Genomic DNA, 230,686 nt, shown 5'->3' with positions numbered 1-230,686 from the left:
TTGGCGCTTTTTACGTAAACTTCCTGCAGCTCCTTGCCGCCTTCGGTTAAAACAAAGTTGGTGGTAACAGTTTCACCGGCAATAACGGTTACCTGTTTGGTTTGGGTTTGCAAGCCAACAAAACTGGCAACAAGCGTATAAGTACCCGGCTTAATGTTTTTAATAGTATAATGCCCGCTTTGTGATGCAGTTGCCCCCTGGCCGGTTTCAATAAGGGTGATGTTCACAAACTCGGCAGCCTTACCGTCGGATGTTTTTACGGTGCCTTTTATATTCCCCGTGGTAGTTTGTGCATTTGCGCTAACATTTAACAGCAGCAACATTAACAAACAGGTTAAAGCTTTATTGAAATTATTTTTAAAGTTTAATGGAACGCTCATTAAGACAGGCCTGCCGAAAGCGTAAATAGGGGTAGGTGTAAAATGCATATTTTACTTAAATAATAAATTGATTAAAGGATCAGCATTAAATTAATCCGGGCCACAAAGTTTGGCCACCGCAAGCCCGGGTTTGGGCGCAAAGTTATATTTATTTAGATTAATTACAAATAAGGTTTTGAATCAGATCCTATCTCACAGATAAAGAGAATCTAAACATTATAGATATTGTCACTAAATCGCTTGAGGGTTTTGAACACAACAAGGAGTAAACTTAAGTAACCGGGAAGCGGGTTTGGATTAAATTGAGGAGGAAAGATAAATTACAGGAGGGCTTAAAGGCTGATCATTTCAATAAGGTTTGATGGAAACCGGGGTGAGGTTTCCCAAAAGATCGTTAGGCAGATACTCGGCACTTGTTAACCTATTCTTACGCGCTTATACAAAGCTTCATCGGTTGTTCTGTATACCCTTTCAACCGGCAGCTGCAGTTCATCAAGCCGGCCATTATCCAGCAATTGTTTTTGCTGTTTAACAAAATCGGTAATATCCTCAATGCGGGTAATTTGTTTTTTGCCGAAGTTTTCAAGCATACTGCCTTTTAGGCCTAATTGTATGGCGCGGCGTTCTGTTTTATGACCGTAAGGGTCGTGATCGGGATCCCATTGCAGGCGCACTTCTTTCCGGTCGAGATCGGCACGCCATTGTTCATGGTTATCATGATATTGGGAATTAAAGGACGAGATCACGGCTTCGTTTAAAATAGCCTCAAAATCTTTTTTGCTGATCCATAAAGCCAGCACACTTTCCTGGTTTTCCTTTTCGGCCCAGCCACAACGGTACATCATCCACAAAAAATTAGGCTTAATCCACGACATGCGGTTGTAGCTGTATTCATTCCCGCCCAAAAATTGATTTTCGGCAACGAAGCGGGCAATGCTCTTTTTGTAGGCCTGGTAAACTACAATTTCTTCGTTTGTTTGATGGGCAAGGATGTGCTGCCCCGTTTTGGGCCAGTGTTCCAGGCCCTGTTTGTAAAATTCTGTTATAATATTCATACTATAATATAACGAATTTTCACCACAATATCAAGCCCCCGGCTTTGCTACAGACGGAAAAACTACTCTTCCTTTCCCGGAAAGCTTTCACTCCCCCGCATAAAGCTGCCCAAGCGTTTAAGCAGGTAGGTTGCCTTTATCAGCAGTACTTTATCGGTAACAAAATCGCTGATATCATCTGCCTTGTTCATCAGTTCCTGCTTGTAAACATCTTTAAAATCAAAATAATTGAGTGCAAACTTCCACGTACCGGTTAAAAACGAAAATACCTCACTATCGTTTTCAAGTAATTGCGAATAATTAATTACCAGGTAATCGTCAGGGTTCAGTTTTTTAAGTGTATGCAGGATCTCCTCGTTATAACTGATCCATACTTTTAAATAGTTTTCGGCATGATCATGGTAATATGCCTTCAACCTGCGGGGCCGCCTGAAATAAGCCCACATCAGGCGTTGAATATATTTACGGGCCATGTATTTCTGATCGATGGCGGCAAAGTCGCGCCTGAGCAATGAACTAACTACCGACTGATAGTTACGCAAAACCACGAGGTACCTGGCACCGGGCAGCAGCTTTGCATAGGTATCCAAAAACAAACAGGTACGCGGATCCTTCCAGGCCCATTGCTCATAAAGCTGCTGTTTAATACCTATAACAGCCTTCAGCTTCTCGAGCTGGTAAAGCGGCACCTCAATATCTTTTGTATCAATTAACCCTGATGTTTCAAGACTGTTGCGATCAAGGATCTCTTCATGCAGCTTTAAAAATTCAAGATCTTCAAAATGGCCATCAATATTACCTGTACCGCTGCCACAAAGGCGTTCTCCAATTTGCAGGCCGCAGTGACTTAACCAATTGGTTACAAGCGATGTGCCTGAACGGTGCATGCCGGCAATAATTAATGTTTGCCTGGGACTGAATTTGACTGTAGTATTGATCATGGTTTCGTTAATAACGGCCGGTTTGGTACAGCTGTTTGATTTGTGCCTGCTGATAGTTTTCAAGAATAAAGCCTGCTAACATTTCTGTAGCATCTTCCTGCTTTGTAATATGGGTATTGATATACAGATCGGGCGAAGAGGGGATCTGGAAAGGATCATTAACGCCGCTTAAATTAGTTATCTTGTCAGGATGCCCTTCGGGTAATAATGCACGCCTGTAAAGGCCTTTGGTATCTCTTTGCATCAGCGTTTTAACAGGGCAATCAATGTGGATCAGCCTCACATCCGGATAAGTTGCTATCAATTCGCGGCGGATAACATCATATGGGTTTATAGCACTGATGATAGTCAACACGCCATGGCCTGATAATTTATTGGCAATAAAACCAAGCCTGCGGATATTTTCAAAACGGTCTTCCTTGGTGTAACCCAAATTGGGGAACAGCTTTTGACGGTATATATCAGCATCAATAATCTCAATAGGGATATCGGTATCAGACAGCCGTATTTTAACATTTTGGGCAAGGGTGGTTTTCCCGGATCCGGATAACCCGCAAAGCAGAATGATCATAAAATGTGTGTTAAGCGTTAAATAATAATTGTTGTTCAAACCATTATTGAAGGCTTAACGCAAATATTTCGGGCGAAATTGTTGTTAACACTTAGTGTATCGATACATAGCGATATTGTATCGATGAAAGGGAAAATGACGTAGACGAGAAAAAAGAAGAGGAAGGATAACAATGCCTTTTTTACCAAAACTTGAATTAGGGATGGCCAACTAAAAACCCTAACAGTTTATCTGACAGCTTTAGTTTTGCACCTTGCGGCAACAAGTTTTCGGCCGCGAGATATTGAAAAGTAACACACCTTACTTTCCAGTTGTCATCATCCAATTTATCTATTAATCTATTGGTTATGGCAAGCTTATTTTTGACAGATGAATTTAACAAATAGCCTGTTATATTTTTAATTACCTCAATCCTGATATCAACCCTTGGCGAGTCGAGCTCTTTTAGTAACCTATCAGCTATTTTTTGCACAAATGGCCTGGTATCATTTTCAATATAATAAAATTCAGCAAGGTTAAATAAGATCCCATCGGCTTTATCCGTTGCGTAGGCGGCATCGAAAATATCATCCAGTACCTGCACAAAAAAATCTCCCCAGGTATCTGTGTCTTTTGATAAAGCCTCTAATACAACAGACAGTGGGTCTAATTCGGGGTTAAATAACACCTCCCTAAGTTCCGCTTTGAATTTCTGCGGATTTAGATTGGCATATGCTAATATATCGGTAATGGTTTTTTGCTTTTCAGCTTCGGAAGCTCCCTTATCCCAAAAATTGGCGATAGTATCGCCAAACCTATTCACGAATTGATTCATATTTTTTGCATACACCAGGTTGTCATACAGCGCAGGTTTTGTACGTTGGTGGTTTTTATAGGTTCATAAAGTTGGGCACCCAGTTCGCGGGTATATTCAAGCAGGATCTCTTCGTTTACCAGGAAACGCTCGGAGCCGTCGGGCAGCAGGTAGCGGTAGTTACCCAAAGGCTGTACCAATGTTTCGATACCGATATCCGATGCCAGCCTTGAAAAAAAATAGCCGCCCGGCTTCAGTACGCGCCATAACGAGCGTAGCATACTGTCAAAATGTTCGGCATCATTGGCAAAGTGCAATACTGCGCTGCAAATTACCAGGTCAAACTGTCCGTCATCAAAAGGCAGGGACTCAACAGCAGCCAGTTTGAAATTATCGGGAGAATGCTCAGCGCACAGATCGGCAGATAGTCGTTTAGCCAGTTCAACGGCATGTTCGCTTTGATCAATACCGTAAACTTTGAAACCGTTTTGCAAAAAATAAGCTATGTTTCGCCCGCTGCCGCAACCGGCATCAAGTATGGTACGGCAACCGTCAAAACGCCCTTTCAATAACTGATCGAACAAATAGATATCGATATTGCCGTAAAGTTTCCGGAGGGTGCTGCTGTTCATGGCCAATGCTGTTTTGAACCCGAAATTACTGTTTTATTGTTTGCCATAAAGAAAACTTATTAACTTTAAGTATGGCTACCGATATGCATGTATTTTTACAGTTTTTGAAAGGCACACTATTGCCGCTGCCAGGTGTTATCCATAAAATGTGCTTTGATGATCCTGCTTTTTATGTTAACAATAAGATTTTCTGTAACATAAAGGAGAAGCACGAGTTACTGGCAATACACACCACCGAGCGTGAAAAATGGATTGCGCTTGACCCCCATACCTTTTTCATTACCCCGCATTATCAAAATTATAAATACATGCTGGTACGGCTCGAAACTGTATCGCCCGGCGATCTGAAGCAATTGTTAATAACGGCTTACCTTGCAAGGGCTACCAAAAAGCTGATCAAAGAATATGAAGAAATGATAGCCAATGGTTAAACCGCTTAGCAATAAACAGGCTTCTTCTTTCTTAAGGCCTTACACCATTCAAAGCGTCGCGGTTAAGGTATACGTAAATCAGCACACCAATAACCATCGCAGCCAGTACTACAAGGCCTATTTTACCTTTGCGCTTGTCCTGGCGTATAAGCCAAACTAAAAATGCGATAAGTGGGATAACAAAAATCGCGTAAAATATATATCCGGATGCGTTCATATGAGCCCCCTACCCCCTAAAGGGGGAATGTTAATGTGTTATTTAGTGTAATTCTATATTTAAGCTATTCCGCCATAGCTCCCCCTTTAGGGGGCTGGGGGGCAAACGCCATCCTCGCCATCGGGGCAACGTCCTGCCCTATAAATTCGCCTTTCAGGTATTTGTGATACCCGGCTATGGCTATCATGGCGGCATTATCAGTGCAATATTCCATTTTAGGGATAAAGCTGTTCCACCCCTTTTGTTCGGCCATGGCCTGCAGCCCTAACCTTAAGCCCGTATTAGCCGATACACCACCCGCCAAAGCTATATCTTTTATGCCATATGCCTGCGCTGCTTTTTGCAGTTTATTAAGCAAAATAGTGGCAATCCGTTTTTCAACAGATGCGCAAATATCAGCCATATTCTGGCTAACAAAATCAGGGTTCTGAGCCACGTTATCGCGGATAAAATACAGGATAGAAGTTTTTAACCCGCTAAAGCTAAAATCATATCCTGGTATCTGCGGTTCGGGGAACTTATAGGCATCGGGGTTACCCTGGCGTGCGTACTTGTCAATAAGCGGTCCGCCGGGATAAGGCAAGCCTAAAATTTTACTGGTTTTATCCATAGCTTCGCCGGCAGCATCATCAAGGGTTTGCCCTATGATCTCCATATCAAAATAATCTTTCACCAGCACAATTTGCGTATGCCCGCCCGATACGGTAAGGCAAAGAAAAGGGAACGACGGATTTTTATCGCCAATAAAATGTGCCAGGATATGGGCCTGCATATGGTTAATATCAATAAGCGGGATCTTTTTAGCTAAGGCAAAAGCCTTGGCAAATGAAACTCCCACTAAAAGAGAGCCTAAAAGTCCGGGACCGCGTGTAAAAGCTACCGCATCAATATCATTTTTGCTTACTTTTGCGTTCAATAATGCCTGCTGAACAGCCGGAACAATATTTTGCTGATGAACCCTTGAGGCTAACTCCGGGACCACGCCTCCATAGGCCTCGTGTATGGTTTGATTGGCAATAACATTGCTCATGATCACGCCATCAACACAAACCGAAGCTGAGGTTTCATCACATGATGATTCGATTCCTAAAATTACAGGCACGTTTGTTTTAATTATTGATTTACTGATTTAGTGAATTAGGGATTTATTAATTAGCGGCAAACTATCTATCTGCCAAATTGTAGAGGGATAGTAAACAATTCGCTAAATCAATAATTCACTAAATCATTAATTAGTTATAAAAGGCAAAGTTATTAAAAAAGTATTCAAAATATTCCTGGGCCTGGTATTGTTCATTTTATTGACATTGAGCATACTTTTACTCACGTTTCAGTTTAAGCCGGTACAAACCTGGGCGGCAAAAAAAGCAGCGGCTTACCTTGCCGGCGAACTGCACACCAAAGTAGGGATCCGATATCTTTACATCAGACCGTTCAGCTCGGTAGTAATTGAGGGGCTTTATATTTTAGATAAGAAGCAGGACACCATATTAAGCACGCCTAACCTGGCTGTTGATATTGAGGATTTTCACCTTTTCAGCAGTATTAAGCGCCGCACCATCAATTTTGCCAATATCGAACTGGATAATGGTTCCTTCTACCTCAAAAAACAAAAGGACAGTACTACCAACCTGCAGTTTGTTATAGATTATTTTAACTCGGGCGATACCGCCAAAACACCTGCAAGCAAACCATGGACGCTGAATTTCGGCACCATCGCCATCAATAATTTCCATTTCAAGTATAAAAACAGTTTGAGGGATACGGTAATAGCAGGCGTTAACTTTAACGATTTGGACGTACAGCATTTCAGCACGGAGATACAGGGAATGGATATTAAAAACCACCTGTTTAAAGGCAATATCAAAAGCCTGAGCCTGCACGAAAAAAGCGGATTTACGGTAAAACATTTTGCATCGGATGCTACAATTGATACAAACCAGATCATGCTGAAGCACCTGGCTATTCAAACGCCGAGATCAGACCTGAAGGATTATTTTTGGATGAAGTTTAAATCATTTGATGATTTTGATGATTTTGAAAATAAGGTGCATATGGATGCCAACTTTAAATCGTCGCGTATTTCATCATCTGATATTGCCTACTTTACCAGCGCGCTAAAAAAGGTAAGCTTTGATCTGGGGATCGACGGGCAGGCTAAAGGTTATGTAAACAATCTTAAAGCCAAAAAAGTGACCATCACCGGTGGACAGGCAACTTTTGTTAAGGGTGATTTCAACCTGCATAATCTTACCGATTGGGATAACGCTTTCCTCGAGCTGAAATTTGAGCAGGTAGCCTCCAACAAAAAAGACCTTGATTACCTGATCAGCCATTTTTCGGGAACGCCGACGGAAAAAGCCCCGGCTATTCTTTCCAAATTCGGTAATTTTAATTTTACCGGCAGGTTTACCGGGTCGCAAAATGATTTTGTAGCTTATGGTGTTTTTAAAACAGCGCTCGGTCGTTTTGATTCTGATATCAACCTTAAAATTGACAAAAACAGCCGCCCAAGTTATAGCGGAAGGATCAATGCCTATGCTTTTGACCTGGGTACCCTTCTTGATCAAAGCGACCTTGGCAGGGCTACCTTTACCTCAAACATACAAGGCAGCGGCGATGCGCTGAAAAGCCTTACCGAAAAAGTGGATGCAAAAATTGCTTCCATCACTTATAATAAATACACCTACAACAAGCTTACGCTTAACGGCAGTTTTATAAACAGGCTGGCTAATGCGCATATTACTATAAACGACAGGAATGTTAAGCTTGACCTTAAAGGTAAAGTTAATCTCGGTGCGCCTCTGCCTACCTATGACCTTACCGCTGATATCAAAGAAGCTAACCTGAATAAGCTTGGCTTCACCAAAGATACCTTAACCGTAAGCACACAGCTCAAAACCCAGTTTAAAGGTGATGATCTCGCCAATTTGCAGGGCAACATCCTATTTTCGCCTGCGAGGGTGGTTGATCCGCGGAATAACTATGTAGTTGATTCATTATACTTATCGGCCGAAGGCACTGGTAATAACCGCACCATCGCTTTAAAATCTGATTTTGCCGATGGCAGCATCAAGGGCAAATATGACCTGGCTACCCTGCCATCGTACTTTAAAACCATTGTTAAAAAGTATATTCCATCTATAAAAACAACCATAGTACCGCCCAAGCCCGAGGAATTTGATTTTAACCTGAGCCTGAAAAACCTCGATCCGCTTACAGCGATATTCCTGCCCGATTTGAAAATCCCCGACCAGGGAACTTTTGTGGGGCAATTTAATTCGGAAAAGAAAACGGCTACGCTATCTGGTTATATCAAAACGCTTAAATATGGCAAAACCGTTTTCCATGATTTCATTATCGATGAAAACACCACCGAAAGTATGCTCGGCCTCAACTTATCTCTGAAGCGGGTCGACCTTACCGACAGCCTTTTTATCAAGGATATCAACATTACTAACTTCCTGAAAAACGACAGCCTTAACTTTAACGTTAAGCTCTCTGATAAAAACGCAGTTAACCAGCTGGATCTTTACGGCCTGGTTGAATTTGGCCGCGATACTACAGCCAAATTAAAACTGCTGCCATCGGATGTGATTTTGGAAAAAGAGAAATGGAAGATTCAGGAACAGGTACGCATCCGTTTATTGGATGGCAAAACGCAGGTATCGGGCTTTGAGCTTTCCAACGGGGCGCAAAAAGTATTTATCGACGGGTTTATATCCGACAACCCTGCCGATCAGCTGAAGCTCTCGTTCCAAAAGTTTAATATGCGTACCCTTAACCAGCTTACGCGCACATCAGGGGTATACCTGCATGGTTATTTAAATGGCGATGTTAAAATGACTTCGGTACTCAAATCTCCGGGGCTCGATTCGCACTTAACTATCGATTCGCTTACCATGAACAAAACGCTGGTGGGTAATGTGAAACTGCTTACTACCCTTGGTAACGACCGGAAACAGGCCGATATTAACATGAATATCATTAACCGCGGCCTGGAAACCATGAATATTGGCGGTACATATTCGTTTGGTAAGGAAACCGATGACAACCTTGATTTTGATATCAAGATGAACCAAACAGAGGCCATCATATTTGAGCCCTTTATTAAAGACCTTGTTTCTAACGTAAAGGGGCATGTATCAACCGACCTGAAGCTTACCGGCAAACCATCAAACCCGCAGCTTAATGGCACCGTTACCCTTGTTAACACCGGCCTTACTGTTAACTATTTAAAAACAGCCTATACGGTTAATAACAAATTGGATGTTAACAACAGTGTTATCAGTATTAAGGACATGGTTTTGAAGGATATTCACAAAGGTACCGGAACCGCCAATGGTACCGTTAATTTGAATAACCTTTCGAACCCGGATATTAATGTAAGTCTTAAAGCCGATAACCTGATGGCCCTGAATACCACATTTAAAGACAATCACCTTTATTTTGGTACGGCTTATGGCACAGGCACGTTTAACTTCAACGGCCCGGTTGATAACATGAAAATAGATATTACCGCCAGCACTAATGCCGGTACTGTTTTCAATATCCCGCTCAATACCTCATCTACCGCCAACGATTACGACTTCATTAAATTTGTGAGCCACAGTGATACTGCCAAAGTTGCGCCTAAAACGCGCGCTTTTAATGGCGTTACCCTAAACTTTGATTTAAGCGCCGACGAAAAAACCATTGTAAAAATAGCTACTGACTACGGCCAGTTGGAAGGCAGCGGTGTTGCCCGTAATTTAAAGCTGAATATCAACAGCCTGGGCGATTTTGAAATGTACGGCGACTTCCTGATATCATCGGGTAAGTTTGAGTTTACTGCCAAAAACTTTATCAGTAAAAACTTTACGGTAAGTCAGGGCGGTACCATCAGGTGGACAGGGAACCCATCAAATGCGGAGATCAACCTTAAGGCCCTCTATGAGGTACGTACCAGCAAAGCGCCGTTATATACAGCAGCGGGTTTACAAACCCCTACCTCGGGGCAACAAACGCTGGTACAGGCCGAATTAATCCTTACCAAATCACTACTACAGCCTAATATTGATTTTGACTTTAACTTCCCTACTGATCCATCAGTTAAGGACGATTTGGCAACTTATCTTGCCGATGCCAATAACAGGAGTCAGCAGGCTATCAGTATTATTGTGCGCCGTAACTTTACATCAAACAGCAACAATCTAACCAACCAGGTGCTGGGTACAGCAGGCGAAGCGGTGAGCGAGTTTGCGTTTAACAAGCTTAACAGCCTGATATCGCAATCAAACATCAAAAATTTCGATTTAAGCATCCGCTCCTTTAACGAAGCCAGTGCTTCGCTGCGTTTTTTTGATAGCAGGTTATCATTTAACGGAAGCTTATTTAGCAACAACGGCTCAAACGATATTTTTAATAACAATAACAGTAACCTGTTTAACCAGCGCTTTAATAACCTTACCAAAGACTTTGAAGCACTGTATAAAATACGCCGTGACGGCAATTTGACAGCACGCTACTCATACAGGGCATTAAACAACGTAACACTAAGCAGCCTTACTGATGTGCTGGCACCACAATATGTAAACGGATTCGGTTTAGTTTACCAGCGCGATTTTGACACTTTTGGTGAGTTTATCCGGAATATATTCAGGCAGGGCCGCCGCAAAACCGCACCGGTTAACCCCGCCCCAATACCAACATCAACTACAACACCGGCTACAAAGCCCGATGAGGATGAAGATCAGTAAAGCCGAAGGCTTAAAGCTTAAAGCCAAAAGCTTCTCGACGAATACATTAAAAACTAAAGGCTTAAAGCAGATCGCTTTAAGCCTTTAGTGTAAATCATCTATTTCGCTTTCGGCTTTCAGCCTTCTGCTTTTAGCTCAATGATCAGTGATCGCGCATAATGGCGTGATCCATCCTGTCGCGTTTGGTACGCAGGTAAGCCTCGTTGTGCGGGTTTGATGCAATTTCGATAGGCACATTTTCAACCACCTCCAAACCGTAGCCGATAAGGCCTGCGCGTTTTTTAGGGTTGTTGCTCATCAAACGCATTTTGCTAATGCCCAGGCTGCGCAGGATCTGTGCACCGATACCATAATCGCGCTGATCCATTTTAAAGCCTAACTTTAAGTTGGCATCAACAGTATCGTAACCGTTTTCCTGCAAATGATAAGCCCTTAATTTATTGATAAGGCCAATGCCCCTTCCCTCCTGGTTCATATAAACAATAGCGCCCTTACCCTCCTTGCTGATCATTTCCATAGCTTTATGTAATTGCGGACCGCAGTCGCAACGGCATGAGCCGAAAATATCACCTGTCATGCATGAGCTATGTACGCGAACCAGGATAGGCTCACCAGGCTCCCAGGTACCTTTTACCAGGGCAAGATGATTTTCGCCGGTATCAACCTGGGTGTAAGCTATCATATCAAAATCGCCCCATTCGGTAGGCATTTTAACAGCAACCTCACGTTTTACCATCGATTCATGCTCCAAACGGTAAGCGATAAGGTCTTTTATCGATACTATTTTAAGGTTAAATTCTTTGGCTATCTCCAGCAAATCGGGCAAACGGGCCATTTCGCCGTCTTCCTTCATAATCTCGCAGATAACACCTGCAGGTTCCAGGCCGGCTAAAACAGCCAGGTCAATAGCAGCTTCGGTATGCCCGGTACGGCGCAACACGCCGCCATCTTTAGCTATGAGTGGGAAAATATGCCCCGGACGGCCCAGGTCTTCGGGCTTAGTAGCCGGATCGATGAGCGCAAGGGTGGTTTTTGACCTGTCGCTTGCAGAAATACCGGTAGTACAGCCATGACCAAGCAAATCAACAGAAACTGTAAAATTAGTTTCGTGTGATGTGGTATTGTGGCTTACCATGGGCATCAAATCAAGTTCACGTGCCCGCTGTGCCGTAATAGGGGCGCAAACCAGGCCGCGGCCATGACGAACCATGAAGTTAATTGTTTCGGGGGTGGCATTGCGGGCGGCCGTTAAAAAGTCGCCTTCGTTTTCACGATCTTCGTCATCAACTACGATAATTGTTTTACCGGCTTTGATTTCTTCAATCGCTTCTTGTATGGTGTTTAACATTATATACTTTGCTTATTGAGTGGGGTTTAAACGCTTGTTTAATCTAAATCAAATTTAACGCATATTACCATGACTTGGGTCGGCGTTGTGTAAAATGATAATGCTTCTATACTATGGCGTTTATTAAATATACCGTTAATGAGTGTGGCGGGTTGCCTTGGGTTTAAATTTTGCTGCCATGCGGTTCACAAAGCGTTTATAAAGCTCCATATCAAACAAGGCCGAATCGGTAGCTGCTTTATACGAGAGGAACAAGCCAATGGGCAGCAGCGTGATAATGGAGATCCACATACCCAGGTACTTGTTAATATCGCCGCCCTTAACTGATTTTTCGCCAATGGTGGTGATGATATAGTAGATAAGGAAAAAAATAACTGAAACTACTACCGGCAAACCCAGGCCGCCTTTGCGGATGATAGAACCCAGCGGCGCGCCAATTAAAAACAACACCAGGCAAGCTACCGAAAGGTTATATTTCTTCTGATATTCTACAAAATACCTGCGGATGTTTTCCGAATCGCCTTTATATCTGTCGCTCCGGTTCCTGATCACATCTTTAATAGACCTTACCTCCGATGCGGCACTGCTGAGACTCATTTGCTGCTGCGATAAAGTAAGCCCCTGAAAAGCATCTTTTTTAGGATCAAACTCGATGTACTTTTTTATAACCTTTGACTGGCTGGGTATTGAATAGTATTTGATATATGGCGTTACCAGTTTATAGTTTACCATAACATTGCTGTCAACCGATCGCTGCGACGAATCAAGATAATGTGTTAATTGCTTGATGTTCATCATTTGCGACGCTGTTTTAAACTCGCTTTCGTTAGTACGGTTAAACCTCATTCCCGACAGATCAAACTTGGTTTCGGTTTCCTTAAAACGCTGACGCACAAGGCGCTGCCTTGCATTATAACTGGCGTTTTCAGGCGCCGATTCCTCATACCTCACACCATCTTTTAAACGTAAAACCAGGTATTTATCGCCCATGGTACGGAACATGGTACCTTCACGCGCCAGGATCACCGAGTTGTTGTTATCACCGTTCGGGCCTTTTTTATAGATCATGATATCGTACAAACGCTGACCATCGGGATCTTTACGCTTTACACGAATGGTATAATCAGGGAAACTTGTACTGAACACTCCCTCGGGCAACAAATCGGCCGATTTCTGTTTACGGGCATCATACAACAGCGAGAAGTATTTAAGGTTAGCCACCGGCAGCATATAATCAGAAAAAAAGAATGCAGCCACGCTCAGTACAGTAACAACAACGATCATGGGGTACATGGCGCGCCGTAAAGAGATACCAGCTGCCTTAATTGCTACCAGCTCGTAATTTTCGCCAAGAGAGCCATAAGTCATGATGGTGGAGAGCAACACCGAAAGCGGAAGCGCCATAGCCACATTGGTGGCCGAATTATACATCATGAGCTCCAGTATAGTGTACCAGGCAAAACCTTTGCCTATGAGGTCGTCAATGTATTTAAACAAAAACAACATCAGCAATACAAACATCACGATGAAAAGCGTAACCAAAAAAGGCCTTATAAATGATTTAAGGAGTAACAGGTGGATCTTCTTCATTAGTGCTATTTGCAATTAACAGGGGCAAAACCAGTTAGCCGCACCGTTAAAACCCATTAACGTGCAAAAACTGTTCTGCGTACAAAATTAGCTAAAATAAAGTTTTATCAGGCGCCCAATACACTTATAAGGTAATCGATAGAGTTATCCCAGATCTGCTTTCGCTCTATAATAGTTTCTTCAGTAGCGAAATCAGTAACGGCAAGAGCTACATCATTGGTGAGCTCATCCTGCAGTATTTCCATTTCAAAATAATACTGCGCATCATCGTCGAGCCATTTAAAACGTACGGATTTGTTTTCCTTAACTGAGCAAAGTTTGGCTTTTTGCGATTCGTCATCCCATGTAAAAGTATAAACATGGTCACGGATATTAACCTCATCGGCAAACCATTGAGACAAGCCGTTAGGCTCGCTTAAGAAGCTGAACAGGATACGCGGAGATGACTTTATCTCGTACTCAATGGTAAATTTTTTCTTTTCAGACATTCGGTTTACACTTAAAAAAAGAGGAACAAAAGTAAAAATGAAACATTTTTTCTAAAGAAAACGAATTTCTGCTATATTTGCAAACCTTTTTAGGGACGGCCACTTGTTTTAACAGCAAGGCCACTCTTTTTACTAACCACAAAAAGAGTCAGATACATAAAAACGGCGGGGTAGCTCAGATGGTTAGAGCGTAGGATTCATAACCCTAAGGTCGGCAGTTCGATCCTGCTCCCCGCTACCATAAGGAAACAGCATATCTTTGTTGTTTCCTTTTTTTACACCCATAAATCACTATGCAACAATTAGTTGCAGCCCTCCCATTACCGGTTCGACATTTTCCAACCAGTTGACGCATACCAAAACAAATTTGGGTCTAAAAAAACTATATAGGCTACCCCAAGTAAATATTTGACTAGTTCAACTTTTCCTTAGGGATCTCAGTATCTTTCAAAGCCATTTTTCTGTTATGGATCTTGGCCATGAGATATAAAAAATTCAGTATTACCGCAGCCTCTTCGTCATTAACCTCTATACCGTTTCTAGCAAGCAACGCAATTGCCTTCCTACTGGAAACCTTCCCATCTATAAACTCCATCTGTTTTCCTATTATCCTGTTTACAAACCAATATCCTTGAAAGCGCAACATTATGCCCAATATAGACCTCGCTTTTCTTTAGGTCTATATCTACTGGAGGAAAAAAGCTGACCAACTGCTTTTTATCGGCCGTATCGAGACTTTCAAAGGCTCTAAATATATCAATCGAGGATCTGAGGTCAAGCTTCTGCTGTTCTTCGATGGTCCTTAGCTTGACGGCAACACTACAAAGTTCCTTCCTTATACCGTCAGTAATCCTCCGAAATTCACTTTTCATCTCGCTATAGTCGTCATATTTCAATATGTTCTCCACGAACAGTTTTCTCGCTCTGGAAAGTATTATCTCCTGCTCGCCTAACTGACGTCGAAGCGCCTGCCTTTCATAAAGAAACTCTACCTTCTGTGTATCCACATTCCAGTCTGCAAGAATGGTACCGAATAGATTACTTGCCATTTCCGACAGTTCCAATTTCTGGAGCTGGTCTCTATAGCTGTCATTTAGCTTATCTGCCCTGACCCTTGCCCGACACCCCTCCGACAGTGATAATACGCATACTTACGCGTATTACCTTGGGAAAAGCTCCCGGTAAGCCTTCTGCAACATAACGGACAGACGAGGAAACCGGTAAGAAAAAAAGCTGACCTGAAATCAACCTTTATGGTCCTTATCCTTCTTTTGGTATTGATGATATCCTGTACCTCATAGAATAGGGCTTCCGGTATCAGTGGCTCGTGGATGCCCTTTATCATCACGATCTCCCCATTTCCAAGCTTCAGCGGTATTAGGCCGCAGTACACGGGGTTACGGATAAGCTTGGAAAAATTTGAGCGCGTGCTTCTCAAGCCTTTGTTCACTGCCATTTTGCTTAAGCATCCGATCTTATAGATATTTTTCGCAAGCTGACGAAAGACCCACCTTATGATGCCGCCTTCGGGCTGTTTGGGCACTATAATCTTACGACCATCCAATGATGTCATATTCACATATCCCACAGGAGCCTTATTGGGATACCTGCCCATCTCCTTGGCCTTTCTGATACCGTTCAACGTATTCATGGCACGCCTCGTGTTTTCCGCCTCCGGGACGGAAAGGTAAATGGCCAACATCACAGAGCTCTCGGGAATGGACAGGTCTATCTGCTGGTCGATGGCCATTGCCGACACATTGAGCTTTCTGAGGATACCCAGCATCTCATACGCATACTGGATATTACGGCTGAACCTGTCCCATTTGATGAAAAGGATGTTGTTTTCTTCCTTCGCCCTAAATTTTTTCAATTCGGAAACTAGCTTCTTCCATTCTGGTCGATTGAAATCTTTTGCAGAGAAGTCCTCTCGGTAGATCCCCTTAACATCAATATTGTGTGTTTCACAGTATTTCAGCAACCGGTCTTCTTGCTCGGGCAATGAGTAGCCCCTTCTTTTTTGTTCATCAGTGCTTACACGGACGTATATATAAGCTGATTTCATAATGTTGGAACATTTACTTTCAGTTATTTAACGAAAAAGATCAATTAGAGGTATTCAAAAATCACAGAACAGCAATTCTATACGTCGTTGTATATTAAAAATCATCATTCCAAACCACTTCTCTATTTAGCAAAGGTCTGTTGTGTTTATTTCATAGAGTTTGCACCAAGTACAACAATAATATTTTCACATTTCGATTCTGACCCAAATTAGATTACGCGTTGCAACAGCGTTCGGCCGTGAAACACCAGGTTTTGTTTGGGTTGCCGCCAATCTACTTGATTCCCCTGCTGCAAGAATAAAGAGACTTGTCATTTAAATTAAATGTTGTGTATAACAGTCATTTTATGTTTTAGCGATTTGCCATTTCTTTTGGAAAATATCGCTTTTATTTCGGCGATAATAGAAAGCGCTATTTCTTCAGGAGTTTCTGAACCGATATCCAGCCCAACTGGCCCATGAATTGTTTCCAGGTTACGTTCGGTTATGACGGTTCCATTTTCCTCCAGTTCGTCAAGCATGCGCTCCAGTTTCTTTTTAGGCCCTAAAACTCTTATATAAGAAGGGTGTAAAGGTAATAGTTGTTTCAGAAAAGTGATCTCATAATTATAATTATGCGTCATCAGTACAAACGCCGTCCATTCGTTTATTTCCAAATCTCCTAATATTTTTACTGGTTTGGTAACCAGTATTTTTTTAACAGATGGAAAGCGTTCGGCAGTTGCATAATTGGGGCGTCCGTCAATGAGGGTGGTATTCCAGCCTAATATGGCTGCAAACCTGGTTAAAGGAATAGCGTCATTACCTGCACCAATAATAACCAATGAAATCAGTGGTTTAACGCATTCCACAAACGCAGTATAACTTTGATAAACGGTTATGGTAGAACACTGATTATCTAATACGTTTTTCGCATTTTCCAGTAATTCATTTTTATAGGGTAAATTATCCAAGCCGTTGCGAAGGGTTTGATCGCGTCCCAGGTATAAACAGGAGCCCGGTTGTGGCCCCTTTCTGTCCTCGATAGAAAATAAAGTAACCAACACAGAATAACCGTTTGAAGCTATGGCAGCTTTCAATAAGGTTATTGGGTTAATTTGTTTGTTATCTATTGGCTCTATCAGGATATGGATAATGCCATTACAACCCAGGCCAACACCAAGTTTAGCATCATCATCATCCATTGTGTCATAGGTAACCAACATCGGTTGCTGTTGCATAATCACCATCCGGGCTTTTCGCAAAGCATCTCCTTCCAGGCAACCGCCGCTTATAGCACCGGTCAATTGTCCATCTTCGGTGATCAGCATTCTTGCACCGGCCCTGCGGTAAGCTGAACCTTCAACGAGCACCACGGTAGCCAAAGCTGTTTTTTTATTTTCGTTAACAGCCCTTTCGTATGCAGCAACAATATCTATAAGTTCTTTCATGCCTTACACCAAATCGATATAATTCAATTAATTGATTAACCCTTCTGATATATCTTATTTAGCGGGGGCAAATGCGCCTGTATTTAACCATGTCAGCCAAGCCTTTTTGAATGCAGCATGACTCATCGGCGGCAATGTACGGCCTTCGCCCGGATTCCAGCCTGCAAGCACGAGGCCATCGTCTGCGTGAGCAATCAATTTTTTCAAATCCTTGTGGCCATTCTGTTTCGGGTCGATCAATTGTTTAGCCAGTTGCCTCGGAGTCCTCCCCTGGAAAACCATTCGCATGTTGGCAGGAGGCAAATGCCAGTTTGGATTACCCGGAGGCGTATGTAAACCAGCTGTATTTGTAGGCTGGTGACAATTGGCGCATTTCATAGCGTAAACACCTTTTCCATCAATACCACGTTGTGGCAACATCGTGTGTAGATGATTATCATCTCCCTGCAAAGGAACATTGCCAGATGGATGACAGTTCATACAGCGTGCACTCATTAGGACCGTATATACCTGCTGGAAGGCTTTTACTGAAGTAACGCTGTCCTTTTTGAGTGATGGCAATAGCTTTTTTTCTGCGACTTTTGAACCATTGTCATTATTCACCGTAAACGCCATTATGCCTATCACGCCGTATAGCAGGCCTATTACGATTAGTAACCGGAAATTACTACTGCAATTCCGCCGGTTTGATATCTGTTTGTTCATGAGTTACCATTCCCTTTCCTTTGCAATTCTGAAGCTAAATGAATGGCCTCCCGAATACGCAGATAAGTACCGCACCGGCAAATATTGCCAGCCATAGCATCATTGATATCCTGATCTGTGGGATTCTTGTTTTCTTTAAGCAGCACGGCGGCCGACATGATCTGCCCGGCCTGGCAATATCCGCATTGTGAAACATCTAACTCCAACCATGCTTTTTGCAAAGGGTGATCGTTCTTTTCTGACAATCCTTCAATAGTGACTACCTTTTTTCCTTCAGCACGACTAATCTTGGTGACGCAGGAGCGCACGGCTTCACCATTCAGATGTACTACACAGGCGCCGCACTGCGCTACCCCGCAGCCGAACTTGGTCCCAACGAGGCCAACATGATCGCGAAGTACCCAAAGCAGTGGCGTTTCCGGGTCTGCATCAATATTGTATGTCTTCTTGTTAATATTTAGTGCGATCATAACGTGATAATTACGATTAAAAATCTATTAATCAAACTGTAGGGATTACCGGTTGAGGCGAGGTGAAGGGCTGCTGGTAATAGCGTTTCCCGGTTGCCTTGTACAGCGCGCCGGCCACCGCGCCAAAAACAGGAGGAAATGGCGGCTCACCCAAACCTGTTGGATCGATATCATTTTGAACGAAGTGGACATCTACGCTTTTAGGTGCTTCATGCATACGAATGATCCGGTAGGAATGAAAATTATTTTGCGCAACCACACCATTCTTATGCGTTAATCCTCCATAAAGGGAATTGCCGATCCCGTCTATCACCGCCCCCTGCACCATGTTGGTTGCGGCATCCGGATTGATCACAATACCACAGTCGATGGCGCTGGTTACCCTTTCTACGTAAGGCTGTCCATCCCTAATGGTAATATCTACCACATGAGCCGCGTAAGAGTTATGGCAAAAATAGGCGGCAACGCCACGGCTGTATTTTTTATGCTCCGCACCGTTCCATCTCGATTTTTCTTTAACCAATTTCAACACCCCCGCATAGCGGTCGGCATCATACTCGTTGTTTTTGCCGACAGGGTTCTCTTTTGCCCTTTTTAACAGTTCCAATCTCATCTCAATGGGATCTTTGCCCATTACTTCTGCCAACTCATCCAGGAATGATTGTTCTGCCGCTGCATTAAAATTAGATCTTGGTGCTCTGAATGCGCCTATAGTGATATTGGAAGGTATTTCCCAGCCTTCGGCAAGGTAATGATCAATGGCTCCTGCCGGGAACCGGTTTGCGGCAATAGCATGCTCCGGTATACCACCGCCTTTAACATGAAAAGCGATCAGGTTCTTATTTTCGTCTAAAGCGGCGCGGTAAGTAGCGGTATACATCGGGCGGTAAATACCATAAGTCGTATCATCTTCCCGGCTGTAGATCAGTTTAACCGGAGCTTTCGCTTGTTTGGAGATCAGGGCTGCTTCGGTCAAATAATGTCCGTATGCCCGGCGACCAAACCCTCCTCCCATCCGCGTCATTTGTATCTCGATCTTATCGGCCGGGAGTTTTAACACTTTTGCCAATGTGGGCTGCGTCCAACCTGGTGCTTGCAACGGGCCTACCAATAGTGCTTTTTCATCGGTAACATGGGCAAAGAAATTCATCGGCTCCATGCAGTTATGTGCCAGGAAGGGTGCGTTGTAAGTCCGTTCAAGGATTTGGGCCGCATTTTTAAAAGCTGTTTCCGGATCACCATCTTTCCTCAATAACGGGGCAGGTTTGCTGGCGTACTCACGCATTTTCTCCATTTGCTTCTCGGTACTTTCAAGCTCTCCCGGATAAATAACTTCTCGCTTTCCGCCGCCCCGGCCCTGCATGGTATTGGTAACGTCGCCGGCAGGTTCCCATTCAACAACGAGTTTTTTACGGGCCTGCATCACTTCCCAGGTCGTTTTGCCAACCACCGCAAGAATTACGTTAAAAGTGCGTGTATCGAAACCGCCCTGTTCAAAGCCGTCCTCATATAATTTAATGGTGAAAACATCTTTAATGCCCGGCATTTTTAATGTCTGCGACGCATCAAAAGATTTGAGTTTTAAACCAAAAGCAGGCGGATGTACCGGCATGGCGATCAGCATACCCTCGTGTTTATAATCCAGGCCAAAAAGTGGTTTCCCGGATACGATCTTTGCACCTTCCACATTCTTTTGCGAATGCCTTACGATGTTAAAGTCTTTTACGTTTTTAGGATTTACATCTTTAGGTACAGGGATGCCTGACGCCTTAGCAGCAAAATCACCATAAACACCCTTCCTGCCACTTTTTACGTGATAGATTTCACCAGCTTTTGTTGTTATTTCCTCAACAGGCGCCCCCCAATTTTGGGCTGCGGCCTGCATCAGCATTTGTCGTGCAGCGGCTCCTGCCTGCCGTAAAGGCTTCCAGTACATCCGCATGGAATTACTTCCACCTGTAAACTGCGGGCCAAGTTTAGTATTATCATGCGGGCCCATTTCAACGATCACCTTCTTCCAATCTACATCCAGTTCCTCAGCTACGACCATTGGCAGCGATGTCATTACGTTTTGCCCGAACTCCGGATTAGGGCAAATAATTTTAATGATATTATCTGAAGTGATCTTGATGTAGCCGGTCAGTTCATTCCATTCCGGGGATGCCGCATCAATACCTCGTTCCGCGAGCACGGACTTGGCAAGGCCACTAAAATGAAGCAATAATCCACCACTTGCGATGGCAGAGGCTTTGAGAAAAGCGCGCCTATTAAAATCAGTGTTTGTTTTTTCCATCATAATTAAAATTAGGTGTTGCTGATTGGTTCAAATAACAGGGGTAGTTATTTATATCATTAAGTTGATCCAATTATTACTAATTCATTGACCGATATTCATTTGGTGTATGTCCTACCCGCTTTTTAAATACGCGTGCAAAGTGCTGCGGATACTTAAATCCCAGTTCCCCGGCGATCTGATTAATGGTTTTGTTACCGTCGAAGATCTTTTCTTTGGCCACATCGATCAGTTTTGACTGGATATATTCCTGAGCGGTTTTACCGGTTTCTTTTTTTACCAGGTCACCAAAATAATTAGACGATAAATTCAATTGCTCTGCGCACCAGGTAACCGAGGGCAAGCCTACAATCTCCGGTTTATCTGAATCAAAATATTCGTTCAGCAGGTTTTCAAAACGTTCCAGCAAACCCTGGTGTACATTGTCTCGGGTCATAAACTGGCGGTCATAAAAGCGTACGCTATAATCCAGGAACAGTTCGATATTAGCAACGATCAGCCGCTTACTGTGCTTATCTACCCCACGCTCCAGTTCATAATCTATTTTGGAAAAGCAATCCAGAACCAGGCTTCTCTCCCGTTCAGAAAGGTGAAGTGCTTCATTAGATTGGTAACCAAAAAATGTATACTCCTGGATACGTCTGCCCAGTGATGTGCCATGTATAAGGTCAGCATGAAATGCCAGGGCATGGCCTTTAGGCTGATAAATATCATCATTGTCATTAGAGCCCGCTACCTGCCCCGGTGCAAGAAATACTAAAGTTCCTTCCTGGTAATCATAGGTGTCACGGCCATAAACCAGATCTCCGCATTTTACATCTTTTAAGAAAACGATGTAAAAGCCGAAATACATTTTGGATAAATTTCTCGGATCAGCTTTGGATAGGTCAACCACCGTTACCAATGGATGTTTCGTCTCATTATTATTAAAGACGTTATAATCGTAAATTGATTCAAAGCGGCGCATCTTTTCCATAGCTATTTCTTTATATCCGAATTTACGGTAATTATTAACGTACTGATGCTCAATCACTCGAAATCAGTAATAATGGTAGAAACACCCGTAATATGTATCATATCAACACGGATAAAAGGTTACAATTTTGTATAGGTTCAGTCTGTAGAGCCGGCGTTTGTCTTCCTACGAAACACTTTTAAATTGTTAAACCAATCACCATGAATAAAATTTTATCAGGGCTTATTTTCCTGTTCGCCCTTTCTGCCCAGGCGCAGAATAATACAAGTCCAACATCCGGGCCTTTGGTACATGTTGCCTCAGGTACGCTAAAAGGTATAACAGAAGGAAACGTTTCCAGTTTTAAAGGCATTCCTTTTGCAGCTGCCCCTGTCGGCCCATTGCGCTGGCGTGCCCCGCAGCCATTTCCAGCCTGGCAAGGCGAACGCGATGCTACTAAATATGGAGCAGACTGCGCCCAAATGGGCTGGCCGCGTAACGGCACTGAGATCTCAAAAACTTCTTCTGAAGATTGTCTTTTTCTAAATGTGTGGAAACCGGCAAGTGCTAAAGTTGGTGCCCATCTTCCTGTAATGGTCTGGATACATGGCGGTGGCTTTGTTGCAGGCAGCGGAAATCAGGGCGATTTTAACGGCATATCATTTACCGATAAAGGTGTGTTGCTGGTAACTATCAATTACCGCTTAGGGCGGCTTGGTTTCTTCGCCTTTCCTGCATTAAGTAAAGAGCATCCCGAGGAAGCCAAAGGCAATTATGCTTATATGGATCAGATCGCGGCGCTTAAATGGATCAAACAAAACATCGCTGCATTCGGAGGCGATCCTAAAAATGTTACCATATTCGGCGAGTCTGCCGGAGGGGTATCGGTTCAATCGCTTTTAACTATACCAAGTGCGAGGGGTTTGTTTCAAAAGGCAATTGTGGAATCAGGCGGTGGCCGCGACGGTGTATTAACCGGTCGCCCCATTAATAAGGAAAACGCTGACACTTACTATCCTGTGTCAGCAGAAACCATCGGAATTAACTTTGCGAAAAAGCACGGCATCCAGGGAGCGGATGCCGCTGCACTGGAAAAACTCCGCTCATTAAGCGTATCAGAGATCGTCGATGGCGGGCAGGAAACTGATGGTCAAAGTGGCACGCCCATATATTCGGGCCCTATACTTGACGGGAAATTAGTTACCGAGACAGCTCAAAGCGCCTATAATGATGGCCGTGCACCAAAAATCCCGTTAATGATCGGTTCTAATAGTGCGGAGGTTCCTGCCGGGTTCGTTAACGCCAGATCAAAAGATTCCTTGCTTAATTTATTCGGCAATATGAAAGACGAAGCCAAAGCTGTTTACGATCCCGACGGGGCAACAGAATTTCCAAAAATGCTTTCGTTCGTCAATACAGATAAAGTATGGGCAGAGCCGGCAAGGTTTACGGCCAGGGCCATTACCGCTAAAGGCGCGCCGGCATACATTTATTTGTTCTCCTACGTGTCGCCTTCCATGCAACAGTGGATGCGCTATGGTGCGGGACACGCATCGGAGATCGCTTACGCATTTGATAACCTGGTTAGCAGGAACGGTGCGACTATAGCGCCGAAAGACAAAGAGGTTGCCAAGGTCATGAATACCTACTGGACAAATTTTGCTAAAACAGGGAACCCCAATGGTGAAGATCTTCCCAAATGGCCGGTTTATGACCCAATACGGAACGAGTTGATTGAATTTCAATCAGATGGTACGGCTATGGGCAAGCCTGATCCAAAAAAGGCAAGGTTAGACGTGATCGAAAAAGCTGTTACATCGGGCAACCTGCATTAATCAGTAATAATGGTAGATATCCCCGTAATCTATATCCTGTTTTTATAAAAACGAGGTATGACCTTTGTACAATTGAATAAAAACTAAAAATGGAAACAGTAAAATTAAATAACGGCGTCGAAATGCCAATACTTGGGTTCGGCGTATTCCAGGTAACTGATCTGGCAGAATGTGAAAGAAGTGTTATTGATGCTATTGAAACCGGCTATCGCTTAATCGATACTGCCGAGTCGTATATGAACGAGCAGGCTGTTGGCAATGCCATTAAAGCCAGCGGCGTGGCAAGGGAAGAACTTTTTATTACGACCAAATTATTTATAAAATCCAACGGTTACGAAGAAGCTAAAAGGGGATTTGAAAAATCACTAAAAAAACTTCAGCTCGATTATCTCGATCTCTATCTCATCCATCAACCATACGGGGATGTTTATGGAGAATGGCGGGCATTGGAGGAATTATATAAAGAGGGCAAAATCCGCGCTATTGGTGTCAGCAACTTTCAGCCGGACAGATTAATAGACCTGATCATCCATAACAAAATCGTACCGGCTGTTAACCAGGTAGAAACACACCCCTTTCACCAACAAATCGACACCCAACAATTCATGATCGACAATAACGTGCAAATCGAGAGCTGGGGGCCGTTTGCAGAAGGCAAAAACGATATTTTCAAGAATGAACTCTTGAAGGGTATCGGTGAAAAATATGATAAGTCTATTGCCCAGGTAATCCTTCGCTGGCTTACCCAAAGAGGCGTTGTTGCTATTCCGAAATCAGTTAAAAAAGAACGCATGGCCGAAAACCTGAACAGTTTGGATTTTAAGCTGACATCCGTTGAAATGGAACAGATAAAAACGCTTGATACTAACGCCAGCCTGTTCTTTGATCATCGTGATCCTAAAATGGTGAAATGGCTTGGTGAACGTGAATTGAAAGATTAGATATTAAACCAAATGAAAATAAGAAAATTAGGAAGCAGCGGATTAGAAGTTTCAGCCCTTGGATTTGGCTGTATGGGTTTAAGTTTCGGCTACGGTCCCGCTACGGATCATAAAGAAGCTGTCAAATTATTACATGCTGCGGTAGAACGCGGTGTAACCTTTTTTGATACAGCCGAAGCTTATGGGCCATTTGAGAATGAAGAATTGTTAGGCGAAGCCTTAGCACCGCATCGCGACCAATTGGTCATCGCAACTAAATTCGGTTTTAAAGAAGGCAAGCCCGGTTTGGGTACTGACAGCCGGCCTGAGCGTATCCGGGAAGTAACGGAGGCTGCTTTAAAGCGCTTGCGAACGGATCATATTGACCTGCTGTACCAGCATCGTGTTGACCCCAACATCCCAATGGAAGATGTGGCTGGAACCGTAAAGGATTTGATCACTGAAGGTAAAGTAAAGTATTTCGGCCTTTCTGAGGCTGGCGTTGATTCCATTCGTCTGGCACATGCGGTACAGCCTGTCACTGCTTTGCAAAGCGAATATTCATTATGGTGGAGGGAACCGGAAGAAGAAATCCTGCCGTTGCTTGAAGAACTTGGCATTGGCTTCGTACCGTTCAGTCCCTTGGGTAAAGGTTTTTTAACAGGTGCGATCAATGATAGAACATCCTTTGATAAAACAGATTTTCGCAATACAGTACCTCGTTTTTCGGAAGAAAACCGAAAGGCGAACCAAGCCCTGGTTGATAAGCTCACACAAATTGCCAATGATAAAAATGCCACCCCGGCTCAAATCGCTTTAGCTTGGTTGCTGGCACAGAAACCATGGATCGTTCCAATTCCGGGGACAACTAAGCTTCGCCGTTTGGAAGAAAACCTTGGAGGCGCGGATATAACACTCACAGATAGCGACCTGAATGTGATCAAAGCTGCATTGAATGACATCGAGGTTCAAGGTCATCGTTACTCCGCTGATGCGCAAAAACTATTGGGACGCAAATAATAGAAATATGGGTGAAGTTACCTGCTCCACCCATATTTTATTTAAATGGAACCGAAACACAATAATTAACACCAATTGACAAACCAAAAAATGAGACACATGAAAAAATTAATCTTTGCTTTAATCTTGCTAACCTCAGGCATACAACTATGCCAGGCACAGGCCAATCTGCCAAGCGTGGCCAAAACCCCGACAAAAGAAGAACAGGAATTACTCGACCTTTCTAAAACTAAGTGGACTTTAATGGCCGATAAAAAGGTTGATGCCCTGAAAGATCTGTTTACCGAAAAATGTGTTTTTGTACATATGGGAGGAAGCTGGGGCAAGGACCAGGAATTGAATACCATTAAAGGTGGTTTCATCTGGTATAAAAAAGCGGAAGTTTACGGGGCATCGGTGAATATTTTTGGTAACACGGCCATACTTTTAAATGATATCGACCTGCTTGCTGTAGTTGGCGGCAATGAAGTGGTTCATGCTTTTATGGTCACCGAGGTTTATCTTAAGGAAGACGGTAAATGGAAAATGGGCTCACTTACATTCTCCACATTGATCAGGCCGGTTAAAATGGCCGGCGCACCGGCTACGCCACCACAACAACATTAATATTTATCTCAACAATCTATGAACCGTCGTAACCTTTTAAAATCAGGCCTTGCAATTGCCGGTGGCTCTTTGCTGGCTTCAAATGCCGTTGCCAGTACCATCGTTTCCGAAACGGTTGCGCCAATCCCCGGCCCCGGTAAGCGCAAACTTGGTGGTAAACTGGAAGTGTCAAGTATAGGACTCGGCGTTCAGAACATGAGCCGGACCTATCAAACCACTATCCCATCGAGGCCTCAGATGATTGACATCATTCGAAAAGCTTATGATAATGGCATAACCTTATTTGATACGGCAGAAGCTTACGGGCCTTTTGAATGCGAAAAGATCCTGGGTGAAGCTGTTGCCTCGTTCCGGAACAAGATCGTCATCGAAACTAAGTTTGGCTGGGATATTGACCCGGAGACCGGCCGGATGCGCGGCGGCTTGAACAGCAAACCTGAACATATTAAAACGGCTATTGAGGGAATGCTGAAACGGTTACGGACTGACCACATTGACCTGGTATATCAGCACCGGGTTGATCCTAATGTGCCTATCGAAGATGTAGCGGGCACACTTAAAGATCTTATTCAACAAGGAAAAATTTTGCATTATGGGCTTTCAGAACCAGGTCCCGAAACTGTAAGGCGGGCACATGCCGTTCATCCGGTTACGGCGATTCAAAATGAATACTCGCTGCTATGGCGTGGACCTGAACAAACTATCATCCCCCTTTGCCAGGAACTGGGTATTGGCTTTGTTTGCTGGAGCCCGCTTGGCGTCGGTTTTTTAACCGGTGCTATTGATGGAAATACGGGTTTTGCACCTGGTGATATCCGGGGCATGGAAACCCGTTTTTCAAGAGAGAATATCGGTAAGAATATGCCGCTTATGGAATTGCTTAAGAAATGGGCGACGCAAAAAAATGCGACTCCCGGCCAGGTATCACTGGCATGGCTTTTGGCGCAAAAGCCATGGATCGTGCCGATCCCCGGAACTACTCAAATGGCACACATGCTCGAAAACGTGGGTGCCGCGCAAATTCATTTCAGTAATGCAGAGCTAACACAGTTTAATACAGAACTTGCAGCAATTAAAATTGAAGGTGAGCGGCTGCCGCCATTTGTACTCGCGTTATCGGGCGTAGAAGCGGTTGCAAAAAAATAAATTGATGTTTATGAAAAAGGTCATCGTTTACTGTCTTCTTATCTGTTTGTGTACCATGACGTCATGTTCTAAGGCGCAGCCAACGACAGCAAAAAAGATCCTGATCGTTTACCTCACACGAACCAAAAATACAGAAGCCGTAGCCCGGATGATCCAAAAAGACCTTGGAGGAAAGTTGGTAGCCCTTGAATTGGTTAATCCTTATCCTGCGGATTACCGTGCCCATGTGGCACAGATGGTTCAGGAAAACCAGGATAATTTCTTACCATCGCTCAAAACAAAGATAGACAGCATCGGCAAATACGACATCGTATTTGTAGGCTTTCCCACCTGGGACATGAAAATACCGCCGCCAATCAAGACATTTCTGAAACAATATGATTTGAGCGGTAAAACAGTCGTACCATTTAACACCAATGCCGGTTATGGCGTAGGCAGCGGCTTTGAAACAGTAAAGGAATTGTGTCCCAAGAGTAAAGTACTGGAAGGTTATTCAACAAAGGGTGGAATTGAAAGGGATGGGATCTTATTTGTTATGAAAGATGATAAAGAAAGACAGGTAAACGCTGAAGTGCAAGAGTGGCTGAAAAAGATAGGTTTGATTAAATAAATGAGCTGAATGAACATACTAATATTAGGGGCGGCGGGACAGATCGGACAATTGCTTACCGATGAACTACTTGCCCGGACAGAATATAACCTTGTTTTATACGCAAAAAACGCAGACAGAAGATTGAGCGGAAGCAATCCTGAGCGTATAAAGATCATCACCGGAGATTTTAAGGACACCAAAACATTGCTTAAGGCAATGGAAAACATCGATATCGTTTATATTAATGATATGGGTGATGATCAGTCAACTCAATCCATAATCGAAGCTATGGATAAACATAAGATAAAACGGGTGATCGCAGCCTCTGTTCTTGGAATCTATGATGAAGTTCCGGGCGCTTTCGGCCGGTGGAATAAGATGATGGTTGGCAGCGGTCAGCGGATGCAAAAGCAGATCAAGTCCGCTCAGAAATTGGAAGAATCAGATCTGGACTATACTTTGTTACGGCTCACATGGCTTTATAACCAGCAGGGTAATAACAAATACATGCTGGTGCCTAAAGGAGAGCCTTTTAAGGAAACCCAGATCTCACGGCAAGCCGTTGCACAGGCGATAACAGACATCATTACGTCGCTTGACGACAAATATATCAGGCAAAGTTTTGGGATAGGTGAACCCGGCACACAATGGGATAAACCTTCCTTTTATTAATATAAAGAATCCGCTAAAGTTAATAGCGGATATGAATTAGAATTAACATGAAAAACATATCGCTGATCATAGCAACGGCAATCTCAACAGTTACAACTATAGCAAATGCGCAATCAACTCAAAAAACGTATCAATCCAATCCTTATACCCTCGTATACGAAGGAGCGATTACAAAAAATGAAACAGGTAAGGTAAACATTCATCCTGTAAGCTATAAACTCAACGGGGTAAATATTTCTGCTAATGTTTACACCCCGGCCGATTATGATCCTTCTAAGAAATACCCTGCAATAACGGTTGCTCACCCAAATGGTGGTATAAAAGAGCAAACCGCCGGGCTATACGCGCAGCGTTTAGCCGAAGCTGGTTATATAACGATTGCTGCCGATGCGGCTTACCAAGGAGCGAGCGGCGGAGAGCCGCGCCATACAGATAAACCTTTCTACCGGACGGATGACATCCATGGCATGGCTGATTTTATAAGCCGATACCCTGGAGTAGATACCAACAGGGTTGGTGCTTTTGGTATCTGCGGCGGTGGTGGCTATACTTTAAAAGCGGCCCAGTCTGATAAGCGGTTTAAAGCAGTGGCAACACTGAGTATGTTCAATTCGGGTGAAGTAAGGCGTAATGGATTTCAAAACTCCCAGTTGGCTACCATTCAGGAACGTCTGAAAAAAGCGTCAGAAGCTCGCGAACAGGAAGCGGCAGGCGGCAAAATTATCTACGGAGGCGTCGCAAGTATTACAGATGAAGAAATCGCTAAAACGCCGACCGATCTCTATCGCGAGGGATACGAATATTATTACCGGACGCATGCCCACCCAAATTCAACTTTCCTATATACCATGAGCAGCATGATGGACCTGATGACCTGGGATGCAACGGATAATATTGACCTGATCAACCAACCTCTCTTAATGATTGCCGGAAGTAAGGCTGATACAAAATATATGACTGAAGAAGCATTCAGCAAAGCGACAGGAACAAAGAATAAAGAACTTTTTGTAATAGATGGCGCTACACATATTCAAAGTTATTATAAGCAGGAATACGTAGATAAAGCGGTAACCAAGCTCGTTAGTTTCTTTGAGAAATATCTTTAAAAAATATTTAACACTAATGAGCAGCTTAAATTGTAATGATAAAAAAATGGAATAAATAAGTTTAAAACACATCAAAGTTGTAGCGCGCTATTGACAAGGTTGCGATCATATCAACTTTAAAAAAGCTACCTATGAAAAAATACATCATCATTTTTGTTGCCGGTTGTTTGTTGCTGGCCTCTGCATGTAAAAAGAAAAATACAACCGAAAACACTACCCAAACACCAGCCACAGGAAGCCCGTCATCAGTAGAGACACTGCCGCCGAATTCCAATTTTAAACCTGCCTTTGAAGGACAGACACGGGTAGCTGCTGTAAAAACTACAACTGCTTTCCGGGCCACTGTACTTACCTCATCGCTGACTGCCCCGTGGGGTTTAGCGGCTTTGCCTGACGGCCGTTTTCTGGTTACAGAAAAGGCAGGAACAATGAGATTGGTTACTAATACCGGGCAGGTAGGCTCTCCGCTTGCTAACGTCCCGGCTGTTAACGCAGCCGGTCAAGGTGGCTTATTAGGTTTATGTGTAGACCCTGCGTTTTCTACTAACCGAATGGTTTACTGGTCGTTTTCTGAAAGAGGACTAAATGGAAACGTTCTTGCTGTGGCCAAAGGGCGCCTGGCTACCGCTGAAACCGGACTTGAAAATGTAACTGTTATCTATCGGGCTACACCTGCTTATACTGGAACCAACCAATATGGCAGTAGGGTGATCTTTGACCGTACAGGCAATCTTTTCGTAAGCAGTGGCGACCGATCCGATCCGGGTATCCGCGTTCAGGCGCAGGATGCAAACTCAGCCATTGGTAAAATCATCAGGATCACTACAGACGGGCAACCGGCCTCAGGAAATCCATTTATTGGACAAGCTAATACACGCCCCGAAGTTTATTCGCTCGGTCACCGAAATGAGCATGGTTTAGTGATCCATCCTATTACAGGCGATCTGTGGGAAGGGGAGCTTGGCCCAAGGGGCGGAGACGAGATCAATATCATAAAGCCTGGTGCAAATTACGGATGGCCGGTTATTACATATGGCATAGATTATAGCGGTCAACCAATAGGTAATGCAATTCAACAGCAAACCGGCATGGAGCAGCCCGTTTATTATTGGGACCCGGTGATCTCGCCGAGCGGCATGACCTTCTATAAAGGGAGCCGCATCCCGGAGTGGGAAAATAACCTTTTTGTATGCGCATTAAGCGGTATGCATATCGACCGTTTAGTAATTGCCAATAACAAAGTAACCGGTGAGGAACGTTTATTGGTTAGTGAAGCACAACGCTTCAGGGATATCACCCAGGGGACAGACAACGCACTTTACGCAGTAACCGACCAGGGAAAATTGTACAGGATTGACCGCGAATAAATTCTTAAAAAGATGGACGATCGGTAAGCGGCACACTGATTTTTCTTAAGTAGCTCCTATTATCGAAAAGACGGATAATATGTAAATCCGACAAGCAAAGGCATGTTTTAAAAGAATAAAAGTTCTTAAATGATGAAAAACCTTCAAAAATTAGCTGTATATCTCTGCATTTCATTAGCCATGAGTTTATCAGTTTACGGCCAACAAAAGAATACAGGCGAGTTATCGCTATCTGCCCGGCAAATAGCTATCGTACCTATCGCAGCATTTGCGGCTAAGGGAGATCAGGACAATTTAAAAAATGCTTTAGACCAGGGCTTGGAAGCAGGATTGACGGTAAACGAAATCAAAGAAATCTTAGTCCAGTTATATGCTTATGCTGGTTTTCCGAGAAGTTTGAATGCTATCACTACTTTTCAAACAGTTATAAATACCAGAAAAAATAAAAACGTAGCATCTATTGAAGGCAGAAAACCAGGAAAGGTCAAATTTAGTAGCAATAAATATCAGTTTGGTAAAGATGTTCAGGCAAAACTAACTGGAAGATCAGCGAATTCTACCCAGGATTTTGTTCCCGTGATTGATACATTTTTAAAGGAACACCTATTTGCCGATATCTTCGGAAGAGATAACCTTGATTTTCAAAGTCGGGAAATAGCCACTATTTCAATTCTGGCCAGCATAGGCAATGCCGAAAATCAGCTTCGCAGTCATCTGAGTGTAGGCAGAAATACAGGCCTTACGGAGTTACAATTGAGGGAAATAGCTAATAAATTGTCGGCAAGCGTTGGTAATGAAGCGGGCAATTCTGCTACAAAAATTATAGATATCATGTTTAGTCGAGTCAATAGTCCCACAGATCTCACTGCCGACCAAACGCTTTCAATTGCCCCCACCTTTCCTAAGGGCGATAAAGTATCAGGAGGTAACTTTAGCGGTGATGTATGGGTCAATAGTTTGGCCACCATAAATATGACCATTACCAACACTTCAGTTGGCAATGTTACCTTCGCTCCAAAATCGCGTACTAAATGGCACAGACACCCATCAGGTCAAATATTGCTTGTTACAGACGGAATAGGTTATTACCAGGAAAAGGGCCAGGCCGTTCGCTTGATCCGAAAAGGTGATGTCATAAATTGTCCTCCTAATATTGCTCATTGGCATGGTTCAACACCAGATAGCTCTATGTCGCATATCACGCTCGGATTTGATAACGGCAAGGGCCGGGTAGAATGGTTAGGGAGCGTTACAGATGAAGAATATGTACTAAAGTGAAAGAATAAAAGCTGATTTGCTCCCCTAAATGGGCTCGAACCATTTCTAAATCTGATAATAATGCCGTGATTAACAGCTGCAGTTTAGTATATTTGAAACAACAATTAGAGTTATTCGCCTCACTGCGTGATTCGTAGAGTGCCCGACACGACGTTAACATAAAACACTTATAATCAAAGCTGCTATAATCCCTCCCTCTCCGTATGCAACATTGTACTGCTTATCGCTTCACAAGACTTAAACGAGAGACTTTTTTGCATCAATAATAGCTTGCATATCCTCATAGAGGTTAGATTTTTGGCCGGTTCCTTCTACCAAACAAGCGAAAGCCTCTAAAGTCAAACTTCTCTATTGAGAATCAGCATTTTAGAGGCTTTTTCATTTTCTTATAGTTGATATCGACTTGAATACTATAAGTATAAAAACTGACAATCAAGCCATTAAGCGCTATATCCTACTCCGATTTACCCACGCAAGTTCAAGACTAAAATAATTCCCTTTAAACCAGAAAGTTATAGGTTCGACTTTTTTTAACTTTTATAAATGCAATCATAATTCAAAAAGCAAGCTATTACCTTGTTCAGCAATATTTACATAGTGTGAAATTTCTTCTTACTTAAAAGTTCTTCTCCATTTATACTTGTTAATTTGCATTGCATTCTTCATAGAGACCAGCCTCAGGAACCAATTTATTGGAGATTTGAAAAATTGCCTGAGATTGACTGAGCTCCAAAAGGAAACTTATTGAGCTGATGCTCACTGCTGCGCTGCGATCTATCCAGGCAGCCGTTAAAAAAACAAGGATTGCAAAGTCAACTGTTGAAATGTCATCTCTCGCGACTGCCTATTCTTACTTTTTGTTATATTCCAAGTTAACCGGAATGAGTATGGTGTTCTGGCTTTCCATGATGCTTGGTGTCAAAATTTGTTGCCAGTCCAAATTATTTCCGTCTTCCTTTTGATGAAGGTATTCTATCCGGAACGGGTAAAATCCTTTGGATAGAGGCACAATACATGTCTGGCCGAAGTCGTCACCATCGCCGGTAAAGGCAATGACTAACTTATTATCAATGTAAAGCTTAGTGCCTTTCTCGCCGCTGCCCAGTGTAAAAATGTAATATCCAACTTCCCTCGATTCGAGTAAGCCATCGATCACCAGCGCGTAATGATTTTTCCGCGGTAGCTTATCAATATCAAAATCATTATCGGTTATGCCCGTTTTTGTAGATTTCAGTTTTGTAAGATCCGGCCATTTATCCCATGTGCCTTCATAATAAGCATAGTTAAATCCGCCACTTTGCCAATTTTTAGGGGCTATTGGAAGTGGCTTCGGCATTACCTCGTCAGTAAAAAGGCCTGTTGCAGTTCTATTATACTTGCTTCGGTTAGTTAAAGCCTTATAGGTTACCTTAACCGGGCCGTTAACCGTGATCTCAGCCTGAACTTTTGCGGAGTTTATTGTGGGGACGCTTCCGTCAATGGTATAGTGTAGGTGTGCCGTATCCTCATGATAGAAAAGCTTAAAGGGTTTATCTTTTAAAACAATGCCGTGCATAGGGTCAAAATACATAATCTTGATATACCCATCATAGAGAAACTTTAAGCCGTCATAGGTGCCTTTGAATTTTACGGAGCCGTGCGTTTCACCTGAATAAACATCGAGCTTCCATTTCAGACTTGCAGGCGCGTTATTTTTCAGGATAGTCTCCAGCGTATCTATTTTCATACTGCTCAAAGTAGTTTCCCGGCCTGCGATAAAGAGCGTTGTATTTTGAAATGGTAGCGTTGACAGTTTAGCTGCAGCCATTTTTAACACATAATTATTATCCCACCAGGCGCTCGGGTCGATCGCGATAAAAGATTTGAATAGAGTGGGCTCAGTGACCAGTGCGTAAAGTACAAACATACCACTCAAAGAATGCCCCCAAAGGGTGTTGTCCCCGTTGGAGGGATACTGCTTATTAATATATGGGATCAATTCATTCTTGAGGAACCCGAGGAACTTATCGGCTCCGCCTGAATTTTTCCAGGTGTCCAAATGCGTAGGTGCGAGGTCGGCGTTCCGGTCGGGTTCAATGATGCTCACAATAATGGTTGGCGGCATAAAGCCCTGATCCTCGACAAAATGCTGAATCTGTGCAATCGTTCCTGTGTTCCAATCACTTCCATCCAATACATACATTACATCATATTTTTCGGCACTTCCGGGCTTATAGCCTGGTGGTAGAATCACCTTAAACTGACGCTCCTGGTCGAGTATGGACGAATGGAGAGAGTCCGGCAGACCGTACTCGCGGATATTGACGTCTGTACCTTGTGCCTTAGCCGGATCATTCAGACTGACAATCGTTATGAACAACATTAAAAAAAGGGCCGGTGTTACCTTATTCTCAATCAGATAAAGTCTTGAAATTATCAAATATTTTTTGAACATTATGTGTTTTTATTAGCGGTCTTTTACTTTTATAAATCTCAAATGGCACTTCTTATTTACCTTACGATTTATTATTTGGCTTAAAACTATTCTGCTCTCAGGCTCTTTACAGGGTTGCTCGTTGCCGCCCTTATCGTCAGGAAGCTCACCGTCCCCAGCGCTATCAGCAGCGCAGCCATGCCGGCCAGCACGAACACCCACCAGTTGAAAGCAACCCGGTAAGCGTAGCCTTGTATCCATCGATGGAGTGCCAGCCAGGCCAGCGGCCAGGCGATCAAATTCCCGATCAGCACCAGCCCCATAAAATGTTTTGACAGCAGGAAGACGACATCTTTTACAGAGGCTCCCATGACCTTACGAATGCCGATCTCCTTGGCCCGCTTCTCCGTGGCAAAAGAAGCCAACCCGTAAAGCCCTAAACAGGAGATGAAGATCGCCAGGCCGGTCATAATCGCCACCATTTGGGAGACCTGGGTATCGGTCCTGTATATTTCCTTAAAATGATCGTCCAGGAACTGGTATTCAAAAGGATATTCCGGAAGAACCTTTTTCCAGGTAGATTCGATAAACGCGAGGGCCGGGCTGGCCTGCTGACCGTTTATTTTTACCGACATTGTACTGAATCCCCCGCCTGCTGGTTGGTTTAGATCGCCCAGGAACATGGGTTCGATCTTATGGTGGAGGGAATTGAAATTGAAGTCTCTGGAAATACCTACAATGCTCGACAAAGTATCCCCCCCGAAATGTTTTCCGATCAGCGAAGACAACGGCATTCCTGGCCGATCTTTGAGCAGTTCCCTGCTCAGGGTCTCGTTGATGATGAATTCTTTCGCGAGCGCGGACTTTTCGTTAGAGAAGTTCCTGCCCGCTACCAGGTGTATCTTATAAAGGCTCAGATAATCATGATCCACGAACAGCCCAGGGGTGAACACCACCCGCATAGGTCCGTTGCCAGGCCAGAATCCGAAGCCGAGCTGTCCCACATCACTCCCTAACTGGTCCTGCGCCCCGGTCACACCCACCACGAGCAAACCGGCTGATAATTCTTCCTTCAACAAAGCATATTTACCGGAGGTGATTCCGTGTAGCCGTATCGTGACAACCTGGTCGCGATCAAAGCCCGGATCACGCTTTTCCATATAATTTAACTGACGAAACACGAGAATGGTAGCTACCGTCAGAAAGATGGCGCTGGTAAACTGTCCTACCACCAGGACATTCCTAAAAGTGCTTTTTTTTCTGCCTAACTCACCTGCACCTTTTAACACCTTTACCGGCTGAAAGGAAGATAGGTAAATGGCCGGATATAAACCCGATAACACACCAAGCAGGATCGTTCCCAGGAACAAAGCCAGCAGCAGTCCGGAGTGTACGAAGAAAATCGAGCTCAGATCGCGCCCGCTTAGTCTATTGATATAGGGCAGCGCCAGGCTCACCAATCCGAGGGCAATAACCAGCGAGATCAGGGATAACAGGATCGCCTCGCCAAGGAACTGGAGACCCAATTGAGAGCGTAAGGCGCCAATCGTTTTACGGATGCCCACCTCTTTGGCCCGTTCTGCCGACTGCGCGGTGGACAGGTTCATGAAATTAATGCAGGCGATGAGTAAAACGAGCAGCCCGATGGCCATGAAAATATTAGTATAACGCTTATCAAATTTCTGGAAATTGATATCGTCATAGATGATATCGACGGCGCCTGCATGAACGTCCCTTAACGGTAGCAGGAACATCCCGTATTGAATATCCTTGCCCGACAGGTGATGTTTTTTCAGGTAGGAGGGAAATTTTTTTTCCAGTGCAGCCACATCAGTATGAGGTGCAAGCTCCACGTAGGTGTTTACCCAATGTTCACTCCATCTGTCCATCCACTTCGGTTTGTAGATGGTATTAAAAGATTGCAGGGCGTCGAATTGGAATTGGGAGTTGGGAGGCACGTCTTTCAATATGCCCGTAACTGTATAAACAAGGGTGTCCTCCCCAAAATGCTGAACTGTCTTACCTATGGGATCCACAGCGCCGAATAATTTCCGAGCCGCCGATTCCGTTAGCACAATGCTATTGGGTTTTTGCAGGGCAGTTTTCCGGTCTCCTTCCAACAGCGGAAAATCGAACATCTGAAGAAAGGAGGTATCCACAAAGAAGGCCTGCGGAAAGAACACTCTTTTCTCTCTATAAGTCATCTCGTATTGGCTTTTACCATCCACGCGGCTGTAGTTCAGGATTTCGGGGAATTCATCTTTAAGCGTCGGCCCCATCGGGAACATGGTTATTGCTGTCTTTTGAGAAGTTGCCGTGCTGGTAAATGTCTCCACGTCATTAAGCCGGTAGATGTCACGGTGGTGCATGCTATCGAAACTCTTTTCGTACAATACAAACAGCAGGATCACGATGCATGCAGCCATGCCGGTGCCAAGCCCGACGATGTTGATCGCAGCATACACCTTGTTCCTGGACAGGTGTCGCCAGGTGAGTTTTAAATAATTTTTGATCATGAAATTGCGGTTTAATTTCTCAGAAGACCATATTTGGATCGCTTCGTGAGACGAATTTACCGCCGTAAAATGGGGATCGCGCCTCAAGTTATAAAATGGGCGTTCTTTTTTCAGCCCTTGTTTATACTCCGCCGGGCTCTTCCCGGTCATTTGCCGGAAAGCGCGGTTAAAAGTGGATTTGGAATTGAATCCCGATTCAAATGCAATGCCCAGCAGTGTGATATGATCATAAGCAGGATCCTGCATTTTGTGGACTACCTCTGCAACGCGAAATTCATTGATAAAATCATTAAAGCTTTTTTTGAGCGCCGTATTGATGATCCGGGACAGCTCATGGGTAGTCAGGCCAAGCTTTTCAGCCAGCGAGCTTAAATTGAGTTCCGGGTCCTGATAATACAGGCCGGCTTTCACGGCCTTTTTCAGCCAGGTACCTTTTTGCTTCAACTCCACCGGGAGCATTGTTTTTTGAAACGAAAGCTCTCCGACCGGTACGCCAACTTCCGGCCTTAAGTATGCCACAATTGCCACCCGGGTGAAGATTACCGCTAAAAGGAAATACAAAGGATAATAAGCGTGTATACTTAGCTGACTATGGTAATAAAAATAATCCGCGGCAGTATAGGGTATCCATAATAGCCACAACAAGCCAAAACCTGTCAGTAAGCGCTGCAGCCACCGCAGTTCGTACCGGTACCGATCCCCCCCGCTAAATTTCAGGCCTTGGTAAAAACGTTCTATCAGTCTATGAGATGCGTACAGGTAGGTGCTGACCGAAATAAACGCCAGCAATTGCAATACCGGGTTTAGTTGCTGAAAGGTCGGCGTATCATAAGTAGCGGCGCCTGTCCTTATGCTCTCCTTAATCTCCAATACCAGGATCCCTTGTTCCAGTAACAAGGGGCTAAAATGCAGCATATCCTTCCATCGGAATTGGTATTTTGGCTGTGTTATTTTAAGCACATAAAAAAAGATCATGGGGCCAAATGTCAGCGAAAATTGCAGCGGCAGCCAGCTCCAATGAGAAAAATAGGCTTCAAGGCCGATGTCTCTGCCCAGTACCCAAAGCAGCCACAGTACGATCGTAATCAGGGCCAAACTCAAAAAGCGGTTTGCAGCCCGGTTGATCCTTTTGGCGAACCCCAACTGCAGCGCAAAAGAGAGCCCGATAAATATCACTCCCAGGAAGGCCAGGTCATAAGGGGTGATATGGAAGATATATGCATTCAGGTTTTTTTTACTTCAATCCCCGTTCCAAACCGTTAACTTGCTAATATAAAGCAAATTGCATTTTGCTTGTGCGTATTCATGTAACGATAGCGGACATGGGATCGTACGGTTTTGAATTGCTTTAAAAATATGCATTGAGTGGACATTCCGGGACAGTTGCCCAGCTCAATCATTGCTTAAACAAAGGTGGCGACAAGTGGGTGACCGAAACGAAGCCATATGATTCCAAATATCAGTTGTTCAAAGAATGAAAGCAAATCACAACTGAGCGCTGTGTGAAGCCGGATTATGACTTTATATTGGCTCCAGCTCAATTGCGAATACACTGTATTTGCAATTGGAAATGTGCGATAAAACTGACGAAATAATTCTATCTGCCTTTTCGAAAACCCGTTGCCGTATTCCGGCTTTAACTGATCTGTAATAAATTTAGTAAGATAATTACCATAATCTGCCCCGGTCTTTACCGGTCGGTCAACGGGTTTCCCCTGCTTTTCCGCGAGGGTAACAAATCGAATTATCCGAGAGTACAATACCTCATTCAGCCGATTAGTTTTGATGCAGATCTCGTTAGCCTTGCGCGTTTTGAATTAAAGCCTTTAAATTAAGAAAAAATGCGGGGGCAAAGCCCCCGCATTTTTTACCAACCCGGATTTTGGGTTAGCTGTGGGTTAAGCGTAATCTGTTGTGCGGGGATAGGATATAAATAGTTTTTCTCAGAAAAATTACGGGCTGTGTTGTCAAGGATCAACTGACCATTGGCATCTAACGCGTTGGTAGGAGCAGGTTTTAAAGGGTTTGGCCCGATGTCGGCCTGGGTGCCTTTAAATTTGATACCAACCGGCCATGGGCTAACAAAAGCACTGATGTTTCCATAAGCAGTGCCTCCGGTGTTAGTAACCAGATCGGTTGCTGCGCTATGCCAGCGCTTGATATCATCAAACCTGAAGTTTTCATAATAAAGTTCAATAAAACGTTCCCGTCGGATCTCCGTGCGAAGATCTAACCCGTTTGCACCGGCAAATCCGTTCGTTAACGGCGGCATATCCTTATTGGCCCGCAGGCGTACCAGGTTGAGCGATTTGTTGAGATCAGCATCTGTTATGGCCCCATCACGCTCATAAACAGCCTCCGCATAGTTCAGCAATACTTCGGCATAGCGGATCACAGGGTAATCTTCTGATTCTTTGGTATCCGGGCAGTTACGCTCAGTTACCCATTTTTGATTTCCATAACCGGAGATCTGAATAACTTTCCCTGTGGATAAAGCAATATCGGCAGCGTCATTTAGCCAGGTAACACGATAGTTGGCATTACCATACCAATAGTACATATTGTTTATTTTGATGGTATACTTTAAGCGGTTGTCGCGGTTTAAAAATTCCGAGCCATAAGTTTCAAAACCCTGAAACAACGGTGACTTTTCGATGGGCAGGCCGTCCTGGCATAAAAATGCATTAACGTATTTATGCTGCGGCCCTATTTGCGTTCCCTGTCTGCTGATATTTGTTCCTATTGTTTTGCTCACATCATCATAACGATAGGATAAGATATATTCATGATTAGCAGTCTTGGTAACTGATGCAGGATTTGATTTGGGATTTTCCAGGATAAAAAGATACTTCTGCGCCGAATCGCCCAATATGGTACTGTTACCCCCCAGGGCATTTGACGCCGGTGTGCCGAAAAGTGCAAATAGATTACTGGTTATTACGGCGTTTGAAGCCGTGGCCGATTTATCAAGCAGCATATTATAGCGGGCAGCATCGCCGTTTCTGAATTTTAACCATGTACCTTCATAAAGTGCTACCCGGCCTAAAAACGCCTGTGCAGCTGGCTTGCTTACCCGGCCAAAATCTGCCGAATTGGCTAAAATGGATGCAGGCAGATTAGGAATGGCTGCTTCCAGATCGGCTATGATCAGATCAACTATCTGATCACGTGTGGCCCTGGCACCATAAAGTTCGGGCGAATCCAGGTTCAGGGTTTTGGTGATCAGAGGAACGCCGCCATAAAGCTGCAGCAGTTCAAAATAACTGTAGGCCCTGAAAAATTTAGCCTCTGCCACAAATTGACTAATGCCGGCCTGGTCAGTGAACCCGACTGCCTTTTCAAGCAGATAGTTGCAATTCCTGATCCTGGAATAGTTATTAGTCCAGTAAGCATCACTTGCCGGAACAGTGTTGATACCGGCGCCATAAGTGCCTCCGCCTCCAAATACGTCGGCGCGCCCGTCATAATGCGGGTTATCAGCAAACGAGTTGTTGAAATTACGGAGATAGCCGTAATATTGATTGGCAAAGGTTTTAAAATCGCCGGCCGATTTAAAATATGCGGCCTCCGAGAGCTGATCTTGCGGATAAAGGTTAAGGCCCTTATTGCACGCAGATATGGAGACAATGGCTATGATTGACAGGATACTGATGATCCTTCGGTATATATTTTTCATAATTATTTTCAGTTAAAATGTAATGTTTGCGCCTATGGTTACATACCTGTAAAATGGATAACGTTCGTTCCCTGCCGTAGTCCTGGTAATTTCAGGGTCCCAGCCATCATGAATTCCACTGATTTCCCACAGGTCACTTCCCGAAACATAAATTCTTAAACGGCTGATGGCTTTGATGCGCGCCAGTAATTCCTGCGGCAAAGTATAACCGATAACAAGGTTTTTTAAACGCACATAAGCACCGTTTTCTACCGACCAGCTGGAGATCTGGTAATTGTAGCCGTTAATGCCATTTGTGTGAAGATTGGGGTAAAATGCGTTGGTATTTTCAGGCGTCCAGGTATTGTTTACCCATTGTGTGGTTTGTGCTTGTCCAAGCGCGGTAAAAGGGGTCCTCCAATTGTTTGCACTGCCATTGGCCCTGAATATTGTTCTTTTCCCTACTCCCTGAAAAATGCTTGTAAAGTCAAAACCTTTCCATTGCAGGCCTAAAGTTAAACCAAAGGTATAGCGGGGTACATCGCTGCCTAAATAGATAAGGTCGCCCATATCTTTTGCTGATGTACCGGTAGTAAGTTTGCCGTCGCCATTAACATCAACAAAGTAATTATCCCCCGGCCGTAAGCCTGAGTTTTGGCCCGGCAAATTAGTAAGCGGTGTGGCAGCAGGGATACCTATGGTATTGATTACTCCTCCCGGAGCATAGTACGTGGCGTTATAGTTGTCAACCTGTGCTTGTGTCTGGAAACGGCCGCCGTATTTAAGGCCAAAATAAGAGCCAAGCGGATAGCCTTGTACAGTGGCGTTATAACCAGGGCCAAGTGCCGGAACGCCATTAAAATACACTAATTTGTTCTGGCTATCTGTAATATTTCCGGAAATGGTATAAGTTACCTGTCCAACGCGGTCCTTCCAGGTTAGCTGTCCCTCCCATCCCCAGGTTTGCAAATCCCCGTTGTTTGACTGGGGCGCACCAATCCCTAAAGTGCCGGGATAGGTAACGCTTACCAGCATATTTTTATTGCGGTTACGGAATACCTCAAAAGTACCGTTTAAGCGACCATTCAACACACCAAAGTCAATACCCAGGTTTCGTTTGATCACCGTTTCCCAGGTACGATCAAGCGAAACAAGATTTCCGGTTGTTGTGGTTGCAGTTGCAAGTGAAGTTCCCAAAAGGGTGTTGCTGTTGCCTACATTCAGCGACTGCAGGTAGTCATAAAGGCCAATACCACCCTGGCTGCCCGATGTTGCGTAAGAAGCACGCAGCTTCAACTCGCTAAAAATATTGGTGTTTTTGATAAAACTTTCTTCGCCTAAACGCCAGCCCCCCATGAGGCTGTAAAAGGGCTTCCAGCGTTTAGCTGCAATGAATTTTGACGATCCGTCATAACGGCCTGTCCCTTCAAAAAGGTACTTACCTTTAAAGGCATAGGTCGCCCTTGCAAAATACGACCCCAGGGCGTAATGGTTGCGCGCTTCATCATTGGTTACAAAGCCGGCCAATGTACTGCTCAGCCCGAGGTTTAAAGAAGGTACATCATCGCTTCCCAAATTGTAGGTACGGGTATTAAACATATCATACTCATCTCTTTCGTATGAACTGCCTATCATTAAAGACACATCGTGTACACTGTTAAAAGTATTGTTATAAGCGATGCGTCCTATCAGGTTGTAATATTTATCATTGATATTCTGGCGGAAATAGTTTTCACTTCCTCCTGTCGAACCGCCTGATGGGGCGGTAGTACCAGTCAGGTATTTGTCATCATATGAATAAAGTCGGACAGTTTTGGTTTGCACGCGGTCGTCCTGCCACCAAACATTATAGCCGGCTGTTCCGGTAAATGTGAGGTGTTTCATGAAATTATAAGTAAGCGTTGTATTCAATAGCGCCCGGCTGTTATTTTCCAGGTTGTCGCCGCCATCTCTCAGCAAACCGGCCGGGCTTGCCACCCCGCCCCATTGATACGGTTTCCCCGACTGTGTGTACATAGGCAATCCGACTTGAAATCCATTACCGAGGGCGCTGTAACTTCCTGTTGTGTACAGGGTAGGTTGCTGAATGTTGTTTTGTTCCAATGATATATTGGTTTCCAATTGTACCCTATCGCTGAATTTATAGCTATTATTCAGCCTGAGGTTATAACGCTGATTACCATTATTGCCGATCTGAAGCTGGCTGCCGTCATTTAAATAACCCAACGAAACGCGGTATGTATTTTTTTCTGTTCCGCCCGATATAGCAAGATTATGTTGCGTTGAGGTTGCACGCCCCCATAAATACTGCTGTAATGACACATCGATGAAATCTAATTCCTTGACATCAAGAAATGCAGGTACGGGTAAACCATTGTAAAATGAATTTGCCGTAATACCTCCGGTTGTATTGCCCGGAATTTGTGAGGCAAGAATTACTTTACCTTTGTTGGCCAACGCAAAATTAGCCATCTGGTACCAGAGGTCGGTTGCGGGAGCTACCCCATAATTATCATTGGTTTTAGCCTGGAGCAGTCCATTAGCCCACTGATCAATATTTGCCATTTTGGGTTGAAGGCCTAACAATTTTTCAGATACAGAAGGATCATATTGAATCTGCATTTTACCTGCTTTACCTTTTTTTGTGGAGATCAATACAACCCCATAGGCAGCACGGGCGCCATATATTGAAGCGGCACCATCCTTTAAAACCGAAATATTATCGATATCATTAGGATTGATAGAATTCAGTTCATTGTTATTGTTAAGGGCAACGCCATCTAATATGATCAACGGGTCCTGTCCGTTAACTGAAGTTGCTCCACGGATCTGAAAATTCCAGTTTTCGCGTCCTGGCTGAGCTGAGGTTCTGGTTACTACCATACCGGGAACCTGGCCCTGTAAATTGGCGATTGGATTATTTGTAGGCCCGCGATCTTCAAATACCTTTGAGCTTACAGTGGCGATGGCGCCAACAACCGACGGTTTTTTTTGTGTGCCGTAGGCAACCACTACAACTTCACTCAGATCACTGCTGTTCGCTGTTAAAGAGATCACCATCGGCGTGCCGGCATCAGCCGGTATCTCTTTTGTCAAATAGCCGATATAGCTGATTTGCAGTATTGAGCCGGACGAAGCATTGATCTCAAAGTGTCCGTTGACATCGGAAACTGTTCCTGCCGACGTTCCCTTAATTTTGATGGTAGCGCCTACTATCGTTTCCTTAGTTTTGGCGTCGAGAATTTTCCCGCTGATCTTGCTGTTCTGCGCATAGACCATCACAGAGAATAAGCACCAGGAAAACAGGGTCAGCAGGCCAGGCCTTCCCTTAAAAAGTAAAGTAGAAATACTCATAATTTCATTTGTTAATAATTAAGTAATTGGTTTCTAAAACGGTTTAATCAAGCCTGCGTGGTGGAGCACATCATGCGGTCATTGCTATATGGACACGAAAAGCATTTCGGGATACTCAATTCTCCTTCATTTTTTCTCCATTAATTTCAATTCGGAACAAAATTCATGATGAAGCCAAAGGGAAGCAACGCTGTATTCCTCCATGCGTGATCTTGAATGGATCAGGTAAAAATTCATTGAGGAGCCTTTACTGCTGTACCGCTTTTAACATCGATTTTAAAAGGCTCCGGCTGAGGTAACCAAAGCTTACCATCGCCAATTTCAACCGGCATCCAAAGGTAGCGTGAGTCCCATTGCGTTTTGGGTTTCCAGATATCACCCAAAAACATTATCGTGGTATCCTTGCGGCCGGTAACCTTCAGCAGCAATGTTGACTGTGAGCCGTAGGTATTAGTTTCTTTGGGTGCTATATCCTTAAATTCAGACCATGGCCCCTCCAGAGATTTAGCTGTGGCATATTGATTGGGATTGGGTCTCCAACCCGTCAGCGCCGACCCGATAGCATAATACAATCCCTTGTAATGGACAATAGCCCCACCTTCCATATGTTCAGGTATTAAACACATCTCACGATCGATACCGAGACAATCTTCTGTCAGTTTTACAATGTGAAAGCCAAGCGGGCGATCTTCAAAAATGAGGTATTGCGCACCATCGTCATCTGTAAACTGCCCGATATCGCGGCTTTCGTGCCCTAAAGGGCGAAAACTTTTGAGATACCGGAATTTACCGTCGGGCTTTTCACTGATCGCCAGCCCTACCCGGGCAAATTTATATCCCGCGTTGTCAAGATGAAAGTACATTACATATTGCCGGGATTTTTTACTGTAGAACACCTTAGGCCTTTCCAGGATCCAGTGCCGGCCAAGGTTCTCAGGATCTGTCATCTGAACAACGTCACCTTTGAATTTCCAATTCATCAGATCATTTGACGCATAGCAGCTTACATAGCGTTTGTTGCTGTCAAGTCCCTGCCTTCTTTCTTCGCCGTACCAGTAATAGGTATCTTTTACCCTGGTTATGCCACCACCATGCGCCTGTATATGTTCACCTTTATCGTCCGGCCATACTTCCCCGGGTGATATTTTAGTTAATTTTTGTGCAGAAACACGCATGCTGGTGATAAGCCCAAGGCAAAGAATAGTGAATTTTAATAAGTAATTTCCGTTCGGCATTTGGTTAGGTAAATTTTGGATAAAGGCGATTTTTAAAAAATTATGATCAGGCGACAAATTCCGTTGGGGTACATCTTTTATTTTCTGTCAGTTTGATCCTGAGCTGATTGATGCCACGATGCACATGATTAACCACAGACTGATACTGCAGACCGGTTACTTCGGCTATCTGGTCATAATTCCAATCGTCAAAATACCGAAGGAATATCATTTCCTTTTGGCGCTTAGGCAGCGTATTTAAAGCCATCGCAAGAATCTGTTTGGTTTCCCTGCCCGCTTCTATACTGACAAGCAGGTCTTCTGTAGAAAAAACTACGTCAACCTGTTTGTGATTTTGGAGGTCGAGCAGCTCCGGCCGGTATGCCTTCAGGTAGTTAATTGCGAGGGACCGTGCCGACTTAAAAAAATAATATTTGACATTATTTATCGGGCCAAACCTTTCTTTACGCTCCCAAAATTTAATAAAGAGGTCCTGTAAAATATCCTGGGCAGCATCTTCATCTTTAACGATCTTAAACAGATAGAAATACAAAGGGGAATAAAGCGTGTCGTGAATACGACTGAAAGATTTCACATCTCCCACGAGGGTTTGCTCCCACCATTTCGTTAATTCGATACCGTTGTTCATATTGGCTCTATGACTTTTTTTTAATAGGCCACGTCAGGTAAGCAAACTCAACAATGTTTTCCAAAATCGATTAAGTAGCTTTTGCTCCGGGCTTAATAATTGGTTTATGAAAGCTAATATGGGGGGTTTTTGCTACCGCGATGGGATACAAATTAGCCATTTTGGCGGTACAAATTCGACATTTAATGAAAAACCTAAATGGATTAAGGAATGCAAAAACATATACAATACTTTAATTATCAGCTATTTACATTAAACCTCTTTTTAAAAACAGGTCTTTTCTGCTTTAAAAAGTCTGAAGGGTTGGCACCAAACAGTTTAAAAAACTGGCTCCGGAAGTATTTTATGCTATTGAATCCGGTTTCAAAGGCCACTTCATTAACGTTCATATCAGACTGGATCAACAACTCAGCAGCCTTGCGCAGGCGGATGTACCGGATAAAGCTGTTAATGGTGTGGCCTGACAAGGATTTAACTTTCCGGTACAGATTTGAATGGCTCATCCCAATCTCCGCGGCCAATACCTTGATAGAAAAGTTTTCGTCGGTAATATTCCTTTCTACAATATCAATGCATTTTTCCAGGAACTGCCTGTATTCATCTGAGATCGCTATGCTGGCTTTTTTAAGCGTGATCGTGTTATAAAAATACTGCTGTAAATTATCACGGTTTTGCAGGAGGTTTGCAATCCGGGCTATCAGAACATCTTTTTCAAACGGCTTCTGAATGTAATCGTCCGCCCCGCTTTCAAGCCCTTTGATCCTGCTCTCGGGAGAGGCACTTGCTGTCAGCAGGATCATCGGAATGTAACTGAGCTGCGGATCGCTTTTTATGGCTGTGCATACTTCGATACCGTTTAATTCCGGCATCATCAAATCACAGATTATCATATCGGGTTGTTTATCCCGCGCCATTGCTAAACCAATCTGACCGTTTTCAGCCTCATACACGATATAAGAAACCACAAGCAACGAGCGGATATAACGGCGCAATTCGGCATCGTCATCAACTACCAGGATCGTTTTTTTATCATTAATAATGCCTTTCGTTTCAATATCGGTTTCATCGGCTTCCGCTATGGCCTCCATCCTGCTGTTTTCTTCTGTTAGCTCATCCAGCAGCGGGGAGATAATGTCAACCTCATCTGAAACTACAATTCCGGGAAAATGATCAGTACCTTTCAAAAGCTCCAGGCTGAATGTAGTGCCCGTACCCGGAACGCTCTCAAAATAAAGTTGCCCGTGATGCCTGCGCGTAAATTGTTGTGCCAGGTACAAACCAATGCCAAACCCGGCCTTCTGCCCTTGTTTTGCAGAGCGGTAAAACTTTTCAAAAATATGCGCGCCGGCTTCTTTTGGTATTCCGGGGCCATTATCTATCACTTTAATAATGACTTCATTTGGGGCGTTATCCAGTTGAACCGATACAGCTTTGCCGCCGGCCGAATATTTGATCGCGTTTGAGATCAGGTTAAAAAGTATAATCTCGATCTTTTCACGATCACAATAAATGATAACCGGGTCTGCCGGGGCATCCAGCTCCAGGTTAATCCCCAAAAGCTTTGCCTGATGGACGAAACAAAGATATACCTCGCGGCAAACGAGCACGATATCCATCGGTGCAATGTGTAGCGCATCGGCCACGGCATCAGCTTTACGAAACAGCAATAACTGATCGACGAGGCTCAGCAAACGTCTCGAATTACGGAAAACTATATTCAGGTCCTGACGTTCGCCGGAGGTACTTTTGGCCAGCAGGTCCTTAACCGGGTTGATGATAAGAGAAAGCGGGGTGCGAAACTCATGGGCAACGCCCGTAAAAAATTCGATGCGCCGCTCGTTCAGTTCTTTTTCCTTCTCCTGCAGGTTACGTTGATATTCAGCATCTGCATTAGCCAGTTTGACCTCATATTTCAGCTTCGTTTCCCGGAATTTATTCCGCATATACCAATAGATTATTCCCACCACTATCAATGCATAAGCAATAAATGCCCAAACGGTGGCGTACCAGGGCGGTAAAACAACAATGTTCAGTGTCAGCTCGTTTTTTGTCCATTGGCCTTCAGGATTGGTGCAATTAACCTTCAGCACGTAGCTGCCCGGGGCCAGCCGGGTATAGAATATATTCCGCTGATGGCCGGCATCCACCCACTTTCTATCCCATCCCTGAAGAATGTAACGATACTTTATTCTTTCCTGTGCCGTAAACTCTATAGCAGCGAACCGAAAAAACAAAGACGCGTTTTTATAGGGTATCCTCAGTGAAACAAGTTCATTCTGTTCATTGGCACTAAAAAAACCAGGGTAAAAATCCAGTGGCTTCGCGTCAATCCTGATATCTGTAAAGGCAATGCCAGGTGCATTCCGCAGCGGAACAAGCCGATCGGGGAAAAATAGCGTAAGCCCGCCTGTGCCACCAAATGCCAGCTGCCCGTTCCTTAACCTGAGCGAAGCATTGAAATTGAACTCCTTGCTTGCAAGCCCGTCGCTTTGAAAAAAATTAGTGAAAGTTGTTTGCTTAGGATCAAACCGGCAAAGACCATTGTAAGTACTGAGCCAAAGCTGTTTTGCATGATCTTCTTCTATTGCCAGTACATTATTATTACTTAAGCCGGCCATGGTAGTAAACTGTTTTGTGACTTTTCCAGCCAATGTCCCGAAATACATCAAACCAGCTTCGGTACCGAGCCATAGGTCACCCCCGGCGGATGAATGTATTGACCGCACCGGTTTACCGATGGAGTAAAACCGGGAACTCCCCTGTTTGATATTAATTTTATAAAGCCCTTCAAAGTTACCCGCCCAAAGATTGCCGGCCCTGTCTTCGCACATGGACAGGATGTTAGGCAATTTTGCATGAAATAGCTTAAACTGATCTGCTTTGCGGTCATAAAGAAAAAGACCGTCCTGTAACCCGCTCGCCCATAAATTCCCTTCATGATCCACATATAAGCACCAGAAGGTTATCCGGCTTTCGTTGCCCTGCGCATCCAGCCCATGATATACTTTAAACCGGTTTTGCCGGGGCAGGTAAAGATTGATGCCTCCACCATAAGTTGCAATCCATATTTTCCCTGTACCATCCTGGATCATGCTGGTTACAAAGTCAGAACCTAATGTCCCCGGATTTTTGGGATCGTGACGAAAGTTGGAAAAATGACCGGAGCGCCGGTCCCAGATGCTCAGTCCACCACCATCCGTGCCAATCCATAGTTTTCCCTCCCGGTCTTCAAAAAGCGATTTTACAAAATTGCTGATCAGGCTGTTGGCATTAAGCGGGTCATGACGGATATTTTGGAACCTGTCTTTAATCTCATCGATCATGTTTATCCCTCCCCTGAGCGTTCCTATCCATTTTCGTCCATTCCTGTCAAGCAGCAGTGAATACACTGCATTGCTCGAAAGCCCCTGTTCGTTGTATCCTTCCGACAAATAAGAGATTTGAGTGCGATTTTTGTCCAGTATCTGGATTCCTCCCCCATCGGTTCCAACCCACAAACTACTATCTGGCATTGCCTGCAAACTGGTGATCCTGTTTGATTTCAATCCTCCGTTAGATTCATTTAAAAAACGGTCATAGGTAGCAGACCGAATATTGAAGTGGTACAGTCCTATTGTAGTGCCCAGCCACAGATTACCATTATCGGGATATATGCAGGTAGCACCACGCACCGTACTGTTGAGCACATGAAACTTTTTTCCGGCAACGTCATATTCGCATAAGCCCAGTTCACTGATCAGTACATAAATCCTGTTGCCGGGGAGCACCAATAATGCATTGACACTATAGTTCCATTTAAGCTGCGCATAAGTATCAAGTAATACGGGATGGCCCACACGGCTGCCTTTATCAAAAACTATTAACCCATCCCCCTCCGAAGCTACCAGCATATCGCCATTACCGTCAACCTTGATATCCCGGATATAACTGTTAATAGTAATTTTCCGGCCGCCGGGCGTAACCGCGTAAACGGCAGAGAACTTGTCGGTTACCGGGTCAAGTATACTGACGCCCTGCCTGGTACCTACCCATAAATTATTACGCGAATCCTGGGCGATACAATTCACATAGCTGTGAATGATAGAAGAACTATCTTCAGGCTGATTGCGATAAACTTTGAAGTCGTAACCGTCATAGCGGTTCAGGCCATCATAGGTACCAAACCAAAGAAAACCGCGGCGGTCCTGAAAAATACACCTGACTTCACTATTGGATAGCCCCTCTTTCAGGCCGATACGATCTATATGCCACCTGGGGGGTAATGCTGCTGTTGCATGATCACCTGAGCAAAAAAAGATGATCAGCGCTACTTTTAAAAGCACTGCATAGCACTTTGAAAGTCCTGAAAAAAAACATGCCTTTTCCCTGGTCGTGAGCTTATTCAATTTTTGAAAATCTTTGTTCAAATCATCAACAGCCTAAACACCTCCTGGCTATGCGGTTTTATTGGTCCGGTTTTCCCTTTCAGGCAGCTTGCCCAGCTTTTTTGAAATCGATTCCCAGCTATTTTTAATTTGCTGTTCATCAATTTTCGGTTTTTTTATCTTAAAAAGGTCCGGGATATCAGCTTCTCTATATCTTTTTTTCATTGGTGGTAACGATAGCACTCTGCACCCTATAAAATTTAGCCCCAAAACAAAAATATAATAAAATAGCATATAACAGGCAGGTAATATGCCTGGGCAGCATTATTATAAAGACAACCGGCAAAAGTATCGATACTCATTTTTTTAATATTATGATAAGATTTATAGCTGAAATCGTGATCATATTTTCCGGGTTAACTATGCCTGCGAAGCGGAGCTGATGAATCGCGTACAACCAGCTTAGTTTTCAGTAAAATATTTTGCGAGCCGATCATGTGATCTTCCTGCAACTGGTCCAGTAATATTTTTGACACTTGCAGCCCAATCTCCCGGATAGGCTGGGCAACGGCAGTGATTGCCGGAGTAAACAGTGCAAAATTGTTATTATCGTCAAAAACCACTACGCCTATGTCTTGCCCAACAACCAGATCCATTTCTTTTATAGCCTCCAGGCCACTTAATGCCAGGTAATTGGTTGAAAAAAACAAAGCATCAATGTCGTGCTTGCCTTTTAGCAGGTTTTTGATGCTTTGAACAGTCTTTTCTTTCGCTTCCCTGTATTCGATATCCTTTATCACGGCGGGTAAATCATGGGCTTTCAATGCCGCGAGGTAACCATTTACCCTTTCAGTCATCTGATCCTGACGGGACGAAAGCGTAACAAAAGCAATGTTTCTAAATTTATTTTCGATCAGGTGCATCGTAGCCGATTCGCTGCCGCGGAAGTTATCTACAACCACTGTTGAACAGGGCAGATCGGGCAGCGTGCGATCGAAAAGTATAACCGGAGCGCCTGCTTTGATCAAGTCTTCTACCCCATCTTCCAGGCCCGGTGCGGGTGCCAGAATATAGCCGTCGACCTGATAGTTTTTGAAAGTTTGCATCAAATCATTGGCAATTTCCGTTGAGTTTTCGGAACTACCATAAATAAGCCTGTAACCATATTGATAAATATGCTGTTCAACAACACGTGCTATCGACGAAAAAAAAGGATCGCTGATATCTTCAACAATCATACCGATGGTTTTACTTTTGCCGGTCCGCAAGCCAACTGCCAGCCGGTTGGGCTGATAGCCTACCTTTTTGACAAAGCTCATGATTTTATCCTCGAGTTTCACACTTATGCCGTTCTGCCGGGCCTTCCCGTTTAAAACGATGGAAACTGAGGCTTCGGAAACACTCAATGCTGCCGCGATATCTTTGATGGCCAGTTTCTTTTTCATTTTAATTGATGTGAAAGCATGGATATTGATATTGTTTTCCGGTAACACCGTACAAAATCCGGAAACTTAATGGCCGGGCCTGATGATGACAGCCTGGCCATCTTTACCATTAAGGCTAACAAGATAGATGTCGTTATATTTTACATTTATTGTCCGCGTGCGGATACCGCCGGTTCCATCATCCTCATAAACAGTAGCGGTATAACGCTTATTTTTATCAAGAAAACCAAGCCGGAATTTTCCCTTCCAGGGCTGCAGGCCCGCAGCACTTCCCAGGTACCATTCACTTCCCTTACGCCTGGCAACACTGATCCCCTCCGCAATTTCCCCCGCCATGTACCTGCTCTCGTCCCAAACTGTTGGCACGTATCTGAAAAACGCTATTTCGGTATCATCCTGGTAATCCTGTGAACGTCCATACCAGAATATTGCCTGTAAGGGATCAAAATAAATAACCGTCAGCGCCAGTTGCTGGGCTTTGCTTACCTTAACATTCTTGCTGTAGGAATTAAATTTGTTGGGGTAGCAAAATGTAAAATCCGCGGCGCCGGCAAGAAACCGCGTAAATGGCAATACCGTGGTATGAAACGCGTCAGGACTGTTTTCGTCCCCGCGAATGCCTTCCGAACTCAGCACGAACGGATATCTCCGGCTCAGGCCCGTAGGTTTATAATGATCGTGCACATTGAGCACAAACCCGTAGTCATTAACCTTCTTCATGGCAGTATCCAGCCAGGTCAGGCCTTTTTGCGTGCCTCCATCCACGAATCCGAACTTTATACCGCTCACTCCCCATTTTTTATAAAGAGGCAGCAAGGTGTCGATTTTAGCCTTCAAACCCACATAGTTTACATACAGGATTACACCAATCCCTTTTTGACGTGCATGGGCTATAATTTGCTCTAATTCAAAACCCGGGATGGGCTTCGTCGGGTCAGATATGGTGCGAAATTCAGCTCCGTACCATCCTGCATCAATCAGGATATACTGAAAATTCATTTTGGAAGCAAAATCCACCCCATCTAAGGCACCCTGCGTGTTAATAGGAACCCGGAAAACTTTTCCCGGCTTTACGTTCAAAGGCACTTTATGATCCGATGGGGATACAAGTTTCAAGTTCAACTGGCTGAAATTATGGAGGCCAATGGCAGTTTTACTATAACTTACTGTACGCCAGGGTGAGATCAAACTATCCCTGAACATAATTACAGAATCCGTCCTGATCGATGAAACCTGTTGATCCCGGTAAATCGTATCTACATAAAAATGAAACGCCAGGCTGTTAGGACGGCGCCCATGCACCAGTACGCACTTGGTATAATTGCGGTTGTCCGCTTCCCCGATGCTGATATAACCTGGCACATCAGAAACCAGCGTTGATGGCAGGTCGCTGATCCCATTCAACGAATCCACCAATAAAGACCGGAAAACCGATTCTTCATGGTACTGGTATATCCGGTGCCGGCCGGCCAGGTTAACTTCCGTCAGTTCTGCCAAAAGCCTCACAGGGCGTTTCGGCAACCGCTTGCAGACATATCGAAAAGCCAGGCTGCCATTGTAAACCCTGATCACAAGGTCAAATGTCCCGGTCGCTGTACTGCAGTGAAGGGTATTACCGCGATAGTTGTTTTCGATAACGGCATCTTCGCCAAGCGGCCATGGAAATTTTTCTTCTACCCTGTGTTGACCTGAAGCTGAGATCGAAACAAGCGAATCGAGCGATGGCCCATCGGTTTTAATTCCCAGGCGCGACCAGTTTACAATCACCCGTTTATCGCAAATTAGCCTGTAACAGAGCTTTCCCTGCTTGTCAAGCCTGAATTGTGCTTCAGTAAACCCGTCGGGCGATTGGACCCGCGATATCAATGCCTGCGCACCGGCAGCGGTTGCCAGGCAAATTAAAAAGGACAGGCAGATCAGGATTCTGCCAAATGAACTATTTAGCTGGCTGGGGAAGGATATATTGGTTTGCATGTGTTGAAAAGACAGGTCAGGGTGTTAAATATACTCATCTAAATTGCATCTATTTTGTTACACATCCGGGCCATGGTAACTGTGTCTATAATTCTCCGCTGTAAACAACTCAAATCTGCGCCTGGGTGGCTTTAGAAATTCCTTCGCTGGTAATAATTGCGAAATAAATTCAATTTTCGATGAGTATAGAAAATTATGCCCCCTGTCTTTAACGGATAAATAAACTATAATATTCTATGACTAAAATCTATCTGTTGCTGACACTAAGCCTGTTTTTCTTGAAATGTACTGAAGCCGAAGTAATTACCTATAAGCAACCGGATTGCTCAATCATCAGTCATACATATGAGGTACAGGTTAGAGATAGTCATGGCAAATGGCAAAACACCGGGGTTTATCATGCCGATGTTGCCGCGAGATTTGATTCACAACGCATAACCAAAAAAACATCCTTCACTTATTTTGATTGTTCGGACAGTGTAAGCGTCAGGGTAAAAGTAAATTATACACCGGTGAGGGGAGCAAGGGTCAGGCCTTCTTTCCTCGGCATCATTCCAAAAATCCATGGCAATATCATAGAGTTTTCGATGAAATCATCGCAATATATCTCTTTGGAGATCAATGGAGATATTTTTGAAAATCTGCAACTTTTTGCTAACACCATAGAAAAAGAGCGGCCAAGCCCTTACGACCCCAACGTTATCTATTTGGGTCCGGGGATCCAAAATATTGGCCGGATGATCGTTCCGTCGAATAAAACCGTCTATATTGCCGGGGGGGCCGTTGTGACAGGAGAATTAATAATAGATCATGTTAAAAACGTAAACATTTGCGGGCGCGGCATCCTCACACAATTTCCCGTTCAGCAAAATAGCTCAGCGACTAAACAAGCTGCACCCCAGCAATCCAGAAATGATCAGTTGCTCATCCAATTCAGCGAAAACGTGAAAGTCAGTGGGATTATTGAAATGCCAAAAGGATATTCTGTAATGGTGGGAGAGTCAAAAAACGTACGCATCAATGATTTTAAGGCCTTCAGTTCAACCGGCAATGCCGATGGTATCGATATTTTTTGCAGTAAAGATGTGGCCATCAACCATATATTTATGAGAAACTCAGACGATTGCATCGCTATTTACGGCCATCGCTGGAAGTATTACGGAAATACCACTGATATCACAATCGATAATGCTACGCTTTGGGCGGATGTAGCACATCCCTTACTGATCGGAACGCATGGTGACTCTGATCACCCCGACACATTGCAGAACATCAGGCTCCGCAACATGACAGTACTCGATCACCATGAAAATCAGCTCGATTACCAGGGCTGCATTGCCTTAAACGCGGGTGACAGCAATCTTATCAGGAATATCAGTTTTGAAAATGTTAATATCGGTGATATCCGTAAAGGGCAGCTCTTCAATCTGCGCGTTATGTTTAACCGGAAATACAACACGTCGCCCGGTGCCGGAATGGAAGATATTGTGTTTAAGAACGTTACCTATACAGGCTCACATGCAAATATGTCTGTTATCAGCGGATATGATGAGCAGCACGCCATAAAAAACTTAACCTTCGAGAACCTCAAAATCAATGGTACTTTAATCTATGACACCATGAAGGGTAAGCCAGGCTTTTATAAAACAGGTGATATGGCAAACATATTTATTGGCGAGCATGTGGACGGTGTAAAATTTGTGATCAGCGATTGATCCGGTATTTGTATTTTGTTCAGGGTATAATATTTGATCTTCTCTTTTTAAGTAAAGAGCACGGCAGGGATAAATGAGGTTTGTGTTCAGATCACAGTGTTCGGAAGAAATAAAAAAGCGGGGGGGATTGTGCGATTCCCTCCCCTGGGAGGGTGTAGGGAGGGGTTCACCAATAGGTCTATTAGTTTGAAATAGCGTACAAACCCCTCCCTGCCAACACACATTTCAGCCGCACCCCTCCCGGGGGAGGGAATTAAAAAAGCTTCTGAACACCCATGGTGTTCAAACAGGTATTTACAGCATCAGCGACCGGGATATCAAGACCAACGGCTATGCCAGCTCCGTATTACGCTCTGGCTTTGATATTAAAATAAAATGATGATAAGTCTAAAAAAAGTTTTTTTCATAGTCTTGTTTTCTGGCCTTTGTGCCGGCGCCCGCTCCCAGCAATTTGTCCATCCAGGGCTTCTGAGTGATAATAAAGACATAGCCCGGATAAAGGCTGGATTAACTGCTGGCCAACCGGATATAAAGGCGGGGTTTGAACAACTCAGTCATCACCCGCAATCACAATTCACCTATCAGCTGCAAGGCCCGCTAACCATGATCGGCAGGAACCCTACTGTAGGGCAGGGTGTTTATGACAGCGACGCCAACGCTGCCTTTCAGAATGCCTTGATGTGGACAATTACAGGCGACCTTCGTCATGCAAAGAAAGCTATTGAAATTATTAATGCCTGGTCAAATACGCTCACCGCTATCACCGGCAGGGACGCGGTGTTAATGGCAGGCCTGGGCCCGTTTAAAATGGTCAATGCAGCAGAGTTATTACGCTATACAAATTCAGGCTGGACCGAAAATGAGATCCGCCGAACCGAACAGCATTTCCGCGAAGTCATTTATCCTGTTATTCAAAATTATGCTCCGTTTGCAAATGGAAACTGGGACAGCGCAGCCCTTAAAACAGCTATGGCCATAGCCATTTTCTGCAATGACCGTCAGATTTTTGAAAACACCCTCGACTATTACCAGCGTGGAGCAGGGGATGGCCACCTTACCAATTACATCATCAATGATTCCGGGCAATGCCAGGAAAGCGGACGTGACCAGAGTCATACGCAACTGGGAATTGCCCACCTTGCTGACTGCTGCGAAATGGCCTGGCACCAGGGAATTGACCTGTACGGCTTACAAAACAACAGGTTACTGAAAGGATTTGAATATACTGCAAAATATAACCTTGGCTACGATGTTCCATTTACGCCAACCATAGACAGGACAGGTAAGTACAGGCATTCACATATATCTGTTGAAGGCCGGAGCAGGTTGCGGGCAGTTTATGAGGAAGTTTATAATCATTACGTCCGCCGGTGCGGAATTGAAGCGCCATTTACAACAATGGCTGCCGCCCGTTTGCGGCCTGAACCACAAGGTACGCCAGGGGCCGACCATACCGGCTTTGGCACACTTTTATATTCAAGGCAATATCCGGATAGCAGCACTTCAAATCCCCCCTATCGCCCTGCCGGCGTTATTGCGACAGACTCAGGAAATGTTAATATCATCACCTGGCCAAAAATAATCAATGCCGGGTATTACAGGATTCAAAGATCAGCGAAGCCCACCGGGCCGTATAAATTATTGGCAGACAAAATCATGGACGATCGTTTTATTGACCGTAACGTTATAAAAGGCCGATTATATTATTACGTGGTAGCTGCAGTGAACCCTTATGGCCAGAGTGCATTTTCCATTCCAAAATCTATAAATGCGGGACTGCCTGAAGCATGGCAAATTGCTGATATCGGCACAACTGAGGATAATGTCAAAAAACACCCGGGTACCTTATTCTCAACGGGTGGTAAGAAAGGCATGGCATCGTACAATGGTGTCACTTTTGAATTGCATGGAATCGGCACAGGAACAGACAGCCTGGCTGATCATTGTACAATGCTTTACCGGGCACTGAATCAATCGGCAGGCATAATAATGAAATACATACCGCAGTTTAGTGCGCAGGCTACCCAGCTTGGATTAACTATCCGCAATGATCACGACGCGAATGCTGCCGGAATCTTGTTACTGTTGCGTCCTGTGTTGCAGGCTAATCCCGAATCGCCGGGCTGGCAGTTGCAGTTTCTGAAACGTCTTGAAAATGGCCGGACAGAGGTCATTGCTACGAGTGAAGAACTGAAATCCCCAGTAGTAACTTTTGGACGAATGACCGGTCCGGTCTGGCTAAAAATAAATAAAGCCGGGAACCATTTTACATCAAGTTATTCGGTAGATGGCAGGCAATGGATCCCGTTGGGAAAAGACGATTTCAATGCCGGGACTCATGCGGTCGCAGGTGTTTTGGTAGCTTCAGGATCAAAACTTATCGATACACAAGTTACGATTGCTGAATTAAAACTTCTGAAAACCCATTAAGATAAAGCTGATTTGATAATATCGACAATCAATCACTTCGGCTCCCAGGCATTCTGAAACAACCGCATAAGTCGCCAAATCCAGTGACTTATGCGGTTATCAGTACTGTTTCTATCAATTAATTTATCTCGTATAGGTTAAGGTTCCAAATCCCAGCTGATCATAACCTCCACTGGTAGAACCGTAGTCACCACCGCCGCCTTCCGGCCTCACCTGGAGTGCATACGCGGTTATGTTAGGCGAACTTAAACCACGTAACTGAACATAATGCGCATTCAGCAGCTCCCAGCTCGGGCGGATATCACCACGGCTTGCAGCGGAAATAACCGTTTGTGACTGAGGGCTACAGGTTTGCCCGTTTCCCCAGTTATAAGTGGTGAATGGCACTGTGTTTCCTAAATTATAAGATGCTATGTATTCGCACATACCCTGAATCCGCGGCCTTGTGTCATGCCATGGATTGTACGCAAACAAATCCTGCCCCTGATTGAAGGCCATCTGGCAAAATGCGCCATAAAGCGATACATCAAAGCAACTATGTCCCTGGTCCCTGCCGCTTTCCTGGCACTGTGCCAGGCCTCCCTGATCGGTATAGGCGAAAGGTGCCGCGTGGCCATATGCCCCGTTTCCTGCCCCGCTTTTAAAGTAAGCGATGGCTTCATCAAACTTCGCTGAATCATCACATAAAACGCCGATCGCGAGGATACTGGCCATGTTACAGGCATCCCAATTTGCCCAATAATTGGTAATACAAGCGCCGTTATGATTTGTCAAAAAGTCATGATTTACCGGGTAAAATACATTCAGCATCATGTTTTTGAAACTGGTAAAGTCTGCAGCGGCCCACCCGCTGTACGAACGCATGATTTCGGCCGCGTTTGCAAATTCATAGCCGTAAATTCCTGCTGCCAGAAAACGGTCGGCATTACCCTGGATCGAAGTAAGGGTCGACGACCAGGCATTCATGATCTGAACCGCTTTGTCTGCATTAGCAGTTGTGCCGGCAATTTTCCAGCGCAATGCGTTCTGATAAGCGGCAGCAATATCATTGTATAATTTAGAATAATTTTCAGGGGTCCCGCTGCCCCTGTACACGATAGCGACTGGCCCCTGCATGGTATAAGTTGAAGAAGAATGCGAGTTGGCTACCAGCTTATCCCAGCCGGATGTTTGCGGTTGGGCACTTGCATTTACCTTACTAACCATCCTGCTAAAGTCTGCAGCGTTGTGCAAAAGCCCGGGATGGGCAAAAGTGGTCACCTGCGTAGCAAGTCGTTTGTCTTCCGCATGCACAACTTGCTCCGAGGCGTTGTCTGTTGCCGTCGCAGTTTTCTTACATGAATAAATGGCACATGCGAGCACGGCAGCGCAAGCCACTAAAAGATTGTTTTTCATATTAATTAAATTATAGGTTTATAAAATGCCGATAGAAACAGCACCTATAAGAGACAAGAAAACATTTAACTAATACTCTATCAATAAGATACTAAGTATTTTAATTAGTCAAATACTGTTTCAACACATAAGAACTCCAGGCAAAAATATTTTGAAGGACAAAAGATCTACATAACACTCTATCTACCCCTCTTCAATACGTTTTGTACTGCCCCTGTACTGCAGACTTACATAAATGAATATTTTTTTGCCGGTAAGAGGCTGATGATGAGTATCATTTTCAGTTTCCCTTGTCTTCTCCAATGTCCAATTATCATACTTCGTGCTTTAGTGCCCCCTTAAGGCGTTCAGGCCACGGAAACTACCGCACATATTGATTACCTAAATTATCATTTACAATGGAAAGAACTTTTACGCTTAACAAACAAACATTATTCAAACGCCGCATTTGTCCGATGCTTTTTTATCTGGCAGCAATGCTGATCTCTATCAATGGAAAGGCCCAAACCTTTGTACATCCCGGTGTGGCCTTTAACCGGGCCGATTTGGATCAATTGAAAGCGAACATTACCCGCGAACCATGGCTATCCGGTTATAACGCATTAAAAAACGACTCGCATTCACAATTGGGTTATGGGCAAAAGGGGCCCTTTGCAACAGTTACAAGGGCACCGAACCTAAACAACAGTGCCTGGATTGATGACATGCAGGCTGTTCACAACCTGGCCTGGATGTGGTGGTTTACTGGCGATTCTACGTATGCCCGCAAAGCTACTAACCTGCTTGATGCCTGGGCAGTAACCAATACTACGTGGGGCGGCGGAGAATCTATGCTGGATATTGGCGATTATGCCCAGTATTGGGGTGTAGGCGCTGAAATCCTTCGTTCTACTTTTCCCGGTTGGACCGCAACTAATACACAGCATGTAAAAAATTATTTTGCCAATGTTTTATTTCCGACTTCCTGGGTGCCCAGCCCCTTGCGCGACGCGAACAAAGGAGCTCTTCAGTTAAAAATAGCCCTTGCTGCATCGGTTTTTTGTGATGATGCCACCCGGTTTAACCAGGCGGTGGAAGTGTACCGGATGGATGCCGGGGGAGGGATGCGTAATTCACTGCCCAATGGGGAAGTTGGGGATTCAGGCCGTGACGATCATTGGCGCGTGCAGGCAGCAGCCCTGGCCTGGGGGGCGGAAGTTGCCTACAAACAGGGGGTGGATATGTTTGCCGAGTTAGATAACCGGGTATTGGCTATCGGTGAGCTGTATCATAAATACGCCTTTGACGGAGCAACAATGACTTATATCCCGTTAGGGGGGTATGCAAGTTATTGGACCAGCTGGGGGATTCAGCCCGGAGCAAGGTCCGGCGATATGACTAACCTTATTTACAGCGCTTATAATGTGCGTAAGGGGATACCTACCCCTAATACCGACAGGATGAGGGCTGCTTTGGGCGGCGCCGGCGGCAATTTCTTATACCTGAAATCATCGGATACATCTACCGCGGTTAAGTTGCCCCAGGTGTATTATCCTGCCGATCATGTGCAGCCGGTAAGTAACCTCACCAATGTAGATATCGGTAATACTGGATTGGCTGGCACTGCCGCCTATAATAACGGGGTTTGGACGCTTAATGGTGCCGGAACCTCCACCAGTAATGCTTTCAGCTTCAATTTTAAGAAAATTAGCGGCGATGCCGGCCTGGTAGTAAAAGTTGAGAATATGTCGTTAAATACTGGTGGTTGCGGTGTCATGTTACGCCAATCATTGGCACCGGGTTCAGCTTTTTATGATATTTTCCTTAAAGCAACAGGCGGTGCCGGAAATCATTGGCAACCTAAAGCCCCCTGGTGGTTAAAAATTGAGCGTGTAGGCACCCGCATATTTACGTACCATTCGCAGGATGGTATTAATTGGACCGGTCTCGGTTGCTGGTATTCTGCAACAGGTTTCCCAACTGATTTATATGCCGGATTTTATACCCTCTCCAGCAATAACTCATCATTGAATATCGCCACATTCAGTAATGTGGCCTATAGCCAATCCGCACCTGCCGGCTCTCCGGAGATTAGCAGTGCTACCACAGCCACGGCTACTATTGGTGCACCATTAAGTTATAACATCACTGCCAGCGCTAATCCATCTTCCTATAGTGCCAGTGGTTTGCCGGCAGGGCTTAGCCTTGATGCGGCTACCGGTACTATCTCAGGCACACCTACCGCGTTAGGGCAAAGCGAAGTTACCATAGCTGCCACTAATGCCAGCGGTACCGGTACAGCAACCCTGATGCTGAATGTGGTCAATAACCAGGTCCCGGCAGCGCCGGCTTCGGCTGCGGCATCGGTTGTTAACACTACACAAATTAATCTTACCTGGGTAGCTTCAGCCAACGCTACCAGCTATTCGGTAAAACGATCGTTGTCAGCCACCGGGCCGTTTACCACTATACAATCAGGTATAACCAGGACATCATATATTGATGCCAGCCCGGTATCCGAGGTAAACAATTATTATGTTATTACCGCACTTACCGGAACATTGGAAAGCGGTAACTCAAATATTATTTTTTCATCTGTACCACCGGCAGCCCCGGCGCAGCCTGCTGCCATTAATAAAAACAATGAGGTTGATCTAAGCTGGAACAGCGCTTCGGGAGCAGCTACTTATAATGTAAAACGCGCTGCAATAAGCGGAGGCCCTTATACTACTGTAGCCAATGTTTCAAATACGGCGTATGCTGATATGAACGTAAGCAATGGAAGCCCCTATTATTATGTGGTTTCTTCTGTAGGAACTACAAAGGAAAGTGCTAATTCGCCCGAAGCCTTTGGCGTACCCGGCTCAAGCACTTCAACCTGGAGCCCTCAGCCTGAATCCGACTCGCTTACCCTGGCCCGGAACTGGCTGGAAAACGCGGCACCGGTTAATCCTGCGATCATTACTTTTCAGGCCACTGCCGACAGTACCCTGACCAACGATATTCAGAACCTCGTGGCTTCCCGGATCCAATTCAATGCAGGCGCCAATAATTATTCGATAGGCGGTGCTGCAATACATTTGCGGAACGACCTTGTGAATAACAGTACGGCATATCAAACCCTAAGCATGCCGGTTACGTTGGATACATTACTCAATGTAAATACCCCCGGAGTGAACGGCACAGTAGCTTTAACCAGGCAAATTACGGGCAACGGCAGCCTGCTTAAGAATGGCATCGGGTTTCTTTATATGGGCGGCAACAACACCTACTCGGGTGGTACTACACTCAACGGAAACGGGCAAAGCTGGCCTCCGGTTTATGGAATGGAAATATCAGGAACGAGTACCGGGGCTCCCTCTGCTCCTACTTCGGGCCCGCTCGGAACCGGAAAAATAACAATGAACGGCGGGGCCCTTTTTTCGGTTAATGCTGATGCTACCTTATATAACGATATTGAAATCGCTGCCGGAAAAACCAGTTATTTCTACCAAACCAGCTATGCTTTAAACCTTTATGGCCGGCTTACCGGAAGCGGAACAATTATTCAGGATGGTAACGTGTATGCAGGGCTGCACCTTTTTGCCGATAACAGCAGCTTTACCGGGTACTTTGTTTCCAAGCTGCGCAGCGGAAATTCACGCACCCGCTTTGAAGTGCCTCAATCAGGCAGCGCAAATGCATCATGGAACCTCGATGCCAACGGCAATGATTGCCAGGGGATCATGTTCCCTACCGGCACCATTAGTTTTGGCTCGTTAAGTGGCCGTGGTGCTATCCGCACAGATGGAGGCGGCAGTCCAACCATCAGCATCGGTGCGTTGAATATAAGCACCGGCTACGGCGGCACAATGACCGGTACCATGAACGTAGAAAAAGTTGGTACGGCTGTCCTGACATTTACGGGTAACCAGGCTTATTCAGGAACAACGACGATAAAAAACGGCACTTATTTGCTTAATAATGATCCCAACAGCGGCACATTCACCAGTCCGGTGATTGCGACAGCAGGTACCTTCGGCGGCACAGGGCAAAGTTCATCAACGGCTACCATCGGTACAGGCTCGGGTACAGGCGCGATACTTGCGCCCGGGAACCAGGCCATTGGCACCTTAAAAGTAGGTACACTCACCATGAATGCCGATGCTACCTATAAAGTGGAATTGAGCACAAGCGCGGCCACAAGCGATAAAGTAAGCGCGGGTATTGTTAATTTAATGAACCAGCCTAAATTACAGCTCGCGGCTATCGACTCGACAAGCCTGGCCCAGGGAGCATCATTTACTATTATCGACAATACAGGAAGCGCAGCAATACCCGGTACATTTAAAGGATTGCCGGAACTTGCCCCGCTTACAGTCGGTAATTTCACGCTGCGTATCAGCTATAAAGGCGGCACCGGCAACGATGTTGTTCTCCTGGATGACCGGCCATTACCGGTAATTATCACCAGTTCATCAACAGATACTATACTAATAGCCCGGCCCATGGCTTATACTGTGACCGGCATTAAGTCGCCTAATCATTTTTCGGCCAGCGGACTGCCTGCCGGATTACAAATTGATTCTTTATCGGGCAAGATTTCGGGCACACCAACCGAATCAGGTACCTTTAACGTTAGCCTGTCAGCAAGCAACGGCAGCACAACAGGAACTTCGACACTTGTACTAACGGTACTTGGCAGTGCTGTAAACTCATTGACAATTGCTGCGGGAGATGCTAAAAACATCCTTGAATGGCAATCACTTCCCGGATACAGTTATAACGTTAAACGTTCAACAACTTCCGGAGGACCCTACACCGCTCTTGGCTCGGTAACCACCCTTACCTTCACCGACAGCAACGTGAGCAATGGTACCACCTATTTTTATGTGGTGGCCCCTGTCGACAGCACCGGCGAAGGTGCAAAAAGCCTGGAAGCAGTTGCTAAACCCAACATCGGGCAGCGTGAGTTTTATCAGTTTGATGAAACCAGTGGAATCAAAGGCAGAGATGCCTGGGGCGCCAATCATGCTGTGCTCGCGGCAACGGCAAACCGCACTACGGGTAAATATGGCAAATCCCTGTTGCTTGACGGCTCGGCAAATGCTTATGCAACGCTGCCTGCCGGTATTTTCAGCACACTTAACGATTTCACCATATCTGCCTGGGTACGGATGGACGCCATAAGTACCTGGATGCGTATTTTTGACTTTGGCTCAAGCACTACCCAATATATGTTCCTTAGCGTGCAGGCTGCTGTAACAAATGGCCAGTCGACCATTCGTTACGCCATCAAAAACGGCTCGGCTGCAGAACAGAATATCAATTACAATTATACCTTCCCGCTAAATACCTGGACCTACCTTGCCGTAACACGGGCAGGTACTACTACTACGCTTTATGTAAATGGTACGGCGGCTACATCGTCAACAAACATTACCATAAAACCGTCGGCAATGGGTAATACAACACAAAATTACCTGGGCAAATCGCAGTTTAACGACCCGATGTTTAAGGGATCCATTGATAATTTCAAAGTATACGGCAGGGCCTTGAATGCCTCTGAGATCGCATCAGACATGTTAGGCGACCAGGTTATCACCTTTGCTGCCATACCCACCAAATCTGCAACAGATGCAGACTTTGCCCCCGGCGCTTTGACAACATCCGGGTTACCACTTAGCTTTACCAGTTCGGATACAACAGTTGCGGTTATTGTTGCCGGTCAGGTTCATATAAAATCGCCAGGCACAACAATCATTAATGCTTCACAAGCCGGCACTGCCAGTTATAAGGCGGCAACCTCAATAAATCAAACATTGACGGTACAAAAAGCAGCTCAAACAATCACCTTTAATTCACTACCTGCAAAAGCACTGGCAGATAGCGATTTTACAGGAGGAGCCGTAGCCAGTTCAGGTCTATCGGTTACTTATAACAGTTCCGATACTTCGGTCATCAAAATTATAAACAACAAATTACACATTGCCGGTGCCGGAGCAGCGACCATTACGGCTGCACAAAACGGCAATGCGGTTTACGCTGCGGCTAACCCTGTGAGTCAAAATATTACCGTTACCAAAATAGATCAAACCCTCACCTTCGCCGCACTTCAGGCCGGAAGGCCAGGCGACCCGGATATTTTACTGAATGGTTCCGCGAGTTCAGGACTACAGGTTTCTTACATCAGTTCTAATACAGCAGTCGCGACGATTATTAATAATAAATTGCATATCGTAGCACCCGGGAGCAGTACTATCTCGGTTCAACAGGCAGGTGATTCACGGTATTCAGCAGTATCACAAAACCAAACCTTTACTGTCCTGCCGTATAATATCCGCGTTCAGTCATTAGATGGAGATAACGGCCAGTTAACTAATGCAACAATTAAGCCCTATCTGAAGATAGTCAACCAGGATTCGGTTGCCATTCAGTACGGCGAACTGACCGCACGTTACTGGTTTACAGCCGAAAACTACGCAGGCATCAATACCTATATTGACTATGCGCAAATGGGTGCGGGAAATATCACGGCCAGGTATGTGGCATTGGCCAGTCCGCGTAATAATGCATTGGGTTATGTGGAATATGCTTTCGCGGCCTCAGCCGGCAATTTAAATGCCGGAAGTACCTCTGGTTCTATCCAATCCCGTTTAGGTAATAATGACTGGTCAAATTTATCTGAAGCTAACGATTATTCATATCAGCAGGGTTCTGCTGTCTATTCCGAAAATCCCAACATCACACTTTACCGCAACGGCGTTCTGATCTGGGGTACCGAGCCGGTCACTGTTGATGAAAACCGCCAGGTGAAGGTTTATACAGAGAATAAAACTTCATCCGGAAATACGATAAGTGTTTACCTCAGCCTGGATAACCAGGGAAATGTTCCCCTCAATTACCAGGACTTAAGCATCCGTTATTTCTTTACCAATGAAGATAGCAAGCCATTAAATTACTGGATTGATTACGCGAAGATTGGTGTATCAAAAATAAGCGGCCAGTTCAGCCCCCAATTACCGGCCGACACGATGGCCGACACTTATTTCCGCCTGAAAGTAGATTCATCCGCCGGTAAATTATATCCGCTCAGCACCACTGGAAATATCCAATACCGGATTGCCAAGACAGACTGGTCGGCATTTACCCAAACAAACGACTATTCATACCTGTCGGGTGCCAGCGGGGAAAACCCGCATATCTGTGTTTATTACCAGGATCAGCTTATCTATGGTACAGAACCAACCGGTGCTATATCGGGTACAATGGCTTTTCATAACAACATCACCGGGATAACTGTCAATCAAAACAATATCAGCCCTACAGTTTCCATTGCCAAAGCGGTATCGCCCAATGGCGACGGCATTAACGATTTTCTGATCATTGAGGGGATAACAAGTTATCCCGATAACAAGCTAACCGTTGTTAACCGCACCGGCAGCCTGATGGCAGAGATCAGAGGCTATAACAACGCCGACCGGATCTTCAACGGGCGCAATGCAAGCGGTCAGCAAATTGCTGCCGGAACTTATCTGTACTTGCTGGAATACGTTGATGGCGCCGGTAAAACGATAAGGAAAACCGGGTATTTCCTCCTGAAATATAATGATCAATTGTAAGCAAAAAATACATGGGAAATTTCTTAAAATTTATTAAAACTAACGGCCGCCTGGTGGCCGCCGTTGGTTACTTTACGCTGGCCGGCACAATGCATGCAGGGGCGCAAAGTTCCTATACTTACAGCCAGTATATGAATAACCTGCTTCCATTAAACCAGGCTTATTCCCTGCTTGACAAGAACGCGTCGGTTACCGGTTTATACCGCAGCCAATGGACCGGCATAGAGGGCGCTCCCAGAACGTTCATGTTTAATACCGCTATTCCCCTGGAACAAATGAACGGTGCAACCGGCATAACCGTTCTGAACGACCAGTTTGCTGTAGAGCGTGTGACCGAGGCAAACGCCTTTCTGGCCAAAGGCGTTCAACTGGGCAACGAAAGCTTTCTGGGTGTTTCATTAAATGCGGGGATCAGGCAGTATGTGGCCAATTACTCGACACTTGCAACCACAGATCCCTCTTTTCGGAATGATGTGCACCAAACCCGGCCCAATGTGGGTTTTTCTGTGATGTTATATGCGCCCAACTATTATATCGGTTTCGCACTTCCCGAGTTGACCATTGCTGCGTTAGGTGGCGCATCTGTACAGGATAACAGCTATTTCAAAAGCCATTTTAATGTATCGGCAGCTTACCTGATCGATAATGGCTCTGATTTCAAGATTAAGCCGGCATTTCTGGCATACTACACCAAAAACCAGCCTTTGACCGCTGATTTTTCGACTACCCTATACATGAAGAATATCATTGGCCTGGGTGCCGATTACCGTACCGGCAAACAGATGTCCGGGATCATCAGTATCAATTCCAGGAATGTGCGCATTGGTTACAGTTATCAGTTTGGCACAACCGGATATAACCTGGGCGGAGTTAACAATGCAGTTCATGAAGTGATATTGACCTATCGTTTTGGCAAACACCTTGACAATATATCGCTACTGTAACACAACTGCCGGCGGCTTGAATCAGATTGGTTAGTGAACATATAATTATAAAGAGGCTGTCTCAAAAGGGATAGCCTTTTTGCTACCGATACCCGGTTCGAACCAATGGCTAAATAGTTGCAAATATTGCTATTCGGTTATATTATAATTATATATAACAACAAAAACACATCAGTCGACAAGGTTGTTCCAAATATCAGTTGTTCAAAGCATGAAAGTAAATCACAACTAAATCCCCAACCTTCGCACGGGAACACCAGTTGTTCCAAATCTTGCTTTTTATACAAGCGAATCCGGTTTAACAGGGGTTTTTGGATGATCCCGGATCGTTTCGCCCGCTAACTTTTAAATTATTTCTTTGATTGCTTGGAAATTAAACTTTCAATGTATAGGTTTATAGAAAGTTATTTAAATCCCTATATTATTTAACTAATGATAAACCTATACATCGATAAACCTATACATCTTCATCAATGATTAATGACATATTGGTTTTGCTTAGAGATAAGCTTAACGATTATTGCCGCCTAAAAACCGGGACACTTGAAGATAAAGTTTTTTTTCCCGACGGCGTAAATCTTGATCCGGCGCAATTCCCCGTTAATTCTGTTGTCGCGCTTTTAGTTAATTATGAAGAGGAAAAGCAGATAAGGAATGCAAACAGGTTTGAAGGTGTAATCAGGGATAACGTCAAAACAGGGGGCAGTCCCGCCATCTATTTGAATTTAATGGTGCTTTTTGTTATTCGTTTCTCCAATTACGAGCAAACCATGAAATTCCTGTCGCTGATCATCAGTTTTTTTCAAACCAATAATTCATTCGATCAATACTCTGCCCCGGATCTGCCACCCAATATTGATAAGATAAGATTAGAACTGCAAACAATGTCGTTCGGGGAACGAAGCGAGTTGTGGAACTCACTCAAAGCACCCTATCAACCCTCTGTATTATATAAAATAAGCACGCTTGCTTTTGAAGACGAGGTGTCAATAGCGTTAACCAGCGGCATTTCTGATCTTAAAAGTAGTTTACAAAGCATCCAATGATCCTTCGCAAAGTAATCAGCATTGATTTCAGACATGGATATTTCGATCTCCTCACCCCTGAACTGTTTGAAATTTTTCCGACGGAAACATGTAAGGGCCTGATGAAACAATATGGATTACGCCAGGATAAAGGGTTTCCACTGGTGATCTACTCAAGCGCCCCCATAAATGGCACCTTGCCCAAAAAATCATCTTTTGATTTTCTGCTTCAATGTAAAGACCAATGTTTTTTAACCCATACCGATTTCCCGTCGATAACGCAAGACCAGCTTTACCTGTTTACCAACAAGAAGGCCCCCGAACTGCAGCTTTCAGTTGCCGCAAGAAAGGATTTTGATTTGCCCGGCGATGATAGTGTGTTTGGAGTCATCAGCATAAATACCAGCATTACAGCCTCTGCCATATTTGCTGTTAATTTTCAGCCCATAAAACTAAAATGGAAGTATTATATAGTTTCAGTACAGCCGCAAGTGCAGACAGTTATTGACGGCAGTTTTCAGTCCATTGCTTTTGAACAAAATAATAAGCCACAGTCAGACCCGGTTTATACTTCCCTGATCACACGTTTTCCGAATGCCGCGATTGCTGTTTTTGAATCGGAAAAAGAAATACCGCTAAGCAACCGCGGACTAAGAAACATCAAGCTAAAAAACCCTGAAAATAACACAACCATGATAAGCCACTTACCAACCCCCCGTCCCGGAAATGGCGGCATAACCATTATTAGCCTTTAATCAAACCTCGTAATCCCTTTAAAAACAATAATATGGTATACTCAACTCCAGGTGTCTATGTTGAAGAGATTTCAACGCTCCCGCCCTCAATTGTGCAGGTCTCAACGGCAATCCCGGCTTTTTTAGGTTATACTGAAAAGGCTTCAAACAATGATGCAGCCAATAGCCTTAGCTTAGTGCCTACCCGTATCAGCAATATGCTTGAATTTAAGCAGTACTTTGGCGGGCCTCAGCAGGCGAAATTTGAAATTACTTATACCGACAGCGTGCCGCGCACCGTAACGGCAACCGCACCGGTGCACAAATTGTATTACGCACTCGACCTTTATTTTAGAAATGGCGGCAGCAGTTGTTATATTGTCTCGGTAGGCAACATTGGTGCTGCTGACAAAATTACCGCAAAAACAAAGAGTGATTTCTCGGCCGGGTTGACTGCGCTGGCAGCCGAAGAAGAACCCACATTGCTGGTCATGTCTGAAGCTGCCGACCTGGACGCTGATGAATATTATACCTTATGCCAGGAAGCCTTAAAACATTGCAGCAGTTTTAAAAACAGGTTCTGCATACTGGACGTACCGCAACCGAAAGCAGGCGATACCCCAGAGACTGTATTTACAGCATTTAGGGGGAAAATGGTTAACTTTCTGAAATACGGTGCCGCTTATTTTCCACATTTACTTACATCTTTATCCTATAAATTTACTGATAAAGATGTAACGTTTAAGGATACCCGTAAAGGGGCGAGTGCTGCCAGCCTGAATGGAAAAGATCTTTCTGCGTTTTTAACTACAGATACCGGACTTTACAATGCCATTAAACTCGAACTTGCATCGCCGCAGTATAGTATAGTGCTGCCGCCTTCGGCTGCAATTGCCGGCGTATATGCCGCTGTTGATGCGGAAAGAGGCGTTTGGAAAGCACCGGCAAACGTGGCCTTGAACGCGGTTATAGCCCCAACGGTTAAGATTACGACCGAAGCACAGGACAAGATGAACATTGACGCAACGACTGGCAAATCCATCAATGCCATCAGGGCTTTTAGTGGTAAGGGTATAGTTGTATGGGGAGCACGCACCCTGGCCGGTAATGATAATGAATGGCGTTATATTTCGGTACGCAGGTTATTTTCAATGATTGAAGATTCTGCTATGAAAGCCACTTTCTTTGCCGTTTTTGAACCTAACGATGCCACTACCTGGCTTAAAGTAAAAAGTATGATTGAAAGCTTCCTTTACAGCTTATGGCAGCAGGGTGCGCTGGCCGGCCCTACCCCGCAGGCAGCCTATTTTGTAAAAGTGGGCCTGGGTTCTACCATGACCAGCCAGGACATTCTGGAAGGCCGCATGATTGTAGAAATAGGTGTGGCAGCAAGCAGGCCTGCCGAGTTTATTATTCTCCGTTTCTCACATAAACTGCAGGAAGCCTAAAAATTAACAATTAACCATCTCATTAAAGCAAATAAACATGGCAGTATCTCAAGACCAAATAAAAAGGGATTACCCTTTACCGGTATATAATTACAAAGTTGATATCGGTACCGAAACCATTGCATTTTCAGAAGTTTCGGGTTTGGAGCGCTCGTTCGAAACCATTACCTATAAAGAAAGCCCGGTTGGCTCAGGCACCGTTGGCCCAAATGTTATGCTGATGCCAGGTGCGGCAAAACCGCTTAATATCACGCTTAAAAAAGGCTATGTAAAGGGAAAAAGCATGGCAGTATTTTACAACTGGATTAACGCTACCCAGCTTAACCGCACCGAGAAGCGCGACTTAACCGTGCACCTTTGCGACGAGAAAGGCGAATCGGTAGTACGCTGGAAAATCATTGATGCATTTCCGGTCAAACTGTCGGCACCGTCATTCAGCGCAAGCTCAAATGAGGTTGCAATAGAATCGATGGAGCTGATGGCCAGTCGCATGGAAATGAGTGAGAAATAATTTTAGAGGATCGTTCCTGCCGTGTTTTAATCAATATTTGTGAAAACTAATTATCCTTTACTTACCTACAACTATAAAGTATCTATCGGCAAAGACACCATGTCTTTTTCGGAGGTATCTGGGCTGAGCATCAGTTATGACAAAATTGTTTATAAACACGGTTTAAGCTTTCTTACCGGACCGGTAATTGCCCGCGGGCAAAAACATCAGGGTACCGTTAGTCTCAGGCGCGGGCTGGCGGCCGACCGCAACGAGTTGTATGCCTGGCTGGAAGAAAAGTCGTTCAAAGATATTTACGTAGATCTGTGTGACGAAACGGGCAACGCTGTTGTGCGCTGGGAACTGGTGCGTGCACTGCCGCTAAAGCTCGACGCTCCGCAGCTCAGCGCCAGGAGCGCCGAAGTGGTTATAGAAAGCCTGGAGGTTATAGTTACCGACCTGAAAATAAAATACCTGCAATGACACTGCTTACCACTCTTTTAGAACCCGTATTAAAACACCGTTTCGGCGTTTTTTTCTATACGCAAAATCGTGTGCCCAATATGCTGGATATCCGCTTTCAGAAAGTATCGGGTATTGGCCTGGAGCTTGAATTGTACAAATTTACCGAAGGCGGCCAGAACCAGTATGTACACCGTACACCCAGCAAAACAACGCATGGCAACCTGGTGCTGGAACGCGGTATCATTACTAAATCTACACTGAAGAAATCCTTTAACGAGGCTTTCTACGAGTTTAAGTTCACACCGCTAACCGCGTTGATTATGGTATTTAATGATGCAGGCCTGCCCGTTGCGGGCTGGGAGTTTCACAAAGTAATCCCGGCAAAATGGTCGGTTGGCGCGCTTAATGCCGAAACCAGTGAAATGATGATTGAAAGCATGGAACTCTCTTATTCATGGTTCAGGACACTTGATATACCAGGCGCACAACAATACATATAAAAATGGCAGTTGAAATTAAAGAGATGGTGATCAGGGCAACTATTGTTGCCGATAAACAGGGAGAAAGTGGCCAACCCTCTACCCCTGTAGCTGTAGATCAGAATGAGATTATCAAGGAGTGTGTAAAAGAAGTATTGCGCGTAATCAAGAAAAATAACCGGCGATAATTATGTTCAGCTTTCAGAAACTCGAAAAGTTAAAGATCAAAGTATATAAAGCCATTGAAAGGAGCGGCCCTGCTGCTGTTGTATTTGAGGTAATGTTCAACCCGGAAACATATTCTATTACTTACAACAACAAATACGGATCACAACAGGGTATCAATACCAGCGGAACAAGCCGCAAGTATGAGCTAACCCATCCCGAAACCATGAGCTTTAAACTCATTTTCGATGCTACGGCTGCGTCTGATTTCGGGTTATCAAAAAAGGTGGACGTTTCTAAGGAGGTTAGTCGCTTTTTAAAGGAAACCTTTTATATGGATGGCGATAGTCATGAGCCAAAATATTTAAAAGTAGAATGGGGAGCGCTGATTTTTAATTGCAGGCTTCAGTCTGTAACGGCCAATTATACCTTGTTCGACAAATCTGGCAAACCACTCAGGGCCGAGCTGAGCGCCTCTTTTTTCAGCGATATAAAAGACAGCGAACGGCTAAGAAGGGAACACAAGTCATCGCCCGACCTAACCCACAAAAGGGTTGTGAAAGCACATGATACCCTGCCTTTGCTTTGTAAAGAAATATATGGTTCAGAAAGCTATTACATCCAGGTAGCCCGGGCAAATAAACTGCTGAGCTTTCGCGATTTGAAACCTGGCCAGGAATTGTTTTTTCCACCCATCGGGAAATAATTATGAGTATCGCAACCATCACCATAAAAAGCGACGGAAAAGTTATGCCGGCCAACTATCAGTTGCTGGCGGTTGATATTGCCAGGGAAGTAAACCGGGTACCTTATGCAGAACTGTTGCTGATAGATGGAGACTATGCCAAACAGAAATTCGGAATAAGCGACGGCGATTTTTTCAACCCGGGTAAAGAAGTAGAGGTTTCACTGGGGCACAGCACAGGTAGCGGAAAAGAAAAAACAGCGTTTAAAGGTATCGTGATGAAACAGGCGCTCAGGAAAACTGCCGATGGCACTGTGCTGAGCGTGGAATTGAGTGATAAAGCGATAAGGATGACCGGCACCCGCATCAGCAATGTATTCAGGGATTTGACCGACGGCGAACTGATCAGAAAGCTAATCGAATCGGATGGGTTAAAGGCCCTGGTTGATGCAACAAAAACCCGGCATACGCAAATAGTACAGTACCAGGCAACAAACTGGGACATGATGCTTACACGTGCCGGGGCTAACGGCTTGTTAGTGATTACCGACAATGGCACTATAACTGTAAACAAGCCCGATTTAACCGGGGCTGCGGTTAAGGAATTTGAAATAGGCAGGGATGAACTGTTTGATTTTGAAATAGAGCTTGATGCCAGCAGCCAGTACACCGGTTTTAAAAGCAGCGTATGGAACCCCGATGAACTGAAACTGACAACCATGTCGCCCTCCGTCAATTTCAATATTGAGCAGGGGAAGTTAAAACCTGATGCTGTAGCCGCGGCTGTAGGGTTTAAAGAGAATGGTTTTCTTTCAGCGGTACCAATGGCCGATACGGAGGCCAGCGCATGGGCAGAGGCACAAACGGTAAAAAGTCGTATGGCAATGCTTAAGGGCAGCTTCACAGTTTCGGGTACATTGGATATACGCGTGGGTAGTTTGTTCGGCCTAAAAGGGGCGGGCGAAAAATTTACGGGAAAGAACATGGTTAGTGGCATGCGGCACCAGGCAACTACCGGGGGTTGGTTCACTACCATCCAGTTTGGTACTTCGGCCGAAAATTTTTCTTCAGCTATACAAACAACCGATGTAAAAGCGGCCGGCCTGCTGCCGGGTATAGGCGGCCTGCAAACAGGTATTGTAGAAACGCTGGAAACAGATGCCCAATACGGTTTTATGGTAAAGGTAGCTGTTGCCGGCATAGATGGTAAAGACAAGAGCGTTCATGCCCGCATGGCCACTTTAGATGGAGGCGAGCAACACGGAATGGTTTTCTGGCCGGAAACTGGCGACGAAGTGGTATTAGGTTTTCTGAATGAAGACCCTCGTTTTCCTGTAATTCTGGGTTCATTGTTCGGCAAAAAGATACAGCCGCCTTTGGCGCCTGCCGAGAAAAATCCGGAAAAAGGAGTGGTAACCCGGCAGGGGTTGAAAATGATCTTTAATGACGAAAAGAAAACCGTCATGATCAGCACCTCAAACCAGCGCAGCATACTGATTGATGAGGAAAATCATTTAATTGAAATAAGCGATACAAATAATAACAAAATAAGCCTTAACGATGAAGGGATCGTATTAAAAAGCAATAAAGACATTGTGCTTAAGGCCGACGGCGATGTACGCATTGACGGAAAGAATATCAATATAAAAGGTTCAAAAATAGATTTAATCTGATAACAACGGACAATGAAAGAAATTACATTAACATTTAGCTTAGATGAAGTAAACACCATACTTGAAGCCCTGGGCACCAGAAGTTACATATCGGTATTTGCGCTGATAGAAAAAATCCAGGCGCAGGCGCAGGTACAGCTTGCCAGTAACGAAGTCCCGGACGGGCAGAAAGCCTGATTACAAAAGCTAATCTAAACCAACACTAATGGATAATCAGGAAGCATTTCTGGGCAGAGGGTGGAGTTTTCCACCGCAGTTTTTTGCCAAAGGGAACCAGGTGGCCATGGTATCGGCCGAGGAAGATATTAACCAGAGTCTTTTTATACTTTTTTCTACCGCACTCAAAGAAAGGGTGATGTTCCCGGAATACGGCTCAGACATGTCGGACTATGTTTTTGAAGAAATGAGCCAAAGCCTGATTAATTCACTGCAAGATAGTGTTACAACCGCCATATTGAAAAACGAGCCGCGTATAATAACCGAAAGTGTACAGGTTAGCGCAGGCAACTTGCAGGGGCGGCTGGATATTGCTATTGTTTATACGATACCCGCCACTAATAACAGGTATAACATGATTTATCCCTTTTATTTAAACGAAGCCAACACCTAATTAAACCCCATGACTGACATTGTGATAACCGATGGCGACCAAGCCGTATTTACACCAGCTTTCGGCGCTGCCATTGTGGTGGTTAGGCCAGGCCGTCTTACAGGATCGGGCAAGAGTGCTTTGAGCGGAAAAAAATTATGTGTTGAGGGAGATGAGAAAAAACTTGAGGTGCCGGGCTGCGCTTATGTTACACCGCAGTTTATCATACCCGGAACGGGTACACTAAAAATTGCGGCATTGGGCACAGATCAGCTTACAAAAAAATCAAAAGACAACGGTAAAGCCATATTACTGAAAGGCTCGGTATTTACAGCTGTTTTTGAAGTTCAAAACCCGGCCCAGGACCCAAGCAGCCCGCCGCCCAAGCCAGATCCAATGCCCAAATACAGCGGAACCGGTCAGTTGGTGAGTTTTAACCTGAAATTTAAGGCTGATTAAATTAACCGGACATGATCAGCAAATTAAACCCCCAGCATATTAAATACCGCGACGGCTTAAGCCAGTCGGCCCGGGTATCGCCTGAATTAGATCCGGACAATATTAAGGTTGACGAACGCCGCCTGGAAGATTTTATACATTTTGCGCGGGAACTGGCCGGGCACCTCAACTTCTATAACGAACAAAATCAACCGGCAGGCACCTGGGCGGGCTTTTTAACACACCCCTTATACCTGGGCAGGGAAAAAGAATGGCTTGAAGACCTGGCAGTTTTTATAGAGGACACCGAAACATTCAGTGCAAATTACCCGGCAGAAGCGCAAGCCTTTTCATCGCCGCACCTGGCGCTTTTTATAACATTTTTAAAACTGCTGGAAAACGTTCAGAAACAACTGAATACATTTTCAAAGCAGCATCTCGATTTTTACTATCACCAGCTACTGGGCCTTAGCAAACGGAAACCTGTGCCAGATGTAGCCAATGTTATTGTGCAGCTATCGCCGGATGTTAATCAGTTATTATTACCTAAGGGCACGGTACTAAACGCAGGGAAGGATAACAATGGCCTTGATTTGTTATATCGTACGCAAAAAGAAACCCTGATTACACGGGCGGCTGTTGCCTGCATCAAAACCCTGTTTGTCGATACGGAAACAATAAAACCGGCCGGCATGGGCCAGGATGATCCGAAAGAGACAATTAAAGATCTGCTTAGCATTGGGTTAAATTACGACACTTTCGATCCGCTCTTATTTTCTGACGGCAAGGATATTAACAAAACATTGCTCAGCGAAACTGCAGCAAAATATCAGCTTAAACCCTACGAACTTGAAGACGCTGTAAGCTATGCTTTATTAAAACCCGGCACGGTAAGCTTTTACCAGGTTATCCAAAACCTCAAACAGGCTTACCAACGGCATAAAATACATCTGCAGCGCCTTGCCATCCGCGATACATTGCCTTTGTTTGCCCTGATAACGCAGGTTATGAGCGATGAAAATGGGATGATGCCGTTGTTTATGGATAAACGGGTAACCAAAGATATTTTTCTGCGCCTGAGCAGTCTTTTTCCAGGCAATGACCTGCAGCCGCAAAATCAATCTGAAGAACAATCACGTGCGGCGCTGTATATAAAGCGCGACCTGTTGCTCTCGTTAGCCGATTTCAAACAACTAACTGCACTGCTTGAAAAGCAGAAAAATATTACAGATGCCGATTGGGTAACAGCGTATGCGATACTTGCCGGTGTTCTGGAAAAGAAAGGTAAAATCTATGAATTGCCGGTCTTTCAACACTGGTATGGTATTCAGGCAGCGGATATGCCGGGCAGGCCTACCGATAAAACCGGCCCTATTGCCCTGGGCAAAAATGACGATGCTTTGCAAATGGGCACTGTTCCGCTGGGCTTCGCAATCGCCTCGCCGCATTTTGCACTATCAGAGGGTGAGCGGACCATCAACCTGCAGCTAAAAATTCAGGCAGGCAGCCCGCTTAAATTAACAAGGTTAAAAAAAGAGCTGAGTGAAACCAGGCTACCGCCATTCAGGTATCTGCTGGGTAAAGGCAACGATTGGAAAGAAATAACCGATAGCAAGGCAGAACTGTTGTATGATGGTTTTGACGTGCTTCACATCAGGTTAAATGTTGATGCTCAAAAATTGGTTGAGGCTGGCCAGCAACTATTGCCCCCGTACATGAGCAATATAGCGGTTGACAAACCAATATTGGCTTTGTTGCTAAACCATCAAAGCAGCAAAACCGGCAGTGAAGAAGTGAATGGCGTTGAGCGCTGGTACGATTATTTCCAGGATATGGAAATAAAAGAAATAAAGGTCGATGTAAGCGTAAAAGGCCTGCAATCATCACTGCGCATACAGAATGACTTTGCTGAGTTGAGTCCACAAAAACCGTTTGAGCCTTTCGGGGCACAGCCGCAACCGGGCAATAATTTTTATTTTACCCATCCCGAGCTGGCGGCCAAAAGGCTCCATACTTTATCGCTTAACTTTACATGGATTAATAAACCCGCCAGTTTTGAAAACTATTATAGCGATTACCGCTCTGTAGCTGATAAAACAGCCAGTGAAAAAGGCCTCACAGTCAACTTTGGGTTCAAAGCCAGGGTTCGCGTGTACACCAATCAAACGCCGGCGGTCCTTACGGATAAAGACATTAACCTTTTTGAGAGCAATACCATCACGCTGGCAAAAACCCATGAAGAATTACCGCTGGACGTTTTAGACAACCGCGATGAGGTGGTGAGCCAGAAACGCTATTTCAGCCTTGAACTGCTGCAGGATTTTAACCACGGCGTTTACCCTGTTTTGCAAACGCTCCAGATGGTAAACTATAGCGATGCTGATCTGAAAAAATACATTCTGAACCCACCCTATACTCCCAAACTGCAGCGGTTTACTGTAGACTATACCACCACTTTTACCCTGGGTGCAGAAACATGGGGCGCCCCGGCCACAATTTTTCGTATTGGCCCTTTTGGTTACGCCAAACTCAGTGAAGGGCTGCTTCAACCATTTACCCTGCTGCCGGTTTTTAAACAACAGGGGCATCTGTACATCGGCATCAGCGGTGCTCAAAAAAATCAGAACCTGACCCTGTTATTCCAGCTTGCCGAAGCAACAGCCAATCCCGAGCTCAGGCCGCCCGCACTTACCTGGAGCTTTTTGTGCGATAATACCTGGCAACCGCTTCCGGCAGCATCTATTATTACCGATACCACAAACAACTTAACCAGCAACGGAATAATCGAGTTTAGCATCCCCGGTGAAATAACAGATAACAATACGCTTTTTCAGGAAGGTTTATGTTGGCTTAGCGCTACTGCCCACGAAAATGTGGCTGCCCTGCCAGCCATTGTTGATATTGCCGCCCAGGCTGTAGCAACGGTATTTACAAATCCGGGAGATGCCGGCGGGCACTACGATGCCGCGCTTCCATCAGGAAGCATTAAGAAAACGCAGCAAGACTTTGCGGGCATAGCTAAATTAAACCAGCCTTATCCTTCGGAACACGGCCGGCCGGCCGAACATGACAATTTGTTCTATACCAGGGTGAGCGAACGTATCAGGCATAAGAACCGGGTACTTACACTATGGGATTATGAACGCCTGGTGCTGGAAAACTTCCCCGAAATTTATAAGGTAAAATGTATCCCGGTTAATACGCCGGGGCAAAACGAGCTTAGCGGTGCAGTTGATATTATCGTGGTGCCCGACATTAAACGGAATGCAGCGTTCAATTCTTTTGAACCCCGGGCATCGGTAAGCTTGCTTCAGCGCATTACCGCATGGTTAGAACGCCGCACACCGCCATTTGCCGAAATTAAAGTTAGAAATGCGGTTTATGTAAAAATAAGGGTTAAAACACTGGTGAGCATTAAAAAAGGCTTAAGTAAGGAATACTACCGGCAGCAATTAGATACCGACCTTAAAAAACTGTTTTCGCCCTGGGCCTTTGACCACGATGCCGACCTGATTATCGGCGGCGCTGTATATCAGAACGTAGTGGTATATTTTATTGCCAACCTCCCCTACATTGAACATGTGGCTGCACTTTCGCTTACACAGGGAAAGGCCGACGGGACATATGAGGATCTCAAACCAATGAACACGCAAAATACCGATGTAATCCTGGTATCTGCGCCGGCCCATACTATTCACCTGATGGAAGACGACGATGTGCCGCTTGACCCCAGGGTGGGTATAGGTTATATGGAAATCGCACTGGATTTCAGAGTTTATTAAATAAGATATTAAAAATAAAAACAAGCCATGGCTACAAAAGCAGAAATTAAAAGTTGGTTTCAAACCAACAGTATACCTACAGCGAAGCATTTTGCCGACCTGATCGATTCCGGCATTAATAAGGACGATGATGGCATTGAGCGGGAAAGCGGTGGCGGCATACACATAACCGGCAACGGAGACACGCAAGAGGTATTATCCTTTTCGCGGTCTGATAATCCCAAACAAACTCCCTGGAAAATCAACCTTAACCCGGTGGGTGGCAGCCCTGGCTTCAACATTACCGACGATAAAACTGCAAGCCGCTTTCTGATAAACGAGCAGACCGGCAATATTGGCGTAGGCACAGATAAACCGCATACACGGCTTACTGTAGGTGGTGCAATTTATTTTAATTCAGAAAGTCTTTCTCCTGATAAACAGGGCGGATATTTAACGTGGAACCGGAGTGGCGGTACAGGTGAAACCAATTTTATTAATAACAGAGGCGAAGGATCAGGAGGATTTGAGTTTATTAATTGCAACGCTGATGGATCGAACATGAAGTCTATTGGTAAAGTTGACGGAGATGGTGAGTGGAAACTTCCTGGATTGCTTGTTGACGGAAACATCGGCATAGGCGTATCAAAACCTGAAGCCAAACTTGATGTGGATGGCAACATTGCTGCTACAGGTATTCGCATTAAAAACAGTGGCGGCATTAGGTTAACCGGAGATAAGGACGTAGATGTAATAAGCACCGACCTTGGTTTGTATTCAACACTTCCCAACCGGTGGATGAGGTTTGTTACCAACGAACAACCTATGTATTTTTTTACAGACTACAAGGACACCAGCGACGGACGGATAGGTACAAACCCTACGCTTATTATAGGCAATAATAAATCTGTTGGTATAAGTACAGCTATAAATACCCAGCCTTGTGCAAGGCTTGCCGTAAATGGAGCAATTCACTTCAATTCAGAGCCGGTTGTGACCAATAACCAGGGTGGGTATTTAACATGGAACCGTAGCGGTGGTGCCGGCGAAACTAATTTTATCAATAACAGGGGCAACGGAGCGGGAGGGTTTGAGTTTATTAACTGCGATACTGATGGATCGAACATGAAATCTATTGGTAAAGCTGATGGAAGTGGCGAATGGAAACTTCCGAAACTGCTTGTTGACGGTGACACAGGCATAGGCGCTAAACTTAATGTGACTGGTAACATAGCTGTCCGGGAAGGGATTCGTCTTAAACATAATGGCTGTATCAGGCTAACCGGCGATGAGGACATAGACATACAAACCGGTGACCTCGGCCTGTATTCAACCAAAGCCGGACAATGGATGAGATTTGTTACTAATAAGGCGCCTATCTATTTTTTTACTGATTTCCAGGATGCAAGTGAAAAACGTACCGGTACTGAGCACACCCTTGTCATTGATCCTAACAAATCTGTAGGCATAGGCGTGGGTGGCGAAAAACCGCATACACGGCTTACTGTAGTTGGCGCAATTCACTTCAATTCCGAAACATTTTCTGCCAATAAACAGGGTGGGTACTTAACCTGGAATCGCAGTAAAAGTACCGGTGAAACCAATTTTATTAATAACAAAGGCCTGGGACCGGGAGGATTTGAGTTTTTTAACTGTGACATTGATGGGTCGAACATGAGTAGTCTTGGTGTAATTGAAGGAAGTGGCTTGTGGAAATTCAAAAGCCTGGATGTTAGCGGAACCGTTAGTGGCGTGGCGTTTAACAGATTTTCTGACAGGCGGATAAAAAAAGATATCACCCATGCTGATCCCGCAGCCAGTCTGAACCTGCTTAACCGGCTAATGGTGACAGACTATCAATATATCGATGCACGGAATGCGCAGCCATACTTTACAAAAGGTTTTATTGCCCAGGAACTGGAAACGTTAGTGCCACAGGCTGTTGTGAGCCGCCAGGGCTTTATACCTGATATTTATGAAAAACCGGACAGCGTTACAGCCCTGAACGACCAGGTAATTTTTACGATGGCAACTCCGCATGGCCTGAGCGGTGGCGACATAGTGAAGCTGGTTAAGCCATCGGGTGATACAGAGAAAACTGTATCGGTTATTGATCAAAATTGCTTCAGCGTTGCCGGTAAGGCCGATGAGTATAAGGATGTGATGATATACGGCAAACAGGTAAATGATTTGAAAGCGGTCGACTACAATCACTTGTTTATGCTTAACATCAGCGCCACGCAACAACTTACTAAAGAACTGGCCGCGCTTAAAGATGATCATGATCGCCTTAAAGCATATATTAAATCCATTGAAGCGGGCATGGCATTAAACGTAACTGAAAACCTGCCAAATTAATTTAATGATGGATAGCCATTTGCGTTCGGTAACCCTGAACAGTGATCCGTATGATCATCCTGCTCTCGATTTTGACCAGTTGAGGGCCGAAGGTATCCGGCTGCTGCAGCAGCTGGCTGGTAATACCTGGACAGATCATAATACGCATGATCCGGGTATAACCATCCTCGATCAGCTTTGTTATGCACTTACCGAATTGAGTTACCGCGCCGGCTTTGATATTACCCAGATACTTGCGCGGCCCGGCGGGGACACTTACAACAGCCTGTACAGCCCGGCAACCATTTTAACCACCAATCCTGTTACGTTAAACGATTTCAGAAAAGTGCTGCTGGATATAGAGGGCGTTAAAAATGCCTGGATAGAAAAAGCAGATAACTCACGGCCCGCAATTTACTTTGATGCCGGGAAAAATGAGCTGACGCTTGACCGCGAAAAAAAAACACTGCCAGACCTGAAAACAGTGCCGCTGGAACCGGTAAAAATAAAAGGCCTGTACAATGTATACGTGTTTGCACCGGAGGTTGCCGAAAAAACTATCAGGAGACGATTGTACGCCTGTCGTAACCTTTGCGAAGACTATGAACAGATATACCTGGTTAGTGGTGAAAAAATAACGGTTGCCGGTAATATAGAGATAGGGAACGCCGATGATATTAACAAAGTGGCCGCCCGTGTTTTAAGCAGGTTGGCCAACCGGATCTCACCAGGCATTCATTTTTATACGCTGGCAGAAATGCTGGCAAAAGGAAAAACGGTTGACGAAATAATGGATGGGCCTGCACTGGAGCGCGGCTTTATAGATGATGATGAGCTGGAACAACTGGGCCACAAGTCGAAATTATATGCGTCTGACCTGATTAGAGAGATAATGGATGGGTCGGAAGTGCGCGTTGCCGACAATCTGTGCATGTATTCCAACTCAACGCAGGGCAATTGGGTGCTGGCCCTTAACCCCGAAAGTGTCCCTGTGCTGGATGTAGAGGCCACCTTGGGTAAGCTTAAGTTTGAAAAAGACGGAAGGGAACTGAATTTAAATAATGAGTTGGTAAAGAGGTATTTTGATGAATATAAGCAGGTTGGTACAAATAAAGTGCTGCCACCGGCACAGCGCGATATATTGCCACCGGAGTCTGCCTATACCGACCTTTCTGCATACTATTCAATTCAGCATCACTTTCCGGATGTTTATGGCATTGGGGAAGGTGGCTTACCCGAAACGGCAGCCCCGCTAAGACAAGCGCAGGCTAATCAACTAAAAGCATACCTGTTGTTTTTTGAACAAATACTGGCCAACTATTTTCAGCAGGTAGCCGGTATAAAAAACCTCTTTGCCTTTTCGGACACAGGAGTTGAAACCGGCGGGGCTGCCAACTGGAAAACTACCTATTTCTGCCAGTCATTAGTGGATAAAGTGCCTGGTATCGGGCCGCTTTTGTCTGCAGCATATCAGGCCGGCATCGATGGTATAACCGAGAGGCCGGATGCAGCCATATCCCGTAAAAACCGCTTTCTTGATCATCTGCTGGCCAGGTTTGCCGAAAGTATGGATGATTATGCCTTGTGGCTTCAGGATGTAAGGCTGTCGCAGGTACCTGTAGCCGGTGATGCAGGCGGGGCAAGCGCATCTGAAGCGCTTATTCACGATAAATTGGATTTTTTGGCCGGTTATCCGGTTCACAGCAGCCAGCGCGGAAAAGGCTTTGATTATTTCCAGCCCTCAAACCCCAAAGAAGAATCTGGTTATTATGATAATGTTTCAGGACTGGAAAAACGCATTGCAGCGAAACTGGGAATAAAAAACCCCGGAACATTTTACCTGATCGAACACATCCTGCTGCGTCCCTTTCCGGCAGATGAGCAGCGCCTGCAGGAATTGCGTAAAAACAGGTATTGCTCTTCGGTCGGCATGGTCTCTGCTGATTGTTATCTGTGTGTCTCGCCCGCTCATGATCTTCAAAACGGGGACCAGATTGTGGTAATTTATAAAGGCAAAGAAATTGCCGCCAGTGTATCAGACGTATTTGCCGATAAATTCAATATCAGGCTGAGCCAACCCGGCCAGTTACCCGAAACAATCGAAATATCAGAGATGGCATGGCGCCGTGCAGATATTCAGGCAACCATTTTTTCGTTTACAGAAAATGCCACTGAAAATAAACAGACCGACCCTTACTCATTTCAGCTCACATTTGTTTTCGGGACAAAAAAAGATGAGCGGTTTGTTAACCAGAATTTCCTGGAATTTGTAAAAACTACCGTGCGGCAAGAAACTCCTGCCCATATCACGGTATATATTAAATGGCTTGAAAATGAAACCTTTGAGCGCTTTGAACAGGCTTATGGCACATTTATTCAGGAATTGCGGAAACTTAAAAATGAATGAGGTATGGCTGAAGAAAGATTTTTGCTTAGAGCATCGCGCAATACCCTGCTGGATATCGTATTAAACGAAGTGGGCGGTACTTACCCTTTAACCGATTTACCGGTTAAGGCCGAAAGTGATTTCGTATTTTATGACGAGCCTGCCAAACTTGTGCTTGACTACAGTCAGCCTGATGTAAAATACCTGGTTTATGAAGATATTGAACACCGCAGCCCTCAAAACGGAACAGGTGCAGAGTTAACTTTATTAACCTTGCCACTGAAGGTACAGGCGCATGCCTTTCGGGTAAAAGCCATAAAAAGGTATGGTAAAACACTTGATAGCACTTTACTTCAAACGATATTAATAACAATAGGCGTTAACCGGGGCCTGGAGATTGTGGCAGAAAAACCTATAATTACTTATGGCGAAAAAGCAGCGTTAATCATAAAAAACACACAGAAAAACGCCCGCTATGCTATTTTCTTTGAGCACAATGCTGTCGATACATCAGACATGGCCCGGCAGATTGTATTGGAGGATAACGTCTTCCCGGATGAGCTACCTCCCTCCGGACTAAAAGAGCAGTTGCCGGATAATTGTAAGCGGTACCTGCTCAGTAAAAGCAAATTGAGTGAAAATGGCGGAGATATAAGAATTGAGACACAATACTGCCTGCGTGAAACCATAGATTTGAAGGTTTGGGTTTTTGATGAAGATACCAGGCAAGCGGGAATATTATTGAAAACTACCCCTATCTCAGTAACACCAAACGTTAATTTGCCGGCAACCTGGTATAGCCTTGCCAATAGCGAAGATGTTAATAACACCGGCGCCATCAATTACAGCGGTAAAGTGGGCATAAGGTTGCAGCAAACACAAAAATCGGCAAATTACTTCATCTGTTTAGGCGGTATCGATACTGATGCGCCAGACAGATCGGCCGGTGAATTATTAACAGCAATGGTGGCAGGCACAGGTGCACAACTGGATATACCGCTGCCCATGGCTATCAAAGAAGATACCCTGGTTACAATAAGAGTAAATAAACCAACTTTGGATTTAGCATCAGAACTCATTGCAACCGTTATGATAGCCGCATATCCCGACGCTAACAGAAAATTCAGCCTTATCACCGGGACTTCTGATGATGAACGCGCCGTCATTATCCGCATAGATAATCCGCAGCGGGGCATCATCTACCAGTTGAGGGATGCGGAAACGAAAAAAGCGGTAAGCGAGCCATTTTTTTATCATCGTAACCAGGGTACCGGCCATATGCGCGTGAGCAAAAACCGGGAGGGGCTGAAATCAAAAAACACTGCGACGTCTGAATACGAATGGCTGAAGGGCCAATTTGTTGTAGGCAGTTGTAACCAGGGTAACGAGCCTGAGAATGCCAAAGTTTTATTGACTTTAAACAAAAAAAACAAACCGGGTGCCGTGGAGATAACGGCCATAAAATCAACCACCGGTTTTGTTGTTGTAATTGGGGTTATCGATTTGAACGATCAATGAGCGAACAAGTGCATATCATTAAGCGGATATTGATAGACCTTGATATCCATGATCGCCTTCCTGCCAATCAAATACAGGACGAGAGCGCGACCATTTTAAAAAAACTGATAGCACCGATGGTAGGCGACTACCTGGATTTACTGACGGCCGACGGCACCGATATCAGGATAGATTGTTGGGAAATAGACCTGGGTATGATCAGCGCACATTCGCTCGAAACCGATCTGACAGAGCGGTTGGCACAATGCCTTGCGGCAGATGAGCAGCTAATTATGGCAAAGCAGCAGTCGGCAGGTACAAACCATGAGTCTCAAATGCCCGGACATACGGATGCCGAACTGGTAGTATATTTTTTGCAAACAGGAATGCTGCCATGGTGGGCAAAAAATCCATCATCTCAAACATTTACGCAAGCTTTGAACACGTTGCTGGCAACACAGCCAGCTATGCTGCACAATATTATACTGCAGACCCCGGATATGGTAATGCTGGAGCGGCTTATCAATACACTTAATAACGAGCAACTGCATCATATTGCGGTATTGTTCAATCCCACATACCCGCCTTTAACCGAATTATATTTACAGATAGCCCGTAGCATCGGTATTGCGGCTGAAAATACCAACTTCAGGCAGGCCTGGTGGGCAAATGTGCTGTATTACAATCAACAATATGCAAGCCATGCCTATCATACCCAATATACGGCCAGACCAGGCCATGGCAGATATCTTGCAAGTGCATCCCCCCTTACCCAAATCTTTTTTAATGCGCTTGCCAGGCAGGAAACTGATATCGGTAACAGCGCCGATGATGACCGTTATCATCAATTATTGAAGATGTACACCGTCTTTGCAGAAACATTAGTTTTATTGACCGAAAATGGTATCTGCCCGGACCTCACCATGCATCCGGAACAGCTCAAAGACATACAGTATTCTATTAGCCGTTTGGCCACACAGCCTACTTATTTGCAGCAGAGCGTTCTGCATGCCCGGCATTTATGGGATAACCTTGGCCTGGCCATGGGGTTAAGCCGTCCAACCGCCCAACATCACCCCAAAAAAACAAATGCAGGTACCGGTACCGACGGCACAACCGGGAAAATTACTGTAAGTACTGAACCCGAACCCTCAAAAACAGGCTCAGGTCAAAGCGCATCCAATGTTCAACAAACAGAAGATGAAGCCGGTTTACCAGGCTCTTTTGCTGCTCAGCACCCCAACCAAAATACAGATATGAGCAGCAATCAATCTGACCAGGTGGCCGGTCCGGCATCAGAAAACACAATTGCTGCTAAGCTCATCAGCCAATTTACGGCAACAGAGCGCTTTTCTGTAAGCCACGCGGGCCTGATTTTGCTCTGGCCTTTTCTTTCGCATTTTTTTTCAGCGCTAAACCTCATTGATAAAGGTGCTTTTTATGATAAGCAAAGCCAGTACAAAGCCTGTATGCTCTTATTATATGTTGCCATGGGCGATGATTTGGAATTATTTGAGGGGCACCTGCCGGTGATCAAGCTATTATGCGGCTTGGAATTAACCGAATGGGTTGATATGCAAACCGATATTACACAGCATGATATGGATGAAGCAGACCATATGTTGGAAGCGGTTATTGGCCATGCCCCTATGTGGAGCGGTTTATCTTTGGCCGGGCTGCGCCAGGCGTATTTGCAGCGCCCGGGCATTCTGAGCATCCGCGACGGAAACTGGCTGCTACAGGTTGAGCGCCAGAATCATGATATTTTGACAGACCGCTTGCCATGGTCTAATAACTTAATTAAACTTCCATGGCTGGAACACTTAATTTTTGTAGAATGGCAGCAAGATTAAAAAACAAGACCATAAACAATGCCGCTTTTTTAGTAAAAGAGCTAAACTGGCTGCAGCAGGTGATTGACTTGCGCCTTGGCCTGTATTTTGGCAATAACCCGTCACTGCAATCCATTACCGACCTGGTGCTGCCCGAGGTAAATGCAGCCGGTAGTGCCTATGAGAAATTTATCTCCGAAAACAAACTGGATATGCCTGAACGGCTTTTGCTTATCCTGGTCCTTGCCCCATCCCTGAAACCAGAACTGCTCGACGGCTTTTACGCGCGTAATACCACTTATGATAAAAGGTTTACCGAATTCGGCGGCTCATTTTCAGGAAACGGTTTTGTGCCAACAGGGCAAACGGTATTCTTTCTGCTGGCGGGTACAAAGCTGGAAGAGCGCCTACCCTGTTTCAACCTGTTTAATGCCGATTGCAGCTTAATAAAATCGGGGGCCATAATGCGCTCCGCCGGCGGACCGGAACATGATACCTGGATGGATACGCCTTTGCGGATAACTGACGACTTTATTTCGTATTTCGTATCAGGCACGTGGCAGCAGCCTGTTTTTGGCGATCAGTTTCCGGCCAAACTGCTTACTACAGGAATGGAATGGGCTGATCTCATTTTATCGGCAGTAACAACAGAGATAATTGAAGAGATCAGGGACTGGGCAGAGCATTCGGAAAAGCTCTCTGAGCTGCAGGGATTTCAAAAACGGGTTAAACCAGGGTATAAAGCCTTATTTTATGGCCCGCCGGGTACGGGTAAAACACTTACAGCCACACTGCTGGGTAAAGTGACCGGGCATGATGTTTATCGTATCGACCTGTCTATGATAGTTTCCCGTTATATAGGGGAAACTGAAAAAAACCTGGCCAGGGTATTTGAACGGGCCCAAAATAAAAACTGGATTTTGTTTTTTGACGAAGCCGACGCGCTTTTTGCCAAACGCACGGAGGTTGACAGCTCTAACGACAGATATGCCAACCAGGAGGTAGCTTACCTGTTGCAACGCATAGAAGATCATCCTGGTATTGTTATACTGGCATCAAACTTAAAGGACAATATTGACCAGGCCTTTTTGCGCCGCTTTCAGAGCCTCGCTTACTTCCCTATTCCGGGGCCGGAGGAACGTTACAGATTATGGAAAAATGCATTTCCTGAACAATTACAACCCGAAAAAGAAATTGACCTTTATACCATAGCCGAAAAGCATCAGCTAACCGGTGGCGCAATAGTTAACGTGGTTAGGTACTGCTGCCTCAAAGCTGTAAAAAACCAAATGCAACAGGTGCCTGTAAAACTTATAGATGCCGGCATTAAAAGGGAACAGCAAAAGGAGGGTATTATATTTTAACCTGGCAATAATCCATCCGGTAAACATATGGACAACGAAAAAATACCTGGCAGCAAACAAGCATCTCTTTCCTCTGTTCCAGATAATCGCACATTGAATGGGATTGGGTATCCTGCTGTAGCCCGACTTACACAAGCGCCCGTCAATAATAACAGCAGCGGTTTGCCCCATCAACTACGCCAGGGGGTTGAAACACTATCGGGGATATCTATGGCCGATACATCGGTACATTACAATTCTTTAGCGCCGGCACGGATAGGCGCCCTCGCCTATGCCGCGGGCAACCAGATCCACCTTGGCACCGGGCAGGAGCAGCACCTGCCGCATGAAGCCTGGCACGTTGTACAGCAAAAACAGGGCCGCGTTAAGCCTACCCTGCAGGCCAAAGGGCTTGACATAAACGATGACCACACCCTGGAAACCGAAGCTGACGTAATGGGGCAGCGTGCCGCGCAGTTGAAATGTGCCGATAGGCCTTCGTTAACACCGCTTAATAACCCGGCTTTTCAATCAACAAATGTGGTGCAAAGAAAAATTGGGTTTGAATTTCAAGCATATGGTTGCAGTATAATAAAAGATGGGCAAAAAGAGATTGGTTCGTATAAAGACGGTTTGTTTGAAGTAGAAACGGACGGTGGTTTATACGAAACGGAACTGGAGATTTTGACTAAAGCTGTTGATGAAACAGATGAAGGTTTTGGAGAACTAATCGAAATCATGACTGCGATGACAAACTGGGTAGGGCAGATAGAATCAAAGTCGAAACCGGTAGAAGGACGAGATCCAATTAAAGTAACAGACCTGAAAGATATAAAGATGGAAGGTTTTAAGTGGGCGACAGGGATGTCGGCGGAGGCGAGCATATATTTTGAAGATCATCTTCATTTCCACCCGCAGGCAACCGTAGGTGTACGATTTGAGAAAATAATAGATTTAATTGACCGCGTAACACGTGCCCCGTTTAAAACAGGCGGCGAGGTTGCTGAAGCAGACGCAGCAGGAGATATTGCGGAAATGCCGGGGCCCGAAGCAAAAGAAGAAGCCACAGGTGCAACAGCAACAGGAGCAAGCAGAAGTGCCAAAGAAGAAATAAAACGGGATAACATAGATGAACAGGCGGCGGTATTTGGATGGAGCGGTATGGCTAAGCAACGTGAATTCAGAAAAGCGTGGCGGGTTGGTTATAAGCTGGCAGAAGAAATAATTGATGCTAAATACCCCAGGGCCAGGGGCATGGCTGCAATTCTTTATAGTTTTACAATGGCTGGTGGAGCGGGTTATGATATTAAGTTAGGCCCGGGAGAACATTATGTAAAATACTATATGCCTTTTATGTTTAGGAATGGTTTCAGGCCGTTTTTTGATTCCCTTAGCGAAGAAGAGCTAATGGAGTTAGAAAATAAAATAGAAGGCGACTTAGCGCCTCTGCATCACCCTATTTTACCCGCTGAAGAAATTCATGAAATGATGAGAGAAGAAACGACAGTGTGGGATTTATTCCGTGATATGCGTACCGGGGGCGCAGGCAACGAGGGGCCAAGAAAAGACCGGAAAGGAGATGAAAAATTGGACTTGATACAACTTAACGGGGTAAATGGTCACGGTCAGATTGGGAGAACAATGTATGGGGAATATAAGGGAACACCAAGATATCACCCAAAGCACTGGAAGATGGACAGGGTGGATGATATAGGTGCGCTTCCAGGCATACCGGAACGGCGGGGAGCGATCATCGAACTAAGGAAATTGGGCAACGATGTGCCGGCAGGTCAGCTTACCGAATTTGCTTTAGCCGTTTTTAGATTTATCAGGCTTATTAATGGTGATCTGGGCGCTGTAACGCCCGCATCGGGCAGTTCAGCCACATCGGGAAGCACTACGCAGGCAACGCCATCTGCAGGTGGTTCTGTGGTGTCCGCTACACTTGTTTAATCCTTTTCTTCATCCGTCGTTTCTTCTTCCCCGTGGTGTTCACTTGCAGCCTGTTCCGCTTAGTAAATACTAAAGGATTATACAGCAACCGCCTGTCGCAGGAATAGGGGCTTCGGTATTTATAAGGCTGATCAGATTTAATACAGCGATAGCAAAGTCCTTAAGCTGACCTGCCGGCACATCGTTGCCCAATTTCCTTAGTTCGATGATCGCACCCCGCCTTTTCGGCTCTTCTGTTGAACTGCCAATGTCGTCAACGGTCTTCATGCCACTCCACGAAGTTAAATTACCTGTTGAGATTTGCCCATGGCCTTCTACTCCCTTTTCTACAAAATAATCTTTTTTTTCTGCAAGTGCTGACATGACAGATTTGACCGGGGTTTTAGACTCTCCATCAGACTTAAACTCCATTTTTAGTATCAACTCCCGTTCGGCCTTGGTCATTGATTCAAAAAATGGCATGAGCCCGTTTCTTAACATAAAAGGCATAAAGTATTTAGGGTGGGTATTGTCTACAGGCATTATATGATCAATTTCATTCTGTAAAAAACCATACAGTATCGCCGCAAACCCAAGGGCTCTTGGGAATCCTTCAGGAATAGCCTTCTTTGCAGATTCAAGCCCCTTTGCCCAAGCTTTTTTAAATGGTTGTTGATCCTCTTTTCCGCTCCAGCCAAAAATATTTGCAAATTCAAGCGCTTTCCGTTCCTTATCATCAACCGTTACGGCTTCTACCTTTGTTTCTTGTAATGGTGTTAATATTACTGTAGGCGCAGCATCGTGCATCACTTCTTCCTTAACTTCCGCTTTTGCTTCTATACCGCCAGTTTTAAACGGTGCACGGGTTACATAATCTATTAAATCGGCAACCGCCTCAAATTTTACCCCTACAGTTGCCTGGGGGTGAAAATGAAGTTCGGGCCCAAGAATTTTAATTTCTGCCGTTTCCAAATTCATAACTTCAGTCTTCCAGTCTATGCCTTTTACTTCACTAAGTTTTGTACCTGGTTTTATTTGGCCTAAAAACAACCCAATAGCATCCATTATCCTGTTTAGTTCATCAACTCCACCACTCGTTTCGTCAACCGGTTTCGTCACAATTTCCAATTCCGGGTTACTACCCAATCCAATATCTACCTCCATATCAAACAAACCTTGGGGATGTGTTCCAAATGTTCCGATTGCCCCTATCACGTTGCTACACCCGTAAGCCTGGAACTCAAATCCAATCTTCCGCTGCACCACATCAGTTGCAGGTGACATAGATTGGCCTTGCAGTGCAGACGGCAAACCTCCCGTTGTTTTTAGCTGCACAGCACGTTGCCCCATCACATCGGCCTCAGTTTCCAGCGCATGATCGTCGTTTATGGCAAGGCCTTTGGCCTGCAGGGTAGGTTTAACACGGCCCTGCTTTTGCTGCACTATGTGCCAGGCTTCATGTGGCAGGTGCTGTTCCTGCCCGGGGCCAAGGTGGATCTGGTTACCGGCGGCATAAGCCAGGGCACCAATCCGGGCCGGGGCCGAAGAATTATAATGTACTGATGTATCGGCCATAGACATACCCGAAAGCGTTTCAACACCCTGTCGCAACTGATGCGGCAAACCATTGCCGCCATTGGCCGATGGCACGGGCTCCTGTGTAAAGCGGGTTACAGCGGGGTAGCCTTTGACGGCTTTATCTCCATTGCCGGCTGATAGCTGAGAAGGTGTATGTTGTTGGTTCCTGGTGGCAGGGGCTTTTTCCATAAAGCAGGTTTGATATTTTTAGAGTACATCAATTTAGGAAAAAATAACGCGTTTCCCATGTAATTTAACGCAAATGGGGTTCGCTTTTACTCATGCGCATAAATGTTACTGCTTTTTATAAAGAGCAAACTGCCCACTATGCTGTAAGCACCCCGGAAGGCGCTGAAGCAGGAGTACCGCCCGTTTCCGTGGCGGTGGCCGTATCGGTAGCAGGAATATCAGGCGCATTTATGAGTGTGATCAGGTCAAACACTGCTAATGCAAATTCTGTAAGTTTATTATGTGGTACCTCGTTACCCAATTTTCTTAATTCAATGATGGCCCCGCGTCTTTTTTCACCTGCCGGTTCATCACTGGATTGGCCAATATCGTCAATGCTATCCATTTTCCAATATCCGTCGTGGTTCATGTTTGTTATATTGCCGTGGCCTACCACGTCACCTTTTTGAAGAAGGTCTGGTTCGTATTCCTCATCGTCTGCTTCTGTTCTCGCTACCATATGTTCAATTATTTCTTTAACGGTCGGGATTTTAGTTTCCCATTCTTCTTTGCTTTTCGGTGGCATAACTTTTACATTTAAAACGTTCTTATAGGCGTTCTTAAACCCTTTTAATTCTTCCAATTCTTCTGGAGTAAGGCTACCGAAAAATGGCCAAAAACCGTTCCTTAACATAAAGGGCATCATGTATTTTAAGAGTTTAGCTTTGCGAACGGTTTTTCTGAATTCTGTAGACCGGCTTTTTGCCATGCCCAAAAAAATCATAGCAAGTCCCTTAACTTTAGGCGATTTTATTCCACTAAAGCTATTTACTTCATTCAATGCGTCTTTCCAAACTTTTTGATATGGTAATTGATATCTTGCACCACCCCATCCAATAATATTTGCTGCAGCGGTTTTACGTGGATCCCGTTTTATTTCTTCCGCTACTATTGGCGTCGTCACTTCTTTAACTTCATTTTTGGGGCCTCCGTCCGTGCCGGTTACTGTTTGTTTTGTTTCCGGCGGGGGGGCTTGTACAACATCTCGTGTTTTAATTGGCGCGCTGGATAAATAATCAATCAAATCAGCTATTTTATCAAACTTTACCCCCACAGTAGCCTGAGGATGAAAATGTTTTGCACCACTGGGGATAGAGAACTTTGGCACATCTTTCACTTCATTATTAAAAAGCTCTGCTCTCTCTTTCAGCAATGTCTCTTTTATTATTTTTTCCTCAGGACTGTCTTCTTTCGCTTGATCTATTTTGGGTTCATCCAAAAATCCCTGACGTGCTTTGTTTAATATTGCCTTTTTAACAATATCATCGTTCCATTCAACCGCTGGTACGGCCGCAATAAAACCATCATCTTTTACTCTCAATAAAAAAGCCCTTATCGCGTCCATGATACCTTCCAGGTCTTTCCGCCCCTGCTTGGTTTCCTCAACAGCCGGTGTTGCAAGTTCCAATTCCGGCATTCCATGCCTCGTGCCGCCGTCACCTTCTACTGTGAATTTTCCATGTATGTGTTTACCCAGTTCTTCCTTCCTTACATCAACTCCTTTAAAAAAAATACTATCAACAGCCTGAAACTCAAATCCTATCTTCCGTTGTATTAGAGTGGTTGATGGGAAAACTGGCAGGAAAGATGATGTTGGTAAAACGCCCGTTGTTTTTAGCTGCGCGGCACGCTGCCCCATTGCATCGGCCTCGGTTTCCAGCGCCTGGTCATCATTTAAAGCCAATCCTTTAGCTTGCAGGGTGGGTTTAACCCGGCCCTGCTTCTGTTGCACAACGTGCCAGGCTTCGTGCGGCAGATGTTGCTCCTGTCCGGGGCCAAGGTGGATCTGGTTGCCGGCGGCATAGGCCAGCGCACCTATCTGTGCCGGGGCTGTAGAATTGTAATGTACAGTAGTATCAGCCATAGACATGCCTGACAACGTTTCAACTCCCTGCCGTAGCTGATGTGGCAAACCGTTGCCGTCATGGGCCGATGGCGCGGGTGCCTGTGCAAACCGGGTTACGGCGGGGTAGCCCCTGGCTGTTTTATCACCATTGGCAGCTGATGCCTGAGAAGATGTTTGTTGCTGGTTCCTGGTAACTTTTGCTTTGTCCATTGCGGGTATGCTGACGTATTTTGGGATTCAGCAATTTAAGAAATAATGCATGATTTAATGCCCGGTCACTTGACTGTTTTATTTGAAATTCAACTAATGGAGAGATGATAGTGACTAAGATCAGGAAGAGGATGATAAAGATGGCGGCGGAGTGGACAACGGAGATGACGACGAGGTGGAAGAAGATGAAGATGAGCTTTCCAGGGCATTTATAAGTACAATCAAATCAAAAACGGCTAAGGCGAATTCTGTAAGTTTCTCAGGTGGTACCTCACTACCCAATTTTCTTAATTCAATAAGTGCTCCGCGTCTTCTTGTTTTCTCTGAATCTGAAATGCCAATATCATTAATAGTCTCCATTCCATAATCGTCATGCCTGTTTCCTTCGGTTACTCCGCCATGACCATAATATCCTTCCTCTTTTTGAAGAAGGTCGACTTTTTTTTCATCATCATCGTAATCGCGGTTATCCTCTTGAAAGCGAGCACAATCATCATCATCACTATCATTGCCACAGTCACCTTTTTCATCACTTTCGTCAATTTTCATCATATCTTCAAAAACCTCTTTGATGGTTATTTCTAAGTGAGGGAATTTTTTATTAAGATCGTTGGTATCAATGAGCTTTAATTCTTCTTTTTCCTTGGCATCAAGATTATTAAAAAATGGCATAAATCCCGTTCTCAACATAAAAGGCATCATGTTTTTTAATATCCTGACTTCTTGGGTAGCTGCTGCATATTTACCAGTCAGGCTCTCTGCTAAGCCAAAAAAAATTGTGACAAGTCCTTTAACTTTAGGTGTTAGCTTCGAAAAGTTATTCACTTTTGTCACTGCCGTCGTCCACGTTTCTTTATATGGAGTTTGATATGTTTTAGCGCCCCATCCAAAAATGGCTGCTGCATCTTGTGGTTTCCGAATTATATCTGGCACAACTTTCTGTATCCGGTCCGTCTTAGCTTCCCCAGGGGCTGTTGATATAGCCTCACCTTCGGTTTCCTTTGGCAACACTTTTATTTCTGTCGTGGGTGGTTTCGTAACAGCACGGTCTTTCTTTCTCTTATTGATACGGTGCTTTTTTACCGGTGCATTGGTTAGATGCTCAATAAGATTAAATACGTTCTCAAACTTTACCCCCACAGTTGCCTGGGGATGAAAATGTTTCCCAGTTTTGTGAATAAAGAATTTTGGTGTTTTTTCCTCAAAATCTTCTTTTTTTTCAGATTTTTCATCAGCATCTTTTTCCTTAGTCTCTCCTTTTATCCTTTCATCTACAACTAATTTGGTCCGTTGAGCAAGCAAATCGTCATACTCTTTCGTCTTTTCAGCGATATATTGCTTCCAGTCAATGTTTTTGACGTGCCCTATAAGGCCACCATCCTCAACAGAAAGTAAGAAAGTCGTTATGGCATCCATGATATCCACCAATTCACCACGTCCTTTTGTGGTTTCGTCAACAGCTTTTGTCACAAGTTCCAATTCAGCACCACGACTTGTAACATCAGAGTATACGTCAAATCTTCCTTTGCTTACGCTTACTCCGAGCTTCTGTTTTTCGTGTATTGGGACGTTCTTTAAAACGATGCTCTTAACCGCCTGAAACTCAAATCCTATCTTTCTTTGAACTACTTCAGTTGGCGGAGAAAGGGGCGAGGCGGGCGGGGTTAACGGCGAACCATTAATAGTTTTCAGTTGCACGGCACGCCGCCCCATTACGTCGGCCTCAGTTTCCAGGGCGGAATCGTCATTAACGGCCAATCCTTTTGCCTGAAGCGTTGGTTTAACACGCCCCTGCTTTTGTTGTACAATATGCCAGGCCTCATGCGGCAGGTGCTGTTCCTGCCCCGGGCCAAGGTGGATCTGGTTGCCGGCAGCATAGGCCAGTGCCCCTATCTGCGCCGGGGCTGTAGAATTGTAATGTACAGTAGTATCAGCCATAGACATGCCCGACAACGTTTCAACTCCCTGCCGTAACTGATGCGGCAAACCATTGCCACTATCAGCCGATGGCGCGGGCGCCTGTGCAAACCGGGTTACGGCGGGATAGCCCCTGGCTGCTTTATCACCATTGACAGCTGATGCCTGAGAAGATGTTTGTTGCTGGTTCCTGGTAACTTTTGCTTTGTCCATTGCGGGTATGCTGACGTATTTGGGGATTCAGCAATTTAAGAATTAATATCTGTTTGATGATACAGATATTAATTCTTGATTTTGGGCCAGGATATTATGAGGAAGGCTTTAGATACCTGGAGGTACATAATTGCGCAACGCGGTTTGTGCTGAACGAGGCAGGCGTTGTATTGGTGGTGGCGGGCCAATTACAGGCGCCGCCCCTGTCACCGTTACCGGGCCGGTAGCAGTACCACCTATAGCTGTCACCGTCTCTACGGGCAGTGGTACCGGTCCGTCACCAGCATTGATCAGTTTGACGAGGTTAAAAACTGCCAGCGCAAATTCTTCAAGTTTTTCGACGGGCACATCATTGCCCAGTTTTCTTAATTCGATAATAGCGCCCCGCCTTCTTTCGGTTTCAGTTTGAGAGATGCCAATGTCGTCAATCTCTTCCATTCCCCAGCTTTTATAATCAGATCGCTCCTCTTCTCCATGTCTTGGTATTCCTCCAATCACACCATGGCCCAGCACACCAACCCCGTCAAAACGCTGAATCAGGTCTCTCTTATCGTCGCCCGGTTTCCCTGCTCTTTCCTGCATATCTTTTAATATATCCCCAACTTTAAGTTCGTAACCCAAATCCCCTCCTTCAGACATTATTAAAATATTCAGCGCATCTTCGTCAATATTTTTCAATTCTTCCCGCTGTTTTTCGTCAAGACTGTCAAAAAATGGTCTGAAACCATTTCTTAGCATAAAAGGCATCCAGTATTTTACAAGGTTGGCTTCTGACGAATATATCCCGCTTGTATCACGTTGCGCTTCTGCTAAGCCATACAAAATTGCGGCCAGGCCTTTCGCTTTTGCACTCGTAATCTTACTATCGGCGTTTGCTTTTTCAAAACCTGCTCTCCAGGCATACTTAAATGCCTGCTGGTCATCCTTGCCGCTCCACCCAAACTTGCTTGCCTCCGCAAATTTGGGCAAGTCGTCTTTCACCTCAGCGACGGATACTACTGCTTCTTCGTACTCGTCTTTTTCAGGGTCTTTGGTTTCTGAAGTTGGCGTTTTTTTTATCTTTCGTTTTATTGTTCTCTTAATTTCGCCCCCTTCTTTAAATGGCGCCCGCGTTACATAATCAATCAATTCTGCTATTTTCTCAAATTTCACTCCCACTGTAGCTTGCGGATGGAAATGTTTTTGGTCACCTGATATGATAGAAAAATGGGCATCCTCCGACACCTCATCTTTCCATTTCATATCCATTTTCCTTAGCTCTGTTCCATGCTTTACTTCTTGCAAAAAGCGGGTGATATTTCTCATAATATGAGTCAATCGTAAAAGGCCCTCGTTGGTTTCATCAACCGCGTCTGTTTCAATTTCCAATTCATTCATCTTTTCTCCTACATCCGTTTCTACGGTAAATCCTTTTCCCTCAGGCAAGTTCAAGGGATTTTGCACGTTACCTACGCCATTAATAAGTATGCTATTATACGCCTGAAATTCAAATCCTATCTTTCTTTGTACAACATCACCTGTCTGTAAACCTGGATTGTTAAGCGGTGTTAGCGGTAAATTGGTATTTTTTTGTAATTGTACTGCCCGCTGACCCATTACGTCGGCCTCCGTTTCAAGCACGTGATCGTCATTTACGGCCAATCCTTTGGCCTGAAGCGTTGGCTTAACACGGCCCTGCTTTTGCTGCACAATGTGCCATGCCTCATGCGGAAGGTGTTGCTCCTGCCCAGGGCCCAAATGGATCTGGTTGCCGGCGGCATAGGCCAATGCGCCTATTTGTGCTGGGGCAGAAGAGTTGTAATGTACTGATGTATCGCCCATAGGCATGCCTGACAGCTTCTCGACACCCTGCCGCAACTGGTGTGGCAAACCATTGCCACTACTACCAGCAGGTGCCTGTGCAAACCGGGTTATAGCAGGATAGCCCTTAGTGGCTTTACCATCGCTGTTAACTGATGTAACGGCAGGCTGCTGTTGCCGGCCCCTGATGATTTTTGCGCTGTCCATAAGCAATATCTATTAATGTACATTCAACTTTTCACTTCACTCAGTTCTTTGAGAAGGCGGTGTGCCCCCTCATGTTCGGGGTTTAATTTAAAGGTTTGATCAATCCATTTCAATGCCTGCTCATCATCGCGCAGCATATAATAGCATCCGGCCATGTTATATAGTACGGCCGTGTCTGGCGGATGCACTTCTAACGATCGCTCGAAAAAGAACAAGGCATCTTTATAGCGTGATAACTGGTAAAAGATGGAACCGATGTCAAAAGCCAAATCGCCTTCTTCGCCAATACCATAGTAATTATTCCATACTTCGTATAAAAGCAGGCTGATATTGGTAATCTCTTTCGGCGTTGCATCTTCGGCTAATATCAGCAGGCCGGGTATCAGCTCTCTAAACATGTTTGTATCAAACCATAGCAGCCTCAGGCACGATTCTATTTGTACCAGGCTTAATTCGTATGCGTTTTGGGTAAAATGCTTTTTCAGGCGGAAAGCATCGTCAGGGCCGAAACGTTCTGCATGATTGCGAAATGCCATTGCGGTTTCGACATAATTTGCGGGCTGCTCCAGCATCAGCAACGCAGATACACTTATAGACTCGTGGTATTGCCTGGTGTTGAATGACAATGCTCCGCATGATGCAAAATAGGCAACAAGCGCATGAAAGTTAACATTTAAAGAAAATCCGCCGCCATGTTTAATAATTTGCGGGGGCTCGTTATAATCCAGATCAGGCAGCTGATGGCGGCCCTTATCTGCCGAAATCAGTAAAAATCCCCCGGCAGAGATACTGCGCAAACGTTCAAGGCACCTGATGGCTATATGCGGAAACAAAAGCCATGACTGATTGATATGCAAGCGATAGTATTCCAGCAGCAGGTTCAGCGCATTTTCGGCATAGCGGGTTGTCGGGTCTGTTATAAGCGTGTGATAATCTGCCTGAAGCTGCGGCATAATATCGGCTGGTGTCATGGTTTCTTTATAATCCCCGGTAATGGTTAATACCGTTTCGGCATCATATACTTTTTTTTGGGTAATGTAAAAAAGGTCCTGTGGCACACTGTCCAGGAGATAATTGGCCACAATAAGCAAGGGCGCTTTAAGGGTACCCTTTGTTAACCTGGCGCCGCTTACCTGGAGGTTGATCTCATCAGAAACGTTTACATCAAAACAGGCAAAATCGAGCCCGTTTTTATCAAGAAATGGCTTGAGCTTTTGATGGCTTTTCCAGAAGGAAATATTATGGGGCGACAGGTCGCTCATTATATAGGTAAAAGGCGGCACCTCAAATGCGGCATTTTCGCAAAGGGTATGAAGATGGCTGAGCAGGTGGTAGGCCAGCCGGCCAGATCCGGTACCCAGTTCGAGCAGATAAATATTTTCATTTTGATGCGGGGCTATCCTTGCACGGTCACGTAAAAACCCGAATATGATTTCGGCATAGGTGGCAGCCATTGCAGGGTTATTGGTAATATAATGCGGAACGTCGCCATTCCGCCAGGCTTTTATACCGGCATTGGTATAATAGTCTCGCTGGAGTTGCCAAAGCCCTGAACTTGAAAATGGTTTATTGGTTTCAAAAATGTGCATCAAGTAACTGGTTTTGATGTTCTCAAAGATAAGATTTCAGCGCACCTGGCAAAGGAGATTATCGGAGGAGCGTATTTTGCCTCAACAAAGGATAAACCACGCTCCCTTTAATCTGTTACGCCTGCACATCTTTACTGTCTTTTTAGAAATACGCAGTATGATCCCTTTCATTTCCGTAATTATTATGCAATTATAATCTTGGATCTACCGGCTCACTTTCCATAGCCAGTACTCCAAATACACATTGATGTACACGTCTTAGCGGCTCTTTATCGGTAAAGCGCTGTAAACCTTCTATACCTAAAGCAAATTCACGCATGGCTAATCCCCGTTTGGCATTTAAGCCGCGCGATTTTAAGCGAATGATATTTTCAGGTGCTGTATATTCCGGGCCATAGATGATCCGTAAATATTCTTTCCCCCTGATCTTGATTGCCGGTTGTATCAACCCTTTGCCGTCCTTTTCAATAAAGTTGTAGGGCTTTACCACCATGCCTTCGCCACCTTTGCCAGTTAAAGTTAACCACCATTCCGTAGCTTCATTAATACTTGCTTCGTTATCCAGCTCCACTATTCTATAAGGCGTAGCCAATAACACTTTTGGATCAGCCGCACAAACCTTTTTAATTTGTTCCATATGCCATTCGTGGTTCTCGCTTGTCCAAAGTTTTCCTTCGGATGCCAGGATGTGGAACGGCGCCAACTTGTAATCGTCCAGGCTGTTTACCGGCCAGCAATACTGCTGATAAGCTGTGGTAAACTGTTTAGCTTCCTTTTGTCTTTTGCTGTATTCTGCTAACAACGCTTCACCGTTCGCATCCCTTTGTGTCAATTGTTTCAGTTCGTCTATCACATCGCCTAAAGCATGTGTTGCTGCACTACCTACAGCCGCATATTGTGTTTGGAGCAAAGCTTGCGCTTTAGCGCTCCAGGGCATTAGTTCCGTATCTAAACAAACCCAATCTGTATCAAAAGCCTCATAAAATCCTGAAGTGATCAACGCCGCATTCAATCGTGATAACAAGGCCTGTTCGGTTGCTTTATCATTAAAGAATGCGCGCCCTGTACGGGTATAAACCGTACCAATGCCTTCGCCTGTAATGCCAAATGCTTTGCTTATTGCTTCTTCATCTTTACCTACAATTACCACAGCTCTTGAACCCATATGTTTTTCCTGGCAAACCACTTTGCTGATGTCGGCTGCTTTGTAATAATCAAAAGCTTCGGTCGGAAATTCCAGATAGTCATCCAGGATGCTGGTTTTAGACGGACTCATGGTGGGTGGCAAATAGATGAGCCATTTAGGATTGATAGCAAACCGGCTCATTACCTCTAATGCCGCGATAGCATTTTCTTCCCTTATAGTAATGTTATTACCCAGGCGTGTTTCTACAATCTGCTTCCCGGTAAATTCGGCTATATCCAACACACTATCGTTTTCCTGTTGCATGGTTAAGCTTGTACTATTGCCTTGACCGTGATCCAGGGGCCTTACCGGCTCGCAGTAAACCTTAGCGGCTTTTACCGCTACCAATTCCTGTTCCGGATAGCGCAAAGCAGTCAATGATCCACCAAACACGCAACCGGTATCAATATCAATAGTATTATTGAGCCACTGTGCTTCCGGAACAGGCGTATGCCCATAAACCACCATAGCCCTGCCTTTATATTCAGCTGCCCAGTTAAGCCTTACAGGCAACCCGAATTCATCTATTTCGCCTGTGGTTTCCCCGTACAAGCAAAACTCACGTACCGCGCCTGAACCACGACCCTGCATGCTTTCCTTTAAACCAGCATGGGCAACTACTAATTTGCCGCTATCAAATACATAATGACTGATGAGCCCATCTAAAAACTTCTTAGCTTGATCCCTGAATTCTTGAGTTTCGAGACTGAGTTGATCGATAGATTCCTGTAATCCGTGATTGGCCTGCACGTTTTTACCACTTAACCATCGCATCAGTTTAATATCATGGTTACCGGGCACACAGTAGGCATTCCCGGCCGATGTCATGCTCATCACCAATTTTAATACCTCAGGGGTTTTAGGTCCGCGGTCAACCAGGTCACCGGCAAATACAGCTTTCCGGCCTTCGGGATGAACCCAAGTTTCACCATTATTGGTGTAATTCAAATCTGTTAAAAGTTGGATTAGTTCATCGTAGCAGCCGTGTATATCCCCTATGATATCTAATGGTCCCGTTTCTTCCTTTTTGTTGTTATATAATGGATCCCGTACAATACCGGTTATCGCATCAACTTCTTCGGGCGAACGCAATTCGATAATATGACGGAAACCTTCGTATTTCAATTTTTTAAAGCTTCTTTTTAATTGCGAGATGTGCTGTGGTATTACATGCGCGCCGAAGTTTCGGTCGGGACGTAAAGCATTACGTTGAGCGCAAACCTTTTCGGGCATATTCAAGATGATGGCAACTGGCAGGCAATGGTATTCCTTAGCCAGTTTTATCCAGTCTTTACGCGCTTCTTCCTGTACATTGGTGGCATCAATTACGGTTACCAGCCCGTTCTTTAAACGCAAACCGGTAATATACCTGGCCAATGCAAAAGCATCGGCAGAGGCCGCCTGATTGTTTTCATCATCGCTCACCATTCCACGACAGGCATCAGAGGATACAATCTCCGTTGGCTTGAAGTGTTTTTTAGCAAATGAAGATTTACCCGACCCTGTAGCGCCTATAAGCACCACTAACGATAATTCGGGTATTTGTATGGTTTTATTTGTTGACATTTCTTTTCTATTTATGATATTTTACCGATTAGATATAATTACGCAGATTGCCCTACCGCTTCATCGCGGCGACTAAATACCGCCATCTGGCTTAAAGCGCCAACATCAGCATCAACATCTCCAACCGGTTTAAAAATCACATTGTAACTATATTTTACAGCCAGATCGGTACTCCAGCTTTCAAATTCCTTCCTTGTCCACTCAAAGCGGTGGTCATTATGGCGCATTTTGCCTTCCTGGTAATCGGCAAAACGTACGTTATATTCTGCATTAGGCGTAGTAATAACTACTGTGCCTGGTTTTGCATATTCAAATACCGATTTTTCCAATGCAGCTAACCGCGGCTCATCCAGGTGTTCTATCACCTCTACCAATGCAGCTCCATCAAAGCCTTCCAATCGTTTGTCCCTGTACGTTAATGAACCTTGAATCAACTCCACCCTTTGCAACTGTCTTTCCGGCATGCGTTCCAGCTTTAATCTTTCTTTAGCGATCTCCAATGAGCGATAGCTTACATCCATACCCAAAACAAATTCGAACTGCTTTTCGGCTAATAACAGCTTGATAAGTTTGCCTTCTCCACAACCCAGATCGGCTACCCGTTTAGCACCGGACAACAATAATTCATCTTTTGCTGCGTGTAATCGCAATTCGTGTATGCGTAATTGAGGTTCTTCAATATTGCCTGCTGCTTCTACAGTTAATTCATTATCTACCGCTTCTTCAACCTCATCTTTGCTTAACAACACGCCCAAAGCCTGGTTAGCCAGCGACCGTTGATTTTTTAAATACCGGCGAACGATCATCTCTTTAGCCGGATGTGTTTCCAGCCAGTCTTTGCCTTTGGCCAGTAACTTTTCAACTTCTTCCTGGTTTACCCAATAGTGTTTATCGTTATCACAAACGGGGATCAGCACATACAAGTGCGATAGCAATTGTTGTAAGGTAAGCCTGTTGCTTAGCTCAACTGTGAAATACCGACTGTAGCCCCATTCAGGAAAAACCGGATCAAGCGGATGTTGCACAGCGCTGATTTGGTAGCCCAATGGTTCAAACAATGATCTCAGTACACCCTCCCCGCCTTTTACCGGCAACACTGATAGTTTAACTGTAAATGGCATGACTACATCTACCAGTTCCGGTTTATCCTTGCATCTGCCGTTGAGGGCGGATGAATAAGCCTTGGCAATAGCGGCGCTCATAAATGAACTCGACACATAGGGCCTGTCGTTCACATACTGCTCCAGTGCAAAGTCATTACCTTTAGGTCCTGCATTTCTAACCAATCCAACCGGGTCAATATCCAACAATAAAGCGGCTGTACATTTTTGTGCGCTTACCTCCGGATAAAAGATATGGGCCTTGCCTGCTGAGATATCAACAGATTGTATTTTACCGGGATGCTTGTGCAATAAATAGCTCAAATCATCGGCAGGAACATATGTAGTAGATATAGTTAGTAACATCAGTTTAAGATTGAACGGTTAAGATAATTATTCTCCTCAATGTGGCGTGCATTGCCCTCTTTATAAGCAATGCACGCGTACAACACTACAAAGGTGACAAGCAAGTGCGCAGCCTTTTTGCGCAGTAAAAAATAATTTATAAATAAATCAAAAAATAATTCCGCAATCGGATATCCCAAACCCGACATTAATTAAATGCCTGTTAACTGTAACACCTGTATCTGTTACCGCAGCATTGATAACTGCCTGTTGGGCAATGAGGATTTTCCTTTAGTGCATTTTGACACTTAGATTTTCATTTTTTGTAAATTTTTAAATATCAGCAGAAAACATACCTTTAAACGCAGATATCGATAACGAGTAATTAGGTTAGGGTTACCATTTTAATTTACCCGGTTGCTAAAAACACGAAGGTTATTCTTTTAGCCTTTGTACTGCACTTGACCAGGAAACTAAATAAATCATTAAAATAATTTACACATGATTAAATTTATTATAATGGGTTTGTTGCTTATCTCAAGCTACTCATACGCACAGGACATAAACGATACAACCGGAGCCTGGATATCTGCCGGGGATGCCCAAAAAGTGCTTGACCACCATAACATGGCCAGAAAAGAAGTAGGAGTATCCCCCCTTACATGGAGTAAAGAACTTGCGGCCTACGCCCAGCAATGGGCCGACCATTTAGCCAGTACAAAAACATTTTCCCATCGGCAAAACCGTAAATATGGCGAGAATATTTTCATGGGCAGTGGTAATTATACTCCACTGGACGCCTCTTTGGACTGGTATAGCGAAAAGAAAGGTTATACCTACAGCAAAATCGGCGGCGGTGGATCCACCGGTCACTATACCCAAATGATTTGGAAAAAAACAACAGAGGTTGGAGTCGGGGTGGCAATTGCTGATAATGGCGATATATACGTTGTAGCTAATTACTCCCCGCCAGGTAATTATATTGGCGAATTTCCATATTAATTAAAAATAATAGGATAAGTTAAAGTAGCCAATAACATCAACCGCAATCCAAATTCCCTACCTTTAAAAATGCAGCACAAGGAATTTGAACCACCCGAAGAGCTCCGTGATATCATAAAATGCTTTTGGTACAATATCAGAGAATCAGGGTTATCACAATCAAGTTTTGAGGTACAGCCCGATGGCTACGCCGAAATTATTTTTTATTTCGGCAGCGCCATTAGCATTGCTAATAATGGAAGCTTGCAACCATTGCCATCACCGTTTATGATGGGACTGCTCAATCAACCTGCTGTTTTTTATACGGAAAACCGTTTGGAGATCATCGGTATCAGGTGCTTCCCCTGGACGGTGTTCGATTTGCTCGGACTGGAAGCCGGTAAAGACGGTCTGCGTATATTCGAACATCCTATCGCCCGGCTTCAACCCACATTGAATAAATTGATTCAGGCCGGTAAGGCCGATGAAGCACTGGCGCAGGTAAAGCAGTATTTCCTTGATGCACGATCAGGGATTGCTCCCAGCAATATGCTCTTCAAAGCAGGTATTGCTATGAGGGAAGCAAACGGCACCTTGCCGGTAAGCCAGGTAGCGGCGGCGGCCCATGCCACTGTTCGTACGCTGGAGAGGAATTTCAAGCAATCGTCTGGTCATACAGTTAAAGATGTATCCGCTCTCATACGCTTTGAGCAGGTAAGGAATCAATTATGGCTTGATCCGGATACCAACCTTGCCGGCCTGGCTCATGAGCTGGGCTATACAGACCAATCCCACCTGAGCAGGGAGTTTAAACGCTACAGCGGTACTACGCCAGGAGCATTTGCGCGAAAAGCAAGGAAAGGCAAACAGGCTGTGAGCACCGATTTTGTCGCATTTGTACAATCCTAAAGCAACAGCATTCCTGAATTTTGTGCATCAATAATTTTATATGACAGCACAAAATCATCCTACATACGATGTTATCATTTCCGGCGCAGGGCCTGTTGGCCTGTTTCTCGCCTGCGAACTGGCTTTGGCCAAATGTTCAGTCCTGATACTGGAAAAAGCGGAGGATCCGCACTCAACATTAAAACAATTACCTTTCGGCATCCGCGGGCTCTCGGCGCCTACTATTGAAACGCTTTATCGCCGCGGCTTGCTTAATAAACTTGAGATCCATAAACGCGTCAAAAATCCCCACCAAAATGCTAAACAAGGTGCCCAGCGCCAGGTAGGACACTTCGCCGGCATTCCATTTCTTGAAGGTAATGTTGACACCTCGCAATGGACATACCGCCTGCCCGGCTCTACCGAAACAAGCTTAATTTCTGAAATGCAGGAGCTTGAAACCGTACTAACCAGCCGGGCAGAAGCGCTGGGTGTAAAAATCAACCGCGGGTTTGCCATTACCGGCTTTAATCAAACCGACGACGGAGTAACTGTTCAATCGGGCAACCAATCTTTTCAAAGTACATGGCTTGTGGGTTGTGATGGAAGCCGGAGTATTGTCCGCAAGTTGGGCGGTTTTGAGTTTGCCGGTACCGAGCCGGAGTTTACAGGCTATACTGCCAAAGTTGACATCGCCGACCCGGAGAAGCTCAGCCCGGGCCGAAACGTGACACCAACGGGCATGTACCTGCAATCGCAGCCGGGTTACCTGCAGATCCAGGATTTTGACGGCGGGGCATTTCACAGTTCAGAAAAGCCAATCACACTTGAACATGTGCAGGAGGTGCTGCGCCGTGTCTCCAATACTGACGTTACCATCAGCGCCCTGCATATCGCAACCACCTGGACCGACAGGGCACGGCAGGCCACAACCTACCGCAACGGACGGATACTTTTAGCCGGCGATGCCGCGCACATTCATGCGCCACTGGGCGGCCAGGGGCTTAACCTTGGCCTGGGCGATGCCATGAACCTGGGCTGGAAACTTGCAGCAACCATCCGGGAGAAAGCGCCGGAAGGTCTGCTGGACAGCTATTATACCGAACGGCACCCTGTTGGCATCCAGGTTTTGGATTGGTCGCGTGCGCAGGCTGCAATCATGAAACCAAACCCGGCAGCTCACGCGCTGTATGCAATTATCCGCGACCTCATGAATACGCGCGATGGCGCCACCTACTTTGCGGGAAGGGTGTGGGGCATTTTCACCCACTACGATCTTGGCAACAGTCACCCTTTAACAGGTCACAGCGTCCCCAATTTTGAATTAGAAGAGGGTGCAACTATTGGTGAGCTAATGCGCGATGGCCTGGCGATATTGCTTGATTTTAATACCGATGCTTCGCTCAGAACTGTGGCCGATGAATATGGTGATCAACTGAAATATATTTCGGGCCCAGCGAAAGATCAATTAGGTTTGAGTGCCGTGTTGATACGTCCTGACGGGATCATCGCATGGGCTTCTTCTGGCAAGCCGGATTATAGTGAGCTCCGGAGCGCTGCTGCACGCTGGTTTGCCTGAGCCACCCAGGCAAGTAAATTGAGCCGTAAAAGAAAGCGGTTGCGGGCCAAACATGCTGATCTTTGCATCGTTAATCAATAAAACAGCAACAGTAATGACAACGATATCAAAAATAAACCTTGGCAAAAATGGCCCGCTCGTATCTAAGCTCGGATTAGGCTGCATGCGCATGTCCTCGGTTTGGGGAGGCCCGGTGAATGACGAAAGCGAAAGCATTGCTACTATCCAGACAGCATTAGATAATGGCATTAATTTCTTGAACACCGGCGATTTTTATGGCGCAGGCCACAACGAGCTGCTGGTAGGCAAAGCCATTAAAGGCCGGAGGGATGATGCTTTTATCAGTGTAAAATTTGGCGCCATTTTTTATAATGGCCAATGGTTGGGATTGGACCTGCGTCCAATAGCCATAAAAAACTTTATCAACTATTCTTTGGTGCGTTTGGGTATAGATACCATCGACCTTTATCAGCCCTGCCGGTTGGATAACAGCGTTCCGGTGGAAGATGTGATTGGTACTGTTGCCGATCTGATCAAAGAAGGCAAGGTGCGCCACCTCGGCGTTTCCGAAATCACTGCCGATCAACTGCGCAAGGCTAATAGCGTACATCCCGTAACAGCACTGGAAATAGGCTATTCGCTGGCCGACCGCCAGATTGAAAGCGACCTGCTGCCCACAGCTAAAGAACTGGGTATAGGTGTTGTGGCTTTTGCCAATACTGCCGAAGGTTTACTTACCGGCGATATGAAAGCTCCGCTTGCGGCCAATGATTACCATAGCCACTTCTCGCGTTTCCAGGGCGATAACCTAATCAAAAACCTGGAGAAAGTGGAAGTGTTAAAACAAATGGCTAAGGATAAAGGATATACACCTACACAATTGGCCATAGCATGGGTAAATGCACAGGGCAATGATATTATGCCATTGGTGAGTATGAGCCGCAGATCACGCCTGCCGGAAAACACGCAGGCCATGGAAATTCAATTCAGTCCGGAAGAGATGAATACCCTAAGCACCAATTTTGCACCGGGCGCTATACTTGGCGGTACATACCTGCAGCGATAATAATGAATGGGGCTTATGTATAGCCCCATCTATTTTATATCTTTATCTCTAATGACAAATCCAACCGAAATAATCCCAGGCGTGATCTTTTACGCTTATCTCTCCACTAAGCGAAAAGAGAGAGTGGGCTTTATGTTGCACAACACCCTCGTTTTGCAGGTCTCCGGGTTATTTACTTTGGAAACAGCCGATCAAAAGATTTCGATGAAGAGAGGCGAAATGCTGCTGATCGGTAAAAATCAACTGGGGCAGATCACCAAAACTCCGCTGCCTGATGAGGATTATGAAACGATTGTGATTTCCTTGCAGGAAGACCTGCTGAGAAAGATCGCATTGGAAGAACAAATAGAGATCCATCAAAAATACAGCGGCCCTCCCAACATCCTTATTCCCGGAAACGATTTTCTACAGGGATATTTTCAATCTATAATACCCTATGTCCGAAATCCCTCGGCAAGATTAACGGATGCAATGGGCATTTTGAAAGTAAATGAGGGGGTGAAACTGTTACTGCATACCATGCCGGAGCTCAAAGCGTTTTTGTTCGATTTTTCAGAGCCATATAAGATCGACCTGGAAAAGTTTATGCTCAGCAATTTTCATTTTAACGTCCCTGTCGAAAAATTTGCGCAGCTTACAGGGAGAAGTCTTGCCGGCTTCAAGCGAGATTTTCAGAAAACATTTGGAATGGCCCCCCGGCATTGGCTGCAGGAAAAGCGACTAACGGAAGCCAGGCATTTAATTGAAAACAGGCACAAGAAAGCATCTGCTATCTATCTCGACCTTGGGTTCGAAAGCCTCTCCCATTTCTCATATTCTTTTAAGAAAAGGTTTGGCAAGGCTCCAACGGATGGGTTATCCGAAAGCGGCAGGGCTTCAATATAAATTGAGTTTTTGTTATCAATATTCCCAATCCACCTTATCAGGGTACATTCTTGTATACTTAAAATAATCAAAATCGCTATAAAACTGTACTTTGGGATATCCGTCGCTTTCTTTATAACCGCGCCATGTTAAATGTACCACGGCAAATTCCTGGTCAAAATTCTTTTTGCTTATTCTAAACAATACATCGTCATTTCGTTGATCCTGGCATAACGCCATCATTTCAAAATCTACCAAAACATGATTATCACGATATCGTTCAAAAAGATCAAAAAAAGGATGTTTATTAAATTCTGTCCCCAGTTCTTTTTGTAGCTCATCTTCAAACAAGATTTTTTGTTCAATGGAAATAGATTCCCAGGGCTCAACAACAAAGGGTCTTGGTTCCTCTTGTAAAATAAAGTCCTCTATTATGTATCTATCAGTACCGGCAATATCAATGCGTTTTGGCTCGTCTGGCAATTCCTTTAAATCATCAAAAGTAATTCCGCCCGCGGCAAAAAGGAAGCAATCGTTATCGAGTTGTACGCTCAATTTAAGCAAGCCCCATTTTACATAGTCTGGTTTAATTGTTAAACTCCCAAACTATATGCTGAACTTCATTAAGGTAGTTTTCCGTTGGAAAGAATTCGCCATAAATATGCCCCATGCTCACATCCCCTGCTTGCAGTTTAGCGGTTCCTATTAATTTTTCATGAGAGTAAATTCGCGCATTCAAGCTATTAATCGTCTTGTAGCAATAAATATATCAAAATTAAGCCTGTTGCCCCGGATGCTGTGATACTAAATATCAAATTAACAAGCAGTCCCTACCACCATTTCCACACCTAATGACACTCTCATTACCAATTACAGAAGCCTACGTAAATATGTATCAGTGTTCCCCACTTCTGTATAAACCGCTCTGCATTTGTCGCCCTAATTTTGTCTCAACATTTAAAAACTACAACAATGGCAAAGACAATTTTCATTACCGGTGCATCACGTGGCTTCGGTAAATTATGGGCCGAGGCACTATTGCAACGAGGCGATAAAGTAGTAGCAACAGCCCGCGACCTGAGTACGCTGGATGACCTGGTAAGCCAATATGGCGACAATATTTTACCGCTGCAACTTGATGTTAATGACCGCGCTGCTGATTTTGCAGCTATCCTAAAAGCAAAAGAACATTTTGGAAGTATTGATATCCTGATCAATAATGCAGGCTACGGTTTATTTGGCAGCATTGAGGAAACTTCCGAAAAAGAAGCCCGCGAACAGATGGAAACCAACTTTTTTGGTTTGTTATGGCTAACACAGGCTGTATTGCCTGTTATGCGTGAGCAGGGCCACGGTCACATTATTCAGCTTTCGAGTGTACTGGGCCTTATTACCCTGCCTGTACTGGGCATTTACAATGCCTCTAAATTTGCGGTGGAAGGTTTGACTGAAACACTGGCTGCTGAGGTAAAAAGTTTTGGCATAAATGTCACGCTGATTGAACCTAACGGTTTCTCAACTGACTGGGCTGGTGCTTCTGCTGCCCAAACCGTAGCAATGCCAGAGTATGATGGAGTACGTGCGGCTTTCCAGGCTGGCATAACTGATGATACTTTCGGTGTACCGGAAGCAACTACAGATGCGGTGTTGAAACTGATTGACAGCGAAAACCCTCCCCTGCGTTTATTACTTGGTAAATATGCCTATCCATGGATTAAACACACCTATGAAGGCCGCTTTACTGAGTGGGATAACTGGAACGAGGTATCGGCCGCGGCGCACGGTAAATAATATTAAATGGTATTATCCTGACATAATCTACGCCGCATTCCGGCGTAGATTTGTATAAATTTTATGATCATGCAGCATTTTAAAACTTTAGCCGATATGCACCGCTTCAACGGCTTCCCGATGCCGGAGACACCGCTCTTCAGCATGTACAGGTGCACACACACCTGCGGGCTTGGCGAAAGGGAATTTACATCCGATTTTTACATGATCGGGTTTAAAAAGCTTAAAGCGGGCCAAATCATGTACGGCCGTACTAAATATGACCATGATAACGGCAGCATGATGTTCATTAAACCCCGGCAGGTTATCCAATTTAATAGTGTTGAATATGATGAGGACGCATTTATTCTGTTCATTCATGAAGATTTTCTGCATGGCCATTTTCTGCACACCGAAATGAATAAGTATGCCTTTTTTGATTATGAAGCAAATGAGGCATTGCACCTTTCCCCTTCGGAAGAGCAGATCATGTGGGACCTTTACAGTAAGATAGAAGCAGAGTACCTCAATAACACCGATGAGTACAGCCGAGACATTATGCTTACACATATCGACTCGATATTAAAATATTCGCAGCGGTTTTATAAGCGCCAGTTTATTAACCGTACGGAGCTTTCGGGTAAAACAGTATCAAAATTCAATGACGTTTTGGCTGCCTATTTCAAAAATGGCTTACTACCTACCCAGGGCCTGCCATCTGTTAATGCAATAGCGTCGCAACTCAACCTATCCCCCCGGTACCTGAGCGATATGCTTAAACAGGAAACAGGTAAAACAGCGATAGAACTAATCCATATTTACCTGGTAAACGAGGCCAAAAACCGCCTTAAGGGCGATTATCAGAGTGTATCTGAAATAGCATATGAACTGGGTTTTGAGAACCTGCCCTATTTTTCAAGACTGTTTAAAAAGGAAACAGGGATCAGCCCTAATCAGTTTAAAAAGCAGCTGGCAAACTAACAGGTTTATTCTGTTGTTACACAGTTCTTATTTTGCTTAATTCGGCGTTTTGCAGCGAATTTTCAAGCAGGTTAAAAATTTCTTTTTCCTGTGCCGATTCCTTTTCGGCAGATAAAATGGTATAGGTGATAACGGCCATTATTTTTTCGGCTCCAGTATAATTTATCAATTTCCAGGTAATAAGACTGATGTTATTACCACTATCGACTGACTCTTTAAAAGCGGGCCCCGTTAAAAGATATCCTCCTGCCGTAGTGATATACGGCTGATCGGCAGTCAAAAATTTTATATTCTCTTCATCGGTGGCTCCTGTTGGAGGCATTGCCTTAACAATATTAAAACGCAGGGTGCTTTGAGATTTAGGATCAAAGCAGGCTTCCTGATCTTCCCCTTCAAGTTCATATTGCCAATGGGATGGAAGGACAATAGTTAGATTTCTGTATTGATGTTTAATGAGGGGTATTTGTTTTTTTTTGAATAAATTAAACATAGTCAAGTTATAAATAAAAAGCCTTCTTTATAAAGCCCGATGGGTAATAGGCTCCGTTAAATATCTGCAATAAATTTCAACGCTTTCCTAAAATAGTTTGGGAATGCTTTTCATTTTTCCATACCACAACAGCTTTAATTAAAAAAAATTTGCAATTATAAAAATTAATGGTAAGTTTATACTTACGGTAAGTAATTGCTTACCATTAATTTTGAACCATGCAGGCACTCCGTAATTACGAAACCGCATTCAATGCCCTGGGCGACCCAACCCGGCGCGCCATTTTTGAAAAACTGGCCAAAGGGCCGCTTTCTGTAGTGCATATAGCCGAAGGGCTTACCGTTAGTCGCCCGGCCGTTTCACAGCACCTTAAAGTACTTCGGGAAGCCAAACTGATCTCGATGGCCCAGCAAGGCACACGCAGCATTTACCGCATTGAACAGGAAGGCATCCGGGCCATGCGCGACTATCTCGACCAGTTTTGGGATGAAGCCTTGCACAGGTTTAAGCAATTGGCCGAACAAACCGAACATCAAAAACAAACAAAATAACAAACCATTATGCAACCGATCAGAAAAGAACTTTTGGTGGAAGCTGCACAGGAAACGGCTTTCAACGTATTTACCCAACAAATGGACTTGTGGTGGCCCAAAACACACCATATAGGCAGCTGCGCAATGACTGCAGCGGTACTGGAACCCAAACCTGATGGCCGCTGGTATACTGTTCATGAAGACGGCAGCGAGGCAAATGTGGGTAAAGTGCTCACCTGGGACCCTTACGGCCGGCTGGTATTAGCCTGGCAGATTAACGGAAATTTTAAATACGACCCGGAACTGGTGACCGAGGTGGAGGTAAACTTTATAACAGAAGGCCCCAAAACCACCCGGGTTAAATTTGAGCACCGCAATCTGGACAAACTGCTGGGCGGCGAAAAGGTGATCGCCGATATGGATCAGGGTTGGGGACATATCATGAACTTATACAAAGCTGTAGCCGATGAAGCCTAAGTTTTTATTACGTATTGCGGCCACGGCAATGTTATTGCACACCGCCGGTCATACCCTGGGTGCTTTGACCTGGCAGCAGGCACCCAATCAAAAGATAGCCGCAGTAATTAGCGGCATGCAAACTGAACATTTTGAGTTTATGGGACGATCTGTTACGCTTGCCGGCTTTTTCATGGGTTATGGCATTATCATGATCTTTGTGATGTTGTTCATCACTACCATTTTATGGCTGCTTTCGGACAATCCCATCAAAACCATAACGCTTGCTTTAGCTTTGCTCCTGTTGGCTACGGCGGTTAGTGAGTATATTTATTTCTTCCCCCTGCCAGCACTCCTTTCATCTATCGCTGCTATTTGTACTGCCTGGGCTTATTTAAAAATCCCATTAAAACAACAACATTATGAATAAACCCGATTATCAGATCCTGATTAAGGTTAATGCAACGGCAGAGCAGGCCGCCGCAGGTATCAGCAATGTGGCTGCATGGTGGGGGACCCATATCGAAGGGACTTCGGAAAAGGCAGGCGACCGTTTTACCATCCGTTTTGGCGAAACCCTTGTCGATTTTCTTGTTGCACAAGTTATCCCAACGCAGAAGATCATCTGGCAGGTAACCGGCTCGCACCTGCATTGGCTGCAGGATCCACAGGAATGGCTGCACCACAGGCTGGTTTGGGAAATTGCAGAAAATAATAAAAATACCACGATCAATTTTACTCAGGAAGGCCTTACATCAGTACAGGAATGTTTCGACAATTGTGAAAAAGGCTGGAACTTTTATATCGGCGAAAGCCTGAAATTGCTGCTTGATACCGGGACGGGTAAACCCGATAGCAGAAAACGCGATCCTAATATAAGTTAATCGCTATATTTAATCACCAAAAAACAACCACATGAAAAGCGCAATCAATTGGTTCGAGATCCCCGCCTCAGATTTTGAGCGGGCCAAAACATTTTATGAAACGGTACTGGACATCAAAATGACAGAACCGTTTCCCGGCATGAAATACGCCTTATTTCCCTCCGAGCCGGCCGAAGGCGGTGTTGGCGGCGGTTTACTGGAAGAAACAGGTTATGAACCATCGCAACAGGGTTCACTGATCTATTTAAACGGAGGCGACGACCTTGCTGTTCCATTAGCCCGGGTGGAAGCGGCCGGCGGCAAAATCCAGCTGCCTAAAACCGCCATAGGTAGCAATGGCTTCACAGCGCGTTTCACGGATACCGAAGGTAACCGCGTAGCGCTCCATTCCATGCAATAGCCTTTATTGCTTTTACACTTTTTGGCTATGCCTGATGAGCAACCGGTAACAGGACATTCTACTATCGCTTGCTCATCAGATTTTGATACAATTACTGCTTAGCCCGGGTCCCGCTTTTTCATTAAATATACCCGAATATTTAACGGTACATTTTACTTTACTATCATGTTAAGTTTCTGTTAATAACCCTTTCGGTGTAAAACGATTTTGTAATTTTGACTACAATCGTTTTTCTTATGAAACTAAAACTGATCGCAGGCATTGCTTTTTTAAGCGCCGCGTTACACTCATTTGCTCAAACTCCGGGTAAAATTGAACAAACAGGACAGGTACTATTGCCTAACGGCTGGAAGCTTAGCCCCGCAGGTCGCTCCCTCCCCCTTGGCGATTTACCGCTTAATATGCAGCTATCATCATCGGGTAAATTATTGGCTGTTACCAATAACGGCCAAAGTACCCAATCGGTACAGCTTATTGATCCTAAAAATGAGAAACTGCTTGATGAGGTTGTGGTTAAAAAATCATGGTACGGGCTTGCTTTTAGTCGCGACGAGAAAAAACTATATGCATCGGGCGGCAACGACAACTGGATCCTGATTTTCAATATCAGGGATAATAAGCTCGGTACTCCCGATACCATCAAATTAGCTCCCGCAGCCTGGCCCAAAAACAAGGTTTGCCCTACGGGGATGGTAACCAACAAAAGCAACAGCCGCCTGTATTCGGTTACTAAAGAAGACAGCACCCTTTACATTATCGACCCTGATAAAAAAGGCATCCTTAAACAGGTAAAACTCCCCGCCGAGGCATATAGCTGCATTTTATCTCCCGATGAAAAAACGTTATACATTTCTTTATGGGGAGGTGATAAGCTTGGCTTTTACAACATAGCTACGCAAACGCTCAGCACCATTAAAACCAGCAGTCACCCCAATGAGCTTCTTTTAGATAAAAAAGGTAAATTCCTGTATGTGGCCGATGCCAACGACAATGCCGTATCGGTAGTAAACACGGCTACGCACAAAATTGTGGAAACCATTTCTACAGCACTTTATCCTACCCGCCTCACCGGCTCAACCAGCAACGGTTTGGCGCTATCGCCCGATGGAAAAACATTGTACATTGCCAACGCCGATAATAACTGCCTTGCTGTATTTGATGTAACCCAACCCGGCAGCAGCAAAAGCCGGGGTTTTATTCCGGTAGGCTGGTATCCTACCAATGTAAAAGTGCTGGGCAATAAAATCCTGGTATCAAACGGCAAAGGCTTTTCGTCAATGGCCAACCCCAGGGGGCCGCAGCCTGTTAAAAAAACAGATAACAGCGGCTATAAAAAGGGGGCTATCAACAGCAGGGAGCAATATATAGGCGGCTTATTTAAAGGTACGCTGTCGTTCATCAATACACCATCTGATGCAGAACTGAAAACGTATACCAAACAGGTTTACGCCAATACGCCATTTACCGATAAAATTGAAAAAACGGCCAAAGGCGAAGCAGGTAACCCAATCCCCCGCCGCCCGGGTGAAAAATCGCCCATTAAATATGTGTTTTATATTATCAAAGAAAACCGTACTTACGACCAGGTTTTAGGCGATATGCCGAATGGTAATGGGGATACTTCACTATGCATCTTTGGTAATAAGGTAACACCTAACCACCATGCCATAGCCAATGAATTTGTGCTGCTTGATAATTTTTATGTTGATGCCGAAGTTAGCGCCGACGGGCATAACTGGAGCATGGCAGCCTACGCCACCGATTTTGTGGAAAAAACCTGGCCAACCAGCTACGGTGGCCGCGGCGGTAACTACGATTTTGAAGGTACCCGCAAAGCCGCCTATCCGCGCGATGGTTTTATATGGGATTACTGCAAGCGTGCCCGTGTAAGTTACCGCACTTACGGTGAGTTTGTAAGTGATGACAACCCGGGCAAAGCAAACTTAAAATCGCTTGAAGGGCATTTTTGTGCCAAATCACCTGGTTTTGACCTGGATGTGAAGGATGTTAAACGTGTAGATATCTGGGCCCATGATTTTGATTCGTTATTAACAATAAATGCAGTACCGCATTTCAACACCGTGCGCATTTCAAATGACCATACCAGCGGGCAGCGTAAAGGCGCTATCTCCCCGATTGCTGCAGTGGGCGATAATGACCAGGCCATAGGCCAGTTCATCGAACATTTATCACACAGCCCTATCTGGAAGGAGTCGGTAGTTTTTATTCTGGAAGATGATGCCCAAAATGGCCCCGACCATATTGATGCCCACCGCTCGCCGGTGTTTGTTGCGGGCCCGTATGTAAAGCGTAATGCGGTGATCCATGGCATGTACTCCACATCGGGAGTTTTGCGCACTATGGAGCTTATTTTAGGCCTGCCGCCAATGAGCCAGTATGATGCAGCTGCTATGCCATTGTATGACTGCTTTACCAGCAAGCCTGATTTTACACCTTATAAAACCAAGCCCGCGCAAGTTGACCTGGAACAACGCAACATAGCCGTAAATGAAAGCAGCAAACGTTCCGAACTGTTTAATTTTGCCAAAGAAGATGCTGCACCGGATATTGACCTGAATGAAGTGGTTTGGAAGTACGTAAAAGGTGAAGCATCTGTCATGCCTGCGCCAAAAAGGAGCGCCTTTGTAATTTTAGAACCGAAAAAAGAACAGGATGATGATTGATTTGTTAACTTCGTTCAACCGGAAGTTGTCCAATTAACGAAATCTTAATACATTGGTTTAAAGCCCGGCTATAAATTATAAAGCCGGGCTTTCACATTAATTATACTCCTATGATCACTTCTTTAGAAAACGACCACATTAAAGTAGCTATCGACACCAAAGGCGCTCAGCTGAGTTCATTTATTGACAAAGCCACAGGCATTGAACATATGTGGCAGGCCGATGAAAAAGTCTGGCCATGGCATGCCCCCAACCTTTTCCCGATAGTTGGCGGCCTCATTAATAATGAACTTTTGGTTAACGGTGAAAAGTATGCAATGTCGCGCCATGGCTTTGCAAGGCAGTCGGAGTTTTTTTTATTAGAGTCGGATGAGGCCTCGGCAAGCTATTCGTTACCCAATTGCGAAAACACTTTAAAGGTTTACCCCTTTAAATTTGATTTCCAGATCCTTTACCATCTTATCGATAACGCGCTCCGCATCACCTATAAAGTGATCAACCTTGATAAAAAATCAATATATTTTTCAGTTGGCGGCCACCCTGCTTTTAATGTCCCCTTTAATAAAGGCGAAAGCTATGAGGACTATTACCTTGAATTTGAAACCGAAGAACATTTTAACACCCATCTGCTATCAAAAGATGGCTTTTTTAACGGCGTAACCCATCCCGTACCTACCCCCAATAAAAAACTTTATTTAACCCGCGACCTGTTTAATGACGATGCACTGGTTTTTAAAGACCTGAAATCGCGTATGATAACTATTAAAAGCGATAAGCATGATCAAACCTTAGCGCTTGAATTTCCGCATTTTAATTACCTTGGTTTATGGGCTAAACCCGGCGCCGATTTTGTTTGTATAGAGCCCTGGCTTGGCTGCGCGGATACAGAGGGTAAGCATATTGACATCAAAGAAAAGGAAGCTATCCAAAAGTTAAGTGTAGGGCATGTTTTCGAATCAGCCTATTTTATCTGTTTGTAAACATTTGGTTTACAATAATTTTAAACTTCTGTAAAACATTTTTCACAGTTTTTCTCTTTCATAGAAAGAATCACTTAAATACTAAAACTATGAAAACTAAAATTTATTTATTAGCTCTTACTTTGCTGCTGTCATTTACAGCGTTGAATACTTTTGCGGCCGATGGTCATGCACTTACCCCGCTAAGCAAAGAAGAAATTGCAACCATGACAACCGAGCAAAAACAAGCCCGCGTTGAGGAGATCAAAGCCCGTGTAAACGAGATCAAAGCAATGGATAAATCGGAGCTTACCAAACAGGAACGCAAAGAACTCCGCACCGAACTTAAAGGGATGAAAAAAGAAGCCAATGCCCTTGGCGGCGGCGGTATTTACCTTTCAGTAGGCGCTATTATCATCATTATTTTGGTATTGATCCTGATATTGTAATTTGGATAACATTGTTTAATAAAATGCCCCCGATGGAAATTGGGGGCATTTTTTGTTGGCACTTCATAAATATATTATCTCCACAACGTCATTGCGAGACACGAGGCAATCGCGAACTATACAGGACGGCTCTGTAAGTCGGGGATTGCTTCGTGCCTCGCAATGACGCTTTTATATCCCTTGAGGATACCGCCAACAAAAAAAGCGCCTGAATATATTCAGAGGCCTTTAATATCTTGATTAAAATAGTTGATTATTTTTTGCTGCTATCTGCTTTAGGAGTCGGTGCAGTAGTAGATGGTGTTAATCCAGGAGCAGATGAAGGAAGCGCATTGCTTGGTTTTGACGCTTTTTCAATTTGCTCACGCAATGCAGGGTTATCTGTGCTGGTTGATGAACCACCTTTTACAGCTACGTTAATAGCCAATGCCAGTACCATAAGGGTGATAGCTAAAGCCCAGGTACCTTTTTCTAAAAAATCGCCGGTTTTTTGTACACCCATTAATTGTGATGAGCTTGAAATATTTGATGCCAAACCACCGCCTTTAGGGTTTTGGATAAGTACGATAAGCCCTAACAGAGCACATACAATTACGGTAACAATGATTAAAACGATATACATTTCTTTATATTAATTAGTTTTCTTTTCTAACTGCTCAATTTGGCTTGCAAAGTAACGGCTTTTTTCCGGGAATTTCAACATCAATTTTTTGTAAGTTGCAATAGCCTTGTGATATAACATCTGATCGATGTAAATCTGGGCTAATGTTTCACTCACCAGGTCATTCCTGTCTTCTGAGCTCTTCTTAGCTTTATTCTCGTTATCAAGCTTATCCATAGATGGCGGCCTGATCTGGGGCTCCTCCTTAATAAATTTCTCAATGATGATATCTTCTTTTCTTTTTATCTCCGGAACATCAGGCTGAGGGGTTTTCTCCAGCTCTTCAAGAGATTGCGAATGGAAGATATTTTCATAATACTGATGCTGCAATGCATCAGCAGTTTGATTATTGGAAGCTACAGGGGCTTTTGCCTGTGTAATAGTTTCAATATTATAAGGCTGATAAGTTGATGCATATTCTTTACGGGTTTTATCTAACCACCACATAAAGGTATAAGGCATTTTCTCGTCGTTATATTTGGAGATCACCTCATGCTGCTCTACAGCTTCAATTTCAGCCTGCTGCGAAGCCGGCTCATGCAGTACAGCCTTATCTTCACTTCTTGTATCAACAACCGAATTATCAAACAAAAAATAATCAGTTGATGCGATATTACCGATTATCCATTTTTCAGTTACATCGTCTTCAATGTCCTTAGTTTCACTAAGGGCAACTGGCGGTGTATTCAATTCCTGAGGCGAAGTATCAGTTTTAATATCGTGAGCGGATTCACTCGCATTAGCCTGACCTATATTTATGTTTTCAATCCCAACGATTTCGTCATAAACTTCATCATCTATATCATGGGTAGATGCAACCACTTCGCCATTCGACTCAAAGGTTATCGATCTGCCGTTATCAGCTTCCCATTCTTTATCTATAGTTTCGGGCTTATGTTCATCGGTACCGGTGAAATCAAAGCTATTTATCTCACCGTTTATAGTAAGCTCAGAGTCGCCCGGTATAGGCGGCAAGGTCTCCTGAAGGTCATCAACAGCAGAGCCAATATTGAAATAGTTTTCGGCAACCGGTTTATTTGCTGCAGGAGCAATATTAAGCAGGTTAATTAATTGTGATGAATTTACTGCGGCAAGGCCCTCAGGCTCTTGAATTAACTTATGCAGTAAAACAGGATTGTAATAAACTGCTGCGCGCTGCACATCTTTGTTTGTACCTGCATGGGCAAGCAAGGCACGCAAAATGCCGCTTTGCGGATAGGCATCAACCAGCTGCTGCAGGTTATAGCCATAAAAAGAACCTGTCTCGACCGGGTTGGCCAACAGTTCATCTAATATTTCGTATTGCCTGCTATTCAAATATTGATCCACGTGGTTGAAAATACAAATTGCCTACCAATTAGAAAAGGCTGCGTTAAAAATATCGTCAATTAATTGCTTATTAATTTGCTGTATAAGTGCCTGCTCCTGCGAAGAAATATCCCCCCGGTAATCAGCAAACTTAGTAAAACTTTGCTCAAAACTAAGCTTTTTATCTGCCGGAGTTTTCGCGGCATCAAATGAAAATTTAACACGAACGGTAATAGTAAGCCTGTTAGCATCAGCAATTGGGGCCACATTATTTGCAGTAGCCTGAATAGATGCCGGAGCGATAGAATAACCAGTAATAGCGCCTGACATGGTTGCATCGGCCTCGCCGCGGACTAAGCTTAGGCTGGTTTGTGTACGGATCCTGTCTTTTAACGCTTCAGTGAAAGTTTGGCTCAGGTTATTTACCACCAAAGCTGCGTTATTTTCAAAAAACTGTACATTAATGGTCTTCAAACTGGGCGGGATTGATTGATTTTTGAGAGTGTAACATGATGGACATATAAGTACCAGCACACACACTGAAATAATTCCCAAAAGTTTTTTCATCAATTTTATAAGTTTAGTTCTTTTATTTTCCTGTATAAAGTACGCTCAGAGATCCCTAACTCGTTAGCGGCAAGCTTACGTTTGCCCTTATGTTTTTTCAAAGCCTTACGGATCAGGTCCGATTCCTTTTCAATCAGCGACAGTGATTCTTCCACTTCTTCGGCATCATGTGTTATATTAAAGCCGTCGATGGTGTTGTTATTATTATTGCTGTTGTTTGTAACGGTATTAACGGGTTGTTGTAAAGTAAATTGTGACTCGTTATTACCATGCAGCTCAATATCGCGGTAAAGCTGGTTTAAGGTTTGTGGATTATTGGCATAATGCGGCGAAACACCTCCATGTTCAATAATATCAGCCACCAGTTTCTTCAACTCCACCATATCCCTCTTCATATCAAACAATACTTTATACAGGATGTCACGTTCGGAAAAATCCTCTTTAGGCTGATTGTCCAAACGCATCGGTAAGTTACGCCCGCTGGTTTCGTGCGGGATATAGGTAAGCAGGGTTTGAGCAGTAATGATCCGGTCGCGCTCAAGCACTGCTAACTGTTCGGCCATGTTTTTCAGTTGCCTTACGTTACCCGGCCACGAATAGTTTGATAATACCTGCTGGGCCTCATCGTCCAGCTGGATTGGCGGCGTACGGTATTTATCGGTAAAATCGGCCGTAAACTTACGAAACAGCAAAAATATGTCCTCTTTCCTGTCGCGCAATGGCGGGATCTTCAATGGCACGGTGTTTAAGCGATAGTAAAGGTCTTCACGAAACTTCCCGTTCTTTACTGCATCATACACGTCAACATTGGTAGCTGCAATAACACGTACGTTTGTCTTTTCAACTTTAGATGAACCTACTTTAATATATTGCCCCGATTCAAGCACCCGCAGCAAACGGGCTTGGGTACCCAGCGGCATTTCGGCAATCTCATCTAAAAATATGGTGCCGCCATTTACGGTTTCAAAATAACCTTTACGTTCACCGACGGCACCGGTATAAGCGCCTTTTTCGTGACCAAAAAGTTCTGAATCAATAGTACCTTCAGGTATCGCGCCGCAGTTAACGGCAATAAACGGCCCATGCTTACGCGGGCTCATCTGGTGTATAATATGCGAAAAAACCTCTTTACCGCTACCGCTCTCGCCGGTAATTAATACCGAAATATCAGTAGGCGAAACCTGGTTTGCTATAGTTATAGCCCTGTTAAGCAATGGCGAATTGCCAATGATCCCAAAGCGTTGTTTTATTTCCTGTACTTCCATGTTAAAAAAGATTCAAGAAGTCAAGAGTCAGGAAGCAGGATTTGAGCGGAGAAGCCTCCGACCCAAATATAACTTCTTACATACATCTTGTCTTTATATAAGATCATGTTTTTATTCATCATCAGAGTTCAGAATGTATTCTCTGAAAGAGAATATCATCTTTTGAACTTCAACAACGAGGTCTAAACATTCCTTTAATTTGTCTTTAGAGCCGTAGCCCCTTCGTTCACATATTAATAATTGCGTCTCTACTTCAAAAGAAGAGGTTAGGGACGTTGTTAAGAATTCGGCAAAATGTGCCTTAGTCCTTTTACCCGAACCTTCCGCTATGTTAGACGGAACTGAACAGGAACATCTATTTAATTGGTCAATCAGATTATATCTTTCCTCGATAGGTAATGCTTTACAATAATCATAAGTTAAATCAGTAAGATCCATCGATTTTTGCCAAATCTTCAAGCTCTTAAAATTATGCCTCATCATTATTTGATTCCTTTTACCTTCTTTCTTGATTCCTGACTCTTGACTTCTTGCCTCTATTCCACTACTTTTCCTATTAACGTTGCCGTTGTGCTGCGCTCAATGAGTACGTTAACGTATTCTCCTGGTTTATAGCCTTCGCCAACCGGGAAAATCACCATCGCATTCTGATCGCTGCGGCCGCAATAGTCTTTGTCTGATTTTTTGGAGAAGCCTTCAATCAGTACGCGCTCTACCCTGCCAATGCGGGCTTGCATTCGGTAAAAAGAATACTCCTGTTGTTTGGCTACTATCTCGGTTAAGCGCTTCTGTTTTACTTCTTCGGGGATATCGTCGGCATAACGTTTTGCCGCTAATGTGCCCGGCCTTTCGCTGTATTTAAACATGTAGGCAAAGTCATACTTTACGTAATCCATCATGCTTACCGTTTCCTTATGTTCTTCATCTGTTTCACTGCAAAAACCGGTAATCACATCGGTTGATATAGCGCAATCAGGGATGATACGGCGAATGGCATCGATCCTGTTGATGTACCATTCACGGTCATAAGTACGGTTCATCAGATCAAGGATCCGGCTGTTGCCTGACTGTACCGGCAGGTGGATATAGTTACAGATATTATCGTATTTATTGATGGCATAAAGCACCTCATCGGTAATATCCTTTGGATGTGAGGTTGAAAACCTAACCCGCAGATTAGGGTTGATCAAGCCTACCATCTCCAGCAGGTTGGCAAAATTGGTTTCAGCTTCTGATACTGAGTTTATAGCTTCCGGCTCAGAACCTTCAACTTTCGACTTCCACTTATATGAATCCACATTTTGCCCTAACAAAGTAACCTCACGGTAGCCTTTGTCAAACAAATCCTGGCATTCGGCTACTATTGATTGCGGATCGCGGCTGCGTTCGCGGCCGCGGGTAAACGGCACCACACAAAACGAACACATGTTATCGCATCCGCGCATAATGGATACAAAGGCATTAATGCCATTGCTGTTTAAACGCACCGGGCTGATATCTGCATAAGTTTCCTCACGCGACAGCAGTACGTTAACCGCTTTTTGCCCGCTGTCAACCTGGTCAATCAAGTTTGGCAGATCGCGGTAAGCATCCGGGCCAACAACAACATCAACTAATTTTTCTTCTTCCAGAAACTTTGATTTCAGGCGTTCGGCCATACAGCCTAATACCCCCACAACCAGGCCTGGATTTTTTACTTTGGCAACGGTAAACTCCCTTAAACGGTTACGTACGCGTTGTTCGGCATTTTCGCGGATAGAACAGGTATTGATGAAAATAACATCAGCTATGCTATAGTCGGAAGTGGTTTCAAAGCCACTTTCGGCCAATATAGAGGCAACAATCTCACTGTCAGAAAAATTCATGGCGCAGCCATAACTTTCAATATAAAGCTTGCGGCCGTTATTTTTAGCTGTTTCGGCTTTTAACATTAACGCCTCACCCTGCCTGCTCTCATCATGTGTTTTATCCGGAATAAGCAAATCCATCATTTATATAAAAAATTAGTTTGCAAAAATAAACAAAATTTAAATACATAAATGACATATTGTCAGTATTAAATAAAATCACCATTTACTTTACAAAAAACGGGTAATACTTCCGTACTACCCGCCTTATCTATTCAATTTATGTTATTACTTATTGCGTTAACGCTACGGTATTGGTGTTATTAATTTGCCATATAGCTGCTCCTGGTGTAGGGAAGCTAACACCCTTAGTACTGCCCTTAACGCTGTTATCCTGGCCAAAGTAATACAGCGGATGCCCTTTGTACACTAATTGTGTTTGCCCAAACACAGTTATCACATCAAAATCGGCCTTATTTAAAATGGATGGAACATTTTGAACCGCTGTTACCGCATCAATTGGCCAGTTGGCATCGTGTGCCGCCACACCGGTGCTAAATTTGTTTGTTTTAAACGTGTCTTTTGTAAACAGGTACAAGGTACGTCCATTTACATCAGTAATGTATTGCGAGTTTTCGGTACCGGCAATGCCTTTACTTGTGTATTGATTACCATCGTTACCTATTAGCTGTGCATAGGAAACCATAACGGTATAATCAGGCTTTGCCACAAACCATGATTTGCCAACGCCATCGCCATTAAGGTCATTGGTGACAACATCTTTTGAATAATAATATAAAGGCCAGCCTTTATAGGTAGTTTGCTTGTTTCCGTCGGCATTGGTGATAACGCCAAAATCGGTTGCCACCAGGCCGGTGCCAATTGAAGGATTTTCTTTGTAAAAGGCAGGCCAAACAACAGCGCAGCCGCCGGTACAGTTGGAAACATTAGCAGCATCATCAGAGAACAGATAAAGCGAACGGCCATTGTTATCTGTTATAATACTACCAAACGTGCCGTTTGTGCTAAGCTGTACGCCGGTAACAGCCGGAGGAGTGTTGGGTTTGTCGTGATTTTTTTTACACGATGCCGCTAATAAAGTTAAGGCAATTGAGCCCGTCAGGGCTAAATACATTTTTGTTTTCATCGGGAGTCTTATTGATGTTAATACTGGTTATGTTATAGATATAACGCCATGAATTTCCCGGGGGTTGCTTCACAGTTAAGCAAAACCTTAATATCAGTTAAACACCAGCATGTAAACTATAATATCATCTGCCCGAAGAATGATGAATTAAGCATGAGTTTTAACAAAAAACAACCTATTCAGCTGCCATACTGTAACAAAAGTTACTAACTTGCTGTTAAAGTATTAAAACACAAGTAAAAAATAACAACCGGTAAATGGCGCTAAATTTTTTAAAGCACAAGTGGCAAAAAAGGACATTTAAATTTGTGCTGATACCGGTGATCGTGATACTGCTGCTGGCCGTAGTTGTAAACAGGTATTGGTCGCCAATTTTGGCCGGCAAAGTAAAGGACGTAGTGTTAAGCAGCAGCGACAGCCTTTACAGAGCTGATTTCTCTGATGCTGAATTGCATATCCTGCAGGGGAAGATCATCATTTACAATATCACCCTTAAGCCCGACACAGCCGTTTACAATCAAAAAAAGCGTTTACACCTGGCGCCAAACACGCTTATTGAACTTAAGGTAAAACGATTAGTGCTTAACCACGTGCACCCATTTAGCCTCTATTTTCACAAAAAGCTAAACATTGGCCAGATCATTCTGAATGAGCCCCAGCTAAACGTGAGCTATCAACTAAACCATACTAAAGACACCGTTGTTAAAGACCGCCGTACAGCCTGGCAGCGCATTTCCAAAAGCCTGAAATCAATTCATATCGGCGCCATTTTACTGAATGATGTCAACTTAAAATATGAGGATTACTCGGGTAATAAGGTGGCTATTTCTAAGCTTAAGGAACTGAACTTTAGTGCCAACGACCTGCTGATAGATTCGGCTACGCAATATGATAAATCGCGGTTGCTTTACTGCAAGGACGTCATCACCGAATTGAATAACTATACCGGAGAAACGCCGAGTGGCCTGTACACCTATAAGATCAGGCATCTTAAACTTTCCACACTTACCTCACGGTTAAATATAGAGGGGCTTGCAATGCAGCCTGCAAAATCAGATGTTTTCTTTGGGAAAAGCCAAAAAGACAGGCTTGGCTTCCTGGCCGATTCTGTACAGCTCAACAATTTTGATTATTTAAACTATCATAAATACCGTACTGTTTCTGCATCAAACCTCACTGTTGCAGGCGGCAAAATAACGGCCTTTACCAACCCGGGTAAAAAGCCCGATTCATTGACTGATAAGGTTAAAACGTTCCCCAACATGATGATCAGGAAATTAAATCTTGATCTAAGGATCGATACCATGAAACTTCACCATGTTGATGTGATATATAACGAGTTTAATCCAAAAGCTCAAAAAACCGGAACTGTTGCATTTTATAACACCAGCGGATTTATTTATAATATTACTAACAACCCATCGGCCATAGCTAAAAACAATATTACCAGCGTTGATCTGACAACCTACTTTATGAACCGCGGCAGGCTCGATTTGCAAATGAAATTTAATTTAAGTGATGCGGATGCCGCCTTTAGCTATAAAGGCACATTAGGTCCTATGGAATTTGGAAGGTTAAATCCTGCTACCATGCCTTTGGCTATGGTAAAAATGACATCGGGCAGTGTAAAAAAATTCAGCTTTGATATCCAGGCCAACAGTAAAGTATTTAAAGGGAAAGTTGATTTTTTATTTAACGATTTAAAGGTGGTATTACTAAAGCCTGATACCGCTAATGACCGCTTCAAAAGAAAATCGATCATGTCGATATTTGCTAACCTGTTTGTGATCAGGCGCAGCAACCCCGATGATAAGGGAAAGCTTACTTCATCCTTAGTAATTTATAAGCGCCCTAAAGATTCCCCGTTTTTCAAAACCATCTGGAAAACGCTGCTTACCGGCATAAAGCCATGCATCGGCCTTGATGAAAAAAGCCAGAAGGCAACCAAAGACCGTATCGACGAACATCTCGAAAACAAAAAGGAGCGCTTAAAAAACAAGGCAGATCGTCAGAAGAGAAAAGCTGAGCGTAAGAAACTGATGGATCAGGGGAAGTTTTGATTGGTCTTCAAATTCATCTCCGCTTCAGTACATCCCTAAATCCAGTATACGGAGTTAATTTCCCCTCGTCAGCTTGTTTTAGTGATTCATTAACACCCTTAACCACAAAACCCGGGTAAACTTCATTCTTTTGTTCAAAAGGAATTTTCATGGCTTTCATAACTGCTTTTAAAGCTACCATCTGCTCTTTATTCTTGGGGTAAACAATTAATGCATCCATATATAAAGTTATTTAACTACTTTTTGAATGTAATGACGCATAGTTGCGTCTCCCATCTGCAAATTACTTCAGGTTAAGCAGCTATATAAAGAGGCCTATCCTGCGGGAGACGCAATTATGCGTCTCTACGTAAAACACACTAATTTCAGATCCATTTAACCCACACGCTTCATCCAACTTTTACTGCAGCAACAGCTTCAAATTAATTCCAAAATTAGTAAACGAGGTATTAAACGTTTGCGAAGTATATGGCTTAGTAAGGTTTGAATCGTAAAACAAATTCAGGTTAAAGCGCTGGTTAATTACATAATCAATAGATGGCCTAACTGTTATATTTTGCGCACCTGATGAGATCTCGGCCGATTCAACATCTGCCCGGTAAATAAGTGTTTTATTATCGCGGAGCGAAAAATCGAGTTTAAAGTTCACATCCTTATGCTGGATACCTTCAAACCAGCCAAAGGGAAAATGGAAATCTTTGGTGTGATACCCGAAGCCTAAAACAATGATCTTTTCATTTTGCTGTGCCAGCTGGCTGTTAAGCATGCTCAAGCTTAGCGAACGGCTTTCCCTGTATTCGGCATTGGCGGTCATGCTGTTCTTGAAGCGCATGCTTGCACCCAGCAACGGTACAAACTGCTCAAAAATGGTAACCTGCGAAAACTGGTACAGCGGCAGGAAATCATTATTCAAATCGCGTGATGAGGCAGCGCCATTGGCTTCACGGTATTGCAGCAGCGATGTAAAGCCACTTACGTTATAGGATGAACGGTAGCCATGGCTCAAATCAAACGAGTCAAAAATATCCTGGAACCAGGAGATCTTACTGAGCCCGTTATACGTTACCTGCCAGTTAGGAATTGGAATTTTAGGAAATTGTGACAGGTTACTGCCCGAGGCATTTTTACCCGCATAAGCCGCCAAAAACGCCGGCACTATTACATTTTGTGAGTTTGGCCCGTAACCATCAGCATAGCCATCTGTGGTGCCTGCCGAATTTGGATTTGTACGCCCCAATCTTTGCGATATCACTGAACGCGCATCCAAAAACTTCTGGAAAGTGCTGGATACATTATTGATCCCCTTTGCCGATTCAAAGGCAGTACCAATAGTCAGGAATGATACACTATAGTTGCCTGACGTAATCGGGCTTAATGTTTCAATACTATTGCTTGATGCCAGGTATTTAAAGTTAGCCTGGTAATTATGATCCTGGGTTTTAAAGGCCGTAAGCTCGATACGCAGGTCTTTAAAGGGCTCAATGATCCCCCTGAAGTGCATATCCTCATTAAGGGAAGTACTATATAACTGATTTTGCAGGGTGTCTTTGGTTATCCATCCATTGGCAACAGCTTTGGCCCTAATATCTGTTTGGCTTCCCAATAAAAAGCCCAGTCCCGGCGCATTGCCATCGGCACCAAAAAAGCCCGACTGCGGTAAGTATCCAGGCAAAAACGTACCCTGCGTACGGGTGTAGGTGGCGCTCAGGTTTTTAATACTGGTTAGCAAACCAATCAGGATATTGTTCTTTTTATTGTTAGGATTATTGGCCTTGCGGATAAAGGGAAACTTATTGTAGAACGAAGCCAGATTAAGAGTTGGATTAAGTTGAATAGCCCTTGAATTTTGAATGCTGTTCCCCACATCATAATCAGCACTGTTAATAGCAAACAGCGGCTGCGTTTGCCAGTTAAAGTGCGTACTGTAACGCGCTATGGCTGTAACCCAATCCAATCCCGGAATTTTATTGATCGGTACCGTGTAGTTAAAATTGATGGTGTGATTATAATTGGTGGTACGACCAAGCTTTTTCAGGTTATCCCAAAGGGTGTCACGCTTTAAACCATTAATGCGACCGGCAGGTTCATCTACTACCGAAAGGTTTGTAGCATCAATATCCATTTGCAATGATTTCGACAGGTTCCAGCCTATACCGTATACACGGGTGATGTTGAAATACTTATTGAATGTAGTTGTGGGGATAGGGATATAGTTATTGGGATCATTATCGCGCAGGGTATTCTCAGAGTAAAAACGATCGAAATTAATGCTGAAATTCAGTCTTGATGGCAGCAGGCTAAAGTTCAGGTCCCGGAACAGGGCCAGCATATTGCTTTTAATGATCTTAGCGAACGGACTATAGTATTTAGGCTGATTGGTATAATTATAAGCGAGTGTGAGGTTATATGTTTTCTCTACATCGTTCTGGGTTACAAAATCATGATGGTTGTATTCGGTGTAAGCATAGGTGGCATTAAAGTTTTCAATATCCCAAATGTGGTTTATAGCATTTTGATTTGTCCTTGCCTTGTGTACGTTGGTAAAATTGATGCTTTTTCGGGTGGTAATATCAATGGCTGCGTTTCTGATAGAGTCGCGCTCTTTGGTACTGGTTGCGGCGGCCAGTGAAGCTTTCAACTCAACATCGGGCGCACCGGGATCATATTGCGGCATGCTCCTTTGCGATGATAAATTGATATAAGCAGGGATGTGGATACCGCTTTTATCCGGGAAAAACTTACCAAGCTCCACATTGGCCGATACATCATAAGTTTGATCATCGCTCTGGCTCCTGTCGTTCAGCCTGGAATCAAGGGTACCAAAACCGATGGTTGTTTTACTGCCCGACACGGTGATATCGGCAAAGTCGGCAAGTTTAGCATCAATTCTCGCGGTAGCCGCCCAGCCACCACGCTGATCAAAATCGGTAAGGCGCAGCTCATCAAACCAAACAGTTCCTGATTTATCCAATCCATCATCCGGAAGCACATTTGTGCCTTTATAAGGGTTACGCACACCAAGCATAATGGTACGCAGCTTGCTTAAGTCGGGCTGGCCTTTGATATAAACCACCTTATCACCCTCTGTGTATTTGAAAAGCTGGTTGTAGGCCACGTTTGAGTGATTACGTGCAAGCTTGGCACGGATAAGCAAATCAAGCTCCAGGTCCATTTCGTTAACATCGGGCCATATAGCTGCCGGATCACTGGTACCTGGCTGGGTTATTTTCAATGGCAATTCGTACTCGTAATAGTTATCCTGGTAATCAACCCCCAGGCGAATAAAAGCGTTCAAATCATTATCCTTTAAATAATCACCTTCGCCGTGAATAAACATTTGCAGGCGCTTGTATTTGCGCAAGTCATTATAAAAAGTACGGAAGGCAGCCCTTGAATATCCATCGCGCAGGCTTTTAATATTTAGCGACAGCGATTGCTCGTTAAGCTTGGTATTGGTTTGCAGGTTATTGTAATTACGCTGGCGGTTAATACCGGGCGGCACTACATAAGGGATAGGCGTACGGTTACCGTTCTCTTCAATATTTACCGCCTGCACATCAATGGTTGAATTATCTATCGGCGGGTTTTGGATAGCCGGATCAGCAATTACGTTCAGCGGATTTTTTTCGGTGTTGAAAGCGCGCCATTCGCCGCGCACCAGCTCAAGCGTTGCGAAACGAAGTACGGCAGTATCGGCAAAATTGGTCATGAACATCCTCATAAAACGGATGGCCTTAAAATCCTGAATGTTGCCCACTTTTGATTGATAATCAGTGATCGGGATGCGGAACTGGTACCAGTTTACCGCCTGCGTTGTACCGTTGGGCAGTTTCACCTGCGCAGTAACTTTATCGCTGATATAGTTTTGACCAACAACCAAATCTGCCGGGCGCATGGATACTTTATACTGGAAGTACGAATCTTCCTGGCTCATGTTGTTATCCCGGTTAATGTCCTCACCATCGGGCAGGGATGTTGAAGCCGAATTTTGCAGGCCAAGTTCAGCTTGTGATTGCTGGGCTGTTTTTGAGTTGCCATCGGTACCGTTGTATTTACTGTAACGGTCAAGGATGCCGGCGCGGGCCTGGTCAAGCGCGGGGCCCTGGTAATATTGGTAATCGTCTGATGACGGGTCGGCGGTGTAAGCAGTTGCTGCCTGAGCGTTCAACTGTCCTTTTATCTGCTGAACAACGGGTGCAAATTTGGTTTGCTCGTCCTGGTCGTTCATGCCGTCCAAACCAACGTCCTGCAGTTTACGGGCATCGGGGTTGTTATCAAAAGCATTAACTACCGGCTGCAGTTTGGATACCCTGCCCCAGTTGGTTTCATCAACCTTGGTCAGGTCGCCATCAACGGGTAAGCTGTTCTCTAAACTTTTACGCCCGTCTTTTAAGATATCCTCGGAGATTGAACCTAAGTTAAAGTACAGGTCACCACCGGCCGAGTTTGGCTTGTATATGAACGGATCAAGAACCCAAAACTCAATGTATGATACGTTTAATGATTCAAAGTCGTTTGTTTCCAGCTTCCGGAACATACCGCCCCAGCGGGTTTTAGGATTTTGCAGGGTGCCATCGGGGTTTATGCCGGTAGTAGTATAGTTATACGGACCGCGAATGGTTGGGTAAAAAGCCATGTTCAGCGTAGCCAAACTAAGCGGCTGGCCGGTAGCCGACTGTTTGTAAGGGAAAACTTCCTGCTCAATTACCTGCCTTACGTAGTGATTGGAAAGCTCGCTTCTTGTTATCGGGATTGAGCCTGTATTGGTATAAAATATAGGGTCGATATTGTAAAAGGCCAGCCTTGCACGGTTATAACCATAGCTCAGGTTATCAATCAATGCCGATTCGCCAAACAGTTGCGGGGTTCCTGAAATCTGCCAGCTATTGGCTCCTTTAACATCTATTACCGATTGGCTGTTTTCAAAATCATCCAGATAAGATGTGCCATTTTTCGAACCTGCAAAATTCAGCGCTCCAGGGCTGCCGGGCATCAGCTTGGCAAACTCGCCATAAAAATTAATGGACGATGGCACCTTGGTATGGATCCCGGGGATCTTATCAACCAACCTTGTTAAAAACCTTGAGTTTGAACTATAATTAGCATCAAAACCCCAGATGGTATTTGAAATAGATTCTTCGCCGGCAATTTCATTTTGGGTGATAGGTTGTTCGGTAAGGTGCATCAGGGTAGCACCTAATTGAAGTTTATCGCTGGCATGATAATCAAGCCTTGTGCCATACAATGACTTTTGCTGTACGCCAAACAATTCGTTATTCTCCAGTTTTACGGTAATGGGCTGACCGGAGGATAGCAGCGCCTGGTTCAGAATCCTGATCCTGCCTGCATTATAATCAACCGTATAATCATTCCCCTCTTGTAATTTCACAGTACCGGCTGTTACATTCACCGAACCCTGCGGAATATTAACCGCATTTAATTGATACTCGGATCCGCCTGTTGAAGTATAGGTACCTTTAATCACATACCTGTTCAGCGCCGGAAAGTATTGCTGCGCGATGGTTTTGGTTGAATCATATAATGGCTGGTAAACGTATCGTTTCACCAGGTCAGTCTCACCTGGTGTAAATTTGGCTGCCAGATCCGAACCAAATGGTTCCACCACCGGGAACGAGATCCGCCCGTTTTGCGAATCGATGGTGATCCCCTCCAAAAAGTCGAAGTAGCCATCAGGCTTTTTATCGCTTTGCTGGTTGAGGTTATCCAACCCCGCTACCTGGAGCCACAGTTTACCTTTTAGGTTTTGCCCCTCTTCCATCACCGTTTTTTCGATCCCCGATTTATCATCAAGGCGGGTAACAGTCAGCTTAAAATCGGTAGGTGCTATTTGGAAAGCGCCAAGGGAGTAGATATTTTTCATCATCAAATCCCAGGTTGGCAGGTTGGTTTTCAGCAATTCGCCTTTCAGCAACTTTACGAACAGTACATTGGGTGTATTAGGGTTAACCGCTACGTCGCTACTAAATTCACCCACCTGATATTGTACACCATTAACGGTGTACTGGTAAGCGACCGCCAGGACCTCATCATTATTTAAGGGATAATTTAGGGAGATATAACCTAATTGCGGGTGCAGGGTATATTCTTTATCGGTAAGCTTACGGGCGTAGGTTAGTTTTGAATAGTTATCTGTACTGGTAGGCCCCTGGAAAAAGTTGGCAACATCATTGGAGTTGGTAAGCCTTGCTCCTTGCGGTAAAATTGTTAACAGGTTGTTTGATTGCTGTGCAAAACCGGGGCCTTTAAAACCGGCAGGCAGGGCGCTTCCGCCGCCCACAATTTTTGTTTTATTGTATGGATTGTTTTCACCAAGGTCGATAAAGCCCAATATATCGCGCGAATCGGTAGTTACGTTAGTGCGGTTGGTTGTCCAAACCTCAATTTTGGTAATGTTGATATTGGAGCTGATGATTGGGATATTGGCCAGCGCCCGGTTATAATTATTCCTGAAATATTGCGACAGGAAAAAGTGCTTGTTGGCTTCGTAATCGGCAGGTGTTAAACGGAACTCGCCCTGTTGTGAACCATTGGTAATGGTTATCGTTTTTGACTGCGACCGTTGCTGCGAAAAGATACTGGTAACATCCAGCCGCCCAAACTTCAGTTTGGTTTTAACACCAAAAAGTGCCTGACTACCTGTTATCAGCGTGGTGTTGAGCGGCATACTTACCGTACCTGCTTCAATTTTTTGAATGATCTCGTCCTTCGATCCTGTATAGTCCAGCTTGATCTGGTTTTCAAACTGGAATTGGGCATCGGTATTGTAATTGGTGGTGATCTTTAATTTATCGCCTATGTTACCTGTTACATTTAGCTGAATGCGCTGATCAAAATTAAAGTTGAACTGGCTGCGCTGGCGGGTATTGAAAAGCGGGTTCTCGTTTTTATTTACCTGCCCGGCCATGATCATCTCCGCCGATCCCTGCGGGCGGATATCAATCACCGAGCTGCCAAAGATCTGTTCAAACGTGCGGCTCCTGACTTTTATAGGCGGTATAAAGCCCGGTTGCTGCGAATCATAGGCATAGTTATCTGCCAGCTGCTGAAAATAGCCCCGTTGGGTTGATCTTTCCTTAAGTTTTAAGTACTGTGCAAACGTAAGGTATTGCGGCGGGCGATAAAGTAAATTACCTACCCTTTCATACAGAATATAACGGTTTGTGACCGGGTCATATTCAATGGTACGCACCAGGTTTGCCGGGTCGGTATTGAAAATACCTTCCCTCATCCGCTGGCTTCGGGGCGCGGTCAGGTTTATCGGAATATTGGATTTGGTTGTATCATTTTTAGCCGCAGGCGAGGGCTTTTGTTGTGCATACACATTCCCCAGCCCCCCGAACACCACAATGAACAACACACTTATAAGTGTCTTATAAGTAAATACTTTGGTCAAAAGTTAGTAGATATTTATCCGTAATTATAGCGTTTTTAGTGCGAATTTAATGAGCTCTTCAACCGTTAGTTCGCCACCGTTTTTCTTAATCTCCTGATCCAATACTTTTTCGGCCACGTTACGTGCAAAACCCAGCATCACCAATGCCGATAGCGCTTCATCCTTAACATTCTGGCTTACAGGCACAACAGTTAAAGTATCAGGGCCTTCCTTGCGCAATTTATCTTGCAGCTCCAAAATAATGCGTTGCGCCGATTTAGGCCCAATCCCTTTTATCCGCTGTATCAGCGAAACATTACCACTTACAATAGCAGCCTGGATCTCGGCCGGGCTAATTGATGACAGCATCATCCTTGCCGTATTTGGCCCGATACCCGAAATGGAGATCAAATGTAAGAACAACCTGCGCTCACCATCTGTGGCAAAGCCATAAAACGTGTGCGCATCCTCTTTTACGTGCAACCACACAAAGAGTTTACATTTTTCGTCGTCGCTGATGCCCGAATAGGTATTTACCGAAATATTAATATGATACCCTATCCCTCCCGCATCTATCACTATATAAGACGGGCTTTTAAACATTAGCTTACCACTAATATAATCATACATATATTATTACTTTATTAAGTTTATTAAAACAATGATGTTAATGGCAAAACAGCCTTACAGTGATTATCCAAAGATAAAATTCCGGCGTCATTATGTTCATATAATGACAAACAAAAAGCCGAAATATACTCATCTTAAAAAAATAAAGACGCTAAGCATTTAAATACCAGCGCCTTTATCAAAAACGTATTATTTATTAGTTATGTATTAACTATTGGCAGCGGCTTTTGCCTGTGCATCAACCACTGCAATGGTAACCATATTCACAATTTCGCGTACTGAACTGCCTAATTGCAGCACGTGTACAGGTTTCTTTAAACCAACCAATATCGGCCCCACAGCTTCGGCCCCGCCTATTTCCTGTAAAAGCTTATAGGCAATATTACCCGACTCCAGGTTAGGGAAAATCAGCGTATTGGCCGGTTTACCGTTAAGCGTTGAGAAAGGGAAGTTATCGGCAAGCAAATCAGAGTTTAGCGCGAAGTTGGCCTGCATATCACCATCAACCACCATATCCGGATATTTCTCGTGCAGTATCGCTACCGTTTCCCGGGTTTTTTCGGGCACTTCGCCTTCGTTTGATCCAAAGTTGGAGTATGATAAAACAGCTATTCTCGGGCTGATATTGAATTGTTTTACCGAGCGTTCCATCAGTACGGTAATGTCAACCAAATCATTAACGCATGGATTAACGTTCACTGTGGTATCGCCAAAAAACACCGGACCTTTGGCTGTGATCATCATGTACATACCGGCAACACGGTTCACCCCTTCTTCGGTACCGATGATCTGCAGGGCCGGTTTTACTGTAGTCACATAATTTTTGGTTAAACCGGAGATTAAAGCATCGGCCCTGCCAAACTGTACCATACAGGCCCCATAGTAGTTACGATCGACCAGTTGTTTTTTAGCTTCATACAAAGTAATCCCCCTGCGTTGGCGCTTGTTGTACAGGAACTCGGCGTACTCGTCCATGTGTTCACAGCCTTCGCGGGGATCAATGATGTGCACATCGCCCAAATCAAGGTCGTTATCATGGATAATCTTTTTGATCCTTTCCTCATTACCCAGTAAAATAGGCGTAGCAATGCCTTCCTCTTTTACAATCTGTGCCGACCTTAAGATCTTATAATTATCGGCCTCGGCAAATACAACGCGTTTAGGGTTCTGTTTTGCTTTAGCGGTAAGGTTACGCAATAACTTATCATTAGTACCCAGGCGCGATCTCAGCTCCTCACCATAAGCATCCCAATCGGTAATCACCTTTCGGGCCACACCTGATGCTATGGCCGCTTTTGCAACCGCCATGGATACCTCGGTGATCAACCTTTGATCCATTGGTTTTGGGATGATATAATCCTTTCCAAATTTCAGGTTGGTAAGATTATAAGCCAGGTTAACCGCTTCCGGAACCGGTTTTTTAGCCATTTCGGCAATGGCGTGCGTGGCCGCAATCTTCATTTCTTCGTTAATGGCAGTGGCCCTAACGTCAAGCGCTCCGCGGAAAATATAAGGGAAACCAAGCACGTTATTCACCTGGTTAGGGAAATCCGAGCGACCGGTTGCCATAATGATATCATCGCGTGTGCCGGCTGCAAGGTCATAATCAATTTCGGGCACCGGGTTGGCCATAGCGAAAACGATAGGCTTTTTGGCCATGGTTTTCAGCATATCAGGCGTTACCACGTTCCCTGCCGAAAGACCGACAAATACATCAGCATTTTTCATGGCATCGGCCAGCGTTTTAACATCGGTACGGGTAGTGGCAAACTCCATCCTGATCTCATCAAGATCGGTACGTTCCTGATTTAATACACCGTTGATATCAAACATCACCAGGTTCTCTTTCTTAACCCCTAATGACAGGTACATTTTTGAGCAGGATACCGCGGCGGCACCGGCACCGTTAACCACCATTTTAATCTTATCCAGCTTTTTCCCCTGGATTTCGCAGGCGTTCATCAAAGCAGCACCCGATATAATGGCGGTACCATGCTGATCATCGTGCATTACGGGGATCTTCATTTCGGCCTTTAGCCTGCGTTCAATTTCAAAGCAGGTTGGGGCCGAGATATCTTCCAGGTTTACGCCGCCGAAAGTAGGTTCAAGCGCTTTTACAATGTTCACAAAATCATCTACATTTTTGGCGTTCAGCTCAAGGTCGAACACATCAATATCTGCATAGATCTTGAAAAGCAGGCCCTTGCCCTCCATTACGGGCTTGCTGGCCTCGGGGCCAATATTGCCTAAACCAAGCACGGCAGTACCGTTGCTGATCACAGCCACCAGGTTGCCTTTGGCGGTATATTTATAAACATCTTCAACATTATCGGCAATCTTTAAACATGGCTCGGCCACTCCGGGCGAGTAGGCCATGGTTAAGTCGCGCTGCGAATTTGTTGGTTTGGTAGGTACAACTTGTATCTTTCCGGGACGGCCCTGGGAATGGTAATTTAGCGCGTCCTGTTTTCGGTTAGTTTTATTCATTTTTTTCAAATTGAAGCGCCCAAAATTACAATTCTTTTTATGGAACAATCATAAAAAAGCCCCTTTTTATGATTATGTTAAAAAGAGGGTAAAATATGGTTAATGTTTTGATAAGATCGATTTAAAAGAACGAAATTGGCAATTGTTCTATTTTTTCTTCTTCGCCTTCTCCATATTCTTCTGCACCCTGAATTTTACAATTTTGGTAATCAGGTCAACAGGCATAGGTTCATCAAGCGGAAACTGAACCGAACCTTTGGCCCCTTTATATCCTGAAAGTTCTTCTTTAAACTCTTCTAAACCCTGCGGGGCCGGATAAAAACCGATATGATTTTTAAAACCACCGAAATGCACGAGGTTGCCATTAAGAATAAATGTTGGAATAGCGTATTTGATGGCTTCTTCTGCATCGGGCGCGGCAGCTTTTATAGTAGCCCGAACCAATTGCAGTTTCTTTTGAACATCCTCCGGGAAACCGGCAATATATTCATCAATATTTTCCTTTGGTTTTTCCATGTTGATGTGAAATTTATCTACATAAAAATACAAAGGTTTTTTGAAATCCTGTAGTTGCAAACTACAGGCATAGTCGTCCGAAGTTCGGAAACTTCGGACAGCGATGCATTGTCGTCTGAAGTTCAGAAACTTCGGAAAAGGGTATTATGGCGTGTGTAAAAAAACAATTAAAATACCAACAAGTTGGTATTTACTAAGCAGATAGCGTGATATACTTTAGTACAAATCAAAAACAAAATAAATTTAGGTTAATGCCCCACTCAGCGAGTGAGCGGGGCATTTTAATTTATCAACTATGATGATTCTAATCTGCGGTCTAACTTAGACTAAAAAAACTTAATTCTTCGAATATCCCCCGTCATCCTGCACATTAGCAGCAACTTCGCCTATTGATACTTTTAACATGGCCCCAACCGGTGCGCGGTTAGTTTTAAGATGGTTCCAAACTTTCAAATCAGATACTTCACAGCCAAACTTATCGGCAATGGAAGCAAGCGTTTCACCTTTTTTAACTTTATGATGCGTTGGTATATGGCGCTCAGATTTTGCAGAAGCGTATTGCACAGCAGCATAAGCAGCAGGCTTAGCGGCAGCAGGCACAGGACCATCAACCCCATTTAATACATTATACAATGCCGCATAATTATCTTTTGCAGTTTGAGGAATGATCAACCTGCGCGGTGTTTTAGGACTACCATTAACCACAGCCATGCGGTATGATGGATTAAGGATGGTGATCTCCCTTAAGCTAACATCAAGCGCCTGGGCAACATTGCTCAATGGCACTACTCTTTTAACCATTACCGTATCGGTACGGGTAGAGAAATTGCAGGCCTGGGCTACAATGTTATGCCTGTTAAAATAATGCATCACGTAATTCATGGCAATGAAAGCCGGGACATATCCACGGGTTTCAACAGGCAGGTACTGGCGGATGCTCCAGAAATCGGTTACACCCCCTGCTTTTTCAACAGCACGCTCCACATTGCTTTTCCCGCAATTGTATGAAGCAATGGCCAGCAGCCAGTCGCCAAATTCCTGGTAGGCATCTTTTAGGTAAGCAGCCGCAGCATAGCTCGACTGGATAGGGTCACGGCGTTCATCAACATAGTTATCCATGTTTAAGCCATAAATTTTGGCCGTAGTACCCATAAACTGCCAAAGGCCTGTTGCCCCTACTCTTGATACCGCATTAGGATCAAGCTTTGATTCAACAATAGACAGGAATTTTATTTCTTCGGGAATGCCGGCTTCGCGGAAAGCCTTTTCATAAATAGGGAAGTAATATTTGGTTAAACCAGCAACCTGGCCCATTTCCTCGCGGTTATGCATGTACAGGTCGATATAAGCCTGAACATACTCGTTGTAATCAAGCTGGATATCTTTACGGATTGAATCTAACCTGCGTTTATACAACCCGCCATATGAACTTAAGGGCAATGGCTGGTTAAGTACCGGCAAAATGGTTGTGTCGGCATTTACAGCGTCAGGGTTAAACTTAGTTACCCGGTTTATTTGCTTAAATGAGTTTGCCGAAATGACTGTTTCGGCCTGTAAAATTTGGAGTGATAAGAGGCAAATGGTCAGCGTAAATAATCTCTTCATTTATTCAGGGATTTGATTAATTTATAATGCCCAAAGCATCAGCATTTTACTAAAATATCATTTTTATTACAGATCGAGAAAATATTTGGCAAAATCTAACAGTTGCTGCTCGCCAAAATGCTTTGTTAATAACTGTAAACCTAACGGCAAACCCTTGCTGTTATTGCCTGTAGGTATTGATATAGCCGGTACACCGGTTAGTGAGGCTTGTACGGTAAATATATCAGAAAGATACATTACCACCGGATCTTTCTCTTCCTTACCTATGTTAAAGGCCGGTTCAGGAGCCGTTGGCACCAGTATAAAATCATACTCTTCCAATATCTCGTCGGTTTTTTCCTGGATCAGCCTGCGTACTTTTTGTGCTTTGGCATAATAGGCATCGTAATAACCGGCGCTCAGCACAAAGGTACCCAGCATAATACGGCGCTTCACCTCTTTACCAAAACCTTCGGAACGGGAACGCTTATAAGTCGACTGCAGATCTGTAGCCAACGGACTGCGGTAGCCATAGTGTACACCATCAAAACGAGCCAGGTTTGATGAAGCTTCGGCCATGGCCAGGATATAGTAGGTTGGCACAAGGTATTCCAGCAGTTCAAAAGCTATCGGGGTAACCGTATGGCCATCTGCACGCAGCTTATCAATATATTGTACAAGATTATCTTTTACTTCGTTATCAACACCCGGGCTTGATATGGCTTCCTGCAGGTAGGCTATTTTCTTTTTGCCTGGTTTTTGAAGATGGGTATATGACGCATGCGGCGGAGTTTGTGATAATGTACTGTCAAACTCATCCGGCCCGGCAAGTACTTCAAGCAGCAAAGCAGCATCTTCAACCGATTTGGTGATAGGCCCAACCTGGTCAAACGATGAAGCGTAGGCTATAATGCCATGCCTTGAAATTGTTCCGTAAGTTGGTTTTAAGCCCACAACGCCGCAAAAAGAAGCAGGCTGCCTTACCGAACCTCCGGTATCGGTACCTAATGCTGCATGGCACATTCCAGCCTGTACAGCCACAGCCGAACCACCTGACGATCCGCCCGCAACTTTAGTTTCATCAGCATGGTTTTTTACAGGGCCAAAGTACGATGACTCGTTGGTAGCCCCCATAGCAAACTCATCGCAGTTACAGCGGCCGATGATCACCGCGTCTTCGGCCAGCAGGCGTTCAACTACAGTTGATGAATAAATAGAGGTGAAACCGGTTAAGATTTTTGAGGAGGCACTAACCTGGTGCCCTTTGTAGCAGATATTATCTTTAATACCTATAACCATACCGGCTAACTTACCGGCAGTGCCATTTTTTATTTTGTTATCAACGTTTTTTGCAGCAACCAATGCCTCATCGGCAAACACCTCATTAAAAGCGTTTAAATGAGCTTTTTTTTCAATCTCAAGCAAATAGCCTTTTACAAGACTTTCAACAGTAATTTCTGCACGTTGCAACCCACTCTTTATTTCGGTTAAAGAGGAATAAATATTAGCCATGGGGCTAAAATAAAAAACTTATCCGTTGAAATAAGAAATAAATCAACAGATAAGTTCATATACTAAGTAAAAGCGGCATTAAAACCTAATCCCCGTTAGGGTATTAAGCTTTTTTTTCTTCAGATGATGATGAAGATGTATTTTCGCCGTTTTGCGCGTCTTTAAATTCCTTAACGCCTTTTCCTAAACCTCTCATTAGTTCAGGGATTTTTTTACCGCCGAATAATAAAAGTATCGCAATGATGATCAGAATAATTTCTGGTGCGCCTAATCCACCCATGATTTTAAGTTTTTATGTATGATTAATATTATATTATGATTTGTATTCTTCTTCTTTTTCGGTACCCACATGGCCACCGGTAATGGTCTTATCTAAATTGATATGACTGTGGTGTTCCGTTTCAACTGGGGTATTTACGTGGTAATCGCTCACCGGGATTGTATTCGGAACATTATTTTCAACAACGGGCACAGTATGTGCTGCTACTTCAGGGGCTTCTGAAGCTTTCTCATCTAAAAGTGGGGTTTCCTCTTTTTTAGGCTCCGGCTTTTTTTCTTCGTAATTGTTGATCTGGTTGTTGATCTCACGTTTAACATCTTCGGAGGCGTCTTTAAATTCGCGGATGCCTTTACCCAGGCTTTTTGCCAAACCGGGCAGCTTTTCACCGCCAAATAGCATCAATGCTGCAAAAAGTATCAGTACCATCTCGCCTGTACCAATATTTAAAAATAACAAAACTGAACTTAACATAGCATTCTGTTTAAGGATACAAATATATAGAATAAAAATCTCTTACAATTCATAACTAATTAGTTAGGCGCCAGCCAGATCTTAGGGTTAACCGGTGTAGCCCCTTTATATATTTCAAAGTGTGCTTCCGTTTCACCTGTCGACGGATCTGTTGCCACCACACCAATGGATTGTTTAGTATTTACTTTTTGGCCCCTGGCAACGCTAACTGAACGCAAATTACTGTATGCAGTAAAATACTCGCCATGCACTATAACCACTAAATAGGTACCGCTCACATCCATTACTTTTACAACCGTGCCATCAAATACGGCCCTTACTGCAGCACCCGAATTAGTACGGATATCCCATCCGTTACTTTCGCTCTTGATGCCTTCGGGTGTGGTATATATACCAAAACCCTGGGTTGTGATGCCGTTAGCAACCGGCCATGGTAAACTGCCACGGTTACCCAAAAAGTCATTTGACAGCTTGGCGGCTTCCGGTGTGGCATTTAGGGCACTTGAGGTTGTACGTGCAACCGGCTTAGGTGCAGCAGGAGCAACCGGAGCCGGTTTATTTTCGGCCTTTGCCCTTGCAGCTGCCAGCCTTGCGGCCTCTTCGGCCCTGCGCCGCTCTTCTTCCTCAGCCCTTCGCCTGGCCTCTTCAATCTCCCTGCGGATCGCATCTTTAATAGCGCTGTTTGTTTTAGCTATCTTAGCCTGCAGGTCCTTTTGTTGCTTTTTCAGGATCCCTTCATGCTGCGACAGATCGCTCACTACTTTCACCTGATTATTACGCTCGTTACCCAGCGTTTCTTTTTCCTTTTGCTGATCTTTCAAAAGGTCGTTTTTTTGATCCTTTGTTTTATCAAGCTCATTGATCTTAACATGCAGTTCTTTTTGTGTTCCCTGTATGTAAGTAGCCTGCCGTTCGCGGTAGGTACCAAACTGTTGTAAATATTTTAAACGCTTGTAGGCCTGGTTAAAGTCTTTCGATGCAAAAAGGAACATCATTTTATTATACGCGCTCTGATTGCGGTATGCAAACAGGATCATGGCTGCGTATTCCTTTTTAAGCTGGTCTAACTGTGATTGTAAGCTACGTACGTTATTATTGCTCTCAGAGATTTGGTTATCCAGATTTCTTACTTCCGAGTTGATATTCTCAATTTTTTCCTGCCGCAGGTTTATTTGCGCTTTAAGGATACTTAACTGTTTTAATGAAGTCTTTTTATTGTTCAGGGTTTCCTGGTAATCCTGGTTAAGTTGGTCAAGTTCCTTGTTTAATTTATCGCGCCTGCGTTTCAGTTCATCGCTGCTTTGCGCATGCACATTAACCGCCGCCAGTACCAATAGTAAAAAGAAAACTGCTTTTAAAAACTTCATTAAATAAATATTAATTATTTGCCAGGCTCGTATCCATCAGGAATGCTGAACGGATAGTTTTGCTCTACTTCAAAATCGGCCTTAGTATAATGCAAATTAACTTGTATTTTTTTATCTTTTACTATTGATGCGATATCTATTTGCGATGGCAGCACCCGGTTTGTTGCCTGGATAAAGGTATTATTAGTAACCTGTAACGATTGTGCCTGGCTTTGGTTATCTAAATTGGTTTGCGTAACCTTATTATCCGGACCAAGTATCAACCTGTAAACCAGGTCGTTCAAGGTACCGCTTAAGGTTGTGTTACCATCGGCATGATTAATAGTGGCCTGTTCGTTAACCAGTTCGGGCACGGCGTTGCCAATCAGTAACGACTCCAGCGTTTTATAATTAACCTCCTTGCTGGCGTAAGTATATATATAGCTGAAAGGTTTTTTAATATAAACACTTTGCAGGCGGTTAATGATCATAATGCTATCGGGTGTTATCACCGCGCGGGCAGCTTCAATACCTAATACGGCAGTAATGGAAACCCAGATCCTTTTATCTTTTGCTATGCGGATGTTCAGCGTAACATCATTACTGTTATTATTGATGCTGAGCTTGGTTTTTGCCTTACCCGCAAATGTTGTAAAATTTACCTGGCTTGCCCTTATAGCCGCCAGCTTGCCAACAACATCATTCGGCTTTACGGTCGAATCGGCCTTACGGGTAACCAACACCTGTTTACGCGCCTTACAGCTTACCATTACCAGCAGGCAGCAAGCTATAAGTAAACTATTCGCTATATTTTTTTTCATTTATCTTACGATCTAAAACAGATGATTGTTCACCAAAGCCCTTTGCCTTTTTCCAGTTCATTACGGCAGCCTCGGTATTCCCAAGGAAAAACAATATATCGCCATAATGTTCATACTTAACTGCACTATTTTCTTTATCATGCCCCAGGGCCTTCTCCATCCACTCTTTTGCCTGGGCGTATTTTTTTTGTTTAAACAGGATCCACGCATAAGTATCTTCAAACGATGCTGTGTTAGGCTGCAACTCATTGGAATGTGCCGACATTGTTGCCGCCTTTTCCAGTTGCTCATTCCTTAACGATAAATAATAAGCATAATTGTTTAAAGTGAATGCATTATCCGGATTGTAGGTCAGTGCCTTATCATAACTCTCGTCAGAACTTTTTATGTTCTTCAGCTCATGATAGCAATCGCCCAATAATGAAAAACTTAACGAAAGTAGTTCCTTATCCTGAAGTTCTAATGAAGTAGCATTTTTAACATAGCCAACAGCTTTGTTATTATCCTTTTTTTGCGCCCAGGCAACACCAACAAGGTAATTCATCCAGGCCTGGTTGGGGAATAATGACAGTGCGTTTTCGCCGTCTCTAATAGCAGCGTCAAGGTCATTGTCGCCCAATTCCAATCGTACCAGTTGTTCCTGAACATTGTATACCTGGTCGTTAAGCTGTGCCGATTTTTTGATCACCGGTTTTGCCTCTTTGTATTTGTTATTCTGGATCAGCATATCGCCATAAATGGCATAAGCCCGGGCATCATTAGGATGGGCAACCGTTAAGATCCGGCTCAACTCGAGTGCGCTGGCTTTGGCGTTGGCGTCGGGAAACTTGGGAAAATACCCTGATATAATATTTAGTTTTTGGTCGATGCCGATATCAGGGATAGCAAATCCCTGGGTAAGCTCATTGAAGCTGGCCTCGTTGTTCTTTTTATCGCGATAGATGTCGGCCAGCGCAAAATGCACCATGCCATTTCGCGGATCAAGCTTTTCGGCCTGCTGCAATATTTTGAGTGCCTTATCGCCGAACCCGTTCGAGTTATAGATCTCACCAAGGGCCAGGTAATAACGTACTTCCCCGGGATTGGCAGCTATCTGTTTTTCCAGTTCGGAAGCAGCAAGTTCAATCTTACCCTGTTTTAAGTAGATCTTTTGACGATTGGCTAAAATATCATCGCTCGGCCCGTCAAGTTTTTCAACCTCATCATAAACCTTAAGGGCATCATCGTACCGTTTCAGGATATTGAATGCATTGGCCTTGTCAAAATAATACGCTGATTTATCCGGATTAATCCTGATAAGCTGGTTAAAAACATTTTCGAGCTTATCAATGGTATTGGTTTTTTCGTAGCTATCGGCCAGTGCCGCCCAGTACCATTCATTATCTTTATTGATGGCTACGGCCTGCTCCAAAAGTGGTTCGGAACCTGCAAAATCATTTTGCTGCCGTTTAAGATTTGCCAGTTCATACAGCGAAGCATCATTTGAAGGATCAGCCTGTAAAATGCGCTCAAACATTTCGGTAGCAAGCTTATAGTTTTCAACCGTTTTTTCACGCAGGGCCGAAAAGAAAAGCTGCTTAACCATAGCACTATCCTGATAGCTCATCACTTTACCTGCCGATGCAGGGGTTTTATTATCGCTGTTTTTTTTATGCTGAGCATGGGAGGAAAGAGGCAGGATTGCAAGAGGCAAGAATAAAGACACAAGAAACGAAGTAAAAAACAAACGCTCCTTCCACATACCGTTCAATCCAATATTGCTTTTCTCAATCTTCATTTTTCTTGTCTCTTGACTCTAACGGTCTTGCTTCTATTACACTCTTGCTTCTAAACTTTACCTGTGTGTCCGTAGCCGCCTTCGCCTCTTTGGGTTTCGTTCAGCACTTCTACCTGCTCCCAGTTAACACGCTCGTGTTTGGCAACTACCATCTGGGCAATCCTGTCGCCGGTGTTGATCTCAAAGTCATCCTGTGAAAAATTGATCAGCAATACTTTAATCTCTCCGCGATAATCAGCATCGATAGTACCCGGCGAATTAACAATGCCAATGCCATGCTTAAACGCCAAACCGCTTCTCGGGCGGATCTGTGCTTCAAAGCCTACGGGCAGTTCGATATATAAACCGGTGGGGATCAGCTTACGCTCCATTGGCTTTAATACTACTGTTGTTTCCACATCGGCACGCAGGTCCATCCCTGCCGCATGGGCAGTTTCGTATGCAGGTAAAGTATTTTTTGATTTATTAATTACGCGGATAATCATCGTTTAAATATAGCTTTTAACTCCTTGCGTTCAAAGTAATACGCCCCGCCTGCAAATAACAGTAAAAGCCCGTTACCAACAAAAATATTGCGCTTAAATACCGTAAACGACAGAAAAACAAACAATACCGAGACAATTATATACGCCAGGTTCTTTTTTAAGTTGTATGGAATAGGATAATTTTTTTGTCCCCATGCGTATGAGAGCGTCATCATGGTGGCATATGCAGCAAATGAGATCCATGCCGAAGCCATATAGCTGTACTTAGGGATAAAAATTATATTGAGCACAATTGTTAATACCGCTCCTATACCTGATATGTACAAACCATACCTGGTTTGATCAGACAATTTATACCACACCGAAAGGTTCATATAAATACCGAGGCTTAAGTAGCCAAACAACAAAGGAGGCACAACTCCCAGGCCCGACCAATAAATATTGTCAACCAAATGTCCCTTTATCTCCCTTATTTCCTTGCCTACTATAAAAGTAGCCAGAATATCAACATTAGCGATAAGGGCCACACAAATAACCGCAACCATAATTACAAAGTACGTCATGATGCGCGCATAGGTTTCGCCTGAGTTTTTGTTTTTGGAGTGACTGAAGAAAAAAGGTTCCGCGCCCAATCTGAAGGCTTGTACAAAAAGGCTGAGGAATAATGCTATTTTGGCGCAAGTACCATAAATGCCTACATCTCTATCGGCAATGCTTTGCGGCAACATCTGTTTCAACATTACCTTATCCAACGATTCATTAATGATGAATGATATATTGGCTATCAATACGGGCCAGCTATATGAAAACATTTCGCTTAACATAGTGCTGTCAAACTTCAGTTTTAGCTGTAATACTTCAGGCAATAACAACAATATGGTAAGCCCGCTTGCAATTGCGTTAGCCAAAAACACATACCCTACCCAATTTGGCCTATACCAATCTGCCATCCATGCTCCCCCTGGTAAATGATGACTTATTATGTACGGAACACCAAAAAGAAAAAACAAATTAAGCGTCATTACCAGGCCAATGTTTGAGCACTTAATGACAGCGTATTTAACTGGACGTCCTTCAGCACGAATCCGTGCAAAAGGGATCACGCAAAAAGCATCCAGCACCAAAATCACCAAGAAGCATTTTACATAAAAAGTATAATCTGCATGATCTTTAGCAACACCGGCCTGCATGTAATTAACAATAGGATCTAAAAACAGCAAACAAAATACCAGGAATATTACCGATACTGCCATAACAACACCAAACGCATTATTATAAACCTGCTGTTTATTATCTGAGCGCTTTTGCAAGTACCTGAAATAGGTAGTTTCCATGCCAAAAGCTAAAATGGCATTAATAATAGAAGCACTGCCATATACAGATGTAAAAACTCCGTTAGCATTTACTGGCAGGGTACGGGTATAAATTGGCGTTAAAACGAAGTAAATCATCCGGGAGATGATAGTACTTAAACCATATATAGCAGTTTGCCCGGCAAATTTTTTTATAGTAGACAATGGGGATATTCGATTTAATGGGCCTTTATCAATTACAGGCGCCTTTTAACAACTTCAAAATTACGATAGTTTTTCAATTCACCTTCATGGCTTTCAACGGCATTTACTTCGGCATCCTGGGGGCCTTCATTACACCAGTCAAGAAACATATCCAGAAAGGTGTTATCGGCTTCAGCTTCGATATAAACATCGCCGTTAGGCTCATTCAATACAAAACCGCGTACGCCAAGCTGATCGGCAACTGCTTTGGTTGCTTTACGATAAAAAACGCCCTGTACTTTGCCTTTAACTGTAATATTAAGATGTTTGATCATCAGTGCTTATTGGGTATGAATACTGCAAAGTTAACTTTTTTCCTGCTAAGCAACCTGTTTAACTTAACAAGCGTACTTACAATAAAAGTATCACAATTTTAACACGATCGATATAACATTAAAAAATCTATTTTATGAAAAAAATCATTTTTTCTGCACTGATCATTGCTTTTACCGCCTTTTCGGCATTCGCGATTTTTGGCAACTGGAAAGTTAAAGGCGATGAGGCCCAGGTAACTTTTGAAGGGCATAGGGTAAGCGGTTCATTCGGCGGCTTAAAGGCCGATATAACATTTGATAAAGACCACCCGGAACAAGCTAAAATTTCGGCAACCATTGATGTTACGACTGCGGCAACCGGCTTTTTTATTAAAACCAGCCACGTAAAATCGGCCCTCGGCGCCGATGATTATCCAACCATTAAATTTGAATCAACCTCGGTATCAAAAAGCGGAACAGGCTATACAGCCAATGGCAAGCTAACCATGAAAGGCAAAACCAATCCCGAAACCATTCATTTTACGTTTGAGGACAAGGGTGGTGAAGGTGTATTTAAAGGAGACTTTAAAGTACTGCCACCAAAATATGGCATCGACAGGAGTGGAACCCCTCCCGAGGTTACTATTCATTTGACAGTACCGGTGAGTAAGGGGTAAATAACACAACTTCATGTCATTGCGAGGAGGAACGACGAAGCAATCGCATGCTATACAGGGCGGCTATGCTTCCGTGCGATTGCCACGCTATCGCTCGCAATGACATTAGTTTAATTATAAAAGAAAAACCGGCACACCGTCGGTTTTTCTGTTTTATATCAATTTCTTCACTTTAGTTTCGGGGGTGATCTTAAATCCGTCGAGGCCGCTGATGAGGTTAAGGCCAGGGGTTTTGCCTGCTTCAAGTGTACCTTTTTCATCATCGATGCCTAAGTATTCGGCACCGTTGCGGGTACCCCATTCAACAAGGCGGGGTAAGCTTATGGAAGGGAATTTTTGCTGAATAGCGCGCATCTCGCTCAGTAAACATAATTTATTGTTTGATGCAAGGCTATCGGTACCAAGGGTAATATTAAATCCCTGATCAACAAAAAGGTCTATTTTAGGTAAGCGGCCTTCAATGTAAAGGTTTGCGTTAGGACAAAAGCACCAGTTTATCTTCCTGTCAAACCGTTTGATGAAGTAAATATCTTTCAGGTTAGTACAGGTGTTATGCACCAGCAAAACCTTTTGCTTATTGGTAAGCAGGGGGATAATGGATTGAACCGAGTTACGGGCCTGTGGCTTAAAGTAAGATATATCCATACCAAAATGCTCGTACAACTCTAAAAACGCACCAAGTTTATAACGGTAAAACTTATTCTCGTCCTCACATTCCTGGTTGTGAATACTGATGAGGTTTTCGTCTGTGGCATCACTATGTTTTTTGATGAGCTTAAATAACTCCTTCGATACCGAATAAGGAGCATGAGGCGTTACCGAACATGAGCCGGGTTTAAATTCATTAAGCAGGGCCAGCGCCTTTTCAAAAACTTCAGTAGCCTTTTCGGGCAAAAATCCAAACGTTTCAACAAAGGTATGGTAGTATAACTTGCTTTGTTTTTTCATCGCAACACTGTTATTGGTGTTGGAGATATCGCCAATGGCTACAATACCGTTATCATACATTTCCTGGTCGGCTTTGGCAATGCCATCAAGAACCTCCTGCTGGTCGGTGTTGCGTAACGACTGGATATCCTTTATAAAATTGACCAGGCCGCCCTGAGATTTAACTTTATTTTTTAAATGTGAAAGTTCGGTGTGGCAGTGGGTATTAACAAATCCGGGGCAAATAACACCGCTCACCTGCTGCACATGACCGCCCGGAGGCTTATTGCTATCGGTAACGGCGATGATCTTACCCTGATCATCAACAGTAACTATTCCATTTTTAATCGGATCGGCAGAAACAGGAAAAACGTAATCGGCTCTAAAACTTTTCATTAAAATTTAAACTTGGTATCGTAACACATAACGTTTTTCAAAACAAACTATCCTGCAAAAATAAGTACAATTAACTTTTAGTTATTGTTTTTTATTGTGCCAAAAAGAATGACTTTAAAAAAAGATAGATTTTTTTAAATTTAAGTACTTTTGCACTGTGAACAATACAAAAGATAAAATTGACATCCGCAGCCTGAGCCTGAATGCTTTACAGGAGCATTTTATCCGCATGGATGAAAAAGGCTTCAGGGCAAAACAGGTATATGAATGGCTTTGGAAAAAATCTTGCTTTTCTTTCAACGAGATGAGCAATATTTCAAAAGAACTCCGTGCTAAACTGGATGCAAATTTTGTAATTAATAATGTAAAAATTAATTCTTCACAGGTTAGTGCTGATAAAACTATAAAAAATTCTTTTATTTTACACGATAACCATTTAATTGAGGGTGTTTTAATCCCAACCCCCGGCCGTATGACAGCCTGTGTATCATCGCAGGTGGGTTGCAGCCTTACCTGTAAATTTTGTGCTACCGGTTATATGGAGCGCAAAAGGAACCTCAATCCCGATGAAATTTACGACCAGGTAGTTTTAATTGATCAGCAGGCCCGCGAAAATTACAATCAGCCTTTATCAAATATTGTTTACATGGGTATGGGCGAGCCTTTGCTTAACTATGCCAATATGATGAAATCAATTGAGCGCATCACCTCCGAAGATGGGCTTAATATGGCTGCGAAGCGTATTACTGTATCAACAGCCGGCATTGCCAAAATGATCAAAAAACTGGGCGATGACCAGGTAAAATTTAACCTTGCCCTTTCCCTGCATGCAGCGAATGATGAAAAGCGTAACACCATTATGCCTATCAATGAGCAAAACTCGTTAAAGGCACTGGCCGAAGCTTTGAAATATTACTATGCCAAAACCAAAAACCCGGTAACATACGAGTACATTATTTTTGATGGTGTAAACGATGGGATCCAGGATGCTGTAGAACTGGCCAAATTTTGCAAACACCTGCCCTGCAAGGTTAACATTATTGAATATAACCCCATTGCCTTTGCCAGCTACATCAACGCGGGCGTAGATAAAGTTGAGGCATTTGCCGATTACCTTACCAAACAAGGCATCAACACACACCTGCGCCGCAGCCGCGGTAAGGATATTGACGCCGCCTGCGGACAGCTTGCCATCAAAGAAAAAGATAAACTGGCCGAAGTTTAAAAAATCCGCCTTAAATTGAGGGCATGAAATTACTGCGTGCCTACCTTGCCGATTTTGCTGCCCTGCTTTTTCCGGAACTTTGCCCGGCCTGCCAGGCAAGCTTAGTGGCAGGTGAGCATATACTTTGCAGCGATTGCCGTTTTAATTTACCCTTTACCAACTTCCATCAGCAGCATGCTAATGTTGTGGCCCAGCAATTTTGGGGTAAAATTAATGTTGAAGCTGCCTACGCGCTTTATTATTTCCATAAAGGCGGTAAGATCCAGAACTTGATGCACCACTTTAAGTACAAAGGTATGCAGCAGATAGGCAACCTGCTTGGCAACATTGCGGGGGCACAGCTGGCTTCAAATGATATTTTCAATACAGCGGATATAATCATCCCTGTTCCCCTGCATAAACGCCGCCTGCGCCAACGCGGCTATAACCAAAGCGCCTGCTTTGCCCATGGCCTTGCCGAAAAACTAAAAGCGGTTGTTGATGAGCATAGCCTTGTGCGTACAGTGGCTACAAAAACGCAAACACAACGATCGCGCTTTGCCCGGTTTGAAAATATGCAGAATGTATTTGCTGTTAATGATCATGCAGCACTTGAAGGCAAGCACGTTTTATTGGTTGATGACATAGTAACCACGGGCTCAACCCTTGAGGCCTGCGGTGCAGAATTGCTAAAAGTACCGGGATTGAAGTTGAGTATAGCTGCGATAGCTTATGCGGTGTAGTATACACCCCGTCATTGCGAGGCACGAAGCAATCCCCGATCGGCAGGTTCGCTCTGTACAGTTTGCGATTGCTTCGTACCTCGCAATGACGGGTGAAGAGAAATTTTCAACTTACTGCTGCTGATACCTGCTTAACTTATCATAAAGCACCCTTGGGTCAAAAGGTTTAAGGATGTAATCATTCATACCGGCGTCGTTGATTTCGCCCATTTGATTACTGAGCATAGAGGCTGTAAGGGCAATGATTGGTAATTGCTGGAAATAGGCATCTGTTTTGGAACGGATGATGCTGGTGGCCTCCAAACCGCCCATCTCGGGCATGTGGATATCCATCAGCACCACGTTGTAGTTGCGGTTAACTTCAACCTTTTCGATAGCCTCAATACCGTTTTCGGCAAAATCGGCATTGGCACCCCATTTCTTTAATATTTTATTAATGAGCAGGCGGTTTATCTGGTTGTCATCCACTACCAAAACATTTATATTAAGTCCTTCTTCCACGTTTTTGCTATTTCTGTTTAATTGGTAATCACCCTTTTTAAAACCTATGGTAAACCAAAATGTTGAACCCTGCCCCGGTACACTGTCTACATTTATACGCGAGTCATGCAGTTCAATTAACCGCTTGCTGATGGCAAGGCCAAGGCCGGTACCGCCATACTTGCGTGTAGTATCTATTTCGGCCTGCTTAAACTGTTCAAATATGGCACCCAATTTGTTTGCGGCAATGCCTATACCGGTATCAATTACAGCAAACCTGATGCGCACATCCTGTTCGGTTTCCTGTATCACTCTCAGATCGATAGTAACACCACCTTTTTCGGTAAACTTAATGGCGTTACCAACCAGGTTCAGTAATATCTGGATCAGCCGGGTGCGGTCGCCCAAAATTACTTTTGGTATGGCCTCATCAATGCTTTTGCTAATATATATATTTTTTTCGCCGGCTTTGTACTGCATCGAACTTGTTATACTTTGAACAAGCTCGGTTAAATCAACCCGCTCCTTTTCAAGCTCCACATTCCCGGTTTCGATCTTGGCAAAATCAAGCACATCGTTGATAAGCGTCATCAGGTTTTCGGCCGAAAACTTCAGGATATTGAGATTTTCCTTTTGCCCTTCAAGCGGATCATCCTCCAGTAACAAATGCGACATACCAATTACGGCATTTAGCGGTGTACGGATTTCATGGCTCATTACCGATATGAACATATCTTTGGCGCGGTTCAGCTGTACTGCTTCCTCACGGGCAGTGATCAGTTCAATTTCGGCTTTCTTTTTAGCAGTTATATCAATGATAACCTCAATGTATTTATCAACCCCGCCTTTACTGTTAATGATCACCGAGTTAATTACCGAGATCCATAAGGGCTGCCTGTCTTTACGGTAAACCAGCAAATCGACTTCAAATGACTGCTTATTGCGGGAGAGCTCGCGCGCCTTTTGAATAATAGATACATCTGTAAGCTCCCCTTTAAGCACATCGCCAAGGTGGTTATTTTCCACATCGAGCAAAGTATAGCCGGTTATCTGCTCAAAGGCTTTATTCACCCATTCAACCTTACCATCGCTGTTGTTAATTACCACACCGCTGGCTGTACTGCTGGCCACTAACGAAAGCATAGTTAACTGCTCTTCGGTTTTTTTACGCTCCGTAATATCAACCATTACGGCTATCTGCCGTTCAACACTGCCTGTTTCATTAAACAACGGGCTGTTCGATAAAAACACCCAGATTGGCGTTTTATCCTTTTTATAAATTTTTATTTCAACCTCGTATCCCCGTTTTTCCTCTACCGCCTTTACTGCCTCTTTAAACACATTAAGGTCAGTATCTTCGCCAAGCAGCATGGTGCCAAAAATTTTGCCCTGCATTTCATCAAGCGTATAACCGGTGATGTTTTCAAGGGCTTCGTTCATCCAGATCACCTCGCCTGCATTACTGCGGATCAGGATACCGCTTGGTGATTTACGGGCCGCAAAGGAAAGGATCTCCAAATCCTGTTCTATCTTTTTGCGCTGGGTTATATCAATAATAACCCGGATAAATTTATCCGTTTGCCCGGTACTGTCGCGGATCACAGAGTTATACACCGAGATCCATACCGGTTCACCATCTTTTTTGTCAATCAGCAGGTCAACCTCGTACGATACCTGGTTACGGATGGCTTCATCAAGCCTTTTTATTGCTTCCGCATCAAGTGGCACTCCCTTAAGTACATCCCGCAAGCGCCTGTTCACAACATCGGCCTGGGTATAACCAGTTATCTGCTCAAAAGCCTCATTGGTCCATATGGTTTCGTCGGCAGCGTTACTGATCACTACACCGCTGGTAACTTTGCTTGCAACCAGTGATAATAATGCCAGTTCATCGGCTACCTCTTTTTGATAACTGATATCGCGCCCGCTGGCAAACCATTTATCATTTTTAAAAGTTACCGACCAGCTGATGCATTTAACAATACCTGCGGGTGTTATAACAAGTGCTTCAATTTCAAAATGACGTTGTTGTTTGCTTAATCCCTTTTTCAGGATGGAGAGCGACTTAGCCCGCTCCTCTTCAGGGAAAAAGCTCCAGATAGGCTTGCCTATAACTTCCGCTGCCGAGTAGCCCAAAACAGGCCTGGCAGAGCGGTTAATTTGCTCAATATTGAAATCCCTGTCCATGATACAGTGGATATCGGGCGAGCTGTCAAAAAGGTTATGAAATTCCTGGTGTACCTTCAGGCTTTGCTCCAGTTCCAGTTTCTGTTTTCGGAGCAACAGGTGCGACATTACTTCATCGGCCAGTATGCGGAGCGCATCGCGCTGTTCGGCCGTGAGCTTGCGCGGTTTTGTATCAATCACACATAACGAGCCAAGCCGGTGGCCATCCGGATCGATCAATGGCGCGCCGGCATAAAAGCGCACGCCCATTTCATTGGCTATGGCGTTATCTTTAAACTCCACATCTTCCTTCGAATCGTTTATTTCAACAAGCGCGTCGGACAGGATAGTCCGGTTACAAAAAGCGTCGGCACGGGGTGTTTCCCCCACGTCGACGCCGTATGTTGATTTAAACCATTGCCTGTCGGCATCAAGCAGCGTTATCAGCGCTACAGGCACCTGGCATATATAGGAGGCCAAACGCGTAATAGCGTCGTACTCCTTTTCGGGCATGGTATCCAAAACATTGTATGATTTAAGCGCAGCTAAACGCTTATCTTCTATGCTTGATGGATCTTCCTGCCTTTGTGTCATTATTTACTCTGAGTCCTTATCTCTGTACAACGGAAAATCGTACATTAACTTGTGAACCCTTTTACGGATTTTTTTGATAGAATGTTCATTTTCAGGATCAGTAATTACAGCATCTATCAATTCAACAATATGGTCCATATGTTTTTCTTTCATACCGCGGGTAGTGATTGCGGCAGTACCCACACGGATGCCTGAAGTTACAAATGGTGATTTATCATCATATGGCACCATGTTTTTATTCACGGTGATATCGGCAGCCACCAAAGCATTTTCGGCCGCTTTACCTGTGATATTTTTGTTACGAAGATCGATCAGCATTAAGTGGTTATCGGTACCGCCGGATATGATCTGGTAGCCCAGTTTCACAAATGCTTCGGCCATAGCGTCGGCATTCTTTTTAACCTGTACAATGTATTTCATGTAGCTATCGCTCAAAGCCTCGCCAAAAGCAACTGCTTTAGCAGCAATGATATGCTCAAGCGGACCACCCTGTGTACCCGGGAAAACAGCCATATCCAACAATGACGACATCATTCTGATCTCGCCTTTAGGGGTTTTGATACCGAATGGATTTTCAAAATCCTTACCCATCATAATTAAACCACCGCGCGGGCCGCGTAAAGTTTTGTGGGTTGTAGTAGTAACAATATGGCAATGCGGCAGCGGATCGATCAATAAACCGCGGGCAATTAAACCTGCCGGGTGCGAAATATCAGCCAGTACCAAAGCACCAACTTCGTCGGCTACTTTACGGATAAACTCATAATCCCAATCACGAGAGTATGCCGAAGCACCAGCAATGATCAGTTTTGGTTTTTCGCGCAGGGCAACTTCTTTCAGCTGATCATAATCAACACGACCGGTTTCTTTGTTTACGCCGTAAAAATGAGGCTCATACAATTTGCCCGAAAAGTTAACCGGCGAGCCATGAGTTAAGTGGCCACCATGTGAAAGGTCAAATCCTAATATTTTATCGCCCGGCTGCAATACGGCAAGCATAACTGCCGCGTTTGCCTGTGCACCTGAATGTGGTTGTACGTTAACCCACTCGGCGTTAAACAATTGCTTAGCGCGTTCAATAGCTATGGTTTCAATTTCGTCAACCACCTGGCAGCCGCCGTAATAGCGTTTGCCCGGTAAACCTTCGGCATATTTGTTAGTTGCAACAGAACCTGCAGCTTCCATAACCTGCCTGCTTACAAAATTCTCAGATGCTATAAGTTCAATGCCTTCTTCCTGGCGTTGCTGCTCTTCATCCAATAGCTTAAATATCAGTTTGTCTCTTTTCATTGTGTGTTTTTAACGGTGCTAAGTTAGGGAAAAAGATAGATTTGAGATGTGAGATATGAGATTTGAGCTATAAGTAATGTTAGATTTTACTTAATTTAAAATAAACACAATATTATTTGCCGGGTAGACACTTACAGCAAATAAATTATCATCAACCAGCATGTATACCTATACTATTGAATATTAGTTTAGCTGATAAACAGGCGTATAGCTCCAATAACAACTCACCTGATGAGAAATCTGGATTTTATTTTTTCATTACTTCATCATGAGGAATCCCTTCGCCCTGATCAAGTTGTTTTTTGGCTTTTTCGATAGCCTGTTGAACTACTTCAGGAACATCTGCCCAAAAATCAGTTTCCGGTTTCCCTTGCGATAAGTCCACTTCCTTAAGTGAACCATCGGCATCGCTTTGCAGGTTTCTATGAGTTGTTTTATGTTTTTCGGCCATATTGTTTAAACTCAGGTTTACAATAACTTATTCATTCCTCAAACTTTTAACCGGGTTTGCAAAAGCAGCTTTTATAGTTTGCAGCGCTATCAAAACCGCTGTAACCATAGTAAGTGATGCCACCGAGATCACAAATGGCGATAACGACAGATCAATACGGTAAACATAATCATTCAGCCATTTTTGCATGATGACGTAAGCCAGCGGGCAGGCTATTAAACCGGCAATGATCACCACGCCCAAAAAATCCTTTAAAAACAACATGGTAATGCCCGAAACCGAGGAGCCAAGTACTTTGCGGATGCCTATCTCCTTAGTGCGTTTCTGGATGCTTAATGATATTAAACCCAAAACCCCAAGCAGCACTATAATCACCGCTAAAACAGCGGCTATATAAGCAGCTTTCTTTAATTGCAATTCGGTGGTGTACAGCTTTTTCAGGGCATCATCCATAAAATGGTATTCAAATGGGGCATTAGGGATAAGTTCGGCCCATTTCTTTTGTATGGCAGTTAGGCTTTGCTGAATATCACCGGCTTTTAATTTGAATGAAAAATAACGATAAGCTACATAGTAATTAACATTTACAAAGATGATGGGCTTAATGCGTTCGTGCAGGGAACCAAAATGAAAATCGGCGGTAACGCCACCAACCGTATAGGAAACGGCTGTATTACCTTGCTGGATCATTATTTTTTGACCAATAGCATCTTCAGGCCTATTCCAGCCTAACGCTTTTGACTGTGTTTCGTTAATAGCTACCAATGTTGAATCGGCAGCCTGGTAAACCGGTTTAAAAAATGTACCGGCCTTTAAGGGTATGTTATAGGTAGAAGCATACTGGTTATCATCCATTAAAATTTGTGATGCCACAGCTTGTGCTTGGCTTGCCCCTTGCCTGTAAACGGGAGAGTTAAATCCATTGGCCCCGTCAGGGATTTCGTAAGAGAGCGATACGCTGCTTACCTGCGGCATTTGTGCCATTTGCTCGCGAATGACCTCCATTTTGTTTACCCCCGCTGCCGACCAATCCCGTGGCAACTGTGCATAAACAATATAATCTTTGTTATAGCCCAGGTTATTACCAAAAAACAAACTGATTTGCTTTGAAACAATAATCGCCCCGATAAATACAATTGCGGCCGTGGTAAACTGAAAAGCAACAAGGGATTTTCTGAAAAACACACGTTCTTTTACTGCTGTTAACTTACCTTTTATAGCATCAACAGATCGTAAGGCAGATAATACCAGGGCCGGATAAATACCTGCAAGCGCACCAACCATAAGTACAAACAGTAACAAAAAAGGAATAATATAAACAGGAAAGGCAAACAGCCCGGTAATTTCGCGGCCCAAAACGCTGCTGAAATACGGCCTTGCAACCAAGTAAATAATAACTGCAAACATGGTAGCAAAAAGCACCATCAACACCGATTCGACCAAAAACTGCCAGATCAACTGCTTCCGCAAGCCGCCAAGTACTTTGCGTACGCCCATTTCCTTCATCCTGCCCGATGAACGGCCGATACAGATATTCACAAAGTTGATGACCGCCATCAGCAAAATGAATAATGCAATTGCAGAAAGTGTGACGATCATTTTTTTAGCAACACCACCATCAGCTGTCAGGTTATAATCTTTCAGCGATACAAGATACGGGGTAAGGTCTTTAGCAACCTGCGGGGTCGCGTTTTTTGCGAGCAGTTCACGCATAGCTTTTTCAACTATTTTAGGATCGATGCCCTTTTTTAGTTCAATATAACTTACCCATTGGGCGTTGTTCCAATTATTTACCGTAAAGCCCCAAAAGGTGTTTGAACTCTGCCCAAAGAAAAAATCCGAATTATTGCTGTCGTTTAAATTGGTAACAGAATTTTTGGGCAGCTGTTGTAAAATGCCGGTGATGGTAAAATCATGCTTACTGCCCGTAAAATTCTGAAAATTGAGTGTTTGCCCTATCACATCTGTTTTACCAAAATATTTTAAGGCAATGCGCTGGGTTATCACAACCGATAACGGATCTGTTAATGCAGTTTTCACATCGCCATGCAACAACTTAAAGCCATACATGTTAAGCAACGTGCTATCGCCAAACTGCATACTTTCCCTGAAACTTTTTTCGCCTTTGGTTACTATAGATGTTATTCCGTTAAAGCTGTAATAGCCGGCAACAAGATTGGGGTAGTTTGCCTTCAAAGCTTTTGGCAAGGCATCAACAGAAGCAATATCTACTCCCTGATTTGGATCGCGCCATTTGCTGAGGATGATGTATTGCCTGTCTGCATTTTTAAGATCGTGGTTTACCCGGAGCTCTCCCCAAACATAGGCACCGATGATCAGCGTAAAAGCTATACCAACAGACAGTCCAAAAATGTTAATAATTGAAAAAGCTTTGTTTTTCCAAAGGTTTCGCCAGGCAATTTTAAAGTAGGATTTCAGCATAGGTCAGGCATTTACACAAAAATGCGACAGAATAACCAATATAAGCTGAGTTGATATGTTAAATAATGTTATTGTTTAAGCTAAAGGCAATGATTTAAAGCTGAAAGCCTAAAGCCAAAGGCTCAAAGCTTTTTGTTCGTCTCCCCAAAAGCTTTTGGCTTTCAGCCTTTAGCTTTCCGCTTCAGTCCCAGCTTTTGAAGAAATCCAAAAGTTATTATACCCCAACCCTATCTGGATCTCTATCAGATCCTGCTGCAGCATTTCCAGCACGGCCAAAAAATTATATACAAAATGCACCTTGTTTTCAGATTCTTTGGCGATGGCTTTAAAATCGAGCATTTTATTGATCTTCAGCAAATCGGCAACCGCTTTCTTTTGTTTTTCGATGGTATAGGGATACTGTACTACAGTGTGTTTTACTTCCTCGTTCCGCCTGCTGAAATTGCGGAGCATCCGTTCGTAAACAACCATAAGGCGGTACAAAGTCAGTTCGGATAATTCTTCGCCGGGCACAGCCACTTTTTCAACCTGTTCAAGGTCATGTTTAATATTGCCGCGCTTTTCCTGTTTAAAGCGCTCATCCTCCATCGGCCTGATCTCTTCACATACCTCTTTAAACTTTTTATATTCGATGAGTTTCCTGATCAGGTTTTCTTTAGTATCCGGATCATCCCCTGCTTCTTCGGTGCCATAACGCGGCAACAACATCTTGGCCTTGATGCGCATAAGGGTTGCTGCAACAAAAATAAATTCGCTGGCAATTTCCATATTGAGGCTTGTCATCTGGTGCAGGTAGTTCAAAAAATCATCGGCAATTTTGGCTATAGGGATATCGTGGATATCCAGCTCATCGCGTTCAATGAAAAACAGCAGCAGGTCAAACGGGCCTTCAAACTGGGGCAACTTAATGGCAAAACTATCGTCGGTCATATAAAATCCGGTCAAAAATAAGCATTTCGGCCGGAATCAGCACAGCAAGAATCAAGGTACAAAACACAGGCTTTCAGGATTAAAAACAGGTATTATCCCGCTTCTGTTTACAGCAATATTACACCTTAACACGGCCATTTTCTTTGATACATCCTGTTTCTTAAGTAATTTAATATCTTTATATACCCTGAATTTAACAATAATTACCTTATTTTGCAGGTTAAATATCCTTACGAATGTCAATGCAGGTACCGGCCGGGAATTTATTACAAAAAATAAATTATCCATCTGATTTAAAGCTACTTAATGAAAACGAGCTTGAACAGGTATGCAAGGAACTACGCCAGTATATTATTGACGTGGTATCAGTTAACGGCGGGCACTTTGCCGCCAGCTTAGGTGTAGTTGAACTCACCGTAGCCTTACAATATGTACTTAATACCCCCTACGACCAGTTAGTTTGGGATGTTGGCCACCAGGCTTACGGCCACAAAATACTTACCGGCCGTCGTGATGAGTTTCATACTAACCGTATTCACGGCGGTATCAGCGGCTTCCCTAAACGTTCGGAAAGCGAGTATGATACCTTTGGTGTAGGCCACTCATCAACCTCCATATCTGCTGCGTTGGGTATGGCAGTTGCCTCACAATACAAAGGAGAAACTGACAGGCAGCACGTAGCCGTAATTGGCGATGGCGCCATGACCGCGGGGATGGCTTTTGAAGCTCTTAACCATGCCGGCATCGAAAACTCTAACCTGCTGGTGATCCTGAACGACAATAACATGTCTATTGACCCCAACGTGGGCGCGCTAAAGGAATATCTTACAGATATCACCACCTCAAAGCCATACAACCGTTTCAGGGATGATATTGCGCATGTATTGGCCAAATTGTCGTCAATTGGCCCAGATGCATTTAAGATTGCCCAAAAACTTGAAAAAAGCATTAAAGGCACCCTGCTTAAACGCAGCAACTTTTTTGAAGCGCTTAAGTTCAGATATTTCGGCCCTATTGACGGGCACGATGTAAACCACCTGGTAAAAGTATTGAAGGACCTGCGTGATATTCCAGGCCCTAAATTGCTTCATTGTATCACCGTAAAAGGTAAAGGCTATGCCCTGGCCGAAAAAGACCAGACCAAGTGGCATGCTCCCGGTTTGTTTGATAAAATTACCGGTGAGATCAAAAAAACCAAACACGATAAACCCCAACCGCCTAAATACCAGGATGTGTTTGGCCATAGTATAATTGAGCTTGCCGAGCAAAACCCTAAGATCATGGGCATTACCCCGGCCATGCCATCAGGTTGTTCGTTAAACCTTATGATGAAGGCTATGCCTAATCGTGCGTTTGATGTGGGTATTGCCGAGCAGCATGCAGTAACTTTCTCTGCGGGCTTAGCTACCCAGGGGCTTGTTCCGTTCTGTAACATTTACTCCAGCTTTATGCAGCGGGCTTATGATCAGGTGATCCATGACGTGGCCATACAAAAGCTTAATGTAATATTTTGTCTTGACCGTGCCGGTTTTGCCGGGGCCGACGGTGCTACGCACCACGGAGCTTACGACCTGGCCTTCATGCGTTGTATTCCCAATATGATTGTATCGGCACCAATGAACGAGGAAGAACTCCGGAACCTGATGTTTACTGCCCAGCAGGAAAATATGGGGCCTTTCGTAATCAGGTACCCTCGTGGCAATGGTGTTATGGTTGACTGGCAACGCCCGTTCAAAGCTATCCCTGTAGGCAAAGGCCGCAAGGTTTGTGATGGCGACGATGTTGCAATCCTGTCTATCGGTGCTATCGGTAACGAAGTGGTTAAAGCCACCGCCGAACTGAATGCCGAAGGTTATAACCCTGCTCATTATGATCTGCGTTTTGTAAAGCCGCTTGATGAGGCTTTACTGCACGACGTATTCAGGAAGTTTAATAAAGTAATTACTGTTGAGGATGGCTGCATTGAAGGCGGCATGAGCAGCGCAGTGCTTGAATTTATGGCCGACAACGGTTACACCAACATCCGGGTAAAACGCCTGGGAATCCCTGATAAGTTCATTGAACACGGCGATCAACCCGAGCTTTGGGCCGAATGTGGCTATGATGCCAATGCCATAGCGCAACAGGTGCGCAACATAGCCGAAAAGCGGAATATGAATAATATAGCGTCGTAGGTGCCCGGCTTCCTAAAGGTAGAGAAGAAACTTTTCTTTCAATCATTTTTTAGGTAAATGGAAGGCATACTTTATATCGAAAATTTCATTGTCGATCCGGCGTCACTATTCAGTTTCCTGACAATGAACGTTGTGTGGGACGAACGAATGGCCACTCGGAAAACCGCCAGCTACGGTGTGGCTTATAACTATTCGCAAATAAGCTATCCATTTCAGCAATTTTTACCCGAGCTGTCTTCAATCATCCAAAAACTTGCAAACACGCTTGGTTTTGAGCCTAACAATTGCCTTCTCAATTATTACCTTGATGGAAAGGCCAAGATGGGATACCATTCTGACCAAACGGATATTCTTTATCCTGGTACCGGGGTTGCAATAATTTCAGTAGGAGAACCGCGAATTTTTAGGTTCCGGAATATTCAAAATAAAGAGGAGTTTGTAAATTATGAGCTTACACCAGGTAGCTTGATTTATATGAGCCGTGAAATTCAGGATTTATGGCAACATGCGATACCAGCGTCTGATACAGACAAGGGAAGGATAAGCCTTACTTTCAGGAAGATAATAAATTGATTAACAGGTATTAATTCCTGTTTTAAGATCAATAAGCCTTTCAATATAATCAAAAAGTCATGACGAGTTGGTAAATAGAGCCGCCCCATAATTACTTATGAGGCGGCTTTTTAAATTTCACCAAATGGCGAACAATAATCAGGATATAAAAGATATGTTATATGCTAAATTATTAGTTCCGGCAGCCGGTGCTGTTGCATAGTTGATATTTATATTGGTAGCATCTGCTGTTATATAGCCAATGTTACCGGCTGCGCTGTTTGTTGCTACGGCAGTAAACCAGCTTGGGGCAGCTGCTAACAGGTGCGGGATACTAATAACAGTTGCACTTCCTGTTCCTGATGCTGTTACGGCTTTTAAAGTAGGAACATTAGGCATATTTTGATAAATGCGTCTCCACGCTGATGTAGCGGCATTGTATTCATACAAACCGGACAGCTCATCCGTTTGATAGATCAGCAGGCCATCGGCAGGACTGATTACATTCAAACGCTGAGCTTTGTTCATTCGCACTGGCAGGAACCCCCTGCTTGCTGAATCGATCTGGAACATCGCCGAGTTGTCAAGTGCGTTCGGATCACCGATATGCCCGAATCCACCCCAGATCTGCCGCCATCTTAAAGTCTGGTTTCCGAAATTCAAGCCGTTGTCAACAGACGGGCTTAGGCCTGTTCCTACCGTAAGCCCCCCAAGTATTGTTCCGGCTCCTGAAATTTTAAATGCAGCCGTTTGCGTTGTTGCCGTTTGATTAAAAATAGCACTTTTTAAACTCGTAGTTGATAAATAAATCGGCTGCCAATCTGTAGGAATCGAGCCGGTTGTCAGTCGCAGCCAACCATAAAGGATAAACCCGTTTGCGTCATTAACCGGGTTAGTGTTCCTGACAATCTGATTTTTGATAAAATAACCGGAGGTTGGCTGGGCAGCCGCCTCTTGCAAATCAGTATTTTTGATGGTAAGTAATTGGCCGTTGAAATTTCCGGGAGTGCTGTCTATCCAGAAAATCCGGTTTGTGGTAGTGTTGATAAGTGTCTTAATACCGTATTGCTTATCCGGATCACAGTAGTAATTATTTGAGTAAACAAATGCCTTGGTAGATGTATTCCCCCCAACAACATCTTTAGTGTTCTTAAAATTGTTATTACTTACCTTAAGACCAACTGCATATTGCGCTAAAATCGCACGATAAAATACCCCGGCATCGTTTGTCCAGCCCCCGGTCAGCATGCCACATTTAGTTGATGTTTGCCCGCTAACGTCAGTCATTGCAGGTGTAGACAAAGTGACACTATTATCCCCAATAATCGTAGCAATTTGAGCGACCAAAGGGTCGGCTGTCGGGCTATTTAAAAGCCCCAAAAAACCAGCGCCGGGTATTTGAACAAGCCTCCCGATATCGTCTGATGAAAAAGGCTTAGAGCCGGTACCAGTTAACGTAGTAGAACCTTTCGCAATAGAGATATTGGTAATATTTACCACCCCCGTTGTTGTATCGACGCTTCTATCTGTCGCTTCCAAATACGGATCAGGATCAAAGCTGTTGCCGGTAATGTTCATATCAATTGGATATGATTCGAGGCCATTAATATTAACATCCAGATAGATACCTTCAAGCGTCCTTTCAATGGTGTTATCCTTGATCGTGATATCCTCTCTCCAGTTATAAAATGATGTTGTAATATTATCTTTAACCTGTTGAACAAGATAAGGGTCAAAGTAAATCCCCCGCTGAAAACCATAAATATAGTTATTAATGATCTTTAAGCCTTTATTAGGCCCGCCCACAGTAATGCCATATGATTTATAGTAGGAATTTTGCTGTGATCCGCCGTTGGCCAGGCAAATAGTTCCCTGGTATCCTAAAACATCAGTATCACCTTTTCTTGTCCATAAACCGTAACCATAAGCATCTGATATTTTAGTTAACCCGCTAAGCGATTGCATAATGGAATTATGGGCCACAATTACGCCCCTGCTTTGTCCATGAGCTAAAGCGAGACCGTCCAGATTCCAAAAAAGCTCGGGTTTCACATATTGCTTTAGTACAGCATCAAAGGCCCCCGGGCATGTGTCATTATTTGACGAACTGACTTTCATTAAGGTAAAGCCTAATTCGATACCATCTGCTGATGCACCTGCAATAAACCTTGGCATGCTGCCTTTGTCCACATTCGGATAAGTATAATAGTCGCCTACTTTTCCATATGTTAGTTCAGGTGTACACAACTTTAACACATCTTTAATGTTATTATTGGCTATCACAACGTTCAGCGATTCGATCTGGCCGCCCGAGGCAGTTTCCACCGAGCACCTGATGGCCCTGCCTTTTATAAACGATAAATTATTGTTTGCGATTATAACATTCCTGGCGCCGCCAACTGTTATACCCTGAGAGCCGAAAGTGTCATTATTACAGATGATAGCGATATTATTAACGTGATCGTTTTTATCATTATCATTTATATATTTTTCGCCCCTCGGCCCCGAACAATCCGCGGCAAGAAAATCATCCTCAATAAACCGGCCCCGGTTTCCGGTCATGATAACTTTTTGTGCGTCACCTGCATTTATACCATCTCTTAATATGTTTTCAAGTATATTGTTGGTAATAGTCACGGCACCACCGCTTAGTGCAAAGCCCATCTCTCTCGACCATTTGCCATAACAGTTATCAATTTCTACAAATTGGTAGTTACTCAACTTCATCAGGTGGCATCTAACAACTGGATTAGTATTCGGCACATTTTGATACTTAAACCTATCGGCATAACCCCATAAACATATATTTTTAACTGAAATATTTCCCGGAGCCGGGAAAGTTGGCATATAATCCCATTCAATCAGGGTAAAACCGTCCTTTATCGCATAAATAATACTGTTATATTTGCTTTCACCCAGGATATGGGTGTTATTTTTGCTCACCAACTTATCGGAGATTGCATATTTGCCTGCCGGAAAAAATACACCTCCGCCCCCTATCGCAGCCACAGCATTGATGGCACTTTGAAGCACCGTGGTATTATCACTACCATAATTTACCTCACTATCCGTTACATTGGTAGCTGCAGCATCCTGTAATATTACTTCTGTTGCCGAATTTACAGCTACAATTATTGTAGCGAGTGCACGCGGGATATCATCCGTATCAAAAGCATTATGGATGCATTTAGGTTTATATGCACCGTTAATGGTTATTTTTTTGCCTACATCGGCCGAAGTAAAATTTGACCCGGTACATGTAAGCTTGGTTGGGTCTGCACCGTTGCCCGTTGCAACGATTGTTCCTGTTACGGTTTTAACGTCTCCTGTAGCACCAAACCAGGTCACGTTGACGTAATCGTCATATACACGTTTCCATCTGCCGGTTGTAACAGAACTCACCTTGATGATGAAACCGTCATTGTCTGTCAGTGTGTTACCGGGGTCCCAGAAAAAGGTTCCTTCACCGCCATCGCCGGTTGTTGTTCTTCCCTGTACAAATACTGATTCATCGCCCGAGCTGTAGACATGGCTACGCAGGGCTGCATAGTTAGCAATTGTTGTCATGGTATAGTATTAATTTATGAATTGATAATTCGCTGTTGAGGATAGCAGATGTTGCTTTGAATTTACAATTGTCTTTACACAGCAATTGTAATTGATGTACTTATGGAGAAAATCCCGGCCAGGCGATCAGATGTTGGGTATGATGCTTTAGATCAAGCTTTAAATAACGGGGCGGGAAGGCTGACAATTTGTGATGCATAAACAGAAGGCTGCTTTAACAAGAAGGTTAGGTTAAAATTATTATACTATGAATGTAGTAAAGATTTCTGCGTTGCGCAAAGTGAAATTAATAAGTTAACATAATTTAACAGTAATGGCAAGAGTTTAGCTTTACTAATTCGCCTGAAGGCCGCATGAGCAGCGCAGTGCTTGAATTTATGGCTGAATAACGGTTACACCAGCATTCGGGTAAAATGCCTGGCAATCCCTGATAAGTTCATTGAACACGGCGATCAACCCGAGCTTTGGGCCGAATGCGGTTTCGATGCCAGTGCTATATATAGCCCAACAGGTACCTAACATCGCCGAAAAAAAGAATGTGAATACCATAGCTTCGTAAACCAAACGAGCCGATAAATCGGCTCGTTTGGTTTTGTTATTTTAACATTACATAGTCATCAACATGTATACCCTGCTTTGTTAATTGTTCCCTGATGTAAACACGCTGCTTTTGCGCCAGTCTTGATCCGTTTATATCAAGATATTTAAGCGAGGGCATATTTTTAAGCACACCAATAATTTCATCAATATCAGCATTGTTGCTTAAACATATTTCCAGGGTTTGTAACTTACTCAGTTTGGTAAAACCTTCGGGCAGGGCTTTAACAAATAAGTTTATCAAACGCAGTTCATTTAAATTTTTAAATCCCATCAGTTGTTGCATGTATTCGAAATAAATCCCCCCCTCCGGTAAATCGCCGCCGGCTGCTAAAGGAGCCTGGTATATCTCCTGCTCATTACTTATAAATAATTTTTGAAGTTTATCTGCGTGTAAATCATTGCTTGCATTTAAACTATTGATAAAATCTGTATAATTTAAGCTAACAACTGTAGTTGTATCCGCTGTTGAACCTTCATTTGCCATACCTTTTAAGCAATTTAAAATTAAAAATATACTAAATAAATAATATCTCATAGTACTTTAATCTTAGCTATTAATGCATAGTAAGCACTATTTGCATTTAGCCATAAATTATTTTCGAGCCTTAAAAAAACGGCTTGCTCACCATTAATATTGCGCATGGCTTGCGCACTTTTTAAAATGGCATCAACCTTGGCACGATATGGGGAATTATAAAGCGCGGTAAAGGCGGCTTTGTCAAAAACTAATACACCCGCAGTCATGTTTCTAAAAAAACCTCTTGTCATTGTTTGCTGTATCCCTTCAACAAAGCCTTTAAACAATATATCAGGCGTATTTGATGGGTTGTATGTTTTTATTTCATAGGCTACAAATCCTTTATTCAGGATAGTAAAGCCCATCATTCTTGTTTGCGAATTTCTTTGAATTTTAAGATCCTTTGATAACGCATTTCCATTAACATCAGTATATTGCATTTTTACGTATGAATACCCCTCTTCTGCTTCGGGTAAAGTTTGTTCTGTTAACAGATCAATATAAATAGTTTTTGAGGGGTTGGTATTATCCATAACTACGGCACCGCTAATTGTTCTAACCCTGCTTACTGATGGGATGCTTAACAATCTTTGGGCAAACAAGCCCTCGCCTATAGCGCCAATGGCCTTACCATATCCATCAGAACCACTTAAACCTTTCGCAGTTTGATGAAAGTTTTTGATAGATGTATTGTTACTTCCTAAAAAAGCTGCATAAATATATGGATTAAAGGTTCGTACTGCTATAGATACAGGATGGTTATCCGGATAACTATCAGCAGGAAGTGTATTATTGTAGCTGTTAAAAGTTTCAGTAGTACTTAAATTTGTAATTGTAAGCTTTGTAGTACTCAGCTTACCCGGATCAAATGCTACATCCAGAATGTTTATTACTCCTAAATCAGGAAAATTTGTGTTAAGAGGATAAGAGAAAGATGGGTTTAGATATGAGTATGTAGGGTTTAAAGGGATAATTGGCTTAGGCTGCCATTGTGAAACAGTTGGGCAACCTGCCGAAGGCGTGGTTGAAGGGGGAGTTGTACCAGGGTTTGTTGGCGCAACTTTATCAACTTTTAAAACGCCTCCCGATGCAACTGCAGATGAAGAAGCTGGACAAGGTGCGGGCCCCCACGATGCACCGCCGCCATTACCGCCCGAGCTACCAGAACCGCCGCCACCGCCGCCTGTAACGGTACCAGGAACACCGCCGCTCGGGCCTGTACTGCTGCCACCGCCGCCGCCGCTTATATAGATAGGGCCATAGTCCACATCATAATAAGTTGTACATGTTATGCTATAGTCATCTTCCGTAATATCACCGCCCTGGGCTAAGCAATTGGCTTTAAACTCTTCATCAGTTTCTACTAATTGTAGCCTGCTATCATGATTTTTGCTAAAAGTTGCGGCATTGGCAGGTAACAATACTTTTGTTAATACAGCTTTATTATAAACCAGCCTGTTAAGTTTTTTATGTTCAAAGCTGTAAACATCAATTGTTCCTGTATAATTTGCAGCACCTGGGTCACGATCATTCCATTTATAAACGTATTCTTTTAATACGTTATTCTCTTTAGTAAAATAGAGAGCTGCATTAGCGGCTAATGGCACCCGGATTACCAGTTTATTGTCAATTACAGCCTGTTGGGAGTTGTAAAGAAGTGCGTTGCTTGATATCACACCTGGATTGGCCGCAAGCCATTGTGTAATTTCATCATTGCTTATTCCTGCATCAATAGTTTGATGTAGCTTGTCTGCAACAGGTTGATTTTTTGCGTCCTTTTTACAGGAGCTATTAAAGCTGATAAAAAGTATCAGCAAAAAAAAGTTAATTATATAGCTATAATTAACGATTGGTTTAGGGTATTTTTTCATAGTGAAATAAAGTTTAGTATATTTTTATACGGCACTTTAAATAACTATGTTTCAAATAAATATATATTTACAATTAAATATCAATGCGTTTTATAACTCACCAGATCATTATATATACTACGGAATGAACTGCGGATACCGAAAGTCAGCATTGAGGTTTTATCATTAAACTGGTTGTTCTTATCGCGGCGCACCAGGCCGCCAAGTTCAAACCTTAAATTATATTTAGGATTAATTAAATAAGCTACTTTTCCTTCCAAGTAAACCATGTTGGTGGTTAAGCCCTGGCCGGTGTAATTGCCGTTTTGCCGTGCCGGGTCCTGGTAGGCCAGGTAAAGATCTTTGCCGTAGTTAAGGTTATTAATATTTAAACCATAATACCCATAATCAAGCTCGCCTGTAAAATCAAATCTTTTGTATGAGTAGTTCAGCAAGCCCACAGCTTCACGAAAATTAGCCCCCCATGGGTGCCCAAGTGGTTCACCATTTTCTGCATAGTTTAACACTGAAGCACGCTCAGAATAAGTATAAGGCTTAACATTATTTGTTTCAACCAGGTAATTCAGGCCTTTTACATTGAACAGGTTTGCCCCCCTTATACCCAACTGAAAACCGTATTTATTACGTGAGCTGCCCTTGCTTGAAAAAAAGCTTGATGACTCAAACTCGTCAAGTGCAAACTGCCCGTAAGCCGTAATACCATCGGTTAGTTTATATTTAGCGGTAAAGCCTATCAAAGCATTATCAGGTGAACCGTTTGAGGCTTCAACCGGCCTTAAAAATATTACCGGGTTTATGTAGGTAAAATCAAATCCGCGTTTATGGCCCTGGTCATCTTTAGCTGCCCAGATCACGGCATCAAAGAAACCAAGTGATAAGCGGTTAGATACATTCCAGTCTAAATAATGAAACACACCAAATTTTTTCCTGTCGCCATTATCTACCTTTACCGAAAGCGGGTCATCAAAATAGGCCCACATTGCCATATAGCGCACATTGCCCAGCGTAGCGGTTAATTTAAAGAAAGGATATGGCGATGCATAATCAGATAATAACAATGAACGGTAGCCGTCGCCAACAAAAGTTTTATCACGACCGGCACTGATATTCAAAAACTTTATCGGTGTATAGGAAACGTTAGCTGTAATGTACGACCAGCGGTACTCATTGCCGTAAATACCCGCGTATGCCTGCCCCGGAGCTATACCAACCTGGTTAACGTAGGTTTGCAGATAGTTAGGTAATACCGCCCTATTTTCATAACCGGCCACATTATATGAAAAGTTTTTGCCGAAGGTTCCGCCCAACTGGATCCCGAGCGTACCAAAATTGGTATTCTTTTTCCCGGAGAAATCACGGCTTACATTGAAATCAGGTAGCAGATCGGCATAAAAGGTAGCATTGCTGCTTTTAACATCAATCTGATGCTCGTTAAAAAAGCGCCCTTTAAGTCCGTTAAGGTTCATTAACGAATCATAATGAACTTTCAAAAGCGAATCATCAGCCATAAACGGTCTCAGCGAACTGTGCACCCGTGTTTTAGTTGAATAAACATCTTCATTAAGTTTTTGGTAAAACTGGTAATTATAAGGCTGATAAACCGACTGCGCCTTCGTAACGCCGCTTATCAGAAACAATAATATAATGTTTGTAAATATTCTCTTCATATATATGATTTATATGGTTTTTATCGTTGGTTATTCAAAATAATTAAGCGTGTTAAAACCGCCTTTTTTCAGGTATTCATCTTTTTTTACCAAGTGCAGGTCCGAAAGTACCATATCAGTTACCAGGGCCTGCAGATTGTACTTTGGTTTCCATCCCATCTTTTCATAGGCTTTGGTAGCATCCCCAATTAGCAGATCGACCTCAGTTGGCCTGAAATACTGTGGATCAACTTTTACTACTGTTTGCCCAAACCTTAAAGCGTCCAAATTCAATCCAAGCGCAATTACCCTTTCTTCATCAATATCAATGATCACCCCGCGCTCGCTTTCATCCTTCCCGCTAAACTCAACCTCGATACCCAGTTCCATAAACGCCATCCTTATAAAGTCGCGTACAGTGGTGGTTACACCGGTTGCTATTACGAAGTCTTCGGCAGTTTCCTGCTGCAGCATCAGCCACATCGCTTCTACATAATCTTTGGCATGCCCCCAATCGCGCTGTGCCGAAAGGTTCCCCACATACAAACAGCTTTGCAGGCCAAGCGCAATTTTTGATGCTGCCCGGGTAATTTTCCGGGTAACAAAAGTTTCGCCCCTTACCGGGCTTTCATGATTAAAAAGGATCCCGTTACAGGCATACATACCATAAGCTTCGCGATAGTTAACTACAATCCAGTAGCCATATAGTTTTGCTACAGCGTAAGGTGAACGTGGATAAAATGGAGTGGTTTCACGCTGAGGCACCGCCTGCACCAAACCATATAGTTCGGATGTGGATGCCTGGTAAATCCGTGTTTTTTTGGTGAGATCAAGAAGCCTTACCGCTTCAAGGATGCGAAGTGTACCAATGCCATCGGCATTGGCTGTATATTCGGGTGTTTCAAAGCTCACTTTTACATGGCTTTGTGCAGCAAGATTATAAATTTCGTCGGGCTGAACTTCCTGTATAAGCCTGATCAGGTTGGTTGAATCCGTAAGGTCGCCGTAATGCAGCCTGAATTTAACATCCGGCTCATGCGGGTCATGGTATAAATGATCAATCCTGTCGGTATTTAATAATGATGAGCGGCGTTTAACCCCATGCACTTCATAACCCTTCTTCAGCAAAAACTCTGCTAAATAAGCGCCATCCTGACCCGTTATCCCTGTTATTAAAGCCTTTTTCATTAATAATGACCGTACATGTATTGTATAATACAATAATATCCAATTTTATTGTAATTACCCCCATGACACTCAATATAGTAGGCCCGGACAGTATTTATGCTACTGTTAAATGAACAATAAGGATATTAGGAATAAAGCATTCTGAAAAATTAAATTCCGGCCACGGTATCTTCCAATTCCCGATACCAGTCGGCGCCGTATTTGCGGATAAGCGGATCTTTCAAAAATTCGTGAACGTGCACTTTCAGCTCATCACCAAATGAACAGGCAGGGCTGCAGATGTTCCAGCGGTCGTAGTTTAAAACATCAAACTCCGGATATGAGGTTATCCGGATAGGATACAAATGGCAGGAGATGGGCTTTTTCCAGTTAATAGCGCCTTCTTCATATGCTTTTTCAATACCGCATTTAGTAATGCCGTTTTCCCATATTACGTAGGCGCATTCTTTATTGGTATCAACACAGGGTGTGGTATAATCCCCTTCAAAATCAGTTACGTAAACCCCGTCCTTCTCAATGGTTTTGATACCTTTTGCTGTAAGATAAGGTTTTACCTTAGGATAGATCTCTTTCAGGATGTCAAGTTCATCGGCATTAAGCGGAGCACCCGAATCGCCTTCAAGGCAGCAGGCGCCCTTGCATTTATTTAAGTTACATACAAAATTTTCCTTTACCACATCTTCATGCAGTAATACATTACCAACCTCAATCATCTTTTTAAAATCAATCTTTAATAGGGTTCAAAGGATACTTAAGCCCGGTAGCCGATTTCAGGTCCATAGTTACACTGCCTATCAGCACTTCAACATGAGCTTTTACCGGGATCCTGTTTTTATCATTGGTAACCCAAAGGTACAATTTACTGTTTTTCCGGAAAATACGCCCCGGAATAATAGCCGGGCTAAATTTAAGACAATTAAACTTACCAAGCGAACACTCAACCGTCTCGGTACCCACATAGGTTATCTGCATACTGTGAAAGCCATCTTCCAGGAAGTATTGCAGATCAAAGGTTTCGCCCTCATGCAGCTTTGAAACATCAATAGCCCGTGCAAAATAATAAGCCGATACAAAATCAAAGGACTCGCCTTTATACTCAAATGTTCCCTTGTTCGCTGTTACCTTTTTGTCTTTCTGATCAAAGGTAACATTGTCTGTATGCCTGTACTTACCTTCACGCCTGTTTTCGGTATAAAAATAGGGCATCAGCGTTGTTTGATCAACGTAGGATTCATAACGGTTACGAACCTTATAAAACAGATCAAAAGAGCCGGCGGTTTTGCCCTCGGCAACCAGGTGAAATGTAGAGCGGTCATTAAACTTCTTATCGCTGGCCTCTACTTTGATTGTAGCTTCAGCAGCAGTAAAAAAGCCATATTTCATCTTGTAGTCCAGTTGTTCACCTGCCTTGAAAATCGATTCATTGATCTTTTTCAGTTCCTGGGCAAATGCCCCCGGGCAACAGGCTAAAAAAAGCAGTACACTAAAAAAGTATTTATTTATCAGCAGTTTTTTCATTGATTAATAGCCCCTTTAGCGGAGCCTGTGTTATGACAACTGCTATTATAAATGGTTTAAACTTGTTTTTATTGCGTGTGCTCACTTAAATACTTAATCCTTACGCTTATAGATAGGCACCGTTGAGCAGGGTTCGCCAAACATAAGGCTTTTAACCACCGCAGTTAGCCTTTTGGTAAGTTCAACATAAGCAGATACCGGCACTTCGGCATCGCCGCAGCCTTTCAGCACAATACGTTGTCCGCGATATTGTTCAAAGTCGGCTTTAGCTATTTCCTTTTCAAAAAGCACCGTTTCAAGCACTTCTTTATCACCAAAAACTATCTCGCGGGCATAAGGGGCCATGCGGTTAGCTAACAGCATATATGCCCAGGCAGGTACAATAGCATCGGCAGTGCAGGTGATCCCCACATTCCTGCCTTCGTATTGAGCCCAGTCATGTTCTTTTATAAAATCCCTGAAATCTTTCTCACGCAAAATAAGGCCATGGAACAGGTTATCTTTTATATCATAAATAACACGGTCGCCGACTGGGTAAAAAGAAGCCGGATCTAAGGTAACAAGGCCGCTTTGAGCTACTTTGTTTATTATGTTTTCCTGTATGTCCATATCGTTTATATGAAAGCTAAAAGCAGAACGCACAAGGCTTAGAGCTAATTAGCTAAGTTATCAATATCGTTTGATTGCTTTATTTAAAAAACTTAACAAACTGTTTATAAAACAAAAAATCCGGGAACAGCTTAATGCTATTCCCGGATGTAAATTTACTTTAAATTTTGTTTAGAAAAATTTAGCCCTGTTATCTTTTACAATTGCATTATCTTTTAATGCATCCAGCACCTGGCCTTGTGAACGTTGTAACAGTACCTGGTTAATCTGTTCTTTTTGCTTAACGGCATTGGTAAGTGCAGGCGGGTTAGTGAAACCGTTAACTACAAATACATAAACACCTTGTGTACCATCAACAGGTTTTGAAACTTTGTTGACAGCTGAGCCAAAAATTGAACCTATAACTTTATACTCTGCAGATTGACCCGGAATAATTGGGTTAGCAAAAACAACGTTTTCAACCGGAACTACCTTGCTGCCTACTTTTTGAGCAACCTGGTCAATTGAAGCGCCGCCGCTCAGGGCCGATTCAAATTTCGCTTTCAGCTGTTTAGCCTTAACCTCGCTTCGTACCATTGGCTCAATTTGCTTTTTAACAGCGTCGAGCGATAATGTACCTTTAGGCTTAATTTCGGTAAGGCGGGGTATTATATATTGATCGCCTATGGTAAATACTTTATCAGTGATATCGCCTTTTTCGGCTTTGTAAGCCCATCTAACTACGTCACGTGCATTATCTAAGCCTGGCAAACCAGAAGCTATTGCAGTAACATCTTCAGCAGTACGTGGCTTTAAACCTTCTTTTTTAGCTTCGGCATCAAAGTTATCAGATGTTAATGAAGCTAAGAAAGTCTGTGCTTTGCTGTAAGCTACTGTTTGGGTTTTGCTGCTCGCAGTTAAAGGTTTATCAACCACGCCAACTTTAACCAGTTTAACAGAACCTTTTTGATCTTCAACCTGGATAACGTGGTAGCCAAATTGTGATTTTACAACAATCAGATCACCTTTATTTGCTTTAAAAGCAGCATTGTAGTATTCAGGAACTAATGCACCCTGACCACCACCCATAACGCCGTTGGCATCAAATGATGGAATTTCACCGCCTTTTACAGCGCTGCCTTTGTCGGCAGAGAATGTTGTGGCAAGATCAGCAAATGATTTACCGCCCTGGATTAATTTTTTAATTGAGTCGGCCTTAGCTTTAGCTTTATCATCACCGCCTGCAGATGCAAGGTCGATCAGGATATGCCTGGTTTTAACCGAATCGAAAGTAGTTTTACTATCAACCAGCTTAGCCACTTTGTAGCTGCCGTTTTCAAGGTAAGGGCCATAAACAAATCCTTTAGCTGCGCTAAACATGGTTGTATCCAGTTTAGGGTCAAGGCTGCCTTTACGCTGATAAGTTAAAGGCGTTTTTGTTTCAGCATTGATCTGTACAAAAAGGGAATCATTAGCAGAAGTCTTGAATTCATTTGCTAATTTCTCTGCCTGTTGTTTAACTGCTGCTGAGTCTTCTTTTGAAGGGGCTGCGTTAAAGCTAACATATTCAAAGTTCCTTAACTCCTGCGGAGTTTTAAATGAAGCTTTATGAGCGTCATAATATGCGCTGTAATCGCCATCAGTTAAAGTAACTTTAGCATCAGGAATTGAAGCGTAATCAAGTGATACGTATTTAAAGTTAACCAGCTTGTTTTTTGCTTCGTAATCATCTGTGGCTTCAAGCGAGTTTACATAAAGGCCATTGGTAACCAATGTCATGTATTTGGTAGCTTTTTTGGCTTCAATTAAGTCGATCACGAAATCGCTCCAGGCTTTCTTCTGAGTAGGATCGGCTTTACCTGATTGCAGGTAGGCTTTGAACTGATCATACCTGCTACGGTCAAACTGGCCGGTTTGCTGATTGGCAAACTGACGGGCAATCTGCGGGTCAGGATTGTTGTCACCAATCATTACGTTCATTTCGTCATCACCAACAGTAAGGCCAAGCTTTTCAATTTCTTTGCCTATCAGCAACTGGCTTAAATACTGGCTCCAGGTAGTTTCCTGCAAATAGCTTGCTATCTGCGGAGACATACTTTGTCCCTGTTGTTTAAACTGCGCAGAGTTTTGCTCCAGCTTTTCGTTGAATTTGTCATAGGGCACTTTTTCGCCGTTAACAACGGCAAGCTCGTTACTATCGTCCCTGAAAAAGGAACCGCCCGATCTTACAACTTCGCTCACAATGAATGCAAGCAGCGCGAAACCAATAAAGAATGCGAGAATCTTCCCCATCCTTTCGCGCAAAAAACCCATTATACCCATATTACATTTATAATTATTCTATTCTTTTAAAAGAGGGCGCAAGATACAATTTTTACTAAAATTCTATAACACAAAATTTTCGTTAAAAAAAGTCATTATTGTGTAGCTTTTTCATCAACATGGAATATGCCGGTACTGCTTTTAAAAGAAGGGTTTAAAAGCTTATCGTCACTTTCAAAGGTATCGCCGTTCATGACGTTGCCGCCGGTAAGCGTGGCCTGTACCGGTTTATTAGAATAAACACGCTTGGTTACCTGGTCCCAAAATAATTCGTTTGATTTAAAGGTTTCACCTTTGGAGTTGGTTGCAACCACATTACCATGAAATTCAATAAGTTTTTCCAGATCACGCTGGATACCCGTATCGGCGATGATATCACCCGCCAACTGCCCCGTGCCGCGGTCATAATAATCAACCTTAACACCTTTAGGCATAATTTTATAAGGCTTTTTGATCTGGTATTCAACCATCAGGGGGGCAGTAAGGTGGATCTCTACCTTTGCCGAATCGCTCATGATCACATCGAGCCCTGTAGTGCGCTGGGCTACAGTATCAACTTCGTTTGCTGATATTTCCCTAACCTTTTTCAAGTCGTTTTCGCACGAGGATACTAAAGCCGCCAATGGCAACATTAACAGGCACAAAGCCGGTATGTTAACTGCAGGGCGGCTCATACAGGCAATTAGTCAAATTTATACTTGGTAAACCACTTATCGTTAAGGGTAAAGCCAAGGTGAATGTTAACATAGTTTTCTTTAACTAAACCATTAACCAACGAACCACGCTGACCAACTTCGGCAGCGATATTGATCTTGTAGTAGCTGCCGTTGTTTGAACGCAGCGGTAAACCTAAACCTACAGTACCTGCATATCTTTTAATGGTCCTGCCATTGATGTGCATATAGGTTTCGTCATATATAGCACCTAACCGGTAATCCACAGTGGCAAGGTAGTTTCTGATAGTTGAGATGTTTGGGGTATATGAACCACCAATATTGAATGTTTTACTATCCTGTAAGCCCTGGTTTACACCGGCAATTGACAAATCGGACCATTTACCCATAGAGTAATCGGCACCAACAAGGAATTTACCGTCGCTTTGAAAAGAAATCCCGAACCTGTTGATCTGCGGTAATTTCAATTTAGATTTAGGCCCGGTTGTGCTAACCACACTATCGGCAGCAATATCCTGGTTTCCGCTCGAATCATTAAAATACTGGCTAACAATAAAGCTGCTTTGCGTATGCAGCTTTGTGCTTGCCGATGCTGAATAGCCCAAAACAAGGTGCTTTGTTTCAGAAAAATCAAATGAATACTGTAAGCCGTAATCGTAGTTTATACCGCCGATAGCGTTACTTGACTCAATTTTTGAGTTTATAGCGCCTGCCAGATCAGGGATTTCGGTGGTGGCAATATCTTTAATGTTACCAAATATGTATGATATGTTTGCGCCCAATAAAAGGTGCTTACCTAACCCAAAGCCATATCCCAAATATGCTTTTGATAAACTACCATCGCCGCTGTAGCTGTAGTTTGTTACGTTAGTATCGGCAGGCGAACCCGAGGTTCCTAATTTGTTAACCGTTTTTTTATAGTTATAACCACGCTCGCTGTATGGCAACAAACCAAAGCTGAATGCCGAACGCTTTGAAGTAGGGATAGCGAACGCGATGTGGTTAAGCCTGAAATTGCTGTTTTTTTGACTTGCGGCGCCGGTTTGGTTCAGTGTTAAAAAATTTGCGTACAAACCAACATCAATAGTTGTAAGGTTAACAGCACCGTATGAGGCCGGGTTTATAACGTTAATATTGTTAAAAAAGCCTATCTTGTTGGTAGCTACAGCTATACCGCCCATACCTATGTTTTGGCCCATCAACTGCGGATCAATATCACCGATACCGTAACGTGAATATGGAGAGCTTGAAGTTGCCGTTGATTGCGCATGTGCTGAAAAAGCGGCAACAGCCAATAAAAGTGTTATAAAAAACCGGGTATATTTAATCATTATGCTTTTGTATAGCTGCGTTTAATCCTTTTAAAACCAAATATGGTTCAATTTTTATGTAGCGGGCAAAGATGCTATTTTTCAATAGAGTATCAAAAAAAATGCTGTCGCCCCCGCTTAGTATAATGTTCAGTTGTTCATCCCCAGTTTTATAACTTTCAATAAAACCGGTAAGCTCATATTTTACTCCGTTTTGTACTCCCGAACGGATGGCGGTTGTTGTGTTGTTTCCGTATGGCGCATCAAAATCCGCATCGGCATCAATAAGCGGCAAACCTGCCGTATAATTATTTAAAGCCTTATAACGCATATTTAAGCCCGGCGATATACTGCCGCCAAAATAATTCCCCCCGGTATCAACACCATCATAGGTAATGGCCGTACCACCGGTTATTACCAGGCTATTTTGACCAGGGAACATATTATACGCACCAATAACAGCAGCCAGCCTGTCGGGCCCAAGGGTTTCCGGGGTTAAATAACAGTTATTTATTCCGCTGGTCATTAAAGTATTAAAATGAATTAGCGGAATTTTTTGCCCAAGTCCGGCCTGCCATGCTTCTGTATTTTTTTTTACCGATGATATAATTGCCTTAACAGGGTTGTATTTGTAAAGCAAAGCATCCAGTACCGGCATATCAATGGCCTCATATTGGTTAGCCTCAAGCATTTCATCCAGTTTAAAAACTGCAATTTTGATGAGCGTATTACCAATATCGATAACCAGACTGGTCATCAGGCCCTAACTATTGATAATATTGATTCAAAAATAGCTAAACCATCCTCATTGGCTAACAAGCCATCGGCAGCACGTTCAGGGTGCGGCATTAAGCCAAATACATTCCTTGTTAGGTTTGTAACACCTGCTATGTTTTCCAATGATCCGTTAGGGTTTGAGTCGGCGGTGATATTACCGGCCTCATCACAATACCTGAACATTACCTGGTCGTTATCATTAAGGGCTTTAATTACATCGGCATCGGCAAAATAATTACCCTCGCCATGTGCAATAGGGATCCTTAATGCTTGCTGCGGATCAAGCTGCGCAGTAAGTAACGATTGTGATGTTTGTGGTTTTAAGTAAATGTTGCGGCAAATAAATTTGCGGTTGGTGTTGTGCAATAAAGCGCCTGGCAACAAACCTGCTTCAGCAAGGATCTGGAAGCCATTGCAAATACCCATTACATAACCGCCTTTTGCAGCAAACTGAATCACCTCCTGCATAATTGGCGAAAAACGGGAAATAGCGCCCGAGCGCAGGTAATCGCCAAATGAAAAGCCACCGGGTAAAACAACAAAGTCAACACCTTGCAGGTCATGGTCTTTATGCCATAACCTTACCACTTGCTGACCCATTACTTTTTCTAATACATATATGATATCTTCATCACAATTAGAACCGGGAAATATAACTACTCCAAACTTCATCAGAATTATTTTTTAAATTGGGGTGAACCTAAATAGCTTATTATTATAGTTTCAGGCTACAAAACTAACATAACCGCCGAAATAAGGACGAATGTAAAAGTTAAAATTTGTTAAACTGAAAGTAAATGATGCTGATAAACAACAGCAAATACAGTATTTCATAAAACCAGCGCCTTGTAGCGTACAAAAAATAATAGGCAAAAAACACTGTTGCCGGCACTGCGCAAAGCAAAAAATGGCTCAGGCGAAACTCCGAATTAAGATAAAATGAAAGTGCCGTGATCAGAAAAATAAAAAACAGCAGCTGAAATGTTTTACGGATCTGCACGTAACTTTTAAAGAAATTTTGCTGCAGCTTAAAAAAACACAGTACCAATATTACAATAACCGGCGCCAGCAACAGGTAGTTGTAGGAATTTATGCTGATATGATCAGGAAATTTTTTACCTAAAGGCAGCCAGATATGGGTAAACCGTGGCAGCATATCATTCATGAAGTAAATAACCGCCAGGAAAAAAAACACGGTTACATATCCCAATATCGAAATAACCCATTCGCGCCAGTTGAATGGCCTGTATATGATAAGCGCTATCCATATGGCCAGGAACAAATAAATAAACGGGAAATAAACAAGCGAACCCACCGCCACGATCATGCCCAGATCATAAGTTGTTGATTTAACATCCTCCCCTTTATAAAGGTTAAATAATTTAAACAGCATCCAGATGAGTAAAAAATTACAAATAAGCGGGGCGCTTAAAATTAAAAAAGGAGTAAACAAACCCGAAAGCGTGATATACATCAGCGCAGGCAAAAAGGTGGGCTTACCTAATAAGTTATGATGGTTTATTAACGAATTGAGCAGCAAAGCCTGTACAAACACAAGCCCGCCCGCCAGTATTACATTAAGCAGCGGCGAAAATGCGTATTCATATTTTACAGGTACCAGCAGCCGCGCAAATGGCTCCACAAAAATAAACTCAACCTTTTCGGGGATTTGCGCCATGTAGCCTATCCGGAGCACGAACAGCAAAATAGCAAGCCATAAGATATTGAGGGGATTATAGTTCCGGAAAAGATTGATCATAATGTGCGGCCGTATTTGCGGCTGTAAAATTAGCAGAAAAACCGCTTACGATGCAATTCCTTAATGCCTTGCATATTGCTTTACCAATTTATCAACAATAGCGGCAGTTTCGTCAGGAAAATCAACTACGATCTTTTTGCTGTCGTTGATCCATTTATTTAAGTGGCCGTTAAACTTATCATTTATTTCGCTCACCACCGGAACCCCCAGCTTAGAAGCCGAAAGCGCATTACACTGCTGTTCGTATTGCCCCTTCATGGGTATCATCATTACCTTTTTTTGTAAAAACAAAGCCTCGGCCGGGCCTTCAAAGCCGCCGCCTGTGAGCAGGCCTGTACAACTGGCCAGGCTTTTATTAAAAGCCTCATTATTTACAGGGAAGATCTCCACATTTCCTGATTGATAAGCCTGTTTTTGACGCTTTGAAAACACCTGCCATTTAACATCCTTTTCGGCACTCAGATACTTCAGCAGAGTTTTATCATCATATGCAGGCAAATAAACGGTATAATGCCCCAGATCAGAAGTTTCCATCTTCCTGATCTCACTGCGGATGACCGGCGTATTGATAAAAGTATCGTAGCGCTCAAAATGAAAGCCCACATGATACGTGGTAGGCGAATAGTTTTTTAAAAGCCATTGAGCAAAGGGGGATTTTTTTTCAGGTCGCGGAGTGTTTGGTGATACAAATGAACACTGGTGGCTTAATGATACCGATGGTACACGCTGCAACTTACAGGCCCAGGCGCTTACAGGTTCAAAATCATTGATGATGAGGTCATATTGTTTTAAAGGAAGGCTCCGTAAATCGCGCTGAAACTGGCGCAGGTTCATGATTTTCCAGGTGGCCCAGTTATCAACCCCGCCATTAGTGCCAAATACAAAACTTACACCATGAAACTTATATTTCAGAGGCTGCGATAGTGACACCTCCGCTTCGGTGCCGCTTACCAGCAGATCTACCTCACCGTATTGCTGCAGCAGGGGCACAATTTCTCTTGCCCGGCTTATATGCCCGTTACCTGTTCCCTGTATACCAAACAGTATTTTCATTAAAATAATTTCTTTTCAAAAGGATTATGATTGTGCCGTACAGGTGTATTGGACACACTGGTTTACATGCACAAATATTCAGGGGCTTAATTTAGCAAAGAAAATGTTATTGATAAGTAATTAATCGTGTTCGTGCTTAAAACGCTCCAATAAAGTTTTAACATCAAGCATGGCGTTTAAATCTTCCGAATCGGTTTTGTCGTCCTCATCCACATCTGTATTGAAATCGTCAGGTTTGTACCTGAATACTTCCCATTTGCCATCGTGATATTCAAGCGAGCTCAAGCTTTCTACCCAATCGCCCGAGTTAAGGTAAAGTACCGAGCCTGTATCCTGGGTAGATCTGATTTCCCTGATCTCGGCATGGTGGATATGGCCGCAAATCACAAAGCTGTATTCTTTATCCACAGCCAGGTCGGCTGCGGTTTGTTCAAACTGGTTAATGAATTTTACAGCCTCTTTAAAACTGGCTTTTACCTTTTGCGAAAAGCTCATTTTTTGACGACCGATGGCAGTAAGGAACCAGTTTACAAAACTATTGATCAAAATAAGGGTATCATAGCCTACAGCGCCAAGTTTGGCCAGCCACTTGGAGTGCTGCATGGTAACGTCAAATACGTCCCCGTGAAAAATCCAGGCTTTTTTACCGTCGATATTTAGTACAAGCTTATCAAGCAGCTGAAAAGTACCCATATTAAAATCGGTAAACTTCCGCAGCATTTCATCATGGTTACCGGTCAAATAATAAACCGGGATGCCATCGGTAACAAACTTGAGGATACGGCGCACCACTTTCATATGCGCTTCGGGCCAGTACGATTTACTAAATTGCCAAATATCAATTATATCGCCGTTAAGGATAAGGATTTTGGGCTTGATGCTTTTTAAATATTTAAGCAATTCTTTTGCGTGACAGCCGTAAGTACCAAGATGCACATCAGATATTACTACAATATCAACTTCGCGTTTTGCCATTAAATTAAGGGGGCTATTTTACAGGTCGGCATGATATGCCGGAAAACAATAAGTTCATTAATAAAGCAACGATTACTCGTCGTCCTCATCTTCGTTAACTGTCAATTCATATGGGCTTGCATAGAAGCAGCCGACCAAGATCAGCAACCCTATAACTACCAGATAAGCATACTCAAAATTCATTACAAAGATTTTTACAAATGTCTGAAATTTAACATTATCCCACTGTTAAGACTACATTAAATATAAAAGGTTACTCTGCTATGCTAAATTTCTTTTTATCCTGTTGAGCTGGTTTAAATGATGCTGTAAGTGGATACGAATAAACTTAAACCATTGTTTGGCATTAAGCATCCCCATGCGCGGGTGTTTGTACTTACTTGCCGGCGATGAAGTAGCAATAAGGGGCATGGTAGTATCAACCCGTTTGCGGCATTTAATGATCAGGTTTTTGGCATCCTCCTTACTGATTTTATTGGCCGGCATTTTATTAATAACCGTAGCCGGAACTGTTGTTTTAACCGGCGGGAATTTGCCTAACAACAGCAGGATCCGGCCTTCCCAGGTAAGGCTTTTTTTTGTTGGCTCGCAATTGCCATGGGTACAGCGTTCAAGCGCTATTGATGAGCCCAGCGTTGCCTGCATAATATGGCTGTACACCTCAGCAAACGACCAGCCGCCATCCTTTGGGGTAACATCAAACAACTCATCCGGAATAACATCCAGTTGTTTACGGTATTCATCAAGGGCGGCATCAATAGCTCTACGTTCTTTGGCGATACTCATAAAAGTAAAGTTAATCTTTCAGATCGATACCCGCCTGCTTAAGTATTGCATGCAATAAACCTTTTTTCAATTCCTTTGAATGCATTGGTACTACAGTCCTCTTGCCATTTGTGTGATTTACAAACATCTGGTGACTTCCTTTGGTACGCACAAGCTCAAACCCATGTGCTAACAGAATAGCAATAAGCTCTTTAGGAGTATAAGATTTCATAGATTGAGCTATGAAGCAAATGTCAGCGAGTATTCAAGACTACGACTGTCGTCGGGTACCGGCTCACCTTCCTCTTCTAATGTTTCCACATATAAAGCAATAGCCTCCTTTGCCATTTCAATAGCCTCGTCAATGGTTTCGCCCTGAGTAAAACAACCTGGTAATGCAGGTACTGAAACACTAAATCCACCTTCTTCTTCCGGGGTAAGTAATATGCGATATGTACGTTGTTTCATAATTCAAATTTAATAAATAATCCTTTGTAATGACATCCGATGATACTCATAAAAGTAAAGTTAACTCTTTTAAATGAGCAATCTGCACCGGCACATCATCTGGCTTTTCGGCATTGAAAGGGTTAAAATAAATGGCATCCATACCAAAGCCAAGCGCCCCGCGGATATCGGCTTCGATGCTGTCCCCTATCATTACACTTTCAGCTTTCGATGCCCCGGCCAGGTTAAGCGCATGCTGAAATATGGCTTTATCAGGTTTATTTACGCCCACATCTTCGGAGATGATAATATGCTGAAAATATTTTGCAAGATCGGTTCCGGCTATTTTGATGCGAGTTGAATCTTTAAATCCGTTTGAGATCAAATGCAGCGTATATTTTGATTGCAGGTATTGCAACGTTTCATGCGCGTGCGGAAACAGGTTTGTTTTTGTAGGGCAAAGTTTTACGTAAGCATCCTCAAAATCAACCGGCATCAAATCAGGATGCAAACCAAGGTCAGTAAAAGTTGATTTGAAACGGGCTTCCCGCAATTCATCTTTAGTGATTTCACCAACGTGATATTGTGCCCAAAGGCGATGATTGTTGCGGGTATAAGTTTCTATGAACAGCTCGGCAGATTGCAGGCCTATTTCAGCAAGCTGATGGATTACATAAAGTTCATGCAGGGCCTCTTCGGCGTTTTTATCAAAATCCCAGATGGTGTGGTCAAGATCAAAGAAAATGTGTTTGTACTTTATGTCGGATTTTGGATGTTCGATTTCGGAATTAATTACTTTCATTTCGGATGTTCGATTTTGGAATTGCTTAATTCCCCTGATTGAAAATTCAAAATTAATAAATTCAATATTACTAAATCCGAAATCCCAATTCCGAAATCCGAAATCCGAAATCGAAGTAAATCCGAAATCGAACATCCGAATTCCCAAATCAAGATAAATTCCGGGCCCAAATTATTGCAATGCTTTAAATTGAGCCTTAAATGAAAAAAGCGGAACAGAGACTGATTTATGACTTCCGTCTTTATACAAAAACAGGAACATGACATGATCATATTTCAGGAAACCATTTAAAACATCTACCCGTTTGTGGCTTTCCTTGTCATTCACATAGCAATCAACCATCCTGGCGGTGCAGTCATTATCATCACACTTCTCAAAATTTAAGCGTGCTGTTTGTCCTTTTTCTATTTGCACCTCAAACTCCCCTGCCGAATTTTTAACGGTTTTGGCAAAGGAAATGAAAACTCCGTTGGTTTGATTGATGTTGCTTGGTATAATAACCGAGATAAATACCGGCCGTGCCACCGATTTGTTTTTGGCTACGGTCATAGTCAGGTATTCAGTTGCACCATTATGATCATAAGGTACATCTAAAAACATGATAGAACCCTTTGCTTCTGTTCGGATATCCCATGTAAATTTTTTTACAGCAAGGTTGGCTGCATCCTGAATATCTTTATTTTTACCCTGGGCGTAACAAATTGTTGCTGAAAAACCTGCGAGGATTACAAGCGCGAGTATAAACTTCATGAATATTTTAAGTATGCATTAAATATAATGGAAAACTATATGGCTATCAGGCAATCATCAAAATAAATCCGAAATCGAACATCCGAAATCAGCGCAACTTTAAATTCCTCCTGCCTGAAGCCTTGCGGTTAATTCATCTTTCTGCTGTACGGTTAACGCGCCGCTTTTTTCAATGATCAATTTAATATCAGGTAGCACTAAAGCTTTGATCTCATCAAAGCACTCATCATCAAGCACATTGATCAACCTGTAAAAAACTGCTGGTAAAGCCGCTTTACCCATAATTGTTTTTAAACTTGTTATAAGCTGTTCATCATTTTTCATCAAAAGCAAATTGAGCAAAGCCTGAACATTGATCAGCTCGCTTTTATTGTTTTGTAATACGTATTTATTCAACCTTTCAAAATCAGGTTTGGGTACCTGTTCAAAAAAACTATACAGCCAATCCAAACACAACAGCTTCGCATCTTCGTCAAGCTTTGACGAAAGCCCCTTCTCAATAATATGCAGGTGGGGCAACTTAAAATAGTCCATGGCAATACTTAGCTCAACAGCGTCTTCAAAAGCACCGGAGCTATCGCTATTGATATGCTCATCTATAAAAGCTATGTAAAACTCATCATTACCATCGGCTCTAAAGCCGCGGTAATCCCAGATAAACGCGCTCCTATCCAACGCATCATTGAAAATTGTTGTTAGTTCGGCGCCAGATATATTATGATCAGATGGTATCATTGTAAAACAGCTCTTTTTTTATTACACCGTATCCCCAATCATTCAATTGCCTCACGCTTTCTCGCCAAATGCAAGATCCCCCGCATCGCCTAAACCGGGTACTATGTAGGATTTGCTGGTCATTTCGTCATCTACAGCACAGAGCCAAAGTTTGGCTTTGGGCAGGTTGGCGCGCACATGGGCTACGCCTTCGGTACTGGCAATTACGGCGGCTATGTGCAGCTCTTTGATATTGTATTGCGCCATCAGCTCTTTGCAAACTACCACAATGCTTTGCCCCGTGGCCAGCATGGTATCGCACAAAATAAAAATCTTATCGTCGAGGTTTGGGGTGGAGATATGGTCAACCTGGATCAAAAAGCTGCCGTTGCGTTTCACCTTGCGGTAAGCTGTAACAAATACCGACGGCGACTGATCAAAGATCTGCATAAAACCATTATGAAACGGCAAACCCGCCCGCAGGATGATACCCAGTACCGGTTCATCGGCAGGCATGTTAACGCTGGCAGTGCCCAGCGGGGTTTGAACTTCCCTGGTTTCATAATGTAATGATTTGCTTAGCTCATAAGCCAGTATGGCGCCCAGCCTTTCCTGGTTCCGCCTGAAACGTGCCTTATCCTGCTGAATAACGGCATCCCGCAATTCGGCCAGAAACTGGTTTGCAATAGTGTCGGTTTTATTGAGGACGAAAATCATGCTTAAAATTAAGCGTTTTCCGGGCAATAGCATCACTATTTGTTTATTAAATGTCATACTGCTTCATTGCAGGAGAAATAAATTTTGAATATATGTAGTTAACTACGTAGATTTGTACATAAATCTTAAAGTCATGAATACTACACCTGTTATCAGCTCACTCAACAACACATACTGCAAGCAGATCATTGATATCATTTTACCTATCCAGCAAATAGAGTTTAACGTACCCATTACCCTTGAGGCCCAGCCCGATCTGCTGGATATTGAAACAAACTATCACCGAACAGGCGGCAATTTCTGGGGAGCCGTATACAACGAGCAGCTTGTAGGCACCATAGCCCTTATTGCATTTGGCGACAACGCAGCAGCGGTTCGTAAAATGTTTGTACTGAAGGAATACAGGGGCAAGGAACTGGGCATAGCACAGTTATTGGTTGACAACCTCATTACCTATTGCAGGCAAAACAATATTACAGCCATTTATTTAGGCACTGTTGATGTGATGAAAGCCGCTCATCGCTTTTATGAAAAGAATGGATTTAAACGATTGGAAAAACACGATCTCCCAAAATCGTTTCCCCTTATGAGCGCAGATAATGTTTTCTATGAACTACATTTGAATAACTAACAGCGATATAATGAATGTTATTGACGAATCGGGAATTTTAGCAATCTCAACAAGGTTACAACGCCTGGCCGAGCAGCTGCGCAAGGATGGTGTGCTCATATATAAAGCCAATAATATTGAGTTTGAACCCAAGTGGTTCCCGGTTATTTACACCTTGCATTTTAAACCTGTTTTAAGTGTGGTGGAAATTGCCGCCGAAATTGGCTACACCCACCCCTCAACCATAAGCCTGTTAAAAGAACTGGAAAAGGAAAAATTGATCCGCTCAAAAAAAGACAAAGCCGATGAAAGGAAACGGCTTATCACCTTAACAACAAAAGGCCAGGAACTTATTGAACGCATGAAGCCTGTTTGGGAAATTATAAAAGCTGCCGCCGTAGAAATTACCGATACTCAAAACAACCTGATGAAAGCCATTGCCGAAGCCGAAGAAAAATTAAAACAACAAAGTTTTCTTGAACGGGCCTTGCGTTTAAAAGCGGAGATGTAATTGATTAGCTTGCGATTGGTGTAGCACACAGTACCACACGCTTATAAAAATATGTCATTGCGAGCGATAGCGCGGCAATCTCGTAGCTATGCTTAGCGGCTGTGCATATCGTACAAGCAATACGACGAGATTGCCACGTCGCCCCGGATGCTCTTCTGCCCATGCTCCTCCTCGCAATGACATGGTTTTTAAAGTAGCTTTAATGTTAATATTTTTAGCTGCTCTTTATCTTACTAACATATATGGCGATAACACAGATCCGTTAGTTTAAGAATGAGATGTAATTTATTGCCCCCGGCACAACAATGTTGACATACGGTTGTCATTACCATGTACTTATTTTGATTTACAAACCCTGTTCCTGGATTATTTGTATTTTTACATAACAACATGGATTTTCAATTAACATCTCAATATAAACCCACCGGCGATCAGCCCGAAGCCATAAGGCAGCTGGTGGAAGGTATCAACAACGGCGATCCGTATCAAACCCTTTTGGGGGTTACCGGGTCGGGCAAAACATTTACCGTGGCCAACATGATCCAGCAAACGCAAAAGCCTACGCTGATCCTGAGCCACAACAAAACACTGGCGGCACAACTGTATGGTGAGTTTAAGCAGTTTTTCCCCGAAAACGCGGTGAACTACTTTGTATCCTACTATGATTATTACCAGCCGGAGGCATTTATCCCCACCACAAATACCTATATTGAAAAAGACCTGCAGATAAACGAGGAGATCGAAAAACTGCGCTTACGCACTACGTCGTCATTAATGTCGGGCAGGCGCGATGTTATCGTGGTATCTTCCATTTCCTGTATCTACGGTATGGGGAACCCGGATGATTTTGCCGATTCGGTTTTCAAGTTTGCTGTAGGCACACGCATCAGCAGGAATGCTTTTCTACATCGCCTGGTCGAAATTTTATACGCACGTACCACTGCCGATTTTAAACGCGGAACCTTCAGGGTGAAAGGCGATACCGTTGATATTTTTCCGGCTTACCTGGATTATGCCTACCGCATCTCCTTTTTTGGCGATGATATTGAAGAGCTAAGCGCCTTTGACATCGGCACCGGTAAAACCATCGAAAAGATGACGCACATGGTGGTTTATCCTGCCAACTTATACGTTGCCCCGCGCGAGCGTTTCGTTCAATCTATCTGGGCAATACAGGAAGAGCTGGAAATGCGCAAAAAGCAATTTATTGACGACGGCCGTTTCCTGGAAGCCAAACGCCTTGAGGAAAGGGTTAACTACGATCTGGAAATGATCCGCGAACTGGGATACTGTTCGGGTATTGAAAATTACTCCCGCTTTTTTGACGGGCGTAAACCCGGCGCACGACCATTCTGCTTGCTTGATTATTTCCCAGATGATTACCTGATGGTGATTGACGAAAGCCACGTAACTGTTCCCCAGATCAGGGCCATGTACGGCGGTGACCGTTCGCGTAAGATCTCGCTGGTTGATTATGGTTTCCGCCTGCCGGCGGCTTTGGATAACCGTCCGCTTAATTTCCAGGAGTTTGAAAACCTGGCGCCGCAAACCATTTATGTAAGCGCTACCCCCGGTGATTTTGAGCTGGAAAAATCTGAAGGTGTAGTTGTTCAGCAGGTAATTCGCCCTACCGGTTTGCTTGATCCGGTTATTGATGTACGCCCGGTGATAAACCAGGTAGATGACCTGCTTGATGAGGTTGATAAAACCATTAAAATGGGCGATAGGGTATTGGTAACAACCCTTACCAAACGCATGGCCGAAGAACTGGCTAAATACATGGACAGGCTGGGAATTAAATGCCGCTACATCCACTCGGAAGTTAAAACCCTGCAGCGTGTGGAAATTTTAAGAGGTTTACGCCTTGGCGAATTTGATGTGCTGATAGGTATCAACTTACTGCGCGAAGGATTGGATTTGCCAGAAGTATCCTTAGTAGCCATTTTAGATGCTGATAAAGAAGGGTTCCTGCGGTCGGAACGTTCACTGATCCAAACCATTGGTCGCGCCGCCCGTAATGACCGGGGCCGGGTAATTATGTATGCCGATAAAATAACCGATTCCATGCAAATCACCATGGACGAAACCAACCGCCGCCGGGAGATCCAGATTGCCTACAATACGCAGCATGGCATTACGCCGATGACGGTAGGTAAATCTCGCGAGGAGATCATGGAGCAAACATCGGTGGTCGACTTTAAAGGAGGCGTTCAGCAGGCTTATGTGGAAACAGATACCCTAACCCTTGCAGCAGATCCGATTGTTCAATACATGACCAAGGCCGATCTTAAAAAATCGATCGAAAACACTAAAAAAGATATGCTTGCAGCCGCCAAAAACATGGATTTCCTGCTGGCCGCCAAACTGCGCGACGAAATGTTTGCTTTGGAAAAAATGATGGAAGAGAAGTTTTAAATTTCAAATGTGCAGATGATGGATTTCAGATGTGCAGATGATCGATTACAGATGTGCAGATTTCAGATGTGCAGATTTCAGATGTGCAGATTATAAATTAAAGAATTATGCATTTTTTCATTTGCATACCTGCACATTTGAAATCTGCACATCCTAATCATTTTTTTCATTTGCATATCTGCACATCTGAAATCTGCACATATAAATAATCTGCCCATCTATCATTATCTTTGATTTAAAGTGAAGCTTATGCAATTATCCGATCTTGATCTTTCAAAAACTTATTCATACGCCGATTACCTGCAATGGACGTTTGAGGATCGGCTTGAACTGATTAAAGGAAAGATCTTTAAAATGACACCGGCTCCGGCTCCGCTTCATCAGCGAATATCCTGGCGATTATCGGGTGAACTTTATCATTATCTCAAAAACAAGTCGTGCCAGGCATTTGCTGCTCCTTTTGACGTGCGCCTGTCGCGTAAAAGGGAAAGTGACGAGAAGAAAATTTTCACTGTAGTTCAACCAGACATTTGTGTGGTATGCGACCCCTCGAAAATAGATACCCGAGGCTGTACAGGAGCACCTGATATAATTGTTGAGATACTTTCACCTGGAAATAATCAAAAAGAACTGCGTAACAAGTACGAGGTTTACGAGGAGGCCAGCGTTAAGGAATATTGGATAGTATCGCCGCAGGATAAAACATTTTTAAGATACACATTGATATCCGGTGCATATCAACCCTCCAGGCTAATGACAACCGGTGATATCATTACTACAGAAATCTTACCTGGCTTTGAATTAGATCTGGATACTGTTTTTGCCGATAATTAAGCGAAAAGGGATCCTCTCATCTAAAATCTGCACATCTACCTTAATCATAATAAAACATTTTTAACGTTATATAACTTATATTTGTAAGCTCAAAATTAACAGTATGATTCTTATTCGTTTCCTGATCATATCTATTTGTATATTATACATTGTCCGCAGCCTGGTGCGTTACCTGTTGCCATTCCTGTTTGAAAGTGTTGTAAATAAAGCCCAACAGCAATATCAGCAAAAACAACATAATTATAATGAAGGCCCGAAACCTGATGGAAAAATCAGGATCGATCATATCCCGCAACCTAAAAAAGGCAGCGTACCTGATAGCGAAGGTGAGTTTGTTGACTATGAAGAAGTAAAATAATTCAAATACAAACATGGACAATAATCCGGTATTTAACAGGCGGCAAAACCACAATAACACTCCCGAGTCTATTACGCTTATTATCACCAACGTAATCGTATTTATAGTCGCCACTCAAATTTTTGCTAATTGCACTAAGATCAGTACCTTTTACTGGGTTGTTATGGGTGCGCTTGGCGTTTATAACTTTTTTAATATCCGCAAATACCGCGAAGATTACGGCAAAGTCCAGGTTATTGCTTATGTGATATCTATTATCGTTCTGATAGCCATGTTTTTCCTGCTGCGCAGCCGTGCGCAAACTTGTTAAGTTATTCCTTAACAAAACTTATAATTCCTATTCTCATTGTAATTTCTATTTTTGAGGAATATATTATCCATTTCAAAAAACTTAAATGAATAACTGGTTTAAGCGTAACGGCATTCATTTTGCCATAGCTGCAATTTTCTTAGTGATCTGCTTTATATTTTTAACCCCTGCCTTCCAGGGAAAGACATTAGGCGGCAATGACGTTACAAGAGCACAATCAACCCAAAAAGAAATTAATGATTATAAGGCCAAAGACACCACCATATTATGGACCAACCAAGTATATGGCGGTATGCCAACCTACCAGCTTTGGGCACCTTATAAATCCAACTTAACATCATGGGTTGTAACCGGTATAAATTATACATTCCCTACTCCCGTTGGTACGGTATTATTATTTTTATTGGGTACATACTTCTTATTCATAGTATTAAAAGTAAACCCATGGCTGGCAGCGGCCGGTTCAGTGGCATTTACATTTTCATCGTACAATATCATATTACTCACGGCCGGGCACGCTAACCAGGCATTTGCCATAGCATTTTTCGGGCCGATACTTGCCGGTATATTACTTACTCTCAGGGGCAAACACCTATTGGGCTTTTCAGTAACTGCATTTTTCCTTGCGCTTGAGATCAGGGCCAATCACGTGCAGATGACCTATTATCTGATGATGGCCTTGTTGATCATGGTAGGTATTGAGCTTTATCACGCCATTAAAAACAAAACATTAAGCAGCTTTTTAAAGTCACTGGCGTACATTGCCGGCGCCACTTTACTTGCTCTTGCTGTAAATGCCTCTATACTCTGGAGCACTTATTCTTATGGCAATGATTCTATCCGCGGTCAATCAAATCTTACCAGGCAAACTGCCGAACCAAGTAACGGTTTAGGTAAAGATTATGCTTTTCAATGGAGCCAGGGTGTTGGCGAATGTATTACCTTCCTGATCCCTAATGCTTATGGCGGCGGTGAACAAGGCTCAACAGACCCTGATTCGCACGTGATAAAAGCATTGAGTGCAAGCGGGGCCGATCCTAACCAGGTTTTAGGAATTTCAGCCAATTACCTGCCGTTGTATTGGGGTAATAAACCATTTACTGCCGGTCCGTTTTATTTTGGCGCTGTAATTTGCCTGCTGTTTGTATGGGGTTTAATGATTGTTAAAAACCGGATAAAATGGTGGCTTCTTGGTGCTGTTGTGTTAACAACACTCCTTTCTTTTGGTAAAAACTGGCCGTTTTTATCTGATCTTTTCTTTAACTATTTCCCGCTTTACAATAAGTTCCGTGCAGTTGACTCCCTTTTAGCTATCGTAGGTTTCTGCTTCCCGATACTTGCCGTGCTTGCTGTAAACGAGGCTATTGTAAACGAAGACAAAGCCACCCTGTTCAAAAAATTAAAGATCGCCTTTTATATCACCGGCGGTATCGTATTGATAGTAGCTGCCGTGCCTTCGCTTTTACTTTCGTTCAGCGTGAGTGAGCAGCAAGCCAACGTTATTGGCCAGATAGGCCAGGCGCTTAAAACCGATAGTTCTGCAATAACCCGCGCCTTAATTGCCGACAGGGAATCAATTGCACAGGCCGATGCTATCCGCTCGCTTATTTTCATAGCACTGGCATTTGGCGCCGCATGGGCTTTCCTTAAAAAGAAGATCAACCCTACAGTATTATCCCTTGCATTTTTAGCGCTTATATTAATTGATCTTTGGACAATTGATAAACGTTACTTAAACCATGACAGCTTTAAGCCTAAACAAGATAATGAAACTCCGCAGCCCCGCGAGGTTGACGAGTTTATCATGAAAGATAAAGACCCGGATTTTAAAGTTTTTGACACTACTCAGGAACTTAAAGGCGACGGTTTAACACCATTCTTCTATAAATCATTAGGCGGTTACTCGGCGGCAAGGTTAAAACGCTGGGAAGAACTTGTTGACAACCAGCTAAGCAAAAGCATAAACCAGGATGTTTTGGACATGATGAATGTGAAGTACATCATCACATCTGATCCCAAAACACAAAATGTGGGCATGCAGGTAAACCAGACTGCCTGTGGCCATGCCTGGTTTGTAAAAAGCATTAAATATGCCGACAATGCCGACCAGGAAATGGTAGCCATCAGCAGCTTTACACCAAAAGATGAAGCTATTGTTGATAAACAATACAAAAGCATCATAGATGAAAAAACTTTAGGTGCCGGCGCTGGCGAAGGCAGTATTAAGCTAACTAATTACTCGCCTGATCATATGATTTACCAAAGCGGTTCAACTGCAGCACAGATCGCCGTGTTCTCTGAAGTATATTACAACAAGGGCTGGAAGATGTATATCGATGGTGTTGAAAAACCTTATTTCCGCGCTGATTACCTGCTGCGTGCAGCTCAGATCCCGGTAGGTAATCATAAAATTGAATTTATTTTCCACCCGGCATCATATTACACTGGCGAGAATATTTCATTAGCGGGTTCAATCCTCCTGGTACTTGCTTTAGGCGGTGCTGCATATACTGAAAACAAAAAGAAAGCTCCGGCTGCAAAACCGGCTGCTAAAAAAGCATAAACAATACTGCTTTAAATGGAAAAGCGATGAGTTGGTACTCATCGCTTTTTTTGTGGAATACTTTCTCTGATGCAATTACGGCAACATTTTTATTCCTTGTACCTATTTAGTGGTATATACCATTATCCGTGTTTTTGCATTCTGAAAATATCTTAGCTTTGAAGCGCCCCTTATCACAAAAGAATGAAACAACTAATACAGCAAAACAAATTTGATGAGCTTAAATACGCCCTGCAAAATTCGGATAGTGGCTTAAAAATACATGCCGTCCTTTTGCAGGTTTTAAACGGTGACAATTTAAAAGAAACCGATTATGGCTTTGAAGCAAATGTGTACCAGGAAGAATTTCTGGAAGGCTTTAATTTGTATAAAGTATTAAACGGATCGGCAATTCCAGAAACTCAACTCCAGGAGTATAAAATTGCATTAACATTCCTGGTATTTAAAATGGGAGGATTTATAAAACTTTTGGCTGATAAAACCATGCAACAAGGAGTATATCTTTCACAAGTTGAAAACGTTTATAAGGTTAATCCCTCTTTAAGAAGCGAATTACAGGCGTTTATTGATTTATTAAAAGAAACAGATGATGTACAGGCAATTGCAAACGTCTCCGCTGCAAAAGCGCAGATAAGCCTTTCGGTAGGTGATCTGCTTAAAAAGCACGAAATTGGGCAAGACATGCTGCAATTTGCCCGGGGATACGAAAATGCAGGGTTAAAAGACGAGGCTATCCGAATATATAGAAACATACTATCGGATTTTGAATGCGAATCTGTAAAATTGTCAAGCAACTTGTTTTCGGAAATTGCTCACGTTGATACACGCACTGATGAAGAAATTGAAGTTTTTGAAGCTGCAAAAAAGCGCTTTGAAATAATTACTGGTACTACTTTACCCGAAATAAAAAGAGTTAAACCAGATGCTGACGCTAATGCCCAAAAATTAGTTGAGAAGATAGACACACAGGAAATACAGACAAAGGAAGAAGAAGACGTGAGTTATAATAAAGGATTTTGGGGCAAATTAAAAGGGTTTTTCCGTTGAGGCACAAATAGCCTTTGTCAACAGCCCATCCTACATACTTGCGCCAGAAAAGAGGAACAATCCAATATCTCGAATAAAAAAGCAGGGTTTAATTAATCGTCAATCGAATTATCTTCAATTACAGGATCACAAGGTGACAACAACGTATCTTCGTGCTCGGTGATCAGGCCTTTCGCTAATCTAAAAACTCTATATTTATTCCAGAAAACTTCATCATCCGGAAGTCTCACATACAACAATCCAAAGCTTGATGGAGCTAACTCTGCTACTTTTTCATAAATTGAAATCACAGATTCAAGATAGCTCAATCTATGGTTATGAGCACCGCCAATGAAATAAACAAATAAACCGTTCATTCGCTTAAGCTCGATAAACTGGTTGTCCATATCAAAACCTACTATTAAAGGCTTCATTGTCTCTTCGAATCGCTTCAAATCGACCATCACAGATCGGCCTTCAAAAACAGAATTTAATTCTACAGAGATCCATCCATTAAATTGAATCATTTCATTAATATTTATTATTCTCTTTCCTATTGAAGCCATACCGGGCAGTACAAGCATAAGGAATTGTGTAAATGTCCAAAAAAAATAAAACTACCGCGAGTTTAGCGTTAGCGTAACTCGTGGGCATCACTTGGTAAGCTTTCAGCTTACACCCGGTTCAGCTAAAAGCTGAAATCATGGCAACCACGGGTTAAAAACCCGCGGCAGTATGTTAATAAAACGGATCATTGAGTTAAACTCAATCATTTGTCCTTCTGTTCTTCAACCAATACCATCCCAAATTAAAGGCAATGACAAAGTGATTAAAAACAGTAGGCAACAACCCGTAATTCCGCTTCATGATATCAAACCGCTCTATCAAACTTTGGCGGTGCTTTTTTTTCGACATCCCCCCTATTAGATATTTGGCAACGTAACGGTTAACGTTAACAATCTTTTTAGCTTTTTTTGCTGCACGGATTATCCAGTCGATATCCGAACTGAGCTGGTAACGGCGATCATATGGTTCAGTCATTGAACGCCTTATATAGATAGCCTGATGGCTGATACTCATGCCATATTTAAAACCCCGCCAGGTAAATTTTGCAGGTGCTTTGTGCCGGCGCTGTCCTAAGCTGCTGCCGTCGTCGGCAATCATTTCGGTTTCGCCATAGTAAATATCGGCATCATCGCCGGAGGCAAAAACTGCCGCTACGGTTTCGCTATCATAAAACTCATCACCCGAGTTCATGAAGATCACGTAATCGCCGGTAGCTAAAGCCAGTCCTTTATTCATAGCATCATAAATGCCTTCATCTTTTTCGCTGATGAATTTAGCGATACGATCTTTGTATTTTTCGATGATTTGTAATGTGCCATCGTTAGATTGGCCATCAACAATTACATATTCAATATTGGTATACGTTTGGTTAACCACCGAGCTGATGGTACGCTCAATATCCCTAACGTTATTGTAAACAATGGTGATAACACTTAATCGGGGGTTAAACATTCCGGCCTCCCCTGTTCAACAAATTGTTATAAACTTCGATGTGCTGCTTAGCTATCACTTCCTCCGAAAAAGTATCCATAATGGTTTGCCGCGCCTGTTGGTTTAGCTTTTCCCTTTCAGGATGCTTAATGATCCATTCCATCCCATCGGTAAAACTTTCGGATGAACGATAGGTGGCCAGGTAGCCGTTATATTGATGCTGCACCATATCGGGGATCCCGCCGGTGGTAAAGGCAATCACCGGAGTTCCGCAACTCAGGCTTTCCATCACGGTATAAGGTAAATTATCTTCGAGCGAGGGGATCAAAAAAGCATCGGCCGCAGCGTAATGCAGGGCCAGCTTTTCATCGTTATTGATGGTTCCTAAAAAACTGGTTTTAAACGGAAAGTCAGGCACATTTTCCGTTCCCCGGTTTCCAAATACAACCACTTCAATTTGATCTGCATCCACACCCAAACGCTGTTTGAGGAGCTCCATGCTTTCCAGCAGGTACTGGGTACCTTTGTGCAAATCCTTGCGCGATGGCATAAAACCGCTTAAAAAAATGAATTTATCAACCGGCAGCCCGGCTTGTTTCTTTGCCTGCTTTTTATCAGCAGGTTTAAATACATCTGTTTCCAGTGTGTTGGGGATTTGATTAACAGCTTTGCCCTGCATCAGGCTGCTTGCCTTAACCGATTTCTGCATCCATGAACTTGGAGCTGCTATACTAAAATCGAGCTGCTGATAAGCTTTACTTTTTTGCTTCCAGATGCGGTGCGAAATATCATCACCGCCTGCATTAATCAACAGCGGGCAGTTACCGCATTGCTGCAGGTAATGATCACAGGCATAACGCACATGGCAGCCGCCGGTAAAGGCATTGCTGTCATGAAAAGTCCACAATACGGGCTTACCTAATTTTTTAATTTCGGCTATGTGTTTTGGATCCAAAAATCCATGATTAACCCAGTGCAGGTGAATAATATCGGCGTTTTTAACATCGGGATGTTTGATCACTGAACGGCCAAACCAGGTGAAGGAAAATGGGGTACGACTGTCGGGTTTTAAAAATCGCTTGGCCAATATACGCTCCAATATGATGGTTGCCGCCGTGTATGACTTTTGGATAATATTACTGTTAAAAGTCTTTATATCAGGATTATTTCCAAATTTATAATGCACTATAATTTTAGAATCGATATTTTGGCTTATTAATGCCCGGTTAAGGCGCATGCAGGCCCTGCCCGCGCCGCCATTACCGTCATACGTATTAAGATGCACCACTTTTAACATGGCTCAAAAATACATTTATTCATAAAACTTAAACCATATGAAGCAACTATACATCGTATTGTTTTCGGCAGTATTGTGTCAAACAAATCTTAAAGCCCAAACCACAGGAAGCTATTTTACATCCAACCCTACCCTTAGCCCCGATGGCAAAACCGTAATTTTTAGTTACGAGGGTGACCTGTGGAAATCCGATATCAACAGTCCGGCAGCTACAAGGTTGACCGCCATGCAGGGCGAAGAAAGCAATCCACGCGTATCGCCCGACGGGCAATGGCTGGCCTTTTCATCAAACCAGTTTGGTAACAATGACGTATATGTAATGCCCCTTGCCGGCGGCGATATCAAACAGATCACCTATAATGATGCGTCGGATAATGTTGACTCCTGGACCTGGGATTCAAAATCCATCTACTTCAACTCAACCCGTTACAATGGCTTCAGCGAGTACAAGGTAGCGGCTACCGGCGGCACACCAGTCCGCGTGTTTGGTCACTATTTCAACACCATACACGGCGTGGTTGAGCACCCGCAAACCGGCGAGCTGTTTTTCAGCAATACATGGGAAAGTATCTATTTCCCAACCCGCAAGCATTATAAAGGCGCTTATAACCCCGATATCCAGTCCTACAATCCCAAAACCAAAGTCTATAAAAAATATACCGACTGGCAGGGTAAGGATTTCTGGACTACCATCGACAAAAACGGCAACATCTATTTCGTATCCGACGAGGGTAACGAAGAGTATAACCTGTACACTTTTATCGATGGTAAAAAAACTGCTTTAACCCGGTTCCCCACCTCCATCAAACGCCCGCAGGTGAGCGCCGATGGCAGCAAGGTTGTTTTTGAAAAGGATTACCAGATTTTTGTATACGATGTAGCATCCAAACAAACGCAAAAGTTAAGCTTAAACCTGTTCCGCAATAATGTATTGCCTAAAGATCAATCTTTTGACGTCGGCGGCAAAATTGAGGCGGCAGCTTTATCGCCCGATGGCAAAAAACTTGCCTTTGTATCACGCGGGGAATTGTTTGTGAGCGATGCTGAGGGCAAATTCATCCAAAAACTGGAACGTAACACCAGCGAACGCGTTACCGAAGTAAGCTGGATGAGCGATAATAAAACCCTCATTTTTGGCCAAACTTTAGGCGGCTACCCTAACTGGTACACCATTGCAGCCGATGGCACAGGTACTGAAAAACAGCTTACCACTGATAAAGGCAGCAACCGCCTGCTGAGCATGAATAAAGACCGCACCCAGGCTATTTACCTGAGCGGTCGTAACGAACTGAAGCTTTTAGATCTGAAAGCGCTTACTTCAAAAACTATTGTAACCGATGAGTTTTGGGGGTTTTATAATCCGCAACCACGTTTTTCACCCAATGGCGAATATGTGGTATACAATGCCTATCGCAATTTTGAAATGGACGTTTTTGTTTATGAAATAAAAACAGGGAAGATCCTTAACCTCACTAACAGTGGCGTTACAGAGGCGGCACCGTTCTGGTCGCCGGATGGTAAGTATATTTATTTTACATCATCACGCACACAGCCCGAATATCCTTACGGTTCAAAGGACGCGCACGTATACCGGATGCCTTTGCAAAAATATGATGATCCTTTTAAGATGGACAAGTTCACCGCTTTGTTTAAAGAGGAGAAAAAAGACGACGATAAAAGCAAGGAAAAAGATAAAGACAAAAAGGCATCGGCTAAAAAGAAACCGCTATCTGAGCAGCCAACACCCAAAGCTCCTACCGATATTGTGATAGATACCGAAGAACTGATGAAAAGATTAGAACGCATCAGTCCGGAGTTTGGCCAGGCACAGGGGTCATACGTGATTCAAAAGGGAGAAAAAACACTGGTATACTACGCCTCAAACCACAGCGAAGGCAAGGGCGCCCTTTACCGCACCACACTTGAGGCATTTGAGCAGCCCAAAACCGAAAAAGTTGGTGGCGGCGATTTTGGTAATTTCGACATTTTTGGTAATGGCGATAAATATTTCTTAACCGCCGGAGGCAACATTTATACCTTAAACATCGATGCCAATAAGGTGGACAAGGTTGATATCAATTACAGCTTTACGCGTAACATGGCCGGTGAATTTGCGCAGATGTTTGACGAAACCTGGGCCGGTTTGGATGAAAATTATTACGATGGCAATTTTCACGGTGCCGACTGGAAAAAGGTTCATGACAACTACAAAATCTTTGTACCCTATATTAACAACCGGGCCGACCTGCGCCTGTTGCTGAACGATATGCTGGGCGAGCTGAACTCATCGCACCAGGGCTTTTACTCAAACGGAAATGAGGAAAAGAAAACCCTCTCGTACCGCACCATGGAAACCGGGATCATTTTTGATAACGATTCGCCGTATAAAGTTAGCGGCATAGCTATCCGCAGTAATGCCGATAAAGCCGGCATCGACGTAAAACCGGGCGATATCCTGAAAGCGGTGAATGGTGTTACCGTTGATGAAAAGCAGGACCGTAATTATTACTTCAGCAAACCATCGCTGGATAAAGAGATTGAGCTAACCTTTAACCGCGGCGGTAAAGATGTTAAAGTAAAGCTGCACCCCGAATCAACCGGTGAGCTGTCAGGCAATCTTTACGACGACTGGATCGAAAACAATGCTAAAACCGTTGCCGAAAAAAGCAAAGGACGCATAGCCTACTCCTACATGAAAAACATGGGTCAGGGCGCATTGGAAGATTTCCTGGAAGATATGGTTGATGATGCCTATAAAAAAGATGCGCTCATCCTCGACCTGCGGTATAACACCGGCGGCAATGTTCATGATGATGTTTTGAAATTCCTGTCGCAAAAGCCATACCTGCAATGGGCTTACCGCGATGGTAAAAAAACACAGCAGTCAAACTTTGCACCGGCCGCCAAACCGATCATTTTACTGATGAACGAACAAACCCTTAGCGACGGCGAAATGACCTCGCAAGGCTTTAAACAACTGGGCTTAGGCAAGATCATCGGTACCGAAACCTACCGATGGATCATTTTCACCAGCGGCAAAGGTCTCGTTGATGGCTCTTTTTACCGCATCCCCGCCTGGGGCTGCTACACGCTTGATGGCAAGGACATTGAAAAAACAGGCGTAACACCGGATATCTATGTAAAAACAGATTTCGCCGACAGGATGGAGAATAAAGACCCGCAGTTGGATAGGGCTATTGAGGAAATCTTGAAGCAGTTGAAGTAATTAGTAGCAATCACAGTTATTTTATAAGCGTCATTGCGAGGTACGAAGCAATCCCCGACTTACAGAGCCGCTCTGCATAGTTCGCGATTGCTTCGTACCTCGCAATGACGTTTTCATAATACCCTTCTTTTGGCAATCTGCCACTCAAAAACTGCAACTGCCGCTAACCACTAATCCCCAATCACTTATTTAGAACATATCCAAATAACATTTGTATATAGCACTGACCGCTTTCAAATGTTATTTTTTGTAAATTCGCCGTCCTAAGGCCGGATAACGGGCTTAACGTCAATTTCTTTTACTTTTCACCTAAAAATCAAATACAAATGGCTTTTGATTTAGATATGATCAAAAAGGTTTACGACCGCTACAGCACACGTGTAGAGGCTGCCCGCAAAGCGACCGGTAAACCCCTAACTTTAACCGAAAAGATTTTATATGCCCACCTTAGTGAAGGCGATGCTCAAACAGCGTTTGGTCGCGGGGTAGATTATGTTGATTTTGCACCAGACCGTGTAGCTATGCAGGATGCTACTGCGCAGATGGCCCTTTTGCAGTTTATGCAAGCTGGTCGCCCGCAGGTTGCTGTTCCATCTACCGTACATTGCGATCACCTTATACAGGCTAAAATTGGCGCTGTTGAAGATTTAAGTACTGCTGTTGACGTTAACCGCGAAGTTTATGATTTCCTGGCCTCCGTATCTGATAAATATGGTATCGGTTTCTGGAAAGCCGGTGCAGGTATCATTCACCAGGTAGTGTTGGAAAACTACGCTTTCCCTGGTGGTATGATGATCGGTACCGATTCACATACACCTAACGCAGGTGGTTTAGGTATGATCGCTATTGGTGTTGGTGGTGCTGACGCTTGTGACGTAATGGCCGGCCTGCCATGGGAACTTAAATTCCCTAAACTGATCGGCGTTAAATTAACCGGTAAACTTTCAGGCTGGACTTCAGCAAAAGACGTTATCCTTCGTGTAGCAGGGATCCTTACTGTAAAAGGTGGTACCGGTGCTATTGTTGAATATTTTGGCGAAGGCGCACGTTCACTTTCTGCAACCGGCAAAGGTACTATCTGTAACATGGGTGCCGAAATCGGTGCTACCACCTCTATCTTCGGTTACGACGAAAAAGCTGCTGCTTATCTTAAAGGTACCAAACGTGCCGATATCGCTGAGCTTGCGGATGCAATTGCTGAGCATTTAACCGGCGATGACGAAGTTTATGCTAACCCTGAGCAATATTTTGACCAGGTTATCGAAATTAACCTATCTGAGCTTGAACCACATGTAAACGGCCCGTTCACACCAGATCTGGCATGGCCTATCTCTAAATTCGCCACGGCGGTTAAAGAAAACGGCTGGCCTACCAAACTGGAAGTTGGTTTGATCGGTTCATGTACCAACTCATCTTACGAAGACATTACCCGTTCGGCTTCTATTGCTAAACAGGCTATTGATAAAAAATTAAAAACCCAGGCCGAATTTACCATTACTCCGGGCTCGGAACTTGTACGTTACACTGTTGACCGCGACGGTTACCTTGCTACCTTTGCTCAAATGGGCGGGGTGGTATTGGCTAACGCATGCGGACCATGTATTGGCCAGTGGGCCCGTCATACTGACGATCCTACCCGCAAAAACTCTATCATCACTTCGTTTAACCGTAACTTCGCTAAACGCCAGGATGGTAACCCTAATACCCACGCTTTCGTGGCATCTCCTGAAATTGTTACCGCATTTGCTATCGCAGGCGATTTAACTTTTAACCCGCTTACCGATACTTTAACCAACGAAGCTGGTGAGCAGGTTAAATTTGACGAGCCGCAAGGCATCGAAATGCCAGTTAAAGGTTACGCGGTTGAAGATGCAGGTTACCAGGCCCCGGCTGAAGATGGCAGCAAGGTTGAAGTGATCGTTTCTCCAACTTCATCACGTTTACAATTGCTTGAGCCGTTTAAAGCATGGGAAGGTACCGATATCACCGGTTTAAAACTGCTGATCAAAGCAAAAGGTAAATGTACTACCGACCATATTTCGATGGCAGGCCCATGGTTGAAATTCCGTGGTCACCTGGATAACATTTCAAACAATATGCTGATCGGTGCTATCAACTACTTTAACCTTACTGCCGATAACGTTAAAAACGAATTAACCGGCGAATACGGCCCTGTACCGGCTACCCAGCGTGCTTACAAAGCAGCAGGTATCGGTTCGATAGTAGTTGGCGACGAAAACTATGGCGAAGGCTCATCACGTGAGCACGCAGCTATGGAGCCACGTCACCTTGGCGTACGTGCCATACTGGTAAAATCATTTGCCCGGATACACGAAACCAACCTTAAAAAACAAGGTATGCTGGGTATTACTTTCGCTGATAACAACGATTACGATAAGATCCAGGAAGATGACACTATCGATATCACCGGCTTAACTACTTTTGCTCCAGGCCAGCAGTTAACCGTAGTGTTACACCACAAAGATGGCTCAACCGAATCATTCCCTGTAAACCACACTTACAATGCTCAGCAAATTGAGTGGTTTAAAGCAGGCGGCGCGTTGAACATCATCCGCAAGCAAATGGCATCTTAATTTCGGATATCGGAATTTTGATTTCGGGTTTAATATTTGAAAGCCTTCCCAGTTGGGGAGGCTTTTTTTGTTGGGTACAGGTCATTCGTGAAGACACCATAGGTGTTCGGAAGATGAAATTATCTCCATTTTAAATAAAAAAATATGTCATTGCGAGCGTAGCGCGGCAATCTCGTAGCCAATGCATGTCCGATCTGCATAGCTACGAGATTGCTTCGTCGTACCTCCTCGCAATGACATGACTTTTTAAACCAGCAATTTCTAAACGACCTTCATCTTCCGAACACCTATGGTGAAGACACAAACGATGGGTAAGTGCTAACATTCCCCCGTTGGCCGTGTCCCCACGGCCAACTATATCCAACAAAAAAGCGCCCGTGGGGACACGGGCGCTGGGGAAAATACAATTTGTTGATCTATGAACCATCAACCATGATCCATGAACTTAAATATTAAAACTTATACCTCACAAACGCTTCCATAGCTTCATATTCGGCAAGGCCGAGGCGGTCATAGCGTTGAGCGGTGTCACGGGTACGGTCTTCGGCACGTACCCAAAACTCCCTTGCATCATCGCCCGGGAATACTGGTGTATCTTTCTGCGATTGGTGTTTAAAGATCGCATTACGCTTCCTGATCACTTCCTGTGGCGATAATGGTACTGCCATCTCTATCTCGTAGGTCTCAAACTCATGCCATGCACCACGGTACATCCACAGCCAGCAATCTTCTACCCAGGCTTCTTTGCCTTTCAGCCTGTCCAATGCTGCCAGTATGATCTTGAAGCATACCAAATGCGTTCCGTTAGGATCTGCAAAATCGCCTGCAGCAAAGATCTGCTGCGGCTTTATTTTTTGTAACAGGTCGATGGTTAGCTGGATATCTTCCTCACCTACCGAGTTCTTTTTGGTTTTGCCTGTTTCGTAAAATGGCAAAGCCATAAAGTGGATATGGTCATCCTGAAGTCCTGCATATCTTGCTCCTGAAATAGCTTCTGTTTTACGGATGAATCCTTTTACGTTCCTAATCTCCTGGGTATCAATTTCGTTTGGCTGTTTGGTTGGGAAGAAAGCGCGCATATCTTCATATGATTTTTGAAGATGGGCAGTGTCTTCGCCAATACTTTTTGTGAAATCGATAGCGAATTCCATGTACCTCAGCACATCATCATCCCAAACAGCTGTGTTGCCTGATGTTTGGTAGGCTACGTGTACGTCATGGCCCTGGTCTACCAAACGGATAAACGTACCACCCATTGAGATCACATCATCATCCGGGTGGGGTGAAAAAATGATGCTTCTCTTTTTGGCCGGCAGTGCCCTTTCCGGTCTTTGTGAATCGTCCGCATCTGGTTTACCGCCCGGCCAGCCCGTGATGGTATGCTGGATCTGGTTAAATATATCAATGTTGATATTGTATACCGGGCCCTGCTCTACCGCCAATTGCGCCATGCCGTGGTTGTTGTAATCTTCTTCCGTTAGTTTCAGTACCGGTTTGTTGATTTCATTGGCTAACCAGATCACTGCTTTCTTTTTTAACTGGCTATCCCATACGCAGTCTTTAACTAACCATGGGGTATCAAACCTTGTCAGTTCTGAGGCAGCATCTGCATCCAATACAAATTCTACATGTTGTGACAGTTGCAGGTAGGTTGCAGGTACGTCGCCAGAGATCTCCCCTTCTACCGCCTTCTTGATGATCGGTGCTTTCTTTTTGCTCCAAGCCATCAGGATGATCTCCCTTGCTTTGAAGATCGTACCGATCCCCATGGTGATGGCTTTTGTTGGCACATCAGCTTTACCACCGAAATCCCGCGCAGCGTCACGCCTTGTCAAATCATCAAGAGTCACCATTCGGGTTCCTGAATTTGGTGCCGATCCCGGCTCGTTGAAGCCAATGTGACCTGTACGGCCGATACCTAAGATCTGAAGGTCTAATCCACCAAGCTCTTCGATCTGTTTTTCGTAAGCAAGGCAGAAGGCTACAACTTCATCTTTATCCAGTGTGCCATCGGGAATATGAACGTTATCTTTTTCTATATCAATATGGCTGAACAAATTATCGTACATAAAAGTCACATAGCTTTGCTGCGCTGTGGGTTTCATCGGGTAGTACTCATCCAGGTTGAAAGTGATCACATTTTTAAAGCTTAAGCCTGCTTCTTTGTGCTGCCTCACCAGTTCGGCATACACCCCTATCGGGGTTACACCGGTGGCAAGGCCCAATACCGCTTTTTCGCCTTTGGCTTGTTTCGAACGGATCAGATCTGCTATCCGGTTCGCTACCGCCACCGAGGCTTCGTGCTGGTTGCTGTACACGCTTACAGGTAACTTCTCGTAACGCGTCTCTTCCAATAAATTTAATCGTGCCATAATTTGTTCAGAACCTATGTGTTATATGTTAAAGTTTAAAAAAGTCGCTATACAAAAAACCCCCGCCGGGGCGAGGATTTTTATCAAACCAATTAACAAAAATGTTTATCCTCACCGACATGAGGGTAAAGTAAATTACGTATAATAATAAGCTGTGCATTATCAATACAAACTTAATAAAACTAAATTTGAATTAAAAGAACTTTTTAAATTATTTTAATAAGTATTTTATCCTGTAAAATGTCATTTAATGACTTTTCTGGTTAAAATTTGCTTATGATACGTATGATTACGATTTTAAAGATCTGGTGAATTGTTAAAGCTGAACGATATTAATTCAATAATTCTTTGTCATTCTGAGTGATAGCGAAGAATCTTCTGCGATATGCAGATTCGCTATACAGGGCGAAGAAGATGCTTCGTTCCTCAGCATGACAAAAGTTTTAAAACACCCAAAAAAGGCAAAAGAGTTCCTGATGGGCAGGTACTCTTTTTGCTAACCAATTATAAAACATAAATCATGAGAGAGAGAAGAGATGCAGGGGTGGAATCGAACCATCCAATTGCTGCCGGCCAGCTCCTGCCATTTAGTTTAAAAATGAACCCCATTTGCAAACTAATCTGTTGCAAATATATAAATATTCTATTAAATCTATATATTTAGTAGGATTTATTCATAAAACATTCATCCTTCTTAAAAACGCATTAATTACCAGACTTTTAATTGGAATATCAACGCTGATCAGGCTTATTGGAACAGATCTTTTCGAAAGGAACAGGGTATTCCTCGCCTAATGATTTCTCATATTCGGCACTAAACTCTTCATAAATTTTCCGGGCATGTTCAATACCTTTGGTGCGGCGCAGGGCCTTAAGCTTAAACTTAATCCCGATATCGTTAAAAGGGTCGATACTTAGCACAACGCGTGAAATTTCCAGTGCTCTTTTATAATCAAGGGCATCGTAAACTTTTTTTATCACCGGCAAAATAACCGGCATCAGCGCTTCTTCATACTCCTGCTTAAAATCATCGAGCCATATTTCGGGGATATGCTGTAAGAGGCCACCGCGGGCAACAAGATCAAAGTGATTAAACACTGCAGGTTCGGCACCATTAGTTTGTTTAAGCGAATCCCTCACCACAAAATAATCGCAGTAAAAACCTTCGGTAATGATAAAGCTATAGGTATCATTCAAAAAGGCAAGTTCCAGTCCGTCAATATCCGAAAGGATATTGCGCAGGTGATTGATGGTTACGCCGCGGATATTCTTGGTTTTGACCACATCTTTATCGGGCCATAATGTAGTAGAGATCCTTTTTGATACAACACCGTTTTTTTCGCGGCTGTTTAACAAAATAAGGATGAACAGCTGTTTAATCTTAGGGCTAAACAGGTAAGTAATATCCCGTTTGTTTTTATCGTAAACTGTAAACTCACCTAACAGGTAAACAGCGTTGACTTTGTTACCAGCCTCATCCTTTTTGTCTGTCTCATCGGTAATTACTTCTTCATTTTCAACAGGTATTGGTTCCTCATCATCTTTTCTTCGCCTGAGGAAAAATGTGACAATGCCAGCCAGTAAAACCAGTGCAGATGCTCCGCCTAAAATCCTGTATAACGTAAAAGTTTTTTTTGGAGGCTCATGAGCAGCCATATAGGCCTCCTGGCTTACGGGAGGTGCAGTAAGCGCAAAGATTTTTATGGCCGAGCGCGATGGGGTTTCAAACTCCTGTGTTGTACAGTAAAACACATCCTGCTTAGCGTTGTAAAACAGGTTATGGTCGGTCTCTATCCGTTCGGATACTACAGGAATGGTGCCGCTCACAATTTGATATGAACCATCTTTTATTGAAAATTTGTACAGGCGTAAACTTGTTTTTGGCCGTTCATGCGGATAACATAACACATAAAGAAACTGCTTATCCTTTGATACGATGAGATTATTGGCCGGCACAAACGCCTCTTCATTCGGCTTTATTTCCCAAAGTTTTTTGATGGTATGATTGCCGAGGTTAACCTGGTACAGATCATAATAATGCATCCCACCCACAACCTGGTTACCCGATTGATTGCCGTAACCACCAAAAATGTAAACATCATTGTTATTATCAGCTGTACTTGCTGCCGAAAAAAAGCGGGGATTGATCACATCGCCGGTAAAGTTTTGCTTCTCCCAGTTATCTGTAGCCTTATCGTATTCAAAAAAGTTATTGTAGTATTTAAAGGACCCGTATCCCCCAAACAAGTAAAAGTTGTTAAAATCTTTATCGTAAAAAATGTTGTGGTGATGCCTTTGTTCAGTGATGGTAGATTTACCGTAAAAATCCCAGTTAAGGCTGTCAAGATTGAAGGAAGCAATACTTGGGCCTGGCTGTGAAGCCCTCAGCACTTCATACAAGTAGCATTTATTCTCCTTAATATTTACAATGCTTTTACCCAGGTGCAGGGGCACACCCAGCTTGCTTTTAAATGGTTTTGACCAAACCGCATCGTGCTCAACATCATAAAGCATGAGCGAATCACTTTTAAAAATAAAGAACTGCTCATTTTTTTCATTGAAGTTAATGCCTGCAACTTCATTAAAAGTGCGCACGAACTTCTGTTTCCAAAAGTATGATTCATTAATGAGCCAGGCCGGGTTATCAACATGGCCTAAGTTATCACCGTCGTCAGTAAAAACATCGTTGCCGGTCCATTCATTAAGCGGGAATGTATAAGTTTTATCATTGTTGCTAACAACCAGGTTTTTGATGGCCATGTTGGGCACGTCCGAATAATGTTCGTTTTTGCCAAAGGTGATCTTAGCTGTTATTTTACCGGTAAAACCCAGTTCCGCTGCACGGTACCATTTCCCGTTTACGGAAATCCCTACTTTGTCTCCTTTGAGATCAAGATCAACTATTACCTTAAACCATTTCCGCCTTTTCAGCATAGCATCGGCAAGTGGAATACTGAGCTTATTGCTCCTGCTATCAATATTGAAGTTGAGGAACGAACCCTGGTTGTAAATAGCGCTCAGGCTGTACGAGTTACCCTTATCATCGGTCAGGTTTAAGATATAGCCAAGGTGCTGGTTATCCCATAATGAAAGGTCAAACCCGATAATTAAACGGTCATGAAATGTTGGCAGATCATCCTTAAAAACCTGGTACGAGGTACGCTTACTCATCAGGCTATCATTTGAACCGAATTGCAAGCCCTGCCCCCTGCTTTTAATTGCAGACAGCAACATAACAAAAAGCAATACAAGCTTATATGCCCTTTTTGAAAGCATTAAAACCTTACTTTTTTTTACCATTTACAATACATGTTTAAACTCGCTGACCAGAGCAGCGTTTCAGGTTAGAATAATGTGCTAAAATATGTATTTTTTGGGTATCGCACGAGGGAGATTTTCATCATTTCGCCTGTTAACTTATTGTACCGGCATAGTTATTTTTAAATCTCAGGATACATTTCAACCAACCGTAAAAAACTTTTTACACAAACGCGTTAAACCTGCTCTAAATGCACCTCAGTGCACTTTTTCAACTATAACCTGCCTATCAAGCACTTATCGTAATAAAAATAATACATTACTTACAAGCTTAAGGGTAGTCATATTAAAACATTTTGCCACAAGGCGGTATTCATACTTGCATTAACGAGTATGTATTAGCCACTACAGGTATAATTTAAAAAAACTATGCCATTGAAAATAAAACATACCATAACGTTCTTTTTTTTGCTCACAGGCAGTTTGTACCTCCATGCACAGGATAGCACGCTGGTGGGCAAATCACTCAGGTGGGATTTGGCTAAGTGTATTGATTATGCCAAAAAGAACAATATTCAAATCAATTCGCTGCGCCTGTCACAGCAAACCAGTCAGCAGGAATATTTGTTGGCCAAAGCCGCCCGCCTGCCCGATCTTTCGGCCACGGGTTCACAAACTTTTGCCCATGGCAATAATTTCAGCAATGGCGATAACGGCAGGCATTCGGGTTATAACATATCCGGCTCGTACGGGGTAAGCTCAAATGTAACGCTTTACAACGGCAGTTATATTAACAACAATATCCAGCAAAAAAACCTGCAGGTACAATCGGCCAACCTGGGCATTTTGCAACAGGAAAACGACATTGTTTTACAGATAACCCAGGCTTACCTCACCGTACTGCTGGATAAAGAAACCATTATTTACAATACCGATCTGCTCAGCACCACCCAGGCCCAGGTTAAATTGGAGCAACAACGATATAACGTGGGTAGCGTAGCCCGTAAAGATCTCATCCAGCTGCAGGCCCAGCAGGCTACCGATCAGTATACACTGGTAAATTCAAAAAACGCTGTTCGTAATGACCTGCTTAACCTGAAGCAATTACTGGTATTACCAACAGACCTGAGTTTTGACATCATGCAGCCCGATACGGTGATTGCTCCCATCGACAGTATTTCATCTTTCCGCGAAGCAGAACAAACGGCCCTGCAAAACCGACCGGAGGTTAAGAATGGTGAGTTAGGCGTTAAGATAGCACAGTTTGATGTAGAGAAAGCAAGGGCGGGCTACAAACCTACGCTTACAGCAGGTGCATCACTTAATACCGGCTATGCCAACGGACAGGGCGTTTCATTCGGCAACCAGATCAATAATAACTTTTATCAGCAGTTAGGGCTTACCCTGGCCATCCCAATTTTCACCAAACGGGTGGTAAAAACCCAGGTTGAAGAAGCAAAGATCAGCGTAAAGCAATCGCAGCTGGATCTTAAAAACACAAAGATAACCTTATCGCAAACGGTTGAGCGCGCTTACATTAATGTACAAAACGCGCGCAGCCAGTTTGACGCCGCCGCCGAAGAATATAAATACAGCAAGGAAAGCTACCGAATTGCCAGCGAACAGCTTAAAGTTGGTGTAGCCAATACGGTTGATTTTTTATTACAGAAAAACCTGTTTGTGCAGGCACAGCAATCATTTGTGCAGGCAAAATACAATGCCCTGCTTACATTAAAGATCTATGATTTTTACAGGGGGGTACCTATTACATTATAATACCGGTTATCATGAAAAGCAGTTATAAAAAGATACTCATTATTGCAGGCATAGTGGCGGTGCTGGTGCTCATCTGGTTCCTGTTTATCAGGAAAAAGGAAGAGCCCATTGTGCTGCAAACCCAAAAGCCAACCAAGGGTTACATAGCCCAAAGCGTAACCGCCACAGGCCGTATTGAGCCGGTTGATACTGTAACAGTAGGTACCCAGGTATCAGGCATTATCAAATATGTTTATGCCGATTTTAATTCGAAAGTTAAAAAAGGCCAGCTTATTGCCGAACTGGATAAATCACTGTTACAGGCCACGGTTGACCAGGCCAAGGGCACATTGCTCAACGCTCAAAGTCAGCTTGTATTTGCGCAAAATAACTTCGGCAGGCAAAACCTGCTGTTTAAAACTGATGCCATCAGTAAGGCCGATTATGACACGGCACTCAACACGCTCAACGCGGCAAAAGCGCAGGTTAAAAGCGCCGAAGCACAGGTACGTTCGGCCGAAAAGAATTTATCCTATGCGGATATCTACTCGCCTATTGATGGCGTGGTGCTTAACCGTAATGTAAGCGTAGGCCAAACCGTAGCTGCAAGTTTCAGTACACCAACGCTGTTTGTATTAGCTAAAGACATCACCAAAATGGAAGTGGAAGCCAATGTGGATGAAGCCGATATAGGCGATGTAAAAGCGGGTGAGCGGTCTTCATTTACAGTAGATGCTTTTATTAACGATCAGTTTGCCGGTACAGTTGAGGATATCAGGCTGCACCCTTCGGTATCATCAAACGTGGTTACTTACACTACCATTATCAACGCACCAAATGATGATATGAAGCTGAAACCCGGCATGACCGCCAGCATCATCATTTACACCAAAGAAGTTAACAACGCCCTCCTGATCCCGGCCAAAGCCTTAAGCTTTACACCCGATTCGGCATTGATGAAGGATTACGAAATAGTAGGTAAGATGGGGCATAAAGGCAATAAGAAAAAAGGCGGGGGCCAGGGCGGAAATACCGCTGCAGGCAATGCCGGAAATGGCGGGGCTAATGATAATACTGCCGCTATGCATACCGCTAAAAGCCGCAAGGACAGCAGCGGTGTAAATAAGCAAACAGCCATTGTATGGGTATTACAGGGTAAAAAGATAGTCCGCAAAAAAATCCAGACCGGCTTAAATGATAATACCCAGGTTGAAGTGCTATCGGGCTTAACTGCCGATGATGCGGTGATCACCGGCGTTACCGGCGGAGCTTCAGGTTCATCAACAGCAGCTGCAAAATCAACCGGCAGTCCGTTTATGCCGCAAAGGCCGCGTGGCGGAGGGGGAGGTCGCCGGCAATGAGCAAAAAGATCTTAGATATCCGCGAGCTGAAACGCGAGTTTCAGATGGGCAGCGAAACCGTGCGCGCGCTTAAAGGGATCTCTTTTGAGGTAGAAGCCGGCGAGTTTTTAACCATTATGGGCAGCAGCGGCAGTGGCAAAACCACCCTGCTCAATATTTTAGGCTGTTTGGATAAACCTTCTATCGGTGATTATTTTTTGGATGGAGTAGATGTAAAAAAACTCTCGCGCGATGAACTGGCACAACTGCGTAACCGTAAAATAGGCTTCGTTTTCCAGGCTTATAACCTGCTGCCACGAACATCAGCATTGGAAAATGTTGAGCTACCATTATTATACAACAAAGAGATCAGCGTAAGCGAACGCCGCGAAAGGGCTATCCATGCGTTGGAAGCCGTAAAACTGGCCGACCGGCTTGACCATACACCAAGCCAGCTTTCGGGCGGGCAGCAGCAGCGTGTGGCCATAGCCCGGGCACTTGTGAACGAGCCGGTAATGATCCTTGCTGACGAAGCTACGGGCAACCTGGACAGCCGCACATCGTACGAAATCATGTCATTGATGCAGGAGCTCAACTCGCAACAGGGTAAAACCATTGTGTTTGTAACGCATGAGCCGGATATCGCTTCTTTCAGTAGTCGAACCATACAACTGCGTGATGGCCGGATCCAGAAGGATACTCAAAACGCCAATCAACGGTCGGCAAAAGAAGTGCTTGCGAGCTTACCAATTACGGATGATTATTAAAGCGAAGCAACCATGAATTTATTTAACCTGATCAGGATAGCTTATAAAGCCCTCTTACGTAACAAACTGAGGGCCTTTTTAACCATGCTCGGTATCATCATCGGTGTGGCATCGGTTATAGCAATGGTAGCTATTGGGCAGGGGTCAAAGCAAAGTATTCACGACCAGCTCTCCAGCATGGGTTCAAACATGATCACTGTGTTACCAAGCAGTAACCTTAACGGCGGTGTACGGATAGCGGGGTCAAGCTTTCAAACTTTAACCCAAAAAGATATCACTGCCCTGCAAAAGGCACAGTACATTACCGAGCTCTCGCCATCCATCACCTCAAAAGGGCAAGCTATTAACGGCGCACTCAACTGGCCAACATCTATCCAGGGGGTTAGTCCCGATTATCTGGATATCCGTAAGCTGAGCCTAAAAGATGGCATCGCATTTACCGAGCAGGATGTAATGACTTCGGCCAAGGTTTGTTTGATAGGGCAAACGGTTATTGACAACCTGTTCCCCAACGGTGAAAACCCGATAGGCAAGGTGATTCGGTTTAACAAGATCCCCTTTCAGATCATCGGCATCCTCAATCCTAAAGGACAAAACGCTTTCGGGCAGGATCAGGACGATATCCTGATAGCGCCTTATACCACCATCCAAAAAAGGATCCTGGCAACTATCTATTACCAAAACATTTACGCCTCGGCAGCAAACGAGCAGGTAACCGACGCTGCTGTAACCGAAATGACCCAGATCCTCCGCGACTCGCACCGCTTGCGCGACAGTGAGGATAACGATTTCACTGTACGTACCCAGGCCGAGCTCATCAATACCCTAAGCTCAACCAGCGGGTTACTTACCGTGCTGCTTACCGTAATTGCCGGCATCTCCCTGGTGATAGGCGGTATCGGCATTATGAACATCATGTACGTTTCGGTAACAGAACGCACCCGTGAGATTGGCCTGCGCATGTCTATCGGAGCCCGCGGAAAAGATATTATGCTGCAGTTTTTAATGGAAGCCATCCTGATCAGTATCACCGGTGGTATTATTGGGGTTGTATTAGGTATTGTATCATCAAACCTGGTTACACTCACCTTGTCATGGCCAACCATCGTTTCAGAATCGTCGGTATTGCTGTCCTTTGTAGTTTGCGCTATTACGGGGATCTTCTTTGGATATTATCCGGCGCAAAAAGCGGCAAGGCTTGATCCTATTGAGGCGTTGAGGTATGAGTAGTATCGGAAACTAAAAAACCATGTCATTGCGAGCGCAGCGTGGCAACCGCATGCTCTACAGAGCGGCTATGCTTCCGTGCGATTGCTTCGTGCCTCGCAATGACATAAAAAACTTAAGACACCGCTCGCCTCTGGCGAGTGGCAACTATTCCCCGGCCTCCGGCCGGTCTGTGCCATGCTATCACCCCGATATTTTAACACTTCCAACCACGACCAAATGTTAAATTTTAGCGATGAAATGTTAAATGTACAGTACTAAATGTTAAATACCTTGCACAACTAACCATTTAGTTATATTTTGGCTTTCATAATCGACCTTATGAAAATCACAATTATTGGACTACTGCTATTTTTCGTGGGCGCAGTAAATTTATCGGCCCAAACCAATTACAACATTAAAGGAACGTTAGCCGATACCGTTGCAAATTCCAAATTAGCAAACGCCAGTATCAGCATTATAACCGCTAAAGATTCCATCCTTCAAAAATTTACCCGCGTTAAAGAAGATGGCACATTTACCATTAACAATTTAAGCAAAGGGAAATTCATTATACTGGCAACCTACCCCGGTTATGCCGATTTTGTAGAGCGTTTTACGTTAGATTCGGCGCATACCACACACGATTTTGGCCGGATCAGCATGCTGCTTAAAGAAAGGCTTTTACAGGAAGTTATCGTAAAAGGCAAAGCAGCTGCCATCAAAATTAAAGGTGATACCACCGAGTTTAACCCGGCAGCTTACAATATCCAGCCTAATTCAAAAGTTGAAGACCTGCTGAAACAGCTCCCCGGTATTGAGGTGGATAAAGACGGCAAGATCACAGCACAAGGCCAAACAGTAAAAAAAGTATTGGTTGATGGTGAAGAATTTTTTGGCGATGATCCTACACTCGTTACCAAAAACCTCCGCGCCGATATGGTGGATAAAGTACAGCTTTATGATAAAAAAAGCGACCAGGCCGCATTTACCGGCATTGATGATGGCGTAAAGGATAAAACTATTAACATTAAACTTAAAGAAGATAAAAAGAACGGCTACTTTGGCAAGCTTGATGGCGGTATAGGTACTGATGGTTATTACCAGGGACAGGCCTTGTTTAACCGGTTCCAGGGCAGGCAAAAGTTTTCGGCTTACGGCACTATAGGTAATACCGGTAAAACAGGCTTAGGCTGGGAAGATAACAACAAGTATGGCGGCGGCGGTAATATGGAGTTTGGTGACGACGGCGGCATTTATATCTTTGGCGGTGGTGGTGATGATCTTGACAGCTTTGGCGGTCAGTATAACGGCGAAGGCAAACCATTGGCGCGCACCGGAGGCCTGCATTATGATACCAAATGGAATAACGATAAAGAATCATTAAATACCAATTATAAGATAGGCTCGCTTACAGTTGATGGCACCAAGAATACCCAGCAGCAAAATAACTTTCCGGGCAACATTTCAAACAGCAACAGCGATCAAACCAATCATAACTACCTGTTTCGTCAAAAACTGGATTTAAATTACCAGGTAAAACTCGACTCGATGCAGAACCTGAAGATCACTGCCGACGGCACATTGAGAAATAGTGATACCCGAAGCAGTTTCACCACGAAAACCCGCCGCCTTGATGGCAGCCTCATCAACAGTAACGACCGTGACAACAGCGCCAATGTTGATAGCAAGGTATTTAATGCCAATGCCTTCTATACCAAAAAATTCAAAAAGAAAAGCCGTACACTATCGATAAACTTTAAAACGGCTTACAACGAAAGTGATTCCAAAGGGTTCTTAAAATCCAACACGCAGTTCTATGATTCGGTTGGCGTGTTTGCCAACAAAGACACCCTCGATCAATACAAGGCAAATAAAACCAAAAGTACTAACATCAATACGAACGTAACCTATACCGAGCCGTTAGCAAAAGATTTCACCCTCGCCATTAGCTATGCTTTAGCTGTAAACAATGCCACCGCCGACAGGCGTACTTTCAATAAACCGGCTAACACAGCTACCGTTTACACCGCTTTAGACAGTGTTTACAGCAGCGATTACAAACTGAACCAGCTGTCAAACCAGGGAGGTGCAGTATTTAACCTGCAAAAAGCCAAATATTCGTTCAACTTCGGCACCAAGGTTGCAGGCGTAAAATTTAAACAGGTTGATGAATTTGGGCACATTCCCGACCTTACACGTAACTTTACCAACTGGTACCCGCAGGCTTCGTTCCAATATAAATTCACCAAGCAATCAAGCATCCGTGTGAGCTACAACGGTAATACCACGCAGCCCAATATTGATCAGATCCAACCTGTCAGGGTAAACACCGACCCATTAAACATACAGGTAGGTAACGCCGGATTAAAGCCGTCGTTTACCAACAGGTATAACATCAGCTATAACTCTTACAAGGTGATCAGCAACCAGTATATCTGGATCAGCGGATCATACTCTACTACCAGTAACCCGATTGTAAGCAATGTAATGCGTGATACTACCACCGGTATCAGTACTTATCAATCATCAAACCTTAAAAATAAATCAACCAGTAATTTTTGGGTAAATAGTTATTTTGAAAGAAAGATTCCCGGCCTGGACATTAATGCAGGTTTTGAATTATCCGGTAATGGTAATACTTACTATAACCTTTCAAACGATGTGCTTAACGAAACTAAATCATATAGTTATTCGGGCAGCATCAGGCTATCTAAATATAAGGAAAAAAAGTACGATGCCTGGATCTCGGCGGGACCTTCTTATACTATCAACTCATCATCTCTTAATACTATACTGACTAACAACGGCCGCGGATTTAATGCCAACGGAGGGTTCAACGTTTACCTGCCCGGCAAATTCCAGATCGGCTCAGATGGCAACTATACCTATAACGCGCCAACAAAATCATTCCCACAAGATTTCAGACGCTTCCTGCTGAATGCTAACATATCCAGAACATTCATGAAAGATGCCCTGAAAGCTACCGTATCGGGTAATGATCTGCTAAATCAAAATACCGGCTATAACCGTACGGGATCGGCCAATGTACTTACCCAGGAGCGTTATACTACTATCAGGAGATATTTTATGTTTTCATTAACCTGGGATTTTAACAAAGTTGGAGGCGGTGCACCTAAAAAATAACCTATCATGAAAAAGATTTTAACCATAACAACTATACTGCTATTCAGCACAAACCTCTTACTGGCGCAGGGCAACAAGCACTTTACCTTTCACGGCACCATTGAGTATGATAAATCATCAAATATGTGGGCAATGCTGCAAAAAATGATTAATAAGGATAATGAAGCCTGGTATCAGCCCATGTATGATCAGTACAAAAAAAGCAAGCCACAGTTTAAGGTATTGAAAAGCACCCTAAAATTTGGTAATAACCAAACCTTGTTCACCCCTATAGAGCCGGAATACACACCAAACAACTTTGGGGATGAATTGCCGATGGCTATCCAAAACAATACCATATTTACTGATTTTAATACGGGGATAAGTACAAGTCAAAAAAAGGTGTTTGAAGAAACCTTTTTAGTAAAGGATACTACCCGCCACATTAAATGGAAGTTAACCGGCGAAACCCGGGACATTGCAGGCTATACATGCCGCAGGGCAAACGGGCTGATTCTTGATTCGATTTATGTGGTTGCTTTTTATACCGACGAGATTCCTGTTTCAGGTGGGCCTGAATCATTTAATGGTTTACCGGGCATGATATTGGGTGTTGCCCTGCCGCACGAAAACATAACCTGGTTTGCCACCAAAGTTACCGAACAACCGGTAGATGAAAAATCGCTCATCGCGCCTAAAAAGGGAAAAGCAGGTAATAACAAAAGCTTCCTTACCGTACTGCAAAATGCCATGAAAGACTGGGGGGAGACTTATGCGAAGCAGTATTTAAAAGGGTTTTCGTTGTAAAGGAGGCCACTGATTTCTACAACATGTCATTGCGAGCGATAGCGTGGCAATCGCATACTATACAGAGCGGCTATGCTTCCGTACGATTGCTTCGTTCCTCGCAATGACATATTTTTATCCCCGCGTCCGTGTCCTTACGGGCGCTTTTTTTATGGTACGTAGGTTGACCGTGAGGACACGGTCAACGGGGGGATATTTTTATTTTTTATGCGTTAGCCAGCGCCCTGTCTAAATGCACATAACCGCCATCAACATAAATTAACTGACCGGTGGTATGGCTTGATAAAGGCGACAATAAAAACGCTACGGTGTTGGCAATTTCTTCGGATGTGGTCATCCGGTTGCCGAGCGGAATTTTTGATTCGATCTCTTTTAGTTTTGCTTCAGGATCGGGCAAGGTTTTGATCCAGTTGGCGTAAAGCGGAGTCCAGCACTCAGCTACTACCAGCGCATTTACACGGATCCCATATTTCAGCAATTCAACTGCCCATTCGCGGGTAAGCGCGTTACGTCCACCGTTTGATGCCGCATAACCTGAAGTATGCCCCTGGCCGGTATCGGCTGTTTTTGAGGTAATGTTGAGGATAGCTCCTTTTGATTTTTTTAGTTCGGGCAGGACATGGTGGGCCATCAGGTAGTAGTGTACCATATTTTTATGCAGGGAAGCAATGAAGCCCTCGTAATCACCGCTTTCCAAACCAACGCCATCATTTACACCGGCATTGTTCACCAATCCGTCGATGCGGCCCAGTTTGGCCACCACTTCGTTCACCGCGTTTTCGCTTGCTTTAGGATCGGTAAGTTCGGCCACCACCTGGTATGCTTTATGGCCTGCTGCTTCAACAGCCTGAACCACTTTCAGATTATCTGCCTCACTCCTGCCTACAATAACCGGGATAGCGCCTTCAGCAGCTAATACTTTCACTATGCCCTCGCCTATACCCTTGGCCCCGCCGGTAACTATGATTACCTTATCTGTAAGTTGTAAATTCATTTTAGTATGATGATAGATATATTAATGACTGCCGACCATTGCCAGCTTTTTAACTTTATGATTATTAATAGCAAATATCAAAATGCCAAGAAAGCAGAAGCCCGGCACTATATACGCCATCTGAATGTTATGTGTAGCATCCGATACCCTACCCATGATCACCGGGAATATAGCACCGCCTACAATCCCCATGATCACCAGAGATGAACCGAGCTTAGTTTTGGCGCCAAGTCCACGAATACTTAAGGAGAAAATAGTTGGGAACATAATTGACATGAAGAACCAGGTACACATTAGCGCGTAAACAGCAACTTCGCCTTTTAACGTTACGGCCATAGCTATCAGGAAAATGTTGATAACGGCATAAGTAATGAGCAGCTTAACCGGGTTGAAATAACGCATGAGCAATGTACCGATAAACCTGCCTGCCATGAAACCTGCGGAAGCAATGGTAAGATAAAACGATGCCGGTTTTTCAGCAAATCCGGCTACTTTTTCGGAATAACGGATAAAGAAGCTGCTTACACCAGCCTGTGCACCAACATACAGAAATTCTGCCAAAATGCCGGCCCTTAAACTTTTTACCTTTAACAGTTCCGCTATTCTTGCACCAAGCGGGCGGTTATCATTAACTGCTTCATGGCTGGTTTCTTCAACAATTGGCGGGAAGTGGGTGCGATAAATTAAAAATGCAACAACAAGCACTGCGATGCCTATTACAATAAATGGCAATTGCACAGACGAAGCTTCGTGGTTAAGATATTCGTTCAGTTGATCGGGCGACATTTTGCTCGACTCTGCATCCGTTAATACCTTGCCCGAAAGAATGTATTTCCCACCGATCAATGGAGCCAGAGTAGCGGCCAAACCGTTAAAGGACTGTGAAAAATTGATACGTCTTTCGGCGCCTGCCGGGTCACCCAAAACAGTGATATAAGGATTCGCCGCTGTTTCCAAAAACGCTGCTCCCGAAAACACGATGAACAGTGCAGCTAAAAAGAACGAATAGTTACGTACCGCAGCCGCAGGGAAAAACAGGAACGCGCCTGTAGAAAAAAGTATCAAACCTAAAATGATCCCCCCTTTGTAGCCATATTTTTTCATGAACTGCGCGGCAGGGATAGGCAATATAAAATAAGCGATGTAGGAAGCCGAATCAATCAATGAGGATTGAAGGTCATTAAGCTGGCAGGCTTTTTTTAAGTGCGGAATTAAGATCGGGTTAAGATTGAGCGCGAACCCCCAGATGAAGAACAGGGAAGTAATTAATGCTACTGCGAACAGGGCGTTGTTTTTTGACATTAGTGTTTATGGTTGATATATATTGATCTGTTATTTAAATGTTGCTGAAATATCATCCAGGGAGATCCCCAGCGTTTTTAATGCTATTTTATTTAATGCAGCTTTATTGCCTGTAAAGTGGAATACACTATGTTTATGCGTAAATTTTTCGCCGGGTTTAAGGAATGCGGCAGGTGATACGCTTTCTATCTCATAAAAAGGCCCCATCTGTTTACCATCGGCCAGCGGCCCATCGTTGTAGGCATTTACCGCGTCACCGCTATAAGGTGCTGTATCCGTTTTCCATTCCTGGTTTAGATAGGAAGCGGTGCTATCTACATCAAAAACGGTTATGGTTAAAACCTCGTTTTCAGCATCGTAGCTGCCGGCTATGTTTTTTGCCCGGTTTGGCGGGATACCCAGTTTACCCCGGCTTTTAGCATCGGCTTTAAACAGCAGGATCCCATTTTTATAAGTGATCCTGTCTTTTGGGATCTCACCAAAATAATTGGTAGTAGCTACTTTACCAGTGGCTTTTTCATTATACGGAACTACGATCACCACTTTGGGCGATGGCGTAAACATATCCAGATTCCACAAGCATGGTGCGCCGCTGGTTTTATCCCAGGCTTTATCACCGGCATTAATAATTGTATTTACCGTATTGAAGCCTACCGATTTTACTGCTTTATCTTCATCTATACCCAAGGTTTGCCTGATGGTTTCCGGCTCCATGATCTCCACATCACGCTCCAGCTTAATTGATAGATCGGTACCGGCATAATTTTGCAGATGCGTGCTTTTGCTCATGGATACTTTTTTATCCGATGAGGAGATCAAGTCCCAGCTTTCGTTATCAACCGCAGCAGGCGTATGCCAATTGGCAAATTCCATTTTGGTGCCGGGCTTAAAGAACAGCGAAAATTGCCCGCCTTCCGGCCCAAGCCACAGGCGATCTTCACCGCCAAAAGCATTCATGTGCGGGTCGGGCTGTTTCAGATCGAATGTTTCATATTTGATCCATCCGAAGCTTTTGCCGTTTAATCCTTCAGCTGTCGAGGTAAAAACCTTTGCCTGGTATTTTGGCGAAACGATGACCTGTCCCAAACCGCTGTTATCCCTTAAAACGATAACACTATCCTTCGCTTTTAAAAAATCAAGATCAGATCCAAAAGTTCCTTTCATTGGTAATTGAGGGTTGCGCATAGTACATGACGCTAAACCGGCAAGCAGCAAAACAAATGATGACTTTTTTAAAAGCTGCATCATACCGTTATTTATGTTTGGGATTTAAACCGATCACGTTTACCATCGTTCCGATATGATCTATGCTAATCTCCACTACATCGTCTGCCTGCAAAGTAAAGCTTGGCGGCGGTACCAGGCAGGTACCCGTCATCAGAAAGCATCCGTTAGGAAAATCGCATTCGCTGTATAAATAACCGGTAAGTTCGGTAAAGGAACGTTTAATGCGCGATACGGTTGTTTCATCTTCAAAAACCAACTCACCGGCACGTTTAATGTTCATGCTAATTACCGTTTCGCCGGGGATAGCCGACGATGTAACATAAAGGCATGGCCCAAGCGCGGCACTTTTTTCATATACTTTAGCCTGCGGCAGGTACAGGGCGTTTTCTCCCTCTATACTGCGCGAGCTCATATCATTGCCAATAGTGTATCCCTGGATATTTCCTTTTGCGTTGACAAACAAGGTAAGTTCGGGCTCAGGAACATTCCATTCCGAATCTTTGCGGATATAAACCTCGCCCTTATGGCCGGATACGCGATGGGCAAGCGCCTTGAAGAAAAGCTCGGGACGGGGAGCATCATAAACCTTATCATACAGGCTCGCACCGGTTTCAGATTCCTCCATGCGGGCATCGCGGCTGCGTAAATAAGTTACGCCTGCTGCCCAAACTTCCTGGCTGCCTATCGGCGGCAGTATTTTGCCGTTTAAATGTTCGTTCTCTACCTCGGTACTTAAAGCCGTAGTCTCCGTAGTGATCAATTCCAAATAGGCGGCTAAACCGTCACGGTTGATCAATTTATCCCATTCATCATCAATAATATATGATGAACCGTTATGCTGCAGTAAGCTACCTTTGGCAAGTTTATATAATTTCATTAGTTTACTTCCAGTTCGTCTTTTGAGGGAAATTTAGGGAAAGGGCCGTGTTCGCCGGTTTGATACCAGAACACAGTTGAAGCAATATCGTCCTGCAAAGGCATATACCGCCCATCATGCCGCCAGCCTAATGCCTGTATGGTAACCTTTAAACTTTTTTCAAAGCGGATAGGATCTACAATGTGCCAGCGGTACAAGCCGAAGCGTTGCGCAATATTATAATGCCCGTCGCCACGGATCACCTGCGGCAATCCACTATAAGGGCTGCAAAATTCGGTGTATTCGGTGCCTGGTTTTTCCTTACCGTCGGCATCCTTGTGCCGGGTATCAAAATCGTATGATCCGCAAAAATAATCCTCCGTGCCGGTACCGTTTATCGTAGGGAATTTAGTATCGCCATCCATAAAAAACTTGATCTCACCTTCGCCCCACCAGCCGTTTTTATTGGAGCCATAAGCAATATAAGTACCCACGTATTGCCCTTTGCCTTTAATGCTATCCACCAAAACATAATCTTTTTTATATGGCAGCGGATTTACCCGGCGAAACTGCGCGTGGAAATAACCTGCATCTTCGGGTACATCGGTCAAAGTATAATCAACCTGGTAATATAACACCATATCCTCATCGTCAATGTTTTCCATAGTAATCCGGCATTTTTTGCGAAAAGGCATTGGCCAGTAACAATTGAAAGCACTGCCAGGATTAACTGCTACAGCCAGCGATTGAACAGGTGCGTATTCCCCCCAGCCCATGCAAAAGAAATCCCCTACAGGTACCTCAACAGATGGGGTAGTTTCATCATCCCAATAAAAACGAAGTATAGAATAACGCCAGTTTCCGGTAGGTGTCATCCAGATATGCTGAATTGCACCGGAACCATTTATTTCGCCAACGGTAAAAGTTGTATGTTTTTTAATGATAACGCTTGGGCTTACTTTCCAGGTCTGCCCCAGATCTCGCGAGGCATTGGAGCCGGTGCCTGTAGTGGCCATGCCGCCCTTGCCTTTTTCACCTGTAAAGTTTTCCGGACTGATTGACCTTGTTTTAGCATCTGATACGCGGTAAAGGTTTCCGAGCCCGACATCAAGGCCATTAAATTTCTGCTGTGCATTAACAGACGAAGCAACAATAACAAACAGGCAGATCGTTAAAAAATAATTTTTCACCATAAAATTTATCTTTAAAATCAATTAACGCAGTAATTGGTAATGCGCTCCAGGTTTATTTGTTTATGCTTCAGGCCTTGTTTAAAAGCCATTCACAATCATATTGATAATTTTTCGCTATCCATACCGCTTTATAAGCATAACATGCGCTTATTTTGGCATGGCTTATTTGCTGGTTGATAAAGCTAAATTAAAATTTATTAAATAAATGCCCTATGCCTGTAAAAAACAGGATAGATTAATTGTCCATCTCTGCGTAATGAGCTAAATAAACCACATTTTTGCATATGCCGCTCAATCTGATACTTAACAATCTGGAAAAACACATCCATTTAACCCGCGAAGAGCAGGAAATTTTCACGGCCTATTTGCAGCCTAAAAAAGTAAAGCGGAAGCAATTTTTGCTTACTTATGGCGAGGTGTGCAAGTATTCGGCTTTTGTAACAGCCGGATGTTTAAGGGGCTATACTGTAGATAAAAGCGGCATTGAACACGTACTAAGTTTTGCCCCTGCCGATTGGTGGATAGCCGATATGTATAGCCTGATTTCACAAAAACCCGGCATCCAGAACATCGAGGCGCTGGAAGATACTGATGTGCTGCTGCTTTCTAAAGCAAACCAGGAAAAACTGTATATACAGATCCCTAAATTTGAACATTTTTTCAGGATCCTGACTGAAAACTCATTGGTAGCCAGTCAGCAGAGGCTAATCGACAGCCTGAGCCTTACTGCCGAGGAGCGTTATAATAATTTTTGTAAACGCTATCCTACCCTGATTGATCACTTGCCCCAAAAACAAATTGCCTCCTACATTGGTGTAACCCCCGAATTTTTTAGCCGGATGAAAGGTGTGATGGTGAGGAAGAGGTGAGTGCGTGGTTGATTGAGTTGATTAGGTGAGTGGTTTATGCGCGGTAAACTATTTTCTATTCACCATATCACTATTCACCTATTTTTTAACTATTCTCAACTCACCTAATCAACCACTCACCAATTTCTTAACCTACATCAAGTGCCGCCAGGCAACTCCCCTTTAACTTTGTATTACAATTTAAAGGAAACACACAATGGCACAGACCGTTTTACATAAAGCCAATACCCGCGGGCATGCAGACCACGGATGGCTGCACAGTTACCAATCATTCAGTTTTGCAGGTTATTATAACCCACAGCGGATGAACTTTGGCGCTTTAAGGGTATTGAACGATGATACCGTTGATCCGGGCATGGGTTTTGGCAAACACCCGCACGATAATATGGAGATCATTTCTATCCCGCTGGAAGGCGACCTGGAGCACAAGGATAGTATGAACAATGTGGCTGTTATCAAAAACGGCGATATCCAGGCCATGAGTGCGGGTACCGGAATTTTCCACAGCGAATATAACTTTGACCGCAGCAGCGAAGTTAAATTTCTGCAGATCTGGATCTATCCCAACAAAAGGAATGTTGAACCACGTTACGACCAGATCTCGTTAAATCTGGAAGACAGGCACAATAAACTACAACAGATATTGTCGCCAAACCCGGATGATGCCGGTGTATGGATCCACCAGGACGCATGGTTTCACCTGGGCAAATTTAATAAAGGTGTAAGTACCGAATATACTATCAAAAAAGAAGGCAACGGTGTTTATGCATTTGTTTTAAGCGGAGAAGTGATTGTCAATGGAGAAACATTAAGCTCACGCGATGCTTTAGGTATTTGGGACACTGACAAGTTTACAATTGAAGCGGGTACCGATGCCGAATTTTTACTGATTGATGTACCAATGAAATTTTAAGATCATGGAAAAGACACAGATCCTGGTAATTGGCCGTCACCCAGAAATATTGGCCACTGTAGTAAGGCTTGTAAATAATAATCCTAATTGGAACGCAACCGGCTGCCTCAGCGATGAGGAAGCCATTGCGGCATTCAGCTCGGAGGATTTTAAAGTAGTGCTATTAGGCGGCGGCGTTGATGAAACATCGGAAGGCAAATTGAACGAATACTTCTGCACCCAAAAACCGGATATCAAGATAGTACAGCATTTTGGCGGAGGTAGCGGGCTGCTTAGTGCCGAGATTTTTGAGGCCTTAGGCAGTAACTAACTTAATGGCTGCTGTAACCTGAAGCAGAACACCTGAACAACCACTGCTACATCCGCTCCCTCACCGCTGTGGCATCCATGCCCTGAATGATCAGAATGGCCATGATGCCATAGTGATCACCACTATCAGCACCATACGTTACCGAAAGCACCCTTCCTTTTGCGAACCGGCCTTTTTCAGGTGGTTTTACATTTCTTTTGCATCAGGACGCTCCTCAACATTGATTTTGCCATTTACAATCTCCAGATCATCGATAGTTAGCTTATCAATATGCATATGGCCAAATGAGGCTTTTTTAACAGATAGCCGCCCAAGATAAAACGCACCAACAGCTATTGACCCGATCGCAATGCACCCCAATGCAAACGCTCCTGTTACACCAGCACCTATTGCCCTTGCTCCCAATGCATAAGCGCCTGTCGCCTTAGCGCTCGCTACCTTCTTATTCATATCTTTTGTCCACATGATCTTGTTTTTTATGTTTAGTATTACTATCCTGACTCGTGTTCTTTTTTATAACAAATCCTTTGTTAAAGAGTTGATAACCGAACGTTTTTTTTATGACAAGCGGCGGAAGCACATCATCGAATATATTTGTATAGAATAAGCGAACACCTCATTAAAATCCTATAAATTATACGCTCCGATACGGCAGATGTAAATGACCGATAGCTAACGGTGCTTTTTAGATTTTTTCGGATCGTTCAGGACGACAAAAGGGAAAGGAATTTCATTAACAAATCACCTACAGGTGTTGCGGGAGTGCTGAAACAAGTTGGCCCTGCCACGAAAGTTCATTTAAAGTGATGGTTTCATCAGGGCGTTACCTTCGGCCGGGCTATACGCTCATACGCCTGCAGGCCTTACTCACATTGGCCGGTATCCGCTCCTATCCCTAACGCGGGGGATGGTGAGTGGTGAAAAGCTGTTTGCATTCAACATTTATTTTCTGTCATGTTGAGCGATAGCGAAACATCTTCTTCGCTTTGTTTAGAGGCTATGCACGGCGGCTCAGCCTAATGCAGAAGATCCCTCACTGCGTTCAGGATGACAAAGGGAAAAGTGGAACAGTAGCGGGGAGGGGTATGGAAAGGGTTCCGGGGGCCCTGGATCTGGAAGAGCAAAGCGTGTTCAACGCAAAAAGCCTTAGTTGTTGACTAAGGCTTTAGCATTTGTTGCACCATTAAAGGTGATAAAGGTTGGCACCGACCTACTCTCCCACGTTTTACCGCAGTACCATCGGCTCTGGCGGGCTTG

Annotated in this window: 178 protein-coding genes and 1 tRNA gene (1 of these 179 cut by a window edge); 77 read left to right on the top strand and 102 right to left on the bottom strand. The window is 43.8% G+C overall.

The genetic code is table 11. From position 1 onward, the window contains the following. From ACFFGT_RS28195 to ACFFGT_RS28170, 6 genes are all read right to left on the bottom strand, one after another. Window positions 1–323, bottom strand: the beginning of a protein-coding gene (locus tag ACFFGT_RS28195; protein WP_377025854.1) for a TonB-dependent receptor domain-containing protein. The gene continues 2,011 nt to the left of window position 1, outside the view; the window shows 323 of its 2,334 coding nt (coding positions 1–323); it begins with the start codon at window positions 321–323; its stop codon lies off the left edge, out of view. Between the two features lie 473 nt (window positions 324–796). Continuing rightward, window positions 797–1,435: a DUF4291 domain-containing protein gene (locus tag ACFFGT_RS28190; protein ID WP_377025853.1), complete on the bottom strand. Its 639-nt coding sequence runs from the start codon at window positions 1,433–1,435 to the stop codon at window positions 797–799. Window positions 1,436–1,497: 62 nt separating this feature from the next. Next, window positions 1,498–2,439 carry a sulfotransferase gene (locus ACFFGT_RS28185; RefSeq protein ID WP_377025852.1) on the bottom strand — a complete coding sequence of 314 codons (942 nt, stop codon included), beginning with the start codon at window positions 2,437–2,439 and terminating at the stop codon, window positions 1,498–1,500. After that, window positions 2,384–2,947, bottom strand: a complete 564-nt coding sequence (locus ACFFGT_RS28180) for an adenylyl-sulfate kinase (protein ID WP_377025851.1) — start codon at window positions 2,945–2,947, stop codon at window positions 2,384–2,386. The genes ACFFGT_RS28185 and ACFFGT_RS28180 overlap by 56 nt, the downstream gene beginning before the upstream one ends. Window positions 2,948–3,143: 196 nt before the next feature. After that, window positions 3,144–3,761: a hypothetical protein gene (locus ACFFGT_RS28175; RefSeq protein WP_377025850.1), complete on the bottom strand. Its 618-nt coding sequence runs from the start codon at window positions 3,759–3,761 to the stop codon at window positions 3,144–3,146. Further along, window positions 3,758–4,372 carry a class I SAM-dependent methyltransferase gene (locus ACFFGT_RS28170; RefSeq protein ID WP_377025849.1) on the bottom strand — a complete coding sequence of 205 codons (615 nt, stop codon included), beginning with the start codon at window positions 4,370–4,372 and terminating at the stop codon, window positions 3,758–3,760. Before ACFFGT_RS28170 ends, ACFFGT_RS28175 begins: the two co-directional genes overlap by 4 nt. A gap of 71 nt (window positions 4,373–4,443) precedes the next feature. On the opposite strand from ACFFGT_RS28170, the gene ACFFGT_RS28165 reads away from it, so the two are divergent. Further along, on the top strand, window positions 4,444–4,803 hold the full coding sequence (locus ACFFGT_RS28165; RefSeq protein ID WP_377025848.1) for an MmcQ/YjbR family DNA-binding protein: 360 nt from the start codon (window positions 4,444–4,446) through the stop codon (window positions 4,801–4,803). Window positions 4,804–4,834: 31 nt separating this feature from the next. On the opposite strand, the gene ACFFGT_RS28160 is transcribed toward ACFFGT_RS28165, so the two are convergent. Then, window positions 4,835–5,020, bottom strand: coding sequence for a hypothetical protein (locus ACFFGT_RS28160; protein WP_377025847.1), 186 nt, complete (start codon window positions 5,018–5,020; stop codon window positions 4,835–4,837). A 64-nt stretch (window positions 5,021–5,084) separates the two neighbouring features. Continuing rightward, window positions 5,085–6,122: a tRNA (adenosine(37)-N6)-threonylcarbamoyltransferase complex transferase subunit TsaD gene (gene tsaD, locus ACFFGT_RS28155; RefSeq protein WP_377025846.1), complete on the bottom strand. Its 1,038-nt coding sequence runs from the start codon at window positions 6,120–6,122 to the stop codon at window positions 5,085–5,087. 205 nt (window positions 6,123–6,327) lie between these two features. On the opposite strand from tsaD, the gene ACFFGT_RS28150 reads away from it, so the two are divergent. Next, window positions 6,328–10,758, top strand: a complete 4,431-nt coding sequence (locus ACFFGT_RS28150; RefSeq protein ID WP_377025845.1) for a translocation/assembly module TamB domain-containing protein — start codon at window positions 6,328–6,330, stop codon at window positions 10,756–10,758. 142 nt (window positions 10,759–10,900) lie between these two features. On the opposite strand, the gene ACFFGT_RS28145 is transcribed toward ACFFGT_RS28150, so the two are convergent. The 3 genes from ACFFGT_RS28145 to ACFFGT_RS28135 form a co-directional block, all read right to left on the bottom strand. Further along, window positions 10,901–12,106, bottom strand: coding sequence for a bifunctional 3,4-dihydroxy-2-butanone-4-phosphate synthase/GTP cyclohydrolase II (locus ACFFGT_RS28145; protein WP_377025844.1), 1,206 nt, complete (start codon window positions 12,104–12,106; stop codon window positions 10,901–10,903). 135 nt (window positions 12,107–12,241) lie between these two features. After that, entirely contained in the window at window positions 12,242–13,696 is a 1,455-nt protein-coding gene (locus ACFFGT_RS28140; protein WP_377025843.1) for an LptF/LptG family permease, read from the bottom strand. A 107-nt stretch (window positions 13,697–13,803) separates the two neighbouring features. Next, window positions 13,804–14,184, bottom strand: a complete 381-nt coding sequence (locus ACFFGT_RS28135) for an START-like domain-containing protein (RefSeq protein ID WP_377025842.1) — start codon at window positions 14,182–14,184, stop codon at window positions 13,804–13,806. A 164-nt stretch (window positions 14,185–14,348) separates the two neighbouring features. On the opposite strand from ACFFGT_RS28135, the gene ACFFGT_RS28130 reads away from it, so the two are divergent. Next, window positions 14,349–14,425: transfer RNA gene (locus ACFFGT_RS28130), tRNA-Met, on the top strand. A gap of 171 nt (window positions 14,426–14,596) precedes the next feature. On the opposite strand, the gene ACFFGT_RS28125 is transcribed toward ACFFGT_RS28130, so the two are convergent. The 8 genes from ACFFGT_RS28125 to ACFFGT_RS28090 all read right to left on the bottom strand — a co-directional run bounded on the left by ACFFGT_RS28125 (window position 14,597) and on the right by ACFFGT_RS28090 (window position 22,123). Further along, window positions 14,597–14,734: a hypothetical protein gene (locus ACFFGT_RS28125; RefSeq protein WP_377025841.1), complete on the bottom strand. Its 138-nt coding sequence runs from the start codon at window positions 14,732–14,734 to the stop codon at window positions 14,597–14,599. A 13-nt stretch (window positions 14,735–14,747) separates the two neighbouring features. Then, on the bottom strand, window positions 14,748–15,233 hold the full coding sequence (locus ACFFGT_RS28120; RefSeq protein ID WP_377025840.1) for a hypothetical protein: 486 nt from the start codon (window positions 15,231–15,233) through the stop codon (window positions 14,748–14,750). A gap of 44 nt (window positions 15,234–15,277) precedes the next feature. Next, a complete protein-coding gene (locus ACFFGT_RS28115; protein ID WP_377025839.1) occupies window positions 15,278–16,249 on the bottom strand; it encodes a recombinase family protein in 972 nt (323 codons plus the stop codon). A gap of 320 nt (window positions 16,250–16,569) precedes the next feature. Then, on the bottom strand, window positions 16,570–17,679 hold the full coding sequence (locus ACFFGT_RS28110) for an XdhC family protein (protein WP_377025838.1): 1,110 nt from the start codon (window positions 17,677–17,679) through the stop codon (window positions 16,570–16,572). A 54-nt stretch (window positions 17,680–17,733) separates the two neighbouring features. Next, complete coding sequence (locus tag ACFFGT_RS28105; protein ID WP_377025837.1) at window positions 17,734–18,384, bottom strand: hypothetical protein; 651 nt, start codon at window positions 18,382–18,384, stop codon at window positions 17,734–17,736. Further along, on the bottom strand, window positions 18,381–18,854 hold the full coding sequence (locus ACFFGT_RS28100) for a (2Fe-2S)-binding protein (protein WP_377025836.1): 474 nt from the start codon (window positions 18,852–18,854) through the stop codon (window positions 18,381–18,383). The genes ACFFGT_RS28105 and ACFFGT_RS28100 overlap by 4 nt, the downstream gene beginning before the upstream one ends. Before the next feature lie 31 nt (window positions 18,855–18,885). Then, a complete protein-coding gene (locus tag ACFFGT_RS28095; RefSeq protein ID WP_377025835.1) occupies window positions 18,886–21,150 on the bottom strand; it encodes a xanthine dehydrogenase family protein molybdopterin-binding subunit in 2,265 nt (754 codons plus the stop codon). A 76-nt stretch (window positions 21,151–21,226) separates the two neighbouring features. Next, window positions 21,227–22,123 carry a helix-turn-helix domain-containing protein gene (locus tag ACFFGT_RS28090; RefSeq protein ID WP_377025834.1) on the bottom strand — a complete coding sequence of 299 codons (897 nt, stop codon included), beginning with the start codon at window positions 22,121–22,123 and terminating at the stop codon, window positions 21,227–21,229. 200 nt (window positions 22,124–22,323) lie between these two features. Between ACFFGT_RS28090 and ACFFGT_RS28085 the strand changes: the two genes are divergently transcribed. The 10 genes from ACFFGT_RS28085 (at window position 22,324) to ACFFGT_RS28040 (ending at window position 32,644) form a co-directional block, all read left to right on the top strand. Then, window positions 22,324–23,937: a carboxylesterase/lipase family protein gene (locus ACFFGT_RS28085; RefSeq protein WP_377025833.1), complete on the top strand. Its 1,614-nt coding sequence runs from the start codon at window positions 22,324–22,326 to the stop codon at window positions 23,935–23,937. A gap of 89 nt (window positions 23,938–24,026) precedes the next feature. Then, window positions 24,027–24,878, top strand: coding sequence for an aldo/keto reductase (locus tag ACFFGT_RS28080; RefSeq protein ID WP_377025832.1), 852 nt, complete (start codon window positions 24,027–24,029; stop codon window positions 24,876–24,878). A 12-nt stretch (window positions 24,879–24,890) separates the two neighbouring features. After that, window positions 24,891–25,877 carry an aldo/keto reductase gene (locus ACFFGT_RS28075; RefSeq protein WP_377025831.1) on the top strand — a complete coding sequence of 329 codons (987 nt, stop codon included), beginning with the start codon at window positions 24,891–24,893 and terminating at the stop codon, window positions 25,875–25,877. Window positions 25,878–25,976: 99 nt separating this feature from the next. Beyond that, window positions 25,977–26,483, top strand: a complete 507-nt coding sequence (locus ACFFGT_RS28070) for a nuclear transport factor 2 family protein (RefSeq protein ID WP_290327093.1) — start codon at window positions 25,977–25,979, stop codon at window positions 26,481–26,483. Between the two features lie 18 nt (window positions 26,484–26,501). Continuing rightward, on the top strand, window positions 26,502–27,629 hold the full coding sequence (locus ACFFGT_RS28065) for an aldo/keto reductase (protein ID WP_377025830.1): 1,128 nt from the start codon (window positions 26,502–26,504) through the stop codon (window positions 27,627–27,629). Window positions 27,630–27,639: 10 nt separating this feature from the next. After that, window positions 27,640–28,239: a flavodoxin family protein gene (locus tag ACFFGT_RS28060; protein WP_377025829.1), complete on the top strand. Its 600-nt coding sequence runs from the start codon at window positions 27,640–27,642 to the stop codon at window positions 28,237–28,239. Between the two features lie 9 nt (window positions 28,240–28,248). Then, a complete protein-coding gene (locus ACFFGT_RS28055) occupies window positions 28,249–28,893 on the top strand; it encodes an NAD(P)H-binding protein (protein WP_377025828.1) in 645 nt (214 codons plus the stop codon). A 47-nt stretch (window positions 28,894–28,940) separates the two neighbouring features. Then, complete coding sequence (locus tag ACFFGT_RS28050) at window positions 28,941–29,999, top strand: alpha/beta hydrolase (protein WP_377025827.1); 1,059 nt, start codon at window positions 28,941–28,943, stop codon at window positions 29,997–29,999. Window positions 30,000–30,130: 131 nt separating this feature from the next. Next, window positions 30,131–31,366, top strand: a complete 1,236-nt coding sequence (locus tag ACFFGT_RS28045) for a PQQ-dependent sugar dehydrogenase (protein ID WP_377025826.1) — start codon at window positions 30,131–30,133, stop codon at window positions 31,364–31,366. A gap of 129 nt (window positions 31,367–31,495) precedes the next feature. Beyond that, window positions 31,496–32,644, top strand: a complete 1,149-nt coding sequence (locus tag ACFFGT_RS28040; protein WP_377025825.1) for a carboxymuconolactone decarboxylase family protein — start codon at window positions 31,496–31,498, stop codon at window positions 32,642–32,644. An 850-nt stretch (window positions 32,645–33,494) separates the two neighbouring features. On the opposite strand, the gene ACFFGT_RS28035 is transcribed toward ACFFGT_RS28040, so the two are convergent. The 11 genes from ACFFGT_RS28035 to ACFFGT_RS27985 form a co-directional block, all read right to left on the bottom strand. Continuing rightward, a complete protein-coding gene (locus ACFFGT_RS28035; RefSeq protein ID WP_377025824.1) occupies window positions 33,495–35,006 on the bottom strand; it encodes an alpha/beta hydrolase-fold protein in 1,512 nt (503 codons plus the stop codon). A gap of 158 nt (window positions 35,007–35,164) precedes the next feature. After that, window positions 35,165–38,668: an ABC transporter permease gene (locus ACFFGT_RS28030; RefSeq protein WP_377025823.1), complete on the bottom strand. Its 3,504-nt coding sequence runs from the start codon at window positions 38,666–38,668 to the stop codon at window positions 35,165–35,167. A 308-nt stretch (window positions 38,669–38,976) separates the two neighbouring features. Next, on the bottom strand, window positions 38,977–39,333 hold the full coding sequence (locus tag ACFFGT_RS28025; protein WP_377025822.1) for a DUF1016 N-terminal domain-containing protein: 357 nt from the start codon (window positions 39,331–39,333) through the stop codon (window positions 38,977–38,979). A gap of 107 nt (window positions 39,334–39,440) precedes the next feature. Further along, complete coding sequence (locus ACFFGT_RS28020; RefSeq protein ID WP_377025821.1) at window positions 39,441–41,249, bottom strand: RagB/SusD family nutrient uptake outer membrane protein; 1,809 nt, start codon at window positions 41,247–41,249, stop codon at window positions 39,441–39,443. 12 nt (window positions 41,250–41,261) lie between these two features. Beyond that, a complete protein-coding gene (locus ACFFGT_RS28015) occupies window positions 41,262–44,582 on the bottom strand; it encodes a SusC/RagA family TonB-linked outer membrane protein (RefSeq protein ID WP_377025820.1) in 3,321 nt (1,106 codons plus the stop codon). Window positions 44,583–44,815: 233 nt separating this feature from the next. Beyond that, complete coding sequence (locus tag ACFFGT_RS28010) at window positions 44,816–45,817, bottom strand: family 43 glycosylhydrolase (protein WP_377025819.1); 1,002 nt, start codon at window positions 45,815–45,817, stop codon at window positions 44,816–44,818. Between the two features lie 46 nt (window positions 45,818–45,863). Further along, window positions 45,864–46,445 (bottom strand): RNA polymerase sigma factor, encoded by a 582-nt coding sequence (locus ACFFGT_RS28005; protein ID WP_377025818.1) that lies wholly within the window; start codon window positions 46,443–46,445, stop codon window positions 45,864–45,866. A gap of 239 nt (window positions 46,446–46,684) precedes the next feature. Further along, on the bottom strand, window positions 46,685–50,767 hold the full coding sequence (locus ACFFGT_RS28000) for a two-component regulator propeller domain-containing protein (protein ID WP_377025817.1): 4,083 nt from the start codon (window positions 50,765–50,767) through the stop codon (window positions 46,685–46,687). A 111-nt stretch (window positions 50,768–50,878) separates the two neighbouring features. Then, a complete protein-coding gene (locus ACFFGT_RS27995) occupies window positions 50,879–51,034 on the bottom strand; it encodes a hypothetical protein (protein ID WP_377025816.1) in 156 nt (51 codons plus the stop codon). Window positions 51,035–51,225: 191 nt separating this feature from the next. Next, window positions 51,226–52,254, bottom strand: a complete 1,029-nt coding sequence (locus ACFFGT_RS27990) for a LacI family DNA-binding transcriptional regulator (RefSeq protein ID WP_377025815.1) — start codon at window positions 52,252–52,254, stop codon at window positions 51,226–51,228. Between the two features lie 66 nt (window positions 52,255–52,320). Continuing rightward, complete coding sequence (locus ACFFGT_RS27985) at window positions 52,321–54,228, bottom strand: glycoside hydrolase family 97 protein (RefSeq protein ID WP_377025814.1); 1,908 nt, start codon at window positions 54,226–54,228, stop codon at window positions 52,321–52,323. Between the two features lie 236 nt (window positions 54,229–54,464). Between ACFFGT_RS27985 and ACFFGT_RS27980 the strand changes: the two genes are divergently transcribed. Next, a complete protein-coding gene (locus ACFFGT_RS27980; protein ID WP_377025813.1) occupies window positions 54,465–55,943 on the top strand; it encodes a glycosyl hydrolase family 28 protein in 1,479 nt (492 codons plus the stop codon). A gap of 375 nt (window positions 55,944–56,318) precedes the next feature. Next, window positions 56,319–58,373 carry an alginate lyase family protein gene (locus tag ACFFGT_RS27975; protein ID WP_377025812.1) on the top strand — a complete coding sequence of 685 codons (2,055 nt, stop codon included), beginning with the start codon at window positions 56,319–56,321 and terminating at the stop codon, window positions 58,371–58,373. Between the two features lie 123 nt (window positions 58,374–58,496). Here ACFFGT_RS27975 and ACFFGT_RS27970 read toward each other — a convergent pair whose 3' ends face one another. Beyond that, window positions 58,497–59,768, bottom strand: a complete 1,272-nt coding sequence (locus tag ACFFGT_RS27970; RefSeq protein WP_377025811.1) for an alginate lyase family protein — start codon at window positions 59,766–59,768, stop codon at window positions 58,497–58,499. Window positions 59,769–60,166: 398 nt separating this feature from the next. On the opposite strand from ACFFGT_RS27970, the gene ACFFGT_RS27965 reads away from it, so the two are divergent. From ACFFGT_RS27965 to ACFFGT_RS27865, 21 genes are all read left to right on the top strand, one after another. Next, the gene (locus tag ACFFGT_RS27965; RefSeq protein WP_377025810.1) at window positions 60,167–67,348 is read left to right on the top strand and encodes a cellulose binding domain-containing protein; all 7,182 of its coding nucleotides are present in this window, start codon (window positions 60,167–60,169) and stop codon (window positions 67,346–67,348) included. A gap of 11 nt (window positions 67,349–67,359) precedes the next feature. Further along, entirely contained in the window at window positions 67,360–68,292 is a 933-nt protein-coding gene (locus tag ACFFGT_RS27960) for a PorP/SprF family type IX secretion system membrane protein (RefSeq protein WP_377025809.1), read from the top strand. A 473-nt stretch (window positions 68,293–68,765) separates the two neighbouring features. Continuing rightward, window positions 68,766–69,338: a contractile injection system cap protein gene (locus ACFFGT_RS27955; protein WP_377025808.1), complete on the top strand. Its 573-nt coding sequence runs from the start codon at window positions 68,766–68,768 to the stop codon at window positions 69,336–69,338. A 101-nt stretch (window positions 69,339–69,439) separates the two neighbouring features. Next, entirely contained in the window at window positions 69,440–70,072 is a 633-nt protein-coding gene (locus ACFFGT_RS27950) for a hypothetical protein (RefSeq protein WP_377025807.1), read from the top strand. A gap of 32 nt (window positions 70,073–70,104) precedes the next feature. After that, window positions 70,105–71,499: a contractile injection system sheath protein gene (locus ACFFGT_RS27945; RefSeq protein ID WP_377025806.1), complete on the top strand. Its 1,395-nt coding sequence runs from the start codon at window positions 70,105–70,107 to the stop codon at window positions 71,497–71,499. A 37-nt stretch (window positions 71,500–71,536) separates the two neighbouring features. Beyond that, window positions 71,537–72,010 carry a phage tail protein gene (locus ACFFGT_RS27940; protein WP_377025805.1) on the top strand — a complete coding sequence of 158 codons (474 nt, stop codon included), beginning with the start codon at window positions 71,537–71,539 and terminating at the stop codon, window positions 72,008–72,010. 39 nt (window positions 72,011–72,049) lie between these two features. Continuing rightward, entirely contained in the window at window positions 72,050–72,472 is a 423-nt protein-coding gene (locus ACFFGT_RS27935; RefSeq protein ID WP_377025804.1) for a phage tail protein, read from the top strand. Then, on the top strand, window positions 72,469–72,954 hold the full coding sequence (locus ACFFGT_RS27930) for a phage tail protein (protein ID WP_377025803.1): 486 nt from the start codon (window positions 72,469–72,471) through the stop codon (window positions 72,952–72,954). Before ACFFGT_RS27935 ends, ACFFGT_RS27930 begins: the two co-directional genes overlap by 4 nt. A gap of 2 nt (window positions 72,955–72,956) precedes the next feature. Beyond that, the gene (locus tag ACFFGT_RS27925; protein ID WP_377025802.1) at window positions 72,957–73,121 is read left to right on the top strand and encodes a DUF5908 family protein; all 165 of its coding nucleotides are present in this window, start codon (window positions 72,957–72,959) and stop codon (window positions 73,119–73,121) included. A gap of 2 nt (window positions 73,122–73,123) precedes the next feature. Beyond that, a complete protein-coding gene (locus ACFFGT_RS27920; protein ID WP_377025801.1) occupies window positions 73,124–73,804 on the top strand; it encodes a CIS tube protein in 681 nt (226 codons plus the stop codon). A 2-nt stretch (window positions 73,805–73,806) separates the two neighbouring features. Then, window positions 73,807–75,456 (top strand): type VI secretion system tip protein VgrG, encoded by a 1,650-nt coding sequence (gene vgrG / locus ACFFGT_RS27915; RefSeq protein WP_377025800.1) that lies wholly within the window; start codon window positions 73,807–73,809, stop codon window positions 75,454–75,456. A gap of 12 nt (window positions 75,457–75,468) precedes the next feature. Beyond that, entirely contained in the window at window positions 75,469–75,633 is a 165-nt protein-coding gene (locus ACFFGT_RS27910) for a hypothetical protein (protein ID WP_377025799.1), read from the top strand. A 28-nt stretch (window positions 75,634–75,661) separates the two neighbouring features. Next, the gene (locus tag ACFFGT_RS27905) at window positions 75,662–76,066 is read left to right on the top strand and encodes a gp25 family contractile injection system sheath assembly initiator (protein WP_377025798.1); all 405 of its coding nucleotides are present in this window, start codon (window positions 75,662–75,664) and stop codon (window positions 76,064–76,066) included. A gap of 9 nt (window positions 76,067–76,075) precedes the next feature. Then, window positions 76,076–76,504 carry a contractile injection system spike tip protein gene (locus tag ACFFGT_RS27900; protein ID WP_377025797.1) on the top strand — a complete coding sequence of 143 codons (429 nt, stop codon included), beginning with the start codon at window positions 76,076–76,078 and terminating at the stop codon, window positions 76,502–76,504. 11 nt (window positions 76,505–76,515) lie between these two features. Continuing rightward, the gene (locus ACFFGT_RS27895) at window positions 76,516–80,265 is read left to right on the top strand and encodes a baseplate J/gp47 family protein (protein ID WP_377025796.1); all 3,750 of its coding nucleotides are present in this window, start codon (window positions 76,516–76,518) and stop codon (window positions 80,263–80,265) included. Between the two features lie 27 nt (window positions 80,266–80,292). After that, entirely contained in the window at window positions 80,293–82,602 is a 2,310-nt protein-coding gene (locus ACFFGT_RS27890) for a tail fiber domain-containing protein (protein ID WP_377025795.1), read from the top strand. Between the two features lie 4 nt (window positions 82,603–82,606). Next, window positions 82,607–84,988 (top strand): contractile injection system baseplate wedge protein, encoded by a 2,382-nt coding sequence (locus ACFFGT_RS27885; RefSeq protein ID WP_377025794.1) that lies wholly within the window; start codon window positions 82,607–82,609, stop codon window positions 84,986–84,988. A 3-nt stretch (window positions 84,989–84,991) separates the two neighbouring features. Then, window positions 84,992–86,485: a hypothetical protein gene (locus tag ACFFGT_RS27880; protein ID WP_377025793.1), complete on the top strand. Its 1,494-nt coding sequence runs from the start codon at window positions 84,992–84,994 to the stop codon at window positions 86,483–86,485. Then, window positions 86,482–88,317 carry a contractile injection system tape measure protein gene (locus ACFFGT_RS27875; protein WP_377025792.1) on the top strand — a complete coding sequence of 612 codons (1,836 nt, stop codon included), beginning with the start codon at window positions 86,482–86,484 and terminating at the stop codon, window positions 88,315–88,317. The genes ACFFGT_RS27880 and ACFFGT_RS27875 overlap by 4 nt, the downstream gene beginning before the upstream one ends. Then, on the top strand, window positions 88,302–89,660 hold the full coding sequence (locus tag ACFFGT_RS27870) for an ATP-binding protein (RefSeq protein ID WP_377025791.1): 1,359 nt from the start codon (window positions 88,302–88,304) through the stop codon (window positions 89,658–89,660). The genes ACFFGT_RS27875 and ACFFGT_RS27870 overlap by 16 nt, the downstream gene beginning before the upstream one ends. Before the next feature lie 27 nt (window positions 89,661–89,687). Beyond that, window positions 89,688–91,592, top strand: coding sequence for an eCIS core domain-containing protein (locus ACFFGT_RS27865; RefSeq protein ID WP_377025790.1), 1,905 nt, complete (start codon window positions 89,688–89,690; stop codon window positions 91,590–91,592). A gap of 69 nt (window positions 91,593–91,661) precedes the next feature. On the opposite strand, the gene ACFFGT_RS27860 is transcribed toward ACFFGT_RS27865, so the two are convergent. From ACFFGT_RS27860 to ACFFGT_RS27830, 7 genes are all read right to left on the bottom strand, one after another. Next, entirely contained in the window at window positions 91,662–93,338 is a 1,677-nt protein-coding gene (locus tag ACFFGT_RS27860) for an eCIS core domain-containing protein (RefSeq protein ID WP_377025789.1), read from the bottom strand. Window positions 93,339–93,474: 136 nt separating this feature from the next. After that, window positions 93,475–95,433, bottom strand: coding sequence for an eCIS core domain-containing protein (locus ACFFGT_RS27855; RefSeq protein ID WP_377025788.1), 1,959 nt, complete (start codon window positions 95,431–95,433; stop codon window positions 93,475–93,477). 120 nt (window positions 95,434–95,553) lie between these two features. Continuing rightward, complete coding sequence (locus ACFFGT_RS27850; protein ID WP_377025787.1) at window positions 95,554–97,563, bottom strand: eCIS core domain-containing protein; 2,010 nt, start codon at window positions 97,561–97,563, stop codon at window positions 95,554–95,556. Between the two features lie 108 nt (window positions 97,564–97,671). After that, entirely contained in the window at window positions 97,672–99,570 is a 1,899-nt protein-coding gene (locus ACFFGT_RS27845; protein ID WP_377025786.1) for an eCIS core domain-containing protein, read from the bottom strand. A 23-nt stretch (window positions 99,571–99,593) separates the two neighbouring features. Then, entirely contained in the window at window positions 99,594–101,159 is a 1,566-nt protein-coding gene (locus ACFFGT_RS27840; RefSeq protein WP_377025785.1) for a tetratricopeptide repeat protein, read from the bottom strand. A 190-nt stretch (window positions 101,160–101,349) separates the two neighbouring features. Further along, window positions 101,350–103,911 (bottom strand): polynucleotide kinase-phosphatase, encoded by a 2,562-nt coding sequence (locus ACFFGT_RS27835; protein WP_377025784.1) that lies wholly within the window; start codon window positions 103,909–103,911, stop codon window positions 101,350–101,352. Between the two features lie 38 nt (window positions 103,912–103,949). Then, window positions 103,950–105,377, bottom strand: a complete 1,428-nt coding sequence (locus tag ACFFGT_RS27830) for a 3' terminal RNA ribose 2'-O-methyltransferase Hen1 (RefSeq protein WP_377025783.1) — start codon at window positions 105,375–105,377, stop codon at window positions 103,950–103,952. Between the two features lie 480 nt (window positions 105,378–105,857). Here ACFFGT_RS27830 and ACFFGT_RS27825 point away from each other — a divergent pair, with 480 nt between their 5' ends. The 5 genes from ACFFGT_RS27825 to ACFFGT_RS27805 all read left to right on the top strand — a co-directional run bounded on the left by ACFFGT_RS27825 (window position 105,858) and on the right by ACFFGT_RS27805 (window position 110,755). Beyond that, window positions 105,858–106,358, top strand: a complete 501-nt coding sequence (locus tag ACFFGT_RS27825; RefSeq protein ID WP_377025782.1) for a CAP family protein — start codon at window positions 105,858–105,860, stop codon at window positions 106,356–106,358. 69 nt (window positions 106,359–106,427) lie between these two features. After that, window positions 106,428–107,246 carry a helix-turn-helix domain-containing protein gene (locus ACFFGT_RS27820; protein WP_377025781.1) on the top strand — a complete coding sequence of 273 codons (819 nt, stop codon included), beginning with the start codon at window positions 106,428–106,430 and terminating at the stop codon, window positions 107,244–107,246. Between the two features lie 40 nt (window positions 107,247–107,286). Next, window positions 107,287–108,804, top strand: coding sequence for an FAD-dependent monooxygenase (locus ACFFGT_RS27815; RefSeq protein WP_377025780.1), 1,518 nt, complete (start codon window positions 107,287–107,289; stop codon window positions 108,802–108,804). A gap of 94 nt (window positions 108,805–108,898) precedes the next feature. Then, window positions 108,899–109,870: an aldo/keto reductase gene (locus ACFFGT_RS27810; protein WP_377025779.1), complete on the top strand. Its 972-nt coding sequence runs from the start codon at window positions 108,899–108,901 to the stop codon at window positions 109,868–109,870. A 51-nt stretch (window positions 109,871–109,921) separates the two neighbouring features. Continuing rightward, complete coding sequence (locus tag ACFFGT_RS27805) at window positions 109,922–110,755, top strand: helix-turn-helix domain-containing protein (RefSeq protein WP_377025778.1); 834 nt, start codon at window positions 109,922–109,924, stop codon at window positions 110,753–110,755. Between the two features lie 15 nt (window positions 110,756–110,770). Here the strand turns inward: ACFFGT_RS27805 and ACFFGT_RS27800 are convergent, their stop codons facing one another. Then, window positions 110,771–111,289, bottom strand: coding sequence for a hypothetical protein (locus ACFFGT_RS27800; RefSeq protein WP_377025777.1), 519 nt, complete (start codon window positions 111,287–111,289; stop codon window positions 110,771–110,773). A 417-nt stretch (window positions 111,290–111,706) separates the two neighbouring features. On the opposite strand from ACFFGT_RS27800, the gene ACFFGT_RS27795 reads away from it, so the two are divergent. Continuing rightward, window positions 111,707–112,525, top strand: coding sequence for an SDR family NAD(P)-dependent oxidoreductase (locus ACFFGT_RS27795; protein WP_377025776.1), 819 nt, complete (start codon window positions 111,707–111,709; stop codon window positions 112,523–112,525). Window positions 112,526–112,594: 69 nt separating this feature from the next. Beyond that, the gene (locus ACFFGT_RS27790; RefSeq protein ID WP_377025775.1) at window positions 112,595–113,485 is read left to right on the top strand and encodes a helix-turn-helix domain-containing protein; all 891 of its coding nucleotides are present in this window, start codon (window positions 112,595–112,597) and stop codon (window positions 113,483–113,485) included. A gap of 16 nt (window positions 113,486–113,501) precedes the next feature. On the opposite strand, the gene ACFFGT_RS27785 is transcribed toward ACFFGT_RS27790, so the two are convergent. Continuing rightward, window positions 113,502–113,975, bottom strand: coding sequence for a hypothetical protein (locus tag ACFFGT_RS27785; protein WP_377025774.1), 474 nt, complete (start codon window positions 113,973–113,975; stop codon window positions 113,502–113,504). A 218-nt stretch (window positions 113,976–114,193) separates the two neighbouring features. Between ACFFGT_RS27785 and ACFFGT_RS27780 the strand changes: the two genes are divergently transcribed. From ACFFGT_RS27780 to ACFFGT_RS27745, 8 genes are all read left to right on the top strand, one after another. After that, window positions 114,194–114,526, top strand: coding sequence for an ArsR/SmtB family transcription factor (locus ACFFGT_RS27780; protein WP_377025773.1), 333 nt, complete (start codon window positions 114,194–114,196; stop codon window positions 114,524–114,526). Window positions 114,527–114,535: 9 nt separating this feature from the next. Beyond that, a complete protein-coding gene (locus tag ACFFGT_RS27775) occupies window positions 114,536–114,985 on the top strand; it encodes an SRPBCC family protein (protein WP_377025772.1) in 450 nt (149 codons plus the stop codon). Continuing rightward, entirely contained in the window at window positions 114,975–115,394 is a 420-nt protein-coding gene (locus tag ACFFGT_RS27770) for an LIC_13387 family protein (protein ID WP_377025771.1), read from the top strand. The genes ACFFGT_RS27775 and ACFFGT_RS27770 overlap by 11 nt, the downstream gene beginning before the upstream one ends. After that, a complete protein-coding gene (locus ACFFGT_RS27765) occupies window positions 115,387–115,848 on the top strand; it encodes an SRPBCC domain-containing protein (protein ID WP_377025770.1) in 462 nt (153 codons plus the stop codon). Before ACFFGT_RS27770 ends, ACFFGT_RS27765 begins: the two co-directional genes overlap by 8 nt. A 31-nt stretch (window positions 115,849–115,879) precedes the next feature. Then, on the top strand, window positions 115,880–116,248 hold the full coding sequence (locus tag ACFFGT_RS27760) for a VOC family protein (protein ID WP_377025769.1): 369 nt from the start codon (window positions 115,880–115,882) through the stop codon (window positions 116,246–116,248). A 236-nt stretch (window positions 116,249–116,484) separates the two neighbouring features. Continuing rightward, entirely contained in the window at window positions 116,485–118,932 is a 2,448-nt protein-coding gene (locus ACFFGT_RS27755) for an SMP-30/gluconolactonase/LRE family protein (protein ID WP_377025768.1), read from the top strand. A 110-nt stretch (window positions 118,933–119,042) separates the two neighbouring features. After that, window positions 119,043–119,912, top strand: a complete 870-nt coding sequence (locus ACFFGT_RS27750) for an aldose 1-epimerase family protein (RefSeq protein WP_377025767.1) — start codon at window positions 119,043–119,045, stop codon at window positions 119,910–119,912. 89 nt (window positions 119,913–120,001) lie between these two features. After that, a complete protein-coding gene (locus ACFFGT_RS27745; protein WP_377025766.1) occupies window positions 120,002–120,340 on the top strand; it encodes a hypothetical protein in 339 nt (112 codons plus the stop codon). A gap of 253 nt (window positions 120,341–120,593) precedes the next feature. Here the strand turns inward: ACFFGT_RS27745 and secG are convergent, their stop codons facing one another. The 7 genes from secG to ACFFGT_RS27710 form a co-directional block, all read right to left on the bottom strand. Beyond that, window positions 120,594–120,962, bottom strand: coding sequence for a preprotein translocase subunit SecG (secG, locus tag ACFFGT_RS27740; protein WP_377025765.1), 369 nt, complete (start codon window positions 120,960–120,962; stop codon window positions 120,594–120,596). A gap of 9 nt (window positions 120,963–120,971) precedes the next feature. Beyond that, on the bottom strand, window positions 120,972–122,318 hold the full coding sequence (locus tag ACFFGT_RS27735) for a hypothetical protein (protein WP_377025764.1): 1,347 nt from the start codon (window positions 122,316–122,318) through the stop codon (window positions 120,972–120,974). A 33-nt stretch (window positions 122,319–122,351) separates the two neighbouring features. After that, entirely contained in the window at window positions 122,352–122,783 is a 432-nt protein-coding gene (locus ACFFGT_RS27730) for an LptE family protein (RefSeq protein ID WP_377025763.1), read from the bottom strand. A gap of 98 nt (window positions 122,784–122,881) precedes the next feature. Then, the gene (locus ACFFGT_RS27725; protein ID WP_377025762.1) at window positions 122,882–124,141 is read right to left on the bottom strand and encodes a sigma-54 interaction domain-containing protein; all 1,260 of its coding nucleotides are present in this window, start codon (window positions 124,139–124,141) and stop codon (window positions 122,882–122,884) included. Between the two features lie 111 nt (window positions 124,142–124,252). Continuing rightward, window positions 124,253–124,621: a four helix bundle protein gene (locus tag ACFFGT_RS27720; RefSeq protein WP_223266126.1), complete on the bottom strand. Its 369-nt coding sequence runs from the start codon at window positions 124,619–124,621 to the stop codon at window positions 124,253–124,255. A gap of 56 nt (window positions 124,622–124,677) precedes the next feature. After that, window positions 124,678–126,132 (bottom strand): tRNA (N6-isopentenyl adenosine(37)-C2)-methylthiotransferase MiaB, encoded by a 1,455-nt coding sequence (gene miaB, locus ACFFGT_RS27715; RefSeq protein ID WP_377025761.1) that lies wholly within the window; start codon window positions 126,130–126,132, stop codon window positions 124,678–124,680. Window positions 126,133–126,280: 148 nt separating this feature from the next. Next, the gene (locus ACFFGT_RS27710; protein WP_377025760.1) at window positions 126,281–127,135 is read right to left on the bottom strand and encodes a hypothetical protein; all 855 of its coding nucleotides are present in this window, start codon (window positions 127,133–127,135) and stop codon (window positions 126,281–126,283) included. A 257-nt stretch (window positions 127,136–127,392) separates the two neighbouring features. Here ACFFGT_RS27710 and ACFFGT_RS27705 point away from each other — a divergent pair, with 257 nt between their 5' ends. Beyond that, entirely contained in the window at window positions 127,393–129,195 is a 1,803-nt protein-coding gene (locus ACFFGT_RS27705; protein ID WP_377025759.1) for a hypothetical protein, read from the top strand. A 13-nt stretch (window positions 129,196–129,208) separates the two neighbouring features. Here ACFFGT_RS27705 and ACFFGT_RS27700 read toward each other — a convergent pair whose 3' ends face one another. The 15 genes from ACFFGT_RS27700 to ACFFGT_RS27630 all read right to left on the bottom strand — a co-directional run bounded on the left by ACFFGT_RS27700 (window position 129,209) and on the right by ACFFGT_RS27630 (window position 150,325). Beyond that, window positions 129,209–129,415, bottom strand: a complete 207-nt coding sequence (locus tag ACFFGT_RS27700; protein ID WP_377025758.1) for a DUF2683 family protein — start codon at window positions 129,413–129,415, stop codon at window positions 129,209–129,211. A 180-nt stretch (window positions 129,416–129,595) separates the two neighbouring features. Then, window positions 129,596–136,609: a T9SS outer membrane translocon Sov/SprA gene (sov, locus tag ACFFGT_RS27695; protein ID WP_377025757.1), complete on the bottom strand. Its 7,014-nt coding sequence runs from the start codon at window positions 136,607–136,609 to the stop codon at window positions 129,596–129,598. Between the two features lie 24 nt (window positions 136,610–136,633). Beyond that, a complete protein-coding gene (gene ruvA / locus ACFFGT_RS27690; RefSeq protein ID WP_377025756.1) occupies window positions 136,634–137,218 on the bottom strand; it encodes a Holliday junction branch migration protein RuvA in 585 nt (194 codons plus the stop codon). Between the two features lie 207 nt (window positions 137,219–137,425). After that, window positions 137,426–139,705: an NADP-dependent malic enzyme gene (locus ACFFGT_RS27685; protein ID WP_377025755.1), complete on the bottom strand. Its 2,280-nt coding sequence runs from the start codon at window positions 139,703–139,705 to the stop codon at window positions 137,426–137,428. Between the two features lie 147 nt (window positions 139,706–139,852). After that, complete coding sequence (locus ACFFGT_RS27680; protein WP_377025754.1) at window positions 139,853–140,221, bottom strand: iron chaperone; 369 nt, start codon at window positions 140,219–140,221, stop codon at window positions 139,853–139,855. A gap of 336 nt (window positions 140,222–140,557) precedes the next feature. Then, on the bottom strand, window positions 140,558–141,826 hold the full coding sequence (locus ACFFGT_RS27675) for a lytic transglycosylase domain-containing protein (protein ID WP_377025753.1): 1,269 nt from the start codon (window positions 141,824–141,826) through the stop codon (window positions 140,558–140,560). Window positions 141,827–141,892: 66 nt separating this feature from the next. Then, window positions 141,893–143,317 (bottom strand): Asp-tRNA(Asn)/Glu-tRNA(Gln) amidotransferase subunit GatA, encoded by a 1,425-nt coding sequence (gene gatA, locus ACFFGT_RS27670; protein ID WP_377025752.1) that lies wholly within the window; start codon window positions 143,315–143,317, stop codon window positions 141,893–141,895. 103 nt (window positions 143,318–143,420) lie between these two features. Next, complete coding sequence (tatA, locus tag ACFFGT_RS27665; RefSeq protein ID WP_377025751.1) at window positions 143,421–143,597, bottom strand: twin-arginine translocase TatA/TatE family subunit; 177 nt, start codon at window positions 143,595–143,597, stop codon at window positions 143,421–143,423. 33 nt (window positions 143,598–143,630) lie between these two features. Further along, a complete protein-coding gene (locus ACFFGT_RS27660; RefSeq protein WP_377025750.1) occupies window positions 143,631–144,068 on the bottom strand; it encodes a Sec-independent protein translocase subunit TatA/TatB in 438 nt (145 codons plus the stop codon). 59 nt (window positions 144,069–144,127) lie between these two features. Further along, complete coding sequence (locus tag ACFFGT_RS27655) at window positions 144,128–145,435, bottom strand: murein hydrolase activator EnvC family protein (RefSeq protein WP_377025749.1); 1,308 nt, start codon at window positions 145,433–145,435, stop codon at window positions 144,128–144,130. Between the two features lie 14 nt (window positions 145,436–145,449). After that, complete coding sequence (gene lolB1, locus ACFFGT_RS27650) at window positions 145,450–146,235, bottom strand: lipoprotein insertase outer membrane protein LolB1 (protein WP_377025748.1); 786 nt, start codon at window positions 146,233–146,235, stop codon at window positions 145,450–145,452. After that, window positions 146,213–148,012 carry a tetratricopeptide repeat protein gene (locus ACFFGT_RS27645; RefSeq protein WP_377025747.1) on the bottom strand — a complete coding sequence of 600 codons (1,800 nt, stop codon included), beginning with the start codon at window positions 148,010–148,012 and terminating at the stop codon, window positions 146,213–146,215. Before ACFFGT_RS27645 ends, lolB1 begins: the two co-directional genes overlap by 23 nt. A gap of 50 nt (window positions 148,013–148,062) precedes the next feature. Next, window positions 148,063–148,497, bottom strand: coding sequence for a dUTP diphosphatase (dut, locus tag ACFFGT_RS27640; protein ID WP_377025746.1), 435 nt, complete (start codon window positions 148,495–148,497; stop codon window positions 148,063–148,065). Beyond that, on the bottom strand, window positions 148,494–150,014 hold the full coding sequence (locus ACFFGT_RS27635) for an oligosaccharide flippase family protein (protein ID WP_377025745.1): 1,521 nt from the start codon (window positions 150,012–150,014) through the stop codon (window positions 148,494–148,496). The genes dut and ACFFGT_RS27635 overlap by 4 nt, the downstream gene beginning before the upstream one ends. Window positions 150,015–150,046: 32 nt before the next feature. Continuing rightward, window positions 150,047–150,325 (bottom strand): acylphosphatase, encoded by a 279-nt coding sequence (locus ACFFGT_RS27630; protein WP_377025871.1) that lies wholly within the window; start codon window positions 150,323–150,325, stop codon window positions 150,047–150,049. Between the two features lie 137 nt (window positions 150,326–150,462). On the opposite strand from ACFFGT_RS27630, the gene ACFFGT_RS27625 reads away from it, so the two are divergent. Then, window positions 150,463–150,984: a YceI family protein gene (locus ACFFGT_RS27625; RefSeq protein WP_377025744.1), complete on the top strand. Its 522-nt coding sequence runs from the start codon at window positions 150,463–150,465 to the stop codon at window positions 150,982–150,984. 153 nt (window positions 150,985–151,137) lie between these two features. Here the strand turns inward: ACFFGT_RS27625 and ACFFGT_RS27620 are convergent, their stop codons facing one another. After that, entirely contained in the window at window positions 151,138–152,307 is a 1,170-nt protein-coding gene (locus tag ACFFGT_RS27620) for an amidohydrolase family protein (RefSeq protein ID WP_377025743.1), read from the bottom strand. 157 nt (window positions 152,308–152,464) lie between these two features. On the opposite strand from ACFFGT_RS27620, the gene rlmN reads away from it, so the two are divergent. Beyond that, a complete protein-coding gene (gene rlmN, locus ACFFGT_RS27615; protein WP_377025742.1) occupies window positions 152,465–153,532 on the top strand; it encodes a dual-specificity RNA methyltransferase RlmN in 1,068 nt (355 codons plus the stop codon). Between the two features lie 23 nt (window positions 153,533–153,555). Then, window positions 153,556–154,254, top strand: a complete 699-nt coding sequence (locus tag ACFFGT_RS27610; protein ID WP_377025741.1) for a ComF family protein — start codon at window positions 153,556–153,558, stop codon at window positions 154,252–154,254. 111 nt (window positions 154,255–154,365) lie between these two features. Here the strand turns inward: ACFFGT_RS27610 and ACFFGT_RS27605 are convergent, their stop codons facing one another. The 5 genes from ACFFGT_RS27605 to ACFFGT_RS27585 all read right to left on the bottom strand — a co-directional run bounded on the left by ACFFGT_RS27605 (window position 154,366) and on the right by ACFFGT_RS27585 (window position 162,607). Beyond that, a complete protein-coding gene (locus ACFFGT_RS27605) occupies window positions 154,366–157,494 on the bottom strand; it encodes a PAS domain S-box protein (RefSeq protein WP_377025740.1) in 3,129 nt (1,042 codons plus the stop codon). A gap of 3 nt (window positions 157,495–157,497) precedes the next feature. Further along, window positions 157,498–158,784 (bottom strand): serine hydroxymethyltransferase, encoded by a 1,287-nt coding sequence (gene glyA / locus ACFFGT_RS27600; RefSeq protein WP_377025739.1) that lies wholly within the window; start codon window positions 158,782–158,784, stop codon window positions 157,498–157,500. 247 nt (window positions 158,785–159,031) lie between these two features. Beyond that, complete coding sequence (locus tag ACFFGT_RS27595) at window positions 159,032–159,235, bottom strand: hypothetical protein (RefSeq protein WP_377025738.1); 204 nt, start codon at window positions 159,233–159,235, stop codon at window positions 159,032–159,034. A gap of 27 nt (window positions 159,236–159,262) precedes the next feature. After that, window positions 159,263–161,677, bottom strand: a complete 2,415-nt coding sequence (locus tag ACFFGT_RS27590; protein WP_377025737.1) for an ABC transporter permease — start codon at window positions 161,675–161,677, stop codon at window positions 159,263–159,265. A 168-nt stretch (window positions 161,678–161,845) separates the two neighbouring features. After that, entirely contained in the window at window positions 161,846–162,607 is a 762-nt protein-coding gene (locus tag ACFFGT_RS27585) for a segregation and condensation protein A (RefSeq protein WP_377025736.1), read from the bottom strand. Between the two features lie 242 nt (window positions 162,608–162,849). On the opposite strand from ACFFGT_RS27585, the gene dxs reads away from it, so the two are divergent. Then, on the top strand, window positions 162,850–164,781 hold the full coding sequence (dxs, locus tag ACFFGT_RS27580) for a 1-deoxy-D-xylulose-5-phosphate synthase (RefSeq protein ID WP_377025870.1): 1,932 nt from the start codon (window positions 162,850–162,852) through the stop codon (window positions 164,779–164,781). A 57-nt stretch (window positions 164,782–164,838) separates the two neighbouring features. Continuing rightward, the gene (locus ACFFGT_RS27575) at window positions 164,839–165,354 is read left to right on the top strand and encodes an alpha-ketoglutarate-dependent dioxygenase AlkB (protein ID WP_377025735.1); all 516 of its coding nucleotides are present in this window, start codon (window positions 164,839–164,841) and stop codon (window positions 165,352–165,354) included. Between the two features lie 138 nt (window positions 165,355–165,492). Here ACFFGT_RS27575 and ACFFGT_RS27570 read toward each other — a convergent pair whose 3' ends face one another. After that, window positions 165,493–168,900, bottom strand: a complete 3,408-nt coding sequence (locus tag ACFFGT_RS27570; protein ID WP_377025734.1) for a putative phage tail protein — start codon at window positions 168,898–168,900, stop codon at window positions 165,493–165,495. Window positions 168,901–169,269: 369 nt separating this feature from the next. Between ACFFGT_RS27570 and ACFFGT_RS27565 the strand changes: the two genes are divergently transcribed. Further along, complete coding sequence (locus ACFFGT_RS27565; RefSeq protein ID WP_377025733.1) at window positions 169,270–169,419, top strand: hypothetical protein; 150 nt, start codon at window positions 169,270–169,272, stop codon at window positions 169,417–169,419. A gap of 76 nt (window positions 169,420–169,495) precedes the next feature. Here the strand turns inward: ACFFGT_RS27565 and ACFFGT_RS27560 are convergent, their stop codons facing one another. From ACFFGT_RS27560 to upp, 22 genes are all read right to left on the bottom strand, one after another. Next, on the bottom strand, window positions 169,496–169,984 hold the full coding sequence (locus tag ACFFGT_RS27560; RefSeq protein WP_377025732.1) for a hypothetical protein: 489 nt from the start codon (window positions 169,982–169,984) through the stop codon (window positions 169,496–169,498). 47 nt (window positions 169,985–170,031) lie between these two features. Then, window positions 170,032–171,888 carry a hypothetical protein gene (locus ACFFGT_RS27555; RefSeq protein ID WP_377025731.1) on the bottom strand — a complete coding sequence of 619 codons (1,857 nt, stop codon included), beginning with the start codon at window positions 171,886–171,888 and terminating at the stop codon, window positions 170,032–170,034. Between the two features lie 80 nt (window positions 171,889–171,968). Further along, window positions 171,969–173,555 (bottom strand): gliding motility protein RemB, encoded by a 1,587-nt coding sequence (locus ACFFGT_RS27550; protein ID WP_377025730.1) that lies wholly within the window; start codon window positions 173,553–173,555, stop codon window positions 171,969–171,971. Window positions 173,556–173,585: 30 nt separating this feature from the next. Continuing rightward, complete coding sequence (gmd, locus tag ACFFGT_RS27545; RefSeq protein ID WP_377025729.1) at window positions 173,586–174,722, bottom strand: GDP-mannose 4,6-dehydratase; 1,137 nt, start codon at window positions 174,720–174,722, stop codon at window positions 173,586–173,588. 149 nt (window positions 174,723–174,871) lie between these two features. After that, a complete protein-coding gene (locus tag ACFFGT_RS27540; protein ID WP_377025728.1) occupies window positions 174,872–175,435 on the bottom strand; it encodes a DUF3109 family protein in 564 nt (187 codons plus the stop codon). A 10-nt stretch (window positions 175,436–175,445) separates the two neighbouring features. Beyond that, on the bottom strand, window positions 175,446–176,240 hold the full coding sequence (locus tag ACFFGT_RS27535) for a DUF3108 domain-containing protein (protein WP_377025727.1): 795 nt from the start codon (window positions 176,238–176,240) through the stop codon (window positions 175,446–175,448). Between the two features lie 93 nt (window positions 176,241–176,333). After that, entirely contained in the window at window positions 176,334–176,849 is a 516-nt protein-coding gene (locus ACFFGT_RS27530; RefSeq protein ID WP_377025726.1) for a DUF2480 family protein, read from the bottom strand. 171 nt (window positions 176,850–177,020) lie between these two features. Continuing rightward, window positions 177,021–179,141, bottom strand: coding sequence for a peptidylprolyl isomerase (locus tag ACFFGT_RS27525; RefSeq protein WP_377025869.1), 2,121 nt, complete (start codon window positions 179,139–179,141; stop codon window positions 177,021–177,023). Between the two features lie 104 nt (window positions 179,142–179,245). After that, the gene (lptC, locus tag ACFFGT_RS27520; RefSeq protein WP_377025725.1) at window positions 179,246–179,824 is read right to left on the bottom strand and encodes an LPS export ABC transporter periplasmic protein LptC; all 579 of its coding nucleotides are present in this window, start codon (window positions 179,822–179,824) and stop codon (window positions 179,246–179,248) included. An 8-nt stretch (window positions 179,825–179,832) separates the two neighbouring features. Further along, complete coding sequence (bamG, locus tag ACFFGT_RS27515; protein ID WP_377025724.1) at window positions 179,833–181,155, bottom strand: BamG family beta-barrel-assembly machinery protein; 1,323 nt, start codon at window positions 181,153–181,155, stop codon at window positions 179,833–179,835. Further along, on the bottom strand, window positions 181,148–181,891 hold the full coding sequence (locus ACFFGT_RS27510; RefSeq protein WP_377025723.1) for a type III pantothenate kinase: 744 nt from the start codon (window positions 181,889–181,891) through the stop codon (window positions 181,148–181,150). Before ACFFGT_RS27510 ends, bamG begins: the two co-directional genes overlap by 8 nt. Beyond that, entirely contained in the window at window positions 181,891–182,583 is a 693-nt protein-coding gene (gene purQ / locus ACFFGT_RS27505) for a phosphoribosylformylglycinamidine synthase subunit PurQ (RefSeq protein WP_377025722.1), read from the bottom strand. The genes ACFFGT_RS27510 and purQ overlap by 1 nt, the downstream gene beginning before the upstream one ends. A gap of 100 nt (window positions 182,584–182,683) precedes the next feature. Beyond that, the gene (locus tag ACFFGT_RS27500) at window positions 182,684–183,670 is read right to left on the bottom strand and encodes a DUF6427 family protein (protein ID WP_377025721.1); all 987 of its coding nucleotides are present in this window, start codon (window positions 183,668–183,670) and stop codon (window positions 182,684–182,686) included. Between the two features lie 60 nt (window positions 183,671–183,730). Then, window positions 183,731–184,723 (bottom strand): glycosyltransferase family protein, encoded by a 993-nt coding sequence (locus tag ACFFGT_RS27495; RefSeq protein ID WP_377025720.1) that lies wholly within the window; start codon window positions 184,721–184,723, stop codon window positions 183,731–183,733. Between the two features lie 120 nt (window positions 184,724–184,843). Continuing rightward, a complete protein-coding gene (locus tag ACFFGT_RS27490) occupies window positions 184,844–185,698 on the bottom strand; it encodes a UDP-2,3-diacylglucosamine diphosphatase (protein WP_377025719.1) in 855 nt (284 codons plus the stop codon). 261 nt (window positions 185,699–185,959) lie between these two features. Beyond that, window positions 185,960–186,484, bottom strand: coding sequence for a DinB family protein (locus tag ACFFGT_RS27485; RefSeq protein WP_377025718.1), 525 nt, complete (start codon window positions 186,482–186,484; stop codon window positions 185,960–185,962). Between the two features lie 10 nt (window positions 186,485–186,494). Continuing rightward, complete coding sequence (locus tag ACFFGT_RS27480) at window positions 186,495–186,695, bottom strand: type II toxin-antitoxin system HicA family toxin (RefSeq protein ID WP_377025717.1); 201 nt, start codon at window positions 186,693–186,695, stop codon at window positions 186,495–186,497. Window positions 186,696–186,703: 8 nt separating this feature from the next. Next, window positions 186,704–186,931, bottom strand: a complete 228-nt coding sequence (locus ACFFGT_RS27475) for a type II toxin-antitoxin system HicB family antitoxin (protein ID WP_377025716.1) — start codon at window positions 186,929–186,931, stop codon at window positions 186,704–186,706. 46 nt (window positions 186,932–186,977) lie between these two features. Continuing rightward, window positions 186,978–187,712, bottom strand: a complete 735-nt coding sequence (locus tag ACFFGT_RS27470) for a YjjG family noncanonical pyrimidine nucleotidase (RefSeq protein ID WP_377025715.1) — start codon at window positions 187,710–187,712, stop codon at window positions 186,978–186,980. A 171-nt stretch (window positions 187,713–187,883) separates the two neighbouring features. After that, window positions 187,884–188,462: a hypothetical protein gene (locus ACFFGT_RS27465; protein ID WP_377025714.1), complete on the bottom strand. Its 579-nt coding sequence runs from the start codon at window positions 188,460–188,462 to the stop codon at window positions 187,884–187,886. A gap of 99 nt (window positions 188,463–188,561) precedes the next feature. Beyond that, window positions 188,562–189,197: a hypothetical protein gene (locus ACFFGT_RS27460; RefSeq protein ID WP_377025713.1), complete on the bottom strand. Its 636-nt coding sequence runs from the start codon at window positions 189,195–189,197 to the stop codon at window positions 188,562–188,564. Between the two features lie 51 nt (window positions 189,198–189,248). Then, on the bottom strand, window positions 189,249–189,893 hold the full coding sequence (gene upp / locus ACFFGT_RS27455; RefSeq protein ID WP_377025712.1) for a uracil phosphoribosyltransferase: 645 nt from the start codon (window positions 189,891–189,893) through the stop codon (window positions 189,249–189,251). A 133-nt stretch (window positions 189,894–190,026) separates the two neighbouring features. Here upp and ACFFGT_RS27450 point away from each other — a divergent pair, with 133 nt between their 5' ends. From ACFFGT_RS27450 to ACFFGT_RS27415, 8 genes are all read left to right on the top strand, one after another. Next, entirely contained in the window at window positions 190,027–190,524 is a 498-nt protein-coding gene (locus tag ACFFGT_RS27450) for a GNAT family N-acetyltransferase (protein WP_377025711.1), read from the top strand. A 10-nt stretch (window positions 190,525–190,534) separates the two neighbouring features. After that, window positions 190,535–191,014, top strand: a complete 480-nt coding sequence (locus ACFFGT_RS27445) for a MarR family transcriptional regulator (RefSeq protein ID WP_377025710.1) — start codon at window positions 190,535–190,537, stop codon at window positions 191,012–191,014. Window positions 191,015–191,404: 390 nt separating this feature from the next. After that, entirely contained in the window at window positions 191,405–193,429 is a 2,025-nt protein-coding gene (gene uvrB, locus ACFFGT_RS27440) for an excinuclease ABC subunit UvrB (protein ID WP_377025709.1), read from the top strand. A gap of 249 nt (window positions 193,430–193,678) precedes the next feature. After that, window positions 193,679–194,263 carry a Uma2 family endonuclease gene (locus ACFFGT_RS27435; RefSeq protein ID WP_377025708.1) on the top strand — a complete coding sequence of 195 codons (585 nt, stop codon included), beginning with the start codon at window positions 193,679–193,681 and terminating at the stop codon, window positions 194,261–194,263. Between the two features lie 103 nt (window positions 194,264–194,366). Beyond that, complete coding sequence (locus tag ACFFGT_RS27430) at window positions 194,367–194,621, top strand: DUF4834 family protein (protein WP_377025707.1); 255 nt, start codon at window positions 194,367–194,369, stop codon at window positions 194,619–194,621. Between the two features lie 13 nt (window positions 194,622–194,634). Further along, on the top strand, window positions 194,635–194,931 hold the full coding sequence (locus ACFFGT_RS27425) for a hypothetical protein (protein WP_377025706.1): 297 nt from the start codon (window positions 194,635–194,637) through the stop codon (window positions 194,929–194,931). A gap of 85 nt (window positions 194,932–195,016) precedes the next feature. Beyond that, entirely contained in the window at window positions 195,017–197,494 is a 2,478-nt protein-coding gene (locus ACFFGT_RS27420; RefSeq protein WP_377025705.1) for a hypothetical protein, read from the top strand. Between the two features lie 273 nt (window positions 197,495–197,767). Continuing rightward, window positions 197,768–198,541, top strand: coding sequence for a hypothetical protein (locus ACFFGT_RS27415; protein WP_377025704.1), 774 nt, complete (start codon window positions 197,768–197,770; stop codon window positions 198,539–198,541). 92 nt (window positions 198,542–198,633) lie between these two features. On the opposite strand, the gene ACFFGT_RS27410 is transcribed toward ACFFGT_RS27415, so the two are convergent. From ACFFGT_RS27410 to ACFFGT_RS27400, 3 genes are all read right to left on the bottom strand, one after another. Beyond that, window positions 198,634–199,104 carry an Imm7 family immunity protein gene (locus ACFFGT_RS27410; protein WP_377025703.1) on the bottom strand — a complete coding sequence of 157 codons (471 nt, stop codon included), beginning with the start codon at window positions 199,102–199,104 and terminating at the stop codon, window positions 198,634–198,636. Between the two features lie 181 nt (window positions 199,105–199,285). Then, the gene (locus tag ACFFGT_RS27405; RefSeq protein WP_377025702.1) at window positions 199,286–200,038 is read right to left on the bottom strand and encodes a glycosyltransferase family 2 protein; all 753 of its coding nucleotides are present in this window, start codon (window positions 200,036–200,038) and stop codon (window positions 199,286–199,288) included. Next, window positions 200,031–201,314, bottom strand: coding sequence for a glycosyltransferase (locus ACFFGT_RS27400; protein ID WP_377025701.1), 1,284 nt, complete (start codon window positions 201,312–201,314; stop codon window positions 200,031–200,033). Before ACFFGT_RS27400 ends, ACFFGT_RS27405 begins: the two co-directional genes overlap by 8 nt. Window positions 201,315–201,351: 37 nt before the next feature. Between ACFFGT_RS27400 and ACFFGT_RS27395 the strand changes: the two genes are divergently transcribed. Both ACFFGT_RS27395 and ACFFGT_RS27390 read left to right on the top strand, forming a co-directional pair. Continuing rightward, window positions 201,352–204,540, top strand: coding sequence for a S41 family peptidase (locus ACFFGT_RS27395; RefSeq protein ID WP_377025700.1), 3,189 nt, complete (start codon window positions 201,352–201,354; stop codon window positions 204,538–204,540). Between the two features lie 326 nt (window positions 204,541–204,866). Then, a complete protein-coding gene (locus ACFFGT_RS27390) occupies window positions 204,867–207,134 on the top strand; it encodes an aconitate hydratase (protein ID WP_377025699.1) in 2,268 nt (755 codons plus the stop codon). 452 nt (window positions 207,135–207,586) lie between these two features. On the opposite strand, the gene nagB is transcribed toward ACFFGT_RS27390, so the two are convergent. Both nagB and ACFFGT_RS27380 read right to left on the bottom strand, forming a co-directional pair. After that, window positions 207,587–209,506 carry a glucosamine-6-phosphate deaminase gene (nagB, locus tag ACFFGT_RS27385; protein ID WP_377025698.1) on the bottom strand — a complete coding sequence of 640 codons (1,920 nt, stop codon included), beginning with the start codon at window positions 209,504–209,506 and terminating at the stop codon, window positions 207,587–207,589. 732 nt (window positions 209,507–210,238) lie between these two features. Continuing rightward, window positions 210,239–212,806, bottom strand: coding sequence for a Kelch repeat-containing protein (locus ACFFGT_RS27380; RefSeq protein WP_377025697.1), 2,568 nt, complete (start codon window positions 212,804–212,806; stop codon window positions 210,239–210,241). A 387-nt stretch (window positions 212,807–213,193) separates the two neighbouring features. On the opposite strand from ACFFGT_RS27380, the gene ACFFGT_RS27375 reads away from it, so the two are divergent. The 6 genes from ACFFGT_RS27375 (at window position 213,194) to ACFFGT_RS27350 (ending at window position 221,765) form a co-directional block, all read left to right on the top strand. Next, a complete protein-coding gene (locus tag ACFFGT_RS27375; protein WP_377025696.1) occupies window positions 213,194–214,540 on the top strand; it encodes a TolC family protein in 1,347 nt (448 codons plus the stop codon). An 11-nt stretch (window positions 214,541–214,551) separates the two neighbouring features. After that, window positions 214,552–215,880: an efflux RND transporter periplasmic adaptor subunit gene (locus ACFFGT_RS27370; protein ID WP_377025695.1), complete on the top strand. Its 1,329-nt coding sequence runs from the start codon at window positions 214,552–214,554 to the stop codon at window positions 215,878–215,880. After that, on the top strand, window positions 215,877–216,626 hold the full coding sequence (locus tag ACFFGT_RS27365; RefSeq protein ID WP_377025694.1) for an ABC transporter ATP-binding protein: 750 nt from the start codon (window positions 215,877–215,879) through the stop codon (window positions 216,624–216,626). Before ACFFGT_RS27370 ends, ACFFGT_RS27365 begins: the two co-directional genes overlap by 4 nt. Window positions 216,627–216,638: 12 nt before the next feature. After that, window positions 216,639–217,856: an ABC transporter permease gene (locus ACFFGT_RS27360; RefSeq protein WP_377025693.1), complete on the top strand. Its 1,218-nt coding sequence runs from the start codon at window positions 216,639–216,641 to the stop codon at window positions 217,854–217,856. 318 nt (window positions 217,857–218,174) lie between these two features. Next, a complete protein-coding gene (locus ACFFGT_RS27355) occupies window positions 218,175–220,979 on the top strand; it encodes an outer membrane beta-barrel family protein (protein ID WP_377025692.1) in 2,805 nt (934 codons plus the stop codon). Between the two features lie 6 nt (window positions 220,980–220,985). Next, window positions 220,986–221,765, top strand: a complete 780-nt coding sequence (locus ACFFGT_RS27350; protein WP_377025691.1) for a GLPGLI family protein — start codon at window positions 220,986–220,988, stop codon at window positions 221,763–221,765. Between the two features lie 205 nt (window positions 221,766–221,970). Here the strand turns inward: ACFFGT_RS27350 and ACFFGT_RS27345 are convergent, their stop codons facing one another. From ACFFGT_RS27345 to ACFFGT_RS27325, 5 genes are read right to left on the bottom strand one after another with little or no spacing between them, the layout of a single operon-like run. Further along, on the bottom strand, window positions 221,971–222,759 hold the full coding sequence (locus ACFFGT_RS27345; RefSeq protein WP_377025690.1) for an SDR family oxidoreductase: 789 nt from the start codon (window positions 222,757–222,759) through the stop codon (window positions 221,971–221,973). Window positions 222,760–222,780: 21 nt separating this feature from the next. Then, window positions 222,781–224,061, bottom strand: coding sequence for an L-fucose:H+ symporter permease (gene fucP / locus ACFFGT_RS27340; protein WP_377025689.1), 1,281 nt, complete (start codon window positions 224,059–224,061; stop codon window positions 222,781–222,783). 30 nt (window positions 224,062–224,091) lie between these two features. Further along, window positions 224,092–225,309, bottom strand: coding sequence for a DUF6786 family protein (locus tag ACFFGT_RS27335; RefSeq protein WP_377025688.1), 1,218 nt, complete (start codon window positions 225,307–225,309; stop codon window positions 224,092–224,094). A gap of 4 nt (window positions 225,310–225,313) precedes the next feature. After that, window positions 225,314–226,165, bottom strand: coding sequence for a fumarylacetoacetate hydrolase family protein (locus ACFFGT_RS27330; RefSeq protein ID WP_377025687.1), 852 nt, complete (start codon window positions 226,163–226,165; stop codon window positions 225,314–225,316). Beyond that, window positions 226,165–227,337 (bottom strand): glycoside hydrolase family 172 protein, encoded by a 1,173-nt coding sequence (locus ACFFGT_RS27325; RefSeq protein ID WP_377025686.1) that lies wholly within the window; start codon window positions 227,335–227,337, stop codon window positions 226,165–226,167. The genes ACFFGT_RS27330 and ACFFGT_RS27325 overlap by 1 nt, the downstream gene beginning before the upstream one ends. Window positions 227,338–227,621: 284 nt before the next feature. Between ACFFGT_RS27325 and ACFFGT_RS27320 the strand changes: the two genes are divergently transcribed. From ACFFGT_RS27320 to ACFFGT_RS27310, 3 genes are all read left to right on the top strand, one after another. After that, window positions 227,622–228,206 carry a Crp/Fnr family transcriptional regulator gene (locus ACFFGT_RS27320; RefSeq protein ID WP_377025685.1) on the top strand — a complete coding sequence of 195 codons (585 nt, stop codon included), beginning with the start codon at window positions 227,622–227,624 and terminating at the stop codon, window positions 228,204–228,206. 196 nt (window positions 228,207–228,402) lie between these two features. Next, window positions 228,403–229,119, top strand: a complete 717-nt coding sequence (locus ACFFGT_RS27315) for a pirin family protein (RefSeq protein WP_377025684.1) — start codon at window positions 228,403–228,405, stop codon at window positions 229,117–229,119. A 4-nt stretch (window positions 229,120–229,123) separates the two neighbouring features. Next, window positions 229,124–229,429 carry a hypothetical protein gene (locus ACFFGT_RS27310; RefSeq protein ID WP_377025683.1) on the top strand — a complete coding sequence of 102 codons (306 nt, stop codon included), beginning with the start codon at window positions 229,124–229,126 and terminating at the stop codon, window positions 229,427–229,429. A gap of 186 nt (window positions 229,430–229,615) precedes the next feature. On the opposite strand, the gene ACFFGT_RS27305 is transcribed toward ACFFGT_RS27310, so the two are convergent. Continuing rightward, on the bottom strand, window positions 229,616–229,894 hold the full coding sequence (locus ACFFGT_RS27305) for a hypothetical protein (RefSeq protein ID WP_377025682.1): 279 nt from the start codon (window positions 229,892–229,894) through the stop codon (window positions 229,616–229,618). Window positions 229,895–230,686: the final 792 nt, after the last annotated feature.

The organism is Mucilaginibacter angelicae, assembly GCF_042434235.1.
Lineage (GTDB): Bacteria > Bacteroidota > Bacteroidia > Sphingobacteriales > Sphingobacteriaceae > Mucilaginibacter > Mucilaginibacter angelicae.
This window is presented reverse-complemented; position numbering and strand designations above follow the sequence as displayed.

Bases quoted from the DNA above. Each gene is read 5' to 3' on its own strand.
- ACFFGT_RS28190 (WP_377025853.1), bottom strand. From the start codon at position 1,435: ATGAATATTATAACAGAATTTTACAAACAGGGCCTGGAACACTGGCCC.
- ACFFGT_RS28180 (WP_377025851.1), bottom strand. From the start codon at position 2,947: ATGATCATTCTGCTTTGCGGGTTATCCGGATCCGGGAAAACCACCCTT.
- ACFFGT_RS28175 (WP_377025850.1), bottom strand. From the start codon at position 3,761: ATGAATCAATTCGTGAATAGGTTTGGCGATACTATCGCCAATTTTTGG.
- ACFFGT_RS28170 (WP_377025849.1), bottom strand. From the start codon at position 4,372: ATGAACAGCAGCACCCTCCGGAAACTTTACGGCAATATCGATATCTAT.
- ACFFGT_RS28165 (WP_377025848.1), top strand. From the start codon at position 4,444: ATGGCTACCGATATGCATGTATTTTTACAGTTTTTGAAAGGCACACTA.
- ACFFGT_RS28160 (WP_377025847.1), bottom strand. From the start codon at position 5,020: ATGAACGCATCCGGATATATATTTTACGCGATTTTTGTTATCCCACTT.
- ACFFGT_RS28145 (WP_377025844.1), bottom strand. From the start codon at position 12,106: ATGTTAAACACCATACAAGAAGCGATTGAAGAAATCAAAGCCGGTAAA.
- ACFFGT_RS28140 (WP_377025843.1), bottom strand. From the start codon at position 13,696: ATGAAGAAGATCCACCTGTTACTCCTTAAATCATTTATAAGGCCTTTT.
- ACFFGT_RS28135 (WP_377025842.1), bottom strand. From the start codon at position 14,184: ATGTCTGAAAAGAAAAAATTTACCATTGAGTACGAGATAAAGTCATCT.
- ACFFGT_RS28120 (WP_377025840.1), bottom strand. From the start codon at position 15,233: ATGGCAAGTAATCTATTCGGTACCATTCTTGCAGACTGGAATGTGGAT.
- ACFFGT_RS28115 (WP_377025839.1), bottom strand. From the start codon at position 16,249: ATGAAATCAGCTTATATATACGTCCGTGTAAGCACTGATGAACAAAAA.
- ACFFGT_RS28110 (WP_377025838.1), bottom strand. From the start codon at position 17,679: ATGAAAGAACTTATAGATATTGTTGCTGCATACGAAAGGGCTGTTAAC.
- ACFFGT_RS28105 (WP_377025837.1), bottom strand. From the start codon at position 18,384: ATGAACAAACAGATATCAAACCGGCGGAATTGCAGTAGTAATTTCCGG.
- ACFFGT_RS28100 (WP_377025836.1), bottom strand. From the start codon at position 18,854: ATGATCGCACTAAATATTAACAAGAAGACATACAATATTGATGCAGAC.
- ACFFGT_RS28095 (WP_377025835.1), bottom strand. From the start codon at position 21,150: ATGATGGAAAAAACAAACACTGATTTTAATAGGCGCGCTTTTCTCAAA.
- ACFFGT_RS28090 (WP_377025834.1), bottom strand. From the start codon at position 22,123: ATGGAAAAGATGCGCCGCTTTGAATCAATTTACGATTATAACGTCTTT.
- ACFFGT_RS28085 (WP_377025833.1), top strand. From the start codon at position 22,324: ATGAATAAAATTTTATCAGGGCTTATTTTCCTGTTCGCCCTTTCTGCC.
- ACFFGT_RS28080 (WP_377025832.1), top strand. From the start codon at position 24,027: ATGGAAACAGTAAAATTAAATAACGGCGTCGAAATGCCAATACTTGGG.
- ACFFGT_RS28075 (WP_377025831.1), top strand. From the start codon at position 24,891: ATGAAAATAAGAAAATTAGGAAGCAGCGGATTAGAAGTTTCAGCCCTT.
- ACFFGT_RS28070 (WP_290327093.1), top strand. From the start codon at position 25,977: ATGAAAAAATTAATCTTTGCTTTAATCTTGCTAACCTCAGGCATACAA.
- ACFFGT_RS28065 (WP_377025830.1), top strand. From the start codon at position 26,502: ATGAACCGTCGTAACCTTTTAAAATCAGGCCTTGCAATTGCCGGTGGC.
- ACFFGT_RS28060 (WP_377025829.1), top strand. From the start codon at position 27,640: ATGAAAAAGGTCATCGTTTACTGTCTTCTTATCTGTTTGTGTACCATG.
- ACFFGT_RS28055 (WP_377025828.1), top strand. From the start codon at position 28,249: ATGAACATACTAATATTAGGGGCGGCGGGACAGATCGGACAATTGCTT.
- ACFFGT_RS28050 (WP_377025827.1), top strand. From the start codon at position 28,941: ATGAAAAACATATCGCTGATCATAGCAACGGCAATCTCAACAGTTACA.
- ACFFGT_RS28045 (WP_377025826.1), top strand. From the start codon at position 30,131: ATGAAAAAATACATCATCATTTTTGTTGCCGGTTGTTTGTTGCTGGCC.
- ACFFGT_RS28040 (WP_377025825.1), top strand. From the start codon at position 31,496: ATGATGAAAAACCTTCAAAAATTAGCTGTATATCTCTGCATTTCATTA.
- ACFFGT_RS28035 (WP_377025824.1), bottom strand. From the start codon at position 35,006: ATGTTGTTCATAACGATTGTCAGTCTGAATGATCCGGCTAAGGCACAA.
- ACFFGT_RS28020 (WP_377025821.1), bottom strand. From the start codon at position 41,249: ATGAAAAATATATACCGAAGGATCATCAGTATCCTGTCAATCATAGCC.
- ACFFGT_RS28015 (WP_377025820.1), bottom strand. From the start codon at position 44,582: ATGAGTATTTCTACTTTACTTTTTAAGGGAAGGCCTGGCCTGCTGACC.
- ACFFGT_RS28010 (WP_377025819.1), bottom strand. From the start codon at position 45,817: ATGCCGAACGGAAATTACTTATTAAAATTCACTATTCTTTGCCTTGGG.
- ACFFGT_RS28005 (WP_377025818.1), bottom strand. From the start codon at position 46,445: ATGAACAACGGTATCGAATTAACGAAATGGTGGGAGCAAACCCTCGTG.
- ACFFGT_RS27995 (WP_377025816.1), bottom strand. From the start codon at position 51,034: ATGAAAAAAAGATATAGAGAAGCTGATATCCCGGACCTTTTTAAGATA.
- ACFFGT_RS27990 (WP_377025815.1), bottom strand. From the start codon at position 52,254: ATGAAAAAGAAACTGGCCATCAAAGATATCGCGGCAGCATTGAGTGTT.
- ACFFGT_RS27985 (WP_377025814.1), bottom strand. From the start codon at position 54,228: ATGCAAACCAATATATCCTTCCCCAGCCAGCTAAATAGTTCATTTGGC.
- ACFFGT_RS27980 (WP_377025813.1), top strand. From the start codon at position 54,465: ATGACTAAAATCTATCTGTTGCTGACACTAAGCCTGTTTTTCTTGAAA.
- ACFFGT_RS27975 (WP_377025812.1), top strand. From the start codon at position 56,319: ATGATGATAAGTCTAAAAAAAGTTTTTTTCATAGTCTTGTTTTCTGGC.
- ACFFGT_RS27970 (WP_377025811.1), bottom strand. From the start codon at position 59,768: ATGAAAAACAATCTTTTAGTGGCTTGCGCTGCCGTGCTCGCATGTGCC.
- ACFFGT_RS27965 (WP_377025810.1), top strand. From the start codon at position 60,167: ATGGAAAGAACTTTTACGCTTAACAAACAAACATTATTCAAACGCCGC.
- ACFFGT_RS27960 (WP_377025809.1), top strand. From the start codon at position 67,360: ATGGGAAATTTCTTAAAATTTATTAAAACTAACGGCCGCCTGGTGGCC.
- ACFFGT_RS27955 (WP_377025808.1), top strand. From the start codon at position 68,766: ATGATTAATGACATATTGGTTTTGCTTAGAGATAAGCTTAACGATTAT.
- ACFFGT_RS27950 (WP_377025807.1), top strand. From the start codon at position 69,440: ATGAAACAATATGGATTACGCCAGGATAAAGGGTTTCCACTGGTGATC.
- ACFFGT_RS27945 (WP_377025806.1), top strand. From the start codon at position 70,105: ATGGTATACTCAACTCCAGGTGTCTATGTTGAAGAGATTTCAACGCTC.
- ACFFGT_RS27940 (WP_377025805.1), top strand. From the start codon at position 71,537: ATGGCAGTATCTCAAGACCAAATAAAAAGGGATTACCCTTTACCGGTA.
- ACFFGT_RS27930 (WP_377025803.1), top strand. From the start codon at position 72,469: ATGACACTGCTTACCACTCTTTTAGAACCCGTATTAAAACACCGTTTC.
- ACFFGT_RS27925 (WP_377025802.1), top strand. From the start codon at position 72,957: ATGGCAGTTGAAATTAAAGAGATGGTGATCAGGGCAACTATTGTTGCC.
- ACFFGT_RS27920 (WP_377025801.1), top strand. From the start codon at position 73,124: ATGTTCAGCTTTCAGAAACTCGAAAAGTTAAAGATCAAAGTATATAAA.
- vgrG (WP_377025800.1), top strand. From the start codon at position 73,807: ATGAGTATCGCAACCATCACCATAAAAAGCGACGGAAAAGTTATGCCG.
- ACFFGT_RS27910 (WP_377025799.1), top strand. From the start codon at position 75,469: ATGAAAGAAATTACATTAACATTTAGCTTAGATGAAGTAAACACCATA.
- ACFFGT_RS27905 (WP_377025798.1), top strand. From the start codon at position 75,662: ATGGATAATCAGGAAGCATTTCTGGGCAGAGGGTGGAGTTTTCCACCG.
- ACFFGT_RS27900 (WP_377025797.1), top strand. From the start codon at position 76,076: ATGACTGACATTGTGATAACCGATGGCGACCAAGCCGTATTTACACCA.
- ACFFGT_RS27895 (WP_377025796.1), top strand. From the start codon at position 76,516: ATGATCAGCAAATTAAACCCCCAGCATATTAAATACCGCGACGGCTTA.
- ACFFGT_RS27890 (WP_377025795.1), top strand. From the start codon at position 80,293: ATGGCTACAAAAGCAGAAATTAAAAGTTGGTTTCAAACCAACAGTATA.
- ACFFGT_RS27885 (WP_377025794.1), top strand. From the start codon at position 82,607: ATGATGGATAGCCATTTGCGTTCGGTAACCCTGAACAGTGATCCGTAT.
- ACFFGT_RS27880 (WP_377025793.1), top strand. From the start codon at position 84,992: ATGGCTGAAGAAAGATTTTTGCTTAGAGCATCGCGCAATACCCTGCTG.
- ACFFGT_RS27875 (WP_377025792.1), top strand. From the start codon at position 86,482: ATGAGCGAACAAGTGCATATCATTAAGCGGATATTGATAGACCTTGAT.
- ACFFGT_RS27870 (WP_377025791.1), top strand. From the start codon at position 88,302: ATGGCAGCAAGATTAAAAAACAAGACCATAAACAATGCCGCTTTTTTA.
- ACFFGT_RS27865 (WP_377025790.1), top strand. From the start codon at position 89,688: ATGGACAACGAAAAAATACCTGGCAGCAAACAAGCATCTCTTTCCTCT.
- ACFFGT_RS27860 (WP_377025789.1), bottom strand. From the start codon at position 93,338: ATGGAAAAAGCCCCTGCCACCAGGAACCAACAACATACACCTTCTCAG.
- ACFFGT_RS27855 (WP_377025788.1), bottom strand. From the start codon at position 95,433: ATGGACAAAGCAAAAGTTACCAGGAACCAGCAACAAACATCTTCTCAG.
- ACFFGT_RS27850 (WP_377025787.1), bottom strand. From the start codon at position 97,563: ATGGACAAAGCAAAAGTTACCAGGAACCAGCAACAAACATCTTCTCAG.
- ACFFGT_RS27845 (WP_377025786.1), bottom strand. From the start codon at position 99,570: ATGGACAGCGCAAAAATCATCAGGGGCCGGCAACAGCAGCCTGCCGTT.
- ACFFGT_RS27840 (WP_377025785.1), bottom strand. From the start codon at position 101,159: ATGCACATTTTTGAAACCAATAAACCATTTTCAAGTTCAGGGCTTTGG.
- ACFFGT_RS27835 (WP_377025784.1), bottom strand. From the start codon at position 103,911: ATGTCAACAAATAAAACCATACAAATACCCGAATTATCGTTAGTGGTG.
- ACFFGT_RS27830 (WP_377025783.1), bottom strand. From the start codon at position 105,377: ATGTTACTAACTATATCTACTACATATGTTCCTGCCGATGATTTGAGC.
- ACFFGT_RS27825 (WP_377025782.1), top strand. From the start codon at position 105,858: ATGATTAAATTTATTATAATGGGTTTGTTGCTTATCTCAAGCTACTCA.
- ACFFGT_RS27820 (WP_377025781.1), top strand. From the start codon at position 106,428: ATGCAGCACAAGGAATTTGAACCACCCGAAGAGCTCCGTGATATCATA.
- ACFFGT_RS27815 (WP_377025780.1), top strand. From the start codon at position 107,287: ATGACAGCACAAAATCATCCTACATACGATGTTATCATTTCCGGCGCA.
- ACFFGT_RS27810 (WP_377025779.1), top strand. From the start codon at position 108,899: ATGACAACGATATCAAAAATAAACCTTGGCAAAAATGGCCCGCTCGTA.
- ACFFGT_RS27805 (WP_377025778.1), top strand. From the start codon at position 109,922: ATGACAAATCCAACCGAAATAATCCCAGGCGTGATCTTTTACGCTTAT.
- ACFFGT_RS27795 (WP_377025776.1), top strand. From the start codon at position 111,707: ATGGCAAAGACAATTTTCATTACCGGTGCATCACGTGGCTTCGGTAAA.
- ACFFGT_RS27790 (WP_377025775.1), top strand. From the start codon at position 112,595: ATGCAGCATTTTAAAACTTTAGCCGATATGCACCGCTTCAACGGCTTC.
- ACFFGT_RS27785 (WP_377025774.1), bottom strand. From the start codon at position 113,975: ATGTTTAATTTATTCAAAAAAAAACAAATACCCCTCATTAAACATCAA.
- ACFFGT_RS27780 (WP_377025773.1), top strand. From the start codon at position 114,194: ATGCAGGCACTCCGTAATTACGAAACCGCATTCAATGCCCTGGGCGAC.
- ACFFGT_RS27775 (WP_377025772.1), top strand. From the start codon at position 114,536: ATGCAACCGATCAGAAAAGAACTTTTGGTGGAAGCTGCACAGGAAACG.
- ACFFGT_RS27770 (WP_377025771.1), top strand. From the start codon at position 114,975: ATGAAGCCTAAGTTTTTATTACGTATTGCGGCCACGGCAATGTTATTG.
- ACFFGT_RS27765 (WP_377025770.1), top strand. From the start codon at position 115,387: ATGAATAAACCCGATTATCAGATCCTGATTAAGGTTAATGCAACGGCA.
- ACFFGT_RS27760 (WP_377025769.1), top strand. From the start codon at position 115,880: ATGAAAAGCGCAATCAATTGGTTCGAGATCCCCGCCTCAGATTTTGAG.
- ACFFGT_RS27755 (WP_377025768.1), top strand. From the start codon at position 116,485: ATGAAACTAAAACTGATCGCAGGCATTGCTTTTTTAAGCGCCGCGTTA.
- ACFFGT_RS27750 (WP_377025767.1), top strand. From the start codon at position 119,043: ATGATCACTTCTTTAGAAAACGACCACATTAAAGTAGCTATCGACACC.
- ACFFGT_RS27745 (WP_377025766.1), top strand. From the start codon at position 120,002: ATGAAAACTAAAATTTATTTATTAGCTCTTACTTTGCTGCTGTCATTT.
- secG (WP_377025765.1), bottom strand. From the start codon at position 120,962: ATGTATATCGTTTTAATCATTGTTACCGTAATTGTATGTGCTCTGTTA.
- ACFFGT_RS27725 (WP_377025762.1), bottom strand. From the start codon at position 124,141: ATGGAAGTACAGGAAATAAAACAACGCTTTGGGATCATTGGCAATTCG.
- ACFFGT_RS27720 (WP_223266126.1), bottom strand. From the start codon at position 124,621: ATGAGGCATAATTTTAAGAGCTTGAAGATTTGGCAAAAATCGATGGAT.
- miaB (WP_377025761.1), bottom strand. From the start codon at position 126,132: ATGATGGATTTGCTTATTCCGGATAAAACACATGATGAGAGCAGGCAG.
- ACFFGT_RS27710 (WP_377025760.1), bottom strand. From the start codon at position 127,135: ATGAAAACAAAAATGTATTTAGCCCTGACGGGCTCAATTGCCTTAACT.
- ACFFGT_RS27705 (WP_377025759.1), top strand. From the start codon at position 127,393: ATGGCGCTAAATTTTTTAAAGCACAAGTGGCAAAAAAGGACATTTAAA.
- ACFFGT_RS27700 (WP_377025758.1), bottom strand. From the start codon at position 129,415: ATGGATGCATTAATTGTTTACCCCAAGAATAAAGAGCAGATGGTAGCT.
- ruvA (WP_377025756.1), bottom strand. From the start codon at position 137,218: ATGTATGATTATATTAGTGGTAAGCTAATGTTTAAAAGCCCGTCTTAT.
- ACFFGT_RS27685 (WP_377025755.1), bottom strand. From the start codon at position 139,705: ATGAATAAAACTAACCGAAAACAGGACGCGCTAAATTACCATTCCCAG.
- ACFFGT_RS27680 (WP_377025754.1), bottom strand. From the start codon at position 140,221: ATGGAAAAACCAAAGGAAAATATTGATGAATATATTGCCGGTTTCCCG.
- ACFFGT_RS27675 (WP_377025753.1), bottom strand. From the start codon at position 141,826: ATGAAGAGATTATTTACGCTGACCATTTGCCTCTTATCACTCCAAATT.
- gatA (WP_377025752.1), bottom strand. From the start codon at position 143,317: ATGGCTAATATTTATTCCTCTTTAACCGAAATAAAGAGTGGGTTGCAA.
- tatA (WP_377025751.1), bottom strand. From the start codon at position 143,597: ATGGGTGGATTAGGCGCACCAGAAATTATTCTGATCATCATTGCGATA.
- ACFFGT_RS27660 (WP_377025750.1), bottom strand. From the start codon at position 144,068: ATGTTAAGTTCAGTTTTGTTATTTTTAAATATTGGTACAGGCGAGATG.
- ACFFGT_RS27655 (WP_377025749.1), bottom strand. From the start codon at position 145,435: ATGAAGTTTTTAAAAGCAGTTTTCTTTTTACTATTGGTACTGGCGGCG.
- lolB1 (WP_377025748.1), bottom strand. From the start codon at position 146,235: ATGAAAAAAAATATAGCGAATAGTTTACTTATAGCTTGCTGCCTGCTG.
- ACFFGT_RS27645 (WP_377025747.1), bottom strand. From the start codon at position 148,012: ATGAAGATTGAGAAAAGCAATATTGGATTGAACGGTATGTGGAAGGAG.
- dut (WP_377025746.1), bottom strand. From the start codon at position 148,497: ATGATTATCCGCGTAATTAATAAATCAAAAAATACTTTACCTGCATAC.
- ACFFGT_RS27625 (WP_377025744.1), top strand. From the start codon at position 150,463: ATGAAAAAAATCATTTTTTCTGCACTGATCATTGCTTTTACCGCCTTT.
- ACFFGT_RS27620 (WP_377025743.1), bottom strand. From the start codon at position 152,307: ATGAAAAGTTTTAGAGCCGATTACGTTTTTCCTGTTTCTGCCGATCCG.
- ACFFGT_RS27610 (WP_377025741.1), top strand. From the start codon at position 153,556: ATGAAATTACTGCGTGCCTACCTTGCCGATTTTGCTGCCCTGCTTTTT.
- ACFFGT_RS27605 (WP_377025740.1), bottom strand. From the start codon at position 157,494: ATGACACAAAGGCAGGAAGATCCATCAAGCATAGAAGATAAGCGTTTA.
- glyA (WP_377025739.1), bottom strand. From the start codon at position 158,784: ATGAAAAGAGACAAACTGATATTTAAGCTATTGGATGAAGAGCAGCAA.
- ACFFGT_RS27595 (WP_377025738.1), bottom strand. From the start codon at position 159,235: ATGGCCGAAAAACATAAAACAACTCATAGAAACCTGCAAAGCGATGCC.
- ACFFGT_RS27590 (WP_377025737.1), bottom strand. From the start codon at position 161,677: ATGCTGAAATCCTACTTTAAAATTGCCTGGCGAAACCTTTGGAAAAAC.
- ACFFGT_RS27585 (WP_377025736.1), bottom strand. From the start codon at position 162,607: ATGACCGACGATAGTTTTGCCATTAAGTTGCCCCAGTTTGAAGGCCCG.
- dxs (WP_377025870.1), top strand. From the start codon at position 162,850: ATGCAGGTACCGGCCGGGAATTTATTACAAAAAATAAATTATCCATCT.
- ACFFGT_RS27575 (WP_377025735.1), top strand. From the start codon at position 164,839: ATGGAAGGCATACTTTATATCGAAAATTTCATTGTCGATCCGGCGTCA.
- ACFFGT_RS27570 (WP_377025734.1), bottom strand. From the start codon at position 168,900: ATGACAACAATTGCTAACTATGCAGCCCTGCGTAGCCATGTCTACAGC.
- ACFFGT_RS27560 (WP_377025732.1), bottom strand. From the start codon at position 169,984: ATGGCAAATGAAGGTTCAACAGCGGATACAACTACAGTTGTTAGCTTA.
- ACFFGT_RS27555 (WP_377025731.1), bottom strand. From the start codon at position 171,888: ATGAAAAAATACCCTAAACCAATCGTTAATTATAGCTATATAATTAAC.
- ACFFGT_RS27550 (WP_377025730.1), bottom strand. From the start codon at position 173,555: ATGAAGAGAATATTTACAAACATTATATTATTGTTTCTGATAAGCGGC.
- gmd (WP_377025729.1), bottom strand. From the start codon at position 174,722: ATGAAAAAGGCTTTAATAACAGGGATAACGGGTCAGGATGGCGCTTAT.
- ACFFGT_RS27540 (WP_377025728.1), bottom strand. From the start codon at position 175,435: ATGATTGAGGTTGGTAATGTATTACTGCATGAAGATGTGGTAAAGGAA.
- ACFFGT_RS27535 (WP_377025727.1), bottom strand. From the start codon at position 176,240: ATGAAAAAACTGCTGATAAATAAATACTTTTTTAGTGTACTGCTTTTT.
- ACFFGT_RS27530 (WP_377025726.1), bottom strand. From the start codon at position 176,849: ATGGACATACAGGAAAACATAATAAACAAAGTAGCTCAAAGCGGCCTT.
- ACFFGT_RS27525 (WP_377025869.1), bottom strand. From the start codon at position 179,141: ATGGGTTTTTTGCGCGAAAGGATGGGGAAGATTCTCGCATTCTTTATT.
- lptC (WP_377025725.1), bottom strand. From the start codon at position 179,824: ATGAGCCGCCCTGCAGTTAACATACCGGCTTTGTGCCTGTTAATGTTG.
- bamG (WP_377025724.1), bottom strand. From the start codon at position 181,155: ATGATTAAATATACCCGGTTTTTTATAACACTTTTATTGGCTGTTGCC.
- ACFFGT_RS27510 (WP_377025723.1), bottom strand. From the start codon at position 181,891: ATGACCAGTCTGGTTATCGATATTGGTAATACGCTCATCAAAATTGCA.
- purQ (WP_377025722.1), bottom strand. From the start codon at position 182,583: ATGAAGTTTGGAGTAGTTATATTTCCCGGTTCTAATTGTGATGAAGAT.
- ACFFGT_RS27500 (WP_377025721.1), bottom strand. From the start codon at position 183,670: ATGATCAATCTTTTCCGGAACTATAATCCCCTCAATATCTTATGGCTT.
- ACFFGT_RS27495 (WP_377025720.1), bottom strand. From the start codon at position 184,723: ATGAAAATACTGTTTGGTATACAGGGAACAGGTAACGGGCATATAAGC.
- ACFFGT_RS27490 (WP_377025719.1), bottom strand. From the start codon at position 185,698: ATGGCAAAACGCGAAGTTGATATTGTAGTAATATCTGATGTGCATCTT.
- ACFFGT_RS27485 (WP_377025718.1), bottom strand. From the start codon at position 186,484: ATGAGTATCGCCAAAGAACGTAGAGCTATTGATGCCGCCCTTGATGAA.
- ACFFGT_RS27480 (WP_377025717.1), bottom strand. From the start codon at position 186,695: ATGAAATCTTATACTCCTAAAGAGCTTATTGCTATTCTGTTAGCACAT.
- ACFFGT_RS27475 (WP_377025716.1), bottom strand. From the start codon at position 186,931: ATGAAACAACGTACATATCGCATATTACTTACCCCGGAAGAAGAAGGT.
- ACFFGT_RS27470 (WP_377025715.1), bottom strand. From the start codon at position 187,712: ATGAAAGTAATTAATTCCGAAATCGAACATCCAAAATCCGACATAAAG.
- ACFFGT_RS27465 (WP_377025714.1), bottom strand. From the start codon at position 188,462: ATGAAGTTTATACTCGCGCTTGTAATCCTCGCAGGTTTTTCAGCAACA.
- ACFFGT_RS27460 (WP_377025713.1), bottom strand. From the start codon at position 189,197: ATGATACCATCTGATCATAATATATCTGGCGCCGAACTAACAACAATT.
- upp (WP_377025712.1), bottom strand. From the start codon at position 189,893: ATGATTTTCGTCCTCAATAAAACCGACACTATTGCAAACCAGTTTCTG.
- ACFFGT_RS27450 (WP_377025711.1), top strand. From the start codon at position 190,027: ATGAATACTACACCTGTTATCAGCTCACTCAACAACACATACTGCAAG.
- ACFFGT_RS27445 (WP_377025710.1), top strand. From the start codon at position 190,535: ATGAATGTTATTGACGAATCGGGAATTTTAGCAATCTCAACAAGGTTA.
- uvrB (WP_377025709.1), top strand. From the start codon at position 191,405: ATGGATTTTCAATTAACATCTCAATATAAACCCACCGGCGATCAGCCC.
- ACFFGT_RS27435 (WP_377025708.1), top strand. From the start codon at position 193,679: ATGCAATTATCCGATCTTGATCTTTCAAAAACTTATTCATACGCCGAT.
- ACFFGT_RS27430 (WP_377025707.1), top strand. From the start codon at position 194,367: ATGATTCTTATTCGTTTCCTGATCATATCTATTTGTATATTATACATT.
- ACFFGT_RS27425 (WP_377025706.1), top strand. From the start codon at position 194,635: ATGGACAATAATCCGGTATTTAACAGGCGGCAAAACCACAATAACACT.
- ACFFGT_RS27420 (WP_377025705.1), top strand. From the start codon at position 195,017: ATGAATAACTGGTTTAAGCGTAACGGCATTCATTTTGCCATAGCTGCA.
- ACFFGT_RS27410 (WP_377025703.1), bottom strand. From the start codon at position 199,104: ATGCTTGTACTGCCCGGTATGGCTTCAATAGGAAAGAGAATAATAAAT.
- ACFFGT_RS27405 (WP_377025702.1), bottom strand. From the start codon at position 200,038: ATGTTTAACCCCCGATTAAGTGTTATCACCATTGTTTACAATAACGTT.
- ACFFGT_RS27400 (WP_377025701.1), bottom strand. From the start codon at position 201,314: ATGTTAAAAGTGGTGCATCTTAATACGTATGACGGTAATGGCGGCGCG.
- ACFFGT_RS27395 (WP_377025700.1), top strand. From the start codon at position 201,352: ATGAAGCAACTATACATCGTATTGTTTTCGGCAGTATTGTGTCAAACA.
- ACFFGT_RS27390 (WP_377025699.1), top strand. From the start codon at position 204,867: ATGGCTTTTGATTTAGATATGATCAAAAAGGTTTACGACCGCTACAGC.
- nagB (WP_377025698.1), bottom strand. From the start codon at position 209,506: ATGGCACGATTAAATTTATTGGAAGAGACGCGTTACGAGAAGTTACCT.
- ACFFGT_RS27380 (WP_377025697.1), bottom strand. From the start codon at position 212,806: ATGGTAAAAAAAAGTAAGGTTTTAATGCTTTCAAAAAGGGCATATAAG.
- ACFFGT_RS27375 (WP_377025696.1), top strand. From the start codon at position 213,194: ATGCCATTGAAAATAAAACATACCATAACGTTCTTTTTTTTGCTCACA.
- ACFFGT_RS27370 (WP_377025695.1), top strand. From the start codon at position 214,552: ATGAAAAGCAGTTATAAAAAGATACTCATTATTGCAGGCATAGTGGCG.
- ACFFGT_RS27365 (WP_377025694.1), top strand. From the start codon at position 215,877: ATGAGCAAAAAGATCTTAGATATCCGCGAGCTGAAACGCGAGTTTCAG.
- ACFFGT_RS27360 (WP_377025693.1), top strand. From the start codon at position 216,639: ATGAATTTATTTAACCTGATCAGGATAGCTTATAAAGCCCTCTTACGT.
- ACFFGT_RS27355 (WP_377025692.1), top strand. From the start codon at position 218,175: ATGAAAATCACAATTATTGGACTACTGCTATTTTTCGTGGGCGCAGTA.
- ACFFGT_RS27350 (WP_377025691.1), top strand. From the start codon at position 220,986: ATGAAAAAGATTTTAACCATAACAACTATACTGCTATTCAGCACAAAC.
- ACFFGT_RS27345 (WP_377025690.1), bottom strand. From the start codon at position 222,759: ATGAATTTACAACTTACAGATAAGGTAATCATAGTTACCGGCGGGGCC.
- fucP (WP_377025689.1), bottom strand. From the start codon at position 224,061: ATGTCAAAAAACAACGCCCTGTTCGCAGTAGCATTAATTACTTCCCTG.
- ACFFGT_RS27335 (WP_377025688.1), bottom strand. From the start codon at position 225,309: ATGATGCAGCTTTTAAAAAAGTCATCATTTGTTTTGCTGCTTGCCGGT.
- ACFFGT_RS27330 (WP_377025687.1), bottom strand. From the start codon at position 226,165: ATGAAATTATATAAACTTGCCAAAGGTAGCTTACTGCAGCATAACGGT.
- ACFFGT_RS27325 (WP_377025686.1), bottom strand. From the start codon at position 227,337: ATGGTGAAAAATTATTTTTTAACGATCTGCCTGTTTGTTATTGTTGCT.
- ACFFGT_RS27320 (WP_377025685.1), top strand. From the start codon at position 227,622: ATGCCGCTCAATCTGATACTTAACAATCTGGAAAAACACATCCATTTA.
- ACFFGT_RS27315 (WP_377025684.1), top strand. From the start codon at position 228,403: ATGGCACAGACCGTTTTACATAAAGCCAATACCCGCGGGCATGCAGAC.
- ACFFGT_RS27310 (WP_377025683.1), top strand. From the start codon at position 229,124: ATGGAAAAGACACAGATCCTGGTAATTGGCCGTCACCCAGAAATATTG.
- ACFFGT_RS27305 (WP_377025682.1), bottom strand. From the start codon at position 229,894: ATGTGGACAAAAGATATGAATAAGAAGGTAGCGAGCGCTAAGGCGACA.